Source organism: Paraburkholderia fungorum (assembly GCF_046027215.1).
Classification (GTDB): Bacteria; Pseudomonadota; Gammaproteobacteria; order Burkholderiales; family Burkholderiaceae; genus Paraburkholderia; species Paraburkholderia fungorum_D.
The window spans coordinates 3,903,542-4,133,663 of sequence record NZ_JAQQEN010000001.1 but is presented as its reverse complement, the minus strand read 5'-3'; the positions used below and the strand labels follow the sequence as shown (position 1 = coordinate 4,133,663).

The following is a 230,122-nucleotide window of genomic DNA, read 5'->3' as shown; positions in this document are numbered from 1 at the left end:
AGCATAGGCAGCGGATCGGGCTTCTTTTGCGGCAGACTGTCGCCGCCCAGCACAACGCTGAAGTACTGGCTGAGGCCGTATTGCTGCAGCAATTCGACCGCGAAACGATGCGGCTTGTTGGTCACGCAGGCGAGTTTGATGCCGGCCTCGCGCATGGCGCTCAGGCCGGCTTCCACGTCCGGATACAGGCGCGTATGCAGACCGTTGATCTTCGCGTACTCCGCCTGATAGATCGCGAGCGCTTCGTCGAAGCGGTCCTGCGCGTGGTCCGCCTCGAAGCGCGGCGCCAGCACGCTGCGAATCAGATGCTCCGAACCTTTGCCGACGTAGCCGACTACTTCCTCGCGCGACGTTTCCGTGGCGTCTAGCTGCGCGAGCATGCCGTTCAGGCCGGCGGTGAAATCGTCGGCGGTATCGATCATCGTGCCGTCCAGGTCGATGATCGCGGCTTGCAGGCGCGGGCCGGTGAAGGTCGGGGCAGGGAACGGAGCGGTCATATTGAGTGCGCGATCTCAGTGTTCGCTCAGTGTTCGATATGAGCGAGGGCGGCGCGCATCTTCTCGATCACCGCCTTGTGGTCCGGGGCGCCGAAGATCGCGGAACCGGCCACAAACGTGTCCGCGCCCGCTGCCGCGATTTCCGCGATGTTGTCGACCTTGACGCCGCCGTCCACCTCCAGATGAATCTCGCGGCCGGTCCTTTCCTTGTACGCGTTGATGCGCGTGCGGGCCTCGCGCAGTTTGTTGAGCGCTTCAGGAATGAACGACTGGCCGCCGAAGCCCGGATTGACCGACATGATCAGCACCAGATCGATTTTATCCATCACGTGATCGAGATAGTTCAGCGACGTTGCCGGATTGAACACGAGGCCGGCCTTGCAGCCATGATCTCGGATCAGTGACAGCGTGCGGTCGATATGGTCTGAGCCTTCCGGGTGAAAGCTGATCAGGTTGGCGCCAGCCTTCGCGAAGTCCGGCACGATGCGGTCGACCGGGCGCACCATCAGATGGACGTCGATCGGCACGTCCACGTGCGGGCGGATAGCTTCGCAGACGAGCGGACCGATCGTCAGATTCGGCACGTAGTGGTTGTCCATCACGTCGAAGTGGATCCAGTCGGCGCCGGCGGCGACGACATTGCGGACCTCTTCACCAAGGCGCGAGAAATCGGCGGACAGAATGCTGGGAGCGATACGAAATTGCGTCATGGCGGGGGCGGATGCAAGCGGGAAAACGCCATTTTACCGTTTTGTGCGCCGTTGAACCTGCCAGCGGACGGTTCGCTGCTGGAAGCGGGCGGGTGGTGCTGGATCGAGCGGTGCACGTGACAAAACGCCTGAATGGCCCTTAGCCAGAGGGATTTGTCCGGTTGCGGGCGTGCCGCGCATCAAGCAGAATGCCAAAGCATCAGCGCGGCTTCACATATGCGCCCGCAAAGCATTGGCGTTCGGGCCTTCCCGCGATTTTTCACACCCCCGTTTCACCAGACCGGAATCAGGATGAGCCAGTACGAATTCAGCGTCTCGGCGCAGGTGCAGTATCTGCCCGAAGAGTCGGACCCGGAGCGCCGCCAGTATGCGTTTGCATACACGCTGACTATCCGTAACAGCGGCCAAGTGCCCGCGCAACTGATTGCGCGCCACTGGGTGATCACCGATAGCGACAAGAACGTGCAGGAAGTAAAAGGCCTGGGCGTGGTCGGTCATCAGCCGTTGCTCAAGCCGGGCGAACACTTCGAGTATACGAGTTGGGCGGTGATCGCCACGCCGGTCGGCACGATGCGCGGCGAATACTTCTGCGTGGCGGAGGACGGCGAACGGTTCGATGCGACGGTGCCCGAGTTCATCTTGCGCATGCCACGCACGTTGCATTGAACCGAGCGCGCAAGCCACGGTCTTTAAACAGTTCAGCGCGCGGCTTTACTGCGGTTTTTGCTGCTTGTGCTGTTCACTATTGTTGGCGCGCGCGGCCTTTTTCTTGCCGGACGACGTCCACACAACGATAAAGACGAGCAGGAAGAGCGCGAGGAGCGATTCCAGCGCGAAGATGAGCATCGGGTATTCGTCGAACAGATCAGACATGGCGGTTTCCATCAAGAACGAACATTGTATGCGTTTTGTCCGCACGGCCGGAGCATGGCTCGGCGCGCTTTCGGTTGCAGTACTGCTGGCATCCTGCGGTGGCGGCGGTGCGGTCCGGCCTTCGGTTTCACCGCCTACCGGTGCCGCGATCATACCCGGACAGATCGCGGCGACGCGCCTCACGGCCGTAGCCTGGCAGCAGGTGCCGGGCTGGCAGGACGACTCATTGATCGGCGCGACGGCCGCATTGCGGCAAAACTGCCTGAGACTGGCGCGGCAACCTAACTGGGCTCGCGCATGTGCAGCGGCTTCGCAGATCGACGATCTGGATGTCACCAGCGCGCGGGCATTCTTCGAAGCGTATTTCACGCCTTTCCAGCTAGCCAATAACGACGGCACGCTCGACGGTCTTGTCACCGGCTACTACGAGCCCTTGCTGCGCGGATCGCGGACACGGCACGGCGTATATCAGACGGCCCTGTATCGCTGGCCATCCGGTTATCGCGCGGGTGCGCCGCTGCCGGCGCGTGCGCAACTCGAACGCGCGGGCGTGCTCAACGGTAACGAACTCGTATGGGTCGACGATCCGATCGAAGCGTTCTTCCTGCAGGTGCAAGGGTCCGGCCGCGTCGTGATGGAAGACGGTAGCGTGATGCGCGTGGGCTTTGGCGGCACGAACAACCAACCGTACAAGTCGATCGGACGTTGGCTGCTCGATCGCGGCGAACTGACGCCGGCCCAGGCAACCATGCAGGGCATCAAGGCGTGGGCGCGGGCGAATCCGACGCGCGTTGACGCGCTGCTCGATACGAATCCGCGCTTTGTGTTCTTCCGCGAAATGCCGTCTGGCGAAAGTGTGCCGAGTGGCGGAGCGGACGGCCCGATCGGCGCGCTGGGTGTGCCGTTGACGCCGGAACGCTCGATTGCGGTCGATCCGGCTTCGATTCCGCTCGGCACGCCAGTGTTTTTGCAGACCACCCGGCCGCTGACCAATTCGCCGATGAACCGGCTTGTCTTTGCTCAGGACACGGGTTCGGCGATCAAAGGCGGCGTGCGCGCCGATTACTTCTGGGGCCTCGGCGACGACGCCGGTGATCTGGCCGGCAAGATGAAGCAGGGCGGCCGCATGTGGTTGTTGCTGCCGAATTCCTGACGCGTATGCGGTAGCCGGAGCGGCGGTTTTCTCCAACTGAAAACCGCCTTCCCGGATTTATTCCTTCACTCTCAGGGCAACGGCTTAAAGACCCGACTTGCGCTTGTCGATCACGCGCCGCGCCTTGCCCACTGAACGTTCGATCCCGTTCACCCCTAGCACATTGACCACCGCGCTTACGCCGATCAACGCCTTGATATCGTAGGCCAGCGCCTGCTTTGCCGTGCTCAGCGCGGTCGTATCCGGCGCTGTTTCCGGGCAGGGCTCCACGTTCAACGTCAGTACGTCGAGCGGACCTTCTTTCGTCAGCACGATCTGATAGTGCGGCGCGAGAGCGTGCTGCTTGAGCAGCAGTTCCTCGATCTGCGTGGGGAATACATTGACGCCACGCACGATCATCATGTCATCAGAACGGCCCGTGATCTTTTCCATCCGACGCATGGTGCGCGCGCTGCCGGGCAGCAGGCGCGTCAGATCGCGCGTCCGGTAACGGATGATCGGCAGCGCTTCTTTCGTCAAGGAAGTGAACACGAGTTCACCGAGTTCACCGTCCGGGAGCACTTCGCCGGTTTCGGGATCGATGATCTCGGGATAGAAATGATCTTCCCAGATCGTCGGGCCGTCTTTGGTTTCCACGCATTCCGACGCCACGCCAGGCCCCATGACTTCGGACAGACCGTAGATATCGACCGCGTCGATGCCCATGCGCTTCTCGATTGCAAGACGCATGTCGTTGGTCCACGGCTCCGCGCCGAAGATGCCGAGGCGCAGCGAGCAATTGGCTGGGTCGATGCCTTGCCGCTCGAGTTCGTCGGCGATCGACAGCATGTAGCTCGGCGTCACCATGATGATGTCGGGACGGAAATCCTGAATCAGTTGCACCTGCTTTTCGGTCTGGCCGCCGCCGAACGGAATCACGGTCAGGCCGGCGCGCTCGGCGCCGTAATGCGCGCCAAGGCCACCCGTGAACAGGCCGTAGCCGTAGCTCACGTGGACCTTGTCGCCGCGCTTCGCGCCGGCGGCGCGAATCGAACGGGCCACGAGATTCGCCCATGTGTCGATATCGCGCGCGGTGTAGCCGACCACGGTGGGCTTGCCCGTCGTACCCGACGATGCGTGGATCCGCGAAATCTGCTCCTGTGGCACGGCAAACATGCCGAACGGGTAGCTGTCGCGCAGATCCTTCTTGGTGGTGAACGGAAAGCGCGAGAGGTCCGCGAGAGTCTTCACTTCGCTCGGATGAACACCAGCCTCATCGAATTTGCGCCGATAGACCGGCGAATTCTCGTAGGCGTGGTTGAGCGACCATTTGAGCCGTTCGAGTTGAAGCGCGGCAAGTTCGTCGCGGCTGGCGGTCTCGATAGGATCGAGCGGGAGGGCGGTGGTCATCGAATGTCTCCTTGCTGCCTCAATGCTTGAGTCTGGTGTACGGTGCGCGATTCATGCGCAAAATTCGGGTGACGGGCGGCTACTCATACGCCGCCAATGTGTCTGTCAATCGCCCGTGGGGATCAGATTGCCTTTGATTTGCGCCGATTTGCCGCGAAACATCGCCACCGTTTCTTCGGCGCGATTCGTGACGCGAATGTCGTAAATGCCGGTGCGGCCGCTCAGTGTTTGTTCGATGGCTTCAGCGGTCAGAATGTCGCCGCCTTGCACCGGCCGCAGAAACTCGATCGAGCAGCCTGCTGCAACCGTATTGGTGTTGTATGTGTTGCAGGCGAACGCGAAGCTGGAGTCGGCGAGCGTGAAGATCAGCCCGCCGTGGCAAATCTGGTGGCCATTCAGGAAGTCGTCTCGCACCGGCATGCGCAAACGCGCATAGCCGGGGCGGACTTCGACGATATCGATTCCGAGTGCCTTGGTGCACGCATCGTTTTCGTACATGGCGACCGCGGTGGCGCGAGCCAGCTCGTCCGGCGTCATGCTGGCGGGAGATTTTTGCATGGCCATTTCAGCGGCCCTCGAAGCGCGGTGCGCGCTTTTCGACGAATGCCTGCACGCCTTCCGCGTAATCGTGCGATGCGCCAAGTTGGCGTTGCAGATCACGCTCGAGATCGAGTTGCTGGTCGAGCGTTTGTGTGGCGCCCGCGCGCATGGCCTGCTTGATCGCGGCGATGGCGCGCGTGGGCTGCTGGGCGAGTTGGGCTGCGAGTCTGGATGCCGTGGAAGCCAGTTCTGTATCGTCCACCGTTTGCCAGATGAGGCCCCAGCTTTCCGCTTTCTCCGCGCTCAGTTTGTCGCCCGTGATGGCGAGACCCATCGCGCGCGCCATGCCGACTCGTTGCGGCAGGAACCACGTGCCGCCCGAGTCCGGGACCAGCCCGATTTTCACGAATGCCTGTATGAAGCTGGCCGAGCGGGCGGCCAGCACGAGGTCGCACGCCAGTGCAAGATTGGCGCCGGCACCGGCTGCCGTACCGTTGACCGCGGCGATCACCGGCAATGGCAGGGCCTGCAGGCGCCGAATCAGCGGATTGAAATGCGCATCGATCAGTTCACCGAGATCGGTCATCGCGCCAGGCGTGAAGTCGAGGTCCGCGAGATCCTGTCCGGCGCAAAAGCCGCGGCCCGCGCCGGTCAGCACGAGCGCGCGGACGCCGGCCGCTTCGACCTGGTCGAGCGCGGCGCTCAGTTCCCTGTGCATCGTGCGCGTGAAGCTGTTGAGCTTGTCCGGGCGGTTCAGGGTGATGGTCGCTACGTGGCTTGAGTCGTCGACGTCGACGCGAATCGCTTCATATGACATTGGGTGTCTCCTCAAAGTCTCATTGATGGTGAGCACGGCGCTGTTGGCCTCAGACGCGCTCGATCACCATGGCAATGCCCTGGCCGACGCCGATACACATCGTGCAAAGCGCGAAGCGGCCGTTGATTCGTTCCAGTTGATGCAGCGCGGTAGTAATCAAACGGGCACCTGAAGCGCCAAGCGGATGCCCCAGTGCGATTGCTCCGCCATTGGGATTGACGCGTGGATCGTCGTCGCGCAGACCGAGTGTGCGCAGCACGGCGAGTCCTTGCGACGCAAACGCCTCGTTTAACTCGATCACGTCGAGCTGTTCGAGCGACATGCCCAACTGCTTCAACAGCTTTTGCGTGGCGGGCGCCGGCCCGATGCCCATGATGCGAGGCTCGACGCCTGCGGTCGCCATACCCACCACCCGCGCGCGGCGGCGCAGACCGTATTGATCGGCAGCTTGCTGATTCGCGAGCAGCAGGGCGCACGCGCCGTCATTCACGCCCGACGCGTTGCCGGCCGTCACGCTGCCATCCGCACGCACCACGCCCTTGAGCTTGCCCAGACTTTCGAGGGAAGTCTCGCGCGGATGTTCGTCCAGGGTGACGCGCACGGGGTCGCCTTTCTTCTGCGCAATCTCCACGGCGACAATTTCCTGAGCCAGCGTGCCGTCACGCTGCGCGCGGGCCGCCTTTTGCTGGCTGGAAAGTGCGAACAGGTCCTGGTCAGCGCGGCTGATGCCGAACTGCACCGCGACGTTTTCCGCGGTCTCCGGCATCGAATCAACGCCGTATTCGCGTTTCATTAGCGGATTGATGAAGCGCCAGCCGATGGTCGTGTCATGAATATCGGCTTGTCGCGAGAACGCACTGTTCGCTTTGGCCATGACGAACGGCGCACGCGTCATGCTTTCGACGCCCCCGGCGATCATCAGCCGCGCTTCGCCGGCCTTGATGGCGCGTGCGGCGGTGCCGACCGCGTCCATACCCGAGCCGCACAAGCGGTTAATGGTGGCGCCCGGTGCATCAGTGGGCAAACCCGCCAGCAATGCCGACATGCGCGCTACGTTCCGGTTGTCTTCGCCGGCCTGATTGGCGCAGCCGTAGATCACGTCGTCGAGAGCGCGCCAGTCGACATTCGGATTGCGGTCGATCAGCGCCTTGATCGGGACCGCACCGAGATCGTCGGCACGGACATCTTTCAGAGCGCCACCGTAGCGGCCGATTGGGGTGCGAATGGCATCGCAAATGAAGGCGTCGTTCATGTGGGTTCCCGCTAGAACGGATTGGCGCGAAGGGCCAATCCGATGTCTCATGTTAGTGGGGGCGCACGGCTCGGTCCATTCGGCCAAACGGCATAGGACGAAAGCCGTGCTTTTGTCTTAAGCCGTTTAGCTAGCTACCGCCGGTGCTGCTTTCGGTTCAACATGAACGCGGCTCTGAACCACGCGGAAGCGGTTCGCCACGAATGCTGCGTCAGACAGTGCGGCGTTTGCCGCCGGGTTCGCACCGGTGCCGTGGAAGTCTGAAAAGGCCGCTGATTGATTGACGAATACACCGCCCGTCAGATTGATCGACAGTGCCACGCCACCGCGGATCGACGCTTCGTGCGCGTCTTCAAGTACGGCTTCGTCCGTGCTGTAGACAGACATCGTCAATGCGCCGTGCTCGGCGGCGATCGCGCCGGCGAGGTCAAGAGATTGCGCCGTGGAATCCGTCGCGATCACGAACGAGATTGGACCGAACCATTCTTTAGTGAATTGCGCGCGGTCAGTGGCTGCGTCCAGTTGGAGCACCAGTGGCGTGCGCACGCGGGCACCCGCAAAAGCGGGATGTTCGAGCGACTGGCTTGCGGCGAGAACATGACCGAGCTTGCTTGCTTCGGTAATGCGTTGAGTCACGCCTTCGTTCTGGATCGCGCCGATCAGTTCGACGGCACGGGCCGGATCGGCTACCAGCTTTTGCACAGCGCTCGCGATGGCCTGCGCCACTTCATCGAAGCTGAGCGTGCCGTCGGCCGTGCGGATGCCGTTGCGCGGCACATAGATGTTTTGCGGCGCGGTGCACATCTGGCCTGAATACAGCGCGAGCGAGAAGGCGATATTGCGGGCGGCGGCTTTGACGTCGTCGACCGAGTCGATCACGATCTGGTTGACGCCGGCTTTTTCGGTGTAGACCTGCGCCTGGTGCGCGTTGCGCTCGAGCCATGTGCCGTTTTGCGTGCTGCCTGTGAAGTCGATGAGCTTGATTTCCGGACGCAGGGCCAGATCCTGGACGAGCGGGCCGTCGTTGGGATCCGTCGCCAGCAGCGTGACGATGTTCGGATCGAAACCGGCTTCGCGCAGCACGTCTCGCGCGATCCGCACGGTTAATGCGAGCGGCAAAATCGCGCCCGGATGCGGCTTGACGATAACCGTGTTGCCGGTCGCCAGATCTGCAAAGAGACCCGGATAGCCGTTCCACGTCGGGAAGGTGCAGCAGCCGAGCACAAGACCGGTGCCGCGCGGAACGACGGTGTAGCGCTTATGCATCGCGAGCGGCGGGTTTTTGCCCTGTGGCTTTTCCCAGTGGGCGTCGGCCGGGATGCGGCGCAGTTGATCCCATGCGTACACCACCGCTTCCAGCGCGCGGTCCTGGGCGTGAGGGCCGCCGGCCTGGAAGGCCATCATGAATGCCTGGCCGGTCGTATGCATCACGCTATAGCCGATTTCGAAACTGGCGCGATTCACGCGCGCCAGGATTTCCAGGCACACGCCGATCCACGCCTGCGGGCCGGCCGCGCGCCACTCGCGCTGTGCGGCAACGGATGCGGCGATCAGCGCGTCAGGGTCGGCCTTCGGATAGCGGACGCCGAGCGGAAAGCCAAACGGGGATACTTCAGCCCCGACGGTTTCTCCCGTCGACGGTTGGTCCAGTTCGAACGTCTTGTCGAGGTGCGACTTGAACGCGGCTTCGCCGTCCGTATTGGCGGTTTCCCCGTACACTTTCGGACTGGGCATCTCGACGAACGGACTCCAGTAGCCGCGCGTCTCGACCGCGGTGAGTGCCTTTTGCAGCGTGTCTTCGTGTTTGGTGAATAGCGGATGTGTCATGGCAGAGGGGCGTTGCTGTGCGTTGGGGAAAAGCCTGTCGAATAATTGACCGACCGGTTGGTTGGTGAATGTTAGCATTATTAAGACGGCCGCGCGAAGCGTTTTCGCGTGCCATTTACACTAGGAGGCGGCATGGTTTACGAGAACATTCTGGTTGAGACGCGGGGGCGAGTCGGACTGATCACGTTGAATCGCCCGAAGGCGTTGAACGCATTGAATGACGCATTGATGGACGAGTTAGGTGTTGCGCTGCGTGAATTCGACGCCGACGAGGCGATTGGCGCAATCGTGGTGACAGGCAGTGAGAAAGCGTTTGCTGCGGGCGCCGACATCGGCATGATGGCGACCTACACCTATATGGATGTCTACAAGGGCGACTACATCACCCGTAACTGGGAAACGGTGCGCTCCATCCGCAAGCCGATCATTGCCGCAGTGGCGGGCTTCGCGCTCGGCGGCGGCTGCGAGCTGGCGATGATGTGCGACATCATCCTTGCCGCCGACACCGCAAAGTTCGGTCAGCCGGAAATCAAACTCGGCGTCATGCCGGGCGCTGGCGGCACGCAGCGACTGCCGCGCGCCGTCTCCAAGGCAAAAGCGATGGACCTTTGTCTGACTGCCCGCTTTATGGATGCGGCCGAGGCGGAGCGTGCCGGGCTGGTCTCACGCGTGATTCCCGCGGCTTCCCTTATTGACGAGGCGATAGGCGCCGCAGCGACCATCGCGGAATTTCCGTTGCCGGCGGTAATGATGGTGAAAGAATCGATCAACCGCGCATACGAAACGACGCTCGCGGAAGGCGTGCATTTCGAGCGCCGCCTGTTCCACTCGCTCTTTGCCACCGAAGACCAGAAGGAAGGGATGGCCGCGTTCGTGGAGAAGCGCAAACCAGTTTTCAAAAATCGTTAATACGCTTGCCAAAATAAAGCTTGCAAGCCCCGGTTTGGGTCGCTAGAATCTCGCTCTTTCGTGCTTCGGATACCGGGGCACGGGGAGGCGGGAGAGCCAGCAATGGCGGGGGTTTGCGGTGTGTCGGGCAGGTTCGGTAAGTTAAAAAAACCTGTTGACGACGTAGCGAAAGTTCTTCATAATCTCGTTTCTCTGCTGCTGATGCAGCGACGCAGAACGAAGCGGTACCGGGTGGTTGAAGTTGAGGTGTCCGGTGCGGGTTTGGTAGTGAATGCGGACTCGATCTTTAAAAATTAACAGCCGATAAGTGTGGGCGCTTGATGCGCGACGCGCGGTGGGATCTCCGGATTCTGCCGACAAGCGAAAGTATCAAGTCTCACACTAGTATTAAAGGAAGGTTTTCCCATCTTCGGATGGGATGATCATTCGTCAGTACGTTGAGTGAGCGACCGGTTTCGAAAGAGACCGAAAACAGTAACAGGTTTGAACTGAAGAGTTTGATCCTGGCTCAGATTGAACGCTGGCGGCATGCCTTACACATGCAAGTCGAACGGCAGCACGGGAGCAATCCTGGTGGCGAGTGGCGAACGGGTGAGTAATACATCGGAACGTGTCCTGTAGTGGGGGATAGCCCGGCGAAAGCCGGATTAATACCGCATACGCTCTACGGAGGAAAGGGGGGGATCTTAGGACCTCCCGCTACAGGGGCGGCCGATGGCAGATTAGCTAGTTGGTGGGGTAAAGGCCTACCAAGGCGACGATCTGTAGCTGGTCTGAGAGGACGACCAGCCACACTGGGACTGAGACACGGCCCAGACTCCTACGGGAGGCAGCAGTGGGGAATTTTGGACAATGGGGGAAACCCTGATCCAGCAATGCCGCGTGTGTGAAGAAGGCCTTCGGGTTGTAAAGCACTTTTGTCCGGAAAGAAAACCTCTGGGTTAATACCCTGGGGGGATGACGGTACCGGAAGAATAAGCACCGGCTAACTACGTGCCAGCAGCCGCGGTAATACGTAGGGTGCAAGCGTTAATCGGAATTACTGGGCGTAAAGCGTGCGCAGGCGGTCCGCTAAGACAGATGTGAAATCCCCGGGCTTAACCTGGGAACTGCATTTGTGACTGGCGGGCTAGAGTATGGCAGAGGGGGGTAGAATTCCACGTGTAGCAGTGAAATGCGTAGAGATGTGGAGGAATACCGATGGCGAAGGCAGCCCCCTGGGCCAATACTGACGCTCATGCACGAAAGCGTGGGGAGCAAACAGGATTAGATACCCTGGTAGTCCACGCCCTAAACGATGTCAACTAGTTGTCGGGTCTTCATTGACTTGGTAACGTAGCTAACGCGTGAAGTTGACCGCCTGGGGAGTACGGTCGCAAGATTAAAACTCAAAGGAATTGACGGGGACCCGCACAAGCGGTGGATGATGTGGATTAATTCGATGCAACGCGAAAAACCTTACCTACCCTTGACATGTATGGAACCCTGCTGAGAGGTGGGGGTGCCCGAAAGGGAGCCATAACACAGGTGCTGCATGGCTGTCGTCAGCTCGTGTCGTGAGATGTTGGGTTAAGTCCCGCAACGAGCGCAACCCTTGTCCCTAGTTGCTACGCAAGAGCACTCTAGGGAGACTGCCGGTGACAAACCGGAGGAAGGTGGGGATGACGTCAAGTCCTCATGGCCCTTATGGGTAGGGCTTCACACGTCATACAATGGTCGGAACAGAGGGTCGCCAACCCGCGAGGGGGAGCCAATCCCAGAAAACCGATCGTAGTCCGGATCGCACTCTGCAACTCGAGTGCGTGAAGCTGGAATCGCTAGTAATCGCGGATCAGCATGCCGCGGTGAATACGTTCCCGGGTCTTGTACACACCGCCCGTCACACCATGGGAGTGGGTTTTACCAGAAGTGGCTAGTCTAACCGCAAGGAGGACGGTCACCACGGTAGGATTCATGACTGGGGTGAAGTCGTAACAAGGTAGCCGTATCGGAAGGTGCGGCTGGATCACCTCCTTTCTCGAGCTAACGTGTCAAACGTTGAGCGCTCACGCTTATCGGCTGTGAAATTAAGACAGATACGCAGACAGACTCAGGGGTCTGTAGCTCAGTTGGTTAGAGCACCGTCTTGATAAGGCGGGGGTCGATGGTTCGAATCCATCCAGACCCACCACTGTTTCTGCGGTGGCTGCAGCTAACCGGTGAAGACTCCGGGACTATCAGATTGCGTTATCTGCATGACTGGGGGATTAGCTCAGCTGGGAGAGCACCTGCTTTGCAAGCAGGGGGTCGTCGGTTCGATCCCGTCATCCTCCACCAATCTTCAATGCGCAGGGTTCTGTGTTTAAAGGCACAGAGCGTTTCGCATTGGCGATTGAGCCAGTCAGAGTGATACGCGGTTATAGCAACTGCGATATCGGCTGTCGTTCTTTAACAATCAGGAAGAAGTAGTAAAGAGATTCACGAAAGCATACTTAGAGATGGGTGTGCGAGTAGGTGAATCAGGGTTGTGATTGTATCAATGTATGAAAAGGTGATCGAAAGATTGCTTTGGAATACGGCGCAACACGAATACTCAACCTGTAACGATGTGAGGAGCGCTGCATCCCCAGTGGATGCGGCATGAGACACACCCGTTATAGGGTCAAGCGAACAAGTGCATGTGGTGGATGCCTTGGCGATCACAGGCGATGAAGGACGCGGTAGCCTGCGAAAAGCGGTGGGGAGCTGGCAAACGAGCTTTGATCCACCGATATCCGAATGGGGAAACCCACTCCTTATGGAGTATCCATGACTGAATACATAGGTCATGCGAAGCGAACGCGGTGAACTGAAACATCTAAGTAACCGCAGGAAAAGAAATCAACCGAGATTCCCAGAGTAGTGGCGAGCGAAATGGGACCAGCCTGTACTCTTTATCTTCATTGTTAGTCGAACGCTCTGGAAAGTGCGGCCATAGCAGGTGATAGCCCTGTAGACGAAAACAGCGAGGAAGAACTGGGTGTACGAGAAGTAGGGCGGGACACGTGAAATCCTGTCTGAAGATGGGGGGACCATCCTCCAAGGCTAAATACTCGTGATCGACCGATAGTGAACCAGTACCGTGAGGGAAAGGCGAAAAGAACCCCGGGAGGGGAGTGAAATAGATCCTGAAACCGCATGCATACAAACAGTCGGAGCCTCGCAAGGGGTGACGGCGTACCTTTTGTATAATGGGTCAGCGACTTACATTCAGTGGCAAGCTTAACCGATTAGGGCAGGCGTAGCGAAAGCGAGTCCGAACAGGGCGTTCAGTCGCTGGGTGTAGACCCGAAACCAGGTGATCTATCCATGGCCAGGATGAAGGTGCGGTAACACGTACTGGAGGTCCGAACCCACTAACGTTGAAAAGTTAGGGGATGAGCTGTGGATAGGGGTGAAAGGCTAAACAAACCTGGAAATAGCTGGTTCTCTCCGAAAACTATTTAGGTAGTGCCTCGTGTATCACCTTCGGGGGTAGAGCACTGTCATGGTTGTGGGGTCCATTGCGGATTACTACGCCATAGCAAACTCCGAATACCGAAGAGTGCAATCACGGGAGACAGACATCGGGTGCTAACGTCCGGTGTCAAGAGGGAAACAACCCAGACCGCCAGCTAAGGTCCCCAAATATTGCTAAGTGGGAAACGAAGTGGGAAGGCTAAAACAGTCAGGAGGTTGGCTTAGAAGCAGCCATCCTTTAAAGAAAGCGTAATAGCTCACTGATCGAGTCGTCCTGCGCGGAAGATGTAACGGGGCTAAGCAATATACCGAAGCTGCGGATGCACATTTATGTGCATGGTAGGAGAGCGTTCCGTAAGCCTGCGAAGGTGCATTGAAAAGTGCGCTGGAGGTATCGGAAGTGCGAATGCTGACATGAGTAGCGATAAAGGGGGTGAAAGGCCCCCTCGCCGTAAGCCCAAGGTTTCCTACGCAACGTTCATCGGCGTAGGGTGAGTCGGCCCCTAAGGCGAGGCAGAAATGCGTAGCTGATGGGAAGCAGGTTAATATTCCTGCACCATTGTTAAATGCGATGGGGGGACGGATCGCGGAAGGTTGTCCGGGTGTTGGAAGTCCCGGTCGCTGCGTTGGAGAAGGCACTCAGGCAAATCCGGGTGCGCAATTCAAGGGCGTGGCGCCATTCACTTCGGTGAAGAAGCAACTGGAAGTGGTTCCAAGAAAAGCCTCTAAGCTTCAGTTTAACAAGACCGTACCGCAAACCGACACAGGTGGGCGAGATGAGTATTCTAAGGCGCTTGAGAGAACTCGGGAGAAGGAACTCGGCAAATTGGTACCGTAACTTCGGGATAAGGTACGCCCCTGTAGCTTGACTGGCCTGCGCCAGAAGGGTGAAGGGGTTGCAATAAACTGGTGGCTGCGACTGTTTAATAAAAACACAGCACTCTGCAAACACGAAAGTGGACGTATAGGGTGTGACGCCTGCCCGGTGCCGGAAGATTAAATGATGGGGTGCAAGCTCTTGATTGAAGTCCCGGTAAACGGCGGCCGTAACTATAACGGTCCTAAGGTAGCGAAATTCCTTGTCGGGTAAGTTCCGACCTGCACGAATGGCGTAACGATGGCCACACTGTCTCCTCCCGAGACTCAGCGAAGTTGAAGTGTTTGTGATGATGCAATCTCCCCGCGGCTAGACGGAAAGACCCCATGAACCTTTACTGTAGCTTTGCATTGGACTTTGAACCGATCTGTGTAGGATAGGTGGGAGGCTATGAAGCGTGAACGCCAGTTTGCGTGGAGCCGTCCTTGAAATACCACCCTGGTTTGTTTGAGGTTCTAACCTTGGCCCGTGATCCGGGTCGGGGACAGTGCATGGTAGGCAGTTTGACTGGGGCGGTCTCCTCCCAAAGTGTAACGGAGGAGTACGAAGGTACGCTAGGTACGGTCGGAAATCGTGCTGATAGTGCAATGGCATAAGCGTGCTTAACTGCGAGACCGACAAGTCGAGCAGGTGCGAAAGCAGGTCATAGTGATCCGGTGGTTCTGTATGGAAGGGCCATCGCTCAACGGATAAAAGGTACTCTGGGGATAACAGGCTGATACCGCCCAAGAGTTCATATCGACGGCGGTGTTTGGCACCTCGATGTCGGCTCATCTCATCCTGGGGCTGTAGCCGGTCCCAAGGGTATGGCTGTTCGCCATTTAAAGAGGTACGTGAGCTGGGTTTAAAACGTCGTGAGACAGTTTGGTCCCTATCTGCCGTGGGCGCTGGATATTTGAAGGGGGCTGCTCCTAGTACGAGAGGACCGGAGTGGACGAACCTCTGGTGTACCGGTTGTCACGCCAGTGGCATCGCCGGGTAGCTATGTTCGGAAGAGATAACCGCTGAAAGCATCTAAGCGGGAAACTCGCCTTAAGATGAGATATCCCCGGGGCTTCGAGCCCCTTGAAGGGTCGTTCAAGACCAGGACGTTGATAGGTCAGGTGTGGAAGCGCAGTAATGCGTTAAGCTAACTGATACTAATTGCCCGTAAGGCTTGATCCTATAACAGGTGTGTTTCGTGTCCGGTTAGCGCTAGTGCTTCAGCACTTACGCGGACCCCACCCCCGAAGGGGGGGCGGACACCACACACGGTTGAGTGATCGTTGTTGTGCCAGAAACAACACAACCCGCACGTATTGAACGTGTTGCGAGAGGCATCCTCTCAGCTACTTCTTCCCGATTGGTTGTGCCGCCCTCAAGGGCGACACGACAACAAGTCATGCCTGATGACCATAGCGTGTCGGTACCACCCCTTCCCATCCCGAACAGGACCGTGAAACGACTCCACGCCGATGATAGTGCGGATTCCCGTGTGAAAGTAGGTAATCGTCAGGCTCCCTAGCAGCAACAGAAACCCCACCCAGCAAGGTGGGGTTTCTGCGTTTACGGCACGTGAAAGATGATCGGACGCCCTGAGAGCGGACACGCTTTTAACGCGGGGAGCAATCGCTTTACACCTTAGCAAAGCATGCAGCTCGAGCGCAGCGAACCGCAATTGGCGGCGATACAGAACCACCGCCGCCCCGGCACCGACCTAATTGGCGCTACTTCTGTGCCAGAAACCGCTCTGCGAGCCGAACCCAATACGTCGAGCCGATCGGCAATAGTTCGTCGTTGAAGTCATAGCTCGCGTTATGCAGCATGCAAGGTCCAGCCCCATGCCCGGAATCCCGATGGCCGCCGTCCCCGTTGCCTAGAAATGCGTAACAGCCCGGTTTCGCCAGTAGCATGAACGAAAAATCCTCGGCGCCCATTGTCGGTTCGACTGCGTCGTCGACGTTCTCCGCTCCGACAATTTCCTTCATGACCGACGCAGCAAAGCGGGCCTCCTCACTGCTGTTGATGGTCGGCGGGTAGTTGCGATGAAAGTGGAAATCAACGGAGCAGTCGTAGGCCTCTGCGGTGCTCGCGGCGATCTTGCGCATGCGTGCTTCGATCAGATCCAGTGTTTCGGTCGTAAAAGTGCGCACGGTGCCCGCAATCCAGGCGTCGTTCGGTACAACGTTGACTGCGTCGCCGGCGTGTATCTGAGTGATTGACAGCACAGCGGTATCCAGCGGTTTTTTGTTTCGCGTAATGACGCTCTGCAGACCATTGGCGATCTGCACCGCTGTAAATACGGGGTCGCGGCCATTGTGCGGTAGCGCCGCATGCGAGCCTACACCTTTGATTTCAATACGGAATTCATTGCTTGAGGCCATGATTGGGCCTTCGGTCACGCCGAAATGTCCCGCGGGCATGCCCGGCCAGTTATGAACGCCGAAAACCGCGTCGACCGGAAACCGGGTGAACAGGCCATCGTCGATCATTGCCTGCGCGCCTGCGCCGCCTTCTTCGGCCGGTTGGAAGATGAACACGATCGTGCCGTCAAATTCACCGTGCTTTGCCAGATGCCGCGCCGCGCCGAGCAACATCGCGGTATGTCCGTCGTGGCCGCACGCGTGCATCTTGCCGTCGTTATGCGAGCGATGGTCGAAGCTGTTCAGTTCCTGAATGGGCAACGCGTCCATGTCGGCACGCAATCCGATTGCACGCGAACCGTTACCGCGCTTCAGGATGCCGACCACGCCTGTTTTGCCTAATCCTCGGTGAGTTTCGATACCCCAGGATGTAAGGCTTTTGGCTACCAGATCCGCGGTTGCTGTCTCTTCGTATCGCAACTCCGGGTGAGAATGAATCGTTCGTCGAAGAGTCTGAATTTCGCCGTGGGCGGCCTGGATTTCGGGAATCAGTTTCATGATGGAGTAATGATGCGTTTGTGCTTTACTTCGCGTGGAATCGCTCGGAGCGACATCGCCCGGGCACGGTGATAATCGATTCTACGCCGAAGGCATTTTTGGCGGCACCTTGCCGATCAAGCGCCAACGGACGTAATAAAATCCCGCATTGCTCCACAACTCACCGCTCTCCTGGAACCGACCGCCGATGAATGCTCCGACTGAATTCGCCCGCGCGGTGTGTCCACACGATTGCCCGGACACCTGCGCAATGCGTGTGAGCGTTGAAGGAGGCCGGGCGATCAAGGTAATCGCTGACCCCGAGCATCCACCGACACAAGGCGCCCTGTGCACCAAGGTCAGTCGCTACGCCGAACGTGTGCATCATCCGCGTCGGCTGACTACCCCCATGAAGCGCGTCGGCCGAAAGGGCGAGGGGCGCTTTGAGCCGATAACCTGGGACGAAGCGTTCGATCTGGCCGCGACGCATCTGTCGGAGATTGCGAATCGGGCGCCGGAAGCTATCCTGCCGTACAGCTACGCCGGCACGATGGGGCTGATCCAGGGGGATAGCATCGCGCAACGATTCTTTCACAAGCTCGGCGCATCGCAACTGGACCGCACGATCTGCGCAGCGGCCGGCGCGGCGGGGTTGAAGTATACGTACGGCGCCAGCCTTGGCATGCTGACCGAATTTTTCGCCGAGAGTGAGCTCATTCTGATCTGGGGCTCAAATCCGATTGCATCGAATCTTCATTTCTGGACCCGCGCCCAGGAAGCCAAACGTCACGGCGCTCGCCTGATTGCGATCGATCCGTATCGGTCGCTCACGGCGGAAAAATGCCATCAGCACATCGCGCTGAAACCTGGCACCGACGGCGCTTTGGCGCTCGGCCTGATGAATGTGTTGATCACGGAAAATCTGCTCGATCTTGCATACATCGAGGCTCATACCTTGGGCTTCGCCGAATTGAAGGCCCGCGCGCTTAGCTTTCCGCCGTCGCGCGTTGCCGGAATTTGCGATGTCGATGAGCAGGTGATCGTTGATCTTGCGCGCCTTTATGGAAATACGAAGAAAGCCGCGATCCGGATGAATTACGGTTTGCAGCGAGTGCGGGGCGGCGGCAACGCAGTGCGCGCTATCGCTTGCCTTCCCTCGCTAACGGGCGCGTGGCGCGAGCGGGCGGGTGGCGTATTGCTGTCATCAGGTGGCTGGGCGCCAGTGAATTCACACGCATTGCAGCGCCCGGATCTGATGCCGGGGTGGCCAGCCAAGGCATCGCGCGTCATCAATATGAATGCGATCGGCGACGCCCTGCTGCATCCAGGTGACGCCGCTTTTGGTCCCACGATTGAAGCGGTCATCGTTTACAACTCGAATCCCGTGGCAGTGGCACCGGACTCAGAGCGGGTCGCCGCGGGTTTCGCTCGCGAAGATCTGTTCACGATCGTGCTGGAGCACTTCCAGACCGACACGGCCGATTACGCTGACCTGCTTCTGCCTGCCACCACGCAACTCGAGCATCTGGATGTGCACAAGTCGTATGGTCATACGCACGTCATGGTCAATTTGCCCGCCATTGGACCTGTTGGCGGCGCACTTCCGAACACGGAGATTTTTCGCGGGATCGCGCGCCATATGGGGCTTGAGGAGCCGGCGCTTTACGATAGCGACGAAACGGTCGCACGGGCGGCATTCCGTTGGAATGACAAAACGCTCGAAGGCGTCGACTGGGACACGCTGAAGCAATCCGGCTGGGCAAAGCTGAACGTGGCAGACGCCCCGTTTGCCGAAGGCGGTTTCCGAACGCCATCCGGCAAGTGCGAGTTCTTCAGCGAACGCCTCGCCCAACAGGGACTCGACCCGCTGCCGGATTATCTGCCACCGTACGAATCCGCCGACGGCGCGCCGGAACTCGCCGCGCGCTATCCGCTGGCCATGATCTCTCCGCCCGCCCGCAACTTCCTGAATAGCACCTTCGTGAATATCGAAAGCCTGCGTTCCACGGAGGGCGAACCGCACCTGGACATTCACCCCGCCGATGCCCAGCAGCGCAACATTGTCGAGGGCGACCAGGTGCGCATTTTCAACGATCGCGGCTCGATGCAGGCACGTGCGCGCGTCACCGACAAAGCCCGTAAAGGCCTCGTCGTCGGTTTGTCGATATGGTGGAAAAAACTCGCGCCGGATGGCCGCAACGCCAATCAGGTCACCAGCCAGGCGCTGACCGATCTGGGCGGATCGGCCACGTTCTAAGACTGTCTCGTCGAAGTCGAACGGGCCTGAAACACGCTCGAAAATCACGCTACGGTCGACTTCACACGGTTCGAGGCAGGAGTCTAACCGGACCGATTTTCACGAATCGCCACCAGGTGCGCATGCTACGATGCATTTTTAGCACGACCATTCGAAAATAAAGGAGGAGACGCTGCATGGACAAAATCTGGCTGAAATCCTATCCGCCTGGCATCCCAGCAGAGATCGACCCGACCCGCTATTCGTCCGTCGCCGAACTGCTCGAAGAAGCCTTCCGCGACCATCGCGCCAAACCGGCGTTCGTCTGCATGGGCAAGGAGATCAGCTACGGCGAGCTCGACACGCTCTCGAGCAAGCTGGCCGCGTGGTTTCAGTCGAAGGGCATTGCCCGCGGCGCGCGCATCGCGATCATGATGCCGAACGTGCTGCAATATCCGGTTGCGATTGCCGCGATCTTGCGCGCCGGCTATGTCGTTGTGAACGTGAACCCGCTCTACACGCCGCGCGAGCTCGAGCACCAGCTCAAGGACAGCGGCGCCGAAGCGATCATCCTGCTCGAGAACTTCGCCGTCACGCTGCAGGCGATCGTGCGCAATACGTCGGTCACGCACGTCGTGGTGGCCGCAATGGGCGATTTGATGGGGGTGAAGGGCACGCTTGTGAACTTCGTAGTCCGACGCGTGAAGAAGATGGTGCCGGCGTGGAGCCTACCGGGCCACGTCACATTCAACGCGGCGATCGCGGAGGGCGGACGCCAGGCGTTCAAGCCCGTCCAGCAAGGTCCTGACGACGTCGCTTTCCTGCAATACACGGGTGGCACGACCGGTGTCGCCAAGGGGGCGACGCTGCTGCATCGGAACCTGATCGCTAACGTCCTGCAGTCGGAAATCTGGCTCGATCCGGTTCGCGCGAACCGTGCGGACATCGATCAGTTCATCACCGTCGTCGCGCTGCCGCTTTATCACGTGTTTGCGCTAACTGTTTGCGGACTGCTGACGATCCGCACCGGTGGCCTGGGTGTGCTGATCCCGAATCCGCGCGACATTCCCGGCATGATCAAGGCGCTGCAAGGTTATCCGATTACGACGATTCCGGCGGTCAACACGCTGTATAACGCGCTTCTGAACAGTCCGGATTTCCACACACTCGATTTCTCAAAGCTGATCGCCGCGAACGGCGGCGGGATGGCGGTGCAGGAAGCCGTGGCCAAGCGCTGGTACGAGCATACGCATACGCCGATCATCGAAGGGTATGGTTTGTCGGAAACGTCGCCGTGCGTCACCTGTAATCCGGTTACGGTCACCGAATACAGCGGCACGATCGGCTTGCCGCTGCCGTCGACGGAAATCTCGATTCGCGACGACGAGGGCAACGAAGTAGCCCTTGGACAACCCGGCGAAATCTGCATCCGTGGCCCGCAGGTGATGGCCGGCTACTGGAACCGACCGGATGAAACCGCCAAGGTCATGACGCCGGACGGCTTCTTCAAATCGGGTGACGTCGGCCTGATGAACGAGCGCGGCTTCGTCAAGATCGTCGATCGCAAGAAGGACATGATTCTGGTGTCCGGCTTCAACGTCTATCCGAACGAGATCGAGGACGTGGTGGCGAAGCTACCCGGCGTGTTCGAAGTTGCCGCGGTTGGCGTGCCGGATCAGCATTCGGGCGAAGCCGTGAAGCTCTTCGTCGTGAAAAAGGACCAGGCGCTCACCGACTCGGACATCTTCGCGTACTGCAAACAGCAGTTGACCGGTTACAAGCGTCCGAAGATCGTCGAATTCCGCACGGAACTGCCGAAGAGCAACGTCGGCAAGATTTTGCGCCGCGAGTTGCGCGACGGCCGCGCATAGCGCAAAGGCGTCAACAACGTCGAAGCGAAGTCACGTATCTCAGCGAAGAAAGAGAAAGGCCCGGCAGACGAAAGTCAGCCGGGCTTTTTTTCTCACTATCGACGTCACCACGCAGCCGCCCCGCGCGTGCCATAAAAAAAAGGCGCCCGAAGGCGCCTTTGAGGCAAACTGCTTTTTTACGACTTATTAGAACTTGTGGCGGATACCGACACGAGCCGTGAACTGGTTCTGGTTCGACGAACCCGTCAGGCCGTTGATGCCAGCCGTTGCGTCCACAACGTTGCCCGCTGTCGTCAGCGTCTCGCCGAGAGCGTGTTGGTACACACCCGTCACGTACACGTCGGTACGCTTGGACAGGAAGTAGTCCACGCCAACCGAGCCTTGGTGGTACTGAGCGCGCGATGTACCACCGATGTCTGCGCCGCGGGTGTAGTCGTATGCTGCGCCGACCAGCAATGCCGGGGTCAACTGATACTTGAAGTTGACTTCAGCATTGTTGAACGTAGCCGATTGGCCCTTGAACGGCGAGGCGAACGAAACGCCCAGGTTTGCGAAGCGGATGTTCGAGTACGTCAGGCCGACGGTTGCTGCGCCGAACGTGTATGCACCGCCTGCACCGATGACCTGGTACGTATTAGCCGACGTGAAGCCAGCGTAGACCGGCGACGCTACAGCAGCGTTCGCCGCGACAGTCGGGCTGCCGGTGTTGAACAGGCCGCCTGCTGCTGCCGGCGTACGTGCGTTCAGGTAGCCAACGCCCAAGACCAACGGACCGTTGTTGTAGCCTGCGCCCAACGACCAGATCTGGTTCGACGAGAAGTTGCCTGCAACGCCGCCGAAGCTGTACGTGCCGCCGAACGTCAGGCCGCCGTAGTTTGCGCTCGTGTACTTGACCGTATTGTTGGTGCGGTACGCGTTGTTGAAGTTGTCGATGTCGCCCGGGTGAGCAGCGATGTAGCCGCCCCATTGGTCACCGGCTTCCAGCGGACCAACATAGTCAACCACGGAGTCGTACTGACGACCCAGCGTGACCGTACCGAACTGGCTCGACAGGCCAACGTAAGCTTGACGACCGAACATCAGGCCGCCTTGACCCAGCTTGCCGTTGTTCACGTCAAAGCCGTTTTCCAACACGAAGATTGCCTTCAGACCGCCGCCCAGATCTTCCGTGCCGCGCAGGCCGAAGCGCGAGCCTTGCAGAACGCCGCTGGACAGGTTGTACAGGTGCTTGCCACCCGAGTTGGTGTTGATGTTGAAGCCTTCGTCAATGATACCGTACAGGGTCACGCTGCTCTGAGCATGAGCGACGCCTGCGAATGCGCCCAGTGCTGCGAGAGCGAGAAGCGACTTTTTCATCGAATGATCTCCAAGGATTACGAATCTTTTGTACAAGGCGGAATATTTATCTAGCGTTGAGGCCTTGCTTGTCCAACTTCGCGAGAAGTTGCACGTAATGTAACAAAAGGCATACATCGCACAAAGAAAAAGGAGACTGGCACGGAGGCTCCTGTTTCGTTTACGCAACATGGTCTAAAATCAGAAATTGGCCGCTGGATTCGTCTGAACTCTAGGTCTCCCCAGCGTTGGTTTTGCCTCGCAAAGCCTTGTCGCGCGGAGTTGCCGGTAAGGCGTGGCGGTAGTCGAATCAGGGAGTGCTGAATGTTTCTGGACGAGTTGATTAGCGAGTTTGATCGGGGTTTACGCTCAATGACCGGCGTGTCGCGCATGAGCCGGCCACTACCGGCTCCGCAAGAGCCGACGGTGGCCGTGGAGCTCTCGCCGGCGGAGCGCGCGCATGCGGCTGGCTTGATGCGCGTGAACCATGTCGGCGAGGTGTGCGCCCAGGCGCTTTACCAGGCGCAAAAGCTCGCTACCAAATCACCGTCGTTGCGGGCAGTGTTCAATCGCGCCGCGGTGGAAGAGGAGGATCACCTCGCGTGGACCTCAAAGCGCCTCGAGGCGCTCGATTCGCGGCCCAGTCTGTTGAACCCGCTCTGGTACACCGGTGCCTTGGCGATTGGCCTTGCGGCAGGCCGTCTGGGTGACCGTGTGAGCCTCGGCTTCATGGCCGAGACCGAGCGCCAGGTCGAGAAGCACCTGGATAGTCATCTGGACGAATTGCCGGCAGCCGACCGTGAGTCGCGTGCGATTGTCGAGCAGATGCGCGTGGACGAAGCAGAGCATGGCAAAGCCGCAATGGATGCGGGCGGCGTCGAGTTGCCTTTTCCCGCACGAGCCTTGATGCGCGCCGTGTCGAAGGTCATGACCCGCACCGCCTATTACATATGAATTCGAAGCCGGATTCTCTCCCAGCCTGAAAGTGGCACGGCGCTTCGCACGCCGTCCTGCTGAAATACCCGGAACGCCTGCAAATACCTCCCGATACCGCTTCACGATCTCTTACATTCCACGCCTTTCCCCCGCACTTTTCACGTATCACCTTCACAAGCTGCACTAGCTCATTCATTTATAACGGTTTTCCGTTTTAGGTGTGATGTGAAGGAGTCGCGCTAAGTCCTTGTTCTAACAAACAAATTTCACTCGAAAACTGTTTATCTCCCTTGACCCCTGTTTAGCGTTCCTCTAAAGTGGGAGACAGTGTGAGAAAGTGTATTTTTGTGTGATCTCACGGGCAGATTCGGGTAGATTTTCGAAGATCGCGCAGCGGCGCAAAAAACGTCGCGCGAGCAACTAAGTTGCATGGGTCGACAAGGGGAGAGCGAAGTGTTCCAAGGGGCGTCGGCGCTGACGCTCGATGCGAAAGGGCGGATGTCGATTCCCTCTCGCTATCGGGATGCGCTGCAGACACAGGCAGAGGGCCGGGTGACGATCACCAAGCACCCGGACGGCTGCCTGTTGCTCTTTCCACGTCCCGAGTGGGAGATCTTTCGCGACAAGGTCGACAAGCTGCCTATGAACGCGGCTTGGTGGAAACGCATTTTTCTCGGCAATGCCATGGACGTCGATATGGACGGCGCGGGCCGCGTGCTCGTGTCGCCGGAATTGCGCGCGGCCGGCTCGCTGGAGAAAGAAGTGAACTTGCTCGGCATGGGTCGTCATTTTGAGTTGTGGGACGCACAAATTTACGCGGCAAAGGAACAGGCAGCGATCGCCGAGGGCATGCCCGAAGCGTTAAAGAATTTCACGTTCTGATCGCGGTTTACATATATGGCACCGGCGATGGGAAACGAATTGCAGCATCGCACGGTGCTGCTGGATGAAGCGGTCAATGCGCTGGTTACACGCGCGGACGGCGTTTATGTGGACGGCACGTTTGGGCGCGGCGGTCATAGCCGCCTGGTATTGGAGAGGCTGGGTGAGTCGGGTCGCCTGATCGCGTTCGACAAGGACCCGCTCGCCATCGCCACGGCGCAGCAAATCGCCGATCCGCGCTTTGGCATCGTGCACGAGAGTTTTGCTTCACTGCGCGACGCGGTGACGGAGCGCGGAGTGGGACGGGTGTCGGGTGTTTTGCTGGATCTGGGCGTGTCGTCGCCGCAAGTCGACGATCCGGAGCGGGGCTTCAGCTTTCGCGCCGACGGCCCGCTCGACATGCGGATGGACCCGACGCGCGGCGAGTCTGCGGCTGACTGGCTGGCGCGGGCCACGGTGCAGGAATTGACGGAGGTAATACGAGATTATGGGGAAGAACGGTTTGCTTTTCAGATTGCAAAGGCGCTTGTTGCTCGCCGGGCAGAGTCCGACCGTCTTGGGCCTCTCGTCAGCACGGGCGAGCTTGCCCAAATCGTGGCTAACGTCGTCAAAACCCGAGAGAAGGGCAAGGATCCGGCAACCCGCACCTTTCAAGCTATACGGATTCACATCAATCAAGAGCTTGCGGAGCTGCAAGTCGTTCTAGAAGCAGCGTTGTCGTTGCTGGAGCAAGGGGGGCGGCTGGTGGTCATCAGCTTTCATTCGCTCGAAGACCGGATCGTCAAACGATTCATGCAGGCGCACGCGAGTACGCCCACGGTGGATCGTCGTCTGCCGATTCGTGCCGTCGATCTGCCGAGCCCGCCGCTCAAAATCATCGGCCGCGTGTTCGCAAGCGACGCTGAAGTCGCCGCGAACCCGCGCGCCCGTTCTGCCGTGATGCGTGTGGCGGAGCGGATCGCGCCATGAACCGCCTCAATATCTTCCTGCTGATGATCGTGATGGGCTGCGCCTTGTCGGTTGTCAACGCGACCAATCAGCAGCGGCAGATTTTTATCCAGTTGCAGCGCGCTCAGTCACAGGAGCGCCAGCTGCAACAGGACTATTCGCAGCTTCAATATCAGCAGAGCGCGATGTCGAAGACGTCGCGCATCGAGCAGCTCGCCACTGATTCACTGAAGATGCAAACGGTCACGACGGGGCGCACCCAGTACCTGACGCTCGATTCGGGCGCCGCGAGAGCTGAGGATGCGCCGATCCCGACTTCCGGCCCGGCCTCGGCGCCGGTTGCGACTCGTCGCGGAGACGTGCGATGAAAAAATCGTCGACTCGCAAGAGCGTCGCTTTCTCGGCGAACCCGATCCTGTCGGTGCGTCTGCCGATGTGGCGCTCGAAACTCGTGGTGTTCATGCTGTTCATGGCGTTCGTCGCGTTGACCGCGCGCGCGTTCTGGATTCAGGGACCCGGTAACGCCTTCTATCAGAAGCAGGGTGAAATCCGCTATCAGCGCCGGCTCGAATTGCCGGCCACGCGCGGCAAGATTCTCGACCGCAACGGCCTCGTGCTTGCCACGAGTCTGCCGGTGCGCGCGATCTGGGCAATTCCCGAGTCGGTGCCCGACGATCTCGGCGCCGACAAACTCACCGCGCTCGGCAAGCTGCTGGGCATGACGAACAAGGAACTGCGCGCCAAGCTGTCGGAAGACAAGACCTTTGTCTACGTGAAGCGCCAGGTGCCGGTCGACGTCGCCGCCCAGGTGACTGCGCTGGACATCCCCGGCATTTATTCGCGCGACGAGTACAAGCGCTTCTATCCGGAAGGCGAGATCACGGCTCACCTGATCGGCTTCACGAACGTGGAAGACGAAGGTCAGGAAGGCGTCGAACTCGGCGACCAGAAGCTGCTGGCCGGCATGTCAGGCAGCCGCCGCGTGATCAAGGACCGCATGGGCCACATCATCGAGGATGTGGACGAGCAGGTCGTGCCGCATAACGGCAACGACGTCGATCTCTCGATCGACAGCAAGATCCAGTACATCGCGTACACGAACCTGAAGGCGGCTGTCGAGAAATTCAAGGCGAAGGCTGGCGCGGCGATGGTGATCGACGTACGGACCGGCGAAGTGCTGGCGCTCGTCAATTACCCCACGTACAACCCGAACGACCGTTCACACCTGACGGGCGATCAACTGCGCAACCGCATCCTGACCGACACCTTCGAGCCGGGCTCGATCATGAAGCCGTTCACGGTGTCGTTGGCGCTCGACCTGCACCGCGTGACGCCGACTACACTGGTTGATACAGGCGGCGGCCGTTTCGTGCTCGACGGTGCGCCGATTACCGACGACAGCGCGTTCGGTGTGCTGACGGTGGGCGGTGTGATCCAGAAGTCGAGCAACATCGGCGCGACGAAGATCGCCATGCAGCTCAAGCCCGAAGAGATGTGGAATATGTATACCAGCATCGGTCTCGGCCAGGCGCCGAAGGTCGGCTTCCCAGGCGCGGCGGCGGGTCGTCTGCGTCAGTGGAAGAACTGGCGCCGCATCGAACAGGCCACCATGTCGTACGGCTACGGCTTGTCGGTGTCGCTGTTCCAGCTGGGTCGCGCGTACACCGCGATTGCGCATGACGGCGAGATCATGCCGGTGTCGATTTTCCGCACGCCAGGCGATCAGCCGGCCACGGGCCCGCAAATCTTCGCACCCACCACCGCCCGTGAAGTGCGCGCGATGCTCGAAACCGTGACCGCGCCGGGCGGCACGTCGCCGGATGCGGCCGTGCCGGGCTACCGCGTCGGCGGCAAGAGCGGTACCGCATACAAACACGGCGCGCACGGCTACGACCACTCGAAGTACCGCGCATCGTTCGTCGGCATGGCGCCGATGCCGAATCCGCGCATCGTCGTGGCTGTATCGGTCGACGAACCGACGGCCGGCAGCCACTTCGGCGGTCAGGTGTCGGGTCCGGTGTTCTCGGCCATCGTCGGCGATACGCTGCGCTCGCTCAACGTGCCGCCGGATATGCCGGTCAAGCAGATGGTGGTGTCGGACGATTCCGCACCGGCCGCGCCGAGCGCACCGCCTACCGCCGCCGCCGTGAAGAAACTCTCCACCAGCAGCGGCGCAAAGAAGATGACGATCTCCGCTAACGCGAAAAGCCATCCGGGGGTCGTGCGATGAGCGCGCTGCGCAAGAAGCATCCAGCGCACCGGCAGATCGCCGACGCACTCTCCTGGCTGCACGCTCGCGTGCAGCCAGATGCGCATCTGCACGCCGACACACGCTCGCTCGCGGCGGGCGACGCGTTTTTCGCCTACGCAGTCGACGGCGCCGACAACCGTCCGTTTATCGACGGCGCAATTGAGCGTGGCGCGGCCGCGGTGCTGGTTCAACTCGAAGGTTTCAGCGGCGAGATCGATCCGCCCATTGCACTGGCGGTGCCGGCGCTGAACGAACTCGCCGGTTCGATCGCGAGCGCCTGGTACAAGGATCCGAGCGACGGCATGCTGGCGGTCGGTATCACCGGGACGAACGGCAAGACATCGTGCAGCCAGTGGATCTCGGCGGCATTGACCGCGCTCGGCACGCGTTGCGCGATCATCGGCACGCTCGGCACCGGCCTGCCCGGTCACCTCGTTCACACGGGCTTCACGACGCCAGACGCGCCGCAACTGCAACGCAGTCTCGCGCAATTGCGCGACGCGGGCGCGCAAGCAGTGGCAATGGAAGTGTCGTCGCACGCGTTGCATCAAGGCCGCGTGAACGGCACGGCGTTCGACATCGCCGTGTTCACGAACCTCACGCAAGATCACCTCGACTACCACGGCACGTTCGACGCGTATGAAGCGGCGAAGGCGCGTCTGTTTGCGTGGCCGGAACTGCGCGCAGCGGTCATCAATCGGGACGATGCGGCCGGCCGCCGACTGCTCGCGAGCACGCCGGGCCACGCACGCACGATCGCTTACGGTCTCGATGAAACCCTGAAAGACGTGCCGCAAGCCGATGCGTCGCTGCTTGCGTCGAACGTGCGCGCGACCGCCACCGGCACGGCATTTCGTCTGACCACATCGCACTGGGGTAACGCCGAAGTCGAAGTACAAACGCTCGGCGCGTTCAACGTCAGCAATCTGCTCGGCGTGCTCGGCGCGCTGCTCGCGGCCGACGTGCCGTTCGAGGCCGCGCTCGCCGAACTGGCGAAGCTCGAGCCGGTGAACGGGCGCATGCAACGCCTCGGCGGTCGCTTGCAGAACGACGAACCGCTCGTCGTGATCGACTACGCGCACACGCCGGATGCGCTCGAAAAAACGCTTGAAGCGCTGCGCCCGATGGCGACAGCACGCGGCGGCGAACTGATCTGCATGTTCGGCTGCGGCGGCGACCGTGATGCAACCAAGCGTCCGCTGATGGGGGCAATTGCCGAGCGGATTGCCGATGGCGTCGTCGTGACCAGCGACAACCCGCGTAGCGAAGATCCGCAATCGATCATCGAACAGATTGCCGCGGGCATGACAGACGCGTCGAAGGCGCGCCGTGTCGAAGACCGCGCGAGCGCGATCCTGCAGGCGATCCGCAGCGCCGCACGCGAAGACGTCATCGTGCTGGCCGGCAAGGGGCACGAAGCAACACAGGAAATCATGGGCAAGAAACGCGCTTTCTCCGATCAGGATCACGCTCGCCTCGCGCTCGCCGCGCGCGCGACGCAGGCACGCGGAGGTGGCGAATGACCCGGCCAGGTATCGCGATGTTCTCGCTGCGTGAAGCCGCCGCGCTGATTCCCGGCGCCACCGTGCTGGGTGACGAAAGCGTCACGTTCGATCGGGTATCGACCGACAGCCGCAGCGCCGGTCCGGGCGACCTGTTCGTCGCGATCAAGGGTGAGCGCTTTGACGCGCACGACTTCCTGCCGGAAGTTGCGTCGCGCAACGTCACCGCCGCGCTCGTGACGCGCACGCCGGCCGACTGGCGCGTGCCCGCCTTGCGCGTCACCGACACTCGCGTCGCGCTCGGTGCGCTCGCGCGCGGCTGGCGTCGCAAGTTCAATGCGCCGCTCGTCGCGGTGACCGGCAGCAACGGCAAGACCACGGTCAAGGAAATGATCGCGTCGATCTTCGCCGCCGCAGTGGGCGCGGATGCGCGCCTTGCAACCGCCGGCAACTTCAACAACGACATCGGTTTGCCGCTCACGCTGTTCCGTCTGAACGCCGCCCATCAACTCGCGGTGGTCGAGCTCGGCATGAACCATCCGGGCGAAACCTCGCTGCTCGCAAAGATCGCCGAGTCGACGGTCGCGGTGGTGAACAACGCGCAGCGGGAGCATCAGGAATTCATGGCAACTGTCGAAGCGGTCGCGCTCGAGCATGCAAGCGTGATTCATGCGTTGTCACCAGAAGGCGTCGCCGTGTTTCCCGCTGACGACGCCTACGCGAGCATCTGGCGCGTCGCGGCAACGGGCAACCGCATCATGGATTTCGCGCTGAATTCCAATGAACACTCGACCGAAGCCGCGGTAAAAGGCACGTTCACGGGCAACCGGCTGAGTATCGACACGCCGGAAGGTCACGTCGACCTCACCTTGCAGGTACTCGGCAACCACAACGCGCACAACGCGTTGGCCGCAACGGCCGCTGCGCTCGCCGCAGGCGTTTCGCTCGACGCGATCAAGCGCGGTCTCGAATCGTTCGGTGCGGTGAAAGGCCGCCTGCAAGTGAAGCATGCCGTGCTCGGTGCGCTCGCCGGCGCGACGGTGATCGACGACACCTACAACGCGAATCCCGATTCGATGCGCGCCGCGATCGACGTGCTTGCGTCGCAAGCCTCGCCGCGCGTGCTCGTGATGGGCGACATGGGCGAAGTCGGCGACAACGGTCCGGCGTTTCACCGCGAAATCGGTGCATACGCAAAAGAGCGCGGCATCGACGCGCTGTACGCGATGGGCGACGCCTCGCGCGACGCCTGCTCCGCGTATGGCGCCGGTGCGCATCACGTCGCCGATATCGGCACGCTCGTCGCTCAATTGCAGCAGGCCGGTTTCGGTCCCGCTGCAACGCTTCTCGTGAAAGGCTCGCGTTTCATGCAAATGGAACGCGTGGTGGACGCCGTAACGAGTCCACAACCCAACGCTGCGGGCAATGCGCCCGCCGCACATTGAAATAGAAGGACCGAAGCATGCTACTGGCGCTGGCGCAATGGCTGCAGAATGACGCAAGCTTCTTGCGCGTGTTCAGTTATCTGACTTTTCGCGCGGTGATGGCCACCATCACCGCGCTGCTGATCGGGCTCGTCTGTGGCCCGGCGGTGATCCGCAAGCTGACCGCGATGAAAGTCGGCCAGGCTGTTCGCAAAGACGGTCCGCAGACGCACCTCGTCAAATCCGGTACGCCGACCATGGGTGGCGTGCTGATTCTGCTCGGCATCGCCGTGGCAACGTTGCTGTGGGCCGATCTGACCAACCGTTTTATCTGGATCGTGATGCTTGTCACGTTCGGTTTCGGCGTGATCGGCTGGGTCGACGACTACCGCAAGGTGGTCTACAAGGACCCGCGCGGCATGTCGTCGCGTGAAAAGTATTTCTGGCAATCCGTGATCGGCTTGTTTGCCGCGGTGTATCTGGCGTTCAGCGTGTCGGAAGCGAGCAACGTGCGCGTGTTCGATCTGTTCATGGCGTGGGTGCGCAGTGGCTTGTCGATGGGCTTGCCGGCGCGTGCCGACCTGATGCTGCCGTTCGTCAAGTCGATCAGCTATCCGCTCGGCGTGTGGGGCTTCATCGTGCTGACCTACCTCGTGATCGTCGGCGCAAGCAACGCGGTCAATCTCACTGACGGCCTCGACGGCCTCGTGATCATGCCGGTCGTGCTGGTGGGCGCGTCGCTCGGCGTGTTCGCGTACGTGATGGGCAGCTCGGTCTACTCGAAGTACCTGCTGTTTCCTCACATCGCCGGCGCGGGCGAGTTGCTGATTTTCTGTTCGGCGATGGGCGGCGCAGGGCTCGCGTTTCTGTGGTTCAACACCCACCCGGCGCAGATGTTCATGGGCGACGTCGGCGCGCTGGCGCTGGGCGGCGCGCTCGGCACGGTCGCCGTGATCGTGCGTCAGGAAATCGTGCTCTTCATCATGGGCGGCATTTTTGTCGCGGAGACGCTTTCCGTGATGCTGCAGGTTACGTGGTTCAAGTTCACCAAGCGCCGTTTCGGCGAAGGTCGGCGCCTCTTCAAGATGGCGCCGCTGCATCACCATTTTGAATTGTCGGGCTGGAAGGAAACGCAGGTGGTCGTGCGCTTCTGGATCATCACATTGATGTTGTGCCTGTTCGGTTTGTCCACGCTCAAGTTGCGTTAAGCAGTAAATAGGGGAAGCAGGCGATGTTTGGCGAGAAGTTTCGGGATCGGCAAAAGCCGATGGTGCTCGTGCTGGGACTCGGTGAATCCGGTCTCGCGATGGCGCGCTGGTGCGCGCGGCACGGCTGTCGGCTGCGTGTGGCCGATACGCGCGAGGTGCCGCCGAACCTGTCCGCGCTCGAAGCGCACGGTGTCGACGCTGCGTTCGTCGGCGGCCCGTTTTCGCCTGTGCTGCTTGAGGGCGTCGAACTCGTGGCAATCAGCCCGGGCTTGTCGCCGCTCGCCGCCGACCTGCTTCCGCTGATCACGGCGGCGCGTGAGCAGGGCATTCCGGTGTGGGGCGAACTCGAATTCTTCTCGCAAGCGTTGAAGACGCTCGGCGAAAGCGGCTACGCGCCGAAGGTGATCGCGATCACCGGCACCAACGGCAAGACCACGACCACGAGCATGGCGGGCCTCCTGTGCGAACGCGCCGGCAAGAAGGTCGCGGTGGCGGGCAACATCAGCCCGGCCCTGCTCGACAAACTCACCGAAGCGATCGACAACACGGCATTGCCCGACGTGTGGGTGCTGGAGCTATCGAGCTTCCAGCTGGAAACCTCGCACACGTTTACGCCGGACGCAGCGGTTGTTCTGAACATCACGCAGGATCACCTGGACTGGCACGGTGGGTTGGACGCTTATGCCGCCGCGAAGGGCCGCATCTTCGGTACACAGACGGTACGCGTGCTGAACCGCGACGACGCGCGCGTGATGGCGCTCGCCCCGTCCGGCGATAGCGAGGCGGCCTTGGTCACGTTCGGCGTCACCGAGCCGAAGAACGATGGCGACTACGGCTTGCTGCGCGATAACGGCATGGTCTGGCTGGTGGAAGCGCACGACCGCGACGCCAGCGACACGCCCGCGCCCACGCGCCGTCGCAAGAACGAAGTGGCGACGCCGCCGAACATCGCGCTCAAGCGTTTGATGCCGGCTGACGCGTTGCGAATTCGCGGGCTGCACAACGCCGCCAATGCGCTGGCCGCATATGCGCTCGCACGCGCCGTCGGGCTGCCGGGCGCGCCGCTGCTGCACGGTCTGCGCGAATACCATGGCGAGCCGCATCGGGTGGAATTGATCGCCTCGATCGAAGGAATCGATTACGTCGACGACAGCAAGGGCACGAACGTCGGCGCAACGGTTGCCGCACTCGACGGCCTCGCGCAGCGCGCGGTGCTGATTGCCGGCGGTGACGGCAAGGGGCAGGATTTCGAGCCGCTCGCCGAGCCGGTCATGCGCTGGTGCCGCGCCGTGATGCTGATCGGCCACGATGCGCCGCGGATTCGCAGCGCGCTCGAACACACCGGCGTCGCGCTGACCGATCACGCCACGCTCGAAGAAGCGACGCGTGCCGCCACGGCGCTGGCGCAGCCGGGCGACGCCGTGTTGCTGTCGCCGGCGTGCGCGAGCTTCGACATGTTCAAGGGTTACGCACACCGTGCGGCGGTATTCCGCAGCACGGTAGAAGACATCGCGGCCGAACGGGGGACGATGATATGAGCTGGTCGGAACGCTTCGGTTCGCGCCTCGCGGGGGCGCGTGCAACAGAAGGCGACGCGGGCCGTGCAACAGGCCGCTCGGGCGGCAGCGGTCTGGCGAGCGCCGTCAACGGCGTGCGTCCGCTGCGCTCGCGCATGCTCGACTACGATCACTCGCTGCTGTGGGTGGTCGTCGCGCTGCTCGGCCTTGGCGTCGTGATGGTGTATTCGGCGTCGATCGCCATGCCCGATTCGCCGAAATACGCGTCGTATCGCGACTATGCGTTCCTCGTGCGCCAGATCATCTTCGTGGTGATGGGCTCGGTGATCGGCATCGTGTCGTTCCGCATTCCGATCTCGACGTGGGATAAGTACGCGCCGAAGCTCTTCCTGATTTCACTGGTCGCGCTGGTGATCGTGCTGATTCCGCACGTAGGCAAGGGAGTGAACGGCGCGCGCCGCTGGATTCCGCTCGGCATCACGAACATGCAGCCGTCGGAAATCATGAAGCTCGCCGTGACGATCTACGCGGCGAACTACACGGTGCGCAAACAGGAATACATGCACAGCTTCGCCAAGGGCTTTTTACCGATGGCGGTGGCGGTGGGTCTCGTCGGCGCGTTGCTGCTGCTCGAGCCGGACATGGGCGCGTTCATGGTGATCGCCGCGATCGCGATGGGCGTGCTGTTCCTCGGCGGCGTGAACGGCAAGCTGTTCGGCGGCCTGGTGGCTACTGCGGTCGGCACGTTCAGTTTGCTGGTGTGGGCGTCGCCGTGGCGTCGCGAGCGGATTTTCGCTTACCTCGATCCGTGGGACGACCGTTACGCGCAAGGCAAGGCCTATCAATTGACCCACTCGCTGATCGCATTCGGACGCGGCGAATGGTTTGGCGTCGGCCTCGGCGGCAGCGTGGAAAAGCTCAACTACCTGCCCGAAGCGCATACCGACTTCATCCTCGCGGTGATCGGCGAGGAACTCGGTTTTGTCGGCGTGCTGGTGGTGATCCTGATGTTCTACTGGATCGTGCGCCGCTCGTTCGAAATCGGCCGTCAGGCACTCGCGCTCGACCGTACCTTCGCGGGCCTCGTGGCGAAGGGCGTCGGCATCTGGTTCGGCGCGCAGACCTTCATCAACATGGGCGTGAACCTCGGCTTGCTGCCGACCAAGGGTCTCACGCTGCCGCTCGTCAGCTACGGCGGTTCGGGCATCGTCCTGAACTGCGTCGCGGTGGCGGTTCTGATGCGCGTGGACTACGAGAACCGGGTGCTCATGCGTGGGGGCAAGGTATGACCGCTCTGCCGCAACGCACGCTGATGGTGATGGCCGGTGGCACCGGGGGACACGTGTTCCCGGGGCTCGCGGTCGCTCATCTGATGCAGGCGTGGGGCTGGAAGGTCGTGTGGCTCGGCAATCCGGCCGGCATGGAAGCGACGCTCGTGCCGAAACACGGTATCCCGATGGAGTACGTGCGTTTTGGCGGCCTGCGCGGCAAGGGTATGAAGACCAAGCTGATGTTGCCGGTGACGCTGCTGCGCGCCTGCATGCAGAGTCTGAGCGTGCTGCGTCGCGTGAAGCCCGACGTCGTGCTCGGCATGGGCGGTTACATCACGTTCCCGGCAGGATTGATGACTGCGTTGAGCGGTCGTCCGCTGGTGTTGCATGAACAGAATTCGATCGCCGGACTCGCGAACAAGGTGCTCGCGAAGGTCGCACGACGTGTGCTGGTGGCGTTCCCGAATGCATTGCCGCACGGCGAATGGACCGGCAACCCGATTCGTGCGGAACTTGCGCGCGCAATTGCACCCAAAGCACGCTACGCACAGCGCAGCGGTCCGCTGAATGTGCTGGTGGTGGGCGGCAGTCTGGGTGCGGCGGCATTGAATGAAGTGGTGCCGCGCGCGGTAGCGATGCTGGCATCGGATCAACGTCCGCGCATCGTGCATCAGGCGGGCGCAAAGCATATTGAAGCACTGCGCGAGAACTACGCGGCGGCCGGCCTGCAAACCGGTGCCGACGTGGACCTCGTGCCCTTTATCGACGACATGACGAGCGCGTACGCGAACGCGGATCTGGTGATCTGCCGTGCAGGCGCGATGACGGTGTCGGAGATTTCAGCAGTAGGCGTGGCGGCGTTTTTCGTGCCGTTCCCTTTTGCAGTAGACGATCACCAGACAACTAATGCAGCGTTCCTCGCCGACAACGGCGCGGCGCTGGTCGTGCAGCAACGCGACCTGTCGGCGGAAAAGCTCGCCGGCTGGTTGCGCAGCCAGACGCGAGAGTCCCTCGCGGAAATGGCAGAGCGTTCGCGCTCGCTCGCGAAACCCGACGCCACGGAGCAGGTCGCGCAGATTTGCGCCACTGTGGCGGGTTGGACCCCGAGCCCGAGCCTGGAAGGAAAGCAATGAAACACATCGTCAAACACATTCACTTTGTCGGCATCGGTGGTGTCGGCATGAGCGGCATCGCGGAGGTGCTGGTCAATCTCGGCTATCAGGTGAGCGGCTCGGATCTCACGAGCAACGCGATCACGGATCGCCTCGCGGCGCTTGGCGCGCGGATCGCGATCGGCCATGCGGCGGAGAACATCGAAGGCGCGAATGCTGTCGTCGTGTCGACGGCGGTGCGCAGCGATAACCCGGAAGTGCTGGCCGCGCGCCATCGCCGGATTCCGATCGTGCCGCGCGCGGTGATGCTCGCGGAACTGATGCGGCTGAAGCAGGGCATCGCGATTGCCGGCACGCACGGCAAGACGACGACCACCTCGCTGGTGGCGAGCGTGCTGGCGGCGGGCGGTCTCGACCCGACCTTCGTGATCGGCGGCCGGCTGATCAGCGCGGGCGCGAATGCGCGGCTCGGCACGGGCGACTTTATCGTCGCCGAAGCGGATGAGTCGGATGCGTCGTTCCTGAATCTGTTCCCGGTGATCGAAGTCATCACGAATATCGACGCCGATCACATGGACACCTACGGCCACGATTTCGCGCGGCTCAAGCAGGCGTTCATCGAGTTCACGCACCGTCTGCCGTTCTACGGCATCGCGGTGTTGTGTGTGGACGATCCAAACGTGAAGGAGATCCTGCCGTTCGTGTCGAAGCCGATCATCCGCTACGGCCTCGCGCCGGATGCGCAGGTGCGCGCGGTCAACGTCGAAGCACGCAACGGCAAGATGCATTTCACGACGTTGCGCGAAGACGCGCCGCCGCTCGACATCGTGCTGAACCTGCCTGGCGAGCACAACGTACAGAACGCTTTGGCCGCAATTGCAATTGCGACTGAACTTGAAGTGAAAGATGCCGATATCCAGCGAGCACTCGCGGATTTCAACGGCGTGGGACGACGCTTCCAACGCTACGGCGAAGTGCCGGTCGTGATCGAGGGCAAAACGAGCGGCGCTTACACGCTGGTCGACGACTACGGCCATCACCCGGTCGAAATGGCGGCAACGGTGGCGGCGGCGCGCGGTGCGTTTCCGGGGCGGCGTCTGGTGCTGGCGTTCCAGCCGCACCGCTTCACGCGCACGCGCGATTGCTTCGAAGATTTTGTGAAGGTGCTGTCGACAGTGGATGCATTGGTGCTGACCGAGGTCTATGCGGCCGGCGAAGCGCCGATCGTCGCGGCTGACGGCCGTGCCCTGGCGCGCGCGTTGCGCGTCGCGGGCAAGGTCGAGCCCGTGTTTGTCGATCTGGTGGATGAAGTGCCGGACGCGCTCTCAGCAGTGGTGCGCGACGGCGATGTGGTGATCACGATGGGCGCGGGTTCGATCGGCGGTGTGCCGGGACGCCTCGCGCAGGAAACGAAGGTGTGAGTGAAATGAGCAGTATCAAATTGGATCAACTCGCAAAACAATTCGGCAAAGTGGCCGTGCTGCTCGGTGGGGACTCCGCCGAGCGCGAGGTGTCGCTCAATTCCGGCCGCCTGGTGCTGCAAGGCCTGCGCGACGCCGGTGTCGACGCGCATCCGTTCGACCCGGCTGAGCGTCCGCTCGCGGCATTGAAAGACGAAGGCTTTGTGCGCGCGTTCAACGCGCTGCATGGCGGCTACGGCGAGAACGGCCAGATCCAGGGCGCGCTCGATTTTTACGGCATCCGTTACACGGGTAGCGGCGTGCTCGGCTCGGCGCTCGGTCTGGACAAGTTCCGCACCAAGCTCGTGTGGCAGCAACTCGGCATTCCGACACCGCCGTTCGAAGCCGTGCTGCGCGGCGACGACTACGAAGCGCGAGCGAAAGACATCGTCGCGAAGCTCGGCTTGCCGCTGTTCGTGAAGCCGGCGAGCGAAGGGTCGAGCGTCGCGGTGATCAAGGTGAAAAGCGCCGACGCATTGCCGGCAGCGCTGGTCGAAGCGGTCAAGTACGACAGGATTGTCGTGGTGGAACAGAGCATTGAAGGCGGCGGCGAGTACACCGCGTGCATCGCGGGCGATCTGGATCTGCCGGTGATCCGCATCGTGCCGGCCGGCGAGTTCTACGATTACCACGCGAAGTACATCGCTAACGACACGGAGTACCTGATTCCTTGCGGCCTCGCCGCCGACGAAGAGGCCCGGCTGAAAGTGCTGGCGCGCCGCGCGTTCGACGTCCTCGGCTGTACCGACTGGGGGCGCGCCGACTTCATGCTGGACGCGAGCGGCAATCCGTATTTCCTCGAAGTGAACACGGCGCCTGGCATGACCGATCACTCGCTGCCGCCGAAGGCGGCGCGTGCGGTGGGCATCAGTTATCAGGAACTGGTTGTCGGCGTATTGGCGCTGACCTTGAAGGACTAACCGGGGCGACCCAAAAGCAACACCATGTGGAACAACGTTCGCCAGCTCAATTTCGCCGCCAACGCATTGCATGCGTTGCTGGTGCTCGTGCTGCTGGCGGCAGGCGGTTACTGGCTGATCCAGCGTCCGAATTTCGCACTGCGCGAAATAAAGATCGACGGCGATACGGAGCACATCAATTCGCCGACAGTACGTGCCGGTGTAGTGGGGCGGTTGAAGGGCAACTTCTTTACGGTGGATCTCGACGTCGCACGTCAGGCGTTCGAGCAGATGCCGTGGGTGCGTCACGCGAGCGTGCGGCGCGTCTGGCCGAATGCACTGGCTGTCACGCTCGAGGAGTACAAACCGCTGGGGACGTGGGGCAGCGATCAGCTGGTGAGCGTCGACGGCGAGCTGTTCACCGCGAATCAGGGCGAGCTCGAAGAAGAGCTGCCCGCATTCGACGGCCCGGACGGCTCGGCTAAAGAAGTCGTCGCGCGGTATCACGACTTCCAGAAGTGGTTTGCGCCGCTGGGCGCGACGCCTGAAGAAGTAGCACTGTCGCCGCGTTATGCGTGGACGGTGAAGCTGTCGAATGGGATGCAGGTGGAACTTGGGCGCGAACGTAATCAGGAGACGCTGCTCGATCGCAGCAAGCGCCTGACCGCGGCGTGGAACGCGGTGACGCAACGTTGGGGAAAGGATATCGAGTATGCGGACTTGCGCTATCCGAACGGTTTCGCGATTCGTGCCGCTGGCATGCGCTTTATCAGCGAACCCGACAAGGGCAAGAAGAAGTAAACGGACATCACACGCAATGAGCACGCTATGAGTAAAGACTATAAAGATCTGCTGGTCGCCCTCGACATCGGGACGTCGAAGGTCGTGGCTATCGTCGCCGAGCTGAAGGGCGAAGGTCACTACGAGGTGATCGGCCTCGGCCAGAGCGAATCGAAGGGGCTCAAGAAAGGCGTGGTGGTGAACATCGAAGCCACCGTGCAGTCTATTCAACGCGCGCTCGAAGAAGCCGAGTTGATGGCCGATTGCAAGATCACGAATGTATTCACGGGGATCGCCGGCAGCCATATCCGCAGCTTCAATTCGAGCGGGATGGTGGCGATCAAGGAAAAGGAAGTCACGCAGACCGATGTGGCGCGCGTGATCGAGACCGCCAAGGCGATCAACATTCCGACCGATCAGCAGGTACTGCACATCCTGACGCAGGAATTCATCATCGACGGCCAGGAAGACGTGCGCGAGCCGATCGGCATGAGCGGCATCCGCCTGGAAGTGAAGGTGCACATCGTCACCGGCGCGGTGAGCGCGGCGCAGAACATCGTCAAGTGCGTGCGCCGCTGCGGGCTTGAAGTGAACGATCTGATTCTGCAGCCGCTCGCGTCGTCATTGGCGGTGCTGACGGAAGACGAAAAGGAACTCGGCGTGGTGCTGGTCGATATCGGCGGCGGCACGACGGATATTGCGATTTTCAGCGAAGGCGCGATTCGTCACACGGCGGTGATTCCGATTGCCGGCGACCAGATCACGAGCGACATCGCGATGGCGCTGCGCACGCCGACGCCGGACGCGGAAGACATCAAGGTCGACTACGGCATCGCGAAGCAGGCACTCGCCGATCCGGACGAAATGATCGAAGTGCCGGGTCTCGGCGAGCGCGGTCCGCGCACGCTGTCGCGCCAGGCGCTGGCCGCGGTCGTCGAGCCGCGGGTCGAAGAACTGTTTTCGCTCGTGCAGCAGGTGGTGCGCGAGTCGGGTTACGAGGAGCTGCTGAGCTCCGGCGTGGTGCTGACCGGCGGCGCGTCGATGATGCTCGGCATGGTCGAACTCGGCGAGGACATTTTCCTGAAGCCGGTGCGCATCGGCGTGCCGGAATACGCGGGCGGTCTGGCTGACGTCGTGCGTAACCCGCGTTATTCGACGGCAATGGGCCTGCTCGTCGAAGGACGCTCGCAACGGATGCGCGGCCGCAAGGTCGCGGTGCAGTCGGGGTCGATGGGCCAGGTCTTCACGCGAATGAAAGACTGGTTCCTCGGCAACTTCTAACGAATTCTGGTTTTGAACGATTTTACGTAAATTCGCGCTGGTGCCGGCGGCCGGCGCGCGACAGGGGGTTGCCCGATCTCCTGCCGAATAACGGCCGAAGTGGCTGTAATTTTTTATCTTGACGGAGGCAACATGGAATTCCAGATGCTGGAAACCGAAACGAACGGCACCATCATCAAGGTGGTCGGAGTAGGTGGCGCTGGCGGCAATGCTGTTCAGCACATGATCAACAAAGGCGTGCAAGGCGTCGACTTCATCGTGATGAACACGGACGCGCAGGCTCTGTCGCGCTCGCGCGCCACCGCGGTGATCCAGCTCGGCAACACGGGCCTGGGCGCTGGGGCGAAGCCGGAAATGGGCCGCGCCGCAGCAGAAGAAGCACGTGAGCGCATCGCCGACGCACTGCGCGGCGCGCACATGGTGTTCATCACCGCCGGCATGGGCGGCGGCACGGGCACGGGCGCAGCACCGGTGGTCGCGCAGATCGCCAAGGAAATGGGTATCTTGACTGTTGGCGTGGTCAGCAAGCCGTTCGAATTTGAAGGCGGCAAGCGGATGCGCGTCGCAGAAGCAGGTTCGCAGCAACTGGAGGATCACGTCGACTCGCTGATCGTCGTTCTGAACGACAAGCTGTTCGAGGTGATGGGCGATGACGCCGAGATGGACAAGTGCTTCCAGTGCGCCGACGACGTTCTGAACAACGCAGTGGCCGGTATCGCGGAAATCATCAACGTTGACGGTCTGGTGAACGTCGACTTCGAAGACGTGAAGACGGTGATGGGCGAGCAGGGCAAGGCGATGATGGGCACGGCGACGGTTGCCGGTGTCGATCGCGCGCGTCTGGCCGCTGAGCAGGCTGTCGCCAGCCCGCTGCTGGAAGGTGTGGATCTGTCGGGCGCGCGTGGCGTGCTGGTCAACATCACGTCGAGCCGTTCGCTGCGTCTGTCGGAAACGCGCGAAGTGATGAACACCATCAAGAGCTACGCAGCAGAAGACGCTACGGTCATCTTTGGCGCGGTGTACGACGATGCAATGGGCGACGCGCTGCGCGTGACGGTCGTGGCAACGGGTCTGGGCCGTGCGGCGAAGAAGCAGCAATCGGCACCCATGACGCTCTTGCGCACCGGCACTGACAACCAGCCGATCAGCACGATGCAACACGCTGCTTACGCGCCGTCGCACGCCAGCACGGCCGATTACGGCGCGCTGGATACGCCGGCTGTGTGGCGCACGTCGCGCGATACGGCGGCTTCGCACGTGCAGGCACTGCAGGAAAAGGGTGTCGATACGTACGACATTCCGGCTTTCCTGCGCAAGCAGGCGGACTGAGCGCACGAGCAGGCTTTCGCTGCGGCGCGGGTGTTGCGGCAGGTTTGCGCACGCGCTAGCAGACGAATGCACGAGCGTGGCGGGTGAACGGCGAACAAGTCGCGTATCGTCAGATTCGCGGCAAGGACAAGTGCCCTCTTCGGATTCGCGAAGCGGAGTGGGTGACTGTCGCCGGGTGGCGGAGCTTGCAGTTGAGCTGACGCCGGATTTTTCACTGCGACACGACGACGTGCGAGCGTGCTTCGCATCGATGCAAAGGACTGAGCATGATTCAGACAGGTGACAAGCTGCCCGACGCGACGCTCTTCGAATTTGTCGAAGACGAGCGGGCGGGCTGCACGATCGGGCCTAACAGCTTCGACGTGCGCGAACAGACGGCGGGCAAACGCGTGGTGATCTTCGGATTGCCAGGCGCGTTCACGCCGACCTGTTCGGCCAAACACGTACCGGGTTATGTCGAGCACGCCGCGCAGCTGCGCGCGCTTGGCATCGACGAAATCTGGTGCGTGTCCGTCAACGACGCGTTCGTAATGGGCGCGTGGGGACGCGATCAGCACGCCTCGGGCAAGGTGCGCATGATGGCGGACGGCAGTGCGGCTTTCACGCGGGCGCTTGGTCTCGAGCAGGATTTGTCGGCGCGCGGCATGGGGATCCGTTCCCAGCGCTACGCGATGGTGGTCGACGACGGCGTGGTCAAGACGTTGAACGTCGAGGCTGCCGGCAAATTCGAAGTCAGCGATGCAGGGAGTATCCTCGCTACGTTGAGCTAGTTACTGTGCGTTCAATGCCTTCGTCCTGAGGCCGCGCACTGAGCGCGTTGTATCAGGGCAACGGCGCATAAGACGCTTTTGTGACAGGCCGTTACGCGGGCCGATGACCGGAAACGCCTCCGTTCCGGACATCGGCCCGTCACGCTTTCCTGATGCGTGTCTCCTGGGTAATGGAGCGAAACAGATTGATACGTTCCGCGCCAAGACGCTCCTTAGGGTATTGGAGTATAATTCACGCTATGGAATAAAAAGTCCCGATTGGGATTTTCAATCGAATAGAAGATCACCATGTTGAAGCAGCGCACTATCAAATCGATCGTCAAGACTGTTGGCATTGGCCTGCACTCGGGCCGCAAAGTCAACCTGACGCTCCGCCCGGCAGCGCCGGATACGGGCATTGTGTTTTCACGCGTGGATTTGCCCACGCCGGTGGACATTCCCGCGTCGGCCATGGCAATTGGCGATACGCGCCTGGCTTCCGTGTTGCAGAAAGACGGCGCGCGCGTGTCGACGGTCGAGCATTTGATGTCCGCCTGCGCCGGACTCGGTATTGACAATCTGTATGTCGAGGTCACCGCTGAAGAAATCCCCATCATGGACGGCAGCGCGGGTTCGTTCGTATTTCTGATTCAGTCGGCCGGTATTGAAGAGCAGAACGCGGCAAAGAAATTCATTAAGGTCACCAAGCCGGTCGAAATCCGCGACGGCGACAAGTTCGCGCGTCTCGACCCGTTTTTCGGTTTCAAGCTGAAATTCACGATCGATTTCCGTCACCCGGCTGTCGATAAAACTGGCCAGGCGCTGGAAGTGGATTTTGCCAATACGTCGTACGTGCGGGAAATTGCCCGCGCGCGTACGTTCGGCTTTGCGCATGAAGTGGAAATGATGCGCGAGCTCGGTCTGGCTCGTGGCGGCAGCATGGATAACGCGATCGTGCTCGACGAATACCGCATCCTGAACAACGACGGTCTGCGCTACGACGACGAATTCGTGAAGCACAAGATGCTCGACGCGATCGGCGATCTGTATGTGGTTGGCCACCCGTTGCTGGCCTCGTACACCGCGTACAAGTCGGGTCACGGCCTGAACAACGCGCTCCTGCGTGAGTTGCTGGCGCATGAAGATGCGTACGAAATCGTCACGTTCGACGACACGCAGAAGGCGCCGCGCGGCTTCGCGTATGAAACGCAGACGGCGTTTGCCTGATTGGCGTAACGCCTTCGTGGCGAAGCTTCCGAATCGGATGAATGAAAAATAAGCGGCCGTGAAGGCCGCTTATTTTTTGTTCAGCGATTTCTCCGATGCCTCGCCGCCATCTTCGCCAGCGCTTCCTGCAACGGCGACGGCGCGAGGGATTGTGAGAGCGCGTGTAAGGCGTCGGCGCCGACCGGCGTCATACGCGCCTGTTTGACCGGCGGCGGCTCTTTGGCGGGCTGCGGCCGCACGCGGATTCTCAGCGCATTGACCGGCCAGCCACGCTGCTGCAAATCGGACAACAGCCGCGGCTCGATATGGCGCAGCCGTGCCGCCAGCGCATTGTGCGCGGCAAAAAGGGCCAGCACACCTTCCTTGATAAAGCTCGGCTCGACACTCGTTGCCAGATAGTCGGGCAGCAACTCGCGCAGATCCTTTTCGAGCGCCGCAATCTGCTCGACGCCCGCGCGCAGAGCCGCGAACGCATCCGTGCGATTGAGCACTTCGGCGACCGGCTGCGGGCGGCGCGCGTTGAACTGCTTGGGCGGCGGCCTTGAAAAGGACGGAAAACGGCTCATGTTTGATGGTAACGGCGTGTTCGCACCCCATGTGCCTTCACGCCGCGATTGTACCGCGCGGGATGCACGCGGACTCGCCTGAATGCGCACCGTCAGAGGTCGCTGCGGCGGGCCCGGGAGGCCTTGCCGCCGTCGCGCCACTGACACAGGCGCACGCGGGGGCGCGTGCTAAAATGCCCGATTCGAATTCACTCTTGGACTAAGCCGCCGAGGCCCTTCCGACCCCGGAGCGCACGTGCATCATCCGCACGCCGCGAACCCAGCCGAAGCCGCGACGCAGACACCGATCCGATGACCACCGGTTTTCTACAGAAGATTTTTGGCAGCCGCAACCAGCGGCTAGTCAAGCAATATCAAAAGACCGTCACGGCGATCAATGCGCTCGAGCCGCAGATCGAGCAATTGACGGACGATCAACTGCGCGCCAAAACGGGTGAATTCCGCCAGCGTGTCGCGAGCGGCGAGTCGCTCGACAAGCTCCTGCCGGAAGCCTTCGCGGTCTGCCGCGAGGCCAGCAAGCGGGTGCTGAAAATGCGCCACTTCGACGTGCAGCTGATTGGCGGCATGGTTCTGCACTACGGCAAGATCGGCGAAATGCGTACTGGCGAAGGCAAGACGCTCGTCGCTACATTGCCGGTGTACCTGAACGCGCTGTCCGGCCGCGGCGTGCACGTCGTCACGGTCAACGATTACCTTGCCCAGCGCGACGCCGAATGGATGGCGCGTCTGTACAACTTCCTCGGGCTGTCGGTCGGCATCAATCTGTCGCAGATGGATCATGGCGCCAAACAGGAAGCCTACGCGGCTGACATTACCTACGGCACTAACAACGAATTCGGCTTCGACTACCTGCGCGACAACATGGTCTACGAGACCGACGCGCGCGTGCAACGAGCCCTGAATTTCGCGGTGGTCGACGAGGTCGACTCGATCCTGATCGACGAGGCCCGTACGCCGCTGATCATCTCCGGCCAGGCCGAAGACCACACCGAACTCTACGTGCGCATGAATGCGCTGCCGCCGCTGCTCGAACGCCAGATTGGCGAAGAGAAAGCCGACGGCACAGGCGTTGAAAAGCCGGGCGACTACACGCTGGACGAAAAGGGCCGCCAGGTATTCCTGACGGAGTCGGGCCACGAGAAGGCCGAGCGTCTGCTCGCCGAATGGGGCCTGATCGGCGAGGGCGAAAGTCTGTACGCGCCGCAGAACATCACGTTGATGCACCACGTGTACGCCGCGTTGCGCGCGCATACGCTGTTCTTCAAGGACCAGCACTACGTCGTCCAGAACGGCGAAGTGGTGATCGTCGACGAATTTACCGGCCGTTTGATGTCGGGTCGCCGCTGGTCGGACGGTCTGCATCAGGCCGTCGAGGCGAAGGAACACGTCAAGATCCAGAGCGAGAATCAAACGCTCGCGTCGATCACGTTCCAGAACTACTTCCGTATGTACGCAAAGCTGTCCGGCATGACCGGTACGGCCGATACCGAAGCATACGAATTCAACGAGATCTACGGTCTCGAAACGGTCGTGATCCCGACCAACCGTCCGCCGAAGCGGATCGACAAACAGGATCAGATCTACAAGACCGCGAAGGAACGCTACGACGCGGTGATCCGCGACATTCGCGACTGCTACGAGCGTGGTCAGCCGGTACTGGTCGGTACGACGTCGATCGAAAACTCGGAATTGCTGTCGCATCTGCTCAAGCAGGCCGGTTTGCCGCACGAAGTGCTCAACGCGAAACAGCATGCGCGTGAAGCGGAGATCGTCGCCGAAGCAGGCCGTCCGAAGCGCATCACGATCGCCACCAACATGGCCGGCCGCGGTACCGACATCGTGCTCGGCGGCAACGCGGAAAAGCAGGCGTCGTTCATCGAACTGGACGAAACGGTTGCCGACGACGACAAGCAACGCCGCATCCAGAAGCTTCACGACGAATGGCAGGCGCTGCACGATCAGGTGAAGGCCGCGGGTGGCCTGCACATCATCGGGACGGAACGTCACGAATCGCGCCGGATCGACAACCAGTTGCGCGGCCGTGCTGGCCGTCAGGGCGACCCGGGCTCGTCGCGTTTCTATCTGTCGCTGGAAGATCCACTGCTGCGCATCTTCGCGGGCGATCGCGTGCGCGCGATCATGGACCGCCTGAAGATGCCTGAAGGCGAAGCGATCGAAGCGGGCATCGTCTCGCGCTCGATCGAATCGGCGCAGCGTAAGGTTGAAGCACGCAACTTCGATGTTCGCAAGCAATTGCTCGAATACGACGATGTGTCGAACGATCAGCGCAAGGTGATCTACCAGCAGCGCAATGAATTGCTTGAAGCGAACGACATCACGGAAACCATCGGCGCGATGCGTCATGGCGTGATCGCCGATATCGTTCATCAGTTCGTACCGGCCGGCAGCATTGAAGAACAGTGGGACGTGCCCGAGCTGGAGGAAGTGCTGCGCAACGAATGGCAGCTCGACCTCGCGATCCAGGAAATGATCAACGAGTCGAATTCGATCAGCGCGGACGAAATTCTCGAAGCGGTTGAAGCCGCGGCGGACGAAGCATACGAATCGAAGGTCGAACAGGTCGGCCGTGAATCGTTCAGCGCGTTCGAGCGCTCGATCATGCTGCAAACGCTGGACCGTAGCTGGCGCGAGCATCTGGCTGCGCTCGACCATCTGCGTCAGGGTATCCATCTGCGTGGTTACGCGCAGAAGAATCCGAAGCAGGAATATAAGCGCGAGGCGTTCGAACTGTTCGCCGCGATGCTCGACGCGGTGAAGCTCGAAGTCACCCGGGTGGTGATGAACGTGCAGATCCAGTCGCCGGAGCAACTGGAGCAGGCTGCCGAGCAGTATGAGGAGCAAGGCAGCCACCTTGAGAACGTCGAATTCCGTCACGCTGAATTTGCCGAGGCAGCAGCACCGGCGGCTGCGGAAGCCGCTACCGCGGCGATGATTGGCGACGCGATGAGCCACGGTTCGTCGCACGCTGTCGCGCCGGATGTGAACGCGGACAATGTGCCGAAGGTCGGCCGCAACGACCCGTGCCCGTGCGGCAGCGGCAAGAAGTACAAGCAGTGCCACGGCAAGATCGTGTAATGCCGCAGGCGGCGCGCTTTTAAGCGCGCCGCGTCGCTTTACACGGTGCATTGCTGTTGATTTCGCGGTGGTTCGGCAGCATGCCCGAACCACCAGTTTCCGATCCCCTCGATGCCGGCGCCCGCCGGCATTTTCTTCGACAGGTCGCGACTATGGCTGTCAATTTCCCCTCGATCGATCCCGCTCAACTCCATCCCGTCGCCGGCGTTACGCTAGGCTGGGCGGAGGCGAATATCCGCAAGCCAAACCGCAAGGACGTGCTGGTCATTTCCGTCGACGAAGGCGCGACGGTAGGCGGCGTGTTCACGCAGAACCGCTTTTGCGCCGCGCCGGTAACGGTCTGCCGCGAGAATCTCGAGCGTGTGCGCACCGGCGGCAAACCGATCCGCGCGCTGGTGATCAACACCGGCAACGCGAATGCGGGTACGGGCGAACCGGGCCTCGCGCATGCGCGCGAAACCTGCGCTGAACTGGCGCGTCTCGTCGAGATCACGCCGGAGCAGGTGCTGCCGTTTTCGACGGGCGTGATTCTGGAGCCGCTGCCGGTCGAGCGTCTGAAGGCCGGTCTGCCGGCTGCGCTGGCGAACCGCAAGGAAGCCAACTGGTACGACGCAGCCCACGCGATCATGACCACGGACACGCTGCCGAAGGCCACTTCGCGTCAGGTCACCATCGACGGCCACACGGTCACGCTCACCGGCATCAGCAAGGGCGCTGGCATGATCAAGCCGAACATGGCCACCATGCTCGGTTTCCTCGCGTTCGACGCCGCCGTCGCCCAACCGGTGCTCGATGCCTTGGTCAAACACGTGGCGGACCGCTCGTTCAACTGCATCACGATTGACGGCGACACGTCGACCAACGATTCATTCATTCTGATCGCGTCGGGCAAATCGAGCCTGCCGGCGATCACGTCCACCGATTCGCCCGCTTACGCAGCGTTGCGCGACGCGGTGACCGAAGTCGCACAAACGCTCGCGCAGTTGATCGTGCGCGACGGCGAAGGCGCGACCAAATTCATGACCGTGCAGGTGGAAGGCGGCTCGAGCGTCGGCGAATGCCGCCAGATCGCTTACGCGATCGGCCACTCGCCGCTCGTGAAGACGGCCTTCTATGCATCGGATCCGAATCTCGGCCGCATTCTTGCGGCCATCGGCTATGCCGGCGTGGACGATCTCGACGTCGGCAAGATCGATCTGTATCTGGACGACGTGCTGGTCGCAACTGCCGGCGGCCGCAATCCGGCCTATCGTGAGGAAGACGGCCAGCGCGTCATGAAAAAGAGCGAGATCGGCATTCGCGTCGTACTCGGCCGCGGCAATGCGCAAGCCACGATCTGGACTTGCGATCTGTCGCACGACTACGTGAGCATCAACGCCGACTATCGTTCGTAACCAGGTTCATTACGCGGCGCCTCGCCGCTTATCTCACCGCCATGGATAAACTCGAACAGTTTCTGACCCGGGCCGAAGCCGTGCTCGTCCGCCTCGAAGCGATGCTTCCGCCTGCCGCACCGAACATCGATTGGGAAGCTGCGGTGGCGTTTCGCTGGCGTAAGCGCCAGGGGCGCGGCTATTTGCAGCCGGTGCCCGCGATTTCGGCGATCACGCTCGACGACCTGCAAAACATCGATCGCCAGAAAGGGTTGATCGAGCAGAACACCCGGCAGTTCGTGCACAAGCAGCCAGCCAACAACGTGCTACTGACGGGCGCGCGGGGCACCGGCAAGTCGTCGCTGATCAAGGCTTGCCTGAACGCGTATGCGAAAGACGGCCTGCGTCTGATCGAAGTGGATAAAGACGATCTGCACGACCTTGGCGACATCGTCGATCTGATCGCGCAGCGGCCGGAGCGCTTCGTGGTGTTCTGCGACGACCTCTCGTTCGAAGACGGCGAATCGGGCTACAAGGCGCTGAAGGTCGCGCTCGACGGCTCGATCGCTGCGCAGTCCGACAACGTGCTGATCTACGCCACGTCGAATCGCCGCCATCTGCTGCCCGAGTACATGAGCGACAACGAGACGTACAAGCACACGTCCGACGGCGAGATTCATCCGGGTGAACTGGTGGAAGAGAAGATCTCGCTGTCCGAGCGCTTTGGGCTGTGGGTCAGCTTCTATCCGTTCAAACAGGACGATTACCTGTCGATCATTGCCCACTGGCTGCGACACTTCGGCTGCGACGACGCCGAAGTCGAAGCGGCGCGCGGCGATGCGCTCGTGTGGGCGCTGGAGCGCGGTTCGCGCTCAGGGCGTGTTGCGTGGCAGTTCGCGCGCGACTGGTCAGGCCGGAAGACGCCGGTATGAGTGACAAGCAGCAGAATGCCGCTGGCCGCCCGGTGACGGAGGTCGCCGTCGGCGTGCTGATTCAGCCGGACGGGCGCTATCTGCTCGCGCAGCGTCCTGCCGGCAAGCCGTACGAAGGCTATTGGGAATTTCCGGGCGGCAAACTGGAGGCGGGGGAGTCGGTTGAGGCGGCCCTCGCGCGTGAATTGCACGAAGAACTGGGCATTGACGTCAAGGCGAGCCATTTGTGGCATACGCTCGAACACGATTACCCGCACGCCTATGTACGGCTGTTCTTCTGCAAGGTGACGCAGTGGTCCGGCGAACCCCACGGCCGGGAAGGCCAGGCTTTTGTCTGGCAGGCGCTGCCTGCGGAAGTCTCGCCGCTGTTGCCGGCGACCATTCCCGTGCTGGAATGGCTCGCAGCCGAAAAGAACTGACAATAAGAGCCTGCCACGGGCGACGCTGCGCTCGCAACGTTAGCCCGCGTAGCCAGCCTCAATGCGGGTTGTAATCGCCGCCCGGCGTTTCATCAGACTGCGTTTCTGTATCTGTGCCGCCGATCTTGTATTTCTCAGCGGCCCAGGCGCCGAGGTCGATCTGCTTGCAGCGGTCGGAGCAGAACGGGCGAAAGCGGTTCTCGGGGGTCCAGCGGACATCCTTTCCGCAGGTGGGGCATTTGACGACGGTAGGCATACGGTCAGGCAGTCAATCGGAATCGGGATAGGTATCGAATATAGGGGCATTTCTCGCCGCTTTAAAGGCGCTGCCCATGATCCGGTTCTACAGGGTTCGCTCAGGTGTGCATACGTGCGCTAGAGGCTGCACAGCGTCAGCTGGAACGGCACGTCGACATCGACCGCGCGCGGCCTCAGATCGCCATCCTGCACGGTAAAGCGTACCCACAGCATGTATTTGTTGGCGCTCGCTTCAGGAATCACGCGCAATTCCGGTGCAACCCGTACCTGCATCAATTGATAGGAGCGACCTGACAGCATCTGCTGATAGCTGCCTTGCATGGCCATCACCTTGGACGCCTGACCGGATTCACGCGCGAGACGCAGGACAATCGTGGCCGCGTCGCGCAGCGGCAGCAGCGGTGTTACCCACTTGGCGATGTCCTGACGGCGCTGGTCGGGATGGAATTGCTGCCACGCGTAGTACGAAGGTAAATCGAACTTGCAGGTACCGCCGGGAATGATCGCGCGGCTGCGGATGCTGGCGAGCCATTCGTTGTCCGCAAGATGCTGGCCGGTCTTGCCCTGCATTTGCGAAAGCCCCGCCAAGGTCTGTTCAATTTCCCCGAGCACCGCTTCCAGCGCGTTTTGCTCGATGCCGGGATTGCCACGAAATGGCGCCAGCGTTTGCCGTTGACGCTCGAGTTCTTTCATCAGATCCGATTTCAGATCCGCGCGACCCGCAACCTCAGAGATTTCGAACAACGTGGTCAGTGCGACGTGATGTTCCCTGGCATCTTCCTGAGTCAGAAAGAACGTGAAGCGCTCGAACAGATCTTCGAGGCGCAATAGCGTCCGGATTCGCTCGTTGAAGGGATACTCGTAAAGGATCAAGCGGGCTCGCCTCAGGCGTGGTCGGTGACGGGAATGCAGAACATTCTAATGCCGTGAGACTACCCTAGCAATCACACACTTTTTCGATGCGCTTTAGCGACTTTTTTTGCGTGTTTCGGCTGGTTTTCAGTGCGCTTTGGCTCTCGTATTGCCGCAAAGTTCACTAGAGCTGCGCGAGATCGGCCATGCTGGCGTCATGTCTGCCTCTTGCGCGGGTCTCGCGTGCGTGTGCCGTGCGTGTGCCTTCAGGCGCCGGCGAGGGCCAGGTACACGCGATGCTGCGCCTCGACCCGCGCCGTCAGCGCGTCCAGCGGCGTGTTGTCGTTGTCTATCACGTCGTCAGCAGCGGTGACCCGCGCTTCGCGGGTTGCCTGGCGCGCGATGATCGCCAGCGCCTGTTCACGGCTGAATGCGTTGCGGCGCATGACGCGCGCGATTTGCGTTTCGACGCTGCAATCGACCGTCAGCACGCGATTTACGCGCGTCTTCCAACTGCCCGACTCGATCAGTAGCGGCACGACCACGATCACGTACGGTCCCTGCGCCTCGCGCTGCTCACGCTCAGTCTCCGCGCGGATCAACGGATGGGTGATGCCTTCAAGGCGCTTGCGCGCGGCCTCGTCGCTAAATACCAGCGTGCGCATGCGGGCGCGGTCGAGCGAGCCGTCCGCCGCGACGAATTCGTCGCCAAACTCGGCGGCGATCTGCGGCATCGCCACGCCGTGTGGCGCAGTGACGCGGTGCGCGATCAGGTCCGTGTCGACCAGTGGCACGCCGTGCACGGCGAACAGGTCCGCTACAGTCGATTTGCCACTGCCGATGCCGCCAGTCAAACCCACAACAAACATGCTTCAGCCTCCCAGAGCCAGATAGAGCGGTGTGCCAAGAAACAGCGTAACAGCACCGCCCGCTGCGAGAAACGGGCCGAATGGCAGTGGTTCTTCGAAACGCATCCGTCCGCGCCAGGTTGCCGCGAGACCGACCACCGCGCCGGCCACCGCGGCGATCAGCACGATCTGCGGCAACGCCGCCCAGCCAAGCCATGCCCCTAGCGCGGCCAGCAGTTTGAAGTCGCCGTAGCCCATCCCTTCGACGCCGCGCACCAGCCTGAACACCCAGTGCACGGCCCACAGCACCAGATAGCCAAAGATTGCACCCAGCACCGCGTCGTGAAGGCTGGCGAACATGCCGCTGAAGTTGACGATGAGGCCCGCCCACAAGAGCGGCAGTGTCATCGAATCAGGCAGCAGGTGGGTGTCGATATCGATCGCGCTCATCGCGAGCAAGGCGGCGCACAGCCCGAAGGCGGCGAGCGCCATGCCGGTCGGTCCAAACAGTGCGAGCGCACCGAGCGCAAAAGCCGCGCTGGCGATTTCGAGCAACGGGTAGCGCAGACTGACGCGGGTCTTGCACGCGGAACACCGCCCGCGCAGCAGCAGATAACTCAGTACGGGCAGATTCTCCCATGCGCCGAGCACGTGGCCGCAATGCGGGCACGCGCTGCGCGGCACCCACAGGTTGTAGCGTGCAGGCAGGCCGTCATCTTCGAGCGGTGTGTCGGTGGCTTCGCTGACTTCCTCGCGCCATGCACGCTCGAGCATGATCGGCACGCGATGCACGACCACATTCAGGAAGCTGCCGATCACGAGACCGAAGACGACCGTGAACGCAATCTGCAGGCTGGTGGGCAGGCTGCCAAACGCGAGGCCGAGGCCGGCCGCAAAGTGGCTGGGCAGCAAGCCCGAAAGCATGCTGGAAGAGGTGTCTGGCACGAGTGGGAGGGTAGCCTGCATAACGAAAGATCTGGATTCGGCTGCGATGCTACACCACGTTGCCGAGTTGAATGATGGGAAGATACATTGCGATCACGAGACCGCCGACCAGCGCGCCCAGCACGATGATGACGAGCGGCTCGCACAGGCTCGACAGCGTGCCAATCTTTTCGTCGACCTGACGATCGCTTAGCGAGGCCACGTCGATCAACATGGTGTCGAGCGCGCCGGATTCTTCGGCAACCGCCACCGGCTGGATGACCTCGGGCGGAAAGCAGTGCGCCGCATGCATCGCGGCCGCAAGCCGTTCGCCGCGCCGCAGCCGCGCGGCAATCTCCACCGTGGCGCGATCGAAGAAGGCGTTGCCGGTGGCGTGGGTCAGGGAATCGAATGCGTCGGCGAGTGGCGTACCGGCGGACAGCAAGGTGCCGAGCGCGCGGCTCCAGCGGGCTGCGCACAACGTACCCAGCAATGGCCCGGCGACCGGCATTGTCAGCGATAAACGCGCGAACTGGATGCGCGCCGCTTCGGAACGCCGTAGCAGAAACGTCACAGCCGACGTCGCCGCGAAGACGATAACAAGCACCGGCACGCTCCAGCGCGCCGCACCGGACGACAACCCCAGTACGAACTGCGTCGGCGCGGGCAATTTGGCGCCGAAGCCTTCGAAAATCTGGCCGAAGGTCGGCACGACCCACACTAGCAACGCTGCGGTAATGCCGATCGCGAGCAGCAGGATCGCTACCGGATAGGTCAGCGCCGCGCGTACCTTGGCACGCTGCGCGGCGGCGCGTTCACGATCTTCGGCAAGCCGGGCAAGAACGTTCGCCAGCGCACCGGCCGCTTCTCCGACTTCGACAAGCTGACAGTAAAGCGCGTTGAATTGCACGGGATGCCGCTGCAACGCTGCAGAGAAACGCAGGCCGCCGGTGATATCGCGGGCCACAGCGGCAACGATCCTGGGCATCCCTTGTAGTCGCGACCGTGGCGCTTGCGCCAGAAGGTCCAGCGCAGGCGCGAGGGGTAAGCCGGCGCGCAACAGGCTGGCGAGTTGGCGGGTGAAGAGTGTGACGTCCGCAGCACGGGTCTTGGGGCGCGGCGCCGCCCCTTGCGCTGTGAGGTCGAAGATAAACAGATTGTCGCGCTTGAGCATTGCTCGCGCGGCGCGTGCATCCGGCGCAATGAGTGCGCCATTTTTTTGTACCCCGTTGGCATCGACACCACGCCATCTGAAGCGCAAGTCGCCTGCAGTGGATTGGTTACTCGTGGCTGTGGTCATGCGACCTCAGTGGCTGCGAGCGCTTCTGCGAGACTGGTGGTGCCATCGCGCACGCGGGACAGCGCCGCGTCGCGCAAGGTGGCTACGCATTCTGCTTGAGCAAGCCGCGCGAGTTCATGCGTGCTGGCGGTGGCCACGATCAGCTCACGCATCGCATCGGAGACCGGCATCACCTGATGGACACCGACGCGCCCCCGGTAGCCGATGCCGTGGCAGGCCGCACATCCGTTGGCCGCGTACGGTTGCCAGCTGTCGAGCTGATCGTCGGCAAAGCCTGCCGCGTGTAATGCCGCCACGGATTGCGGAGCAGGTGCGCGGCACGCAACGCACAGCTTGCGCACCAGTCGCTGCGCCGTCACCATCCGCAGCGCGGCTGCCAGGTTGTACGGTTCCACGCCAATATCGATCAGGCGTGCGATCGCGGCAGGCGCGTCGTTGGTATGCAAGGTGGACAGGACAAGGTGGCCGGTTTGCGCCGCCTTCACGGCAACGTCCGCAGTTTCGTCGTCGCGGATTTCGCCGACCATGATCACGTCCGGATCCTGACGAAGAAACGCACGCAGGGCTACGGCGAAAGTCAGGCCAGCCTTTTCACGCACGCTGACCTGATTGATGCCGGCCAATTGGATTTCAGCCGGATCTTCAACCGAACAAAGATTGCGCGCTTCGGCATTGAGCATCTGCAGGAAGCAATAGAGCGAAAGCGTTTTGCCGCTGCCGGTGGGCCCGGTGACGAGCACGAGGCCATGCGGCGCGCGGATCGCTGCATCGACTGTTTCTCGTTGCTGTGGATCGAGGCCGAGCGAGTCGAGCGAAAGATCGGTGGGCAACGCATCGAGCCTGCGCAACACCAGCTTTTCGCCGAATAGCGTTGGCAGCGAGTTGACGCGATAGTCTTCCACGCGGCCGGGCGAAGTGGCAATGCGCAGCCGGCCGTCCTGCGGCACGCGCCGTTCCGCGATATCCATGCGCGCCAGCACCTTCACGCGCGTGATGAACGCGTCGTGTAAATGGGCAGGTGGTTGAGGAATCTCATGCAGTACGCCATCGATCCGCAGCCTCACTCGCCAGCCGTGTTCCGCTGGTTCGATATGCAGATCCGACGCGTTGCGGCGGGTTGCTTCCTGCAACGTGTCGGTCAGCAAACGGACAGCAGGGGCATTGTCGGGGTCGACGAGACTTGCGTTGGTATCGGGTGCGAACGCGTTGGATTTCGGCCTGGCTGCGCCTTCGTTTTCGAAAGCAACAGGCCGCAATCGCGGAGCCGCGGATTGAAAAGAAGCTGACATGAGAGACCGGTGATGAGCCGCCTGTAGAACTTGACGACGTCATCATCCAATGCAGCGGCCGGTGCCGCCAGTCAGCCAATCGGCTAATTGTGCGCGCGGCCAGTGCGTGCGATGCTGCAGCGCTTAGGGCTCAGCCACGCGCCGCTTTCACGGCCTTGGCGCCCGCGCGGGTGGGCGGCTTGAACAGCTTGACGGTGCGGATCGCCTGATCGTCGCTGCGCATCACTTCGAGCTTTACGTCGCGGATCTGTACGCACACGTCGCCGTCGGGAATGTCTTCGAGAATTTCGAGGATCAGGCCATTGAGTGTTTTCGGCCCATCCGTGGGTAGCGTGAGTTGCAGCCAGCGGTTCAGTTCACGCAACGGCATGCTGCCTGCCACGATGCATTCGCCGTTCTCGTTCCAGCCGCCACGCGAATTGGCGCTACGTGGAATCGACGTGGTGAATTCGCCGATCAGTTCTTCGATGATGTCTTCCGGCGTGACGAGCCCTTGCAGTTCGCCATATTCATTGACGACCAGCGCCGTACGGTGACGGCTTTCCTGGAAATACTGCAGTTGCTGGAATACCGGCGTACCCGTCGGCACGAAATACGGTTCGGCCAACAGTTCGCGTAACGTCTCGCGTTCCAGCTCCTGGTTGTGCAGGGCGGCGAGCGTCTTGCGCACGTGCAGCACGCCGAGCACACGGTCAATGTCACCTTGGTAGACGATCAGTTTGTTGTGATAGCAGGTTTCGAGCTGATGCAGGATCTGTTCAAACGGCGCATCGAAATCGAGCGCTTCGATACGGCGGCGCGGGATCATCACGTCGTCGACGGAAATGTTTTCGAGGTCAAACAGGTTCAGCAGAATGCTGCGGTGCTTGGTGGGCATGAAGCTGCCCGATTCGAGCACGATGGTGCGCAGCTCTTCAGTGGACAGGCGCTGATCGTGCGCGCCTTTGGTATTGATATGCAGCACCCGCAAGATGGCATTCGCGAACAGATTGACGAACCAGACGAGCGGCCTGGCGACGCGCATCATGGGCGCGATCAACAGGCTGGCGGGCAACGCGATCTTCTCGGGGAAGGTGGCGCCGACAATTTTCGGCGTGATTTCCGCGAACACGATGATCAGAAACGCAACGATACCGGTCGCGATCGACAGCACCAGGTTATTGCGGCCAAACGTGTGCAACGCGATCGAGGTAGTGAGCACCGGGATGATCGTATTGAACAGATTGTTGCCGATCAGGACGACGCTGAGCAGCTGGTCAGTGTGCGCGAGCAGGCCTTGGGTTGTTTTCGCGCCAAGCGCGTTCTGGTTGGCGAGGTGTTTGAGGCGATGACGGTTGAGCGCCATCATCGCCGTTTCGGAAATCGAAAAGAAACTGGAGCAGATAAGCAGCAGGAAGACGGCGCCGATCTGCGCCCATAAGGGAAGTTGTTCCACGCGTCGTGAGGAATAGGGGAGAGGATGAAGAGAATATAGCAGAGGGGGGCGTGCAAGCCGCGCTGGCGGAAGGCCTAAGACAAATGACCTGCGGCATGGCGCCCTTAGGTGAGGCGCGAAAAATTGCAGCCAAAAACAAAAAAACCGCCGAGCAAGCTGGGCGGTTTTTCGAGCCTTGAACTAACAAGGGAAAATCTGGTCGGGGTGAGAGGATTCGAACCTCCGGCCTCTACGTCCCGAACGTAGCGCTCTACCAGGCTAAGCTACACCCCGATTTCATACTGCTGGACTCTTACGGTGTTTCAGTCTCGTTCAAGACTGTCTTGCCGTCGAGTAAGAGCATAATTCTAGCAGGCTATCTTTGAAAATGGAATCGGGAAACGAAGAAATTGCTGCGGCTGCTGCCTGAGCTTCCTGTTTTGCGCATTCCAGCGTGTGATCCAGCGCGCCCGAACGCGTGATTGCCTCGAAAATCGTATCGAAACGATCCGTGCCGCCTTGCTCGATGACTTCCCTGGCGAGCGCTGCTTGTTCGGGCGTGCCGCGTTCGATCAGATAGATCAGCGGAAGCGTGGGTTTGCCTTCGCGCAGGTCGTCGCCGGCATTCTTGCCCATCGATTCCGCTGTGCCGGTGTAGTCGAGCCAGTCGTCCATGATCTGGAACGCGGTGCCGATGCGCCGGCCGAACTCCGCCGCGGCCGCTTCGGTCTTCGTGTCCGAGCCAGCTAGCACCGCCCCGAGTTGGGCCGCGGCTTCGAACAGCTTGGCTGTCTTGTAACGGATCACCTGCATGTAGCGCGCTTCGTCCACGTCGGCGTCGTGCATGTTCAGCAGTTGCAACACTTCGCCTTCGGAGATGATGTTGGTCGCTTCCGACAGAATCTCCATCACGCGCATCTTGCCCACGCCGACCATCATCTGGAACGAGCGCGAGTACAGGAAATCGCCGACCAGCACGCTCGCGGCATTGCCGAACAGCGCATTGGCGGTCTGCCGGCCGCGCCGCAGATCGGATTCGTCCACGACGTCGTCGTGCAGCAGCGTAGCCGTATGAATGAATTCGACCACCGCGGCCAGTTCGTGCCGATGCCCGGTGGTTTCGCCCAGCGCGCCCGCCACCAGTAGCAGCAGCGCGGGCCGCAGCCGCTTGCCGCCGGCGCTGATGATGTATTCGGAGATCTGATTGATCAGCATCACGTCGGACGCCAGACGGTGCCGTATGACGCGATTGACCTGCTGCATGTCTTCGGCGATCGGAGCGAGCAGGCTGGCGGCGTTGGAGGAGGGGGTGGCAGTCGACGACATGATGGCTGAATTGGGTAGTGCCGCGAATTATAAGGCGAATCGCGACAGTTCCGGGTCGCAGGCTGCGGCGCGGCGCGATAGGAGGCCACCGCAGGGCCGCGTGCCAGGGCTGCGCGCAAGGCGCCGGCCCGCCCCGCGGCGGCGCTCAATGAGTTTTGACCGCGCAGCTAACTCTATGTATAATCACGGGTTTCCGCGCGCGGTGCGTGGGAAAAATGAACACAGAGTGAGGTTCTCAATGTACGCGGTCATAAAAACCGGTGGCAAGCAGTATAAAGTTGCCGTCGGCGAAAAACTTAAAGTAGAACAGATACCGGCAGACATTGACGCTGAAATCACGCTCGACCAGGTTCTCGCAGTGGGCGAAGGCGAATCGATTAAGTTCGGTACGCCGCTGGTCAGTGGGGCTTCCGTCAAGGCTACCGTCGTGTCGCAAGGTCGTCACGCAAAAGTGACCATCTTCAAGATGCGTCGCCGGAAGCACTACCAGAAGCATGGCGGCCACCGCCAGAACTATACCGAACTGCGCATCGACGCGATCAACGCGTAAGCGCAACGGTTAAGGAGCAAATCAAATGGCACACAAAAAGGCAGGCGGATCGTCCCGGAACGGCCGCGATTCTGAATCGAAGCGTCTCGGCGTGAAGGTTTACGGCGGTCAAGCCATCAACGCTGGCGGCATCATCGTGCGTCAACGTGGCACGCGTATGCACCCGGGCGACAACGTCGGTATCGGCAAGGATCACACCTTGTTCGCGCTGACGGACGGCCACGTCAATTTCTCGACGAAGGGCGCAGCCAAGAAGCACATGGTCAACGTCGTCCCGGCAGCAGTCTGAGTTTAATCAGGCACGGGCTTCAGGACCGGAAGAAGGCCCCGCGAAGTTAGCGGGGCTTTTTTTATTGCAGCGCTTTTTGCCGGGCAAAACGGCGGATCGAATGGCGATGGGCAACGGTTGGCCGATCGGCTGATTGATCACCATACGGCGGGCGCGGCAAAATAGCAGTATTCAATAGCACCAAATCTAGCAGCACCATCTAGCAGCACACCACGGGACGGAGTTACGCATGAAGTTCATTGACGAAGCGAGGATTGAAGTCATCGCCGGCGACGGAGGGGATGGCAGCGCGTCGATGCGCCGCGAGAAATTCGTTCCGTTCGGCGGCCCGGATGGCGGCGACGGCGGCCGGGGCGGCAGCGTGATCGCGGTGGCAGACCGCAATATCAACACGCTGATCGACTACCGCTACGCGAAAAAACATTTGGCGCGCAACGGCGAAAACGGCCGCGGCGCGGACTGCTACGGCAAGGGCGGCGACGACATTACGCTGCGCATGCCGGTCGGCACGACCATCACCGATATGGAAACCGGCGAGCTGATCGCCGATCTGACCGAGCACAACCAGAGCGTGCAGATCGCGCAAGGCGGCGCGGGCGGTCTTGGCAACCTGCATTTCAAATCCAGTACCAACCGCGCGCCGCGTCAGAAGACCGACGGCAAGCCGGGCGAGCGCCGTATGGTGCGCCTCGAACTGAAGGTGCTGGCCGACGTCGGTCTGCTCGGCATGCCGAATGCCGGCAAGTCGACCTTCATCGCGTCGGTATCGAACGCAAAGCCGAAGATCGCCGACTACCCGTTCACAACGCTCGCGCCGAACCTCGGTGTGGTGCGCGTCGGGCCGAGCCGCAGCTTTGTGATCGCCGACATTCCGGGCCTGATCGAAGGCGCGGCGGAAGGCGCGGGCCTCGGTCACCAGTTCCTGCGTCACCTGCAGCGCACCGGCTTGCTGCTGCACATCGTCGACCTCGCACCGTTCGACGAAGCGGTCGATCCCGTCGCAGAAGCCAAGGCGATCGTCAACGAACTGCGCAAGTACGACGAACTGCTGTATGAAAAGACTCGCTGGCTGGTGCTGAACAAGCTGGACATGGTGCCCGAAGACGAGCGTGAGGCGCGTGTCTCGGCATTCCTCGAGGGCTTCGGCTGGGATGGTCCCGTGTTCGAAATCTCGGCGCTGACCGGCCAGGGTTGTGAAAATCTTTGCTACGCGGTGTTCGATCACATCGCCGCGCATTCGGACGCCCAACGCGCGGCTGAGGCGGAAGATCTCGCTGCCGACGTGCGTTTTCGCGAGAAGCCTGAAACGCCGCCCGCCGCCGCGGATGACTCCGCCGCTGAGCCGCAGTAATAGAGCAAGCCTGAGCGCCGGCGCCTGCAAGGGCATGCCGGCATGCATCACGCGTCATCCTGGAGACCGCGCACAATGCGTTCCGTCATCGCAGATTCACGGCGATTGGTAGTGAAAGTCGGCTCGAGCCTTGTCACCAATGACGGGCGCGGCCTCGATCATGCTGCGATCGGCCGCTGGGCCGCGCAAATCGCAGCGCTGCGCACGCAGGGCAAGGAAGTGGTGCTGGTCAGTTCGGGCGCGATTGCCGAAGGCATGCAGCGGCTTGGCTGGACCAAGCGGCCACGCGAGATCGACGAATTGCAGGCGGCCGCGGCTGTCGGTCAAATGGGCCTTGCGCAGGTCTACGAAAGCCGCTTCGCCGAGCATTCGATCCAGACCGCGCAGATTCTGCTGACCCACGCCGATCTGGCCGACCGCGAACGCTACCTGAACGCGCGCTCCACGCTGCTGACTTTGCTTCGTCTGGGCGTCGTGCCGATCATCAACGAGAACGACACAGTCGTGACCGACGAAATCAAGTTCGGCGACAACGACACGCTGGGCGCGCTTGTCGCGAACCTGATCGAGGGCGATGCGCTCGTCATCCTTACCGATCAGCAAGGGCTCTTCACTGCCGACCCGCGCAAGAATCCGAATGCAACGCTGGTCCAGCAAGCCGATGCCGGCGCGCCGGAACTCGAGGCAATGGCCGGTGGCGCGGGCTCGAGCCTCGGTCGCGGCGGCATGCTGACCAAGATTCTCGCCGCCAAGCGCGCGGCGCACAGCGGCGCGAATACTGTAATCGCGAGCGGCCGCGAAGCGGACGTCTTGTCACGGCTGGCATCGGGCGAGGCGATCGGCACGCAGTTGATCGCACGCACCGCGCGGATGGCGGCGCGCAAACAATGGATGGCTGATCACCTGCAGGTGCGCGGCCATGTCGTGATCGACGACGGCGCCGTCGAAAAGCTCACCGCAGGCGGCAAGAGCTTACTGCCGATCGGCATTGTCGGCGTACAGGGCGCGTTTGCGCGCGGCGAAGTCATTGCCTGTCTGAGTGCGGCGGGTCGCGAGGTGGCGCGTGGCCTGACGAACTACAGCAGCGCGGAAACCAAGCTGATTCAGCGGCGCCCGAGTGGCGAGATCGAATCGGTGCTCGGCTACATGCTGGAGCCCGAGTTGATACATCGCGACAACCTCGTGCTGGTCTGATTCGCCGGCAGTCGCGCAGCATGCAAAAAGCCGTTCCAGCGTGAGCCGGAACGGCTTTTTCATCTCGTACGCCCGGCGGGCGCAAGGCGCAAAGCGCGAGAGCGTGGGCGAAACGCCTTAGTGAATCAAGGAGGTGGCTGTGCGCTTGTAGCGGATGTTCTCGACAATGCGCTGCGCGCTCCCCGTCGGCATCTTGTTCGCGCACATGTAATCCTGATACAGCGCCGCCTGATAGGCATTCAGCGCGCCGTTTTCGATACGCGTGAAGCCGTTCGCCACCGTCTGATCCCACCCGTCGTGATCGGCGTTCAGGCCTGCGTACAAACGCCATTCATACGTATCACAGCGAATCCCTTCGTAATTCACATTGCGTGCGCCGCTCGGGCTCGTCACGACCACGGTGTAGCGCACCACGCCGTCGGTGCCAACGGTGAGCGAGTTTCTATCGATCGAGAACTGCAGTGGCGTGTTGCCGGACACTTCGAATGGCAGCAGATTCGAATCTTGCGGCAGCGGCGGTAGGGTGTCCACCTTGTTTTCAACCCAGTTGCTCTGCCGGTCAAGCAGGTAGGTGAACGCGCTGTCGTCTTGATTGGTAGGTTTGCCGGCGCTCGAACAGCCAGCCAGCAGGGCGCCGGTGGCGACGCACGCCACGACGAGAGCAAGTGCTTTCAATATGATTTCCTCGAAACACTGGCGCGGCTCGTTGAGCCGCGCCAGAGAGAGGCGGCGTGGACAGCCGCTCAGAGTTGTTAATTGCGCACGCCCGGGCGGTACAGCGAACCGGCGGTTTCGTGGTCCGATTCGTCTTCGTGCTCCGACGCGGCGCCAAGCTCGGTAGCCGACGCGGGACCCGATCCGCAATCTGACGCGATCGTCGTGTGAATCGACGTTTCGATGCTAACGGTAGTCACTGAAGTGACCGTCATCATCGTCGAATCCGGCGGACCTTCCATGGACGACGCTATCCGGGGATAACGCGGCCCATGATGCCCGCCAGGTTTTTCCGCACGCGGCACAGCCCGGCGCATGAAACGGGATAGCTCCGTTAGCGCCAACTGATATACATCCCGCTTGAACTCGATCACACAGTCGAGCGGCACCCAGTACTCGTTCCAGCGCCACGCATCGAACTCAGGATGATCCGTGGCGCGCAAGCAGATGTCGCAATCGCGTCCAACCATCCGGAGCAAAAACCAGATTTGTTTCTGGCCGCGGTAGTGACCGCGTACTTCGCGCTTGATGAACTTGTCAGGCACCTCGTAACGCAACCAGTCGCGCGTGCGACCGATCACCTTGACGTGCTCAGGTAGCAGGCCGGTTTCTTCGTGTAACTCCCGATACATCGCTTGCACGGGGGTCTCTCCGTACTTGATGCCCCCTTGCGGAAACTGCCAGGAATGTTCACGGAGCCGTTTGCCCCAAAACACCTCGTTGTGCGCGTTCAAGAGGATGATGCCGACGTTCGGGCGAAAGCCTTCACGATCCAGCATACAACCACCTTCGAATCCTTTAAAATTGCTTTGATTATAAACAGATAACGGACCCGACGCACCGATTCGCACCAGAATGGAACGATTCGCCGCAAAAGTGCCGTGTTTGCGGTAGCCTGTCAGTCTTTCCGTGCCTTATCCCTTGCTGCAAAGGCTTTGCACGGCGGCTTCGGCGCCGCGATCTGCCGGTTTTTGCCAGATGTCTGGCAAATCCGCCGGCTGTGCGCCGGATCTGTGTCGATTTCCCCACCGTTTTCACCTTTCGGGCGGTCCCTCCGGAGCCGCCGCTTTTGGATAATCTGAATGAAAGCCTCCCGTTTCTTTATTGGCACCCTGAAGGAAGCTCCTGCCGACGCCGAAATCGTCAGCCACAAGCTCATGGTGCGCGCAGGCATGATCCGCCGCGTCGCCGGCGGCATCTATAACTACCTGCCGATCGGCCTGCGCTCGATCCGCAAGGTGGAAGCCATCGTGCGCGAAGAAATGAACCGGGCAGGCGCGATCGAACTCCTGATGCCGGCGGTGCAGCCAGCCGAGTTGTGGCAGGAATCGGGCCGCTGGGAGAAGTACGGTCCCGAACTGCTGCGCTTCAAGGACCGCAAGCAATCTGATTTCGTGTTCGGCCCGACCCACGAGGAAGTGGTCACGGACATCGCACGTAACCAGATCAAGAGCTATCGCCAGTTGCCGGTGAACTTCTATCAGATCCAGACGAAGTTCCGCGACGAGATCCGTCCGCGTTTCGGCTTGATGCGCGGCCGCGAGTTCATCATGAAAGACGCGTACTCGTTCGACAAGGACGCGGAAGGTCTGCGCGAGTCGTATCGCAAGATGTATGACGCGTACGTGCGCATCTTTACGCGCCTCGGTCTGGATTTCCGCGCAGTGGCGGCGGACAACGGCTCGATCGGCGGCAGCGGTTCGCACGAATTCCACGTGATCGCCGAGACGGGCGAAGACGCGATCGCCTATTGCCCGACCTCCGGGTTTGCGGCCAACGTCGAAGCGGCTGAAGCGCTGCCGCTCTACGCGGAACGTGCCGCGCCCGCGGAAGAAATGAAGAAAACGGCAACGCCCGGCAAGGCCAAGTGCGAGGCCGTGGCCGAGTTGCTCGACATTCCGCTCGACCGCACGATCAAGTCGATCGTCCTCGCCACGGAAAACGAAGGCGCCGAGCCGACCATCTGGCTGCTGATGCTGCGCGGCGATCACGATCTGAACGAAATCAAGGCGGCCAAGCTGCCGGGTCTGGCCGATTTCCGCATGGCGACCGAAGCCGAGATCGTCGAAACGTTCGGCACGCCGCCGGGCTACCTCGGCCCGATCAACACGAAGAAGCCAGTCAAGGTCGTCGCGGACAGCACGGTCGCGAACATGAGCGACTTCGTGGTCGGCGCGAACGAGGTGGACTTTCACATTACCGGCGTGAACTGGGGCCGCGATCTGCCGGAGCCGGTCGTTGCGGATATCCGCAACGTGAAGAAGGGCGATCCGTCGCCGGACGGCAAGGGTGTGATCGATATCTGCCGCGGTATCGAAGTGGGCCACGTGTTCCAGCTCGGTACGAAGTATTCGGATGCGATGAATGCGACCTGCCTCGACGAAACCGGCAAGCCGCAGCGGCTAGAGATGGGCTGCTACGGTATCGGCGTCACGCGTATTCTGGGCGCGGCGATCGAACAGAATTTCGACGACAAGGGCATCATCTGGCCGGAATCGATTGCGCCGTTTGAAGTCGTGCTGTGCCCGATGGGCTACGACCGCAGTGAAGCCGTGCGTGAACAGGCCGACGAGCTGTACGCGGCGCTCGTCGAAGCGGGCGTCGACGTGATTCTCGACGACCGCGGCGAGCGTCCGGGCGTGATGTTCGCTGACTGGGAGCTGATCGGCGTGCCGCATCGCCTGGTAATCGGTGATCGTGGCCTGAAGGACGGCAAGCTCGAGTATCAGGGCCGCCGCGACGCGGAAGCGACGCTGTTGCCGGTCGAAGACGCCGCGCAAACGGTGATCGGGAAGGTTCGCGCGGCATTGGTGCGTTAAACGGAGCGGACGGTGGAGTACACCTTCGTATCCGCGACCGTCCTGCTGATTCTGATCACCGATCCGCTTGGCAATATTCCGCTCTTCATCAGTTGCCTGCGCGGGGTGGCGCCAGAGCGGCGCACGATCGTCATCCTCCGTGAGGTGGCGATCGCCTTCGCGATCCTGCTGGTGTTCATGGTGGTCGGCGACAGCTTCCTGCGCATGATGAGTCTGACCGACCAGTCGTTGCGCATCGGCGGTGGAATCGTGCTCTTCCTGATTGCGCTCAGGATGGTATTTCCGCATCCGGACGGTGCGCTCGGCGGAGATACTCGCGGCGGCGAGCCGCTGATCGTGCCGCTCGCCATTCCGGCACTGGCAGGCCCGTCGGCGCTGGCAACGGTAATGCTGCTGACGTCGCAGGCGCCCGGCAAGATGTTCGAGTGGATTGGCGCGCTGACTGTCACGATGATCGTCTGTGCGATCGTGTTGATGCTGGCGGAGCGTATCCAGAACTGGCTTGGCGAGCGCACGATGATGGCGTTCGAGCGCTTGATGGGGCTCGTGCTGGTGGCGATTTCGGTCGAGATGATGCTGGGTGGGATTCGGAGCTTCGTGCATCAACTATGAATCGAGTGTCATGCAGCAAACAAAAAAGCGGCCCGCAAAGGCCGCTTTTTTTATCGCCGTGACATCAGCCGCAAGCCAGCGCACAGGCGCTGGAAACTCACGCGCCTTCGGTCAACGCCCGGATGGTGGGCAGATTGCGCCAGTAGCCCTTCGCGTCCATCCCGCAGCCGAACACGTAGCGGTCCGGCACTTCGAAACCGCAGTAATCCGGGCGCAGCGGCTTGGCCTTCGGAATGATTTTCTCGCACAGCACCGCGCTCAGGAAGCGCTTCGCGCCCATCGCGAGGATGCGGTCGCGGATCGCGGCCATCGTCTCACCTTCGTCGAGGATGTCGTCGAGCACCAGCACCACGCGGTCTTTCACCGACTCAGCCGGTGCCACGCGCCACTGCATCTCGTTGCCGCCCTTGGTGGTGTTGCGGTAGCGGGTCAGGTGGATGTAGTCGAACTCGAGCGGAAAATCGAGGTGCGGCAACAGCATGCCGGTGAACACCGCCGCGCCGCCCATCACCGACAGCACGAGCGGGAAATCCTCGCTCATTTCGTTGCGGAGGGCCGCAGCCATGCCGCTGATCGACGCGTTGACTTCGTCGGCCGAAACGATTTCTTCCGAGTGTCTAAAAATGTGGAGAGCTTCTTCGCGGTTCATGACGTCTGACGAGCGGTAACTGTATACATAGTGTGGGTGAGAACGCCCCGAAGGAAGTCCCCTTGGGGACGGCGGCGTGCGGTACAGAATAAACCCGCACCCATCCTGAGTCAGCCGCGCGTGCCGTTCCTGCACGGAATCACGCGCGCCGCCGTCTTGGTAAAGCTTAGCGCATGCCGGGCATCATGCCCTTCATGCCGCGCATCATCTTTTGCAGATTGCCGCCCTTGAGCTTCTTCATCATTGTGCGCATCTGGTCGTACTGATTCAGCATGCGGTTGACCTCCTGCACCTGCACGCCCGCGCCTGCGGCGATGCGGCGCTTGCGAGTCGCCTTGATGAGGTCGGGCTTGGCGCGCTCCTGCGGCGTCATCGAATTGATGATGCCTTCCATGCGGCGCATCTGCTTTTCGGCCTGGCCCATATCGGCGCCGGCGGCAGCTTGCTGGAACTGGGCCGGCAGCTTGTCCATCAGCGACGACAGGCCGCCCATGCCCTTCATTTGGGTCAGTTGCGCGCGGAAATCGTTGAGGTCGAAGTCGCCGCCTTTCTTGACCTTGTCCGCGAGCTTCTGCGCGGCCTGAACGTCCACGCCGCGCTGCGCTTCTTCGACGAGGGCGAGAATGTCGCCCATGCCGAGAATCCGGTTCGCCATGCGGTCCGGATAGAAGACTTCAAGGCCGTCGAGCTTTTCGGCAACGCCGACGAACTTGATCGGTTTGCCGGTGACATGACGCACGGAGAGCGCCGCACCGCCGCGCGAGTCGCCGTCGAGCTTGGTGAGGACCACACCGGTGAGCGGCAGCGCGTCGCTAAACGCCTTGGCCGTATTGACCGCATCCTGACCGAGCATCGCATCGACGACGAATAGCGTTTCCGCCGGTTTCAGCTCGCCGTGCAGCGCGGTGATTTCCTGCATCATCGCCTCGTCGATACCGAGGCGGCCGGCCGTGTCGACCAGCAGCACGTCATGGTAGTGGCGCTTGGCCCAGTCCACCGCGGCACGCGCGATATCCACCGGTTTCTGATCCGGTTCCGACGGGAAGAAATCCGCGCCGACCTGCTCGGTCACCGTCTTCAGCTGCGCGATAGCAGCCGGGCGGTAGACGTCGCACGAAACGGTCAGCACCTTTTTCTTGTACTTCTCGCGCAGCAGCTTGGCGAGCTTGCCGACCGTGGTGGTCTTGCCGGCGCCTTGCAGACCCGCCATGAGGATGACGGCCGGCGGCGTGACGGCGAGATTTAGCTCGACTGCCTTGCCTTCGTAGTCGCCGCCGATGATCGCGGTCAGCTCGCGCTGCACCACGCCAACCAGCGCCTGACCCGGCGACAGACTGCTGATGACTTCCTCGCCGAGCGCCTTTTCCTTCACCTTGGCGACGAACTCGCGCACGACGGGCAGCGCCACGTCTGCCTCGAGGAGCGCCAGGCGCACTTCGCGCAGCATTTCCTGGGTGTTCGCCTCGGTGAGCCGGGCTTCGCCGCGCAGCGTCTTGACGACGCGCGCCATCCGTTGAGTCAGATTGTCGAGCATGGGGAGCGATGAACAGTGCGCGGCCCAGGCAGTGCGCGACGCGGAAGACGTCGCGGAGCAGGGGCCTAGTGTAAACTTCGAATATGGATATTGTACTGTATGCCCTCACTGCGCTCCTGTACGGCGGTCTCGCCGTCGCGGGCTGGCGCTCGCACCGGCACGCCGCCATGCGCCCCATGCTTGAAAGCGTGCCGCCAATGCCGGCCGCCGCGGGCGTGTCAGCCGCGTCCGGCATGAGCACGTCGGGCCGCACGCTGCTGTTCGTCGCGCTGCTCGCGCATGGTGTTTTGCTGCATACCACCATTTTTCCCCAGAACGCGATGGTGTTCGGTTTCGCGTTCGCGCTGTCGGCCATGTTCTGGCTGGGCGCCGGGATCTACTGGATCGAGAGCTTTTTCTTTCCGCTCGACGGCCTGCGCCTGCTGGTGTTGCCGCTTGCCTGCATGGCTTCCTTGTTGCCGCTGGCGTTTAACGGCGTGCGCGTGCTGCCGTATTCGGCCGCGCCGATGTTCAAGCTGCACTTCCTGATCGCCAACATCGCGTACGGCCTGTTCGCCATCGCGGCGCTGCACGCGATCCTGATGCTGCTGGTCGAGCGCCGTTTGCATGCGATGCGTGGCGGAGTAGCGCAGCGACATGTCGCCGCGGCCGGCAACGGCTGGCTGTCGAGCTGGCTCGATACCTTGCCGCCGCTGCTGACGCTGGAAAAGCTGCTGTTCCGTCTGATCGGCGCGGGCTTCGTGCTGCTCACGTTGACGCTGGTCTCGGGCATCCTGTTCAGTGAGCAGCTGGTAGATCGCGCGCTGCGGCTCGATCACAAGACCGTGTTCGCGATTCTTTCCTGGGTGATGTTCGGCGCGCTGCTGACCGCGCGCAAGGTGTCCGGCTGGCGCGGCCGTGCGGCGTTGCGCTGGGTGCTGGCGTCGTTCGTCGCGTTGTTGCTGGCGTACGTCGGCAGCCGTTTCGTTTTCGAGGTGCTGTTGCACCGTGCTGTAGTGTGAGTGTCCTATGCGACAAATTTTTCTGTTGATCCTGTTGTTCGTCGTCGGCCAGTGGCTGGTCAAGGCGCTGCGTCGTCATGACGCGCAGGCGTCACAACGCACGGGCGCCGGCGCGAACGGCGGCACCCGTGAGTCCGCCTCTGCGCAAGCGCGGCCGCAGCTCCCGGAGCCGATGATCCGCTGCGTCGAGTGTGGCGTGCATGCGCCGAAAAGCGATTCAGTGGTGGTGGCGGGGCAGCCGTTCTGCTGCCCCGCGCACGCGCAGCGTCACGGCGCCCGGCCCACGGGCCGCGACGCCCGATGAGCGTCACGTTTACCGTCGATGCAGACGGTTGGGTCGCCGCCGCACGCAAGCTTCCATCGCCGAATTTCGAAGCGCGGCCCGCAGGGGCCGTGCCGACGCTGATCGTCGTCCACAACATCAGCCTGCCGCCCAATGAGTTCGGCGGCACGGCGATTGCCGAACTCTTCCTGAACACACTCGACTGCGACGCTCACCCGTACTACGACGCGCATCTGCGTGGCGTGCGGGTGTCGGCGCATTTCGTGATTCATCGCGACGGCGCGCTCGAGCAATATGTGTCGTGCAATGAGCGCGCGTGGCATGCCGGCCCATCGAGTTTTTTCGGCCGCGAACGCTGCAATGATTTCTCGATTGGCATCGAGCTGGAAGGCAGTGACACGACGCCTTTCGAAGCGGCGCAATACCGCACGCTCGCTGCCCTCGTGAACGCGCTCGAGGCCCGCTATCCGGTCGAAGCGCTTGCCGGTCACTCGGATATCGCGCCCGGTCGCAAGACCGATCCAGGGCCTCATTTCGAGTGGCAGCGCCTGCAGCGCGAGACGGCCCTCTCCGCTCAGTATTTCCCCTATCTCAAGTTTTCCAAAACGCCGTAACGACCCTTTGCGCGAGTTCGCGTGATGCGAGGAGAACAAGGCGCTGCCTTGTTCTCCGGGGAGTCGGCTTCGCGCCGTGCGATGCAAAAGTCAAGACTTCAGGCGCAAATAAAACGATTTGACCTGTCTCGAATCTCCACTATACTTGGTGCCACAAATCCAGTTTTGCACTATATCTTGTGTTGTGCTGTGCATAACCATGTGAATAACCGAGTGCACAACTGGGTGAATAAGTCAGCGGCGTCCGCTCTTCGAGCATGGCGCCGCAAGCATTTCAGGCAGCGAAAAAAATATTCCTGCGGCGCGGCCGGCGAGACCACCGGTGGCATCCAGAAGCATTCAGGAAAGGGGCTTGGCAAGTGATCGCGACACACACGATGAAGACCGTTATCAATTCGAATCAGGCTTCATCGCTCTCGCATCCCGCCATCCGGCTTAGCCGGTCCTTTTCCTGCACCCCATCGCTTGCGCACGCGGCGGCGCAGCGTTCGTTTTAATCCGCGGCATTCACCGCAACATTTCCAGGACCAGGAGCTTTGCACATGCAAACCACCGACAACGTGACGACCCGGTACGAGGGCTCACCGACTGGCCAGGCTTTCAGCCAGGCACAAGGCGCACAAGTCTCGCCGCAAGCGACGTATGCCGACTACAAGGTGATCCGCCGTAATGGCAGCGTGGTGTCGTTCGAACCGTCGAAAATCGCCATCGCCGTGACGAAGGCATTTCTGGCCGTCAACGGTGGTCAAGGCGCGGCGTCGGCGCGTGTGCGCGAACTGGTCGAGCAACTCACGCAGAACGTGGTGCGCGCACTGCTGCGCAGCCGCCCGAACGGCGGCACGTTCCATATCGAAGACATCCAGGATCAGGTCGAACTCGCGCTGATGCGCGGCGGCGAGCACAACGTGGCGCGTGCCTACGTGCTGTATCGCGAGAAGCGCAGTCAGGCGCGCGGTCATGACGACCAGATCGTCGCCAACACCCCGGGTCTGAACGTCACCGACAACGGCGTGACGCGTCCGCTCGACATGGCTGCGCTGCGCGGCATCATCGAATCCGCTTGCGCGAACCTGGGCGACGCCGTGAACGCCGACCCGATCATCGCGGAGACGGTGAAGAATCTGTATGACGGCGTGCCGATGAGCCAGGTCTACGACTCGGCCATCCTCGCTGCCCGCACGATGATCGAGAAGGACCCGGCGTATAGCCAGGTCACGGCGCGCATCCTGCTGCACACGATCCGCCGCGAGATCCTCGAAGAGGAAGTCACGCAAGGCGAAATGGCCAATCGCTACGCCGAGTACTTCCCGCAGTTCATCAAGCGCGGCGTGCAAGCCGAACTGCTCGACGACAAGCTGCTGCAGTTCGACCTGAAGCGCCTAGGCGCCGCACTCGACAACAACCGCGACCTGCAATTCGGCTACCTCGGTCTGCAAACGCTGTACGACCGTTACTTCCTGCATCACGACGGTGTGCGCATCGAAATGCCGCAGGCATTCTTTATGCGTGTGGCAATGGGTCTGTCGTTGAACGAGATCGACCGCGAAGCGCGCGCGATCGAGTTTTACAACGTGCTGTCGAGCTTTGACTTCATGTCGTCCACGCCCACGCTGTTCAACTCGGGCACGCGCCGCTCGCAACTGTCGTCGTGCTACCTGACCACGGTCGACGACGACCTCGACGGCATCTACGAAGCGCTGAAGGAAAACGCGCTGCTGTCGAAGTTCGCCGGCGGTCTGGGCAACGACTGGACGCGCGTGCGTGCGCTCGGTTCCCACATCAAGGGCACCAATGGCAAGTCGCAAGGCGTCGTGCCGTTCCTGAAGGTCGTCAACGACACGGCTGTGGCTGTGAACCAGGGCGGCAAGCGCAAGGGCGCGGTCTGCGCCTATCTGGAAACATGGCACCTGGACATCGAAGAATTCCTCGAACTGCGTAAGAACACGGGCGACGACCGTCGCCGCACCCACGACATGAACACGGCGAACTGGATTCCCGACCTGTTCATGAAGCGCGTGCACGAAGGCGGCGACTGGACGCTGTTCTCGCCGTCCACCTGCCCGGACCTGCACGACAAGTTCGGCGCCGAGTTCGAAACGGCTTACACGGCTTATGAAGACAAGGTCGCACGCGGCGAGATCAAGCTGTTCAAGAAGATCCCGGCGGCGCAACTGTGGCGCAAGATGCTGGGCATGCTTTTCGAAACCGGCCACCCGTGGATCACGTTCAAGGATCCGTGCAATGTGCGTTCGCCGCAACAGCACGTCGGTGTCGTCCACTCGTCGAACCTGTGCACGGAAATCACGCTGAACACCAGCGACGCCGAAATCGCCGTCTGCAACCTGGGTTCCGTGAACCTCGTCGCTCACCTGAAGGAACAGGCCGACGGCACCCTGGCGCTCGACCACGACAAGCTGAAGCGCACCGTCAGCGTGGCGATGCGCATGCTCGACAACGTGATCGACATCAACTACTACGCGGTCGCCAAGGCGCGTAACTCGAACCTGAAGCACCGTCCGGTCGGTATGGGCATCATGGGCTTCCAGGATTGTCTGCACCTGCTGCGCACGCCGTACGCATCGCAAGAGGCGGTTGCGTTCGCCGATACGTCGATGGAAGCGGTCTGCTACTACGCCTACTACGCGTCGACCGAACTGGCGCAGGAGCGCGGCCGTTACTCCAGCTACCGCGGCTCGCTGTGGGATCGCGGCATCCTCCCGCAAGACTCGGTGAAGCTGCTGGCCGAAGCACGCGGCGGCTATGTGGAAGTCGATTCGAGCGAATCGATGGACTGGACCGAACTGCGTTCGCGCATCGCCACCTACGGCATGCGCAACTCGAACTGCGTGGCGATCGCGCCGACGGCGACGATCTCGAACATCATCGGCGTGTCGGCCTGTATCGAACCGACCTTCCAGAATCTGTATGTGAAGTCGAATCTGTCAGGCGAATTCACGGTGGTCAACGACTACCTGGTGCGCGACCTGAAGGAACGGGGTCTGTGGGACGAAGTGATGGTCGCCGACCTGAAGTACTTCGACGGCACGCTCTCGCGCATCGACCGCATCCCGGCCGACCTGCGCGCGATCTACGCGACCGCGTTCGAACTCGATCCGGTGTGGCTGGTGGAAGCCGCTTCGCGTCGTCAGAAGTGGATTGACCAGGCGCAGTCGCTGAACATTTACATGGGCGGCGCATCGGGCAAGAAGCTCGACGAAATCTACAAGCTCGCATGGGTGCGCGGCCTGAAGACCACCTACTACCTCCGCACGATGGCGGCGACGCACGTCGAGAAGTCGACGGTGGCGCACGGCGCGCTGAACGCGGTGAGCTCGGGCGGTGGTGAAGGCTCGGGTGGCGCGGCCGGCGGTGCTGCAGGTGGCTTCGGCGTGAGCGGCGGTGCAGCTTCGGGCGGCATCCAGGTAGCGGCGGCCGCTCCGGCAGTCGCGATTGAAGCAGCGCCGGAAGCGGATGGTCCTGTGTGCATGATGCGTCCGGGCGACCCTGGCTTCGACGAATGCGAGGCTTGCCAGTAACACAGGCTGGCAAGTGCGACGCAAGTAGCAGGAGCGCTGCTTGCTGACGGGTTGTAGGTAATGACCCGCATGCAGCGAGCAGCGAGCGAAGCAGATGAGTGGCGCGGCACAAGATGTCGACGTCGCGCCGCTCATCGAAGCGGCAAATCGAAGCAGCGAATCGAAGCAACAAGCGGCAAGCAAGCGGCAAGCAAGCGGTAGAGGGAAGCGGTAGAGAGCAATCAGCAGTCGGCAGCACAGACCAGCGTTCGACATAGAGCGCTCAGCAGACGGTTCGATCGACGGCTCGATCAACGCAACCGGCCACATGCATCGCTGAACATCGCATTGAACTTCACCTCGCCAGCGCGGACGAAACGCCCAACGAAGGCAAGCTGCGAGGCAGCAGGAAGCAATCGCAAAACGCTGCAGGCACGCTCCGCAATACAGATAGATAGAGCAGCGAAACGTCATGTCGACACGTTGCTCTTCGAGCTCGCGAAGCACTTCGAGGACACACGTTCAGCACGCTTCAAATGAGGCAACGCACACAGTCTGTTGAACAAAGTGTTGTATGAACGTAGCAACGCGAATCGAAAACAGGATTTTTCACAAGCGAACTCTTTTAACGCTCGTGAAAAGATGGTACAAACCGTTCTAAATTGATGGTGACATTTATGCTCAACTGGGATGACGAGATCACTGCCGTAACTCCCTCGAGCGCTACGCAACAGAATGTGTTGCGCAACGCTGCGGGATCGGCTGTCGGTTCGCAAGTCGGAACGCGTTCCGCTCCTCATGCTCCCTCGGCTCAAGACATCTTCGCGAACGACATCGCTGTCGCTCCCGTTGCTCATGTGACCCACGCTGCTACCGGAACGGCTGCCGCCACCGAAGCGCGAGTCAATGTCGCCGACAAGCGCATCATCAACGGCCAGACCGACGTCAATCAGTTGGTGCCGTTCAAATACAAGTGGGCCTGGGAAAAGTATCTGGCTGGTTGTGCCAACCACTGGATGCCGCAAGAAGTGAACATGTCGCGCGACATCGCCCTCTGGAAAGACCCGAACGGGCTGACCGAAGACGAGCGCCGCATCGTCAAGCGCAACCTGGGCTTCTTCGTGACGGCAGATTCCCTCGCCGCCAACAACATCGTGCTGGGCACCTACCGCCACATCACGGCGCCCGAATGCCGCCAGTTCCTGCTGCGCCAGGCGTTCGAAGAGGCGATCCACACGCACGCTTACCAGTACATCGTCGAATCGCTGGGCCTCGACGAAGGCGAAATCTTCAACGCGTATCACGAGGTTTCCTCGATCCGCGCCAAAGACGAATTCCTGATTCCGTTCATCCATACGCTGACCGACCCGGCCTTCAAGACCGGCACGCTCGAAGCAGACCAAACCCTGCTGCGCTCGCTGATCGTGTTCGCCTGTGTGATGGAAGGCCTGTTCTTCTACGTCGGCTTTACCCAAATCCTGGCGCTGGGTCGCCAGAACAAGATGACCGGCGCGGCGGAACAGTACCAATACATCCTGCGCGACGAGTCGATGCACTGCAATTTCGGCATCGACCTGATCAACCAGATCAAACTCGAAAACCCGCAACTCTGGACGGCTGAGTTCCGCGCGGAAATCCGCGAGATCTTCCAGCAAGCGGTCGAACTTGAATATCGTTACGCAGAAGATACGATGCCGCGCGGGGTGCTCGGCCTCAATGCGTCGATGTTCAAGAGCTATCTGCGCTTCATCTGCAACCGCCGTTGCCAGCAGATCGGTCTCGATCCGCTGTACCCGAACGAGGAAAACCCGTTCCCGTGGATGAGCGAGATGATCGACCTGAAGAAGGAACGCAACTTCTTCGAGACGCGAGTGATCGAATATCAGACTGGCGGGGCGTTGACCTGGGAGTAATCCGGGTTCGTACCGTAGATGCATTCATTTTGGGGATGCCGGCGGGCTTCGGCCGCGGCAATTTAGTTAGGAGCAGAACCGCCTGATGCAAATCGTGCCCGGTGCGTCGCGTGCCTTCGCGACCCACAAACATGGCTGGCACTTTGCGAACCCTTCAGTGGGATGGGCAAACTTCCCCCCGGAAAAAGCCGCCGGCGTTAGCGCTGGCGGCCCGATCAAGCAATTGCCGGCGCTGAGATCCAGCGCCGACCAGATCTGGCGCGCGGTGCCCATTGGCTCCGCGCGCCTTACCGCATTCATTAGCGTAAGCGCGCAGCACCTGCGTACGCCGATGAATAGCCCGCTTCGTAGCGCGCGCCCTGAGAAGCGTCCGCGGGAAGCGGGTTTTGACGAAGGGTGTAGTTTGAACTGACTCTCATCTGAAAACCTGAAGGAGAAAATGATGGCAACTGCAAAAAAAGCCGCCGCTAAGAAACCCGCAGCCAAGAAAGTCGCAGCAAAGAAGGCTGCTCCGGCTAAGAAGGCCGCTCCGGCGAAGAAAGTAGCTGCGAAGAAAGTCGCGGTGAAGAAGGTTGCAGCGAAGAAGGCAGCACCGGCCAAGAAGGTTGCAGCGAAGAAAGCTGCTCCGGCCAAGAAGGTTGCAGCCAAGAAAGTCGCAGTGAAGAAGGTTGCAGCGAAGAAGGCAGCACCGGCGAAGAAGGCCGCAGTGAAGAAGGTTGCAGCGAAGAAGGCCGCACCGGCAAAGAAGGCCGCAGCAAAGAAGGCCGCACCGGCTAAGAAGGCTGCTGCCAAGAAGGCCGCGCCTGCGAAAAAGGCTGCTGCCAAGAAAGCTGCGCCTGCGAAAAAGGCTGCTGCTAAAAAGGCTGCGCCTGCCAAGAAGGCTGCCGCGAAGAAGGCCGCTGCTCCTGCCAAGAAGGCTGCCCCTGCGAAGAAGGCTGTCGCCAAGAAGGCTGCGCCTGCTCCCGCTGCGACTTCTGTCTCGAGCGCACCGGCGGCGACGGTGAAGACCGCGCTGAACCCGGCAGCGGCATGGCCGTTCCCGACGGGCAGCCGTCCGTAACTGGCGGATAAGGTAGAAGAAGTACTTCGGCACGTCGTACTCTGTGTCGATGATCGAGTAGCGCTTGAAGCAGTGTGACCGAGCGCTACTCGGTCAGGGTCCCGTTGCCGGGTTTCCGGCGGCGGGATTTTTTTTGTCTACGCCTTCGGATCGCCTGAAGTGCGCCGTGGCTCAAAACAAGCAGGCGAAAAAAACGCATGCCCAAGGCATGCGTGTGAGGTCGCTGCGGCGGCGCGCAGCGCGGCCGCGCGAGAGGGGAAACTTTAGTGCGTGACGCGCGTGACGCCGCCGCTGGACAGCAGCCGCACGCGGTCGCCGGCGCGGAACACCTCGCCGGTCGCGCTCTGGGTGATTGCGCGCAAGTCGCCGTTATCGAGTCGCACAGTGATCTCGAGACCGTCGCGCACGGCGACGCCGTTCTCGATCGAATTGCCCGCTACCGCACCGGCCAGGCCACCGATGATGCCTGTCACGATCGAGCCGCGGCCGCCGCCGATCGCGCTACCCGCCACCGCGCCCAACGCGCCGCCGCCGATTGCGCCCAAACCGCTCGGCTGACCGTTGTTCGAGCTGATCTTCACTGCGCGCACGCTGTCGACCGTGCCCATACGGACCGTTTCTTCGCGCTGTGCCTGCGACGCCGTGTAGACGTCAGCAGAACTGCTGTTGTAGGCACACCCCGACATGGCCAGTGAACCGGCAATCAAGGCGGCCACGACCAGGCGACTCATTGTTTTCATTCCCTAACTCCAAAAGCTCTCGGTATTACGGCAGGTCGTATCCGAACGCCTCCTTGAACCGTTCATTGATCTCCGCCCGGGTGGGCGCGTAGTTCTGCGGACCCTGGTGTTCGATCTTCAGCGCGCCCATGAGGCTTGCGAGGCGCCCGGTGGTGGCCCAGCCGAGCTTGTTCTCGATGCCGTACAGCACACCGCCGCGGAACGCGTCGCCGCACCCTGTAGGATCGAGCACTTGCTGTGCCTTGACCGCCGGAATCTCTTCAACGCCGCCGGCGTGATGAATGCGCGCGCCTTGTTCGCCCAGTGTCACGATCAGCGCGTCGACCTTGCTGGCGATTTCTTCAATCGACCAACCCGTTTTGTTACTCACCAGTTTGGCTTCGTAATCGTTGACAGCGACGTAAGTAGCAAGTTCAATCATGCGCCGCAGTGACGGGCCGTCGAATAGCGGCAAACCTTGGCCCGGATCAAAGATGAATGGCACGCCGGCCGCTGCCAGATGCTCCGAATGCTGGACCATGCCGTCATAGCCGTCAGGCGCGACGATGCCGAGCGTGATGCCCTTCGCCTGATCGGCGCGATTCAGATGCGACTGCATCATCGCGCCCGGGTGGAACGCGGTGATCTGATTGTTTTCCAGATCGGTAGTGATCATGGCCTGGGCGGAGTACGTGTCCGCTACCACCCGCACGTTTTCCGTCGACAGACCGAGTTGCGCGAGCCGGTCCATGTAAAGCTGCGCATCCACCGCGCCGAGCGTTGCCATGATGCGTGCGTTGCCGCCCAGCAGATGCAGCGAGTACGCAATGTTGCCCGCGCAGCCGCCGAACTCGCGGCGCATCGTCGGCACGAGAAAGCTCACATTCAGGATGTGGACCTGCTCAGGCAGGATGTGATCCCGAAAGCGGCCTTCGAAGGTCATGATGTTGTCGTAGGCGAGCGAACCGCAAATCAGCGTAGCCAAGGCGAGCGTTCCTGTAAAAATCAATCAAGAGAATTGGGCGCGACGATGTGACAGCGCCGCGCACGAGCGCGGCGCCGGGGCTTCGTGCGCGAAGGTGTTACTTCAGCGCGGCAAGTGCTGCGTCGTAGTTCGGCTCGTTCTTGATTTCGCCGACCAGTTCCGCGTGCACGACGTTGTCGTTCTCGTCGACCACCACCACGGCGCGTGCCGTCAGGCCCGTCAGCGGGCCGCTCGTCACGTCGACGCCATAGGCTTGCGCGAAGTCATGGCCGCGGAACGTGGACGCCGTCACGACGTTCTCGATGCCTTCGGTCGTGCAGAAGCGCGACGCGGCGAACGGCAGGTCGCCCGACACGACGATCACTGCCGTGTTGGTCAGCTTCGCGGCGGCTTCGTTGAACTTGCGGGTCGACGTAGCGCAGGTCGGCGTGTCGAGGCTCGGCACGATGTTCAACACTTTGCGCTTGCCAGCGAAGTCGGCGAGCGAGACCGGCTTCAGATCCTTGCCGACCAGCGAAAACGCGGGGGCTTTCTGGCCTACCGACGGAAACGCGCCGGCTACTTCGATCGGGTTACCGCCCAGCGTGACTTGACTCATGTTGTTGTGCTCCGAAAAGGTCGTCAGAAATGACGGTGAACGCGCCCGGTCAGCGCCAGGCGCGCGGAAGCGCGTTACGGATAAAAAATCTGTACGCGGAAATTGGAGGCGACTGCGTTGCCCGTGTCGAGATGCACGATCATGGTTTGGGTCGTATGCGCCGGCAGGCCGGCCGCGATCGGGGTACCGGGTGCGACGTAGTCTTGTGGCCACAGCACGCGGCGCACGGCGACATTGTTCTGATCGTCGAGCAGCGTGAGTTCGATGGCCGGGTAGGCCAGCGCGACATTGAATCGATTGCGCAGCGGCATCTTCAGTTCGAGCTTGTGCGGGCCGTCGATCTGCCGCAGATCGGAGGGCTCGACCTGCAAGCCGTCGATGTCGTGCGGCGGAGCAATCTGACAGCCAAGCTGTGCGCAGGCCTTCGCATACAGTGTCTGCGAACGCGGGAAGTAGACCTGGACCGTCTCGCGTTGCCACCAGGCGAGTTGCGCGAGCAATGCGATGACCAGCAGCACCGCCGCCAGCGATCCGAATACGATCCAGCCGACGCGGCGCGGTTCGGGCGGCCGGGTTTCGCGCACCACCGGGAAGGGATCGAGGCCTTCATTCACCGGCTGGACCACGAAGGGCTCGCCGCTGGAAGGGATGGGGCCCTTGGGAATGCTGGTGCCTGGGTCGCCGATGCCCGGGTCGGCAGCGCCTGCGCGGGCCGCGCCCACACCGGCGGCGCCTACACCGGCCGTACCTACGCCAGCCGCGCCTACGCCGGCGGCGCCAAAATACGGCTCATTGTCAGGAATGCCATGCAAGGTAGCCGGCTCGCCGAGCATCGGTTCGTCCACGGGATATTCAGAAGGACGCTCGGTCTTGTGCCAGACGCGTGGCGCATCTTCCGGTGGCGAATCGGCTTCGTAGGCGAGCGGTTCGAGCGGCGCATCCGCAAGAACCGGTTCGTGATCGGGCGGAGTGGGCGTGGCGACGGCGCTGGCCGGCAGTTCGGGCTCAGCGGCGTGGCGCGGCGTGACCGCAACGCCCGCGCCGGTCGAGACCGGCATGAGCGGCAGATTGCTGGCGTTATGAAGCAGACGGTTGTCGATCGCAGCATCGGGCGCGGCGGCCCAGGGGTCCCACGCTTCCGCGCTGAAGTCCGGACCCTTCGGGCGTACGCCGGAGAGGGCCTCGATCGCCGCTGCTGCGGCGACCGGTTTGGCGGTGGAGAAGTCACCGCCCTCGGCCAGTTCGAACAGGCTGCTCGATGCGTCGAATACTTCGTTGCAATGCCCGCACCGCACGAGGCCGCGACGCAGCGCGAGCTGCGCCGGCTGAAGGCGGAAGACGGTTTCGCAGAAGGGGCAACGCGTCGCCAGGAGCATATTGAGCCGGTAAGCCGAAAGGCCGTTGGTTGGACAATACGCCTTATTCTAATGGCTTTCGCGGCGCGTTCCCGCGAGACATACCCAACCTTCGTGTTCACGCCATACGGCGATGTCGATCCAGCGCGCGTAGACCTGCGCCACTTCGTCCGCCTGCCGCGCCAGAATGCCTGACAGCGCGATCCGGCCACCCGGCTTGACCTTCGACGACAGCATCGACGCCATCAGCTTCAGCGGATTGGACAGGATATTGGCGACCACGATATCGAACTCGTCGGCGGGGCATGCGTCAGGCAGGCCGTAGGTGACGTCCGCGCGGTTGCGCTCACTGTTGTGACGCGCCGATTCCACCGCCTGCGGATCGATGTCGATGCCGTACACCGGGTTGGCGCCACACTTCTTCGCGAGGATCGCGAGGATGCCGGAGCCGCAGCCGTAGTCCAGCACGGATTGACCCGGCTTCACCGACTGCTCCAGCCATTCCATGCACAAACGCGTGGTGGGATGGCTGCCGGTACCGAACGCGAGGCCCGGATCGAGCTCCAGCACAAGTGCTTCGGGATCCGGTGCATCGTGCCACGACGGCACGACCCAGATGCGCTCGCCGATCGGAATCGGATCGAATTGCGATTGCGTGAGCCGCACCCAATCCTGCTCCTCGACTTCACGCAGGGTGAAAGAGGGCGCTGTTTCCAGGCCTACTTCGTTGGCCGCGGCTGTGAGCAGCACCGCCGGGTCGTGTTCCGGAGCCAGCAGCGCGATCACGCGCGATCGCTGCCACGCCGAGCGATCCGGCGTGAGGCCGGGCTCGCCGAACAGCGGCTGCTCGTCGGGCGTGTCGGCATCCGCATCTTCCACCGAGACGGACAGCGCACCCAACTCGAGCAGCGCGTCGGAGAATTCCTCCGCGTGCTCGCGTGCCAGCTCGGCGACCAGTTCCCGGTAGCTCATGACTTACGCTTCTTCCGGCGCGGCCTGCAGCTTCGCGGCCAACCGGTTTTCGAGGTAATGAATGCTGGTGCCGCCTTCGACGAACTTCGCGTCGAGCATCAGCTCGCGGTGCAGCGGGATGTTGGTCTGGATGCCTTCAACCACCATTTCCGACAGTGCGATACGCATCCGCTTGATCGCCTGCTCGCGCGTCGCGCCGTAAGCGATCAGCTTGCCGATCATCGAATCATAGTTCGGCGGCACGAAATAGCCATTGTAGGCGTGCGAATCGACACGGATGCCGGGGCCGCCCGGCATGTGCCATGAAGTCAAACGTCCCGGCGACGGCGTGAACTTGAACGGATCTTCCGCGTTGATCCGGCATTCGATCGCATGACCCTTGAAGACGATGTCGCGCTGACGGAACGCGAGCTTCTCGCCGGCCGCGATGCGGATCTGTTCCTGCACGATGTCGACGCCGGTGATCAGCTCGGTCACCGGATGCTCGACCTGCACGCGCGTATTCATTTCGATGAAATAGAACTCGCCGTTTTCGTACAGGAATTCGAAGGTTCCCGCGCCAAGGTAGCCCATCTTCTTGCAGGCGTCCGCGCAACGATCGCCGATCCGGTCGATCAGGCGGCGCGCGATACCCGGCGCCGGCGCTTCTTCGATCACTTTCTGGTGACGGCGCTGCATCGAGCAATCGCGCTCGCCCAGCCAGACCGCGTTCCTGAACGAGTCGGCCAGGATCTGAATTTCGATGTGCCGCGGGTTCTCCAGGAATTTCTCCATGTAGACCTGCGGATTGCCGAATGCACGGCCGGCTTCTTCGCGCGTCATGTTGACCGCGTTGACCAGCGCCGCTTCCGTATGCACCACGCGCATGCCGCGGCCACCGCCGCCGCCGGCCGCCTTGATGATCACCGGATAGCCGACCTGGCGGGCAATCTTCACGATCTCTTTCGGATCGTCCGGCAACGCGCCTTCGGAGCCCGGCACGCAAGGCACGCCGGTCTTGATCATGGTTTGCTTGGCGGTCACCTTGTCGCCCATCATCCGGATCGTTTCCGGGCGCGGGCCGATGAAGGTGAAGCCAGACTGCTCGACGCGTTCGGCAAAGTCGGCGTTTTCCGACAGGAAGCCGTAGCCGGGGTGAATCGCTTCGGCGTCGGTGACTTCGGCCGCGCTGATCAGCGCCGGCATGTTCAGATAGCTCAGATTCGAAGGCGCCGGGCCGATACAGACCGCCTCGTCGGCGAGCTTCACGTACTTGGCTTCCTTGTCGGCTTCTGAATAGACGACGACCGTCTTGACGCCGAGTTCGCGGCAGGCGCGCTGGATACGAAGCGCGATCTCGCCACGATTGGCAATGAGGATTTTTTCAAACATAGCGGGTTTTCGACTCATCAATGGGCGCCGGGTTGTTCACAACGCACGGCTACCTCAGAGGATCGGTCGCGCGCCCCGGCGAAGCAGGCGCGCGGACGGCAAACGCACAGCGTGCCGCGTTAGCCGACCACGAACAGCGGTTGGCCGTATTCGACGGCCTGGCCGTTTTCGACGAGGATTTCCTTGACCACGCCCGACTTGTCCGACTCGATTTCGTTGAGCAGCTTCATCGCTTCGATGATGCAGATCGTCTGGCCTTCCTTGACCGTATCGCCCACCTGGACAAACGGATCGGCGCCCGGCGACGGCGCGCGGTAGAACGTGCCGACCATCGGCGAGGTCACGACGTGGCCTTGCGGCGCGGCGGCGGCCGGCGTAGCCGGTGCGGCTGCTGCAGCGGCGGGGGCTTCGCCGCCGATTGCCGGCGCCGGCTGCGCGTACTGCGGCGCATACGAGGCGGACGGTTGCACGTAAACCGGCGGCGCATTCTTGACGATGCGGACCTTGCCTTCGCCCTCAGTCACTTCGAGTTCGGAAATACCGGACTCGGAGACGAGGTCGATCAGAGTTTTCAGTTTACGTAAATCCATCAGAAGCCCCTTTCAATGCATAAAGTGCCGGCGCGTGCGCAGCCGACACAAATTAGACGTGTTTGGAATCAGCCGCGCGACGAGCCGGCTGACAGCCGGTCGAGCGCGAATTCGAGCGCGTACAGATAACCCTTCCAGCCGAGGCCGCAAATCACGCCCTCTGCCTGGTCGGAGAAATACGAGTGATGCCGGAACGGTTCGCGGCGATGTACGTTCGACAGATGAATCTCGACGAACGGGATGCCGACCCCCGCCAGTGCGTCCCGAATGGCCACGCTGGTGTGCGTGTACGCGGCGGGATTGATCAGTATGAAATCGGTTTTTTCAGTCCGGGCGGATTGGATGCGGTCGACCAGGGCGCCTTCATGATTGCTCTGGAACGACGCCAGCTCGACGTCGGCGTCCGCTGCGCGGTCCGCTAGCGCCTGATCGATCTGCGGTAGGGTCACGCGACCGTAGACCTCGGGTTCCCGGGTGCCGAGAAGGTTGAGGTTGGGGCCGTGCAGTACCAGCAGTCGCGTCATGGTCGCTTCTTTTTCCGTGGAATTGGGCGCACTTTAGCGCTGATTAGAGAAACTTGTCTAGTTTCCCGCACGTACGGATTGATTCCGTCGACGTTTTGCCGCCGCTCCGCGCGCCCATCTTCTCTCAAATTTGCACGAATTGCGCGCAATTTCGCGCGTACCGGCTGTATTTGAGCGTTAAAAGAATGTGAAATTTATAGCGCGTCGAGCGTCTGTTTCAGCGCCTGAGGGTCGATTTGGCCTAATTTTGTCGAGCGGATGTTGCCTTTTGCGTCAATTACCACGGTAAAGGGCAGGCCGCCTGCAGTATTGCCGAACGCACGCGCCAGGTCGGCACCGCCGAATCCTGTCACATAGACTGGGTAGGCGACGTTCACCTTTTGCAGGAACGCCTGCACATTTTTGTTTGAATCGACGCCAAGTCCCACGAACTGGATCCCTTTCTTCGCATATTCGCGCTGAAGCTGCGACAGGGCCGGCATTTCTTCGACGCACGGGCCGCACCACGATGCCCAGAAGTTGACGACGATTGGGTGGCCTTTAAGCAAACTTAGCGACTGAGGTTTGCCGTCCACAGTGGTGACGGGTGCCGCCCACAACTGCTGGACCGCGCTTTCTCCCGAGCCGGCCTGCGCAGCCTGGGCCACTTCGGTGCTGCCACCATTCAGCAGATGATTGGCCAGCACACCGCCGCCCGCGGCGATAACTGCGACCAGCGCGCCTGCCAGAATCCGTCTCGTATTCATGCCTGAGTCTTTTAATTGGTTGAGGGTGTGACGTCGCTGCTATCGAGCAGCGCCTGAACCGCCTGCAAATTCGCCCGGGCCGTGCGGCCGCGCGCGTCGGCCCGCACGGCGCCGCGCAGGTCGTCAGTCTCGTACAGCGCAACGTGGATGCCCACCGGGTCCGCGTCGCGCCCTTCATGCGAGGGACGCCACATGAAGCTCAGCGTTTCGACGTAGCCGCGGCCGGCAAAATGCCGCGTTTCCGAGACGTCGTACTGAATGTCGGCGTTCAGAAAGTAGATCGCGACTTCCTTGGGGTTGTCGCAGAACGCCTGAAGGTGAATATCCGAGTGCTCGCCGGCCGTGCCGCCGAGTACCGCGCCTGTCAGATACGGGTTGAACGCCGCGAGGCGCTGCATCCAGTCGATCGCCACGCGCCGCAGACGGCGCAGCAGAGCCGGTTGGCTGTCGCCCTGAAAGAGCGACTGATACTCACGGATTTCTTCTTCGATCTGGTCGTTATCCGGCAGCCATTCGCCGGCAACACGGCTCTCGCCGACTATCTGCCGTGCCGCTTTACGCTTGGCCGTTGCGTAGTCGAGACCGTCTTCAGCGATCATCCGGGCAGCCGCGATGGCGATTTCCTCGCGCACACGCTGCGGATCGAAATGTGATTTGCGAACCATCTCTCAATCATACTAGAGATTGATGACGCGCCTTTCGAGGTGCTCGCGCGGGCTCCCGGGCGGCAAGCAGCAGGGCGGGCCGGCGTAGGGCGATGCGAAGGCGTCGGTTACAATAGCGACCTTTGCAGACGGTCGTTTCGGCCGCTCCTGCGCACTCCCATCCCTCGCAAAAACGCCCGCGCGGCACGACAGGCTTATGCACATCCACATCCTTGGCATCTGCGGCACGTTCATGGGCGGTCTCGCGGTCCTCGCGCGCGGCGCGGGTCATACCGTGACGGGCTGCGACGCCGGCGTTTATCCGCCGATGAGCACGCAACTCGAGGCACAAGGCATCCGTCTGATCGAAGGATATGACGCTGACCAGCTCAACGGGCTGAACGCCGACCTGTTCGTGATCGGCAACGTGGTCTCGCGCGGTAACCCGCTCATGGAAGCGATTCTCGACCGCGGCCTGCCCTATGTATCGGGGCCGCAGTGGCTCGGCGAACACGTGCTGAACGGCAAATGGGTGCTGGCCGTGGCGGGCACGCACGGCAAGACCACCACCAGCTCGATGCTGACCTGGCTGCTCGAAGACGCGGGCCTCAATCCTGGTTTCCTGATCGGCGGCGTGCCGCTGAACTTCGGCGTGTCGGCGCGGCTGACCGATTCGAGCTTCTTCGTGATCGAGGCCGACGAATACGACACGGCCTTCTTCGACAAGCGCTCGAAGTTCGTTCATTACCGCCCCAAAACCGCGATTCTGAACAACCTGGAGTTCGATCACGCCGATATTTTCCCCGACCTGGCGGCGATCGAAACGCAGTTCCACCACCTGATCCGTACGGTGCCGGGCATCGGCCGCGTGGTGACGAACGGCCGTGAAGACGCGCTGGAGCGTGTGTTGACGCGCGGTTGCTGGAGCGAAGTCGAGCGTTTCGGCGTGCAGGGCGGCTGGGAAACCTTGCCGGCCGAAGACGGCGTGCCGGTCGACGAGCGTTTCGCCGTGTATCACAACGCCGAGCGAGTCGGCGAGGTCGAGTGGCAGGTGCAGGGCGAACACAACCGGATGAACGCGATCGCCGCGATCGCTGCCGCGCGGCATGTCGGCGTGCCGCCAGCACAGGCCGCGAAGTCACTGGCGAGCTTTCGCAATGTGAAGCGCCGCATGGAAGTGCGCGGCAGCATCGACGGCGTCACTGTCTACGACGACTTTGCGCACCATCCCACCGCGATCGACACCACCGTGGCCGGATTGCGTGCCCGCGTCGGCCGCGACAATACGCGGATTCTCGCCGTGCTCGAACCGCGCTCGAACACCATGAAGCTTGGCGTGATGAAGGCGCAATTGCCCACCAGTCTTGCCGACGCCGACCTCGTATTCGGCTACGGCGCGCCGAGCGGCCGCGACGCGCTCGGCTGGAATCTCGGCGAGGCGCTCGCGCCGCTCGGCGGCAAGGCGCAGGCCTTCGACAATCTCGACGCCCTGGTTAAGGCAGTGGTCCACGCAGCGCGTCCCGGCGACCAGATTCTGGTGATGAGCAACGGCGGCTTCGGCGGCGTGCATCAGAGGCTGCTCGACGCCCTGTCCAGGCGAGGCACGTCGTGATCCTTTATCTGCACGGTTTTCGCTCATCGCCGAATTCGTTCAAGGCGCGCGTGCTTGCGGCCCGTCTGGTCGAACTCGGCCGCAGCGACGAATGGTGTTGCCCGATACTGCCGGTCTCGCCGCTGGAAACAGTGGCGCTCGCCGAGTCGCTGGTGGCGGCTGCCGGCACCGACCGGGTCACGCTGATCGGCAGTTCGCTCGGCGGCTATTTCGCCACCCATCTGGCCGAAAAGCACGGCTGGCCGGCCGTGCTGCTGAATCCCGCGGTCGTGCCGCAGCGCGACCTGAGCGCGTATCTCGGCGAACAGCCGTTATGGCACGGCGGCGGCAGCATCGTCGTCGAACCGCATCATCTGGACGAATTGCGCGCGCTCGGCGTGGCGTCGATTACGCGCCCTGAACGCTATTATTTGATGGCGGCTACCGGCGACGAAGTGCTCGACTACCGCGAAATGCTCGCGCACTATCCCGGCGCCCGCACTACGCTGATTGAAGGCAGCGATCACGCGATCAGCGAGTTCGCGCAATACGTCGACGAGGTGCTGGCCTTTTGCGACGCCGAAGACATCGAGCCACCGGCGCCGCGCGAGGCGGCCTAGCGCCGGAGATCGGCCGGCGCCAGGCGCCGATCATGAGATTCATGCCGCCGGCGCGTGTCTATCGCGCCGCGGACCCACTACCACGAACACGTTGCCGAGCCGCGCGAGCTGTGACCGATAGTCGAATAGTCGCACCATCGGGCGCGCCGGCAGATGCAAGTCAGAACGAGAGTATTGAGTGAACGTTTTCTTCGAGGAATCGGGCAGTTTCAAGGCGGGCAGCGTGCTGTCGCGCCAGGGCGACGCGTTTCAGGTCGAGTTGCCGGGTGGCCGGCGTGCCAAGGTGCGCGCGAAAGATGTGCTGATCGAGTTCGACAAGCCGACCGCAGCCGAGTTGATGCAGCAGGCCGACGCCGCCGCGCAGGATATCGATCTCGATTTCCTGTGGGAATGCGCGCCCGAGGACGAATTCCCGTTCGCCGCGCTGGGCGCGGAGTACTTCGGCGAGCGCTTCGGCGCGATCGAGCGCGCGGCGCTCGTGCTGCGTATGCACGGCGCGCCGGTGTATTTCCGTCGCAAGGGCCGCGGCATGTATCAACGCGCGCCGCAGGAGCAGCTGCAGATGGCGCTCGCCGGACTCGAGCGTAAGCGTCAGCAGGCGCTGGTGCAGGCCGGCTACGAAGAGGAACTGAAAGCCGGCCGTCTGCCCGAAGGATTTGCCGGCGCCAAAGCGCTCGGACTTCTGACGAAACCCGACAAGAACACCATCGAATACAAGGCGCTCGAAGGCGCAGCGGCAGCGCGTGGCATTTCGCAGGCGCGGCTGATGCTCGAGTGCGGTGGCATTCCGTCGGCCCGCGCGCTGCACGAGGCGAAATTCCTCTCCGAGTTTTTCCCGCATGGCACCGGATTCCCACCGGTCACCGTGGGCAACGTGCCGGACGATCTGCCGGAGGCCAATGTCGAGGCCTTTTCGATCGACGATGTCACCACCACAGAAATCGACGACGCATTCTCGATCGAGCATCTGGCCGACGGTCGCGTGCGAATCGGCGTGCACATTGCCGCGCCGGCGCTCGGCATCGAACGTGGCGACGACGTGGACGCCATTGCGCGCACGCGCCTGTCGACCGTCTATATGCCGGGCGACAAGATCACGATGCTGCCTGACAGCGTAGTCGAAGCGTTCACGCTGGCCGAAGGCGGCTTGCGGCCGGCGCTCTCGCTGTACGTCATCGTCAATCGCGAGACCCAGGAGATTGTGGCGAGCGAAACGCGCGCCGAGCGCGTGTTCGTGAAGAACAACCTGCGTCACAACACGCTCGATGAACTCGTCACCGAAGAGGCGCTTGCCGCCGGCAGCGGCGAGTATCCGCACAAAGATGACATCGCCGTGCTGTGGCCGTTCGCGCAGGCGCTGTTCGAAAGGCGTCAGACCGCGCGTGCCGGTTACGGCCTGCGCCGCGAAGTGCAACGCAATACCGACTTCAACTTCTACGTGGAAGGCGAGCACATCACGATCACGCCGCGCCGGCGTGGTTCGCCGCTCGACACGATCGTCGCCGAGCTGGCGATTCTCGCCAATTCGTCGTGGGGCGCGTTCCTGCACGATCACGGTGTGCCGGGTATTTATCGTACCCAGCGCGCGTTCGGCGCGCCGACCGGCCCGAAGCGCACGCGCATGCAGACCAATGCCGCGCCGCACGAAGGTCTTGGTGTCACGCAATATGCGTGGAGCACGTCGCCGCTGCGCCGTTACGTCGACCTCGTGAACCAGTGGCAGCTGATCGCCTGCGTGCAGCACGGCGTGACCGCGAAACTGGCGGCGCCGTTCAAGCCGAAGGACGCCGATCTGTTCGCCGTCGTCCAGGGTTTCGACGACACCTACACCGCGTATGCCGATCACCAGCGCCGCATGGAGTATTTCTGGTGTCTGCGCTGGCTGAAGCAGGAGAACCGGAAGCAGGTCGTGGCATCGGTGGTGAAGGGCGATCTCGTGCGCCTCGAAGAGATTCCGTTGCTGCTGCACGTGCCGGGCCTCGGCGTGCATGCGCGCGGCACGCGTTTGCAGATGGAAGTGATGTCGATCGACGAACTGACTGTCGAAGCGTCCGTGCGGCTGTTGCACGTGCTCGACGCGCCGACCGTAACAAGCGGCAGCGAGGCTGAAGAAGCCGACGAGGGCGACGAGGCCGACGACAGCGAAGACGAAATCGTCGACGCCGCCGACGAGGGCGCCGAAGCCGAAGCCGAGGCGCAGGCCGAAGCGGACCTCGATGGCGAGACGGCTGCAGCGGGCGAGGCCGAAAACGGCGACGGCGCCAGCGACGCAGCAGCGGATCAGCACGTAGCGGAGCCGGGACGATGAGCACGAACGACGTACCCGATCGCTATGCGGTGATCGGCAATCCGATTGGCCACAGCAAATCGCCGTTTATTCACGGACGCTTTGCCGCGCAAACCGGTGAGCCGGTCGAGTACGGCCGCCTGCTCGCGCCGGTGGATGCGTTCGTGCCGCACGTACGCGCCTTTATCGAAGCGGGCGGGCGCGGCCTGAATGTGACCGTGCCATTCAAGCTCGACGCGCACGCGTTTGCTGACACATTGTCGCCGCGCGCGGCGGCGGCGGGCGCGGTGAACACTCTGCGCATCGATTCCAACGGCATTTACGGCGACAACACTGACGGCTTCGGTCTCGTGCGCGACATCGAGGTGAATCTTGGCGTGTCGTTAAAGGGCGCGCGCATTCTGTTGCTCGGTGCGGGCGGCGCCGCGCGCGGCGTGGTGCTGCCGATGCTCGACCGGGCGCCGCACACGCTGACGATCGTCAATCGCACGGCGGAGAAGGCCGAAGCGCTGGTCGACCAGTTTGCGCAACCGGCGCGCGACGCGCTTTGCCGTCTGACGGGCGGCAGCGCGCGAGCGATCGAAGCGGGCCAGTACGACGTGATCGTCAACGCCACGGCGGGCAGTCTCGACGCCTCGCTTCCGGAGTGCGACGACCGTGCGTTTGGCGCCGGCACGCTTGCTTACGACATGATGTACGGCGCGCATCCGACGGTGTTCATGGAGCACGCGCGGAAGCTTGGCGCGCGCGGCGCCGACGGTCTTGGCATGCTGGTCGAACAGGCTGCTGAGTCTTTTTATGTGTGGCGCGGCGTGCGTCCGGACGGCGCGCCGGTGTTGGCCGAGTTGCGCGCGCTGCTGATTGCGCCATCGCACGCCTGAGTGAGCGTTTGACCTTCCGCTTTCCATCGACTCGAGGACTGTGACCACGATGACAGCAACGCGGCGCGCGAGCCGGCCGGGTCCGGTGCGGTGGATGTTTTATCTGGGCGCCGTGGTGGCGATCGCGTGGTTTGCGACGCAGGCGTTTTACTTTGCGCAGATTGCGGTGTGGAATTACGTCAATCCTCAGTCGACTGCTTTCATGCGATCGGATGCGTGGCGGCTGTCGCAGGATCGGCCGGATCTTGCTGTGCAACACGCGTGGGTGCCGTACGAGCAGATTTCACGCAATCTGAAGCGGGCGATTATTGCTTCCGAGGACGCGAATTTCGTCAATAACAATGGATATGAGACGGACGCCATTTTGCAGGCGTGGGAGAAGAACAAGGCCAAGGGCCGGATTGTTCGAGGCGGTTCGACGATTACCCAGCAATTGGCGCGGAATCTGTTTTTGTCGCGGGAGAAGAGTTATATCCGCAAGGGGCAGGAGCTGATCATCACATGGATGCTCGAGACCTTGATGGACAAGGAACGGATCTTTGAGATTTATCTCAACTCCGTTGAGTGGGGCAATGGGGTGTATGGCGCCGAGGCGGCAGCGCGGTATTACTTTAAGACTTCGGCTGATAAGTTGACTGCTGCGCAGTCGGCTCGGTTGGCTGTCATGCTGCCGCGGCCCAAGTATTTTGACGAGCACAGAGGCTCGGGGTATTTGGCCCAGCGGGCTAAGGTTATTGCGCGGCGCATGGGGGCCGCGGAGTTGCCGGAATAAAGGTTTCTTTTTGCCTTTTGCGGCGGCATTTCCTGGTTCTGGCTTCTTTGGCCTCTCCTTGCTTTCTTATTGGTTTATTAGCGTCGCCCCTGTGCGGGGCGGCACCTACTTTTCTTTGCCGGCCGCAAAGAAAAGTAGGCAAAAGAAAGCGGCTTCAAACCGCTAACTCTTAAGCGGCTCCCCTGGCTTGGAGGGGACCTTGGCTCCGTAGAGATCGAGCCTGCGCACCTCCCCGCCTGAGTGACCAGGCCGTCATACCTCCGGCGGCGCTGCGCGCGCCGAGGCGGTACTTCATCGAACCACCCGCCGGGTTTCAAAACTTCCAGTGTTTTTCGGCGCCTCGCCGAGGCGAAGCCGATGGCCCCCACCGCGTACAAACGAAGCACCCGGTTTCCCTGGCAGACCCGTCCGCGACGCACGCAGTGCGGAGTGGGAGCGGATGACGGCTGTGTCACAGACCGTTATGGACCGAGGTGTGATCCGTTAATCGGACCACAATCCCCTCCAAGCCAGGGGACCCGCTTAAAAATTGGCGGTGTGAGCCGCTTTCTTTTGCCTACTTTTCTTTGCGGCGGCAAAGAAAAGTAGGTGCCCCCCCGCACAGGGGGAACGCTAATAAACCGATAAGAAAACAAGGAAAGGCCAACGCCGTAGGCATAAGAACAAGGAAAGGCCAACACCGCAGGCATACAAAAAAAGGCCAACGCCGTAGGCAAATCACCAATCCAAGCGCCCCGCAGGCAGAAACGCCAAAACCAAGCCCCCGGCAAGGCCAAATCCCATTATATGAATCCAACACTCACATATTGGAGTTTCCCAAAAACCCGCCCTACAATGCATCCCAACACGCGCCGCGAGCGAAGAAAGAACCGATCGCGAACGCAAAAAAACCGGAGACAAAGCCAAATCATGCCTATTGCCCAAAGGCAGCACCCCCCTGCCTGCCGCCCAGCGAGCAGCCAATTCCAAAGCCGCCTCTCCGGCGCCGCGCGGTAAGCGCAAAAAACCCACTCGATCAGTCAATCGCCATGAACAAAGCGATGCCCACTCACGCCGCAAGCGAGCCCGAAGCCGATCTGGCGCCGCACGCAGACCGCCGCCCGAACGCCGTACCGCCGCCGGCTGGCGCCGCCAAAGCGCCTGACCCCGCAGCCCCCCACGGCGTGCTCAACGAAATCGCGCTGCCCAGCACGCTGCTGGACATCACGCCGCAACAAGCCGGCACGCAAACGCTGTTGCGCGGTCTGGCCATTCTGGAAGCGGCCGCGGCCGGCGTGCGCGATCTGCGTACCTTCGGCGCCGCGCTCGGCACGACCCGCAGCACCACGCATCGGCTGGTAAGCAGCCTCGTCCAGGCGCGCTATCTGCGTCAGGTGCAAGGCGGCTATCTGCTCGGCCCCAAGCTGATCGAACTCGGCACCATCGCGCTCGAACAGATGCCGCTCACCGCGGTGGCCCGCCCGCACCTCGAAGCGCTGGCTGAGCAGACGCTCGATACGATCCACCTCGGCGTGCGCGACGGCGACGACGTACTGTACATCGACAAGATTCCCGGCACCCGCGGTCTGGAAATGCGCTCGCGCGTCGGTCACCGGATGCCGCTCGCATCGACGGGTATCGGCAAAGCCATGATGCTCGACCTCACGCCCAACGTCTGGCAGTCGCTGTTCGACGCATCGCGGCGCGCGCTCGCCGCCGTCAGTTTCAAGCCGGACAACCGCCCGGATGCGCAGACCTTCATGCAGCGCATGACCAACTACGCAGCCGGCGGCTACACCTTCGACCTCGAAGAAAACGAAGCGTCGATCCGTTGCGTCGCGGCCCCGGTGCGCGATGCCTCCGGTGCGGTGGTGGCGGCGCTATCGGTTGCGAGCACGATTCCTTATATGCCGCTCGAACGCATGGATGAGCTGATTCCGGTCGTGCAGCGTGAAGCGCGCCTGATCTCGGAAGAACTCGGTTGGCGCGCCCCGCAACCGGCAACCCGCAGGATCAAGCGATGAAGCAAGCGGGCTCCCACACGCCGGCAGTCAACCAGGCCGCGGCCGGCGCCGTCGACACGAAACTTGGCCACGCAGTGCTGATCGGGCTCGACTGGGGCACGACATCGCTGCGCGCCTATCTGTTCGACGCCGCAGGCAAGGTGCTGGACACGCGCGCGTCGACGGCCGGCATCATGAATCTGCCGCGTAGCGCCGAGCAAGGCGGTTTCGACGCCGCGTTCGACGACGCCTGCGCTGCCTGGCTCGGCCAGACGCCGGGCTTGCCGGTCATCGCCGCGGGCATGGTCGGCAGCGCGCAAGGCTGGATGGAAGCGCCGTATATCGACGCGCCGGCGAATGCCGATGCGCTCGTCGCCGGTATCGTGCGGGTGAAGGCAGCGTGCGGCGTGACGCTGCACATCGTGCCGGGCGTCCTGCAACGCGGCGAACTGCCGAACGTGATGCGCGGCGAAGAAACGCAGATTTTCGGCGCGCTCGGCGTGGACACAGGCTCGGCGGACAGCAGCAAACACGGTGGCAAACCGGGTGGCAAGCAGAGCGGCCAGCACGCGCTGATCGGCTTGCCCGGTACGCACGCGAAGTGGGTCGTCGTACAGGCGGGCCGCATCGAACGTTTTCATACCTTCATGACGGGCGAAGTATTCGCCGCCTTGCGCGAACACACGATCCTCGGCCGCACGATGCTCACGCCGGATCGCGCGGATACCGAATCATTCCTGCACGGCGTCAGCATCGCCCGTGAAAAAGGTCAGGCGGGTTTGCTGGCGACCGTGTTCAGCGCGCGCACACTCGGCCTCACCGGACAACTTTCGCGCGAACAGCAACCGGACTATCTGTCGGGATTGCTGATCGGGCACGAACTGGCCGGCCTCGACGCCGTGCTGACACAACAGCAGGACTCGCTCGCCGGCCAGACCCTGCGCCTGATCGGCAATGAAGCGCTGTGCGAGCGGTATCGACTCGCGCTGGCGCAATTCGGCTGCACCCAGGCGGAGCTGGTCAAGCACGCCACCGAGCGCGGCTTGTGGCGCGTCGCGGCCCAGGCCGGACTCGTCAAGCCGGCCGCTCACGCGGTTCGCGCCAATTAAACGGCGGCGCTGCCGACCACCCAACAAGGAACCGACATGCAACCTCACATCAATCTGCCTGCTCCGTACATGCCCCACGCGGGTCTGATCGCGGCGTTCGAGGTGTGTCCGCTGATCGCGATCATGCGCGGCGTGACGCCCGCCGATGCAGCCGACCACGGCCAGGCGCTCTACGAAGCCGGTTTTCGCATCGTCGAAGTGCCGTTGAATTCGCCGCAGCCGTTCGACAGCATCGCGGCGATCCGCAAGGTGTTGCCGGCCGATGCGATCGTCGGTGCGGGTACCGTGCTGCATCCGAGCTTTGTCAACGACGTGAAGTCGGCGGGCGGCGAACTGATCGTGATGCCGCATAGCGATCCGGATGTCGTCACGGCTGCGAAAGCGCAGGGTCTCGCGTGCGCTCCGGGCGTGGCGACGCCGAACGAAGCCTTCATCGCGCTGAAAAACGGCGCTGACGTGCTGAAGATGTTCCCCGCCGAGCAATTGGGCTGCCACGTGGTGAAGGCGTGGCGTGCAGTGATCGCCGCGCAGGTGCCGCTGGTGCCGGTCGGCGGCATCACGCCGGACAACATGGGGCCGTTTCTCAGTGCCGGCGCGAACGGTTTCGGTCTCGGTTCGGCGCTGTATCAGCCGGGCCAAAGCGCAGCAGTGACGGCGTCGCACGCCAAGGCGTTCATCAACGGCTTGCGCATCGCCCGGGCAGGTTCGAAGAAATGAAGCGGCTCGCCGACAAGGTCGCATTGATCACCGGCGCCGGACGCGGCATCGGCGCGGCGATCGCGTTCGCGTTTGCGCGCGAAGGCGCGGCGGTCGTGCTGGCGGAACTGGATATCGAAACCGCGCAGCAGACGGCGGCGCAGATCAAGGCGCAAACCGGCGCGCGCGTGCTGGCCGTGCACACGGACGTCACGCAGTCGGCTTCGGTCCAGCACGCGGTGAGCGAGGCCGAAACCGCGTTCGGCGCACTCGACGTGCTGGTGAACAACGCCGGCATCAACGTGTTCTGCGATCCGCTCACGATGACCGACGACGACTGGCGCCGCTGCTTCGCAGTCGATCTGGACGGTGTGTGGAATGGTTGCCGCGCGGCGCTGCCGGGCATGGTGGAGCGCGGCGCGGGCAGCATCGTGAATATCGCGTCGACCCATGCGTTCAAGATCATTCCAGGCTGTTTTCCGTACCCGGTCGCGAAGCACGGCGTAATCGGCTTGACGCGCGCGCTCGGCATCGAATACGCACCGCGCAACGTGCGGGTCAATGCCATCGCGCCGGGTTACATCGAAACGCAATTGACGCATGACTGGTGGAACGAACAAGCCGATCCAGCCGCCGCGCAGCAGGCAACGCTCGATTTGCAGCCGATGAAGCGTATCGGCCGCCCGGAAGAAGTGGCAATGACCGCCGTGTTCCTCGCCTCGGACGAAGCGCCGTTCATCAACGCCAGCTGCATCACGGTGGATGGCGGGCGCTCGGCGCTCTATCACGATTGAGTCTTTGCAACAGGTTTTGCAGTTCGCAGGATGCGCCGTGGTGCGCAGGTTTCACCGGACGACGCGCTGGCCGCGTGTGTCATACCCGGTACAAGAAGACGCGGCCGATACCTTCTCGTTATCAATTAGTCAGGAGACACGCATCATGAAACGTAGAATTTTCCTCACGCTGGCAGCAGCGGCGACGGGTGTGCTCTTCAACGCACCGGTCGCGCAAGCCGCCGATCCGGTGAAGATCGGCTTCCTCGTGAAGCAGCCGGAGGAACCGTGGTTCCAGGACGAGTGGAAGTTCGCCGAAATCGCGGCCAAGGAAAAGGGCTTTACGCTGGTGAAGATCGGCGCGCCGTCCGGCGAGAAGGTGATGAGCGCGATCGACAATCTGTCGGCCCAGAAAGCGCAAGGCTTTGTGATCTGCACGCCCGACGTCAAGCTCGGACCGGGCATCGTCGCCAAGGCGAAGGCTGACGGCCTGAAGATGATGACGGTCGACGACCGTCTGGTCGACGGCGCGGGCAAGCCGATCGCATCGGTGCCGCATATGGGCATCTCGGCGTACAACATCGGCAAGCAGGTCGGTGACGGCCTTGCTGCGGAAATCAAGAAGCGCGGCTGGGACATGAAGGACGTCGGCGCGATCGACGTGACCTACGAACAGCTGCCGACCGCGCATGATCGCACCAGCGGCGCAACCGATGCACTGATCGCCGCCGGCTTCCCGAAGGCGAACATCATCGCCGCGCCGCAAGCGAAGACTGACACGGAAAACGCGTTCAACGCCGCCAACATCGCGCTGACGAAGAATCCGAACTTCAAGCACTGGGTCGCTTACGGCCTGAACGACGAAGCCGTGCTCGGCGCCGTGCGTGCAGCGGAAGGCCGCGGCTTCAAGGCGGACAACATGATCGGTATCGGCATCGGCGGTTCGGAATCGGCACTCAACGAGTTCAAGAAGCCGACGCCGACGGGCTTCTACGGCACGGTCATCATCAGCCCGAAGCGCCATGGCGAAGAAACCGCGACGCTGATGTACGACTGGATCACACAAGGCAAGGAACCGCCGATGCTCACGCTGACGACCGGCATGCTGGCCACGCGTGACAACGTTGCCGACGTGCGCCAGAAGATGGGCCTCGCGGCAAATTAAGCCGTCTTTATCGCAGTGAAGTGAAGTGAACTGCCGGTGCGTCATTCTCCAGGGATTGGGCGCGCCGGCAGCAGCAACGCAAGATCGGCAGTTGAGACAGACCGTGTTGGCCGCAGCAGGCTTCGAGCCTGGAAACAGCGCGCACGGTTCACATGAAGCAAGGAGGCGAAGTGTCAGCGACGCTACGTTTTGACAATATCGGCAAAGTCTTTCCAGGCGTGCGCGCGCTCGACGGTGTGTCCTTCGACGTCAACGTCGGCCAGGTGCACGGCCTGATGGGCGAAAACGGCGCAGGGAAATCGACCCTGCTGAAGATTCTCGGCGGTGAATATCAGCCGGATTCAGGTCGCGTGATGATCGATGGCAACGAGGTGCGCTTCACGAGCGCGGCGTCGTCGATTGCGGCCGGCATCGCGGTGATTCACCAGGAACTGCAATACGTGCCCGATCTGACGGTCGCGGAAAACCTGCTGCTTGGCCAGTTGCCGAACTCGCTCGGCTGGGTCAACAAACGCGAAGCGAAACGCTTCGTGCGCGAACGGCTCGAAGCGATGGGCGTGGCGCTCGATCCGAACGCGAAGTTGCGCAAGCTCTCGATCGCGCAGCGGCAGATGGTGGAAATTTGCAAGGCGCTGCTGCGCAACGCGCGCGTGATTGCACTCGACGAACCGACCAGCTCGCTGTCGCATCGCGAGACTGAGGTGCTGTTCAAGCTGGTGCGCGATCTGCGCGCCGACAATCGCGCAATGATCTACATCTCGCACCGCATGGACGAGATCTACGAGTTGTGCGACGCCTGCACGATCTTCCGCGACGGCCGCAAGATCGCCTCGCATCCCACGCTCGAAGGCGTGTCGCGCGACACCATCGTCAGCGAGATGGTCGGGCGTGAAATTTCGGATATCTATAACTACTCCGCGCGTCCGCTTGGCGAAGTGCGGTTCGCGGCGAAAGCCATCGAAGGTCACGCGCTGACGCAACCGGCCAGCTTCGAAGTGCGGCGCGGCGAGATTGTCGGCTTCTTCGGTCTGGTGGGCGCGGGCCGCAGCGAACTGATGCACCTCGTGTACGGCGCCGATCACAAGAAGGGCGGCGAGTTGGAGCTCGACGGCAAGCCGATCAAGGTGCGCAGCGCGGGCGAAGCGATCAGGCACGGCATCGTGCTGTGCCCGGAAGACCGTAAGGAAGAGGGCATTGTCGCCATGGCGACGGTGTCGGAAAACATCAATATCAGTTGCCGCCGCCACTATCTGCGCGCGGGCATGTTTCTCGACCGCAAGAAGGAAGCGGATACCGCCGACCGGTTCATCAAGCTGCTGAAGATCAAGACGCCGAGCCGCCGCCAGAAGATCCGGTTTCTGTCAGGCGGCAATCAGCAGAAGGCGATTCTGTCGCGCTGGCTGGCCGAACCCGATCTGAAGGTGGTGATTCTCGACGAGCCGACACGCGGTATCGACGTCGGCGCGAAGCACGAGATCTATAACGTGATCTATCAGCTTGCCGAACGCGGCTGCGCGATCGTGATGATTTCGTCGGAATTGCCGGAAGTGCTCGGCGTGTCCGACCGGATCGTCGTGATGCGCCAGGGGCGGATTTCCGGTGAATTGTCGCGCAAGGATGCGTCGGAACAAGCGGTCTTGAGCCTCGCGTTGCCGCAAAGCTCGACTGCGTTGCCCACCACCGCCAGCGCCACCCAGCAGGCGGCCTGAACATTATTTGGACGAAAGTCCGGCAACCCGTGGGGAACGGGAGGAGTCTTCAAAATGCAAGCCAGAGAAAACCTCGCGCAACAGGCCGCCAAGAGCGCCGCCGAAGCGCTGATTCCGCAAGGCAACGACAAGCAGAAGTGGTGGCAGCAGATCACCGAGTACAGCCTGATCGTGATCTTCGTTGTCATGTTCATCACGATGTCGCTGACCGTCGATCACTTCTTCTCGATCGAAAACATGCTCGGTCTCGCGTTGTCGATCTCGCAGATCGGCATGGTCTCGTGCACGATGATGTTCTGTCTCGCCTCGCGCGATTTCGACTTGTCGGTGGGTTCGATAGTCGCTTTCGCGGGCGTGCTGTGCGCGATGGTGCTCAACGCGACCGGTAACACGTTTATCGCGATCGTCGCGGCAGTTTTCGCGGGCGCGGCGATCGGCTTCGTCAACGGCGCGGTGATTGCGTATCTGCGCATCAATGCGCTGATTACGACGCTGGCGACGATGGAAATTGTCCGTGGCTTCGGCTTTATCGTGTCGCACGGTCAGGCGGTGGGTGTCTCGTCGGACACGTTTATCGCGCTGGGCGGCCTGAGCTTCTTCGGCGTGTCGCTGCCGATCTGGGTCACGCTGCTATGCTTCATCGTGTTCGGCGTGATGCTCAACCAGACGGTGTATGGGCGCAATACGCTCGCCATTGGTGGCAATCCGGAGGCGTCGCGTCTGGCCGGTATCAATGTCGAACGTACCCGCGTTTATATCTTCCTGATCCAGGGCGCGGTGACCGCATTGGCCGGTGTGATTCTGGCTTCGCGGATCACGTCGGGTCAGCCGAATGCAGCGGAAGGCTTTGAGCTGAACGTGATTTCGGCGTGCGTGCTGGGCGGTGTGTCGCTGCTCGGCGGCCGCGCGACGATTTCCGGCGTGGTGATCGGCGTGCTGATCATGGGTACGGTCGAGAACGTGATGAACCTGATGAACATCGACGCGTTCTATCAGTACCTCGTGCGCGGCGCGATCCTGCTTGCGGCCGTGCTGCTCGACCAGTTGAAGAACCGCGGCTCGCGCGACTAAACCCGCGCTTGATGCGCGACTCACCCACTTTGCTACAGAAGGAATCGAACGATGTCGTCTCCGGCCAATGCAAACGATCGTCTCGCGGATAACGCGTTCGCCCGCTATCCGAGCCTTGTCGACCGAACGGTGCTGATCACGGGCGGCGCGACCGGCATCGGCGCATCGTTCGTCGAGCATTTCGCGGCGCAAGGCGCACGCGTCGCGTTCTTCGATATCGATGCGACAGCGGGTGAAGCGCTTGCTGATGAACTCGGCGATTCGAAGCACAAACCGCTGTTTTTGACATGCGATCTCACCGATATCGATGCGCTGCAAAAAGCCATCGCCGACGTGAAGGCGGCGCTCGGTCCGATCCAGGTGCTGGTGAACAACGCGGCGAACGACAAGCGTCACACGGTCGGTGAAGTGACGCCCGAGTTTTTCGACGCAGGTATCGCCGTGAATATCCGTCACCAGTTTTTTGCGGCGCAAGCGGTGATGGAGGACATGAAAGCGGCCGGCGCGGGGTCGATCATCAATCTCGGTTCGATCAGCTGGATGCTGAAGAACGGCGGCTACCCCGTGTATGTGATGTCGAAGTCGGCGGTGCAGGGTTTGACGCGCGGTCTCGCGCGTGACCTCGGCCATTTCAATATCCGCGTCAATACGCTGGTGCCGGGCTGGGTAATGACGGACAAGCAGAAGCGCCTGTGGCTCGACGACGCCGGCCGCCGGTCGATCAAGGAAGGGCAGTGCATCGACGCCGAGCTGCAACCCGCCGACCTCGCGCGCATGGCGCTGTTCCTCGCCGCCGACGATAGCAAAATGATCACCGCGCAGGACATCATCGTCGACGGAGGCTGGGCGTGAGCACGGCGGCGCGCGCCGGTTTGCGTGCACACCGCGCGGCCTTGCTGATCGACGCGAAATGCACGCTCGGCGAGGGCGCGACATGGTGCGCGAAAACCGGCCGCTTTTACTGGACCGATATTGAAGGCGCGCGTTTGTGGCGTTATGACCCGAGCGACGGCCGCAGCACGTTCTGGCGCATGCCCGAGCGGCTGGCCACTTTTGCGCTATGCGCCGATCCGCATGTGTTGTTGCTCGGCCTTGCCACACATCTCGCGTTCTTCGATATCGCAACCGGCGAAACGCAGCGCATCGTCGATGTCGAGCCGGGTTTGAACACGCGCGTCAACGACGGCCGCTGCGATCGGCAAGGGCGTTTCGTATTCGGCACCAAAGACGAAGGCGCGCCGCTGAGCGCGATCGGCGGCTTTTATCGACTGAATCACGATCTTTCGCTGGAACGTCTGCCATTGCCTGCGCCGGCGATCTCGAACAGCATCGCCTTCAGTCCGGACGGCGCGACGATGTACTACTGCGACTCGCCGACCCGCGAGATCCGCGCGTGCGACTATCGCGCGGACGGCAGCATCGCCAACGATCGCCTCTTCACCACGCTCACGGACGCAACAGGCGAGCCCGACGGCTCGACAGTCGACCGCGACGGTGGCTTGTGGAACGCCCAATGGGGCGGCAGGCGAGTGGTGCGGTATGGCCCCGATGGCGTGGAAACCGAACGCGTCGAGGTGCCGACCGCGCAGCCAAGCTGTGTCGCGCTCGGCGGCGCGCAACTGGGCACGCTGTACATTACGAGCGCGCGCGTCGGTCTCGATGCCGCTGCGCTCGCCGGCGATATTCGTGCAGGCGGCGTGTTCGTCGCGACGCCTGGCCGGCGAGGTTTGCCCGAGCCGGTGTTCCACGGCGCGCCCGCTTAGCGCAGAATGACGCTGCCGCTTCGGCGCAGACGGTTGATGTGAATCTGATCGTGAACCAGTTTTGATGTGGCAGCAAATCGGCAGCATGCAGTTCGGACCCAGAGGCGACCGGTTCAAAAAGTCGCCCGATAGTATCCGTCAGCAATGGCGGCAACGTCCCACGCCTCTCGATGGAGCCAGATATGACTGTTGCGAATCTTGTTTCCGCCCCTTCTCAAAGCCGACGTGCGCGACTGAACGCGGCGGCCAATCCGGTGCTTCCTGGGCCCAGCACGTCGGCGGTCGCGGTGGGTGACGCGAGCGGCGGCGATGTGGCCTGCATTACGCTCGCTAACGCGCACTTGCGCCTCGACGTCGCGCCGACGCTCGGCGGCGGTGTCACCCGTTTTGACTGGCGCAACGACGGCGCGCTCACGCCGATTTTCCGGCGCTGCCGCCACGTCGCGGCCGATACCCAACCGAACCAATTGGCCTGTTATCCGCTGCTGCCGTACTCGAACCGGATCGGCGGCGGTCATTTCAGCGTGGCGGGAAAGCGCGTCGAGGTGCCGCGCAATCGCGACGACGAACCCTTGCCGATCCACGGCGACGGCTGGCTGTCCGCCTGGCAGGTCGCCGGGTCGGATCGCGAAAGCGTGCGCCTGACGCTCGATCGCCGCGACGGCAAACCGTACGCATTCCGCGCGACCCAAACCTACACGCTGGACGGCCCCACACTCGTCATTACGCTGGACATCGAGAACGTCGGCCGGGAATCGTTGCCGTTCGGACTGGGCATCCATCCGTTCTTCGTGCGCGACGCCGATACCGAACTCTCCGCGGCCGCCGGCGGCCTGTGGCTATCCGGCGACGACTGGTTGCCCGTGCGTCACGTCCAGGCGCCGCCTGCCTGGCAATTCGGCGTGGCGTATCCGCTGCCCGAAACCATCGTCAATCATGCGTTCACGGGCTGGAGCGGCCAGGCAGCAGTGGTGTGGCCCAAGCGGCGCCTGTCGCTGAACATTGCGGCGGATTCGGATTACTACGTGCTGTACACACCACCTGGCGAAGATTTCTTCTGTTTCGAGCCGGTCGATCATCCGATCAACGCGATGAATCTGGCTGGCGGCGCGTGTGAAAACGGCATGACGATGCTCGCGCGCGGTGAGCGCCTTACGCGCACGTTCCGTTTCACCGTCGAGCGAACTGGCCTGCGGTCAATGCCCAGCGCGCGCGGTGCACGGCGGCGGCAATAAGCGAGCACCGCGGCAGCGCACGATGCGTGGGCGCGGCATGCCGCGCAGGACGGGTAAAATACGCGCCTCTTCCGTTATCGGCTCGCCGCGAGACTCACCATGTCCAACTTCATCCAGACACTCAACGACGCCTGGCAGCGCACGAATTCGCTGCTGTGCGTCGGCCTCGATCCCGAGCCCAGCAAATTCCCCGGCGCGCTCGCGGGCCGTCCCGAGGCGATTTTCGAGTTCTGCCGGGGCATCGTCGACGCCACTGCGCCGTATGCCTCGTCGTTCAAGCCGCAGATCGCGTACTTCGCCGCTCATCGCGCGGAAGACCAGCTTGAACAGCTGATCGCGCACATTCACGCCAACCATCCGGGTCTGCCGGTGATTCTGGATGCGAAGCGCGGCGACATTGGCAGCACCGCCGAACAGTACGCGCGCGAGGCATTCGAGCGCTATCAGGCGGATGCCGTGACGGTGAATCCGTATATGGGTTTCGATTCGATCGAACCGTATCTGGAACATGCGGGTAAGGGCGTGATCGTGTTGTGCCGGACCTCGAACCCGGGCGGTTCGGATCTGCAGTTTCTGGAGACGGGCGGGCGTCCGCTGTATCAGGTCGTCGCGCAGCTCGCAGCCGGGAAGTGGAACGCGAGTGGGCAACTGGCTCTCGTGGTCGGTGCGACTTTCCCGAAGGAAATCGAAGTGGTGCGGGGGATTGTCGGCGACATGCCGCTGCTGATTCCGGGCATTGGCGCGCAAGGCGGCGATGTAGAGGCGACCGTGAACGCAGGCCGGACGGCCAACGGCACAGGGATGCTGATCAATTCGTCGCGGGCGATCATCTACGCCGGCAAGGGCGACGATTTCGCCGCTGCCGCCGCCCAGGCCGCGAGGGAGACGCGCGACCGGATCAACGCGTTCCGGTAAGACAATGCTGTCGTTACGAGTGACAGCGCCGTGATTGGCTGCAGGCGGCTGGAGCGCTCCGGCTGATCAGGTAGCCGGTCCCAACCGTGCAATCAACGCCGCATGCTGCGGATGTCGCGCCTGCAATGCGTGGACATCCGCCAGCTCGAACTCACTGAATTCGAAGCCCGGCGCAACCGTACAGCCGGCTAGCGCGAGGCCTGCCGGGTCGGCGCATTCCGCGGCAAACCACAAACCCGCTGGTACGACCGCCTGAAATACGGCATCCGGATGCGTCAGCGTGTTGCCCAACCGATGGGTCACCAGCCCGCCTGTTTCGTCCAGCACGTGAACCAGTAGCGGCTCGCCTGCATAGAAGTGCCAGACTTCGTCGGACCTGATCCGATGCCATGCCGAATGCGCGCCGTCGCACAGCAGGTAATAGATCGCGGTGGACGCCGAGCGCGTTTCGCCTGAATCGCTCGCACGCGCGACCCGCGCCTCGGACCGATAGGTCTCGCTAAAGAACCCGCCTTCCGGATGCGGCTTCAGATCGAAGCGGCGGATCAACGCGTCTTTGGCTGGGTGCGAGGCGGGCATCTTGATGGGGAATGAGGGTAGTGCGGGTGATGCGCCGCAAGTCAATGCTCGCGCTCGTCGAGCAAGGCCAGCACGCCGCGCAATGCGTGCGCGGCGGCCTGCACGCGGATCTTTTCGCGGTCGCCCTTGAACACTTTCGTTTCCACCGAGGTGTGCAGCCGGTTGCTCCAGCCGAACGACACCATGCCGACCGGCTTGGTTTCGGTGCCGCCGCCGGGGCCGGCCACGCCGGTGATCGATAGCGAGACCTGCGCGCGGCTGTTGCGCAGCGCGCCCTCGGCCATTGCGCGGGCCACCTGCTCGCTGACGGCGCCGTGCTTGTCGATCAGCTCGGCCGGCACGCCGATCATTTCGCACTTCGCCTGATTCGAATAGGTGACGAAGCCGCGCTCGAACCAGCCGCTACTGCCGGAAATATCGGTGATCGCCGTGGCGACCATGCCGCCCGTGCAGGATTCGGCGGTCACGAGCATCAGGCGTTCGTCGCGTAGGCGGTTGCTCACGCGAATCGCGAGCTGATGAACCACGGAATCGGTAGGCATGGCGTAAATCCGGAACAGGGGACTGCTGACGGGTGATGGCCGATGTGGTCAAGCCAGCGTGGCCGGCCAGCGTGGCCCGGCCAGCGTGGCGCGGCCAACGTGGCTCGGCCAGCGTGGCTCGATCAAACCGACATGCGCCAGAGGGCGATGACGAGCAGCGTAAAAAACGCGGCGACCAGGTCATCGAACATGATGCCAAAGCCACCTTTCAGTCGACGATCGAAATAGCCGATTGGCGGCGGTTTCACCATATCGAAGAAGCGGAACACGATGAACGCCCAGAGCTGCCCGGTCAGCGTAACGGGCGTGACCATCAGCAGCACCAGCCAGAACGCGATGATTTCATCCCACACGACCGGCGACGGATCCTCGGTGCCGAGCTTTTTCGCGGTGAAGCCGCAAATCGCGATGCCGCCGACAAACCCAGCGGCAATCAGCAGGCCCCATTCGATTACGGTCAGGTAACGGCTCAACACGGCGAACGACGCCCACGCGAACAGCGTGCCGATCGTGCCCGGCGCAACCGGCGACAAACCGCTGCCGAAGCCAAGCGACAGAAGGTGCAGCGGATGCGACAGCATGAAGCGCGCCGTAGCGCGGCGCGGCTGAGGGCGCGGTGCTTTGGGCGGCGGGGCGCCGATGAGATCGTCGGCGGAGCCGAGCGGGGGATCAGTCTGCATGGAAGTGATCGAAGCCTTGCAACGTCAAAGTGAGCGGCGCGCCGGCGGCATCTTGCCAGCGAATCGCCGGGCGGTCAGCCGCCGATTGAAGTGCGCTTATTGTACCGATGCGTGTGACGGCCACGTCCACCTCGTGAGCGGCCTTTTCAACCGCCGCGCGCGCCGCGGCCGGCGCCGTGAAGCACAGTTCGTAATCGTCGCCGCCGGCCAGTGTGCAGCGTCGCTGAATATCGGTCGATAGGTGGCGGAGCGCGGCGGAGCGCGGCACGGCGTCGGCATCGACCGTTGCGCCCAGGCTGGAGCGCTCGAGGATGTGCAGCAGGTCGCCGGCGAGTCCGTCGGAGAGGTCGAGCGCCGCGTGGGCGACGCCGCGCAGCGCGAGACCGAGTGCGATGCGCGGCTCCGGACGCTCGAGCGCGCGGCGAAATGTCGCAATGTCGCTGGCATCGGCGGACCACTCGCCGCGCTGCACGCCGAGCCCCGCGCGTGCGTCGCCGAGCGTGCCGGAAATCCAGATGTCGTCGCCCGCTTGCGCGGCGTCACGGCGCAGCGCCATGCGCGGCGGGACGCTGCCGAATACCGTGATACACAGATTGAGCGGGCCGCCGGTCGTATCGCCGCCGATCAACGCGCAGCCAAAGCGCTCCGCGAGCGCAAAGAGTCCCTCGCTGAATGCGGCAAGCCAGGCTTCATCTGCCTGCGGCAAGGAGAACGCCAGCGTGAAGGCCTGCGGCTTCGCGCCCATGGCGGCGAGGTCCGACAGGTTCACGGCGAGCGCCTTGTGGCCGAGCGCTTGCGGATCGACATCGGCGAAGAAGTGGCGGCCTTCAACCAGCATGTCCGTCGATATCGCCAGCATTTCGCCGGCGCGCGGCGCCAGCAGCGCGCAATCGTCGCCGATACCGAGTGTGCCGTCAGCGGCGTTGGACGGCCCGGCCGCAGCGCGGCGCGCGAAAAAACGGTCGATCAGCGAAAACTCGGAGAGCATGGTGGTGATGGGTTATCGGATAAGTGCCGCGAAAAGCCGCTAACTGCGCGCATTGTACGGAGAGGGCGACGGGTAAACACTTGATCCGTGCTCAACGCCGGTTTAACCGCCGATCGACCTGAAGCATGCTGCATCAACCTTTCGCTATGTTTCAGTCGCGGCAGTTGTACCCGTATTGAAGGAATTGGGCCGGCAATTGGGGCTACAATGCCGTCGAACATCTATTCTAATCCGCCCTTCGAAGCCCGCCTTATGTCGACTCCCGCCAATAGCAAACTCCGCGAAGCCGCTCTCGATTATCACGAGTTCCCGACCCCCGGGAAGATCGCCATCGCGCCGACCAAGCAGATGATCAACCAGCGCGACCTCGCGCTGGCGTACTCGCCGGGCGTCGCGTTCGCGTGCGAGGAAATCGTCGAGAATCCGCTGAACGCCGCGCGTTTCACCGCGCGCAGCAATCTCGTCGGCGTCGTCACGAACGGCACCGCGGTGCTGGGTCTGGGCAACATCGGCCCGCTCGCGTCGAAGCCGGTCATGGAGGGCAAGGCCGTCCTGTTCAAGAAGTTCGCCGGCATCGACGTGTTCGATATCGAGCTGAACGAGTCCGATCCGCACAGGCTGGTCGACGTGATCGCCGCGCTGGAGCCGACCTTCGGCGGGATCAACCTCGAAGACATCAAGGCGCCGGACTGCTTTATCGTCGAGCGCGAATGCCGTAAGCGCATGAAGATTCCGGTGTTCCACGACGACCAGCACGGCACCGCCATCGTCGTCGCGGCGGCGATTACCAACGGTTTGAAGGTGGTCGGCAAAGACATCAAGGAGGTCAGGCTGGTCTCGTCCGGCGCGGGCGCGGCGGCGCTGGCCTGTCTGGATCTGCTGGTCGACATTGGCTTGCCGCTCGAAAACATCACCGTCACCGATCTGGCCGGCGTGGTCTACAAGGGTCGTGTCGAGTTGATGGACCCGGACAAGGAACGCTTCGCACGCGAAACCGAAGCCCGCACGCTCGCCGAAGCAATTGGCGGTGCGGACATTTTCCTCGGCCTCTCGGCTGGCGGCGTGCTCAAGCAGGAAATGGTCAGGCAGATGGCGGATAAGCCGCTGATTCTGGCGCTGGCCAATCCGACGCCAGAAATTCTGCCGGAACTGGCGCTGGAAGTGCGTCCGGATGCCGTGCTCTGCACGGGCCGCACCGACTACCCGAACCAGGTGAACAACGTTCTGGTGTTCCCGTTCCTGTTCCGCGGCGCGCTGGATGCGGGCGCGACAACGGTCACGCGTGAAATGGAAATCGCCGCGGTCAACGCGATCGCCGAACTGGCCCGCCAGGAGCAGAGCGACATTGTCGCGACGGCGTATGGCATTCAGGACCTGTCGTTCGGGCCGGAATACCTGATTCCGAAGCCGTTCGATCCGCGCCTGATCGTCAAGGTCGCGCCGGCGGTGGCGAAGGCCGCGATGGATTGCGGCGTCGCCGAGCGTCCGATCGAGGACATGGAAGCGTACGAACAGCATCTGCAGCAGTTCGTGTATCACAGCGGCACGACGATGAAGCCGATCTTCCAGGTGGCGCGCAGCGTCGAGCCGGACAAGAAGCGCATCGTGTTCGCGGAGGGCGAAGAAGAGCGCGTGTTGCGCGCCATGCAGATCATCGTCGACGAAAAGCTGGCCAAGCCGATCCTGATTGGCCGTCCGGCGGTGATCGAGGAGCGTATCGCGCGCTACGGTCTGCGGCTGATCGCGGGTCAGGACTACACGGTGGTCAATACCGATCACGACGAGCGCTTCCGCGACTTCTGGCGGGAATATCACCACATGATGGCGCGCAAAGGCATCAGCCAGCAGATGGCCAAGCTCGAAATGCGACGCCGCACCACGCTGATCGGCGCGATGCTGGTGAAGCGGGGCGAGGCCGACGGCATGATCTGCGGCACAGTCTCCACCACGCATCGTCACCTGCACTTTATCGACCAGGTGATCGGCAAGAAGGAAGGCGCGAAGGTCTACGCCGCGATGAATGCACTGGTGCTGCCGAACCGGCAGATTTTCCTGGTCGACACACACGTGAACGTGGACCCGACGCCGGAACAACTGGCCGAGATCACCATCATGGCCGCTGAGGAAGTGCGTCGCTTTGGTATCGAGCCGAAGGTCGCATTGCTTTCACATTCGAACTTCGGCACGAGCAATGCGCCGACCGCGCAGAAGATGCGCGATACGCTGGCTATCCTGCAGGAGCGCGCGCCGGACCTGCAGGTGGACGGCGAAATGCACGGTGACGTGGCGCTGGACGCGAATCTGCGCCGTGAAGTGCTGCCTGAATCGACGCTGGAAGGCGATGCAAACCTGCTGGTGCTGCCGAATATCGACGCAGCCAACATTTCGTACAACCTGCTGAAGACCGCCGCGGGCAACAACATCGCGATCGGGCCGATGCTGCTGGGCGCGGCCAAGCCGGTTCATGTGCTGACGCCATCGGCGACGGTGCGCCGTATCGTCAACATGACGGCGCTGCTGGTGGCGGATGTGATCGCTGCCCGTTAATTCGGGCAAGCAGACGATGCCTTGGCTGATGAGGCGCCGCGAAAAAAAAAGGCGTGCCCGCAATGGGCACGCCTTTGGGTGAACAGGGGATAGCCACCCAAAAAAGAGGCTGAGTAAAACCATTCCGCCTCCGAGAGACTGCAGCAGGCAGCAGACGGGGCACACCGCAAGGAATGATGGGGCGGCAATGATCTTCCCGCCGCGTGCGGACTGAAGTACCACCCAACGCTTCATCCCGGCTCAGCCCGGGCCGCAACCGACCATTTATTCGGCCGCGCTTGCTTCATTAAGCTAAGTTTAGCTTGTGTAAGCTAAATTTTCTGTCAAAAGTCGTCAAAACCTTTTCGGTAGCCCTTTACGGCGTGATTGAAGGCTTTCGCCTGCTGAGCGAACGTTGATTCCGGGGGGCTTTAGCGATACCCTTACGACTTTCATGGTCGTCAAACTCGTGATCTAACAGCGGGGAACCTTGATTCATGGCACGCAAGTGGCTGCGCAATGGCGTGCTGATCGGTGCTTTGACGCTCTGCGCTTTATCCGGCTCCGTGCCTGGCGCGTTTGCGCGCGACTCCACGGCACCCGCCGGTACAGACGCACAGGTGCAGGGCACTGTTGCGTTGGCGCAGTTGCCACGCGAAGCGGTCAATACATTGAACTTGATTGCCGCAGGCGGGCCTTACCCGTATGAGAAGGACGGCATCGTATTCGGCAATCGCGAACGGTTGCTGCCGCCGCATCGGCGCGGTTATTACCACGAATACACCGTTCCAACGCCTCGCTCACGTAATCGCGGGGCGCGTCGCATCGTCTGCGGAGGTCCGCTGAAGCGAACCGACAACTGTTACTACTCGGACGACCACTACACCAGTTTTAATCGTATTGTTGAATGACATCGGGATGAACGGCATGAGCGACAACGTCTACGCGCACGACTCCGGAGTCGCGACGGATCTTTTCGCGGCCGGCGACGGCAATTTGTTCCAACGCGTCATGCAGATGCGCGCCGGCGGGCAGGGCCACGAAAACCAGAGCGAAGCCAGCACTATGCTTTCTTCGAACGAGGAGCCCATGAGTCTTTTCAAGACCGTACGACCGAACATCGTACAGTCGATCCGCGCATTTCGCGTGCAGGATCTAGCTGACGAAGCCAGTCAACTTGGCCAGCATTTTCTGTATGCGTACTGCGCGAATGCGCAGTCCAAGCAGGAGGTGCTTGAGACGATCGCAACGTCATTCCTGTTTCCGAAACATTTCGGTAAAAATTACGATGCGCTGTACGATTGCCTGACCGATCTGGTCCAGAAAGCCGGCACGCAGCCCGGCTTCGTGATCGTGCTCGACCAGTTGCCGGTCGCGCAAAAATTCGACAAGGAAGGGCGTGAAACCCTGCTGGACGTGTTCCGCGAAGCTGCCGAGTTCTGGGCCGAGCGCAAGGTCGCGTTCCGGGTGTTTTACTCGTTTGCCTGAAATTTGCCTGAACGCTGCTTGTCGCAGTGAAAACAGAAAGGCCCGCTCATTGGCGGGCCTTTGCTTTTGGCGTTCGGATTGGCGTGAGATTTCGCGCCGTGTGCGCAGTGTCACCGTTCGGGATGCCAGTGGTGTGTCACGCCGCGACCCCGTTGTCAGTTACCAGCCGCCCCAACGCGCTGCCAGCGCCGAAAGGACCGCGATCCCCGCGGTTTCGGTTCGCAGCACGCGCGGTCCGAGGCCGACGGCGGTAAAGCCGTGGTCGGTTGCAGCCGCTTCTTCCGTAGCGGAAAAGCCGCCTTCCGGGCCGACCAGCACGGTCACGCGGCCGAACGGCGGCGTGGACGGCAGCGCTGAAAAGCTGATGCTGGCGCGCGGCGACAGCAAAATTCGTAGCTCGCCTTCCTCGGGCGCGCGGGGCAGAGCGCCGAGCCAGGTGGCGATCTCGCGCACCGGCGCGACTTCGGGCAGGCGGTTGCGCCCGCACTGTTCGCACGACGCGCGCACGATGCCTTGCCAGTGAACATGCCGCCGTTGCGCGCGCTCGCCGGAAAGACGCACCACGCTGCGCGTGGTGGTGAGCGGCACGAAACACGAGGCGCCTAACTCCACCGCCTTCTCGATCAGCCAGTCCATCTTGTCACCGCCGGCAATGCCTTGGGCGAGCGTGAGATGGTAGGGCGGTTCAACCTCGATATGGCGGAATTCGTGAATTCTTACCTTGGCCGAGCGGCGCTCGACTTCGACGAGTTCGGCGCTGTATTCGCCGCCTTCGCCGTTGAAAAGCACGATTGAATCGCCCGGCTGCAAACGCAGCACGAGGATGTGACGCGTGACGTCATCCGGAAGCGGCATGATGTCGTCGGGCTTGAGAGGCGTACCGACGAAGAAGCGAGGCATCAGAAAAATACTCATTAGTTCACGAAAGGTGGCGAGCGAGCGCCCAACGGTAGCCGTCCAGATCTTCGACCTGGGCAAACCGGTCGCCCCAGAATTGATCTTGTGGCTCGCTCAGCGATTTTGCGCCGGCGGCGAGCGCCCGCGTGTAAACCGCGTCGACATCGTCGACATAGACATAGAACGATTGCGGCGCAATCGCGCCCGCGCTTTTCGGAGTTTTCGCCGCCGAGCCGAACGCGCCTTCCGGCGCGAACATCACGATCAACTGGCCTTGATAGGTCATCTCGACATGCATGACAACACCGTCATCCTGGACGCTGTCGCGTACCTCAAAGCCGAACGCGGCCTCGAAGAATGCGGTTGTGGCACGCGCGTCGCGCACCGTCAGATAGGGGGTCAACCAGGGCACACCGGCTGGGCGGGAGGCGGTCATGGGTTTCTCCGGATCTATTGGGTTTGCGGGACGCATGCTACGGGCCAGGCGAACAGCGGGCGCACCGGACTCTCCGAAACGCGCGCGCCGACTGAACCGCGCATTTTGCCCCTGCGTTATCTTGCTGGCTTTAAGAATTGACTTAGTTTATCGCGCACGGACTGAGATGCCGAGAACAGTGCGGCGTGCGTGGGTGCGTCGTAGTGTTTTAGCGAGTCGATTCCGCGGGCGGTGAGGCGGTGGGCGACGTTTTCGGTGGTGAGCGCGGCGGGGTCGAGGGCGTCGCTCGCGGCTGCCATCATCCAGAGGGAGCCGTACAGCGGGATGAAGGTGTTCATGGTGCGCACGATCGCGAACGCGCCGTGCAAATCGTCGAGCAGGCCGGCGATGCGTTCAGCATGAAAATACGGCGAGCCAAGATGCACGGTAAGTGTCGCGGACGGGCTCATCACCTGTTTAAGTTGGGCGTAAAAGTCCGGCGTGTACAGGCCAGCCGCCGGCGAGTCTGGCGGCGTCAGGTCGAAGATGACCAGATCGAACCGCGCGGGCGATGCGGTATCGATGAGATGCGCCACGTAATGCGCGGCGTCGCCGATCACCAGTTCGACGCGTGGATTGTCGAAAGCACCACCATGCACCTCCGCCAGATGCTCGCGTGTCAGGCGCACGACCTCGGCATCGAGCTCCGCCACCACGATCCGCTCGATACCTGGGTGCTTCAGCAACTGCCGGGCGGCGCCGCCGTCGCCGCCACCCAGCACGAGCGCGGCCGCCGGCCCGGGATGCGTCAGCGCGGCCGGGTGCACCATGCATTCGTGATAGATGAACTCGTCGCCAGTGGCGGTCATCGGGCGGCCGTCGAGCGTGAAGAGCCGGCCAAGCTGCGGCGTGTCCCATACCTCGATGTGCTGATAGGGCGAGACGACGCTTGCGAGCCGGCGCGCGTTCGGAAATCCGTAGGTGGCGTTGGGACTCGGCTGGAACAGCAGGGGAGCGCTCACAGGTGGCGGGCTCCGTGCGGAGCGCGGTGGGTGGGTGTTGCGCAATTGTAAAGGCCCAGGCGGCGCGCGGCTTCGGCTCTCACGCGAGCCAAGGCGACAAGGGGGCACCGAGCAGGCGTGTCGCGCGGGAGGCGGCTAACGTTCTGTTAGAATGTCACGCTTTCAGCCTTGTCCGTTTGCTCTGCCCGTTTCGCGTCTACAGGCGCCGCATCGTGCGCCGAAGCGGATTGGCATTCGAGCATCCGGGCCTTAGGCGCGTACCGCCTTCTGACTCTGTCTCCGGACTCGACATGACGACCCCGTCTCCCGCACCCACCTCCCTGATGGCCAACGCAATCCGCGCGTTGTCCATGGATGCCGTTCAAAAAGCGAACTCCGGCCACCCCGGCATGCCGATGGGCATGGCCGAAATCGGCGTGGCGTTGTGGTCGCGCCATCTGCGCCACAACCCGAAGAACCCGCAATGGGCCGATCGCGACCGTTTCGTTCTGTCGAACGGCCACGGCTCGATGCTGCTGTACTCGCTGCTGCATCTGACCGGCTACGATCTGCCGATGGAAGAGCTGAAGAACTTCCGTCAAATGCACTCCAAAACGCCGGGCCACCCGGAATACGGCATCACGGCGGGCGTTGAAACCACCACGGGCCCGCTCGGCCAGGGTCTCGCCAACGCCGTCGGCATGGCGCTCGCCGAGTCGTTGCTCGCCACCGAATTCAACAAGCCTGACGCGAAGATCGTCGACCACCACACGTATGTGTTCGTCGGCGACGGCTGCCTGATGGAAGGCATCTCGCACGAAGCCTGCTCGCTCGCGGGCGTGCTGAAGCTGAACAAGCTGATCGCGTTCTACGACGACAACGGCATCTCGATCGACGGCGAAGTGGTCCACTGGTTCCACGACAACACGCCGAAGCGCTTCGAAGCGTACGGCTGGAACGTGATCCCGAACGTGGTCGGCCATGACGTCGACGCGGTGGACGCCGCGATCAAGCAAGCCAAGCTGTCTGACAAGCCCACGCTGATCTGCTGCAAGACGGTGATCGGCGAAGGCGCGCCGACCAAGTCCGGCAGTCACGATTCGCACGGCTCGCCGCTCGGCGACAAGGAAATCGCGGCCACGCGTGAAGCGATCGGCTGGAAGTGGGAGCCGTTCGTGATCCCGCAGGAAGTCTACGCGTCATGGGACGCGAAGGAAGCCGGCGCACGCAACGAATCCGACTGGGACAAGGCATTCGCAGCTTACGCAGCCAAATACCCGCAGGAAGCCGCTGAATTCACGCGCCGCAACGCGAAGCAACTGCCCGCGGACTGGAAGGAAAAGGCCCAGGCCATCATCGCCGGCGCCAACGAACGTGCGGAAACGGTTGCTACGCGCAAGGCGTCGCAACAGGCAATTGAAGGTTTGTCGGCTGTACTGCCTGAACTGCTCGGCGGTTCCGCCGATCTGACCGGTTCGAACCTGACCAACTGGAAGGCCGCCAAGCCGGTGCGTGTGAACGCTGAAGGCAAGGCAGCCGGCAACTACGTGAACTACGGCGTGCGCGAGTTCGGCATGAGCGCCGCCATCAACGGCCTCGCGCTGCATGGCGGCTTCAAGGCATTCGGCGGCACGTTCCTGACGTTCTCGGACTACAGCCGCAACGCATTGCGCGTCGCCGCGCTGATGAAAGCGCCGTCGATCTTCGTGTTCACGCACGACTCGATCGGCCTCGGCGAAGACGGCCCGACTCACCAGTCGATCGAACACGTCGCGAGCCTGCGGCTGATCCCGAATCTGCAAGTGTGGCGCCCGGCCGATACGGTCGAAACCGCGGTGGCCTGGACCCACGCGGTCGAGCACCATGGCCCGTCGTGCCTGATCTTCAGCCGCCAGAACCTGCCGTTCTCGGAGCGCACCGACGCGCAGATCGCCAACATCGACAAGGGCGGTTATGTGCTGCGCGACTGGAACGACGAGATCGTCGCGCGCAAGATCATCCTGATCGCCACGGGTTCGGAAATCGAACTGGCGTTGAAGGCGGTCGAACCGTTGGCGCGTGAGGGCATCGCGGCACGCGTCGTGTCGATGCCGTCCACCACCGTGTTCGACAGGCAGGACGCGGATTACCGTGAACGCGTGCTGCCGCATGGCGTGCGCCGCGTCGCGATCGAAGCGGGCGTCACCGATTTCTGGCGCAAGTATGTGGGTCTGGAAGGCGGCGTGGTCGGAATCGACACGTTCGGCGAATCAGCCCCGGCAGGCGTGCTGTTCAAGCATTTTGGCTTCACCGTCGAGCACGTGGTAGAGACGGCTAAAGCCGCACTCGGCTGATCACAGGCAAGCGTTGTCGCAGGCGTGCGAACGCGCGGCAACGCTGCCAGTCAGACGAACCTGGACGTATTTTTTTCAGCCATCAGGAGATAGACCATGACGATTCGCGTCGCAATCAACGGCTACGGCCGGATCGGCCGCAACACGCTGCGCGCCTTCTATGAAAACGGCAAGAAGCACGATATCGAAATCGTCGCCATCAACGATCTCGGCGATGCCAAGACCAACGCTCACCTGACGCAATACGACACGGCGCACGGCAAGTTCCCGGGCGAAGTGTCGGTGGACGGCGACTATCTGGTTGTCAACGGCGACAAGATCCGTGTGCTGGCTAACCGCAACCCGGCAGAACTGCCGTGGGGCGAGCTGAACGTCGACGTCGTGCTGGAATGCACGGGCTTTTTCACAACCAAGGAAAAGGCGAGCGCGCACATCAAGGGCGGCGCAAAGAAGGTGATCATCTCGGCGCCGGGCGGTAAGGACGTCGACGCAACGATCGTCTACGGCGTGAACCACCATGTGCTGAAGGCATCGGATACGGTGATCTCGAACGCATCGTGCACGACCAACTGCCTCGCACCGCTGGTCAAGCCGCTGAACGACAAGATCGGCCTCGTGAACGGTTTGATGACCACGATCCACGCGTACACGAACGACCAGGTTCTGACGGACGTGTACCACGAAGATCTGCGCCGCGCGCGCTCGGCCACGCACAGCCAGATCCCGACCAAGACCGGCGCTGCGTCGGCGGTCGGCCTGGTGCTGCCGGAACTGAACGGCAAGCTGGACGGCTACGCCATCCGCGTCCCGACCATCAACGTGTCGGTTGTCGACCTGTCGTTCATCGCCGCGCGCGACACGACGGTTGAAGAAGTCAACGCGATCATGAAGGAAGCGTCGGAAGGCTCGCTGAAGGGTATCCTCGGCTACAACGAAGCGCCGCTGGTTTCGATCGACTTCAACCACAACCCGGCTTCGTCGACGTTCGACGCTACGCTGACCAAGGTGTCGGGCCGTCTGGTGAAGGTGTCGAGCTGGTACGACAACGAGTGGGGCTTCTCGAACCGCATGCTGGACACGGCTGTGGCGCTGGCCAACGCGAAGTAAGCAGTCTGCTTCGCTGCGCCCTGCAGCCTGTCTGGCTGGCAGGGCCCAAAAAAAGCCGCTCTTCGGAGCGGCTTTTTTACGCCTGTGGCGTCGGGAAATACACGCCGGCGCGCTGCGCGGCGTTCGAGATATGGGTTTCGATCGACTTGCCAGCCGCGACGGAGTCGCGCGCCGTGAGCGCGTCCAGAATCGCGCGGTGCTCGTTGTACGTGGACAGCACCAGTTCGCGCCGGTAGAAGGGCAGCCGCTGGCTTTCCTTCATGATTTCCGCGCTGCTGCTCAGAATCGATTCAATCGCCGCGTTGCCGGCAATGCTTACGATCCGCATGTGAAAGTCATAGTCGAGGCGGGCCGCTTCGTCGAGCTCGTCGCAAGCGAGTGCTTCCTGCATCGCCGCGATGTTGCCTTCGAACCAGGCGAGGTCGGCTTCGCTCACGGCCAGCGCCGCCATTCGCGCGATAAAGCCCTCAAGCGCGAAACGCATCTGATAAGTGTCCGGCAGCGACGACTGCGCCGCAAACCGCCACGATTGCGCGGCCACGGCCTGCGCGCTTTCCACGTAGACGCCCTTGCCGGGGCGAATCATCAGCAGGCCGAGCGCTTCAAGCGTGGACAGCGCCTCGCGCAACGACGCGCGGCTGATCGCCAGTTCTTCGGACAGCTGACGTTGCGCCGGCAGCAGACTGCCCACCGGATAAACGCCAGCCTCGATCCGTTCGCGGATCGTCGCGATGGCGGCATCAGTGACGGTGTGCGGGACGTTTTTCATCGTGTCTCACTTGAGGGGCGCGGTCTGACCAGTATTGTAATACGCGTTCTGAGCGCTCGTGCGGATGCCTGATCGAAGTGGGTAATCCGGCCCTGAAACGGCGCAAAACGAGCGGGTAAACACCGTGGCTGGAATCCTTGACGCCAGTATATCGGCTTCCTACTATTCACCATAACAGCACTGGTCGGACCAGTCTGAACAGATGTGAATCGTAACCAGGAGGAAGCCGTGTTGAAATTCTTCAATTCACTGTTTGGCCGGGTTGTTATCGCGCTGGTGGCGGGTATCGTCGTCGGCGCGCTGTTCCCGCATTTCGCCCAATCGTTGCGGCCACTCGGCGACGGTTTCCTCAAGCTGATCAAGATGGTGATCGGTCCGATCGTCTTCTGCGTGGTCGTGAGCGGCATGGCGCATGCCGGCGATCTGCGCAAGGTCGGCCGAGTCGGCCTGAAAGCGGTGGTTTACTTCGAGGTGATGACAACCATCGCGCTCGTCATTGGCGCGATACTGGCCTACGCCACGCGGCCGGGTGTCGGCATGAACATCGATCTGCACTCGCTGGATCCCGCATCGCTCGCGACCTACACCGAACACGCGAAGAGCCTGAAGGACACGGCCGGCTTCCTGCTGAAGATCATTCCCGACACGGCGATCAACGCGTTCGCAACCGGCGACATCCTGCAGATCCTCGTGTTCTCGGTGCTGTTCGGCTCGGCGCTGTCGCTGCTCGGCAATAAGGCGCAGCGCGTAAGCAGCCTGATCGACGAACTCTCGCAGGTGTTTTTCCGCGTGATGGGCTTCATCATCAAGCTCGCGCCACTCGGCGTGCTCGGCGCGATTGCGTTCACCACCGGCACCTACGGCGTCGAGTCGCTCAAGCAACTGGGCATGCTGGTGCTGGTGTTCTACGCGAGCTGCTTCGTGTTCGTGGCGCTCGTGCTGGGCATCGTGATGCGTCTGGCGGGCTTCAGCATCTTCAAACTGATCCGCTATCTGCGTGAGGAACTGTCGATCGTGCTCGGCACGGCCTCGTCCGATGCGGTGCTGCCGCAGATCATGCGCAAGCTCGAATGGATGGGCGTCAAGGATTCGACCGTCGGTCTCGTGATTCCGACCGGCTATTCGTTCAATCTCGACGGCTTCTCCATCTATCTGACACTTGCGGTGATCTTCATCGCGCAGGCCACCAACACGCCGTTGTCGATACACGACCTGATCGTGGTGGTGCTGGTGTCGCTGGTGACCTCGAAGGGCGCGCACGGCATTCCCGGTTCGGCGATCGTGATCCTGGCCGCGACGCTGTCCGCGATTCCGGCGATTCCCGTGCTCGGTCTCGTGCTGATCCTGCCGGTCGACTGGTTCGTCGGCATTGCCCGGGCGCTGACCAACCTGATCGGCAATTGCGTCGCAACGGTCGTGGTGGCCGTGTGGGAGAACGATATCGACCGGGCGCGCGCTCATCGCGTGTTGAACCTCGACGCCGCGCTGCGCTACGTGCCGGCCGGGGAAAACACCGGTATTGAGCTCACCGCAGGCGAACACGCCCCGGCCGTCTGATTCTGTCCGCGCCCACACGGCGCGCTTCCTGCGCCGGCCGGAGTGTTGAATCCGCCGGCTTCCTCTCTTTTTTCGACGACTGACCGAGACCATGGCTAATCCGATCCTCGACCCGAACGCTCCCGCTTTTACCCGTCGCTACATGAACCTCGCCGATCCGCGTCTTGGCGCGAAGGCGCTCCACGCCAGCGACGAGTTCTTCGCGCCGAAAGAGCGCATGCTCGAACCGCAGCCGGCGGTGTTCATCCCTGGTAAATACGACGACCACGGCAAGTGGATGGATGGTTGGGAAACCCGCCGCAAGCGCACTACCGGCCACGACTACTGCGTGATCCGGCTCGCCCGGCCAGGCGTTGTGTATGGCGTCGATATGGACACGAGCCACTTCACCGGCAACTTCCCGCCGGCGGCTTCGATTGACGCGTGTTACGTGGACGGCGACACGCCGCCGGATAACGCCGACTGGCAACCGCTCGTACCCGCGACCACGCTGCAGGGCAACCAGCACCATTACGTCGAAGTGAACGACGCACGGGCCTTCACGCATCTGCGCGTGAATCTGTTTCCGGACGGCGGCCTCGCGCGTTTGCGTGTGTACGGGCAGCCCAAGCGCGACTGGGAGCGTGTCGAACGCGGCACGCTGCTCGATCTCGCGGCGATCGAAAACGGCGCGTACCTCGTCGCGGCGAACAATCAGCATTTCGGTCCGGCCTCGCAGATACTGATGCCGGGGCGGGGCGTCAACATGGGCGACGGCTGGGAAACCCGACGCCGCCGTGAGCCGGGCAACGACTGGGCGATCGTCGCGCTCGCGCGTCCCGGCGTGATCCGCAAGATCGAAGTCGATACGGCGCACTTCAAGGGCAATTTCCCGGACCGCTGTTCGCTGCAGGCGGCCTCGGTAACGGGCGGCACGGACGATTCCCTCATCACGCAGGCGATGTTCTGGCCGGTGCTGCTCGGCGAACAGAAGCTGCAGATGGACCACGTGCATACCTTCGCGGACGGCCTCGCCGCGCTTGGCCCGGTCACGCATGTGCGTTTCAATATCTTCCCGGACGGCGGCGTGTCGCGCCTGCGCCTGTGGGGCGAAATCGCGTAACGGAGCTTCGATGAAAACCTTGCAGATAGAGCGACTGACGCGCGCGGCCTTCGTGCCGTTCGGCGATGTAATCGAGCTGGACGGCGCGCGCCATTTTCCGATCAATGGTGGGACGACCGAGCGCTATCACGACCTCGCCACTGTCGACGTGACGGAGAAGGGCGGACGCACGCTGATCAACCTGTTTCGCGCGCAGCCCCGTTCGCTGCCGGTGGACATCACGATGATGGAGCGGCATCCGCTGGGTAGTCAGGCTTTCATTCCGCTGACCGGTCAACGGTATCTGGTGGTCGTTGCGCCAGCGGGCGAGTTCGATCCCACGCGCATGCGCGCCTTCTGGAGCGACGGCTGGCAGGGCGTGAACTATGCGAAAGGCGTCTGGCACCATCCGCTGCTGGCGCTCGATCAGGTCAGCGATTTTGTCGTGGTGGACCGTGGCGGCGATCAGCCTAATTGCGACGAATTGTGGTTATCCGAGCCGTGGCGGCTGGCGTTCGAGGCAGACGTCGAACGGGCGGCGTAGGGTTGCACGCGCGCTGCACACGCGCTGCACGCGCGGCTCGGGCTGCGTGGCGCAAAAAAAGACCCGGCCGATTGACACCGGCCGGGTCTTTTCGCGTTTGCCTGCCGGACCGCGTACCCCAACGCGGCCGGCATCGCACTCATTCAACACTAGTGCTTGCGATGCGGGCAATTTTCCTTGGTGCATACGCCATACAGCGCCAGCGCGTGTTCCTGCAGCTTGAAGCCGCGTTCCTTCGCGATGGATTGCTGACGGCTTTCGATTTCGGTGTCGAAAAACTCTTCGACGAGACCGCAATCGAGGCACACCAGATGGTCGTGATGCGACCCTTCGTTCAGCTCGAATACCGCCTTGCCCGATTCGAAGTTGCTGCGCGAGAGCAGGCCAGCCTGCTCGAACTGCGTGAGCACGCGATACACGGTTGCGAGACCGATATCGAGTTCCTCGTGCAGCAGGTTGCGATAGACGTCTTCTGCGGTCAGATGGCGCACCGGGCTATGCTGGAAAATCTCAAGGATTTTGAGGCGCGGTAGGGTCGCCTTGAGCCCGATATTCTTGAGATCGGTTGGATTGGTCATGACAAGGGATCCCTAGAGTACAATGCTGGGCTCTCATAGTAATGTGTTTTTGCCGTTCTCTGGTCATCTTCGATGGAATGAAACTCGCGCGGCTCGTCAGCGGGCCCGCACGGTGAGTGAAATGATTTCAAAATCTCAATTGATCTACCGGGGGAGCCGCATGCGGGGTACCTTGATCGCTGTTGCGACTGTCGCGGTTCTTGCCGGATGTTCCACTTACGACAGCCTGACACAGCGCATTGCCCAAAGCGTTACGCCGTACCGGATCACGGTGGTGCAAGGCAATTTCGTCTCGAAAGAAGCCGCTGCGCAGATGCAGGTCGGTTTGTCGCGCGCGCAGGTCAAGCAGTTGCTCGGCACGCCGCTCCTGACTGATATATTCCACGCGGACCGCTGGGATTACGTGTTCTATTTCAAGCGCGGCTCGACTAGCGTCGTGCAACAGCGCGACTTTGTGGTCATGTTTGCGGGCGACCGCGTCGCCAGCTGGACGGGCGGCGACGATCTCCCGTCCAACCTCGAACTGCTGGCGGAAATCGACGGCGACAAGGGCGGCAAGAAGGCCGCCGTGCCGACCGTAGCAAGCGCTGCGGCGGGTGCCAGCGCGCCCGTGGCCGCGGAGCCGACCGTAATGGATACCACACGCTCGCCGACTGCCGACGCTGCGGCCGCGGCGGCATTGCCGTCCACGGACGCCAACGCCGAAGCCGCGCAGGCCGCCAATCGCCTGACCAATGCGGTTCAGGCGCCGTCGGGCAATGCGCAGTCGTCGGTGCGTTCCACCGCGCCGACCGCCAACGGCGGCGGTATTCCGCAGCAAGGCCCGACCTCCGCCGGCCAGCCGCAGTTCCAGTTCCACCGTCCGCCGCCGCCGCAAGTCCCGGGTACGCAGGACAATCCGGTGGGACCGACGGGTCCGCAAAGCAACAACGACAGTCCCACGCATAACGCGCCGCTGACCTCTTCTTCGACAACTTCGGGAACGGGCGGCTAATCGCGCTGTCCGTGTCTTAAGACGCGGCGCGGCGCGCGGGCAATGTACCGTACGCAGCGCCTGTCGGGCTTTCTGCTTGTTCTGTACGCGCGGCGCCCGGCGCACTGCCTGCCGCCGCCGCTTTTGCCCGCCTTTGCCGGGTTGTGCCTTTTCGAACCCTCGTAGCCATGAAAATTGCCATTGCTGGCGCATCGGGCCGTATGGGCCGGATGCTCATCGAAACCGTTCTCAATGATGCCGACGCCACACTGTCGGGCGCGCTCGACCGTGTGGGCTCCCCGCAGCTCGGTCAGGATGCCGGCGCGTTTCTCGGCAAACAGACGGGTGTCGTGCTGACGGACGACATCGAACGCGTGTTCGCCGAATCGGACTACCTGATCGATTTCACGCGCCCCGAGGGCACGTTGATGCATCTGGAAGCCGCGCAGCGCCACAACGTGAAAATGGTGATCGGCACGACCGGTTTCGACAACGAGCAGAAGGCACAGCTGCGCGCCGCGGCCGACAAGATCGCCATCATGTTCGCGTCGAACATGAGCGTGGGCGTGAACGTCACGCTGAAGCTGCTGGAATATGCCGCAAAGCATTTCGCAACCGGCTACGACATCGAAATCATCGAGGCGCATCATCGCCATAAGGTCGACGCGCCGTCCGGCACGGCGTTGACCATGGGCGAGGTGATCGCCAACGCGCTCGGCCGTAATCTCGAAGACTGCGCGGTCTATAGCCGTGAAGGCGTGACGGGCGAGCGCGATCCGTCCACGATCGGCTTTTCCGCGATTCGCGGCGGCGATATCGTCGGCGACCATACGGTGCTGTTCGCGGGCATCGGCGAGCGCATCGAAATTACGCACAAATCGGCAAGCCGCCTCTCATACGCGCAAGGCGCGCTGCGTGCAGTGCGCTTCCTCGAAGGCCACAAGACCGGCTTCTTCGACATGCAGGACGTGCTCGGCCTGCGCTAAGCGTGTGTCAGGGTCCGTCGCGGACCCTGTGCGTCCCTGTAATCACTTTCCCATGGCGAGGTCAGATGGCGGGCAGCGGCATCATCCATTACCTGCAAACCAGTGACGCGATCACGCATGGCGTGGCGTACCTGCTGCTGGCTATGTCGATTGCGAGCTGGTGCTTTCTGATCGTCAAGAGCTGGATTCTGGGGCGCGCCAAGCGTCAGGCTGCACGGGCGATCGCGCAGTTCTGGCAAGCGTCCACGCTGGCGGACGGCGTCGCGGCGATCAAACGGGTGGATCGCGAGCGTGTGTTCACGCCGCTCGCCGAAGCCGCGCTGCATGCGGCCGAGGTGGACATTCCGGGCGCGCTGCTCGCGCGCGTCGAGCGCAGCGAACGGGTATTGCGGGCGCTGCGGCAGGCGCTCAGCGCGTCGCAGCGGCGGCTCGAATTCGGCCAGGTGCTGCTGGCCTCGGTGGGTAGCACGGCGCCGTTTGTGGGTTTGCTGGGCACCGTTTGGGGCATCTACCACGCGCTCGGCAGTATCGCGGCGAGCGGTCAGGCGATGATCGAGAACGTCGCGGGGCCCGTCGGCGAGGCGCTCATCATGACCGCCTTCGGTCTCGTGGTCGCGATTCCTGCGGTGCTTGCCTATAACGTGCTGGGGCGTCTGGTGCGGCAGTTGTCGGAAGAGCTCGACGGCTTCGCACACGATCTGCACGCCTACGTGTGCGCGCCGGTCGACGAGCCGCAGCGCAAGCCGCAGCAGGTTCCCGCGGGCCATGAGCGCTAAACGCGCCGCTTAAGGTAATTAAGGTAAAGGAGTCGACATGGCATTCGGTGGACTCGAAAAAAGGCAGACGGCCGCGCCGATGGCCGAGATCAACATGACGCCGTTGATCGACGTGATGCTGGTGCTGCTGGTGATTTTTATCATTACCGCACCCTTATTCACGCACGCGATCCGGCTCGATCTGCCGAAGGTCGCCGCAGCGCCCGCACGGCAAACGCCGCAAACCATTTCCCTTTCCATAGACGCCGCCGGCAAGCTGTACTGGAACGGCAACCTGATCACGCTCCAGCAGATGCGCGCGCAATTCGCGCAAGCGGGCAAACAGGCCGACCAGCCGGAGATCCACCTGCGCGCCGAGCGCTCGACGCGTTACGAAGTCATCGCTCAGGTCATGGGCGCGGCGCAGCAGGCCGGGCTCGAGCGGATCGGCTTCGTGACGGACCCGCCGCCGCCGGGCGCGCGCCAGTAGGTTTCATCCCGCGCGTGCCGGTCGAACCCCGGCACCGCGCCACGCGGCGTACCCGTCCGCGAACGGTATAATCAGCCCTTTCCCCCGCAGATGGGGAAACGACGCCATTTCATCCAGCAGAGCACCAAAGCGGCCGGTGCGAAAGCACCGAACCCAGCGATCCCATCACACCATGCACGAAAAATACGTTCCCTCCGACGTCGAATCCGCCGCGCAAGGGCAATGGCGCGCCATCGACGCGTACAAGACGACGGAAACCTCCGACAAGCCCAAGTACTATTGCGTCTCGATGTTGCCGTACCCGTCGGGCAAGCTGCACATGGGTCACGTACGCAACTACACGATCAACGACGTGATGTACCGCTATCTGCGGATGAACGGCTACAACGTGCTGATGCCGATGGGTTGGGACGCGTTCGGCATGCCCGCGGAAAACGCCGCGATGGCCAACAACGTGCCGCCGGCCAAATGGACCTACGACAACATCGCTTACATGAAGAAGCAGATGCAGTCGATGGGCCTTGCGATCGACTGGTCGCGTGAAGTCGCCACCTGCAGCCCGGACTACTACAAGTGGAACCAGTGGCTGTTCCTGAAGATGCTCGAAAAGGGTATCGCGTACAAGAAAACCGGCACCGTCAACTGGGATCCGGTCGATCAGACCGTGCTCGCCAACGAGCAGGTAATCGACGGCCGCGGCTGGCGCTCGGGCGCGCTGGTCGAAAAGCGTGAAATTCCGATGTACTACATGCGTATCACGCAGTACGCGGATGAACTGCTGAACGATCTCGACGGCCTCGGCTGGCCCGAGCGCGTCAAGATCATGCAGCAGAACTGGATCGGCAAGAGCTTCGGCGTGAACTTCGGTTTCCCGTACGAAATCGACGGCGAACAGAAGCTGCTGCGCGTGTTCACCACGCGCGCCGACACGATTATGGGCGTGACTTTCTGCGCGATCGCCGCGGAACATCCGCTCGCCACGCGCCTCGCGCAAGACAAGCCGGAACTGCAGGCCTTTATCGAAGAATGCAAGCGCGGCGGTGTCGCTGAAGCCGACGTCGCGACGATGGAAAAGAAAGGCATGGGCACAGGTTTCTACGTCACGCATCCGCTGACGCAGGAACAGGTCGAAGTGTGGATCGGCAACTACGTGCTGATGAGCTACGGCGAAGGCGCGGTGATGGGCGTGCCGGCGCACGACGAGCGCGACTTCGCGTTCGTGAAGAAATACGGTCTGCCGATCAGGCAGGTGGTGGCGATTGAAGGCAAGGAGTTCTCCACCGAAGCGTGGCAGGAATGGTATGGCGAGAAGGAAGGCGGCGTCTGCATCAACAGCGACAAGTACGACGGTCTGAACTACACGCAGGCGGTGGACGCGATTGCCGCGGACCTGAAGCAACTCGGCCTCGGCGACAAGCAGATCACGTGGCGTCTGCGTGACTGGGGCGTATCGCGCCAGCGTTATTGGGGCACGCCGATTCCGATCATCCATTGCCCGACCTGCGGCGACGTGCCGGTGCCGGAACAAGACCTGCCGGTGGTGCTGCCGGAAGACCTCGTGCCGGACGGCACGGGCAATCCGCTCGCGAAGTCGGAAGCGTTCGTGAACTGCACCTGCCCGACCTGCGGCGGCGCGGCGAAACGCGAAACCGATACGATGGATACCTTCGTCGATTCGTCGTGGTACTTCTACCGCTATGCGTCGCCGGACGCGAAGACCATGGTCGACGAGCGCACTGATTACTGGGCGCCGATGGACCAATACATCGGCGGTATCGAACACGCGATTCTGCACCTGTTGTACTCGCGCTTCTGGGCCAAGGTGATGCGCGACCTCGGTCTGGTCAACTTCGGCGAGCCGGCCAGGAACCTGCTCACCCAGGGCATGGTGCTCAACGAGACCTACTACCGCGAAAGCGAAGCGGGCAAGAAGACCTGGTACAACCCGGCCGACGTCACGGTGTCGTTCGACGACAAAGGCCGCCCGGTCGGCGCGGTGCTGAACGCGGACGGCCAGCCGGTGGTGCTCGGCGGCGTCGAGAAGATGTCGAAGTCGAAGAACAACGGCGTCGATCCGCAACTGCTGATCGATCAGCATGGCGCGGACACGGCGCGTCTGTTCGTGATGTTCGCCGCACCGCCCGAGCAGCAGCTCGAATGGTCCGGTTCGGGCGTGGAAGGCGCGAGCCGCTTCCTGCGCCGCGTGTGGAGCTTCGGTCAGGCGAACGAAGCCGCGCTGCGCGCAGGCGGCAAATTCGACGCCGCGCAACTCGGCGATACCGACAAGGCATTGCGCCGCGAGATCTATAGCGTGCTGAAGCAGGCTGACTTCGACTATCAGCGTTTGCAGTACAACACGGTGGTGTCGGCGGCCATGAAAATGCTCAACGCGCTCGACAGCGCGAAGGGTGCACAACCGGCCGTGTTGCGCGAAACGTATAGCGTGATGCTGCGCGTGCTGTACCCGGTCGTGCCGCACATGACGTTCCAGTTGTGGCAGGAACTCGGTTACGCCGACGAATTCGGTTCGTTGCTCGACGCCGCGTGGCCGAAGGTCGACGAACAGGCGCTGGAGCAGGCCGAAATCGAACTCGTGCTGCAGGTGAACGGCAAGGTGCGCGGCGCGTTGACGGTGGCGAAAGACGCTTCGCGCGAAGCGATCGAACAGCTCGCCGCCGCTCATGAGGCGGTTGGGAAGTTCAGCGAAGGCAAGGCGCCCAAGAAAATCATCGTGGTGCCGGGCCGCCTCGTGAACGTGGTCGTTTGACGGCGCACACAAACATGACAGCAGACGAGCGTCGCCGCATGCGGCTGCGCTCGTCTCTCGCTGCGCAATCTACTGCGAACCAGGAGCCAATGTGACTCGCAGATCGTTTTTGACGCTGGCTTGCAGCGTGCTGATGTTGTCCGCCTGTGGCTTTCAGCTGCGCGGTCAGCAGGATTACGCGTTCAAACGCCTGTATGTCGCCGGTGGGTCGGCCCCCGCCAACGCGCGGCTGACCCGTATCGTGCAAGGCGGCAGCGATACGGTGGTGGTCAATTCGATCGCGAATGCTGACGCGACGCTGCAGCTTAGCGAAGGGCGCGGTCTGAGCACGCTGACGCTGAACTCGCTGGGTGTCGTCGAGGAATATCAAATCAATCTGACCTTGACCTACAGCCTCGTCGGCAAGGACGGCACGGTGCTGATTCCGTCGAGCGTGATCGCGTTGAATCGGGCGATGACCTATAGCGATCAGTTCTCGCAGGCCAAGATTGCCGAAGCCGACATCCTGTACGCGGATATGGAAAGCGATGCGGTCGACCAGCTCACGCGCCGTCTGTCGATCGTGAAGTCGTTGCATCCGGGCCCGGGGCAGCAGGTGCCGGCCGTCGCGCCGATGGCGCCGTTGCCGCCGCCGCCGCTGTGAGCGGCGTGCTGTGTCTACTTTGCTGCACTTATTCAACTTCGCTGATCGGTAGCCATGCAACTGCGACTTGACGCGCTCGAAGCGCATCTCGCCAAAGGTCTCGCCGGACTGTACGTCGTGTACGGCGACGAGCACTTGCTCGCGCAGGAAGCGTGCGACCGGATTCGCGCGACGGCGCGGGCGGCTGGCTTTACCGACCGCTCGGTGTTTACCGTCGAGCGTGGCTTCGACTGGAGTTCGCTGCTGGGCGCGAGCCAGTCGATGTCTCTGTTCGGCGACCGGCAACTGGTCGAACTGCGTATTCCATCGGGCAAGCCCGGCAAGGAAGGCGCGGACGCGCTGAAAGCGCTCGCTGCCGCCGTCAATGATGACGTGTTGACCATGATCACGCTGCCGCGCCTCGACGCGGCCACGCAGAAGTCGGCATGGTTCACGGCGTTGGGCGATGCCGGCGTGGCGCTGAAGATCGATCCGGTGGAGCGCGCGCAGTTGCCGAACTGGGTCGGCCAGCGTCTCGCGGCGCAAGGCCAGCGGGTGACCGCCGGGGAAGAAGGGCGGCGCGCGCTGGCGTTCATCGCTGAGCGTGTGGAAGGCAATCTGCTGGCCGCGCATCAGGAGATCCAGAAGCTTGGGTTGCTGTATCCCGCGGGTTCGTTGAGCTTCGAACAGGTTCAGGACGCCGTGTTGAACGTCGCGCGTTATGACGTTTTCAAGCTGAACGAAGCGATGCTGGCGGGCGATGTCGGCCGCTTGTCACGGATGCTCGATGGCCTGCGCGGCGAAGGCGAGGCCGCGGTGCTGGTGTTGTGGGCGGTGGTCGAAGAAGTGCGCACGCTGTTGCGGATCAAGCGTGGCGTCGCGGCGGGCAAGCCGCTGGCGATGCTGGTGCGCGAGAACCGTGTGTGGGGCCCGCGCGAGCGGCTGATTGGGCCGGCGCTGTCCCGTGTCACTGAAGGCGCGCTGGAGAAGGCGCTCGCTTTGGCCGCGCGGCTGGATCGGCAGGTGAAGGGCTTGTCGGGCGGCACGCCGGGCAATCATCGCAACGACCCGCCACCCGATCCGTGGGACGGCCTGTTCGAACTGGCCATGACGGTGGCTTCGCCGAAAGCCGCGCCGGTGCCGCCGCCACGACCTCGTAGCGCGCCTGCTGCGCCGGCACGAAGGCCAGTCTGATCGGCCACGCTCGGGCGACCCGGTAACGCCGATTGGGCTATCGGGCAGCGGCGGGATCGTGAGCGCCCATAGCGTGACGCTGCCGCGTAGCGGCTTCATTCAAGGCGCGCCAGATCCGAGTTCGATGGGGACACGTGCCGTCGCGGCAAGCAAAGCCCCTGTACCCGATTTACAATCGTTTGATGTTTCGCTAATTCTGCCTGTCCGCCGCACCTCGACGTGCGCGGCGCTATGAGACTCACCATGGATATCGACCAGTACATGACCGACCTCGGCCGCCGCGCCCGTCACGCTTCGCGTGCGATGGCGCGGGCCTCGACGGCGGCGAAGAATGCCGCGCTCGCGGCTGTTGCTCACGCAATCGAACGCGACGCCGCCTTGCTGAAAGACGCGAATGCGCGCGACGTGGCACGTGCCCGCCACAAAGGTCTCGATGCCGCGTTCATCGACCGCTTGACGCTGTCGGATAAGGCGCTGAAGACGATGGTCGAAGGATTGCGGCAAGTCGCTGCGCTGGCTGATCCGATCGGCGAGATCAGCAATCTGAAATACCGGCCGAGCGGCATCCAGGTTGGCCAGATGCGCGTGCCGCTCGGCGTGATCGGCATCATCTACGAATCGCGCCCGAACGTGACGATCGACGCCGCGGCGCTGTGCCTGAAGTCCGGCAATGCGACCATTTTGCGCGGCGGTTCCGAAGCGCTCGAATGCAACACCGCATTGGCGAAGCTGATCGGCGAAGGGCTCGAAGCCGCCGGTTTGCCGCAAGACGCCGTGCAGGTGGTGGCGACGTCGGATCGCGCCGCGGTCGGCAAGCTGATCACGATGACCGAATTCGTCGACGTCATCGTGCCGCGTGGCGGCAAGAGCCTGATCGAGCGGCTGATGAACGAAGCGCGCGTGCCGATGATCAAGCACCTCGACGGCATCTGCCACGTGTATGTGGACGATCGCGCGGATCTGACCAAGGCGCTGACTGTGTGCGACAACGCGAAGACGCACCGCTACGGCACCTGCAACACGATGGAAACGCTGCTGGTGGCGCGCGGTATCGCGGCTGAGGTGCTGCCGCCTTTGGGCAAGCTGTACCGTGGCAAGGAAGTCGAGCTGCGTGTGGATGCGGCGGCGCGTGCCGTGTTGACGGATGCGGGCGTGGGTCCGCTCGTCGATGCGACCGAAGAAGATTGGCGCACCGAATATCTGGCGCCGGTGCTCGCGATCAAAGTGGTTGACGACCTCGACGCGGCGATCGACCACATCAACACCTACAGCTCGCAACATACGGACGCGATCGTCACCGAAGACCACGACCGCGCGATGCGCTTCCTGCGCGAAGTGGATTCGGCGAGTGTGATGGTCAACGCGTCGACGCGTTTCGCGGATGGCTTCGAGTTCGGTCTGGGCGCGGAAATCGGCATCTCGAACGACAAGCTGCACGCGCGCGGTCCGGTGGGGCTGGAAGGGCTGACGTCGCTCAAGTACGTCGTGCTGGGCCACGGTGAAGGCCGGCAATAAACACATAACGACGGTAGCGCTGAAACACGCGGCTGCGCAATGCAGCCGCACTCGCTCACCCGACCCACATCCTCACCAATCGCACACGAACAGGTACCGCTGATGCTTTGGGTAAAGACGTTTCACATCGTTCTGGTTGCATCATGGTTTGCCGGCCTGTTCTATCTGCCGCGCATCTTCGTCAATCTGGCGATGGAAACGGAGCCCGTCGCGGTCAAGCGGCTCTTGATCATGGCTCGCAAGCTGTTCCGCTTCATGACCTTCATTGCCGTGCCGGCGCTCGCCTGCGGATTGTGGCTGTGGCTGGCGGTGGGCATCGGCAGCGGGCAGGGCTGGATTCACGCGAAGGTCGGCGTCGTGGTGCTGCTGCTGATTTACCACGCGTATTGCGGCGTGCTGCTGCGGACCTTTGAGCGCGGCGAGAATCGTCGCACGGACAAGTGGTATCGGATGTTCAACGAGTTGCCGGTGCTGGGGATGCTGGCGGCGGTGGCGTTGGTGGTGATCAAGCCGTTTTAGGAGGCGCGCACGTCGTCGCGTTGCGTCGCGTTGCCGCGTCGACAGGTTCGGGTTGCGGGCTTCGGTTTGGAGAAGGGCGGTTTGCTGGATTCGGCAAACCGCCCTTTTTTTGCCTCTTCCTCCGCACGTCTGTATTTCAATGGATCGAATCGCCCAAGGGAACCTTCCCATCGGGCGCTCACAGAACCGGACGTCAACGTCTCGATTCATCCGGCTCTTGTCGTTCAACCCGACCTCAGCCTCACGTCGGTAACAAGCCCGCTCACGAGCACGAAGGCACGCCGGCCATGCCGATTCGCCTGATCACGTTGAGTGGCTGTGATGCGGCGTCACTGCGTGGATTCGCGCGCCATGCGTGCTGAAATCGCACGCCAGCCGTCGGGGCGCCTTGCGTAGATATCGGTAAAGACAAATTTGACCGCTAGGGCGCCTGGCGCGGGCGTGTAGTCATTCACGCCGGTGACGACGGCGGTATCGCCGCTGACGCGCGCCTTGAGTTCGCTGAGCGACTGCGATGAACCTGCGGGCAGCCCCGGCGCGGCAAGCGCGTCGGCTTTGCCGCGGCGCGTGCCGTTCGCTGTCACCTCGACGAATGAGTCGTCAAGGACTTTGTCCAGCACGGCTTCGTCGTGAATGGAGGCAGCCTCTGCCCAGGATTGTTCGAGTGCGAGCAGCGTGGCTTCGTCCGATGTAGCGGCGTACGAATACGATGCAGCCGATGACATCAGCAGCAGGCCCAGAGTGGTCAGAATGACGGTGCGTTTCATGAATATTCCTGGTGGAGAAGTTTTTAGGTACGGGTGTCGCGCGGAATCGAGTTCGCTAATTTGATTGCGTGGTTTTCGCGATCATTCCGCTGCGACAGGTTTTTACCGGAGCGATGGATTTGATTTTGTGGATGGCGCCCGGATTGATCAACAGGATTATTCTTAAATTTCAAACTCTGAATTAAGAAAAATCCTGGATTGGAATAATCTGATTTAATACGAATGATTTTTCTATTTACACTAGTCTTATAGTCATAACAATAAGACTAGTCTGAATTATGGATTGTTGGCCAAAAAATAGTTTGTGCGATGACAACGTCTAGGGCTTTTTAAGAGTCGTCCTATTAAGGCCTACGTTGTCCCAATATATATTTGGATCACTCGCCGAAGGTTCGATGAGATGGTCCGGAAACCCTTGTTTGTACGACCGCTTTTCATTCCGCGTTTCATTCCTTCGGTAATCAATTGATTTCAGCGCAGTGCCCAACCAGTACTCTGCAAATCAGAACAGTTATTACACGTTCGACAGGATGAAACCGTGAATAAGTCTTACAAATCAGTTTGGAATGAATCAACCGGTACCTATGTAGCCGCATCGGAAGAGGCGACGAGCCGTGGGAAGGCCAGCAAGAGCAAAAAAGTGTTGCTGGCGGTGCTGGCCGCTGCCGCATGCGGCGCATCCGTTGATGCGTTGGCGGGTGCTCTTGATGGCGGGACGGTCGGCGCCGAAGGTAACGGCAGTGCCGCGGTAGCGTATGGCCCAAATTCGTATTCCTCCGGATATGTGGACACGAGCGGCGGATCGACAGCCGTTGGCTCGAGCTCAAGCGCAACCGGTAGCTACTCAACCGCTTTTGGATCCCTTTCCCGCGCTGCTGGAGATGCCAGTACTGCACTTGGCGTGAACTCGACATCGAGCGGTACCAGATCGGTCGCTATCGGTGCAAGTACCACCGCGAGCGGAAGCTATAGCACCGCAGTCGGTACTCTGGCGCTTGCTTCCGGCGCGAATGCGTCAGCATTTGGCACGGCAGCAGCGGCGACGGCAGCGAACTCGGTGGCACTGGGTTCGAACTCGACGACGACGGCGAACCTGGCGGCCGCGGGTTATAACCCGGGTACGGGAGCTCTGTCGGGCACGGCCTCGGCAGCGAACGGTGAAGTCTCGGTGGGCTCGGCAGGCAAGGAACGCCGCGTCACGAACGTGGCAGCCGGTTCGGCGGCAACGGACGCGGTGAACGTGAGCCAGCTGATGTCGGAAGACACGAAGGTGAATCAGGCCGGCACGACGACGGCGAGCGGGTTGGGCGGCGGTGCGGCGTACAGCAGCACGACGGGCGCAATTAGCGCGCCGAGCTATGCGCTGACGAACGCGAACGCGATTGATGGCACGAGCGGCGCGGCGACCAATGTAGGCTCGGCGTTCGGTACCGTGGATACGGCGCTGGGCAAGCTCAATACTTCGATCACCAACATTAATAACGGTAGCGGCATCAAGTACTTCCACGCGAACTCGACACTGGCGGATTCGTCGGCCACGGGCGCGGATGCGGTGGCGATCGGCGGCAATGCGCAGGCGACGGCGGCGAACTCGGTGGCACTGGGTTCGAACTCGACGACGACGGCGAACCTGTCGGCTGCGGGTTACAACCCGGGTACGGCGGTTCTGTCGGGCACGGCCTCGGCAGCGAACGGTGAAGTTTCGGTGGGTTCGGCAGGCAAGGAACGTCGCATCACGAACGTGGCAGCCGGTTCGGCGGCAACGGACGCAGTGAACGTGAGCCAGTTGCAGTCGGAAGATGCGAAGGTGAACACGATCAATAGCAACGTTAACAGCCTGAATACCAGCGTCACCAACCTGAGCACCAGCGTCACCAACATCACCAACGGTGGCGGCATCAAGTACTTCCACGCGAACTCCACGCTGGCGGATTCGTCGGCCACGGGCACGGATGCGGTGGCGATCGGCGGCAATGCGCAGGCGACGGCAGCGAACTCGGTGGCACTGGGTTCGAACTCGACGACGACGGCGACCCTGTCGGCAGCGGGTTACAACCCGGGTACGGCAGCGCTGTCGGGCACGGCCTCGGCAGCCAACGGCGAAGTCTCGGTGGGCTCGGCAGGCAAGGAACGTCGCGTCACGAACGTGGCAGCCGGTTCGGCGGCAACGGACGCGGTGAACGTGAGCCAGTTGCAGTCGGAAGATGCGAAGGTCAATGCTGCAGGTTCGAGCACGGCTAGTGCGCTGGGCGGCGGCTCGACCTACAACGCGACGACGGGCGCGATCACGAACCCGACGTATGTGGCGGGCGGTACCACCTATAGCAACGTGGGCGGCGCGATCACCAACATCGATGGTCGTGTGACGAACATCAACAACACCGTCAACAGCGTCGTGAACGGTGGCGGCATCAAGTACTTCCACGCGAACTCGACGCTGGCGGATTCGTCGGCCACGGGTACGGATGCGGTGGCGATCGGCGGCAATGCCGTAGCCAGCGGCAGCGGTGGCAGCCTTGCAATGGGTTCCGGTTCGCTGTCTTCCGGCGGCGGGGCGATTTCGCTTGGACAGAATTCGAGCGCGGCGGGTGTGGTAGATATTGCCATCGGCCAGAACGCGACAATTGCGAGTACGGCGAACAACGCCATCGCCATTGGCGGAAGTGCTGCGGCCGGTGGACAGTCGGTGTCGCTCGGTAACGGTGCGAACACGTCCGCGTCGTCATATGCGGTATCAATCGGGCACAGCAGCAGCGTGACCGGCGGCAGTGGCACGGCGATTGGCGCCAGGGCATCGGCGACGACAGCGAACTCGGTGGCGCTGGGCGCGAACTCGGTGGCGAGTTCGGCGACGCTGACGACGGCAGGCTTCACGCCGGCAGGCGGCACGGCGATTTCGGCGGCTACGGCAGCAGGTGAAGTGTCGGTTGGCACGGCAGGTGCAGAACGTCGCATCACGAACGTTGCAGCAGGTCTGAACAGCACGGACGCGGTGAACGTGAGCCAGCTGCAGTCGGAAGACGCGAAGGTGAACACGATCAATAGCAATGTGAACGGCCTGAATACCAGCGTCACCAACCTGAGCACCAGCGTCACCAACATCACCAACGGTGGCGGCATCAAGTACTTCCACGCGAACTCCACGCTGGCGGATTCGTCGGCCACGGGCACGGATGCGGTGGCGATCGGCGGCAATGCGCAGGCGACGGCAGCGAACTCGGTAGCACTGGGTTCGAACTCGACGACGACGGCGACCCTGTCGGCAGCGGGTTACAACCCGGGTACGGCGGTTCTGTCGGGCACGGCCTCGGCAGCCAACGGCGAAGTCTCGGTGGGTTCGGCAGGCAAGGAGCGCCGCGTCACGAACGTTGCAGCCGGTTCGGCGGCAACGGACGCGGTGAACGTGAGCCAGCTGCAGTCGGAAGATGCGAAGATGAATCAGCATGGCACGACGACGGCGAGCGCGTTGGGCGGCGGTGCGGCGTACAGCAGCACGACGGGCGCAATGAGCGCGCCGAGCTATGCGCTGACGAACGCGAACGCGATTGACGGCACGAGTGGCGCGGCGATCAATGTAGGCTCGGCGTTCGGTACCGTGGATACGGCGCTGGGCAAGCTCAATACTTCGATCACCAACATTAATAACGGTAGCGGCATCAAGTACTTCCACGCGAACTCGACGCTGGCGGATTCGTCGGCCACGGGTACGGATGCGGTGGCGATCGGCGGCAATGCGCAGGCGACGGCAGCGAACTCGGTGGCACTGGGTTCGAACTCGACGACGACGGCGACCCTGTCGGCAGCGGGTTACAACCCGGGTATGGCGGTTCTGGCGGGTATCGCCTCGGCAGCGAACGGTGAAGTTTCGGTGGGTTCGGCAGGCAAGGAACGCCGCGTCACGAACGTGGCAGCCGGTTCGGCGGCAACGGACGCGGTGAACGTGAGCCAGCTGCAGTCGGAAGACGCGAAGGTGAACACGATCAATAGCAACGTTAGCAGCCTGAATACCAGCGTCACCAACATCAATAACACGGTGAGCAACATCACCAACGGTAGCGGCATCAAGTACTTCCACGCGAACTCCACGCTGGCGGATTCGTCGGCCACGGGCACGGATGCGGTGGCGATCGGCGGCAATGCGCAGGCGACGGCAGCGAACTCGGTAGCACTGGGTTCGAACTCGACGACGACGGCGACCCTGTCGGCAGCGGGTTACAACCCGGGTACGGCGGTTCTGTCGGGCACGGCCTCGGCCGCCAACGGCGAAGTTTCGGTGGGTTCGGCAGGCAAGGAACGCCGCGTCACGAACGTGGCAGCCGGTTCGGCGGCAACGGACGCGGTGAACGTGAGCCAGCTGCAGTCGGAAGATGCGAAGATGAATCAGCATGGCACGACGACGGCGAGCGCGTTGGGCGGCGGTGCGGCGTACAGCAGCACGACGGGCGCAATGAGCGCGCCGAGCTATGCGCTGACGAACGCGAACGCGATTGACGGCACGAGTGGCGCGGCGATCAATGTAGGCTCGGCGTTCGGTACCGTGGATACGGCGCTGGGCAAGCTCAATACTTCGATCACCAACATTAATAACGGTAGCGGCATCAAGTACTTCCACGCGAACTCGACGCTGGCGGATTCGTCGGCCACGGGTACGGATGCGGTGGCGATCGGCGGCAATGCGCAGGCGACGGCAGCGAACTCGGTGGCACTGGGTTCGAACTCGACGACGACGGCGACCCTGTCGGCAGCGGGTTACAACCCGGGCAGCGGCACGCTGTCGGGCACGGCCTCGGCAGCCAACGGCGAAGTCTCGGTGGGCTCGGCAGGCAAGGAACGTCGCGTCACGAACGTGGCAGCCGGTTCGGCGGCAACGGACGCGGTGAACGTGAGCCAGTTGCAGTCGGAAGATGCGAAGGTCAATGCTGCAGGTTCGAGCACGGCTAGTGCGCTGGGCGGCGGCTCGACCTACAACGCGACGACGGGCGCGATCACGAACCCGACGTATGTGGCGGGCGGTACCACCTATAGCAACGTGGGCGGCGCGATCACCAACATCGATGGTCGTGTGACGAACATCAACAACACCGTCAACAGCGTCGTGAACGGTGGCGGCATCAAGTACTTCCACGCGAACTCCACGCTGGCGGATTCGTCGGCCACGGGTACGGATGCGGTGGCGATCGGCGGCAATGCGCAGGCGACGGCAGCGAACTCGGTGGCACTGGGTTCGAACTCGACGACGACGGCGAACCTGTCGGCCGCGGGTTACAACCCGGGTACGGCAGCGCTGTCGGGCACGGCCTCGGCCGCTAACGGCGAAGTTTCGGTGGGTTCGGCAGGCAAGGAACGCCGCGTCACGAACGTGGCAGCCGGTTCGGCGGCAACGGACGCGGTGAACGTGAGCCAGCTGCAGTCGGAAGACGCGAAGGTGAACACGATCAATAGCAACGTTAGCAGCCTGAATACCAGCGTCACCAACATCAATAACACGGTGAGCAACATCACCAACGGTAGCGGCATCAAGTACTTCCACGCGAACTCGACGTTGGCGGATTCGTCGGCAGCGGGCACGGATGCGGTGGCGATCGGCGGCAATGCGCAGGCGACGGCAGCGAACTCGGTAGCACTGGGTTCGAACTCGACGACGACGGCGACCCTGTCGGCAGCGGGTTACAACCCGGTCACGGCGCTGTCGGGCACGGCCTCGGTCAATGCAGCAGGTTCGAGCAACGGCGAAGTCTCGGTGGGCGGGCGGTACAGGCAAGCAACGTCGCGTCACGAACGTCGATGGTCGTGTGACGAACATTCGGCGGCAACGGACGCAGTGAACGTGAGCCAGCTGCAGTCGGAAGATGCGAAGGTCAATGCAGCAGGTTCGAGCACGGCTAGTGCGCTGGGCGGCGGCTCGACCTACAACGCGACGACTGGGCGCGATCACGAACCCGACGACCGACGTATGTGGCGGGCGGTACCACCTATAGCAACGTGGGCGGCGCGATCACCAACATCGATGGTCGGTGGGACGAACATCAAGGACACCGTCAACAGCGTCGTGAACGGTGGCGGCAACGGACGCAGTGAACTTCCACGCGAACTCGACGCTGGCGGATTCGTCGAGCCACGGGTACGGATGCGGTGGCGATCGGCGGCGCGATCACGACGACGTACGGCGAACGGCACGCGAACAACGGTGGCACGCGATCATGAACATCGACAGCCGGACGACGCAGAACACGACGGCCATCACCACGCTGGCCACCACCATCAACAACGGTGAAATCGGTCTGGTGCAACAGGATGCGACCTCGCGCAACATCACGGTCGCGAAGGGTACCGACGGCACGGTGGTGGACTTCACGGGCACGGCAGGCGCGCGTCAGTTGACGGGTGGTTCAGGCGGCAACGGACGCAACGAACGTGGACGCGCTGCAGTCGGAAGACGCGAAGGTCAACCGATCAGCAACACGGTCAACAACCTCTCGGGCGACGTCACCAATATCAGCAACACGGTGAGCAACATCACGACCGGTAGCGGCATCAAGTACTTCCACGCGAACTCGACGCTGGCGGATTCGTCGGCCACGGGCACGGATGCGGTGGCGATCGGCGGCAATGCGCAGGCGACGGCGGCGAACTCGGTAGCACTGGGTTCGAACTCGACGACGACGGCGAACCTGTCGGCCGCGGGTTACAACCCGGGTACGGCAGCGCTGTCGGGCACGGCCTCGGCAGCTAACGGCGAAGTGTCGGTGGGTTCGGCAGGCAAGGAACGTCGCATCACGAACGTGGCAGCCGGTTCGGCGGCAACGGACGCAGTGAACGTGAGCCAGCTGCAGTCGGAAGATGCGAAGGTCAATGCAGCAGGTTCGAGCACGGCTAGTGCGCTGGGCGGCGGCTCGACCTACAACACGACGACTGGCGCGATCACGACCCCGACGTACGTGGTGAACGGCACGACTGTCAACAACGTGGGCGGTGCGATCACGAACATCGATGGCCGGACGACGCAGAACACGACGGCCATCACCACGCTGGCCACCACCATCAACAACGGTCGTCGGTCGGTGGATGCGACATCAAGTACATCCACGCGAACTCGACGGCACGGTGGCGGATTCGTCGGCCACGGGCGCGTCAGATGACGGTGGCGATCGGCGGCAGTGAACGCAGGCGACGGCAACGAACTGTACGGTGGCACTGGGTTCGAACTCGCGACGACGGCGAACCACGACGTCGGGGTTCACAACATCGAGGCCGGACGACGGGCACGGCCATCACCACGCTGGCCAACGGCAACGGTCGAAATGGGTTCGGTGAACAGGATGCGCCGCGCACGATCACGGGCACGGCAGGTACGCGTCAGTTGACGGGTGTGGCCGCAGGCGCAGTGAACGCAACGAGCGTGGACGCGGTGAACGGTTCGCAGTTGTACGGTGTGTCGCAGAGCGTGGCTGGCGCGCTGGGCGGGGGCTCGACGGTGAACCCCGACGGGACGATCACGACCCCGACGTACGTGGTGAATGGCACGACTGTCAACAACGTGGGCGGCGCGATCACCAACATCGACGGCCGGACGACGCAGAACGCGACGGACATCACCACGCTGGCCACCACCATCAACAACGGTGAAATCGGTCTGGTGCAACAGGATGCGACCTCGCGCAATATCACAGTGGCGAAGGATACCGACGGCACGGTGGTGGACTTCACGGGCACGGCAGGCGCGCGTCAGTTGACGGGTGTGGCCGCAGGCGCAGTGAACGCAACGAGCGTGGACGCGGTGAATGGTTCGCAACTGCACGCGCTGGCCAGCTCGACGGCTGACGCGATGGGTGGCGGCTCGACGGTGAACCCCGACGGGACGATCACGACCCCGTCGTACGTGGTGAATGGCACGACTGTCAACAACGTGGGCGGCGCGATCACCAACATCGATGGTCGTGTGACGAACATCAACAACACCGTCAACAACCTCGCGAACGGTGGCGGCATCAAGTACTTCCACGCGAACTCCACGCTGGCGGATTCGTCGGCCACGGGTATGGATGCAGTGGCGATCGGCGGCAATGCGCAGGCGACGGCGGCGAACTCGGTGGCACTGGGTTCGAACTCGACGACGACGGCGGACTTGTCGGCAGCGGGTTATAACCCGGGCTCGACCGCTCTGGCGGGTATCGCTTCGGCAGCTAACGGCGAAGTGTCGGTGGGTTCGGCAGGCGCGGAACGTCGCCTCACGAACGTGGCAGCCGGTTCGGCGGCAACGGACGCGGTGAACGTGAGCCAGTTGATGTCGGAAGACGCAAAGGTCAATGCTGCAGGTTCGAGCATGGCTAATGCGCTGGGCGGCGGCTCGACCTACAACACGACGACGGGCGCGATCACGACCCCGACGTACGTGGCGGATGGCGGCAAGACGTTCAACAACGTGGGTGATGTGGTGACGAACATCGACGGCCGGACGACGCAGAACACGACGGACATCACCAACCTGACCAGCAACCTCAACAACGGTTCGGTGGGCCTGGTGCAGCAGGATGCGACCTCGCGCAACATCACAGTGGCGAAGGATACCGACGGCACGGTGGTGGACTTCACGGGCACGGCAGGCACGCGTCAGTTGACGGGTGTGGCCGCAGGCGCAGTGAACGCAACGAGTGCAGATGCGGTGAACGGTTCGCAGTTGTACGGTGTGTCGCAGAGCGTGGCTGGCGCGCTGGGTGGCGGCTCGACGGTGAACGCCGACGGGACGATCACGAACCCGTCGTACGTGGTGGATGGCGGCAAGACGCTCAACAACCTGGGTGATGTGGTCACGAACATCGACGGCCGGACGACGCAGAACACGGCGGATATCACCAACATCAACAACACGCTGAACAACATCAGCAGCGGTAGCGGCATCACGTACTTCCACGCCAACTCGACGCTGGCGGATTCGCAGGCAACGGGTGTGGAATCGGTGGCGATCGGCGGGAACGCCCAATCGCTGGCGGCGAACTCGGTTGCTTTGGGCTCGAACTCGGTGGCTGACCGTGCCAACACGGTGTCGGTGGGTGCGGCCGGAGCTGAGCGCCAGATCACCAACGTGGCGGCCGGTACGGCGGACACGGACGCGGTGAACGTCGCGCAGTTGAAGGCGTCGGGCGTGATCAATCGGGATGGCACGACCAACGCAGCCGCCACGTATGACCACAACGCGGACGGTACGACCAACTACAACAGCATCACGATGGGTAACGGTGTTGCAGGCGGTACGACGATCCACAACGTGGCAGCAGGCACGGCCGGCGATGACGCAGTCAACGTCAGCCAGATGAACGCGGCGGTTTCCACCGTCACGAACATTGCCGCCGCAGCGAACAACCCAATGTTCGCCGCAAACGGCAACCGTGACACGGACGCAGCAGTTGCCAGCGGCACGCATGCCACGGCAATGGGCGCGAACGCCAAGGCGACCGGTGCGAACTCGGTGGCACTGGGTGCGAACTCGGTTGCTGACCGTGACAACACGGTGTCGGTGGGTTCGGCAGGCAGCGAGCGCCAGGTTACCAACGTCGCAGCCGGTACGGCAACGACCGACGCGGTCAACGTCGGCCAGTTGAACGACGCGATCGGGTCGTCGATCGGCAATCTGCCGGCCGGCATGACGGCGAAGGACTACACCGATCAGCAGGTCAACTCGGTGAAGAGCAGCCTCAACCAGGTCGCGAAGGGCGCCTACGCAGGTATCGCAGCCGCTACAGCGTTGACCATGATTCCGGACGTCGATCAAGGCAAGACGATCGCGGTCGGTATCGGTGGCGCTACGTACAAGGGTTCGCAGGCTGTGGCCCTCGGCGTCTCGGCACGCATCACCGAGAACCTGAAGATGAAGGTCGGCGCGGGTACGACCTCGCAAGGCGCGACCGTAGGTATGGGTGCTTCGTACCAGTGGTAAGCGCCGTGACGGACGGGGCGCCAGTCTCGTCCGTCAACCGGATCTGCCTTGAGTTAACTGCAAGCGCGCTCTTGTCCGTGCAACACGCGCCAAGGGCGTCGCTGCAATCGACTGAATTCGTGAAATGAACTTAACTCTTCTTAAATATCTGCGCGCGCCGCTACTCGGCGCTTTCGTGGGTTTCCTTGCTGCGTGTACCACGCAGTCGGGCCCAACCTACACGCTTCAAGTGGTGAGCATGCCGAACCAGTCGGAGACCATTTACCGGGTTAGCTGCCTGGGACTCTTCGAAAGCTCCAACAGTTGTGTGCGTGTGGCCGAGGAAACCTGTAAAGCCAGGCCCGTGACCTCGGTGGAAGCCATTGACCGCGTAAGCGGCCCCACGCCGAAAAAAGATCCGCGTGAACTGACCTTCATGTGCGGACAGCCGGTCCCGCAGCCTGCTCCGCAGCCGCAGGTCCAGCCGGCGCCGCCGCAAGCACAACATGCCGTGCCGCAGCGTCAGTTACTGCTGCAAGGCAACGCGAACTTCGCAACCAATAGCGCGGCGCTCAGCTCTGTTGCCAAGGAAAACCTCGACCACTTCATGAGCGTGAACCGTGATCTCAACCTGCGTCGCGTGATGGTGATGGGTTACACCGACAATACGGGTTCGGAAGCGCACAACCTCGCACTGTCCCAGGCTCGTGCCGCCTCTGTCGCGCAATACCTGCACGATGGCGGCCTCCACGCCGACCAATTCGTCGCGCGCGGTCTGGGCAGCGCCGATCCGGTCGCGTCGAATGCGACGGCCGAAGGCCGCTTGCAGAACCGCCGCGTCGATGTCCGCGTGTTCGCCGAGTAACTGGCAACGCGCAATGTTTGACCACGAAGGCCTGCCGTCGCGCAGGCCTTTTTTATCCGCGGCTCTTCAACCCTCGCCGTCGATCCTCAACCGGCCGATCACCCCTTTCGCCTGTCCCACCCGCTCCACCAACTCGGGCCCGCGCCTGAGCGCGACGCCAACCGCCAGAATGTCGCCGATCGCCAGATGCGACATGCGCGACGTCATCGGCGAAAACACATCGTTTTCCTCGACTACGTTCGAGAACAGGCAGATCGATGCGACCCTGGCGAGCGGCGAACTGCCATGCGTAATCGCGATCACCTTCGCACCCCGAGCGAGCGCTGAACGAGCGGCCTCGATGATGTCGCGGGTTCGGCCGGTATTGGATACCGTCACCACCACGTCGCCAGGTCCGAGCAGCGCCGCGGACATCGAAAAGGTATGCGGATCGGAATACGCGACGCTCGGCATGCCGAGCCGGAAAAACTTGTGCTGAATATCCTGCGCGGCAATGCCCGAGCCGCCCGCTCCGTAGAACTCGATGCGCGCCGCGTTCGCCAGCAGTTCGACGGCCGCTTCGACGCTATCGGGCGACAGCCTGTTGCGCACCTCGATCAACGTGCCGATGGTCCTGTCGAAGACTTTGGCGATGAGGCCGGGCGCGCCCTCATCCGGCTGCACGTCCCGATAGACGGTCGGCACCTCTGATGCAATCCCCTGTGCGAGCCGGATCTTGAACTCCCGAAACCCCGAAAAGCCGAGCGCATGACAGAACCGCGCGATGGTCGGCTGGCTCACGCCGGCGCGGGCGGCCACTTCGGTCATCGACAGATCGAGCACTTCGCGCGGCGCTTCGATCACGTAATCGGCAAGCTTGCGCTCGGACGGACGCAACTGATCGCGCATCTCTTCCACTTGGGACAGCATCATCGGAAAACTCGCACTATGCTGAAGAATGCGTGGACTATATCTGATTGGCGGCAAGGTACAAAAACTACATTTCGAGGGGTAGGTGTAATCCCTGGTTTTTTCGCATTTGACCTAGATGCACCGCCAGCAAGGCGATTCACGCGATTGTGAGATGAGGCGACGTAGCAGCGGCGAGCATTGCGATCGTGTAGTTTTTCTACTAAGATTGCGACGTCGACTGATTCGACATCCCCGCGATACCTACCTGGCCGAGTGCGTGTGCGCCTGCCGCCAGCGACGAAGGAGCTCCGATGGTTTCCCCGCATTCGCAATTGTTGAAGGTCACGCAACGCGTGATCAAGCGCAGCAAGCCCACGCGCGAGGCCTATCTGGCCCGCATCGAGCATGCGCAAGGCAAATTCCCGGCACGCGGCGCGCTCTCGTGCGCGAACCTGGCCCACGGCTTCGCTGGCCTCGAAGGTAAGGACAAGCTCGCCATCAAGGCGATCCGCGAGCCGAATATCGGCATCGTGTCGTCGTACAACGAAATGCTGTCCGCGCACGCGCCGTACAAAAACTACCCCGACATCATCAAAGTGGCGGCGCGTGAAAACGGCGGCGTCGCGCAATTCGCGGGTGGCGTGCCGGCCATGTGCGATGGCGTGACGCAAGGCAACGCCGGCATGGAGCTCTCGCTGTTCTCACGCGAAGTAATCGCGATGAGCACGGCGGTCGCCCTCACGCACAACATGTTCGACGCCGCGCTGTGCCTCGGCATCTGCGACAAGATCGTGCCGGGCCTGCTGATCGGCGCGCTGCAATTCGGTCATCTGCCGACGATTTTCGTGCCGGCCGGCCCGATGGGCAGCGGTCTCTCGAACGACGACAAAGCCAAGACCCGCCAGCTCTTCGCCACCGGCCAGTGTGGCCGCGACGCGCTGCTCGAAGCGGAAGCCGCCGCGTACCACAGCCACGGCACCTGCACGTTCTATGGCACCGCGAACAGCAATCAGATGCTGATGGAAGTGATGGGTCTGCATCTGCCGAGCTCGGCGTTCGTGCATCCGCATACGCCGCTGCGCGACGCGCTGACCGCGCAGGCTGCGCGCCGCGTGCTCGATCTGACGGTGGAGCGCGGCAACTACATGCCGATCGGCCACGTGGTCGACGAGAAAGCCGTGGTCAACGGCATCGTCGCGTTGCTGGCCACGGGCGGTTCGACCAACCACACGCTGCATCTGGTCGCGATTGCGCGTGCGGCCGGCATCGTGATCGATTGGGATGACTTCGACACGCTGTCGCAAGCCGTGCCGCTGCTTGCAAAGATCTACCCGAACGGCAAGGCCGACGTGAATCACTTCCACGCGGCCGGCGGCGTCGCGTTCCTGGTCCGCAATCTGCTGGAAGGCGGCTTGTTGCACGAAGACGTGAATACGGTTGCAGGCAAGGGCCTGAAGCACTACACGGAAGAACCGAAGCTGATCGATGGCAAGCTGCAATGGGTGCCGGGCACGGAAAAGAGCGAAGACACGGCGGTACTGCGCGGCATTAAAGAGCCGTTCCAGCCCGACGGCGGTCTGCGTCTCATGCAAGGCAAACTCGGCCGTGGCGTCATCAAGATTTCAGCGGTCGCGGCGCAGCATCGCAAGGTGAAGGCGCCGGCCATCGTGTTCGATTCGCAGGAAGCGGTGCAGGCCGCGTTCGACAACGGCGAACTGAAGCGCGATTTCGTGGCCGTGGTGCGCTTCCAGGGCGCGCGGGCAAACGGCATGCCTGAGTTGCATCGTTTGACGCCGTTGCTCGGTGTGTTGCAGGATCAGGGTTTCCATGTCGCACTGGTGACGGACGGCCGCATGTCGGGCGCGTCGGGCAAGGTGCCGGCGGTGATCCACCTGTCGCCGGAAGCGCTGCTGGAAGGCCCGATCGGCAAGGTGCGCACGGGCGACATGCTGGTAATCGACGCCGATGCTGGCGTGCTGGACGTCGAAATCGATGCTGCCGAATGGGCGGCGCGGCCGGAAGCGGTGCCGCTGCATCAGGCGGAGAACGAAGTTGGCTTCGGTCGCGAACTGTTCGGCGTGTTTCGTGCCGCGGCGGCGCCTGCGGAGCAGGGCGCCTCGGTATTCGGCCCGATGGTGGGCGAGCGGCCGGCGCATCATGGCGGACATGCCAAAGAACATACAAGCACCACTCAAGCCAGCCACGTGCTGCAGAAACAAGGAGTCTGACTATGACGTCGAAAACAGTAAGCGATATCGTGCGCCTCGGCCCGGTGATTCCGGTGCTCGCGTTCGACTCGGCCGAACAGGGCGAACACGTGTCGCGTGCGCTGCATGCGGGCGGCGTGAAGGTGCTTGAAATCACGTTGCGCACCGCAGCAGGTCTGGAAGCGATCAAGCGCGCGAGCCAGCTGGCCGAAGATATCGTGGTCGGCGTCGGCACCATTACGAAGCCCGAGCATTGCGCTCAGGCGAAGAAAGCGGGCGCGCAGTTCGGCGTCTCGCCGGGTCTGACGAAAGACATGCACAAGGCCGCGCAGGATGCGGGCTTGCCGCTGCTGCCGGGCGTGATGACGCCGAGCGACATCATCACGGCGCTGGAGCTGGGCTACGAAATCGTGAAGTTTTTCCCGGCGCAGCAGGCCGGCGGCGTGCCCATGCTGCAAGCGTTTTACGGGCCGTTCCCGACGCTGAAGTTCTGCCCGACCGGTGGCATCACTGCCGAAAGCGCCATCAATTTCCTCGCACAACCGAATGTCGTGTGCGTGGGCGGCTCCTGGCTCACGCCGAAATCGGCATTGGAGGCGCAGAATTGGGACGAAGTCACCCGTCTCGCGCGTGCCGCCAGCCAGTTGGCCGCGCCAGCGCACTAAGCTGAAACGGCGCACACTTTAGCCGGATAGCAGGGTTTTACGCGAAGGAGCCTCGTCACTACAGCCTTTAAGGTTGTCAAGGCGAGGCTCCTTGCGATATGCGCGCCCGTTTGCGCGCCTTAAAACAACAACAGCAAGTAGAATTCGGCGTCCGTGCGGTCAGCCCCGGTTTCAGGCGCCGCAACGGGTCGCTACGAGACAAGGTGCCAGCCCGCACCTAAAAATCAATAACACAAAGGAGGAGACTCATGGAAGCTGTCCACGGCAGCATGCTGCTGGTCTACGCGGTGATCGCCATCGCTTTGCTGATTCTGCTGATCACGCGCTACAAGGTTTACCCATTCCTCGTCCTGATCATCGTCTCGCTGCTGCTCGGTCTCGTGGCCGGCATGCCGATGAGCACCATCGTCAAGTCGTTCGAAACGGGTAACGGTAATACGCTGGGCCACATTGCCATTGTGGTCGGACTGGGCACGATGCTCGGCAAGATGATGGCGGAGTCGGGCGGCGCCGAGCGCGTCGCGACCACGCTGATCGACTGGTTCGGCGAGAAGAACATCCACTGGGCGATGATGGTCGTGGCGATCATCGTCGGTTTGCCGGTGTTCTTTGAAGTCGGCTTCGTGCTGCTGATTCCGATCGCGTTCAACGTCGCGAAACGCACTAACAAATCGCTGCTGCTGGTCGGCTTGCCAATGGTCGCGGGTCTGTCTGTCGTGCACGGTCTGATTCCGCCGCATCCGGCCGCGATGCTCGCGGTGCAGGCATACCACGCTGACATCGGCAAGACGATTGCATATGGGCTGATCGTGGGCGTGCCGACGGCAATCGTGGCCGGTCCGTTGTTCGCGTTGCTGGTCAGCCGCTATATCAAGCTGCCGGAGAACAATCCGCTGGCTGCGCAGTTTCTTGGCCACGCCGAGAAAGAGAAGGAAAAGCGCGAGCTGCCTAGCTTCGGCATTACGCTGTTCACCATTTTGCTGCCGGTGATTCTGATGCTGGTCGGCAGTTGGGCCGACCTTGTCTTCACGCCGAAAACCTTGCCGAACGATCTGCTGCATTTCGTCGGCAATTCGGACGTCGCGCTGCTGATTGCCGTGCTGGTCAGTTTCTGGACCTTCGGCGCAAGCCGCGGCTTCAATCGTGAGCAGATCCAGAAGTTCTGCGGCGAGTGTCTCGCGCCGATCGCGGGCATTACGCTGATCGTCGGCGCGGGCGGCGGGTTTGGTCGCGTGCTGATGGACAGCGGGATTTCGAAGGAAATCGTCAGCGTGGCGACGGCGATGCATCTGTCGCCCCTGCTGTTCGGCTGGCTCGTCGCTGCGCTGATTCGTCTGGCCACGGGCTCGGCGACAGTGGCGATGACCACGGCATGCGGCATCGTCGCGCCGATCGCCCAGGCGAGCGGCGTGCAGGTCACGCCAGAATTGCTGGTGCTCGCCACCGGTTCGGGCTCGCTAATCTTCTCGCACGTCAACGACGGCGGTTTCTGGTTGATCAAGGAATACTTCGGTATGACAGTGGGGCAGACGTTCAAAACATGGTCGCTCTGCGAAACCATTATTTCAGTGATGGGCTTGGGTTTGACTTTCGCGCTGGCGACGGTCGTGTAAGGAGTATTTGATGATTCTGATCGCAATGGGCGTGTCGGGCGCCGGCAAAACGAGGATTGGCGAAATGCTGGCGGAGCGCCTGCACTGTGCATTTACCGACGGCGACGCGTTTCACAGCGCAGCCAACAAGGAGAAAATGCACCACGGCATTCCGCTCACCGACGACGACCGTTGGCCGTGGTTGCGAACCATCCGCGCAGCGATCGAAGAGAAACAGAAGGCAGGTGAGAAGGCGGTGTTCACGTGCTCGTCGCTCAAACGAGCGTACCGCGATATCCTGCGCGACGGCGACAAGGACGTGTGCTTCGTCTACCTCAAAGGTTCGCGTGAGGTGCTGGAGCAGCGGCTGACCACGCGCACCGGGCACTTCTTCGATCCGTCGCTGCTGCAAAGCCAGTTGGACACGCTCGAAGAGCCGGGTCCGGACGAGGCGATCACGGTGAGTATCGAGTTGTCGCCGGAAGAAATCGTGGTTGAAGTATTGAAGCAGATGGAAGTGCGTTGAGTTTTTCCGCTCACGCGTGAGGATGAAAAAAAGGCGCTCCAGGTGAGCGCCTTTTTTCATGCGTGGAACAGCGGAATTAAGCGATCCGCTTGGCCAGTTCCACGGCCTTGCCGATATACGACCCCGGCGTCATTGCGAGCAAACGATCCTTCGCGTCTTGCGGAATCGCGAGGCCGGTCACGAAGGTTTGCAGCGCTTCACGCGTGATGCCCTTGCCGCGCGTGAGTTCCTTCAGCTGTTCGTACGGGTTCTCGATGCCGTAGCGGCGCATCACCGTTTGCACCGGTTCGGCCAGCACTTCCCAGCAGTTGTCGAGGTCTTCGTTCAGACGCTGCGCGTTCACTTCGAGCTTGTCCAGCCCGCGGATCAGCGAGTCGTACGCGAGTAGCGAGTAGCCGAACGCCACGCCGATATTGCGCAGCACCGTGGAGTCGGTCAGGTCACGCTGCCAGCGCGACACTGGCAGCTTGTCGGCCAGATGGCGCAGCGTGGCGTTGGCGAGACCCAGATTGCCTTCCGAGTTTTCGAAGTCGATCGGATTGACCTTGTGCGGCATCGTCGACGAACCGATTTCGCCGGCCTTGGTGCGCTGCTTGAAATAACCCACCGAGATATAGCCCCACACGTCGCGGTCCAGATCCAGCAGGATCGTGTTCGCGCGCGAGACAGCGTCGAACAGTTCGGCCATGTAGTCGTGCGGTTCGATCTGGATCGTGTACGGGTTGAACTTGAGCTTCAGGCGCTGTTCGACCACTTCACGCGAGAACGCTTCCCAGTCGAATTCCGGATACGCGGACAGATGCGCATTGAAGTTGCCGACCGCGCCGTTCATCTTGCCGAGCAGTTCGACCTTCGCGATGCGGTCGATTGCGCGCTCCAGACGCGCCGCCACATTGGCGATTTCCTTGCCGAGCGTGGTGGGGCTCGCCGGCTGACCGTGCGTGCGCGACAGCATCGGCTGTTCCGCGTGAGCATGAGCCAGTGCGACGAGGCGCTGATGCACCGAGCGCAGCGCCGGCAGGATCACATGTTCACGGGCGCCCGCGAGCATCAGGCCGTGCGACGTGTTGTTGATGTCTTCCGACGTGCAGGCGAAGTGGATGAACTCGCTCGCGCGTTCCAGTTCTTCCTGACCCTTCACCGATTCCTTCAGCCAGTACTCGACCGCTTTCACGTCGTGATTCGTCACGCGTTCGATGTCCTTGATGCGCGCGGCGTCGTGCGCGGTGAAGCGCTCGGCCAGCTGCAGCAGGAATTGTTCGGACGCTTCGGAAAAGCGCGGCACTTCGGCAAAACCGGCGCGCGAGAGTGCGATCAGCCAGTGGATTTCAACCGTCACGCGATTGCGCATGAAAGCGGCTTCCGAGAGCCAGTCGCGCAGGGCTTCGGTTTTCGAGGCGTAACGGCCGTCGAGCGGGGAGAGCGCGTTCAGCGCGAACAGGGTGTCGGGGCGGGTGTCGGACATGGTGGGGGCCGGAGTCAAAGCGAGCGCTCAGCGAGCGGATCGGGAACGGAGGGAACCGCGAATTTTACCACTCAACCCCGTGGGCGACCCGCGCCGCTAGAATGCTGACTTCCTCTCACCCGCCGGCGGCAGGCTCTTGCATGGAACTGAAATGGCTCGAAGACTTCGTTTCGCTCGCGGAAACGCGTAGTTTCAGCCGCTCGGCGGAATTGCGTCACGTCACACAGCCGGCGTTCTCGCGACGGATTCAGGCGCTGGAAGCGTGGCTCGGCACTGAGTTGATCGACCGCTCGGTCTATCCGACGCGGCTCACGGCGGCCGGCCAGGTCTTCAACGAGCAGGCGCTGGCGATGCTCTCGCAGTTCCACGAAGCGCGCGCGCTGCTGCGCGGGCATACGGCGACGCCGCAAGCCACCATCGAGTTCGCGGTACCGCACACGCTGTCGCTCACGTACTTCCCGCGCTGGCTACAGCGCATCGAAGCGCAGATGGGGCCGATTCATACCCGGCTGCGGGCGCTGAACGTGCATGACGCGGCGTTGGCGCTGGTGGAAGGCGGCTGCGATCTGATGATGGGCTATCACCACCCAAGCCACCCGGTCGCACTCGATCCGGCGCGCTACGACATGCTGACCCTGGGCAACGAGCCGATCAGTCCGTTCTCCGCGCCGGGCCGCGCGGGTCGTGCGCGTCACACGCTGCCCGGCAGCGCCGATGCGCCGACGCCATACCTCTCCTACACGCCCAACGCCTATCTGGGACGCATGACCGAGGTGATTCTCGCCAACGCGCCGGAGCGCCTGTACCTCGACCGTCTCTATGAAACCGACATGGCCGAGGGGCTCAAGGCGATGGCGCTGGCCGGCCACGGCATCGCCTTCCTGCCGCACAGTGCGGTGGAAGAAGCGGTCGCCGACGGCAAGCTGATCCGCCTCGACCGCGCGACCCGCGGCACGCCCGAAGGCCAGCTCACCCTGACCATGGAGATCCGTCTGTACCGCGACAAACTGGCGGCGAAGAGCGACGATGCGCGGCAGATACTCGTTCGTCAGTTGTGGGAGGTAGTGGCCGAAGAGCTGGCCCAAGGCGCGGCCTGAACCTGCTTCCGTACAACGCCAGATCGACGCCAAATTGCGTTTTTTGACGGTTATGCAAAAAAAACATAATCGGATAAGGAAACGGCATTGGATTTCGAATCGGCGTTTTTCGACAATGCTGCTACCCGAACAACGCCGGAGCGTTCATGTCTTCCCAGCAGCAAGTCGCCCAATCCGCATCATCGTTGCAGTCCATCCCCTCCTACCTCAATAGCGAAGACCTCGGCCCGTGGGGCAACTACCTGCGTCAGGTCGATCGCGTCGCGCCGTACCTCGGCTCGCTGTCCCGCTGGCTCGAAACCCTCAAGCGCCCGAAGCGCATTCTGATCGTCGACGTGCCGATCGAACTCGATAACGGCACGGTCGCGCACTTCGAAGGCTATCGCGTGCAGCACAACGTGTCGCGCGGACCGGGTAAGGGCGGCGTGCGTTACCACCAGGACGTGACGCTGTCGGAAGTGATGGCGCTGTCGGCGTGGATGTCGGTGAAGAACGCCGCTGTGAACGTGCCGTACGGCGGCGCGAAGGGCGGTATCCGTGTCGACCCGCGCACGCTGTCGCGTGGCGAACTGGAGCGCGTGACGCGCCGCTACACGAGCGAAATCGGCATCATCATCGGACCGAATACCGACATTCCCGCGCCGGACGTGAACACGAACGAGCAGATCATGGCGTGGATGATGGACACGTACTCGATGAACCAGGGCCAAACGGCGACGGGCGTCGTGACCGGCAAGCCGATCACGCTTGGCGGTTCGCTGGGCCGCCGTGAAGCGACCGGCCGCGGCGTGTTCGTGGTGGCCTCCGAAGCCGCACGCCGTATCGGTGTCGATATCGAAGGCGCGCGCATTGCCGTGCAGGGCTTCGGTAACGTGGGCGGAATTGCCGCGCGTCTGTTCCAGGAAGCGGGCGCGAAGCTGGTCGCGGTACAGGATCACACCGGCTCGCTGTACAAGTCGACCGGTATCGACGCTGTTGCGCTGGCGGATTACGTGGCGAAGAACGGTGGCGTGGGCGGTTTCCCGGAAGCCGATGCAGTCACGAACGAAGAATTCTGGACGGTCGAATCGGACATCCTGATTCCGGCCGCGCTGGAAAACCAGATCACCGAAAAGAACGCCGGCAAGATCAAGACGAAGATCGTCGTGGAAGGCGCCAACGGCCCGACCACCACCGCCGCGGACGACATCCTGCACGATCGCGGCATCCTCGTGATTCCTGACGTCGTGGCGAATGCCGGTGGCGTGACGGTGTCGTACTTCGAATGGGTGCAGGACTTCTCGAGCTTCTTCTGGACGGAAGACGAGATCAACCAGCGTCTGGAGCGCGTGATGCGCGAAGCCTTCGCCGCCGTGTGGCAGGTGTCGAGCGAGCAGAAGGTGTCCGTGCGCACCGCGGCGTTTATCGTCGCATGTAAGCGGATCCTGGAAGCGCGCGAATTGCGCGGCCTGTATCCCTGATCTGACTGTTTGAAACGGCGGTTCGCCACCACGCGGACTGGCTGCAAATCCTTGCTTCGACGCGGTTCACAAGACCGCGTGCATCGCCCGGCGGGCGGCATCGTACTGATGCCGTCCGCTTTTGCTTATCCGCAAAGAGGTCGGCTAACCAGACCGCATAGCCGCAAAAGACATAAAAGACGCGAATATGTAGCGGCGCGCACGCAACAGACATGGTTTATAGCGATACTTTCAGAATAATTACTTTGCTAAACTGGCGCCGGTTCTTGCCAAGGAGATCACACATGAAGGTTAAAAAAGCTGCGCTGCTGCTCGCGACTCTCGGACTGTTTACGGTTGGCGCGCATGCGCAAGACGCTGGTACGTTGAAAAAGATCAAGGACACGGGCGTGATTTCGCTGGGTCATCGCGAATCGTCGATCCCGTTTTCGTATTACGACGACAAACAGAATGTCATCGGCTACTCGCAGGAATTCGCGCTGAAAGTGGTGGAAGCGGTCAAGGTCAAGCTGAATATGCCTAACCTGAAGGTCAAGCTGACGCCGGTCACGTCGCAAAACCGTATTCCGCTGGTGCAGAACGGCACTGTCGACATGGAATGCGGCTCGACCACGAATAATGCCGAGCGCCAGCAACAGGCAGCGTTCTCGAACACGATCTTCGTGATCGGCACGCGCCTGATGACCAAGAAAGACTCGGGTGTCAAAGACTGGGCCGACCTGAAGGGCAAGACGGTCGTCACGACCGCCGGCACCACCTCCGAGCGCCTGCTTCGCAAGATGAATCAGGACAAGAGCATGGGCATGAACATCATCAGCGCGAAAGACCACGGCGAGTCGTTCCTGACGCTCTCCACCGGCCGTGCCGCTGCATTCATGATGGACGACGCACTGCTGGCAGGCGAGCGCGCCAAGTCGAACAACCCGGGCGATTTCGTGATCGTCGGCACGCCGCAATCGCATGAAGCGTACGGCTGCATGATCCGCAAGAACGATCCGGAATTCAAGAAGGTCGTCGACGACGCGATCGCGAAGGTCGAAACCTCGGGCGAAGCCGATCAGATCTACAAGAAGTGGTTCGAATCGCCGATTCCGCCGAAGGGCCTGAACCTGAACTTCCCGGAAAGCGATGACATGAAGGCGCTCTTCAAGAGCCCGAACGACAAGGCAATCGATTAAACCTTAGCTGTTTTTTTGAAACGCTGAACGAAACGGAAGGGGCCACGCGCTTCTTCCGTTTCTTTTTGCTGGAGTCTTGGTCATGTCATATCACTGGAACTGGGGCATTCTGCTGAGTCCCGTCTCCACCGGCGAGCCGACCACCTACCTGGGCTGGCTGATGTCCGGCTTCTGGGTGACGATTACCGTGTCGCTGTCGGCATGGGTGATCGCGCTGATCGTCGGTTCGTTTTTCGGTGTGCTGCGCACGCTGCCGAATAAATGGGCGTCCGGCGTCGGCACGCTTTATGTTGCGATTTTCCGCAATATTCCGCTGATCGTGCAGTTCTTCATCTGGTATCTGGTGATACCGGAGTTGCTGCCGCCCTCGATCGGCAACTGGTTCAAGCAATTGCCGCCGAGCGCGCAGTTCTTCTCGTCATCGATTATCTGTCTCGGGCTGTTCACCGCCGCACGCGTGTGCGAGCAGGTGCGCTCGGGGATCAACGCGCTGCCGAAGGGCCAGCGCGCCGCGGGTCTGGCCATGGGTTTCACGCAATGGCAGACGTATCGCTATGTGCTGCTGCCGGTCGCGTACCGGATCATCGTGCCGCCGCTCACGTCCGAGTTTCTGAATATCTTCAAGAACTCGGCGGTCGCCTCGACGATCGGTCTGCTGGACCTGTCCGCGCAGGCGCGCCAACTGGTCGACTACACATCGCAGACGTATGAGTCGTTCATCGCGGTCACGCTGGCCTATGTGCTGATCAATCTGGTCGTGATGCAACTCATGCGCTGGGTCGAAGCCAAGACCCGGTTGCCCGGCTATATCGGAGGTAAGTGATGCATCATTTCGACTGGAGCGGTATTCCGGGCGCACTGCCTACGCTGTTGACCGGCGCGATCGTCACCTTCAAGATCACGCTGATCGCGATCGTGATCGGCATTGTGTGGGGCACCATTCTCGCAATGATGCGGCTATCGTCGTTCAAGCCCTTCGAGTGGTTCGCGAAGGGCTATGTAACGGTGTTCCGCTCGATCCCGCTGGTGATGGTCCTGCTGTGGTTCTTCCTGATCGTGCCGCAAGTGCTGCAGAACGTGCTGGGGCTGTCGCCGGATATCGACATCCGGCTCGCGTCGGCCATGGTCGCCTTTTCGCTGTTCGAGGCAGCGTACTATTCGGAGATCATCCGGGCGGGTATCCAGGCGGTGCCGCGCGGGCAGATCAATGCGGCGTTCGCACTCGGCATGAGCTATCCGCAGGCCATGCGCCTCATTGTGTTGCCGCAGGCGTTCCGCGCGATGGTGCCGCTGCTGCTCACGCAAGGCATCGTGCTGTTTCAGGACACGTCGCTCGTCTACGTGATCAGCCTCGCCGACTTCTTCCGCACCGCCACGAATATTGGCGACCGTGACGGTACGAATGTCGAGATGGTACTGTTCGCGGGCGCGTGTTATTTCGTGATCTGCGTGATCGCGTCGAGCCTCGTCAAAGGTCTTCAGAAAAAGGTCGCAAGATGATCTCTATCAAGAATGTTTCGAAGTGGTACGGCCAGTTTCAGGTGCTGACCGATTGCACGACAGAAGTCAAAAAGGGTGAAGTGGTGGTGGTGTGCGGGCCGTCGGGCTCGGGCAAGTCCACGCTGATCAAAACCGTGAACGGCCTCGAGCCGTTCCAGAAGGGCGAGATCATCATCAACGGCCAGTCACTGACCGACAAGAAAACCAATCTGTCGAAGCTGCGTTCGAAAGTCGGCATGGTGTTCCAGCACTTCGAGCTGTTCCCGCATCTGTCGATCGTGCAGAACCTGACGCTCGCGCAGATCAAGGTACTCGGCCGCTCGAAAGACGAAGCCACGACCAAGGGCTACAAGCTGCTCGATCGCGTTGGCCTGCGAGCGCATGCGGACAAATTCCCGGGTCAGTTGTCGGGTGGTCAGCAACAACGCGTGGCGATTGCGCGTGCACTGTCGATGGATCCGATCGCGATGCTGTTCGACGAACCCACTTCCGCGCTCGATCCGGAAATGATCAACGAAGTGCTCGACGTGATGGTCGAACTCGCGCAGGAAGGCATGACGATGATGTGCGTCACGCACGAAATGGGCTTTGCGAAGAAGGTCGCGCATCGCGTGATCTTCATGGACAAGGGCTTGATCGTGGAAGACGACCGCAAGGAAGACTTCTTCGCCAATCCGAAGTCGGATCGCGCGAAGGATTTTCTGGCGAAGATCCTGCACTGAGGCTGTTGCAACGCTTCGGCAGAAAAAAAGCCGCTTCGAAAGAAGCGGCTTTTTTGTTAGTAGCGACGCTAGCGCGCGAGGCGCCGGCGCGTTCAGGACTCGAAGGCGGCGGCGTCGTCCGCGGCTTCGAGATCGACGTCGGCCGTCGTGACCTGCGACGAGGGCACGGCGATCGTGGTTGCCGAAGCCGACGCATCCAACGCCGGATTGTGCAGCTTTTCCAGCACCGAAGGCGGCACCGGCACGTTGACACGGCCAATGACTTCGCCGTGCTGGAACATCAGCAGATCGCCGGGCTGGAATGCGGTCCACACTTCGTTGTCGGTGAGCGGCTTGGTGGCGATGACCGCCACACGGTCTTCCGGCGTCGTGTATTTGGCGAAATCGATCGACACGTCCGCGTCGACCAGATGCGCGGTCGAGAACGGCCAGCGGCGCACGATGAAATGCAGATGCGTCGAGCAATGCGCGAAGAGCGCCTGGCCATTCGACATCAGGAAATTGAACACGCCGAATTGCGTGATCTCACGCGTGAGCGTTTCGAGCGCCGCGAACAGTTCCTCGAGCGGCGGCTGGCAACCCGGGAAAGCCTTGCGCAACCCCTGTAGCAGCGCGCAGAACGCGAGCTCGCTATCGGTTGTGCCAACCGGCTGGTAGACGCCATTCAACGCCGGTGAATAGTCTTTCAGGTCGCCGTTGTGCGCGAAGATCCAGTGACGCCCCCACAGTTCGCGCATGAACGGATGGCAGTTCTCCAGCAGGATGTGCCCTTGCGTCGCCTTGCGAATATGCGCGATCGTATTCTTCGATTTGATCGGATAACGCTTGACCATTTCTGCGATCGGCGAGGTAGCCGACGATTGATGGTCGATGAACAGGCGGCAGGCTTTGTCCTCGAAGAAGGCGATGCCCCAGCCGTCGGCATGGTGATCGGTGACGCCGCCGCGCGCCGCAAAGCCGGTGAACGAGAACGTGACGTCCGTCGGCGCGGCGCAGTTCATTCCGAGAAGTTGGCACATGTTGCGGGTAAGCCTGTGTACGGGGCGAGCCGTTACAATGATGATTTTCCAAGCATATCACCGAGCCAGAAGCGCCAAATAGCAAAATTGACGTGTGTTCATGCCGCAACATGGCGGTTTGACCGGGTCGGTTGGCTTTGTCGCAGAGGTTCGTCCCCCTCTCGCCATGACTGCTTCCAACGCTTCCCCTGCTTCCCTCGACACCGTCACGCTGGCCCGCCCGGACGACTGGCACCTGCACGTTCGCGACGGCGAGATGCTGGCCGCCGTGCTGCCTGACACCGCGCGCCAGTTTGGCCGCGCGATCATCATGCCGAACCTGAAGCCGCCCGTCACGACCACGGCGATGGCCGAGGCGTACCGCGGGCGCATCGTCGCCGCGATTCCAGAAGGCGCGAAATTCGAGCCGCTGATGACGCTGTACCTCACCGACAACACGCCGCCCGACGAAATCCGCCGCGCGCGCGAAAGCGGTTTCGTGCATGGCGTGAAGCTTTATCCGGCGGGCGCTACGACCAATTCGGACGCGGGCGTCACCGACATCATGAAGTGCGCGAAAACGCTCGAAGTCATGCAGGAAACCGGCATGCCGCTGCTTGTGCATGGCGAGGTGACGGATTCGTCGATCGATCTGTTCGACCGCGAGAAGGTGTTCATCGACCGCGTCATGACGCCACTGCGTCACGCCTTTCCGGCGTTGAAGGTGGTGTTCGAGCACATCACTACGAAAGATGCAGTCGATTACATCCGCGAAGCCGGCGTGGCCCCGGGGCTGCTGGGCGCGACGATCACCGCGCATCACCTGCTGTACAACCGTAACGCGATTTTCCAGGGCGGCATTCGTCCGCATTACTACTGCCTGCCCGTACTCAAGCGCGAGACGCATCGCGTGGCGCTTGTTGAGGCGGCGACCTCCGGCAATCCACGGTTCTTCCTCGGCACGGATAGCGCGCCGCATCCGAAAGGTTTGAAAGAGCACGCATGCGGCTGCGCGGGCTGCTACACGGCGCTGCATGCGCTCGAACTCTATACGGAAGCATTCGATAAGGCCGGTGCGCTGGACAAGCTCGAAGGCTTCGCGAGCTTCTTCGGTGCGGACTTCTACGGTCTGCCGCGCAGCGCAGAGAAGGTCACGCTGCGACGCGAAGAGTGGACGTTGCCGGCCGAATTGCCGGTTGGCGACACGCCGGTCGTGCCTTTGCGTGGCGGCGAGTCGATCGGTTGGCGCCTCGTTTGAGGTGGCGTTAAATGCACGTGTCGCCTGTGCAGGACGCGGCGCGGCCGGGCTTCGCCGAGATCGACTGGTCGAAGCCCTGGTTCGCGCAATTCGCCTTGCGCGGCGAGAGATGGCAACGGGCAGCGGTCAACGGCTACGCGCATTTGCTCGCCGAAATGAACGCCGACGCGAGCGAGATGCAGCAGCGTACGGGCCGTGGCGAGCGGCTCGCCTTTATCGCGCAGGATGACCTGCCAGCCGGCGCGGCGTACGAGGCGCATATCGCTTCAACCGGTTGTGTGCCTACGCGCGATAACCTGCACGACTTCTTCAACGCGTCAATGCGGTTTGCGTTTCCGCGCATCAAGGCGGCGCTGAATGCGCGCCAGTCGGCGGCCATTGACGTTCTGGGCGTCGGTCCCACCCGCGGCGGCGTACGCGACGCGCTGACCCTGTTCGACGAGAATGCGCTGCTGTTCGCCTGCGCGGATCCCGCCTTGCGCATTGCGTTGCGAGCGTTCGACTGGCAGACGCTGCTAGTCGCTCAACGTGATGCCTGGGATGTGTGCTGCGAAGTGCGCTGCTTTGGCCACGCGCTGCTGGAAAAGCTGATCGCGCCGTTCAAGGCGTGCACCGGGCATGCGTGGATCGTCGACGTGCCTTCCGCGTATTTCAACTGGGGTGAGGAGGCGCGCAATGCCTGGCTGGACGAAACAGTCAGCCAGGCACTATTGAGCACCGATGCATTGACGAGTCGCATGTTCGCGCCGCTTCCCGTGCTGGGCATTCCGGGCTGGTGGCCGGACAATGAATTGCCCGCGTTTTACGACGACGTAGCCGTTTTCCGTACGGGCCGCCGCACGCGCCAGACTGGCTAGTGTGTCTGGCATGCGGGGCGGCGCGTGCTCCCAGCCGTCAGCCGTAGTTCGGCTATTTCCAACGCCAAACCGGCCGCTCATGCCCTCAAGTGTTAAAATCCGCCCCAGCAAAGCAGGCTAGGCAGTCGCGGCCTCTGCGGCTTCAAGCCAAAGAGGGCGAGGAAAGTCCGGACTCCACAGGGCAGGGTGATGGCTAACGGCCATCCGTGGTGACACGCGGAACAGGGCAACAGAAAGCAAACCGCCGATGGCCCGGCGCAAGCCGGGATCAGGTAAGGGTGAAACGGTGCGGTAAGAGCGCACCGCGGCTGCTGCAAGGCAGACCGGCACGGTAACCTCCACCCGGAGCAATTCCAAGTAGGCAGGCTAGCATCTTCGAGATGCAGGACGGGGCCCCCGTCACGTCTGCGGGTAGGAAGCTTGAGCGCGTCAGTAATGGCGCGCCTAGAGGAATGACTGCTACGCGCGTCGCGTTTTCGGACGTGGCGCGTGCACAGAATCCGGCTTATCGGCCTCGCTTTGCCATCCAACAAAAAAATGCCGGCGTCCATATGAACGCCGGCATTTTTCTTTTGTGCGCTCGCGCAGCGCTATCAGACTATCAGGCCGCGACGATATCGAACGAGTGCGTCAGTTCAGCGGTCTTGGCGATCATGATCGACGCCGAGCAGTATTTGTCGTGCGACAGATTGATCGCGCGCTCCACCGTGGCGGGGTTCAGATTCTTGCCGGTCACGGTGAAGTGGAAGTGGATTTTGGTGAACACTTTCGGATCTTCGCTGGCGCGTTCGGCCTTCAGGGTCACCGAGCAGCCGGCGATTTCCTGACGGCTTTTCTTCAGGATCATCACGACGTCATAGGCCGTGCAACCGCCGGTGCCGAGCAGAACCATTTCCATCGGCCGCGGCGCGAGGTTGCGGCCGCCGCCTTCCGGCGCGCCGTCCATCGCGACCAGGTGGCCGCTGCCCGTCTCGGCGGCAAACGCCATTCCGTCTTGCCCCATCCAGCTAACTTTGCATTCCATGCTGTGCTCCACCGCGCTTCGCTTGTATTCGAGACGGCAATTGTAGCCCGGTGTTTGCGCGTGCGTCGGAGGGGCCATCGAGCGGAATTTATGCGCAATAGCGGCTTGCGTGTTGCGCTGCGGCATGTTCAGCCGATTCGGGAACGTCCTGACGCGTTTAGGGGTTTTACTCTAGATGATGTCTGCGTATGCGGCTTCGGTCCAAACATCAAGTGTTTGATTTAAAGGTGAATTCGCCGTGTTCGAGTCTGCGCTCTTGGTTGTCACATTATGAAATTGCATTTCGCGATGCAAATATTCTTGCGTCGCACAAGGGGGCCTCATATAATCGATCCCATCGGTTGCAGCAGTTCTGCAACCTCCGCTGTCTCCTCCACCTCCTCCTTTGGTGGATTAAACCCGAACCCACGCGTTCGGGTTTTTTTTCGCCCGTCGCCGGTCTCATGGGCGGCAATTTGCGGGTTGTCTGCGGGTTGTTATCAGGGACAAATGGGCTGATCTGGCGCTCAGCGCGCACGACTTCCCGCCTCAAACCCCGCATTCTTTGACTCGCTGCGACAAATTCCTTTATAATTCAGAGCTTTTCCGCATCCGCGCCCGCGGAGGAAGAACCAGGGAGAGCCTGCACGCGCCTCGATGCGCACACTACAAGCAGGAAAAAAACACATTGGGCGCAGCAATTTTTTTGGATCGATCATGAAGACGTTTTCCGCAAAAGCCCATGAGGTTACGCGTGAATGGTACGTGATTGACGCGACGGATAAGGTTCTCGGGCGTGTCGCCAGCGAAGTGGCACACCGTCTTCGCGGCAAGCACAAGCCTGAATTCACTCCGCACGTCGACACCGGTGATTTCATCATCGTTATCAACGCCGGCAAGTTGCGCGTCACGGGCAATAAGGCTACTGACAAGAAGTACTACCGTCACTCGGGTTACCCGGGCGGTATCTATGAAACGACGTTCGGCAAGATGCAAGAACGCTTCCCGGGCCGTGCGCTCGAGAAAGCGGTCAAGGGCATGCTGCCGAAGGGCCCGCTCGGCTACGCGATGATCAAGAAGCTGAAGGTCTACGCTGAAGCAACGCATCCGCATTCGGCACAACAGCCGAAAGCGCTCGAGATCTAAGGGGAGCCCACATGATCGGTAACTGGAATTACGGCACGGGCCGCCGCAAGAGCGCCGTCGCACGCGTCTTCATCAAGGCTGGCAAGGGCGAGATCATTGTAAACGGCAAGCCTATCGCCGATTACTTCTCGCGCGAAACGTCGCTGATGATCGTGCGTCAGCCGCTGGAACTCACGAACCACGGCGTCACGTTCGACATCAAAGTCAACGTGAACGGTGGCGGTGAAACGGGTCAAGCCGGTGCGGTTCGCCACGGCATCACCCGCGCGCTGATGGACTACGACGCAACGCTGAAGCCGGAACTGTCGAAGGCTGGCTTCGTTACGCGTGATGCTCGTGAAGTCGAACGTAAGAAGGTCGGCTTCCACAAGGCACGTCGCAGGAAGCAATTCTCGAAGCGTTAATCGTTTCGGGTGCGAGCCGGCTTTCGGGTCGGTCCGCTGCAAAAGCCGCCAACGCTTTCGCGAAGGCGGCTTTTTTTATTGGCTTTCGCACGAGTTGTGCGGCGGCGGTTTCGTCGTCCGGATGGCCGTTTGGCCCGCTCAGGTAGACGGGTGGCGGCCAGGACGTCGTGAAACGGATTTCCGGAAGAACCCATTGATTTTGTGGGCTTCAGCACGATATTGAGATCAGCCCTACAATAGCGGTTAGAAGCTTTTTGGAGAGTTCGAATGAACGCAGTCACCGATACACCCGTGACCGAGATGCCCGCCCCCTTCGTTTTTACCGACGCAGCGGCTGACAAGGTCAAGCAACTGATCGAAGAAGAAGGCAATGCGGACCTCAAACTGCGCGTTTTCGTGCAGGGCGGCGGCTGCTCGGGCTTTCAGTATGGTTTTACGTTCGACGAAGCCGTCAACGAAGACGACACGGTCATGAACAAGAGCGGCGTCCAGCTGCTGATCGATTCGATGAGCTACCAGTACCTGGTCGGCGCTGAGATCGACTACAAGGACGACATCAACGGCGCGCAGTTCGTCATCAAGAATCCGAATGCCACGACCACGTGCGGTTGCGGTTCGTCATTCTCGGTTTGATGGCCAGTTAGGCGGCAGGTTGTAAAGCGAAACGGGGCCTCGGCCCCGTTTCTCATTTCACGCGCGCATTTTGACGCCGTCAGGCTTAGCGCGGGTAAATCGCCCCGAGCACGCGCTCGGCGGCCGCGCCCGTCACCGCCGGCAAGTTCCCCGACAAGCGCGCCAGACAGCGCATGGCGAGCCACGCGAACGCCAGCGGCTCGACCTGGCTCGGTGGCACCCCTAGCGCGTCGGTGGTCAGTACGGGCACGCCGCTTACGCCACTATCCTCGAGCGCCGCCTGCAGTGCCTTCAGCAGCTCGGGATTGCGTGCGCCGCCGCCGCACACGTAGACCGCTTTGGCGTCCGATGCATGCCGCTCGATTTCGCGCGCTACCGATACCGCGGTCAGTGCGACCAGCGTGGCTTGCACGTCGGCGGGCGCGAGGGCGGCGAATGGTTGCAGTTTCGTATCGAGCCATTGCGGGTTGAACAGGTCGCGGCCAGTGCTTTTCGGCGGCTGTTGCTCGAAAAAGGGTTCGTCGAGCAACGCGTTCAGCAGCGAGCGGTCCACCTGGCCGCCTGCTGCAAAATGGCCGTTCTCATCGAAAGGCTTGCCGAGATGGCGCTGCGCCCACTCGTCCAGCAGCGCGTTGGCTGGGCCGCAATCGAAACCGCGCACGCCGCCGGTTGCGTTCAGGATCGTGATATTGCTGATGCCGCCAAGATTGCAGACCACCCGCGTTTCGTCTTTTGCGCCGAACACCGTCGCATGAAAGGCCGGCACGAGCGGCGCGCCCTGGCCGCCCGCGGCGACGTCGCGACTGCGGAAGTCGGCAACCACGTCGATGTGCATCATTTCCGCGAGCAGGGCAGGGTTGTTGATCTGCCGCGTATAGCCTTTTTCCGGGCGATGCCGCACCGTCTGTCCATGCACGCCGACCGCACGGACCTCCGCGGCGGACACGCGGCTCTCACGCAACAGTTCGTGGCAGCACACCGTATAGCGGGTAGCGAGCGCATTGGCCGCCAGCGCCTCGCGTTCGATTTCGTTGTCGCCCGGCTGCTGAAGCGCAAATAGCGCGTCGCGCAGGCCTGCTGAGAAGTCGACAAACGCTTCGGCGAGCACTACCGGCGGTTTTCCCCTGGCAAATTTAACGGCCACGCCGTCCACGCCGTCCATGCTCGTGCCGGACATCAATCCAAAGTAGACGCCGTCTGCGGGCTCTTGCGCCACGTTGCTACTCCTCTTCGATGGTTTCTTGCGATCCGTTTTAGCAGATTATCAGTGCAAGCGAGATCGAATATAACGCGCCGCGACACCAGCGGCGCCTCCCGGTGTGCAGAATTCCCGCGACTGGGCGAGCTTGTGGCCGAGTCAGTGGGCTCGGAGGCGCGCATCTATGGGACAATCTCCTTTTTTCGCGACTTCACGTTTCCAGCATGAGCACCGAGTCCACCAAGCCCAGCCCTGCCTTCCCGATCACTGACGAAGTCCGTCACGCGCTCGCCGTTACTAAACGCGGCGTCGACGAACTGCTGATCGAAGACGAATTCGCGCAAAAGCTCGCGAAGAGCGCGGCCACCGGCGTGCCGCTGCGCATCAAGCTCGGGCTCGATCCGACCGCGCCTGACATCCACATCGGTCATACGGTCGTGCTGAACAAGATGCGTCAGTTGCAGGATCTGGGGCACACGGTGATCTTCCTGATTGGCGATTTCACGTCGCTGATCGGCGATCCGTCGGGCCGCAATGCCACGCGCCCGCCGCTCACGCGCGAGCAGATCGAATCGAACGCCAAGACGTATTTCGAGCAGGCGGCTCTCGTGCTCGATCGCGACAAGACCGAAATCCGCTACAACAGCGAATGGTCCATGCCGCTCGGCGCCGACGGCATGATCAAGCTCGCGTCGCGCTACACGGTGGCGCGGATTCTCGAGCGCGAAGATTTCACCAAGCGCTTCCAGGGCGGCGTGCCGATCTCGATCCACGAGTTCCTGTATCCGCTCATGCAGGGCTACGACTCGGTCGCGCTGAACGCCGACCTCGAACTCGGCGGCACGGACCAGAAGTTCAACCTGCTGGTGGGCCGCGAGTTGCAGAAGCAGTACGGCCAGGAACAGCAGTGCATCCTGACCATGCCGTTGCTCGAAGGGCTCGACGGCGTCGAAAAGATGTCCAAATCGAAAAACAACTACATTGGCATCAGCGAAAAGCCGACGGATATGTTCGGCAAGCTGATGAGCATTTCCGACGTGCTGATGTGGCGTTACTTCGAATTGCTGTCGTTCCGTCCGATGGACGAGATCGCCGGCTTCAGGAAAGAGATCGAAGCGGGCCGCAATCCGCGCGATTTCAAGGTGATGCTCGGCCAGGAAATCGTCGCGCGCTTCCACTCGCCGGCCGATGCCGAGCGCGCGCTCGAAGACTTCAACCATCGCGCGAAGGGCGGCGTGCCGGACGATATTCCGGCCGTGACGCTGGCGGGCGCCCCGCTCGCGATCGGTCAGTTGCTCAAGCAGGCCAACCTCGTACCGTCGACCAGCGAAGCGCTGCGCAACATCGAGCAGGGCGGTGTGAAGATCGATGGTGCGACCGTGTCCGACAAGGGACTGAAAGTCGAGGCGGGCGAGTTCGTCGTGCAGGTTGGCAAGCGCCGCTTTGCGCGCGTCACGCTGACCGCTTGATGGCGGCGTCGCGCATGCCACTGCCGCGAGCGAGCCGATGATCGCGCTGATCCAGCGCGTACGGCACGCGGAAGTGCGCGTCGGCGAGCGCATCACCGGCGCGATCGAGGCGGGTCTGCTCGCGCTCGTGTGCGCCGAACGCGGCGACACTGAGGCAGCGGCCGACCGCCTGCTCGCCAAGCTGCTCGGCTACCGCGTGTTCAGCGATGCAGCGGGCAAGATGAATCTGTCCGTGCAGAATCTTGACGGCACGGGCCGCGCAGGCGGTTTGCTGCTCGTCTCGCAGTTCACCCTGGCCGCGGATACGAACAGCGGCTTGCGGCCCAGTTTCACCCCCGCCGCACCACCTGACGAGGGCAAACGTCTGTTCGATTACTTCGTTTCGGCAGCGCGCGCAAAGCACGCGATTGTCGAGACCGGTGAGTTTGGTGCGGATATGCAGGTGTCGCTCGTCAATGACGGGCCGGTCACGTTCTGGCTGCAGACCAACGCCTGAGTTTCGACTGACGTCTCATTGCGATGCGCGCGGCAGCGCGCGTCGGCCCCTCCAGCCGCTATTTGCGACAATAGCGGCTCGGCACAACCGGCTACTGGCGCCTACCGTCCTCTTATGTCCACGCAAATCCTGTTTATCCGGCACGGCGAGACCGACTGGAACCGCATCAAGCGCATTCAAGGCCACATCGACATTCCGCTTGCGACAACCGGCCTCGCGCAGGCGCAACGGCTCGCGCGCCGCATCGCGAATGAGGTGAAAGAGGGCGCGCGGCTCGACGCGATCTATTCGAGCGATTTGCAACGCGCGCAGCAAACCGCGCAGCCGATTGCCGACGTGCTTGGTCTGCCGCTGCAACTGCGCGAAGGTCTGCGCGAGCGTTCATACGGCGCGTTCCAGGGGCACGACAGCGACGAAATCGCTATCCGCTTTCCCGACGAGTACGCGCACTGGCAAACCCGCGATCCTGGTTTCGCGCCGCCTGCGGGAGAGTCGCAGCGCGCGCTTTATCACCGGGTGCTGCACGCGATCGAGCCGATCGTCGCCGCGCATCCGGGCGGACGGATTGCCTGTGTCGCGCATGGCGGTGTGCTGGATTGCGTGCGCCGCTTCGCGGCCGGCTTGACGCTCGACGCGCCGCGCGATTATGCATTGCTCAATACGAGCGTCAACGTGGTGGATTTCGACGGCGGCAAGGCGACGATCGTGTCGTGGGCGGACGTGTCGCACCTCGAAGCGCCCAGCGATGACGACAGCTTCAAACGCGTAGTGCCGGAGCCGGGGCGCTAGGCAGCACGACCCGGTTTGCAGGGCTTATTTCGTTTCGCGTGCTGTGCGGCGACCCGCCGGCGCGCACGCCTCTCACGCGACGAACACGCCGTTCAGGTTGCCGCCGAATCCCACAGGCCGGGTAGCGCACTCGACGAATCCGGCGCGGCGAGACCGAAGTGCCGGTACGTGAGCAGCGTGGCAACCCGGCCGCGTGGCGTGCGTTGCAGGAAGCCTTGCTGGATCAGGTACGGTTCGAGCACGTCTTCAATCGTGTCGCGCTCTTCGCCGATCGCCGCCGCCAGGTTGTCGACGCCGACGGGGCCGCCGTCGAACTTATGGAGGATGGCCTCCAGCAGCTTGCGGTCCATCAGGTCGAAACCGACCGCGTCCACGTCGAGCATTCTGAGTGCGGCGTCGGCCACTTGCGCCGTGATATTGCCGTCGGCTTTGACTTCAGCGAAATCGCGCACGCGGCGCAGCAGCCGGTTCGCGATACGCGGCGTGCCGCGCGCGCGTTTGGCGATTTCGAACGCGCCATCCGGGTGGATCTGCGCGTTCAGTAACGACGCCGAACGCGTGACAATGCGCGCCAGTTCCTCGGCGTTATAAAACTCGAGCCGCGCGACGATGCCAAAGCGATCGCGCAGCGGATTGGTCAGCATGCCCGCGCGGGTGGTCGCGCCGACCAGGGTGAACGGCTGGAGATCCAGCTTCACGCTGCGCGCGGCGGGCCCCTCGCCGATCATGATGTCGATTTGATAATCCTCTAACGCCGGGTACAGAATTTCTTCGACAACCGGAGACAGCCGGTGGATTTCGTCGATGAATAAAACGTCGTTGGCTTCGAGGTTGGTGAGCAGCGCGGCGAGGTCGCCGGCGCGTTCAAGCACGGGGCCGGAGGTTTGCCGCAGGTTGACACCCATTTCGCGCGCAATGATGTGCGCGAGCGTGGTCTTACCCAAGCCCGGCGGGCCGAACAGCAAGACGTGATCGAGCGATTCGGAACGGCGTTTAGCGGCCTCGATAAAGATTTCCAACTGCCCGCGCACCTTTTCTTGCCCGACATATTCTTCGAGCTGGCGCGGGCGCAACGCACGCTCGAATGCTTCTTCGTTCGGCGAGACGGGCGTGGGCGCGATGATGCGTTCGGCGGCGAGTTTGTCGGTTTCGATCATGGGTTCATTGTACCGCGTGCGCTCCGTTGCGAAACTCGGCCAAACGGCCAGGGTGCCAGGCGGACGACCGTGTGCGAAGCTGTGGTCGTCGGGCACGGGCCGCACCGCCGGGCCCACTGCCGGGCCCACCGCTTTAGCCCTTTGACAAAGCCTTCAGCGCGAGCTTGATGCCCTCGGACACACCGGTGCCGGCCGGCACATTTTTGACGGCGGCCAGCGCTTCTTTCTCGGAGTAACCCAATGCGATCAGTGCGTTCAGGATATCGGAGGAGTGGTTGGATGCCGACGCCACGCCCGCCATCGCGCCCAGGTCGGCGCCGACCTTGCCCTTCAGTTCGAGGAGCAGCCGCTCCGCCGTTTTCTTGCCGATGCCCGGCACACGCGTCAGACGGGCGGCGTCCTGCATCGTGACGGTTTGCGCCAGTTCGCCCACGCTCATGCCCGACAGCACAGCGAGCGCCATGCGCGCGCCGATCCCGGTGATCTTCAGCAATTCGCGGAAGGTGGAGCGCTCCTCGGAGGTGCCGAAGCCATACAGCAGATGCGCGTCTTCACGCACGATCATTTGCGTGAGCAGCACGACGCGCTCGCCGGTGGCGGGCAGGTTGTAGAACGTGCTCATCGGCACATCGACTTCGTAACCGACGCCGTTGCAGTCGACGAGTAGATGCGGCGGGTTTTTTTCCAGCAGAACGCCGGCAATGCGACCGATCATGAGGGATTCAATCGTGAGAAAGAGGTGGGAGAAAGGGCGAGTGTAGCGTAGCAGGTGTGCTGCGGGCAGCGCACTGCAGCGGCGCTCAACCCACCAGACGACCGCGCCGCACGCGCAAGCCCTTTTTCGCGAGCGAAGGCGCGATGCCGCCCAGCGTGCTGAGCGTCGTGCCGCCGTGCGCGTGGCAGATCGCCATGCCGAGCGCGTCGGCGGCATCGGTGCCGGGCACGCCGGAAAGGTTGAGCAGCCGTACCACCATCTGTTGCATCTGCTCCTTGGTGGCGCGGCCGTAACCCACCACGGCCTGCTTCAACTGCAAGGCCGTGTATTCGGCAACCGGCACTCCGCCCGCCACCAGGCCGCAGATCGCTGCGCCGCGCGCCTGGCCGAGCAACAGCGTGGATTGCGGGTTGACGTTGACGAACACCTTTTCGATCGCCGACTGATCTGGCGAATGCTGGCGGATCAGTGTCGAAATGCCTTCGAAAATGGTGCCCAGACGCGAGGGCAGATCGGCGTCGGCGGTTTTGATGACGCCGCTTGCGACGTAGCTGAGCGTGTGTCCGGTTTGATCGATTACGCCGAAGCCAGTCACGCGCAAGCCGGGGTCGATGCCGAGAATTCTCATGGAGTGCCGCAGGAGCGGTAAAAACGGGGTGCTTGCGATACTACAACGAACGCGCTGCATGGCGGGCAGCGTCCAGCGAGGTGAGCGGAATAAAAACCGCCGTCGGACGTCCGGAAATGAAAACGGCCCGGCGGAACTATCCGCCGGGCCGCTGTGTTCGAGCCAACTGGGCTGGCCGTCGCTTCAAGATGAAGGTACGACCGCCCGTGAGGCCCGAAGAATCAATGCCGGAAGTGACGCACGCCGGTCACGACCATCGCGATGTTGTGCTCGTCTGCCGCAGCGATCACTTCGTCGTCGCGCATCGAGCCGCCCGGCTGGATCACGCAGGTCGCGCCCGCCGCTACCACCACGTCGAGGCCGTCGCGGAACGGGAAGAACGCGTCCGACGCCACGGCCGAACCGTTCAGCGTCAAACCGGCGTTCTGCGCCTTGATGCTGGCGATGCGCGCCGAATCCACGCGGCTCATCTGACCCGCGCCGACGCCGAGCGTCATGCCGTTCGCGCAGAACACGATCGCGTTCGACTTCACGTACTTCGCCACGCGCCATGCGAACAGCAGATCGTCCATTTCCTTCGGCGTCGGGTGACGTTTCGTGACGACGCGCAGTTCGTGCGGCTGCACGTTCTTCGAATCGAGCGATTGCACCAGCAGGCCACCGCCGACACGCTTCAGGTCGAACGCGTTGTGGCCTTCGCCCAAGGCGATTTCGAGCAGACGCACGTTCTGCTTGGCCGCGAACACCTGGCGAGCCGCCGCGCTGAACGACGGTGCGATCAGCACTTCGACGAACTGCTTGGCCACCGCTTGCGCCGCCGTTTCGTCCACTTCGCGGTTGAACGCGATGATGCCGCCGAACGCGGAGGTCGGGTCGGTCTGGAATGCCTTCGCATACGCTTCGTTCGCGTCGGCACCCACCGCCACGCCGCACGGATTCGCGTGCTTGACGATCACGCAGGCCGGCACGTCGAAGGTCTTCACGCATTCCCACGCTGCATCGGAATCGGCGATGTTGTTGTACGACAGTTCCTTGCCCTGCAACTGGCTGTAGTTCGCCAGCGCGCCGGCCGGCACCGTCAGGTCGCGATAGAACGCGGCGCTCTGGTGCGGGTTTTCGCCGTACCGCAGGTCCTGCACCTTGTTGAAGGCGAGGTTGAACGTAGCCGGAAACGCGTTGCGCGACGAATGCTGCAGTTCGTCGGTCAGGCTCGTCAGGTAGTTCGTGATCGCGCCGTCGTACTGCGCGGTGTGGGCGAACACCTTGGTGGCGAGGCGGAAGTTGGTCTTGTACGACACCGCACTGCTGTTCGCACGCATTTCGTCGAGCACGACCGCGTAATCCGCCGGATCGACCACCACCGTCACGTCGCGGTGATTCTTCGCGGCCGAGCGCAGCATGGTCGGGCCGCCGATGTCGATGTTCTCGATTGCGTCTTCGAGCGAGCACTCTTCTTTCGACACGGTCTGCACGAACGGGTACAGGTTCACGACCAGCAGGTCGATCGTGGGAATGTCGTGCTTTTCAAGCGCTGCCATGTGTTCCGGCAGGTCGCGGCGCGCGAGGATGCCGCCGTGCACCTTCGGATGCAGCGTTTTCACGCGCCCGTCCAGCATTTCCGGGAAGCCCGTGTAGTCGGCCACTTCCGTGACGGACAGACCCGCGTCCGCGAGCAGTTTCGCGGTGCCGCCGGTCGACAGGATCTTGACGCCGAGGTCAGACAGCGATTTGGCGAAGTCCACAATGCCGGACTTGTCGGAAACGGAGATGAGCGCTTGCTTGATCATGATGAAGACGAAAAGCCGAAGGGAAACGTGGCAGGGCGCCTGAAACTACAACGAACTACAACAGACCGTGCTGTTGCAGCTTCTTGCGCAGCGTATTGCGGTTGATGCCGAGATACTCGGCGGCCAGCGACTGGTTGCCGCCGGCCTGCTCGAGCACCACTTCGAGCAAGGGTTTTTCCACGCATGAAATCACCATGTCGTAGACGTCGTGCGGATTGGAGCCGTCGAGATCCTGGAAATAGATGCCCAGGCTGTCGCGGACAGATTGTTCGATATTGTTCTTGCTCATGCTGCTAGTCGGTCGGTATGGTCCGGCTCGCCGTCGTTCTTGCTGAGCGTCTCGTCAACATAGACGAGGCGGTCTGAGATCGCCTTTTGGGCGTCGAAGAATTCATTGACGGCGAGGAGTTGTTCGCGCGTGGTGTCCAGCGTATTCATGCGGTGCCGGAACACATTGGCGCCAGAAAGGCCGCGAGTGTACCAGCCGATGTGTTTACGCGCTGTGCGCACACCCGTAAATTCGCCGTAAAACGCGTAGTGATCTTCGAGATGTTCGTTCATCACCTGCTGGATTTCGTCGATGCGCGGCGGCGGCAGCAACTCACCCGTTTGCAGGAAATGCTCGATTTCGCGGAACAGCCACGGACGCCCCTGCGCGGCACGGCCGATCATGATCGCGTCGGCGCCGGTGGCAGCGAGTACTTCACGTGCTTTTTGCGGCGACGTAATGTCGCCATTGGCGACCACCGGGATGCGCACCGCCGCTTTGACGGCGGCAATGGTTTCGTATTCGGCGTCGCCGTGATACAGGTCGGCGCGGGTGCGGCCGTGCACGGTCAGCATGGAAATGCCGGCGGCCTCGGCCAGACGCGCGATGGTGAGCGCGTTTTTGTTGTCGCGATCCCAGCCGGTGCGGATTTTCAGCGTGACGGGCACCGCATCCGGCCCCATACCCACCGCACCCACCACGGCCTCGACGATGCGCTGCACGAGCGGTTCGTTCTGCAACAGCGCCGAACCCGCGGCTACGTTGCAGACTTTCTTGGCCGGGCAGCCCATGTTGATGTCGATGATCTGCGCGCCATTTGCCACGTTGTAGCGCGCGGCTTCGGCCATCATGGCCGGATCGGCGCCGGCAATCTGCACGGCGATCGGTTCGACCTCGCCCGTATGGTTGGCGCGGCGCATGGTCTTCTCGCTTTTCCACAACTGCGCGTTTGAGGCGACCATTTCCGATACGGCATAGCCCGCGCCCAGCCGCTTGCACAGTTGCCGGAACGGCCGGTCGGTCACGCCCGCCATGGGGGCGACGAACAGGTTATTGCGCAGATTGTGAGAGCCGAGAGTGGGCATGAAGTCGACGCGCGCGCAGCAGATTGCGTGAAATACAGGCAATCGGAGCGTTCGCGAAATGCGAGGGAAAACCGCCATTTTAGCGTTAACGGATAGCCGGCACCCGACTTGCGTCCGTCGTAACCCTTTAAATCTTCTATGAAAGTGGTCCGAGTCATAGAACCGGCGAGAACCGGCGGCGCTCGCGCGGCTCAGCATACGGTGCGCAAAAAAGCGACAACGGCTGCGGGCCGCGAGCGGGCGGCGCGCTCAGCGGCGCTGACCGAACATCATTTGCCGCGCCAGCGCGGTCTTCACCGGCGGCACGAATTCGAGCGCGGTGAGGGCGAGGCCGCGCAAGGCGGCGAGCGGCGGGAAGTCGACGGTGAACAGGCGTGCGAGCGTGTCGGTGGCGCCGATTGTCAGGCGCCGGTCCAGCGCGCGGCGTTGCGCGAACGTAGCCAGGGCGAGCGGCGTGGGGCCTTCCGCCGACAAGGCATCGGCGAGCGCGTGCGCGTCGCGCAGACCGAGGTTCAGACCCTGACCTGCTACCGGATGCAGCGTCTGCGCTGCATTACCGATCGCAACGACATGGCCATTCACGAGGGTATCGACCGCGTTCAGTCCCAGCGGAAAAGATGCCCGTCCTCTGATCTGCGTAAAGCGACCCATGCGGTTGCCGAATGCGGCGCCGAGTTCGCGCAGGAATTCCGCCTCGGAGAGTTGCGCGCGGCGCGCGGCTTCGTCGGGCGCACAGCACCAGACCAGCGCGTAATCGGCGCTGCGCACACCGCCCATCGGCAGCAGCGCGATCGGCCCTTGCGACGTGAAACGTTCCCACGCAACATGCGCTTGCGGCGCCGACACGCTGACCGTGCCGACCAGCGCGGTTTGTCCGTAATCGCGCGAGCCGCTGTCCCCAGTGCTGCCGCCGGCTTCGCCGTTGACGCGCCTGACGGCCTTCTGGTCGCCGAACAGACCGCCTTCGGCATTCACCAGAATCCGCGTGCGCAAATGACGCGTGACGCCAGCGGTTTCGATCGGCAGCGTGACGCCGTCGCGTTCCTGGATCGGCGCCGACGCGGACGTCGAGCGGAACCAGTGGACGGAGGTCGCGCGAACCGCTTCGGCAAGACCATGGACGATCGAGCCGTAGCGCAGCACGTAGCCGAGCGCCGGCAAGCCGTGCTCGCTATGGTCGATCAGCGTGCGGCCGAAGTGGCCGCGCTGCGACACGTGGATGCGCTGGATCGCGGTGGCGTCCGCGGGCCAGCGCAGCGGTTCGAGAATCATCCGGCTGCCATGCGATACGGCGATCGCGCGCGGATCGGCAATCGAATCTTCCGGCTCGCGGGCGTCGATCAGGGCGATCTTCAGCGCCTGCGTCGCGCTGCGGCGCGCCAGCCAGCCGGCGAGCGCCAGCCCGACCGGGCCCGCGCCGACAATTGTCACGTCGAAATCGAAGGGTTGACCGGACATTGCCGGTTTCAGAATTACCGTCGACTGGGGAACGTCGTTCATTGCGCGTTGCTTCCTTCGCTTACTGGCTGGATTCCTGCCTGGATTCCTGCCTGGGTTACTGCTTTGTTTCCTGCGCCGTGCGGGCTTCCTGCATCAGCGCCTCGATTTCGTCGGCCGCCACCGGAACCTCGCGTGTGATCAGCTCGCAGCCAGCCGGCGTGACGATCGCGTCGTCCTCGATGCGGATGCCGATGTTCCAGTAGCGCTCTGGCACGCCTTCCGCCGGACGGATATACAGGCCGGGCTCGATGGTCAGCGTCATCCCCGCCTGCAGCGTACGCCACGGCAGCGCACCCGCTTCGTCACGCGGCGCGCCGCGTTCGCGATAGTCGCCGACATCGTGCACATCCATGCCGAGCCAGTGGCCCGTACGGTGCATATAGAACGGCGCATAGGCGCGCTCGGCGATCACGTCATCCACGGAGGAGAACTTGGTTCGGTCGACGATGCCGGTGTCGAGCAACCCTTGCGACAGTACGCGCACAGCAGCCTGGTGCGGATCGTCGAAGGTGGCGCCGACGCGGGTGGCCTCGACGGCAGCCTGCTGCGCGGCCAGCACGATGTTGTACAGCTCGCGCTGCGCCGGTGTGAAGCGGCCGCTTGCCGGGAAGGTACGGGTGATGTCCGAGGCGTAGCCGTCGAGTTCGCAGGCGGCGTCGATCAGGATCAGGTCGCCGTCCTGGGCAATCGCGTTGCCGGCCGGATAGTGCAGCACGCAGGCGTTGGCGCCCGCGGCGACGATGGAGGTGTAAGCCGGCGCCTGCGCGCCGAATTTGCGGAAGGTGTAGAGCAACTCGGCTTCGAGCTCGTACTCGCGCACGCCGGGGTGACAGGCGGCCATCGCACGGCGATGCGCTTGCGCGGAAATCTGCCCGGCACGGCGCATGATCGCGAGCTCGTGATGATCCTTGATGAGCCGCATCTCGTCGAGCAACGGGATCAGATCACGCGCGACGGCAGGCGCGGCGACGCCGCCGCGGCCTTGTGCACGCACGGTGTCGAGCCAGCCGCGCACCTGTTCGTCCAGTTCCGACGACGTGCCGAGCGCATAGTGCAGCGACGGCTTGTCGGCGAGAATGCGCGGCAGCTGCGTATCGACTTCGCTCACGGCGAAGGCGGCGTCGAAGCCGAATGCCTCGCGTGCGCCCTCCGGCCCGAAACGGAAACCTTCCCACGTCTCGCGCTCGATATTCTTCTCGCGGCAGAACAGGATCGAAGCCGGCTCGCCAGCCGCGGCGCTTGCGTCGAGCACCAGCACAGCCTCGGGTTCAGTGAAGCCCGTCAGATAGTAGAAATAGCTATCGTGCCGGTACGGATAGTCGGCGTCCCGGTTGCGCAGCTTTTCGGGCGCGGTGGGGACGATGGCGACGCCGCCGCCCGCCGCCCGCAGCGTGGCGAGTACGCGCTCGCGGCGCGTGCGGTAGACGTCGATGGCGATGGTGGGTTCGGTCGGCTGGTTCATGTTGCGATTGTAGCGCCCAATGCGGCGACTTAATTTGCGCGGATACTGGCGGACGAGGGTCGCCGCGCTGCTGACGGTTGCCTGCCGTGCGCGGCCGTTGTGGTACGCCGCCCGGCCATTCGATGGTCGCGTTCAGTGAGGCGTGCCGCCTGCGTCGACAGTGTTATCCGTTCGGCGGGGTAGACGGCGCGCGAGCGCTGCGGCAATGTTGCAATCCATCCACAGCGAGCATTCATGCGGCTCGCGAAGCGGGTTCACGACGCTCGGGAACGCTGCCAACCACTTATACTTTCGCCGAATTCAAGAAAAGGCAGATGGTAATGATGAAACTCATCGGTTCGTTCGCCAGCCCGTTCGTGCGCAAAGCGCGGGTCGTTCTGGCCGACAAGAAAATCGACTACGAACTGGTGCTCGAGAACGTCTGGGCGCCGGACACGAGGATTCACACTTTCAATCCGATCGGCAAGGTGCCGTGCCTTGTGATGGAAGACGGTGAGGCCGTGTTCGATTCGCGGGTGATCTGCGAGTACGTGGATACGCTGTCGCCAGTCGGCAAGCTGATTCCGCCGTCTGGGCGCGAGCGGGTCGAAGTGCGCTGCTGGGAAGCGCTCGCCGACGGCATTCTGGACGCGGCCGTGCTGATTCGCATCGAGGGCACGCAGCGCCCCGCTGAGCACCGTGTGGACACGTGGGTCGCGCGGCAGCAGCGCAAGATCGACGAAGGTCTGATCGCGATGTCGCAGGGATTGGGCAGCAAGCCGTGGTGCACGGGCAATCACTACACGCTCGCGGATATCGCCGTGGGTTGCGCGCTGGGTTACCTTGATTTCCGCATGCCTGAGCTGAACTGGCGCGAAGCGTATCCGAATCTGGATAAACATTTCCAGAAGCTTTCGCTGCGTCAGTCGTTTATTGATACGGTGCCGACGGATTGAGTGCGGACCGGTAACCCGATCCTTGTGTTGCAAACGCGCGCTCGCGGTGTTCTGGAGCGCGCGTTTTTATATGGGCTGGGCTTGCCGCGTCGGGCGACTGCCGGGCGTGGTTGACCGGCCAGGCGCCGGCCTATTGCTTGCCGTTACGGCGCCGGACAATCCCCGGCCCGAACGCAAATCCAAACGCCAGCAGCAGCAACGAAACCGCCAGTACCGTGTTATTGCCGCTCGTCACATAGGGCGTATTACCCGTGGTGCCTTGCACCGTCACGTCGAGCGAGCCGATCGTGTACGGCGTCAGTCGTCCGATCACTCTGCCGTTCGCATCGATCGCCGCCGTCATGCCGGTGTTGGTGGCGCGCAGCATCGGCCGGCCGGTTTCCAGTGAACGCATCCGCGCGATCTGCAGATGCTGATCCAGCGCAATCGTGTCGCCGAACCAGGCGAGATTGGTTGAATTGACCAGTACACCCGCGGGCGTACCGCTCTCGCGAATGTTCCGCGCGATCTCCTCGCCGAAAATATCCTCGTAGCAGATATCGACCGAGACCGGCTGGTTATGCACGATGAACGGCTTCTGGACCGGCGCGCCGCGCGCGAAATCGCCGAGCGGAATGCTCATCAGGTTGACGAACCAGCGAAAACCCCACGGCACGAACTCGCCGAACGGCACAAGGTGGTGTTTGTCGTAGCGATACACGTCGCGGGTGTCCGGCGTGACGCCGAACAGGCTATTCGTGTAGTCGACCACCCGGCCTTCCGGCGTGACGGTGCCGCCGATCGCGCCGAACAGAATCGCGGTGCCGGTCGAATCTGAGAAGTTGCGCACCGCCGAGGCAAACTGTGGCGGCAATTGCTGCGCGAGCACCGGAATGGCTGTTTCTGGCGTGACGACCAGGTCGGCCGGTTTCGAAGTGATCATCTCCTGATACTGATTGATCGCGGCCACCATGCCGGCTTCTTCGAACTTCATCTCCTGCTTGACGTTGCCTTGCAGCAGCCGCACCGTCAGCGCCGCGTTGGCCGGCACGGTCCAATGCGCGAGCGGCAGCAGCAGGCCCGCGGCAATCAGCGCCAGCGCGACCAGCGCCGGCACAGCGACGCGCGCACCACGCTTGCCGCCAGCGGCCTCGCGCGGCTCGCGCACATGCACCAGCGCCTGCACGATCAATGCCGCCACCAGCGCCAGCATCCAGCCGACGCCGTACACGCCGGCCACCGGTGCAAAGCCGGCGAACGGGCCGTCCACCTGCGCATATCCGCTCGCGAGCCACGGAAAGCCGGTGAACACCGTGCCACGCAGCCATTCGCCGATCGCCCAGGCGCTGGCAAACGCCAACGCGCCATGCCAGGTGGGCGAAAACGGTTGGTCGTCGTCGAGCGCGCCGTTGCGCGCATGGCCGGCACAGAACGACCAGACGCCCGCGGCCAGCGCCGGGTAGAGCGCGAGATACAGCGAGAACAGCACGACCGCCGCGCCCGCCAGCGGCGCGGCCATGCCGCCATAGTCATGCATGCTGACGTACAGCCACCACACGCCGGAGACGAAGTTGCCGAACCCGAAGGCGCCGCCGGTGAGGGTGGCGCTCTTCCAGCCGGTCGTACGGGTGAGCCATGCGAAGAAGAACGCGAAGATCGCCAGTTCGAGCCAGCCGCCATGCGGCGTCGGTGCGAAAGACAGTGTATTGGCCGCGCCGGCGGCGAGCGCGACGAGGTAGTGCCAGCGGGGCAGCGTGCGGCCCTGTGCTTCTCGGGCGGCAGGGGAACTCACGCCGCGGCGCGAACGGGAAGTAATCGGGTCGGCCATCGTTGCGCGGTCGGCGTGAGCAGTTGAAGAAACGAGGAAACGAAGCGCGTCAGGTCTGCACGTGCTGTGCTTCGCGCTCGCGCTGGCCGGCGAGCGGGTCGCGGCGGACGAGCAGCATGTGAATCTGGCGGGCGTCGCCGCGCAGAATCTCGAAGATCAGGTCGTCGAGACGCACTTTCTCGCCGCGATGCGGCACGCGTCCAAAGTGGTGCGTGACGAGACCGCCGATCGTATCGACTTCGTCGTCGGAGTAATGCGTGTTGAACGCCTCGTTGAATTGCTCGATTTCGGTGAGCGCGCGCACGCGGAACCGGCCGTCAGGCGAAGCGATGATGTTGCCGCTTTCTTCGTCGAAATCGTATTCGTCTTCAATATCGCCGACGATCTGTTCCAGCACGTCTTCGATCGTGATCAGTCCGGCCACGCCGCCGTATTCGTCGACCACCACCGCGAGGTGATTGCGGTTCACGCGGAAGTCATGCAGCAGCACGTTCAGACGTTTCGACTCCGGAATGAAGACAGCGGGACGCAACATGCCACGCACGTCGAACTCTTCTTCGGCGTAGTAGCGCAGCAGGTCTTTCGCCAGCATCACACCGATAATGTTGTCGCGATTGCCTTCGTAGACCGGATAGCGCGAGTGCGCCTTTTCCAGCACGTAGGGGATGAATTCGGCGGGATTGTCCGCGATATTGATCGCGTCCATTTGCGCGCGCGGCACCATGATGTCGCGTGCGCTGAGTTCGGAGACCTGGAATACGCCTTCGATCATCGACAGCGAGTCGGCGTCGATCAGGTTGCGCTCATGCGCGTCCTGCAGGATTTCCAGAAGTTCGCCGCGCGAATCGGGCTCGGGCGAGATGAAGTCAGTCAGACGCTCGAGAAGGGAGCGTTTTTCCTGCGGTTTGTCGGTTTGGCGCCGACTGGGATACGTGTCGTTCATGGTAGTGCGCCCGGCGAGACTGGGCGCGCTGTTGCAGAGCATTAAGGATACACCAGGCACATGGCAGGACCGTGTCCCGCCGGGCTGGGCGATGGGCGATGCGGTATAACCGACCCGTCGCGCGCGGCGGGACGTGGGTCAATCCTAACTGATTACGCGCGGAAAAGCGTTTTGGAGCAAAAAAGTACCGCTCGGGGCGTCCGCGTCCTTCGTCGTCTTATTCCTGCCCGGCTTCGCGGCGTTCCTGCTGGCAACGCTCGAGCAGCGCTTCCAGCGCGCGGTCCGGCATGCCGCTTTCGCGCAGCGCATGCACGGTGCGGCTGACGTAATCGAGCGTGGTGCCGTAGCGGCCGCGCGCGCAGCCGAACACCGCCTTGACGATCTCGTCCCGCAGCTTGCCGGTGTAGGACGGCACGTCGCGGCGCATCACGAACGCCAGCGCATCGACGCGCCGGCCGTCGGCGAGCACGCACGGCAGCCATGCCGGGCGATACGAACCCATCGCCATTTCGCGGCGCCAGAGCGCTTCCAGGTGCGGCATCGCGCCTTCGGCGGCGAGGCGAAACGCAATGCCGGAGCAGGAGCCGCCGCGATCGAGCGCGAGCACGAGGCCCGGTTGTTCCGGTGTGCCGCGATTCACGCGCGACCACAGATACAGGCCGCGATGATAGCCATGCACCTTCGAGCGGGTTGCTTCGACGGTAGGCAGCCCGGGATTCCAGATCAGCGAACCATAGCCGAACAGCCACAAATCGCGCTTACGGTCCCAGTCGCGCAACGCGCATTCGAGCGACGCGCGCAACTCTTCGTCGGTCAGCAGCCGCGATTCGCCGAGCGCCGGCGGATAGTCCGGGCAGGGTGTTCGCGTGTCGGCTTCGGGGACGGAGGTGCTCACGGCGGCTCTAAACGATGATGGCGACGACTATTGATAAGGGTCGGGGAAGCCTAGCTTGCCGAGAATCTCGGTTTCGATCGTTTCCATTTCCTCGGCTTCTTCCTCGACTTCGTGATCGTAGCCCTGCGCGTGGAGCGTGCCGTGCACCAGCAGATGCGCGTAATGCGCGAGGAGCGGCTTGCCCTGTTCGGCGGCTTCTTTCTCGACCACCGGGCAGCACAGAATCAGATCGCCCGTGACCGGATCGTCTTCCGATTCGGCGTAGGCGAAGGTCAGCACGTTGGTCGAATAATCCTTGCCGCGATAGGTGCGGTTCAGCGTGCGTCCTTCTTCCGCGTCGACGAAACGCACGGTCAGTTCTCCGTCTGCAAAGAGCGCCGCCTTGATCCAGCCGGCCACGGTGGCGCGCGGCAACAGCGCCTTGTGTTCCGGCCAGGCTTTGGCGGCAGGGAATTGCAGATTCAACGTCAGTTTCGGAGCGCGGCTCATGCTGGAACGGTGTGTCGTGTTGCGGGCGACGGCATTTTCAACGCCATTTAGCGCGAATCCGCCGGATTGGCGGTTTTCTGCGAATGCGCATCGTACGCCTCCACAATTCGTGCGACCAGCGGATGCCGCACCACGTCGGCGCTCGTGAAGCGCGTAAGCGCAATGCCGCGCACGTCCGACAGCACCTGCTGTGCTTCGATCAGCCCGCTCTTCGCACCACGCGGCAAATCCACCTGGGTCGTGTCGCCGGTGACCACCGCTTTCGAGCCGAAGCCGATCCGCGTGAGGAACATCTTCATCTGTTCGGGCGTGGTGTTCTGTGCCTCGTCCAGGATGATGAACGCGTGGTTCAGCGTGCGGCCACGCATATAGGCGAGCGGCGCGATTTCGATCATCTGCCGCTCGAACATCTTGGCGGTTTTGTCGAAGCCGAGCAAATCGTAGAGCGCGTCGTACAGCGGGCGCAGATACGGATCGACTTTCTGCGCGAGATCGCCCGGCAGGAAGCCGAGGCGTTCGCCCGCCTCGACGGCCGGGCGCGTCAGCACGATGCGCTTGACCTGATCGCGCTCCAGCGCATCGACCGCGCAAGCCACCGCGAGATAGGTCTTGCCGGTACCGGCCGGGCCGACGCCGAAGGTCACGTCGTGCGAGATGATCTGCTTGAGGTAGTCGCGTTGCGCCGGCGTGCGGCCGCGCAGATCGGCACGGCGCGTGTACAGCTTCGGACCGAGCTCTTCGAGGTCCTCGTCGCCGGTGTCGGCGGGCTGGTCGAACGGATGATCCGGATTGCCGGGAAAACGCGCATCGCCTGTCTCGTCGCCGTTGCCGTTCGTGCGATGGCGCGCCGGGTGCCGCACTTCAACGAGCGCGAGCTGGATATCGTCGACCGACAGCGGCTCGCGTGCGTTGTTGTAGAAGTTTTCCAGCGCGGTGAGCGCGAGTTTCGCGCCGCGCCCGCGGATCGTGATGCGGTGGCCGCGGCGCTGGAGCGTCACGTCGAGTGCCTGCTCGATCTGTCGCAGATTCTCGTCGAGCGGTCCGCAGAGGTTGGCAAGCCGCGCGTTGTCTTCGCGCGGTGCGGTGAATTCCAGATGCTGCTGAGCGGTCTTCAAGGCGGTGGGTCGATCCTGTCGGTTTCGCTACGTGGGGTGGCGTCGCTTAGTGGGTGGTCGCGGGGGCATTGTCGTGCACCAGCACGAGTTCGCCGCGCAGCGAATGCGGATAGGCGTGGACGATCTTCACGTCGACCATCTGGCCAATCAGCCGCGCGTGCGACGCGATCGGCGCCGGGAAATTCACCACGCGATTGTTTTCGGTGCGGCCCGCGAGTTCGTTCGGATCTTTACGCGCCGGGCGTTCGACCAGAATGCGCTCGATCTTGCCGACCATCGAATCGCTGATGCGCTGCACGTTCTCTTCGATCGTGGCCTGCAGATGTTGCAGCCGTTTGAGCTTCACTTCGCGCGGCGTGTCGTCGTGCAGATTCGCAGCCGGCGTGCCGGGACGCGGGCTATAGATGAACGAGAAGCTGGTGTCGTACTTCATCTCGTGGACGAGCGTCATCATCTTGTGGAAGTCTTCTTCCGTCTCGCCGGGGAAGCCGACGATCATGTCCGTGGACAACGACAGGTCAGGGCGGATCGCCCGCAGCTTGCGAATCACCGACTTGTATTCGAGCACCGTGTAGCCGCGTTTCATTGCCATCAGGATGCGGTCGGAACCGTGCTGCACCGGCAGATGCAAGTGGCTCACGAGCTTCGGCACCTTCGCGTAGGTATCGATCAGACGCTGCGTGAATTCCTTCGGATGCGAGGTGGTGTAGCGAATCCGTTCGATGCCCGGAATATCGGCGACGTATTCGATCAGCGTCGCAAAATCGGCGATTTCGCTCGACCCCAGCGTGAGGCCGCCACGGTACGCGTTCACGTTCTGGCCGAGCAGCGTGACTTCACGCACGCCCTGGTCGGCGAGACCGGCGATTTCGGTCAGCACGTCGTCAAGCGGACGCGACACTTCTTCACCGCGCGTGTACGGCACGACGCAATAGCTGCAGTACTTGCTGCAGCCTTCCATGATCGAGACGAATGCGCTCGGGCCGTCGACGCGGGCCGGCGGCAGGTGATCGAACTTTTCGATTTCCGGGAACGAGATATCGACCTGCGCGCGGCCGCTCTCGCGGCGCTTGTCGATCATGGCCGGCAGGCGGTGCAGCGTTTGCGGACCGAACACCAGATCGACGTACGGTGCGCGCGCAACGATCGCCGCGCCTTCCTGGCTCGCTACGCAGCCGCCCACGCCGATGATCAGATTCGGGTTCGCTTCTTTCAGTTCGCGCACGCGGCCGAGGTCGGAGAACACTTTTTCCTGGGCTTTTTCGCGCACCGAGCAGGTGTTGAACAGAATGACGTCGGCGTCTTCCGGCGTGTCGGTCTTGACGAGTCCTTCAGCCGCGCCGAGTACGTCGACCATCTTGTCGGAGTCGTACTCGTTCATCTGGCAGCCAAAGGTCTTTACATAAACTTTTTTGGTCATCGATTTTCGCCGGTCGCAGTGGTTAACCTGGGGGCGTCATAAAGGGTGAAGTGGGGCGGAACGCGCTGGCAGCGTGCGGACGGGCCGCGGGGCGGCGCATGGGTCTGCTTTCAAGGCGCGTTTGCAGCGTAGCTCAATATTATAGCCCTTCATCGAATGCGGTTTCGGCGGCGGCGCGTGATACCGGCGGCTCGGGCGGCAAGCCCAGCAGGCTTTCCAGTTCGCCCGACACCTGCGCGAAGCGCTCGCTCAGGAAATCGAGCAGCACCCGCACGCGCGGCGCCATGAAGCGGTTGCGGTGATAGAGCGCGTGCAGCGGCGCGTCCGGATAGCGCCATTCGGGCAGCAGGATTTTCAGGCAGTCGGCGCGTAAATCCGCTTCCACGTCCCACATCGACTTGATGACGATCCCATAGCCGCGCCGCGCCCATTCGCGGGCGACCGCGCCGTCGTTGGTCTCGCGGGAGGTTTCGAACGGCACCGTGTAGCGCTGCACCTCGTCGCCGCGCGTAAAACGCCACTCGTTCGCGGGCCCGGATGCGGTGCCGAGCACGATGCAGTCGAAATTGGCCAGATCCTGCGGGTCCTTCGGCTCGCCGCGCCGTGCGATGTATGCCGGCGACGCGCACAGCACCCGCCGGTTCGGCGCCAGCTTGCGGGCAACCAGCGAACTGTCCTGCGGCACGCCGAAGCGGATCGCGAGGTCGATGTCTTCCTGCACGAGGTTCGACAGCGAGTCCGACAGCGTCAGCGCGAACGTCACCTCTGGATACAGCGTGTTGAATTCGTCGAGCCAGTGCATCAGCAGATTGCGGCCGAAGTCCGAGGTCGCGGAAATGCGCACCTTGCCGCGCACCACGCCCTGGCCGGCCTGCAGGGCGGCTTCGGCGTCGTCGAGCGATTGCAGCGCCTGGCGGCAGCAGTTCAGATACAGCCGGCCTTCGTCCGTGAGCCTTAGCTGGCGGGTGGTGCGCTCGAACAGGCGGGCCTTCAGGCCAGTCTCGAGCTTGGCCAGACGCGCGCTGGCGGCCGCTGGTGTCAGCCCCATCTTGCGGCCCGCCGCCGACAGGCTGCCCTGCTGAGCCGCTTCGACGAACAGGCGGATGTCACCGAGGTTATCCATCGAGATCTTTCAAAAGAATTTGAAAATGCTTCAAATACTACGCCAATTATCAAATCGAGGTCCGCCGGCCACAATGCATTCATCGTAAACCCTTGTGCTTGCTGCGCTACCAAGGCCATGCAACTCGATCACGCCACCATCGTTACTGCCGAACTCGACGCCGCCCGGCGTTTTTTCGTCGACATCGCCGGGCTGACGGAGGGCGAACGCCCGCCGTTCCAGATCGACGGCTACTGGCTGTGCGCGAACGGCCGCCCGGTGGTCCATCTGATCGACGCAACGGTGCCCGCCGGGATGGGGCGCTCGGCGCCGCGCATCGATCACATCGCGTTCCGGCTGGAAAGCGCGGCTGAATGGCAGGCGCTGCTCGGCCGGCTGCACGCGGCGCAGATGCCATATCAGCTCGCCGAAATTCCGCCGGGCGGGCCCCAGCAAGCCGAACTGCAACTGTTCGTCGCGCTCGCGCCGGGCGTCGTCGTCGAATTCGTGACGGCGCCTCATCACGCTTAGTGCGCCGGGCACGCTCAACTTTAGAACCTGGAGAACAAAGATGCCCATTCCTTTACTGGCGCTAGCAATTAGCGCATTCGCGATCGGCACGACCGAGTTCGTGATCATGGGTTTGCTACCCGAGGTCGCACACGATCTGGCTGTGTCGATTCCGTCGGCGGGATTGCTGGTGAGCGGCTATGCGCTCGGCGTCGCGGTCGGCGCGCCGCTGCTCGCGGTGATCACCAGCAAGATGCCGCGCAAGCTCGCGCTGCAATTGCTGATGGGCGTGTTTATCGTCGGCAATACGCTGTGCGCGATCGCGTCCAGCTATTCGGTGCTGATGATCGCGCGGGTAGTGACGTCGTTCGCGCACGGTTCGTTCTTCGGGATCGGCGCGGTGGTGGCGGCTTCGCTCGTGCCGTCGGAAAAGCGCGCGAGCGCAATTGCGCTGATGTTCACCGGTTTGACGCTGGCCAATGTGCTCGGCGTGCCGTTCGGCACCTTCATCGGCCAGGAATTTGGTTGGCGCGCGGCGTTCTGGATCGTCAGCGTGTTCGGCGTGCTGTCGCTCGCGGGCGTCACGGCGCTGGTGCCGAATCGTCACGATTCCGGTCCGGTCGGCCTGGGCCATGAAGTCCGCGTGCTGAAGGACCCGCAGGTCTGGACCGCGCTCGCGATGACAGTCCTCGGTTTCGGCGGCGTGTTCGTGGTGTTCACCTATATCGCGCCGATTCTCGAGCAGGTGAGCGGTTTCTCGCCGCGTGGTGTGACGCTGATTCTGGTGCTGTTCGGCGTTGGCCTGACAATCGGCAATACGGTGGGCGGCAAACTCGCGGACCGTGCGCTGATGCCTTCGCTGATGGGCATTCTGGTCGCGCTCGCGGTGGTGATGGCGATTTTCGCGCGCACCAGTCATTCGCAGGTGGCCGCGGCGATTACCGTATTCGTGTGGGGCATCGCCGCCTTCGCGACCGTGCCGCCGTTGCAGATGCGTGTGGTCGAGAAGGCCGCCGCGGCGCCGAATCTGGCCTCGACGCTCAATATCGGCGCGTTCAATGTCGGCAATGCGGGCGGCGCGTGGCTCGGCGGTCTGGTGATCAATCATGGCCATGCGCTCGACACGCTGCCGTGGGTGGCGGCAGCGGTCAGCGTGGTGGCGTTGCTGCTCACATGGTTCGCCGCGCGGATGGATGCACCGGTGTCGGCTGTGGCGCAGCGCGCCTGAAAGCGCGGCCCGGCTTGCAACTGCCCATATAAGGAATTCGCACAAGCTTTGCGAGAATCGTCCTCCGCAATGCTGATAACAGTGTGAAGATAACTTCGTTGGGCAGCGCCTGGCGCGATGCTATCTTGCTTCCACTAACCGCTTGCCCGCCGCCCGGCGGCGCTCCTGGAGGCAATCATGCATTCCCCGCTTGCGCTGGTTCGCGATCCCGCGGCTGACGCCGATGCGTCGCCGCGCGCCGCTGAGCCTTTCGATGCTCTGGAACATCTGGTCGGTGTGAATCTCGCCCGTTTGCGCGCTGAACGGCAACTGTCGCTCGATGCATTGGCCCGCGCGTCAGGCGTTTCGCGAGCGATGCTCGCGCAAATCGAATCGGCACGCAGCGTGCCGTCCATCAAGGTCCTGTGCAAGGTCGCGGCGGCGCTGAAAGTGTCGGTGGCGGCGTTTCTGCGACGTCACGCGACCAACGGCTTCGAGCACTTGCCGGCGGAGCGTTCTTCGCGCGTCGTCAGTTCAAACGGCCGCTATTCGGCCCGGCCGCTTTATCCCGATACCGAACCGACCGCCGCCGAGTTTCACGAATTGCGTATCGCGCCGTTGCACACCGAGACCGGCACGCGCCGCGCGCCAGGCACCACGGTGAATCTGGTGGTCAGCGAAGGCACGCTGGAGGTCAGCGTGCACGATCAACGGCAATTGCTGGCCACGGGCGACGCGATCGTGTTCGATGCCGACCAGCCGCATAGCCTGCGCAATCCCGGCGACACCGAAGCGCGCGCGTTTCGCGTGACGCTGAAGGCGGAAACGCCGCCGCGCTGGGATGTGCCGGCCACGCAGGACGCCGCACGGCAGGCCGCACCGGCTTGAGCGGTTTCGGGCGCCATGGCTGCCGCGCAGCAGAGATGTCCGTCCAGTCAGTAGGGGTTGCGCTGCACGTCCGGCGCGACTGTTGTATGCTTTGCCAGCCGGTCGATCCGGCAATCAGTGCGTCTTCAGGGCGGGGCGAAATTCCCCACCGGCGGTATGCCGGCAACGCGAAAGCGTAAGCCGGTGAGCCCGCGAGCGCCCGCGTCGTCAAAGTGTCGACCTGGGGTCAGCAGATCTGGTGAGAAGCCAGAGCCGACGGTTAGAGTCCGGATGGAAGAAGATGTGCAGATAGTCATGTTCGTTTCCGTGGCACCGCGCGTGGTTCGAGCGGTGCGCGAGCGTCGCTTTGCGCGGCGTTCAACGGCGCGTCTTTGTCTGTTTGCAATGCCCTGAAACGTTTCTCGCCCAACTTTTGCGATGAGCGTTTCACTTATGTCCTTTGCTACTTTTCCTGCTCCGTCGACGATTGCAGACGCTGCGAAGCAAGTCCCCTTGGGGGATAGCGCATTCCTCGATCTCCCGCTGCTCGACACCGAAGCCGTTCCGCCGCGTATCGCCGCCGCCTTGCAAGCCATGCGCGATGGCCGCGCTGTCGTTCTGCAAGACGACCACGATCGCGAGAACGAAGCTGATCTGATCGTTTCCGCCGAACGCCTGTCCGTCGAAACCATGGCCTTGCTGATTCGCGAATGCAGCGGCATCGTGTGTCTCTGTCTGCCCGACGAGAAGATCCGCGCGCTCGAACTGCCGCCCATGGCCGTCAACAACGAAAGCCGTCACGGCACGGCGTTCACCGTTTCGATCGAAGCGCGCGACGGCGTGACGACCGGCGTGTCCGCGCTTGACCGCGTCACGACGATCCGTGCGGCGATCGCCGATACGGCGAAGCCTGCCGACATCGTGCGTCCTGGTCACGTGTTCCCGTTGCGGGCGCAACCCGGCGGCGTGCTGGCGCGCCGTGGTCACACGGAAGGCACCGTCGATCTGGCGATTCTGGCGGGCCTGAAGCCGGCCGGCGTACTGTGCGAACTGATGAACGCGGACGGCACGATGACGCGCGGCGCGGATGTGGAGCGCTTCGCCGCGAAGCACAATCTGCCCATGCTGACGATTGCCGAGCTCGTGGAATTCCGCGAGGCGCTGGCGACGGCGCGCGAATGCGTAGCCGACGAGGCTTGATGTACGGTTAAGCCTGACGTGCGTCTGATAAAAAAGCCGGCTATCGAAGCCGGCTTTTTTCTTGCCATGTTGCGCCCGTTACGACTGCTCGTCGCCGAATTCGCCGCGCACGCCGGCTTCGACCAGCGCGGGCAGTTCGTCCATGTGCTTCATGATGCGCGTCATGCCCATGTTGCGCAGGGCGTCCGCGTAACCATCAGGGATATGACTCGCGCCGACGAAAGCGATCGTTTTCATGCCCGCCGCGCGCGCCGCATTCAACCCCGCCACGCTGTCTTCCACGACCACACATCGTGAAGGCTCGACGCCCAGCGTCTTTGCCGCGAAGAGATACACGTCCGGATACGGTTTGGGCCGCGCCACCTGTTCCGCGCTGAAAATCCGCTCACCGAATATCTGCTGCAGGCCCGCACGCCGCACCGACGCATTCACGCGCGCCAAGCGGCTGTTCGATACGACGGCGGCCGGCAGCGTGACGCGCTGCAAGGCTTCGCGCACGCCGTTGATCGGACTCAGCGATGCCGCGAGCGCCAGTTCAACGTTGTGTTCGATGGTGTCGAAGAAACCCGCGGGCAGGGTGATATCGAACGATTTCTCTATGCCTTCGAGAAAGCGCGACGTTTGCTGGCCAAATGCCGTTTTGACGACGGGTTCGAAGTCGAGGCCGGGGAAGGTGGCGGACAGCGTTTCGAGCATTACGCGGTCAGCAATGACTTCGCTGTCGACGAGCACGCCGTCGCAGTCGCAGATGAGGTGGTCGATCATGCTTTAAAGCGGAAAGCGAGAGGCGCACGAGCAAGGCAGAGGCAAGCTCAGGCGCGAAGATTGAAAGCAACATGATACGTGCTTTGGCGCCGCATGCGCGGCGCCAAAGCTTTGCGTCGGCGCGAAAACACGCGTTGTCGGTGTATCAAGCGTGGCTTTCGCAAGCGGTGAAATCAGTGCGCGTGCAGGTATTGGAACAGCCCGGCCGCCACTGCGCCGCCCAGCAGCGGACCGCACACGGGAATCCACGCGTAACGCCAGTCGCTGTCGCGCTTGCCGGGGATCGGCAGGAGCGCATGCATCAGACGCGGCGACAGGTCGCGCGCCGGGCTCATCGCGTAACCGGTCGGGCCGCCGAGCGAGATGCCGATGCCGAGCACGAGGAGGCCAACGGGCAGCGCGTCGAGCGCGCCCAGACCGACTTGCGGCGAAGCCAGATACAGCACACCGAAAATCAGCACGAAGGTCGCGATCATTTCCGTGAGCAGATTGTGCGGCACGCTGCGGATCGCGGGTGAGGTGCAGAACACGCCGAGCTTGACGTCGGCATCGCCTTCTTTCGCGAAATGCTGACGGTACGCGACCCACACGAGCAGGGCGCCCGCCATGCCGCCCAGCATCTGCGCCCCGATGTAGCCAGGCACCTTGGCCCACACGAATTTGCCAGCCAGCGCGAGACTGATCGTGACGACCGGATTCAGGTGCGCACCGCTGAACGACGCGGTGACGTAGACGGCGATGAACACAGCCATCGCCCAGCCCATCACGATCACGATCAGGTCGGCGCCTTTACCTTTGGTGCGCGCGAGCAGCACGTTGGCGACCGCGCCGTTGCCGAGCAGCACCAGCAGCGCGGTGCCGATGAATTCCGCAATGTAAGGGGACATCGTTGGTTATCCGAAATATAATTGTGAGGGAAGCCGCTGGGAAGGAGCGGCTTCGTTATGTTCAATGGTGGTGAGTGAGCGGCGTGATCGAAGTTTGATCAGCGCGCTATCAGGGCTCGATCAGCGCTTGATCAAGGTGTATCGGCCCAGGCCTTCGCAGCGCGAATCGCACGCTGCCAGCCGTCGAGGCATTCCTTCACGTTCGCGTGCGGCAGTGCCGGCGTGAAGCGGCGATCGAGCTTCCACTGGCTTTGCAATTCGTCAACGTCCTTCCAGTAGCCCACGGCGAGACCGGCCAGATACGCCGCACCCAATGCGGTTGTTTCCGCCACCTGCGGACGTACCGCGTCTACGCCGAGAATATCCGCCTGGAACTGCATCAGCAGATTGTTCGCACAGGCGCCGCCGTCCACACGCAATTCGCCGATACGAATGCCGGAGTCGGCTTCCATGGCCTTCAGCACGTCGAGCGATTGATAGGCGATTGAATCGAGCGCGGCACGGGCGATATGCGCCGAGGTCGTGCCGCGTGTTACGCCGAACAGCGTCCCGCGCGCGCGTGCATTCCAGTGCGGCGCGCCGAGGCCTGCGAACGCGGGCACCAGATACACGCCGTCGCAATGCGGCACACTGCTCGCCAGCTTTTCGATTTCCGACGCGCTCTTGATGATGCCAAGGCCGTCGCGCAGCCATTGCACCACGGCGCCCGCGATAAAGATGCTGCCTTCGAGCGCGTAATTGATCTGGTCGCCGATCTGCCATGCGATCGTGGTGACGAGATTGTTCTTCGATTCGATCGGCTTGTCGCCGGTGTTCATCACGAGAAAGCAGCCCGTGCCGTAAGTGTTCTTCACCATGCCCGACTGCGTGCACATCTGGCCGAACAGGGCGGCGTGCTGGTCGCCGGCAATGCCCGCAAGCGGGATCTTCGAGGCGAATACCGTAGTCTTGGTCGGGCCGTACACGTCGGAGGAGGCGCGTACTTCCGGCAGCATGCTGCGCGGAATGTCGAGCGCTTCGAGCAGTTCGTCGTCCCACTTCAGCGTGTGGATGTTGAACAGCATCGTGCGCGACGCATTGGTCACGTCGGTGACGTGCAGGCCGCCCTTGGTGAAATTCCACACCAGCCAGCTATCCACCGTGCCGAACGCGAGGCGCCCTTGCTTCGCCTTTTCGCGCGCGCCTTCGACGTTATCCAGAATCCAGCGGATCTTGGTCGCCGAAAAGTAGGAGTCGATCGGCAGACCGGTTTTCGCACGGACCTGTTCCTCCAGACCTTGCTCTTTGAGCTGATCGCAGAAATCGGCGGTGCGGCGGTCTTGCCAGACGATGGCGTTATAGATCGGGTGGCCGGTTTCGCGGTCCCACACAATGGTGGTCTCGCGCTGATTCGTAATGCCGATCGCGGCGATCGAGGTGCCGTTCATGCCGGCGCGCGTGACGGCTTCGGCGGCCACGCCGGCCTGGGTCGACCAGATTTCCTGCGGGTCGTGCTCGACCCAGCCCGGACGCGGGTAGATCTGCTGGAATTCTTTCTGGGCAATCGACACGATATTGCCGAGCCGGTCGAACAGCATCGCGCGGGAACTGGTGGTGCCTTGGTCAAGCGCGAGGATGTACTGATCCTGCATTGTGTCTTCTCCATGCGTTTTATGAATCGCCGGACTGCTGGCCGGCGACGGGAACGGCGTGTTGTTTTAAGCGGGCTGCAACTGGGATTGTGCGGCCCGGCTTGGTCCGTTGCCGAGGGGTGAAAGCGGTTTGATCGAAGCCGGTGGTTTTATGCGCCCTGCCGGACCGGTTCGCGAGCAAACCACGCGTCGATGTCTTGTGTGATCGAATCGAGCGTGCCCGGTTCGACGTGCAGGCCGAGTTTCGAGCGGCGCCACAACACGTCCTGTGCACTGCGCGCCCATTCAGTGTCGCGCAGATAAACGAGTTCGGCTTCGTAAAGACCCGGCGCGAAGGCGCAGCCGAGATCGGCCACCGAGCGCGCGTGGCCAATCACATTCTTGACGCGCGTGCCGTACGCGCGGGCTAGGCGATGAGCGAGTTCCGCCGGCAACCACGCATTCTGCTGCTTCAGTCCGGTCAGGAAGCGCTCGAAGTTGGCCTGTGGAATATCGCCGCCGGGCAACGCCGCACCAGCGGTCCACGAAGGCTTGCCTTTGCGCAACGCATGCGTGAGTGTGTCGACGGCTTCTTCCGCCAGCTTGCGGAACGTCGTGATCTTGCCGCCGAACACCGACAGCAGCGGCGCTTCGCCAGCGGGGGCGTCGAGTTCGAGCGAGTAATCACGCGTGACCGCGGACGGGTTGTCCGCGCCTTCCTCTTCGAGCAGCGGACGCACGCCCGAGTAGGTCCAGCGCACATCGGCTGGCGTGATCTGCTGCTTGAAATAACGGTTGATCGACTCGCACAGGTACTGCGTTTCCTCGGCGGTGATCGCGACTTGCGACGGGTCGCCGCGATACTCGATATCGGTCGTGCCGATCAGTGTGTAATCGTGTTCGTACGGAATCGCGAAGATGATCCGCTTGTCCGGGTTCTGGAAGATGTACGCGTGGTCGTGTTCGAACAGACGACGCGTGACGATATGGCTGCCCTTCACGAGACGCACGCTGTGCGTTGCTTCCCGGCCGAGTGCGCCTTGCAGCAACTCGCCGACCCACGGACCGGCCGCATTCGCGATCGAGCCGGCGCGTATATCGAGGATCGTGCCGTCGTCGCGCCTGAGTTGCGCGCGCCATTCGCCGCCGGCGCGCACCGCGCTCAGGAGTTTGGTGCGGGTCAGAATCTTCGCGCCGTGCTCCTGCGCGTCGAGCGCGTTCAGCACGACCAGACGCGCGTCGTTGACCCAGCCGTCTGAATACACAAAACCGCGCTTAATCGAATCGACCAGCGGTGCGCCCGCCGGATGACGGCGCATATCGATGCCGCGCGAGCCAGGCAGCAGTTCGCGTCTGGCAAGGTGATCGTAGAGGAAGAGGCCGGCGCGAATCAGCCAGGCCGGACGCAGATCGGGCATGTGCGGCATCACGAAGCGTAGCGGCCACATGATGTGCGGCGCGGCGCGCAGCAGCGTTTCGCGCTCCTGCAAGGCTTTGCGGACGAGCCCGAACTCGCGGTACTCGAGATAGCGCAGGCCGCCGTGAATCAGTTTGGTGCTCGCCGACGATGTATGCGCCGCCAGATCGTCCTGTTCACACAGCAGCACCGACAGGCCGCGGCCGGCCGCGTCGCGTGCGATACCGGCGCCATTGATCCCGCCGCCCACGACGAGCAAATCGTATCTCGAGCCTTGCGTCACCTGCTGTGTCCCTTGCGTATTGCGTATCGCGGAAAGTCAAAAAGCGGTATGGAAAATCTATCGAACCGATAGTGTTCGTTTACGAACTTTAATGAACATATTCGAAAAAGTAAAGTTCGGTTCTCTTAGGCGTTCCTCTAACGATTGCCTGGGGTGTAGCGCAACCGGCGGGCACGGACGATACTCTCGGCAGTAGCCATATCGAGGTGAATTCATGCGTGTACTTTGGATGATCGGCGCCGCGGCGCTTGTCACGGGATGTGTCAGCTCGCCGAGCCTGAACGGGACGATGGGCGCGCCTTCGTTCGTCTCCTTGCAACAGATGTGCAGTGCCCAGACGGTCGACTACGGCAACGACGCGCAAGGCGTCTACGCGACGCTGTTCGATGCGTATGTGGCGAATCGGAGCGGCAAGCTGTCGAAGGACGATTTTTGCGCGTTCCAGACGTCGATCGCGCAGCACTATGCGAGTCTCGGCACGAGTGCCGACCCGCAGGCGCGCAATCAGTGGGTAACGTTCTTTACGGACCAGCGGGCGAAGGCGATCAGCTGGCGCGCAGCGGTCGATCCGACCTTGCGCAGCGGCTGAACTTCCGGCGCGGCGAGCCGAGCCGGTAAGCGCGCGGGGCTAGGCGCATTGCGGCTGGGCGCCACGCCACAACATCTGGCGAATCTGCGCAAACACGGCTTCGCGCGTCGGTGCGTTGCCGGCGGCGGGCTGTTGCGCCTGCGGCAAGGGCAACTGATTGGCGAGCGCCAGCATCGTAAAGCCGTGCAGGCTCGCCCAGTACGCGTAACCGATCAATTGCGGATCGCCTTCCAGAATGCCCGCCGCGACGAGCCGCTCGAAGTGCGCACCGAGCATCCGCCACGCGCGCTGCGACGCGGCGGCGAGTTCCGGGTAGACGCCGTCCTGCTGCGTCAGATCAAACATCAAGCGGTACGCGTGCGGTTCGTCGAGCGCGAACGCAACATAGGCGTCGCTGACAGCCGAGCGGTCGGTTTCAGGCGACTGCCGCGCCACTGCTTCAAGGCGTGCAGCGAAGCGGTTGAACGCCGCGGCGCGGACCATCGCCAGGATTTCGTCCTTGTCGCGGAAATAGCGGTAAGGGGTCATCGCGCTACACCCTAATTCCTTTGCCAGTTCGCGCATCGTCACACCCTGCGCGCCGCGTGTGGCAAACGCGCTCTCGGCCACGCGCCGCATGGTTTCGCGGAATTGCTGGATGTCGTCGGAGGAGAGTGTTTTGGGCATGCGCGGGGCCAGAAAGTCCGTCGCGTTAATTTACTTTGTAAATGAGCAAGGCACAACAAAGCAACGGCCCGAACCGAGCCTGAATTTCAAGGAAAGGAGAAAGCGTGGCAGTTTCTCTGGATGGACGAGGGCGCGCGCGAACATTCCGCCGCGCGGCCCGCCGTCATGCTGCCAAACGTCGTTCGCAAGGTTCGACGTCTACCGATAAAAATCAGGAAAGACGCTTGATGGCTCGGAGTGCGCTGTCGCCGCTTTCGGTGACACGCCATTGTTCGTTGCCCGATGCGAGGCGTTCGAGCTGCACGAGCTGGCGTTCCAGCAGGGCGTCGAGTTCTTCTCGCTCCATATCGACTTGGTTGGGAGCGTCCTTGACGAGCAACAACGTGGCGAATTCATGCGGACTCAGCATCGTTCTCTCCATGTCAAGCAAACGCGGACGGCCTTGCCGGCGACTGGCCAGATGCCAGTAAAGTCCGCTAAAAGATCAGGCGGGAGGTGCGGCTATCACGACAGATTCAGGTTCACGCAACCGGCACTACGCGTAACGCGGAACGGACGCCGGGGAACTGGAGTGTAGTCAACCGCACGCTAAACACCAAATCGGCCCCAGTAAATTTTCCCTTTGACAATCGCGCCCCGAAGCGGCGGTTTAGGGCCGCAGCCAGATCCGTGATTTCACTCGAAGTTTCGCGTGCACTGCAACATGGCGGAGAACGCCTGGCCTCACTCGGCGACGTACACCTGGCAGTTGGCGGCCGTCAGGGTTTCGACCATGTCGGCGGGCGGGGCGGCGTCGGTGAATAGCGCGTCGATCTGGTTCAGGTGACCCTGGCGAACCAGCGCGGGACGGCCGAACTTCGAGTTATCCGCGGCGAGGAAAACCGTGCGCGCATGTTCGATGATCGCCTCGGCCACACGCACTTCGCGCGTGTCGAAGTCGCGCAGCGTCCCGTCGGCTTCAATGCTCGACGTGCCGATGATCGCGAAGTCCACCTTGAACTGGCGGATGAAATCGATAGCCAGCTCGCCGACAATTCCCTTGTCCCACGGCCGCACGATGCCGCCGGTCACCAGCACCTCGCAATCCGGATAACCGCTCATCATGCTGGCGACGTTGAGGTTGTTGGTGATGACGCGCAGGCCGCGATGCCGGTTGAGCGCCCGGGCGACTTCCTCGGTGGTGGTGCCGAGGTTGATGAAAAGCGAGGCCTGGTCAGGAATGTGAGTGGCCACTAGCGCCGCAATGCGCCGTTTCTCTTCATGGAACATCCGTTGACGCGCCGTGTACGAGACATTCTCCGAACTGGTCGGCAAACTCGCCCCGCCGTGATAGCGACGCAGCAGGTTCATGTCGGCGAGCCAGTTGACGTCGCGGCGGATCGTCTGCGGCGTCACGTCGAAGTGGGCCGCGAGATCGTCCACGGTCACAAAGCCGTCGCGTTGCACCCACTCAAGCAGTTCCTGTTGCCGGGCATTCAGAGTCAGACGGGGGTCTCGGGTCATGTGTCTCGGAGCGTGTTTTTGTCGGCGTCGCCCGGCCATCGGCCCGGCGCGGCGGGCCAGAAAGCGAGCAATGCGTGAACGGGAGTGAGCGTATTGTAAGACCATCGAGCGCCTTGTCTGCCAACTTGCGCGACGCGCTCCAGGCCTGAATCGACCTATTCAGGTGATTTACGCATTTATTCATTTGATAAATGAATTTGTTTTTTGGGCCGGATCGCGCTGCAATCCACGGTTCTGCATTACACCGTCTTTCCATGGTTTCCGGCATGCGATGTCGTGCCGGGCCGCGCTTTCGAGAGTGTTCGACATGACTGGCTTCAACTGGCAAAACCCCTATCCGACGCCGCGTCTGCCCGTATTCGCGCGCAATATTGTTTCGACTTCGCATCCGCTCGCGGCGCAAGCCGGGCTGCGGATGCTGTGGAAGGGCGGCAATGCCGTCGATGCGGCGATCGCGGCGGCCGCCGCCATTACGGTGGTCGAGCCGGTGTCGTGTGGCTTGGGTGGCGACGCTTTCGCGCTGGTGTGGGATGGCAGGAAGCTTCACGGCCTGAATGCGTCCGGCGTGTCGCCGGCGGCCTGGAATGTCGATTGCTTCAAGCGCAAGTACGGTGAGGAAAACGGCCTGGCGAAGCAACCCAAGCGCGGCTGGGACGCGGTGACGGTGCCTGGCGTGATCGCCGGCTGGGAAGCGCTGCATCAGAAGTTCGGCTCGCTGCCGTTCGCCGATCTGATGGAGCCGGCCATCGAAATCGCCGAGCGCGGTCATGCGGTGGCGAGCATCGTCGCTTACAAGTGGGCGGCGGCTGTGCCGGAACTGAAAGACCTGCCGGGCTTCGCGCAAACTTTCATGCCGCGCGGCCGTGCGCCGGAAGTCAGCGAGATGGTGCGCTTCCCCGGCCACGCGAAGACGTTGCGCAAGCTCGCCGAGCAAGGCCCGCGCGCGTACTACGAAGGCGAGATCGCCGAGCAGATCGCGGCGTTCGCGCGCGAAGGCGGCGCCGCCTTGACGCTCGACGACCTGCGCAATTACCGCGCGGACTGGGTCGAGCCGATCGGCAAGGACTATCGCGGCTACACCGTGCACGAGATTCCGCCGAATGGCCAGGGCATTGCGGCGCTGATCGCGTTGGGCATCCTCGAAAAATTCGACGTGAAGGGGTTGGCGCTCGACAACGTCGAATCGCAGCATCTGCAGATCGAAGCGATGAAGCTCGCATTCGCCGACGTCTACCGCTACGTCGCCGATCCGCGTTCGATGGACGTGACGCCCGAGCAGATGCTCGACGACGCCTACCTCACGTCGCGCGCCAGGCTGATCGATCGCAAGCGCGCCACGCAATTCGATTTCGGCATGCCGAAGGCGGGCGGCACGATCTACATGTCGGTCGCCGACGAGCGCGGCATGATGGTCAGCTTCATTCAGTCGAATTACATGGGCTTCGGCTCGGGCATCGTGGTGCCGGACAGCGGCATCGCCATGCAGAACCGCGGCTGCGGTTTCTCGATGGACCCGAAGTCGCCGAACGTGGTGGAAGGCGGCAAGCGGCCGTTCCACACCATCATCCCGTCGTTCCTGACGCAGCAGGTGGACGGCAAGCAGGAAGCGGTGATGAGCTTCGGCGTGATGGGCGGCGACATGCAGCCGCAAGGGCATCTGCAATCCATCGTCCGGATGCTCGACTATGGCCAGCAGCCACAAGCCGCCTGCGACGCGCCGCGCTGGAAGGTCAATCGCGACTTCACGATCGATATCGAATCGACGCTCGATCCGGACACCGCCGCCGCGCTGCAGAAGCTCGGCCACACGATCAAGTCGGTGGACGATCCGTACATGGACTTCGGCTCCGGACAGTACATCTGGAAGCTCGATCGCAACGATCCGGAGCGTGGCTACGTGGCGGCAAGCGATAGCCGTCGCGACGGGCTGGCGGCCGGCTTCTGAACGGCTCGAACGAAGCGCGGGTGCTGCACAGCGCGCACCCGCGCTGCGCCGCGTTTGTTGACGATGCATTGTGGGCATCGTGCAGCGGCGGCGCAGGGGATCGCAGTTAAAAGCCAGGCGTTGCGGGCAAACCGGAAACGGGTTGCGCGCGATAGCCGGTAACAAGCGCCATAAGTGCATTCAGCGCAACCAGCGCAACCAGCATCAGGCAAGGCAGGAGACATCATGAACACCACCGCGTCGCCAATCGCGACAGCTTCCCCGCGTCCCACGCCCGCACCGCTTTCCAAAGCGATGGTACGGCGTATCGTGTTTTCGTCGTCGGTCGGCAACGCGCTCGAATGGTTCGACTTTCTGGTCTATGGCTACTTCGCGACCATCATCGCGAAGCAGTTCTTCCCCATGCAGGACGAATGGCTTTCGACGCTGCTCGCCATCGCCACCTTCGGCATCTCGTTCCTGATGCGGCCGTTGGGCGCCGTTGTGCTGGGCATCTACGGCGACCGTAAAGGCCGCAAGGCGGCGCTCACGCTCGCCATCGCCCTGATGATGGTCGGCACGTTCACGATGGCGGTGATGCCGCCGTACGCGTCGATCGGCATTGCGGCACCGGTGCTGATCCTGTTCGCGCGGCTGGTACAAGGCTTCGCGGTGGGCGGAGAGTTCGGCAGCGCGACGGCCTTCATGGTCGAGCACAGCGCGTCGCGGCGCGGTTACTACGCAAGCTGGCAGTTCGCCAGTCAGGGGCTGGCAGCGATCACGGCGGCGGCGTTTGGCTCACTGCTGACGGCATGGATGCCGCCCGAGCAACTCAACAGCTGGGGTTGGCGTTTGCCGTTCGTGTTCGGGCTGCTGGTCGGGCCGGTTGGTTACTACATCCGTTCGCATCTGGACGAAACGCCGGAGTTTCTCGCGCTGCGCGAAGCGCGCAACGCCGCTGCCGAGGTCAAGGGCAAGGCGGCGGAGAAGGATGCATCGTTCAGTAACCAGTGGGTGAATCTGTTGCTGGCGGTGGGCATCGTCGCGCAGTCCACGGTCGGCGTGTACGTGCTGCAACTCTACATGCCGATGTACGCGGTCAAACAGCTCCATATGCCGGCTGCGGCGTCGTTTGGTGTGGTAGTGCTCAACGGTGGTCTGCAGTTCCTGCTGTCGCCGGTGATGGGTGCCTTGTCCGATCGTATCGGCCGGATTCGCATCATGCTGACGACGTCGATCCTGATGGGCGTGTTGATCTATCCGATGTTCGCGTTGCTGCAGACGCACCCGACCATCGGCTGGCTGTTGCTGCTGCAAGGCACGGCCGGCATTTTCAAGGCCGCCTATTCGGGACCCATGCCCGCGCTGATGTCCGAGATATTCCCCACGCAGGTGCGCTCGACGGGGCTTTCGATTGGTTACAGCATTGGTGTGACGATTTTCGGCGGCTTTGCGCCGACGATCGTCGAGACCTTCATTCACTTGACCGGCGACAAACTCGCGCCGAGTTATTACGTGCTGACTGCCGCGGTGCTGTCGGGGTTGTCGCTCGTCGTCGTTGCGTGGCGCATGCGCCGGGCGCGGCATGTCGAACGGCTTCAGCCCGCGTGACAACGTGGCGCGGCAGTCGTGCGCTGCGCGGCGAGCCTTGCCGCGCTTGACCAGGACGCCATTGCTCAGGCAAAAGCCAGCTCGTCGAGCTGGCTTTTTTTATGCCATCCACGCGCCGCCTTGGTGCGACTGAACGAATCGACTATCGTGAAACTGGAACTGCGGAGGCTCGGCATGGTCTGTGCTGTGTTATCTGCAGAGTTGGAAAACACCGACTAAGATGCAAGATACAACGGGTTAACTCTAATTCAAGGCACTGTATCCGACGTGGTGAACCGTCCCGGTGAGCGCGGACGGTTGCTAGCGTGCTCCACGAGTCGATACAGCTTTCGGAGCAAAGACACGATGCACTCTGAGCTGAACCACGTGATGCCCTGGCGGATCGAGGATATCGACCTCGCCCGCATAGATCGCCAGAAGGCAGTCTGTAACGAAGATCTGCTGCTGCTGTTGTGCGCCGCTTCGTTCATTGAAAGCGGCACCGACCTTTACACGAGCAATCTGAGCACCTTCTTCGACGGCGACCCGGAAGTTTCCGCATGGCTCAACAAGGAATGGGAGCCGGAAGAAATGCAGCACGGCCGCGCGCTCAAGACTTATATCGCTTACGTCTGGCCGGAGTTCGACTGGGACACGGCGTTCCGCAATTTCATGGAAGAGTATTCGCTGACCTGCTCGTTTGAAGACTTCGAAAAGACCCGTGCGCTCGAGATGGTGGCGCGCTGCGTAGTGGAAACGGGTACGGCCACGCTCTATCGCGCGATTGGCGAATGTTCGGACGAACCGGTGCTCAAGGAGATCACGGACAACATCCGCACTGACGAAGTCCGGCACTACAAGCACTTTTTCAAGTTCTTCAAGAAATACAACAAGATCGAAGGCAACGGCCGTCTCGCCGTGCTCGGGGCGTTGATGCGCCGCGTGATGGAGATCAAGAACGAAGATTCCGAAATCGCCTTGCGGCACGTTTTCGCGATTCGCTATCCTGAGCGCGTGCATGATTCGGCCTATAACCGCGAACGTGCCGCTCGCATCAATACGCTGGTGAGGCGCAATTTGTCGGCGGACATGTGCGTGAAGATGCTGCTCAAGCCGCTCAACCTTCCGGCGAAAATTCAACCGGGCGTGCATTACCCGCTCGCGAAGATCACGCAGCACGTGTTCTTTCGCTGAGCTGGCGGCGTAACGAAAACGAATGGCCCGCGCATGCGGGCCATTCGTTTTTAAAGGCATGATGGATCCTTGCAACCCTCACCGACCGGATCGACACAATGAGCGCTTTCCCCGTACCTGAACGTCCGCTCGACCAGGCCGTATTCGACGAGTGGCCCGATGCTGTCCGCACGCTGTTCGACGGTTCGTCGCTCGCGAGCAAGAAGGGCTTTACGGCGTCGCTGCTGAGCGTCGATGCGAACGGCCATCTGCGGACCTCGCTGCTCGGCGCCGGCGAGCTGTATGCGCCCGATTCGCGCACACTGTGCATCGCGCTGTGGCCGCAAGCCAGGGCGGCGCGCGCGATTACGCAAAGCGGCCGCGCAGCGCTGGCCTTTGTCTGCAATGAGGCGTTCTATCAGGTGCAGTTGCTCGCCACGCCATTAGCGGGCGTTGAAGGCGATGCTAGCGGGCTGATGTATCTGATCTGCTCGATCGACACCGGAGAGGCGCAGAGCGTGCGTTATGCGCGCCTGACAAGCGGCATTACGTTCGAGCTCATGGAGGGGGCGGGGGAGGCGGTGCTCGACCGTTGGGAACGGCAGATCGAGCACCTGAAGCAAGCCGCCGCCGCGGCCAGCCGTTAAGAACGAACAGCTAACCAGCGAATCGGCGGCCTCGAGGCTCAACGGCCGCGCTGGCCGCTTCGCGTCGGTTGACCGCCACGCGGCGCGTCGCTGCGCGCCTTGCTGCCACCCAGCAAGGCACCCGGATTGCCGCCTTGGGGCTTGTTGCCCTGCGGTTTGCGCGGCGCGTGTTGCGCGGCGCTGCCTTCGTGCGCGACTGCGCGCGGCTTGTTGTCGTGACGCTGACCGTCGCCGCGTGGCTGGCCGTTCGCACCGGCCGGCTTTGCGCCTTGCGGCTTCGGCTGCTGCTGACCGCCCGCCGGACGTTGACCCGAGCGCTGCGCCGGTTTTGCCGACGACGCACCATCGCGTCGCGGGCCATCACGTTGACCGCCTTCGCGTTTCGGCGCACCCTGGCCCTGGCGCGGCGAACGTCCGCTGCCACCACCGCCGCCCTGACCACGGCGCAGAATCGGCTCCGGCTTGGCAGTCGGATCCGGCTCGAAACCGGCGATCACTTCCTGCGGCACCTGACGCTTGATCAGCTTCTCGATGTCCTTCAGCAGTTGCAGTTCGTCGACGCACACCAGCGAAATCGCTTCGCCCGATGCGCCTGCACGACCCGTGCGGCCGATGCGGTGCACGTAATCTTCCGGCACGTTCGGCAAATCGTAGTTGACCACGTGCGGCAATTGATCGATATCGATGCCGCGTGCCGCGATGTCGGTCGCCACCAGCACCTGCAGCGTGGCGTCCTTGAACTCGGCGAGCGCGCGTGTGCGGGCCGATTGGCTCTTGTTGCCGTGAATCGCCAGTGCGCTGATGCCATCTTTCGTCAGCTGTTCGGCAAGGCGGTTCGCGCCGTGCTTGGTGCGCGTGAACACCAGCACCTGGAACCAGTTGTGTTGCTTGATGAGGTGCGTGAGCAGTTCACGCTTCTTATCGCGATCGACCGGGTGAATCTTTTGCGCAACGAGTTCAGCCGTCGTGTTGCGACGGGCGACTTCGATCAGCGCGGGTGAGTCGAGCAGGTTGTCCGCGAGCGTTTTGATTTCGTCCGAGAAGGTGGCCGAGAACAGCAGGTTCTGGCGCTTCGGCGGCAACTTGGCAAGCACGCGCTTGATGTCATGGATGAAGCCCATGTCGAGCATGCGATCGGCTTCGTCGAGCACGAGAATCTCGAGATGCGACAGATCGATGGTCTTCTGCTGCATGTGGTCGAGCAGGCGGCCCGGCGTGGCGACGACGATGTCCACGCCACTGCGCAGCGCACCGATCTGCGGATTGATGCCGACGCCGCCGAACATCACGGTCGACTTCAGCTTCAGGTACTTGCCGTACGCGCGCACGCTTTCTTCGACCTGTGCGGCCAGTTCACGCGTCGGCGTGAGGATCAGCGCGCGCACGACGCGCTTGCCCGAGGCCGTGGCAACTGCGGGCATAGTATTCAGACGCTGCAGGATCGGCAGCGTGAAGCCGGCGGTCTTGCCGGTGCCGGTCTGAGCGCCGGCGAGCAGGTCGCCGCCGTTGAGGACGGCGGGGATGGCTTGCGTCTGGATCGGCGTCGGGGTGGTGTAGCCGAGTTCGTGTACAGCGCGGACCAACGGTTCGGACAAGCCGAGGGAATCAAAAGACATAAATGCTCTTTGCAATGCAGTTTCGCGAACGGCACAGATGGGCATAAACGCGGCATCAACGCGCCCGCATGGCGCGTTCGAGGCCAGAGCCCAGTTCCGGTCGCAGAGAAATCGGCGGCACGCTTCATACGCGTGCCGAATGCTTCAACGCGCTATGCAGACACGTTGACTGGCGTTAAGTTGCATTTCGCCGCCGTGGGATGTCATGCGACGTAGCGCGCAACACTGACGAATTGACACAGACTGCCCGCCAGGACGAACAGGTGCCAGATACCATGTCCGTGGCGGATGCGCTCGTCGTTGATGAAGAAGTAGATGCCGGCGCTGTAGATGACCCCGCCGGCCACGAGCCAGGCGGTTCCCGCTGCCGGTAAGGCTTGAACCAGCGGGTGGACGGCAACGAGCGCGAGCCATCCCATCATTACATACAGCACCATCGAAACGCTGCGGGTGCGTCGCCCGAGCGTCAGTTCCTGCACGATGCCGAGAGCAGCCAGCCCCCAGCTTACGCCGAATAACGACCAGCCCCACGGTCCACGCAATGTAACCAGCGTGAACGGGGTGTAACTGCCGGCGATCAGCAGGTAGATCGCCGAATGGTCGCATTTCTGCAGCACCGCTTTCACGCGCGGGTTGCGTACGCTGTGGTAAAGCGTCGAGATAGCATACAGCACGAACAGCATCGCACCGTAGACACTGAAACTCACCACCTTGTACGCGTCGCCGTCGAGCGCGCCCATTGTCACGAGCGCAGCCAGCCCCACCACCGACAGCACGGCGCCGACGAGATGGGTAATGCTGTTGAAACGCTCACCGACATGCACGGCTCTTTCCTCCTGCGCGGTTCCATTAGGGTATCTACTACCCACATGATACCGGTCCTGAAAAAACGAAGGGCGCGGCCGCGATTCTCGCAGGCCGCGCCCTGGGTACAACTCAAGCTGCTTAGTCGAGCGGCGCCGAGCGCAGATCGGCCACTTGCTGCGGCGAGACCGGCGTACCGTGGTTGCCCCACGACATACGGATGTACGTCACAACAGCTGCGACTTCCGTGTTCGACAGCGCTTGCGCGAACGGCGGCATGCCGTACGGATGCGGGTTGCCGTCCGTGCTCGGCGGGTAACCGCCGTTCAGCACCATACGGATCGGGTTGACCGCCGACGGCATCTGGATCGACTGGTTATTCGCGAGCGGCGGGAAGGCCTGCGGCATGCCGAGGCCATTCTCGGCGTGACACTTCGCGCAGTTGTCAGCGTAGATCTTCTGCCCTTGCTTCAACAGTTCGCCGCCGAACTTTTCCGAGGTTTCGAGCTGCAGCGGTTCCGGTGCTTCGCTCTTCTGCGGAATCGTCTTCAGGTACGTCGCCATCGCGTTGATGTCTTCGTCCGACATGTATTGCAGGCTGTTGTGGACCACTTCAGCCATCGGGCCGAACACCGCGCCGCGGTTCGACACACCGGTTTTCAGCAGATCGGCGATGTCTTTGGTTTCCCAGTCACCCAGGCCGGCTTCCTTGTTCGACGTCAACGACGGTGCATACCAGTTCTGCAGCGGGATCAGACCGCCGGCAAATGCAGCCGAGCTCACCGGGCCGCCCATTGCATTGATCGACGTGTGGCACATGCCGCAGTGGCCGAGGCCTTCGATCAGGTACGCGCCGCGGTTCCATTCCACCGACTTGGTCGGATCGGCCTTGTACTCGCCTTCACGGAAGAACAGCGTGCGCCAGCCGATCAGCATGTTGCGCTGGTTGAACGGGAACTTCAGTTCGTGCGGACGGCTTGCGACATTGACCGGCGTGACCGAGCGCAGGTAGGCGTAGATCGCGTCAGAATCGGCGCGCGTGACCTTCGTGTAGCTCGTGAACGGGAAGCCCGGGTACAGCAGGCTGCCGTCTTTCGAACGGCCCGTGTGCATGGCGCGGTAGAAGTCGTCCTGCGTCCACTTGCCGATACCGTACTGGTCGTCAGGCGTGATGTTCGGCGTGAACATCGTGCCGAACGGCGTGGCCATGGGCAGGCCGCCGGCGAACTGCTTGCCGCCGCGCACCGTGTGGCAGGCGATACAGTCGCCAGCGCGGGCGAGATACTCGCCCTTCTTGATCAGGGCTGCCTGGTCGGCGGGCGTTGCCGCCATGGCCGTACCGTTATGCAGGTTGTCGCCGCCCGTCCAGAGGACGGGAACGAGTGCCGCAGCCGCAATGACGACGACTGCCGAGAGGGCGAACAAAGACTTGCGTTTCATTTGAGTGTCTCTCCCGGTGCCTTATTGCGGTTCGCTGCCGCAGGCAAGCGGAGTCTTCATCGAGCGGGCCGGAGCCGGCACGGGGTTTTGTGGGGCCGTTTGCGTGGCGAGCCATGAAGCGACGGCGTTCACGTCGTCGTCGGTCAGACGGGTGGCGATGGTATGCATGCAATCAGGTGCGATGGCATGACGCGAGCCCGAACGCCATGCGCCCAGCTGCGCGCTGATGTAATCCGAATGCAGGCCGACCAGACCCGGGATGGCCGGTTCCATACCGGTCAGCGCCTTGCCGTGGCAAGCCGCGCAAGCCGGAATCTGTTTCGACGCGTCGCCGTTCAGCACGATCTGCTGGCCGCGTGCAACGATGGCCGCCGAGACAGTCGGCTTGGCCGGCTTCGGATACGGCGGGCGTTGCTGCGAGAAGTACGTGGCGATCTGATGAAGGTAGTCGTCCGAGAGATACGTGACGAGGTAGTTCATGGGCGGGTACTTACGGCGCCCTTCACGGAAGTTCTGCAGCTGGTTGTACAGATAGTCGGCCGGCTTGCCCGCCAGACGCGGGAAGTAGTCGTTGTCGGTACCTTGGCCGTGCGAACCGTGGCAGGCCGTGCAACCTTGCACGCGCGCTTCCATCGTATCGGGGGCCTTCGGTTGAGTCTGCGCTTTCGCAGCGCTATAGACACCCGCGGAGCCGATCAGCAGAAGGGCAAGCAACGGGCGGAAAATGCGTCTTGAAGACACGCGTAACTCCATCAAAATCGGGGACCTGACCGAACTTCGAGCGGCTCGGTGTGAAGGGCAGCCGGCGCTGCGGCGACGCAGCATTCTATCATCGAAGGGTGATGATGACTATTTGCCACATTAGCAAAGGTTCCAGCTGTCACAGTCATGCGACAGTTTGACGCGGATCATGATCGCAAGGAATGCCGGTCATCTCGAATTTGTCCGCGGGATCGCTTCCACACACGTCGTATCTCGCCGCTCTGATAACAAAGCAGGTTGAACCCACGCGCGCGCCAACCATCGAAGCGTACACTTCCGGGCGCGCAAGCGTACGTTCAGTGCAGTTGCCCGGTGGCTCGACGTCCATCGATTCCCTTTTTACACGCTATCGGCCTTTCATGAAGCTACTCCATTTTTCCCGTCCGGCGCTGCGAGCGCTGACGGCCGGCGCCGCGGCGCTGGTTGTGACGTCCACGGCTTTCGCCCATGCGCATCTGATGTCGAGCGAACCGGCGGCGAATGCCGAAGTGGTCGCGCCCACCGAAGTGACGATCCGTTTCACCGAGCCTCTCGAGCCGGCTTTCAGCAAGATCGCACTCGCCGACGCGAGCGGCAATGCCGCCGCGCCTGCCGCGTCGCAAGTCGACGGGACTGACGCCAAGGTCATGCATCTGGCGCTGCCGTCGTTGACGACCGGCCGCTACGCGGTGCACTGGACCGCGGTTGCCACGGACGGCCACCGTACCCAGGGCGACTTCGCGTTCATCGTCAAATGAGCCTCAACGGACTGTGGATCGGGCAGGTCGCAATGGCCGCGCTCATGAACGTCGCATTTGCGTTTGCTGTGGGTTCGGCGCTGCTCGGCGCCTGGCTGGCCGGCGACGCGCAAGTCAAGATTGCGCCGGCGCGCCCGGCCTGGTTGCGCGCGCAACGGTCGATGCTGACGGCCACCGTCGTGCTGGTGCTCGCGGACCTCGGCTGGCTCCTGTATCAGGCGGCGTCGATGAGCGGCGTTGCGCTGCCGGCCGCGATTGGCGTGGTGCCGACCGTCCTGACGCAAACCCATGTCGGCTATGGCTGGAGTGTGGCGTTCGGCGGCGCGCTGGTGCTGCTGGGCACGGCCATGGCCGGTCACACGGGCATGCTGCGCAACGCGCTGCTGTGGCTCGCGGTGGTCGCGATCGCCGCCGGCAAGGCCTCGCTCGGGCATGCGGCGGACGCTGGCCCGGCTTCGGCGGCCATCGCCATGCAGACGTTGCACGTGCTGGTGACCAGCGTGTGGGGCGGACTGGCGATGGCGTCGGGGCTCGCGGTACTGCCCGCGCTCGGCACGTCGACCGCGCGCGGCATGCTGATCCGCACGGCGACGCAGGTGTCCAATGTGTCGGTGGTGGCGGTTGGGCTGGTCCTGCTGTCGGGCATCTTCAATGCTGTGCGCGGCTCGGGTGGCTCGTGGGAGGCCATCGAGGTCAGCACGTGGGGCCACGTGCTGACGCTGAAGCTCGCGCTGGTCGCGCTGGCACTGGTGCTCGGCGGCCTCAATCGTGTCCTCGCGCTGCCGCGCTTGCGACGCACGGCATCGACGATGGATGCGCACACGTTCGTCAATGTGATGTATCTGGAAGCGCTGGCGATGATCGGTGTCTTCATCGCGGCAGCCGTACTCTCGCATAGCGTGCCGGCGTTCGCCGCGCTGGGCTGACGCGTTGGGCTGATGTGCTGACGTGCTGACGTGCTGGACGAGTCAGCTTACGGAGGCACTGGCGCGATGAGAACGACTATTCGGCGATTACTCGAGGCCCAACCGATGTCCAAGAATCGGCGCGCAGAACAGCGCGATCGCGCAGCCGGCTACCTTGCCTTCAAGTTCCGCGCCCGCGGCGCGCGAGCCGTAGAGCTGTGTTAACAGCTCGAAAAGCTGCGGCAGGCAATACACCACGGCGGCAGCGAAGCAGCATTTTTCGACCACGGAGATGCGCCAGCCGCGTTCGAACGCGAGCGCCGCGCCGATGATGCGCAATATGCCGAACATCACCAGCGCGCCGACGGCGGCCTGTTCGCGGATCAGATAGTCTGGAAGGAATTCGCCCATGATGTGCCCCGATGCATTTGTCGTTTGAATGCATTTCAGCAAGGAGTGGGCCAAGCGTATGTCTGATGCCGAACAAAAGCTGTGGGAGCCTTTGTGGATAAGGCTTTGCGCGCTACGGCGCGAGTCCGTGCGAGAGCCCTTGAACGGCTGTTTGGGCCGCTTCGGTCCGGGGTGTTACGTAACTGAGACGGCACTCGCGCCACGTCTGCGTAACGCGCGCCCAAGGGCGTTAAGAGAACGCCGCCCGTGGGCGGCGCTCGTTCATGCAGTCATGCGATCACCATTCGGCGACGCTGCCATCTTCATGGCGCCAGACCGGATTGCGCCAGCGATGGCCGACCTTGGCCATCTCCCGCACTTTCTCTTCGTTGACCTCGATACCGAGTCCCGGGCCTTGTGGAATCGAAACGAAGCCGTCTTCGTATTTGAAGACTTCCGGATTGCGGATGTAATCGAGCAGGTCGTTGCCCTGGTTGTAGTGGATGCCGAGGCTCTGTTCCTGGATGAACGCGTTATAACTGACCGCGTCGATCTGCAGGCAGGTGGCCAGCGCGATCGGGCCGAGCGGGCAGTGCAGCGCGAGCGCGACGTCGTACGCTTCAGCCATCGATGCGATCTTGCGGCACTCGGTAATGCCGCCCGCATGCGACGCGTCCGGCTGGATGATGTCGACGTAGCCGCCCGACAGAATGTGCTTGAAGTCCCAGCGCGAATAGAGGCGCTCGCCGAGTGCGATCGGCGTATTGGTCTGGTTGACGATATCGCGCAGCGCCTCGGCGTTTTCCGACAGCACGGGCTCTTCGATGAAGAGCAGCTTGTACGGGTCGAGTTCCTTGGCGAGAACCTTCGCCATGGGCTTATGCACGCGCCCGTGGAAATCCACGCCAATGCCGATGTTCGGGCCGACGGCCTCGCGCACCGCCGCGACGTTGTTGATGACGCCTTGCACCTTGTCGAAAGTGTCGATGATCTGCAGCTCTTCCGAGCCGTTCATCTTCACCGCCTTGAAGCCGCGTTCGACCACGGCGCGCGCGTTGTTGGCGACGTCGCTCGGACGGTCGCCGCCGATCCACGAATACACCTTGATCTTGTCGCGCACCTGGCCGCCGAGCAGCGCATGAATCGGCACGCCGTGATGCTTGCCCTTGATATCCCACAGCGCCTGGTCGACGCCAGCGATCGCGCTCATCGTGATCGGGCCGCCGCGGTAGAAGCCCGCGCGGTACATCACCTGCCAGTGATCTTCGATCAGCAGCGGATCTTTGCCGATCAGGTAGTCCGCCAGTTCCTCGACCGCCGCCGCCACCGTGTGCGCGCGGCCCTCGACCACCGGCTCGCCCCAGCCAACGAGGCCTTCATCCGTTTCGATCTTGAGGAAGCACCAGCGCGGCGGAACGATAAAGGTTTCGAGCTTGGTAATTTTCATGATGTGCGTCTCCGGTGTCGGCCCGAGTTGATGCTTTAGCGCTTACACGGGCCTCATGCGAAATATTCGAGGATTCACATGCTACAACAAAAGCGCGTTTAAGTACTATTAATAGTACTATTGGCCAGATAGTGGCCGCTACAAGGGCACGTGCGGGCAGTGGGTCTGAAGGCTGCGATGCCTGATAATCGCGGTCGTTCCGGACTGAGGTCCGATTTCATGAGCGCCGCAAGGCAGCTGGGAGAAAGCTATTCAGCACGATCTGCATGGGCGCGTTGCCCATCTGCTGGCGACCGCGATTCTGCGTGGTGACTATGCGCCCGACTCGATCCTGCCGCGTGAGGCAGAGTTGATGGACACGTTCGGCGTGAGCCGGACGGTGTTGCGCGAGGCGCTGCGCACGCTGACCTCGAAAGGGCTGATCGAATCGCGGCCGCGCGTGGGCACACGAGTGCGGCCGAGAAACGCATGGAATCTGCTCGATGTCGATGTGCTCGACTGGTATTCGCGCGTCGCGGAGCCGATGGCGTTTGCGCTCAAGCTGCAGGAAATGCGCGAGATGATCGAACCATACGCCGCGAGTCTGGCCGCGGCTTCATACACGGATCACACCTTCAATGCGCTGGCAGCCGCGCACGCGGCCATGGTGGCGGCGCGCAATGTCGATGAATGGGTGCGCGCCGACCTGCAGTTTCACCTGAGCGTGCTGACCGCCTGCAGCAACGAATTGCTGATTCCGCTCGGTACGCTGATCGAGCGGACACTCGAAGCACAGTTGCGGCTGAATGCGAAACGCGCGGACGTGTTCAACGCGTCGCTGGCCGAACACACGGCGGTGTTCGAAGCGATCCGCGAGCGCGATGCCGTGGCGGCGCGCGCCGCGATGGCAGGTTTGCTGGGCGTGACGCGCGGCCGCATCGAGGGATGAGGTTGTTGGTCTGCCGATCTGCTGCGCCTCGGACAGCTATCAGCGGGTCAGCCCGCGGGCGCGCATTGTCCGTACGGACCCAGGCAAGCTTGCGTTGCCGCCGTGCTCAATCCATCGCGGCGTGAGCAATCGACGCATCCGGCGCCTTGTGCGCCGGGCGGATCAACAGTAGCAGCGGGATGACCAGCAAGGTCGCCATGAACATGAGCTTGAAGTCGTTGAGATAGGCAATCATCGAAGCCTGCTGCGTGATCGACACGTTCAGCGCCGCCATGTCGTAATTCGAGCCGCTATTGAGCATGGGCTGGATCGACGGATTGAACGGCGTGATGTTCGCGGCCAGATCCGCGTGCGAGACCTGAGTGTTGCGCGTCATCAGTGTCTGCACGATCGAAATGCCGATACTGCTGCCGATATTGCGCATCAGACTGTACGTCGCGGTGCCGTCCGCGCGCAGTTCCGCTGTCAGCGTCGAGAAGGTCAGCGCGCTCAGCGGCACGAACACGAGACCCAGGCCGAAGCCCTGAATCACACCAGGCCACACGATGTCCGACTGCGACAGCACTATCGTGTAGTGCATCATCTGCCAGAGCGAGTACGCCGAAATCAGGAACCCGGTGAGCAGCAGCAACCGTGCGTCGATACGTTTCAGTAGCCGCCCGGCGATCAGCATCGCGAGCATCGTGCCCGCGCCGCTTGGCGCGGTGACGAGACCGGTGGTGGCGACCGGATAGTTCATCAGGTTTTGCAGCATCGGCGGCAGCAACGCACGCGTTGCGTACATCACCGCGCCGATCACGAAAATGAAGAACGTGCCGGTGGCGAAGTTCGGGTCTTTCAGCAATTCGTATTTGAAGAACGATGCTTTGCCGACAGTCGCCGTGTGCACGAGGAAGAAGGCGAAGCTGATCGCCGCGATCAGCGCCTCGATGACGATTTCATGCGAGCCGAACCAGTCGAGCTGCTCGCCGCGGTCGAGCATTGCCTGCAACGCGCCGATCGCCAGCCCCAGGGTGACGAAGCCGAACGCGTCGAACTTCACGTCGTGCCTGGGTTCGCGCGAGGGCAGGAAGGTCGCCACGCCAAACAGCGCGAACGCACCGACCGGCACATTGATGAAAAACACCCAGCGCCAGTTGTAGCTGTCCGTTAGCCAGCCGCCGAGCGTCGGTCCGAGAATCGGCCCGACCATCACGCCCATGCCCCACACCGCCATCGCCTGGCCCTGCTTTTCGCGTGGATTGATGTCGAGCAGGATCGATTGCGAAAGCGGCACCAGCGAGGCGCCGAAAATCCCCTGCAGCAAACGCGACGCGACGATCTGCGTCAGTGTTTCCGACAGCCCGCAGAGCGCTGACGCCACCGTAAAGCCGCCGATCGCCACGATCAGCAGCCGTTTGATGCTCAACCGGTCGGCCAGCCAGCCGGTGAGCGGCGTGGCGATCGCGGCGGCGACGATGTATGAGGTCAGCACCCAGGTGATTTCATCCTGCGACGCGGAGAGCGTGCCCTGCATGTGCGGCAGCGCGACGTTGGCGATGGTGCTGTCGAGCGTCTGGATCAGCGTCGCGAGCATGATCGAGACGGTGATCATGGGCCGGTTGAGCGGCGCGGCAGCGCTCTTCGGCGGGGCTTCGGAGGACATGAATGAGGGCGGGGCCGATATAGTAAGCATGCTTAGTATATCGGCTGCGCTGGCGCTCGCCCACCAGGAGTTGTGCGGAGCCTGAATGGCGCCCGTTTCGGCGTCGGCAATGGAAAGGCTTTCGTATAATCCGCCCATGAAAACCCAACTCGAAGAGCGCTTCGGCTTTCTGATTTCCGACGTCGGCCGTCTGACAGGCAAGCGGTTCGACGATCTCGCGAAGTCGTCTGTCGATCTGACGCGTGCGCAGTGCCGCGTGCTGGCCAATCTCGCCCATTACGGCGACGTCAATCAGGCGCGTCTCGCAGACCTGCTCGAAGTCGCGCCGATTTCGGCGGGGCGTTTGCTGGACCGGATGGAAGAGGGCGGGTGGATCGAGCGCACGGAGAATCCGCAGGATCGCCGCGAGCGCCAGGTGCACATGACGCCGAAGGCCGAGCGCACGCTCGGCAAGGCGCGCAAAGTTGGCGACGAGGTCGCGCAGGAGGCGCTCAACGGGTTCACCGATGAGGAAGCGAAGCAACTGATCGCGCTGCTGCAACGGGTGCGCGGCAATCTGAGCCGGCTGGTGGATCGTTGAAGTCCGCAAACTTCCAATGAGATTGGTGCTTCCCCGTGGTTGCGTCATTGCACCGCGCTGACAGTCGCCGTTGACCTCCCTATATTCGTAGGCGGGGTGCAAGCCCGTCTTCACCCTCTCCTGTTCCCGCCGGCGACCTGCTGTTGCCAACTGGGACGTTCGCTTATCGCATGCCGTGGCGCGCAGCGCAGTCGACATGCAGGCCGGTCGAAGTGATCGGGCAGAGGGGGCAGCATGAAGATCAGAGCGGCCATGTCGACATCGATCATCGTCACCGTCGGGCTAACAGGTTGCGGCGGCAGCACCGAAGACCTGACACCGGACCAGAAGCTTACCGCGGCGCGGAAACCGTACTTCGAGCAAAAGGTTGCTTGGCGTCCGTGTGACGGAACCGCCTTAGGGGCGTTTGAAAAGGCGGCAAAATCTCCTCGTCTGCGTTGTGCGGAGGTTCGCGTACCGATGGACTGGGGCAATCCCGCGCGGGGCGATATAACGGTCGCTGTGACGCGGCTTGCCGTGAAAGACCCGGCCAGACGCGTGGGTTCGCTGCTGTTCAATCCCGGCGGACCTGGCGGCGACGGGATCGCGGAAAACCTGAAATTGCTATATGCATTCAATGAACTATGGAGTCATTCTTCGGCGACATCGGCTGAGCGGCAGGTGATCAGTCAATACGATCTGGTCGGGTTCTCCATACGGGGCATAGGCTCTAGCACACAGTTGACCTGTGGTTCGAACGAGCGCCTCACGACTGTTTTGTGGGGAGGGAATACCGACCCGGCGACCGTGGACGCATTGTTACGCAATGCCGAACTGAAATCGAAGGCATGTCAGAAAAACGCGCTTGCTCCCTACATCAACACGGAGCAGATAGCCCGGGATATGAATCTGATTCGTGCAGTATTGGGCGACGCCAAACTCAATTACATTGGCCACTCGTATGGGACATGGCTCGGCGCCTGGTATGCGGGACTGTTTCCCGAGCATACCGGACGAATGGTGTTGAGCAGCAATCTGGACTTCTCCGCGCCGACCTTTGCCGAGAGTGGCATCTTGCAACAGCCGCCGGCAATGCAGCGAGTGGCCGACCAGGTGATGGCACAGTACGCCGCGCGCCACGATGCGTACTTCAATCTGGGTACCAGTCCCGACGCGGCGCGGCAGCAATTCGCGGCCCTGTCGCCGGCGCTGAAGGCAGCGACTTCGCTGGCGCTCGATAAATCACGTGCCTTGCAGTTATCCGGTTATATCGACGAAGGCGTGTCCGTATTCGTCGCCGCGAAAGGCGTGCAGCAATTGCTCGAGCAGCATCCCGGCGGGACGCAGGAGCAGATTGTGGCGCTTGCAAAACAGCACGTCTTGTCGCGCCACGCGACCGCGAACAGGATGGCGCTCGACATCGCGACGAAGAGCCTGGTGCCCCGGTACTTTGAAGCGAAGCAGCCTCTGACTCCCGAGAAAAATGCGCTGCACATGTCAACGGAGGCCGCCGTAGATCTGGCCGTCATCTGTAACGACACGCCCGCGCTCAGTAATAACAAGCAGTTCTGGATCGACAAACACGCCGAATACGCGGCGCAGTATCCACTAGGCAATGGGATACTCGGCGGCAGCGTACTTAACTTTAGCTGCCTGTTCTGGAAGCCGCCGCAGTCCGCAGTGATCAAGCCGACAATCGACAAGGTGGCGCGCGCGCCGTCGATCCTGATGATCCAGCGACAGTTCGACGGGCCGACTGCTGCCGAGGGTGCGCTAAGGATGTTCGACAAGCTGCCAAACGCGAGGCTGATCTACATAAAAGACGAGTATTCGCATGCCGGTTTTCCGATTGGATCGCCTTGTGTTGACGAGCCGGTCATCCGGTATCTGTTGGACGGGACGTTACCGCCCCGGAGGGTCGATTGCGCGGGCCAGAAGCTCCGGTTGGACGGTGGGCAAGCGTTGGAGCACGACGAGGGGGCGCCGGTACTCAATCGCGCCGCAGGGATGTCGGCGCAGGAAAGCGGTGGCGAGACACGCGAGGAAATTATCCGTGGCATCCACGAGGTCATGCGGCCGCGTTCGTAAGTGAGCGCCTCTACTTGGCCTCAGGTGTTGCGCCGGCCGGCTGAACCAGTTCGAAGCATGCGGGCGGCGCGACCGATGCTTTCGACTTCGCGTCCGGTTGCTGTGGGTCGATGCATTTGAAGGCGCTCTGATCGCGCTGAACGAAAATCGTGTTGGCCGAGCCGGCATTGCCATGCGCGCCATCGATTACCGCAACGATCCTGTAGCCGTCCTGCAGCAAGGTGGAGAGCGTGATCGGACTGGCACGCCACTGGCTGTCGGGCGGTGTCTGCGCATGAGCGCTGAGCGACGAGGTGGCGGTCAGAAGCGCGATGGAAGCGCTGGCTGCGGCGAGCGCGGCGGTGCGGAACGTCATCAAGAAACCTCCTTGAAGTTGCAAGTTGCAGTTTGGAGACCCAAAAACAAAAAAGCCGCTGAACCTTACGGATCAGCGGCTTTTTCTTGCAACTGGTGGCGAATCAGGGACTCGAACCCCGGACCTGCGGATTATGATTCCGTCGCTCTAACCAACTGAGCTAATTCGCCGAAAGAAGCGAGATTATGAGGATAGGGCCGGAGGCTGTCAACCCCCGGCGCACAACTTTTTCAAGTTGCCCCGTTCATCAAGTGTTTCAGTCCTTGGCGTAGATGTCCGAGTCCTTGGTTTCCCTGACGAACAGCACGCCGATCACGAGCGTGATGAGCGCGATCACAATCGGATACCACAGTCCCGAGTAGATGTTGCCCTTCGCCGCCACGATCGCGAAGGCGGTCGCCGGCAGGAAGCCGCCGAACCAGCCATTGCCGATGTGATACGGCAGCGACATCGAGGTGTAGCGGATGCGCGTCGGGAACATCTCCACCAGCATCGCCGCAATCGGGCCGTAGACCATCGTCACGTAGATCATCATGATCGTCAGAATCACAACGCTCATCGGCCAGTTGATCTGCGACGGATCGGCTTTCGGCGGGTAGCCGGCGGCCTTCAGCGTCGTAGTCAGGGTCTTGTCGAATGCCTTGCCCTGATCCTTGGCGTCGGCGGCCTTGCCGTCATACGTGTTGATCACCGTATCGCCGACCTTGATCTCCGCCAGCGTACCTGCCGGCGCCGCCACGTTCTCGTAGTTCAAACCGGACTTCGAGAGCGCGCTCTTGGCGATGTCACAGGAACTCGTGAACTTCGAGGTGCCGACCGGGTTGAACTGGAACGAGCACTCGTCCGGGTTCGCGATCACGACGATCGGCGCCTTCGCCGTAGCCGCTTCCAGCGCCGGGTTCGTGTAGTGCGTCAGCGCCTTGAACAGCGGGAAGTACGTGCAGGCAGCGATCAGCAGGCCGGCCATGATGATCGGCTTGCGGCCGATCCGGTCTGACAGCGAGCCGAAAAACAGGAAGAACGGCGTACCGATCAGGAGCGCAATCGCGATCAGGATATTGGACGTCGCGCCGTCGACCTTCAGCGTCTGCGTCAGGAAGAACAGCGTATAGAACTGGCCCGTGTACCAGACCACCGCCTGGCCGGCGGTCAGGCCGACCAGCGCGAGAATCACGATCTTCAGGTTCTTCCACTGGCCGAATGCTTCGGTCAGCGGCGCCTTCGAAGTCTTGCCCTCGGCCTTGATGCGCTCGAACACCGGCGATTCATGCAGTTGCAGGCGAATCCACACGGATACGCCGAGCAGGATGATCGACGCGATGAACGGAATGCGCCAACCCCAGACACCGAACGCGTCTTCGCCCATTGCCGTGCGCACGCCGAGAATCACCAGCAGCGACAGGAACAGGCCGAGCGTGGCCGTGGTCTGGATCCATGCGGTATAGAAGCCGCGGCGTCCCGGCGGCGCATGTTCCGCCACGTAGGTGGCTGCGCCGCCGTACTCGCCGCCGAGCGCGAGGCCTTGCAGCATCCGCATCGCGATGAAAATCACCGGCGATGCAATGCCGATCGACGCATAACCCGGCAGGAAGCCAACCAGGAACGTCGACAGGCCCATGATCACGATCGTGATGAGGAAGGTGTGTTTCCGCCCGACCATATCGCCGAGGCGCCCGAACACGATCGCGCCGAACGGCCGGACCGCGAAACCGGCGGCGAAGCTGAGCAGCGTGAAGATGAAGGCGGCGGTCGGATTGACGCCGGAAAAGAAGCTTTTGCTGATGAAGGCCGCGAGCGAGCCGGCCAGATAAAAGTCGTACCACTCGAAAACCGTACCTAGCGACGATGCGAAGATCACCCGCTTCTCATCGCGCGTCATCGGCACGTGCGAGATTTGCCCGCCAACGGTAGCCATATGTCGTCTCCAATATTGATATGTGCACGCGGTCCGCCGGCAAAGGCGTTCCCGTGAAACCGATTATTGGAGTGGAAACTTACGGCGTACTGACGCGCAGGAGGGAAACGGGTTTGTCTGGTGTGTTGTGGGATTTTTGCTGAACACTCATCAATATGCCTACAAAATATGCGAACTCACCGATAAATGTCGTCAATTCGGCGACGCGGCATGCGGGCGGCCCGGTGGCGTTAGGGTAAGTCCTGTGGCCGTTCAAGTACGTGCAAGCTGACACGCACCAGTGTCCCGGCAAGCCGCGGCGAAGTTTGATAGACGTTGTCGTCGATAGCCAGCGCGCCGCCGTGCATCGTGGCAATCTCACGGACGATCGCGAGCCCAAGTCCGCTGCCGTCGCCTTCGCGGCCGAGAATGCGGTAGAAACGTTCGATCACGCGCGCACGTTCCGCGACCGGAATACCGAGCCCAGTGTCCTCCACTTCAAGATGCACAAGCCGCGCTGCCGCGTCGTGCCGGACCCGTACGGTGATGCGCCCGCCAGCCGGCGTGTAGCGGATCGCGTTGTCGATCAGGTTCGACAGCATTTCACGCAACATGACCGGATTGCCATCGACTTCGACCGGTTCGTCGGGCGCTTCGTAGCCGAGGTCCATCTGCTTTGCGAGCGCGGCCTGGACCCAGTCGCGCACCGCGTTGCGCGCCACCTCGGTCACCTCGACCGGGGTGAAAATTTGCCCCGACATGCGGTTTTCCGCGCGCGCCAGCGCGAGCAACTGCGTGACGAGCCGCGCCGCGTGCTCCGAGCTGGTGGCAATCTGTTCGAGCGAGCGGTGGACTTCCGCTGAAGCGTCCTGGCGCAGCGCCAGCTCGGCCTGAGTGCGCAGACCGGCCAGAGGTGTTTTCATCTGATGCGCGGCGTCGGCGATAAAGCGCTTTTGCAGCTCCATGTTCTGCTCGAGGCGCGTCAGCAGATCGTTGAACGAGGTCACCAGCGGCTCGATTTCCGGCGGCGCGCGACGCGCTTCGAGCGGCGACAGATCGTCCGGGCGGCGCGCGCGAATATGCGCCTGCAGGGCATGCAGCGGCGCGAGTCCGCGCGACAGGCCAAACCAAACTAGCAGGATCGCCAGCGGCAGGATCACGAACTGCGGCAGGATCACGCCTTTGATGATGTCGTTGGCGAGCTGGCTGCGTTTGTCGAGCGTCTCGGCAACCTGCACCAGCACCGGCTGCGCGCCGGGTGTCTGCGGAAACTCGACGGTCGTGTAGGCCACACGAATATCGTTGCCGCGCAGCATGTCGTCGCGGAATTCGACGAGACCCGGCGGCGGCCGGTCCTCCTCGTGCGGCAAGGGCATGTCGCGCTCGCCGCCCACCAGTTCGCCGCGCGTGCCGAGCACCTGATAGAACACGCTGTCCACATTGTCGGTGCGCAGAAAATCGCGCGTGGAATCAGGTAGCGACAACTCGGCCACGCCGTTGACCGGGTGGATCTGACGGGCCAGCACGTAGGCGTCGGTTTCCAGTGCGCGGTCGAACGGCCCATTGGCGATCGACTTGGCGACCAGATAAGTCACCGCGAGACTCATCGGCCAGAGCAGCAGGAGTGGCGCCAGCATCCAGTCGAGGATTTCGCCGAATAGCGAGCGCGGTCGTGCCGCCGCGGCGGCTTCGGTTTCGTCGGGCGGAGCGAACGGATTGGCGTAGCGCTCGTCGCGCGCCTCGTCGAGGTCCGCCGCGTGCGCCGTAGCGCGGTCTGCGCGCGCGGACATGGATGGCCTCTATTTGTAGTGATGGCTCGCCGGCATGGCTGCCGACGACGGCGAGGAGGGCGGCTCGGGCTCGGCGTGAGGGGGCGCGGCGAGCGCATTGGCGTTCGTGGGCGATGCGGCTTTCTCGAGGCAATACCCCAGACCCCGCACGGTGATGATGCGTACGCCGCTCGGTTCGATTTTCTTGCGCAGCCGGTGCACGTAGACCTCGATGGCGTTGTTGCTGACCTCTTCGCCCCATTCGCACAGGTGGTCGACGAGTTGCTCCTTCGACACCAGTCGGCCGATCCGTTGCAGCAGCACTTCGAGCAGGCCCAGTTCGCGCGCCGACAGGTCGATCACCTGCTCGTTGACATAGGCGATCCGGCCAACCTGATCGAACGACAGCGAGCCGTGACGCACAACAGTCGGGCCGCCGCCGGCGCCGCGCCGGGTCAAGGCGCGCACGCGCGCTTCGAGTTCGTTCAGCGCGAAGGGTTTGGCCATGTAGTCGTCGGCGCCGAGGTCGAGGCCTTTGACCCGTTCATCCACACTATCCGCCGCGGTGAGGATCAGCACCGGCAGGTTCGAATTGCGCGCGCGCAGGCGACGCAGCACCTCGAGCCCCGACATGCGCGGCAGGCCCAGATCGAGAATCAGCAGGTCGAAAGTCTGCATGGAAAGGGCGGTGTCCGCTTCGACGCCGCTCTTCACGTGATCGACGGCATAGGCCGATTGGCGGAGTGATCGAACCAGACCGTCCGCGAGTATGCTGTCGTCTTCGGCAATCAGAATTCGCATGGTGCGCCAGTGCAGGCTTGCCGGCACCGTGGGTGTCCCCTCGGCGCACAGCGGTCTCCGAAAAATATTGTGGGTAGTTTGGGCAGTGCGACAGTAAAAATGCGCGTTCGCATGAGAATCGCGCTTGCCAAAACTACTGTTTTTTTATACAGTGTCTGGGTTTCGTGTGCTGTCCGTGCAGAATGGGCTGCACATCTGCCTCAGACGCCGTTCATCATAGCAAAGGACGATTCATGGAAGAAAGCAAGAAAGGCTCGGCTGGACTGACTGCTGAAAAGAGCAAGGCACTGGCTGCCGCGCTCGCGCAGATCGAAAAGCAGTTCGGCAAAGGGTCGGTCATGCGGCTCGGCGCAGGTGAGGTAGTCGAAGACATCCAGGTGGTCTCAACCGGATCGCTTGGTCTCGACATCGCGCTGGGCGTCGGCGGTTTGCCGCGTGGCCGTGTGGTCGAAATCTATGGCCCGGAATCGTCCGGTAAAACCACGCTGACGCTGCAAGTCATCGCCGAAATGCAGAAGATCGGTGGCACGGCGGCGTTTATCGACGCGGAACACGCGCTGGACATCCAGTACGCGGGCAAGCTCGGCGTGAACGTGAACGACCTGCTGGTGTCGCAGCCGGACACGGGAGAACAGGCGCTGGAAATCGCGGACGCACTGGTGCGTTCGGGCTCGATCGACATGATCGTGATCGACTCGGTCGCGGCACTCGTGCCGAAGGCTGAAATCGAAGGCGAAATGGGCGACTCGCTGCCGGGTCTGCAAGCGCGTCTGATGTCGCAGGCGCTGCGCAAGCTCACCGGTACGATCAAGCGCACGAACTGCCTCGTGATCTTCATCAACCAGATCCGCATGAAGATCGGCGTGATGTTCGGCAACCCGGAAACCACCACGGGTGGTAACGCGCTGAAGTTCTACGCGTCGGTGCGTCTGGATATTCGCCGGATCGGTTCGATCAAGAAGAATGACGAAGTGATCGGTAACGAAACGCGTGTGAAGGTCGTCAAGAACAAGGTGTCGCCACCGTTCCGCGAAGCGATTTTCGACATCCTGTACGGTGAAGGCATTTCGCGTCAGGGCGAAATCATCGACCTCGGCGTGCAAGCCAAGATCGTGGATAAGGCCGGCGCCTGGTATAGCTACAGCGGCGAACGGATCGGTCAGGGTAAGGACAACGCGCGCGAATTCCTGCGTGAAAATCCGGACATCGCCCGTGAGATCGAAAACCGTATCCGTGAATCGCTTGGCGTGAATGCCATGGCGGAAGCGGTGACCGGCGCACCCGCAGAAGTCGCGGGCGAAGAAGAGTAACCATCACGTGATACGCAAGGGCCGGCCGCTGTCCAACGCTGTTAATGCTGGACGCCACGCAGCTGGCCCGCGCGACGACGATTCGTCGGATTCATTCGATCCGTTCGAATCGTTCGAAGCGCATGATCGGGCCGCAGGCCGGAGCCTTCGGTCCGCTTCCTCCCCGCAGTCCTCATCTGATCCTTCTGATCCTTCTGAAACAACCTACACCCGCTCGCGCCGTGCGCCAGGCGAAGCGAAACCGGGTCAGGACGATTCAAAAAAATCCCAACGTCCAGCCCGCTCACTGAAAGGCCGCGCGCTCGGCTATTTGTCCCGGCGTGAATACAGCCGCTCGGAACTCGCGCGCAAGCTAAAGCCGTTCGTCGAAGAAACCGATTCGCTCGACACCTTGCTCGATGCGCTCGAGTCCGAAAACTGGCTGTCCGATTCGCGTTTTGCGGAAAGTCTGATTCATCGGCGCTCGTCGCGGCTTGGGGCGAACCGGATTGTCGGTGAATTGAAGCAGCACGCGGTCGACCAGACGCTGGTTGAAGAAGCCAGTGCGCAACTGCGCGAAACCGAGTTGGCACGCGCCCAGGTTGTCTGGCACAAGAAATTCGGCCAGCTGCCCGAAACGCCCGCGGAGCGGGCGAAGCAGGCGCGTTTTCTGGCATCGCGCGGTTTCTCCGGCGCGACGATCGGAAAAATTCTCAAAGGGCTCGACGAGGACTGAAGCGGCGCGTCGTGCCAAAGCCGTGACAGACCCGCGGCAAAACCCCACCGCAAAACCCCGCCGCAAAACCCCGCCGCAAAACCCCGCCGCAAAACCCCGCGACAAACCCACCGCAAAACCCCACCACCAGCCGCACTTTGAGATAGGGCCTTCCGCGCTGAACCGCCCGCCAGGTGGCCCTGCGCATTCCGACCTGTCTCAAATACCCAGTATGCTAAAATTCATGGGTTTTCCAATCCGGCCTTTCCTCCCGCATGCCGCTCTCCCCGCCAGTGTCCCGTCAGTTGCGCCACCGTCGCGCAATCAGAGCGGAAGCTTATGAGCGAGCCGATGGCCTGTGGGATGTGGAAGCGTGCTTGACCGACGAAAAACCGCGCGATGTGGTGCTTGCGTCGGGCGTCCGGCCCAATGGTCAGCCGATCCATGAACTCTGGCTTCGCATCACCATCGATCGCAAGCTCAATGTCGTCGACGCCGAGGCGTCGTCCGACTGGGTGCCCTATCCAGGGTTGTGCCAGGCCAGCAATCCCGCCTACCGTGCCCTCATCGGGCTCAATCTCCGTCAAAACTTCCGTCGTGAAGCTGCCCGTTTGCTGGGCGGCACGGCCGGTTGCACGCATCTCACCGAGTTGTGCGCGATCCTGCCGACCGCCGCCATTCAGGCGTTCGCGGGCGACGTATGGAACACCAATGACGGCGCGCCGGGCGCGACGGCGAGTTCAGGGAACGAGTCGTCTAACAGTGCAGACGAGCATTCCAACGACAAACCGCCATTCCAGCTGGGACGCTGCCACGCGCTGCGTTTCGACGGCGAGGCGGTGCAACAGTTTTATCCGCGCTGGTATGGCCGCGCACCGCGAACAGCGGAGCGTGGGACGTCGTCGAGCGATGAGGCGAGCCGCCAGACAGGCAATGGCGGCGGCGCGTCCGGCATGAACGACGGCAGCGGAAATGAAGTTCAATCCAACTCTCAGACTGAAGGGAATCACGCATGAAGATTCACGAGTACCAGGGTAAGGAAATCCTGCGGAAATTCGGCGTCGCGGTACCGCGCGGCAAGCCGGTCTTCTCGGTGGATGATGCGGTCAAGGCCGCGGAAGAGCTCGGCGGCCCGGTATGGGTCGTGAAGGCTCAGATCCATGCGGGTGGCCGTGGCAAGGGTGGCGGCGTGAAGGTCGCCAAGTCGCTGGAACAGGTTCGTGAATACTCGAACCAGATCCTCGGCATGCAGCTCGTCACGCACCAGACCGGTCCGGAAGGCCAGAAGGTGAATCGTCTGCTGATCGAAGAAGGCGCTGACATCAAGAAGGAACTGTATGTCGGCCTGGTGATCGATCGCGTTTCGCAGAAGATCGTCGTGATGGCATCGAGCGAAGGCGGCATGGACGTCGAAGAAGTCGCGGAAAAGACGCCTGAGCTGATCCACAAGATTGCTGTCGACCCGTCGACCGGTCTGAAAGACGCCGAAGCCGACGAGCTGGCAACGAAGATCGGCGTGCCCGCCGCTTCGCTGCCGCAAGCACGCGCGATCCTGCAAGGCCTGTACAAGGCATTCTGGGAAACCGACGCATCGCTGGCCGAAATCAACCCGCTGATCCTGACCGGCGACGGCAAGGTTATCGCGTTGGACGCGAAATTCAACTTCGATTCGAACGCACTGTTCCGTCACCCGGAAATCGTCGCGTATCGCGATCTGGACGAAGAAGATCCGGCTGAAGTCGAAGCATCGAAGTTCGACCTGGCGTACATCTCGCTCGACGGCAACATTGGCTGCCTCGTGAACGGCGCAGGCCTCGCGATGGCAACGATGGACACCATCAAGCTATTCGGCGGCGAACCGGCGAACTTCCTGGACGTGGGCGGCGGCGCCACGACCGAGAAGGTCACGGAAGCGTTCAAGATCATGCTGAAGAACCCGAACCTGACCGCGATTCTGGTCAACATTTTCGGTGGCATCATGCGCTGCGACGTGATCGCGGAAGGCGTGATCGCGGCGTCGAAGGCCGTGTCGCTGAAGGTGCCGCTCGTGGTCCGCATGAAGGGCACGAACGAAGACCTGGGCAAGAAGATGCTCGCTGAATCCGGCCTGCCGATCATTGCGGCAGACAGCATGGAAGAAGCGGCTCAGAAGGTCGTCGCGGCCGCTCAAGGCAAGTAACGAGCGCGTTCAACCAGGATTACGAATGGCGGCGCGCGAGCGACGCGGGCGGAGAACATCCTGCCGCGTGGCGCTACAGCGCGGCGCCGGACGAACAGAGGTCAATACATGTCGATTCTGATTAACAAAGACACGAAGGTCATCACGCAGGGCATCACCGGCAAGACCGGTCAGTTCCATACGCGTGCTTGCCGTGAATATGCAAACGGCCGTGAAGCGTACGTTGCGGGCGTGAACCCGAAGCGCGCTGGCGAAGACTTCGAAGGCATTCCTATCTACGCAAGCGTCGCTGAAGCCAAGGCTGAAACGGGCGCGACCGTGTCGGTGATTTACGTGCCGCCGGCAGGCGCTGCTGCTGCGATCTGGGAAGCGGTCGAAGCCGATCTGGATCTGGCGATCTGTATCACGGAAGGTATCCCCGTCCGCGACATGATCGAGCTCAAGGCCCGTATGCGTGCCGAAAACCGCAAGACGCTGCTGCTCGGACCGAACTGCCCGGGCACGATCACGCCGGACGAACTCAAGATCGGCATCATGCCGGGTCACATCCACCGCAAGGGCCGCATCGGCGTCGTGTCGCGTTCGGGCACGCTGACGTACGAAGCAGTCGGCCAATTGACGGCGATCGGCCTCGGCCAGTCGTCGGCAGTCGGTATCGGCGGCGACCCGATCAACGGTCTGAAGCACATCGACGTGATGAAGATGTTCAACGACGATCCGGATACGGACGCCGTCATCATGATCGGTGAGATCGGCGGTCCGGACGAAGCGAATGCTGCTGAGTGGATCAAGGACAACATGAAGAAGCCGGTGGTTGGCTTCATCGCTGGCGTCACGGCGCCTCCGGGCAAGCGCATGGGCCACGCCGGCGCGCTGATCTCGGGCGGTGCGGACACCGCTGAAGCGAAGCTGGAAATCATGGAAGCCTGCGGCATCACGGTTACGAAGAACCCGTCGGAAATGGCGCGTCTTCTGAAGGCGATGCTGTAAATCGAAATTCGCGGCTCTGACAGCGCGTTTTTTGATACGCTTACGAAGTCCTTTCGCAAGCGTGCAGTCCTAAAAAGCGGGGGAGTTTTCAACTCCTCCGCTTTTTTATTGGCTGCGTGTTCGATTTCTTCTTATTCTTTCGCTCATGCTCGAGTTCTTCGCCACCCTCCACTGGGGCGCAGTCATCCAGATCATCGTCATCGATATTCTGCTGGGTGGCGACAACGCCGTTGTGATCGCGCTCGCCTGCCGGAACCTGCCGCCCGACCAGCGCACTAAAGGCGTGTTGTGGGGCACGGCCGGCGCGATTGTGCTGCGCGTGGCGCTGATCGCGTTCGCGGTGGCGCTGCTCGACGTGCCGCTTCTGAAGTTCGCCGGTGGTCTGCTGCTGCTGTGGATCGGCGTGCGCCTGATGGCGCCCGCGCATGACGTCCATGAAAATGTGAAGCCGGCCGATAAGCTGATGTCGGCGATCAAGACCATCATCGTCGCCGACGCCGTGATGAGTCTGGACAACGTGATCGCGATTGCCGGCGCGGCCGAAGCGGCCGATCCGGGCCACCGTCTCGCGCTAGTGATCTTTGGCCTCGTGGTGAGCATTCCGCTGATTGTGTGGGGCAGCCAGTTGGTGCTGAAGCTCCTTGACCGGTTTCCAATTGTCATTACGCTCGGCGCCGCGCTGCTCGGCTGGATTGCCGGCGGTTTGATCGTCAACGACCCCGCTGGCGACCGCTGGCCGATCCTTGATTCGCCGCTGGCCGAATACGGCATGAGCATTGCGGGTGCCGTGTTCGTTGTGCTGCTCGGCTATCTGCTCAAGCGCCGCAATGCGAACCGCGCGGCCGCCAGAACCTGAAGCACGGTCAGGCGGCGTGACAACTGCAACATTAGCCATCTGGCTGACTGTGGGAAACGAGTACCGCTGGCTACGATAAAAGCGCCTGTCCCCGATCCGTGGGGCAGGCGTTTTTTGTTTCAGGAGCCTGCCGATGATCGTTACCTTGCCGTATTCCCCTTATTCACAATCGCTGTCCCCGCAGTCCGCCTTGCGGCGCGCACGCTGGCCTGCGCGGCTCGCGCGCGCCTGCCGCAGCGTCGGCTTTGGCTTTACCTTGATCGAGTTGATGATCGTGCTGGCGATTGTCGGCGTGATTGCCGCTTACGCCATTCCCGCGTATCAGGACTATCTGGCCCGCAGCCGTGTGGGCGAGGGCTTGTCGCTGGCGGCATCCGCGCGCCTTGCGGTGTCCGAGAACGCCGCCAGCGGCAATCCGTTCGGCGGCGGTTATGCGTCGCCGCCGGCCACCCGCAACGTCGAGTCGATTCACGTCGACGACGGCACCGGGCAAATCACGGTCGCTTTCTCGACGCGCGTCGCGCCGGCCGGTTCGAACACGCTGACGCTGGTGCCGTCGGTGCCGGACAATATCGACGCACCCACCGCGCGAATTGCGTTGAGCAAGGGCTCCGCGCAAGCCGGCGCGGTCGCCTGGGAGTGTTTTGCCAGCGGCAAGACCGCCTCGTCGCTGCCTGCGCCGGGTGCCGGACCCGCACCCGCGGATGCACCGACCTTGCCGTCGAACCTTGCACCACCGGAGTGCCGCGCATGATCGATGGCTTGAGTAGCCATTCAAACGTAAAAGGCTGATTTTCGGGACATTTCGGCCTGGCCGGCGCACAGCAGGAGAATTTTTTTGTATAGTGCGCCGGTTGCTGACGCCCACCGGTTACTCGATGCCCACCCCTTTCGCGCGCTATCTGTCTTTCATTTTGCTGGCACTCGCGTTGGTGCTGCCCTATGCAGTCGTCAACCACACGTATCCGATTCCCACCTTCTACGCCGAATTCACCGCGATCGCGCTGTATCTGCTGACCGGTGCGGGCGTTGTGTTGCTGGTGTTGAGTGCGAGGCCGCGCATTGCGTTCGCTTCGCCGGTCGTGGCGCTGGTGCCGTTGCTGTTCGGGCTGGTGCTGGTGGCGCAGTCGGTGTTGCTGCCAGTGACGCAGCCGTCGATGAACTGGCTTGGCGGCGGTTATATGCTGGCTGCGTTCATGGCGACGCACGCCGGTTACGGTTTCACCCGTGCCAAGCTCAATGAAACGGCGCTGCGGTGGGCCGCTGGCGCATTGATCGTCGGCGGGCTGTTTGCGGTGTTCTGTCAGGTGATCCAGCTGTTTCACCTCGAAACGCGCGTATCGCCACTGGTTGTTGCCTATAACGTGACCGTCAAGCGTCGGCCGTTCGGCAATATGGCGCAGGCGAACCACCTTGCCACCTATATTGCGTTCGCAATGGCCGGGGCGCTGTTCCTTGTGCAGACGCGGCGGCTTGCCGTCAGCATCTGGCTGCTCGTGTCGACCCTCTTCGCGGTGGGACTGGCGCTGACCGTGTCGCGCGGCCCCTGGCTGCAGACGGGGGTAATCGTGGTGGCGGGTCTCTGGATGGCCTTCGCGCAGACCCGCGATCAGTCGCTTCTACGGCGCAGCAAGCGTGACTGGTTGATCCCGATTGCGCTGGGCGTGCTGTTCTTCGTGGTCAATGCGTTGATCCGCTGGGCCAACGTGCGGTATCACCTGGAGCTCGGGCAATCCGCGGCGGAACGCTTCAAGGACGCTGGCCAGATCGCGCCACGCCTTGCACTCTGGAAATACGGCTGGACGATGTTCAGGACGCATCCGCTACTGGGTGTGGGTTGGGGGGAGTTCCCGAGCTATCAGTATGACTACGTGAGAACGCTTGGCGGCGTCGAGATCGCCAACAATTCGCACAACATCTTCGTCGATCTGCTGGCAAAGACCGGCCTGATCGGCCTCGCGATTGTGCTGATCGGCCTGATCGGCTGGCTGGTGCGGGTGTTGCGCGCGCCGCATACGTCAGCGCGCGTGTTCGGCGTCGCGCTGATTGGCGTGCTGGTAATGCACGCGCTCGTCGAATATCCGCAGCAGTACATGTTCTTTTTGCTGCCGGCAATGTTCGTGTTCGGTCTGCTGGAGACCCGGCCGCTGCGGCTCGTGCCTGGCCGTCTATCGTTCGGCGTGTTTGTTGCGGTTGTATTTGGCGGACTGGCCGCGCTCTATCCGGTGTACCGCGATTACGCCCGTTCTGAGGTGCTGTATTACGGCTCGCGTCCAGCCGAGCAATATCGTGCGGACCCGTCGTTCCTGTTCCAGGCGTGGGGCGAGTACGGTATGGCGACGCTGCTGCCGATGAATTCGATGGATCTGCAGCACAAGCTTGCAATGCATAAGCAGGCGATGGCGCTGCTGCCCGGCGAAACCGTATTGCGCCGTTACGCGGTGCTGCAGGCTTTGAATGGCGATACAGCCGGGGCGTTCGATACGGTCGAGCGCCTGAGGATTTTTGCCTTGGAACTGGAGGACTGGCCGTCGCAGTTGGGCTATCTGTACGAGTTGTGCGACGAGCAAAAGACGCTGACAGGCTTCAAGGCGGAGCTCGTGAAGCGCTACGGCATGCCGCCGGGCGACGTCAACCAGGACGATGACAGCGACGACGATTGAGTGGCGCTGTCCTTCTCGCGCTCTAGCAGTGGAGCGGGGCGATGACGGCAGCCGTCCTCAACCCGCCACCCAATCCCCTGACTTCCCGCCGTGCTTCTCCAGCACCTTCACATCGGTGATCGTCATGCCGCGATCCACCGCCTTGCACATGTCGTACACCGTCAGCAGCCCGATCTGCACGGCGGTGAGCGCTTCCATCTCCACGCCCGTGCGTCCGAGCGTTTCCACCTGCACCGTGCAATGCACGCCAGGCAGCGTTTCATCGAGTTCGAAGTCCACCTTGACGCGCGTTAGCGCGAGCGGATGACAGAGCGGGATCAGGTCGGCGGTGCGCTTTGCGCCCTGAATCGCCGCGATCCTCGCGATGCCGATGACATCGCCTTTCTTCGCGTTGCCGTCGCGGATCAGTGCAAACGTGTCCGGCAGCATGCGAATCGAGCCGCGCGCGACAGCGATGCGTTTGGTCTCCTGCTTACTGCCGACGTCCACCATATGCGCCTGGCCGGTGGCGTCGAAATGAGTCAGTTCAGGCATGGTTGGGCTCCTTCAGAGGGCGCCTATCATAGCAGCGTGGCGATGTCGTACGTCAGCGGGGCTTAAGCGGCAGAGGCGGCCGCGTCAGGCCGCCTCATGCGATGCAGCCGCCGGAATCGCCCGAATCGCCACGGCGACTGATTACAATTGCTCTATACCCGCCATCTTAGTCCGAGCGGCGGGCGTCGCCTTTCGACTCCGTGCTAACGACCTCGCGATGCGTTCGAAACGGTTTCTTGCTGCGTTGTTGTCGATCGCGCTCGCCGCGCCGCCGGGCGCGTTTGCGCAATCGCATGCCTCGACGAGCGTCGCGCTCAATATGCAGCCCGCGGAATTGCCGTTGGAAAGCGGCCCGCTCGAATCCTATGCCGATCCGATCGTGCCGCCCGACATCGCGCAAGGCGTATTCGGCGTCTACGGCGGTGCGCAGAGCCGCTTCTCAGGGAACTCAGGCGCGAACACCAACTGGCGCGCACCGATCGTCACGCAACAACTGCCCGATCTCGGCGATGGTGGCTCGAGTTCGCTGACGCCGCAGGCCGAACGCAAGCTCGGCGAGCGCGTGATGCGCGAATTGCGCCGCGATCCTGACTATCTTGACGACTGGCTGGTGCGTGACTACCTGAATTCGGTCGCCGCGAAACTCGCTGCGGCAGCGAGTGCGCAATATATCGGTGGCTATCGACCGGACTTCGACCTGTTTGCGGTTCGTGATCCGCAGATCAATGCGTTCTCCTTGCCGGGTGGTTTTATCGGCGTGAATACGGGTTTGATCGTGGCGACGCAGACCGAGTCCGAACTCGCGTCGGTACTCGGCCACGAGATGGGGCACGTCTTGCAGCGGCACATCTCGCGAATGATTACGACGGGCGAGCGCAGCACCTATGCCGCGCTCGCCGCCGTGTTGTTCGGCGTGCTGGCGGGCGTCCTCGCGCACAGCGGCGATCTTGGCAGCGCGATTGCGATTGGCGGCCAGGCGTATGCCGTCGACAACCAGTTGCGTTTCTCGCGCTCCGCCGAGCATGAAGCCGACCGCGTCGGCTTTCTGCTGCTGGCTGGGGCCGGCTATGACCCTTACGCGATGACGACGTTTTTCGGACGGCTCGATCGTGCGGCGATGAGCGACACGGGCATTCCTGCTTATGCGCGCACGCACCCGCTGACTGGCGAGCGGATCGCCGACATGGAGGACCGTGCGCGCCGTGCGCCGTACCGGCAGCCCCATCAGACGTCCGAATATGGTTTCGTGCGGGCGAGGGCACGCCTCCTGCAGGACAACTCGCGCAGTGAATACGCCGATGATGTTTCGCGACTGCGTTCTGAGATCGAGGACCGTACCGCGGTGAATGTTGCCGCCAACTGGTATGGCATTGCGTATGGGCAGATGCTGCTTGAGCGTTACGACGACGCGGTGGCGTCGCTGGCTTTGTCGCGCGCGGCATTTGTCGCGGACGAGCGCAGCGAGGGGGGAGCGGCGCGGAGTTCACCGAGTCTGGATGTGCTTGCAGCCGATATCGCGCGACGTGCGGGGCGTGATGATGAGGCGGCGCGGCTTGCCGAGTTGGCGCAGAAGCGTTGGCCGCAGTCGAATGCGGCGATTGATATGCATATCCGGACGTTGCTGACGCTGAAGCGGTTTGCGGACGCGCAGGCGTTGGCGTTGAAAGAGACGCGGGTGCAGCCGGACCAGCCGGCGTGGTGGTTGTATCTCGCGCAGGCAAGTGCAGGGAGTGGGGATGCGTTGACGCAGCATCGGGCGTTGGCTGAAAAGTTTGCTCTTGAGGGGGCTTGGCTTTCGGCCATCCGGCAGTTGAAGGAGGCTCGGGATTTGAAGGCAATCGGATACTATGATCTGGCTACTGTCGATGCCAGATTACATGAGATGGAGAGCCGCTATCGGGAGGAGCGGCTTGATGAGAAAAGTTAGTGGTTTTTTTGCCCGTCCGGGCGGGTTTGGCTTTTTGTTTTTGCATGCCTTTGGCGGCGGCATTTTCCTGTGTCTGCGGCGTTGGCCTTTCCTTGTGTTCTTATTGGTCTATTAGCGTCGCCCTGTGCGGGGCAGGCACCTACTTTTCTTTGCCCACCAAGTGGACTTCCTTCGGGGCGCCGCCGCAAAGAAAAGTAGGCAAAAGAAAGCGGCTTCAAACGTAAGCAGCCGGTGAAGGCACCTTGCCTGGCGCGCGCGGAATCTATAGAGCGCGTGCGGAAGGTTTCCATCGATGAGGCAGCAACTCGTCGATGTCAGCGGCGCGATGTGTTGGCAGGCGCATGAGCACGTCCTTCAAATAGGCGTGCGGGTCATGCCCGTTCAGTTGTGCCGAACGGATCAGGCTCATGATGGCAGCGGCACGTTTGCCGGCGCGAAGTGAGCCGGCAAACAACCAGTTTTTTCTCCCTGTCGCCCAGGGACGGATCTGGTTCTCAATCCAGTTGTTGCACATCGGCACATGTCCATCGTCTAGATAGCGCGTGAGCGCCTCCCAGCGATTGAGGCTGTAGTCGAGGGCTTTCGCGATCGCCGAGCCTTCTGGAACCAGGCGCCGCTGCGCACTCATCCAAGCATGCAGGGCATCCATCACCGGTCTCGAACGGGCCTGCCGCAGCGCACGCCGTGCATCGGGATCAAGTGCGGCCGCTTCATCTTCGATCTCGTACAGCGTGCCGAAGTACTTCAGCGCCTGCCCGGCGATTTCGCTCTGATGGGTAAGGGTCCGGTGAAGTCATATTGAAATCTGTCGTCTGTGCATAGGAGCATCCGTCTGGAGCAACGGCGAGCAGTGCGTTTCACTGCCGCTGAATGAGGAACAGTTACGGGCACTGGTCACGGGACTGCCGTGGCGCACACTGGCAAGCGATCACGCCATTACCGTGGTGTGAGGCCAACGCGGACGTTAACAGTTCCGCTTTCTGATGCGTGGCGTGTCTGGCAGACTCGGTGTCATGGACCTGCCCGATCTCACCACGCTCAGCCCCGACCAGCTTCGCACATTGGCCGCGCAGCTGGCCGTCCAGCTCGCGCACAGGGAACGCGAAGTCGGTGAGAAGGAACGGGAGCTGCAGTATCGGCAAACCCGCATCGACCAGCTCACGCATGAGCTCTCGATCATCAAACGGCAACAGTTTGGCAAACGCAGCGAGCAGCTCAATACGGAGCAGATGAGCCTGCTCGACGAGGCGATCGATACGGATCTGGCGGCCATCGAAGCCGAGCTTGAGCAGCTTCGGCCTGAGACGCCCGGGCGCAAATCACGTCAACGTCCCCGACGCGCCGCGTTGCCGGCGCACCTGCCACGCACCGACATTCATCATGATCCCGATACCACGACGTGCAACTGCGGCTGCGCGCTTGAGCGTATAGGCGAAGACATCAGCGAGAAGCTTGACTACACGCCGGGCGTGTTCACAGTCGAGCGGCATAT

General features: G+C 62.4%; 202 protein-coding genes, 4 tRNA genes, 3 rRNA genes, 1 other RNA gene, 3 pseudogenes and 1 riboswitch (2 of these 214 cut by a window edge). Of the genes and pseudogenes, 128 read left to right on the top strand and 85 right to left on the bottom strand.

The window, feature by feature from the left end; translation table 11 throughout:
- Both PQR27_RS18500 and rpe read right to left on the bottom strand, forming a co-directional pair.
- A protein-coding gene (locus PQR27_RS18500) for a phosphoglycolate phosphatase (RefSeq protein ID WP_408524994.1) crosses the window boundary here: on the bottom strand, positions 1–497 show its 5' portion. 220 nt of this gene lie to the left of the window's left edge; 497 of the gene's 717 nt are visible here — the first part of the coding sequence; it begins with the start codon at positions 495–497; the stop codon falls past the left edge of the window.
- Positions 498–523: 26 nt separating this feature from the next.
- On the bottom strand, positions 524–1,207 hold the full coding sequence (gene rpe / locus PQR27_RS18495; RefSeq protein WP_408524993.1) for a ribulose-phosphate 3-epimerase: 684 nt from the start codon (positions 1,205–1,207) through the stop codon (positions 524–526).
- A 291-nt stretch (positions 1,208–1,498) separates the two neighbouring features.
- Here rpe and apaG point away from each other — a divergent pair, with 291 nt between their 5' ends.
- A complete protein-coding gene (gene apaG / locus PQR27_RS18490; RefSeq protein ID WP_408524992.1) occupies positions 1,499–1,873 on the top strand; it encodes a Co2+/Mg2+ efflux facilitator ApaG/CorD in 375 nt (124 codons plus the stop codon).
- A gap of 45 nt (positions 1,874–1,918) precedes the next feature.
- On the opposite strand, the gene PQR27_RS18485 is transcribed toward apaG, so the two are convergent.
- Positions 1,919–2,080, bottom strand: coding sequence for a hypothetical protein (locus PQR27_RS18485; RefSeq protein ID WP_408524991.1), 162 nt, complete (start codon positions 2,078–2,080; stop codon positions 1,919–1,921).
- 28 nt (positions 2,081–2,108) lie between these two features.
- On the opposite strand from PQR27_RS18485, the gene mltA reads away from it, so the two are divergent.
- Positions 2,109–3,233 (top strand): murein transglycosylase A, encoded by a 1,125-nt coding sequence (gene mltA / locus PQR27_RS18480; RefSeq protein WP_408524990.1) that lies wholly within the window; start codon positions 2,109–2,111, stop codon positions 3,231–3,233.
- An 84-nt stretch (positions 3,234–3,317) separates the two neighbouring features.
- Here mltA and paaK read toward each other — a convergent pair whose 3' ends face one another.
- The 5 genes from paaK to paaN all read right to left on the bottom strand — a co-directional run bounded on the left by paaK (position 3,318) and on the right by paaN (position 9,058).
- Positions 3,318–4,622: a phenylacetate--CoA ligase PaaK gene (paaK, locus tag PQR27_RS18475; protein ID WP_408524989.1), complete on the bottom strand. Its 1,305-nt coding sequence runs from the start codon at positions 4,620–4,622 to the stop codon at positions 3,318–3,320.
- Positions 4,623–4,727: 105 nt separating this feature from the next.
- A complete protein-coding gene (paaI, locus tag PQR27_RS18470; RefSeq protein ID WP_408524988.1) occupies positions 4,728–5,180 on the bottom strand; it encodes a hydroxyphenylacetyl-CoA thioesterase PaaI in 453 nt (150 codons plus the stop codon).
- A gap of 7 nt (positions 5,181–5,187) precedes the next feature.
- Positions 5,188–5,979: a 2-(1,2-epoxy-1,2-dihydrophenyl)acetyl-CoA isomerase PaaG gene (gene paaG, locus PQR27_RS18465; protein ID WP_408524987.1), complete on the bottom strand. Its 792-nt coding sequence runs from the start codon at positions 5,977–5,979 to the stop codon at positions 5,188–5,190.
- 49 nt (positions 5,980–6,028) lie between these two features.
- Positions 6,029–7,231 carry a 3-oxoadipyl-CoA thiolase gene (gene pcaF, locus PQR27_RS18460; RefSeq protein WP_408524986.1) on the bottom strand — a complete coding sequence of 401 codons (1,203 nt, stop codon included), beginning with the start codon at positions 7,229–7,231 and terminating at the stop codon, positions 6,029–6,031.
- Between the two features lie 126 nt (positions 7,232–7,357).
- The gene (paaN, locus tag PQR27_RS18455) at positions 7,358–9,058 is read right to left on the bottom strand and encodes a phenylacetic acid degradation protein PaaN (RefSeq protein ID WP_408524985.1); all 1,701 of its coding nucleotides are present in this window, start codon (positions 9,056–9,058) and stop codon (positions 7,358–7,360) included.
- Between the two features lie 132 nt (positions 9,059–9,190).
- Between paaN and PQR27_RS18450 the strand changes: the two genes are divergently transcribed.
- From PQR27_RS18450 to rrf, 6 genes are all read left to right on the top strand, one after another.
- On the top strand, positions 9,191–9,967 hold the full coding sequence (locus PQR27_RS18450) for an enoyl-CoA hydratase (protein WP_408524984.1): 777 nt from the start codon (positions 9,191–9,193) through the stop codon (positions 9,965–9,967).
- Positions 9,968–10,452: 485 nt separating this feature from the next.
- Positions 10,453–11,983: ribosomal RNA gene (locus tag PQR27_RS18445) — 16S ribosomal RNA — on the top strand.
- A 77-nt stretch (positions 11,984–12,060) separates the two neighbouring features.
- Positions 12,061–12,137, top strand: a tRNA-Ile gene (locus PQR27_RS18440).
- Between the two features lie 70 nt (positions 12,138–12,207).
- A tRNA-Ala gene (locus PQR27_RS18435) sits at positions 12,208–12,283 on the top strand.
- 323 nt (positions 12,284–12,606) lie between these two features.
- Positions 12,607–15,485: ribosomal RNA gene (locus PQR27_RS18430) — 23S ribosomal RNA — on the top strand.
- A 220-nt stretch (positions 15,486–15,705) separates the two neighbouring features.
- A 5S ribosomal RNA gene (rrf, locus tag PQR27_RS18425) occupies positions 15,706–15,818 on the top strand.
- Together the 16S, 23S and 5S rRNA genes with 2 tRNA genes alongside form the textbook arrangement of a ribosomal RNA operon.
- Positions 15,819–16,027: 209 nt before the next feature.
- On the opposite strand, the gene PQR27_RS18420 is transcribed toward rrf, so the two are convergent.
- A complete protein-coding gene (locus tag PQR27_RS18420) occupies positions 16,028–17,221 on the bottom strand; it encodes a M20 aminoacylase family protein (protein ID WP_408524983.1) in 1,194 nt (397 codons plus the stop codon).
- Between the two features lie 187 nt (positions 17,222–17,408).
- Between PQR27_RS18420 and PQR27_RS18415 the strand changes: the two genes are divergently transcribed.
- On the top strand, positions 17,409–19,457 hold the full coding sequence (locus PQR27_RS18415) for a molybdopterin-containing oxidoreductase family protein (protein WP_408524982.1): 2,049 nt from the start codon (positions 17,409–17,411) through the stop codon (positions 19,455–19,457).
- A gap of 176 nt (positions 19,458–19,633) precedes the next feature.
- Positions 19,634–21,307 carry a long-chain fatty acid--CoA ligase gene (locus PQR27_RS18410; protein WP_408524981.1) on the top strand — a complete coding sequence of 558 codons (1,674 nt, stop codon included), beginning with the start codon at positions 19,634–19,636 and terminating at the stop codon, positions 21,305–21,307.
- Positions 21,308–21,493: 186 nt separating this feature from the next.
- Here the strand turns inward: PQR27_RS18410 and PQR27_RS18405 are convergent, their stop codons facing one another.
- Positions 21,494–22,663, bottom strand: a complete 1,170-nt coding sequence (locus PQR27_RS18405) for a porin (RefSeq protein ID WP_408524980.1) — start codon at positions 22,661–22,663, stop codon at positions 21,494–21,496.
- Positions 22,664–22,966: 303 nt separating this feature from the next.
- Between PQR27_RS18405 and coq7 the strand changes: the two genes are divergently transcribed.
- The 18 genes from coq7 (at position 22,967) to lpxC (ending at position 43,418) form a co-directional block, all read left to right on the top strand.
- Positions 22,967–23,596: a 2-polyprenyl-3-methyl-6-methoxy-1,4-benzoquinone monooxygenase gene (gene coq7 / locus PQR27_RS18400; protein WP_408524979.1), complete on the top strand. Its 630-nt coding sequence runs from the start codon at positions 22,967–22,969 to the stop codon at positions 23,594–23,596.
- A gap of 435 nt (positions 23,597–24,031) precedes the next feature.
- Positions 24,032–24,460 (top strand): division/cell wall cluster transcriptional repressor MraZ, encoded by a 429-nt coding sequence (gene mraZ, locus PQR27_RS18395; RefSeq protein ID WP_025647927.1) that lies wholly within the window; start codon positions 24,032–24,034, stop codon positions 24,458–24,460.
- Positions 24,461–24,475: 15 nt separating this feature from the next.
- A complete protein-coding gene (rsmH, locus tag PQR27_RS18390) occupies positions 24,476–25,429 on the top strand; it encodes a 16S rRNA (cytosine(1402)-N(4))-methyltransferase RsmH (RefSeq protein ID WP_408524978.1) in 954 nt (317 codons plus the stop codon).
- Positions 25,426–25,776, top strand: a complete 351-nt coding sequence (ftsL, locus tag PQR27_RS18385) for a cell division protein FtsL (RefSeq protein WP_408524977.1) — start codon at positions 25,426–25,428, stop codon at positions 25,774–25,776. Before rsmH ends, ftsL begins: the two co-directional genes overlap by 4 nt.
- Positions 25,773–27,638, top strand: a complete 1,866-nt coding sequence (locus PQR27_RS18380; RefSeq protein WP_408524976.1) for a peptidoglycan D,D-transpeptidase FtsI family protein — start codon at positions 25,773–25,775, stop codon at positions 27,636–27,638. Before ftsL ends, PQR27_RS18380 begins: the two co-directional genes overlap by 4 nt.
- The gene (locus tag PQR27_RS18375; protein WP_408524975.1) at positions 27,635–29,182 is read left to right on the top strand and encodes a UDP-N-acetylmuramoyl-L-alanyl-D-glutamate--2,6-diaminopimelate ligase; all 1,548 of its coding nucleotides are present in this window, start codon (positions 27,635–27,637) and stop codon (positions 29,180–29,182) included. The genes PQR27_RS18380 and PQR27_RS18375 overlap by 4 nt, the downstream gene beginning before the upstream one ends.
- Positions 29,179–30,606, top strand: a complete 1,428-nt coding sequence (locus tag PQR27_RS18370; protein ID WP_408524974.1) for a UDP-N-acetylmuramoyl-tripeptide--D-alanyl-D-alanine ligase — start codon at positions 29,179–29,181, stop codon at positions 30,604–30,606. The genes PQR27_RS18375 and PQR27_RS18370 overlap by 4 nt, the downstream gene beginning before the upstream one ends.
- Before the next feature lie 17 nt (positions 30,607–30,623).
- Positions 30,624–31,793 carry a phospho-N-acetylmuramoyl-pentapeptide-transferase gene (mraY, locus tag PQR27_RS18365; protein WP_095418165.1) on the top strand — a complete coding sequence of 390 codons (1,170 nt, stop codon included), beginning with the start codon at positions 30,624–30,626 and terminating at the stop codon, positions 31,791–31,793.
- A gap of 23 nt (positions 31,794–31,816) precedes the next feature.
- On the top strand, positions 31,817–33,331 hold the full coding sequence (gene murD / locus PQR27_RS18360; protein WP_408524973.1) for a UDP-N-acetylmuramoyl-L-alanine--D-glutamate ligase: 1,515 nt from the start codon (positions 31,817–31,819) through the stop codon (positions 33,329–33,331).
- The gene (ftsW, locus tag PQR27_RS18355; RefSeq protein ID WP_408524972.1) at positions 33,328–34,599 is read left to right on the top strand and encodes a putative lipid II flippase FtsW; all 1,272 of its coding nucleotides are present in this window, start codon (positions 33,328–33,330) and stop codon (positions 34,597–34,599) included. Before murD ends, ftsW begins: the two co-directional genes overlap by 4 nt.
- Positions 34,596–35,714 carry an undecaprenyldiphospho-muramoylpentapeptide beta-N-acetylglucosaminyltransferase gene (gene murG, locus PQR27_RS18350; protein ID WP_408524971.1) on the top strand — a complete coding sequence of 373 codons (1,119 nt, stop codon included), beginning with the start codon at positions 34,596–34,598 and terminating at the stop codon, positions 35,712–35,714. Before ftsW ends, murG begins: the two co-directional genes overlap by 4 nt.
- Positions 35,711–37,114 (top strand): UDP-N-acetylmuramate--L-alanine ligase, encoded by a 1,404-nt coding sequence (gene murC / locus PQR27_RS18345; protein ID WP_408524970.1) that lies wholly within the window; start codon positions 35,711–35,713, stop codon positions 37,112–37,114. Before murG ends, murC begins: the two co-directional genes overlap by 4 nt.
- 5 nt (positions 37,115–37,119) lie before the next feature.
- Positions 37,120–38,073, top strand: a complete 954-nt coding sequence (locus PQR27_RS18340) for a D-alanine--D-alanine ligase (protein WP_408524969.1) — start codon at positions 37,120–37,122, stop codon at positions 38,071–38,073.
- 24 nt (positions 38,074–38,097) lie between these two features.
- Positions 38,098–38,853: a cell division protein FtsQ/DivIB gene (locus PQR27_RS18335; protein WP_408524968.1), complete on the top strand. Its 756-nt coding sequence runs from the start codon at positions 38,098–38,100 to the stop codon at positions 38,851–38,853.
- A gap of 27 nt (positions 38,854–38,880) precedes the next feature.
- Positions 38,881–40,113 carry a cell division protein FtsA gene (ftsA, locus tag PQR27_RS18330; protein WP_007180311.1) on the top strand — a complete coding sequence of 411 codons (1,233 nt, stop codon included), beginning with the start codon at positions 38,881–38,883 and terminating at the stop codon, positions 40,111–40,113.
- Positions 40,114–40,245: 132 nt separating this feature from the next.
- Positions 40,246–41,442 (top strand): cell division protein FtsZ, encoded by a 1,197-nt coding sequence (gene ftsZ, locus PQR27_RS18325; RefSeq protein ID WP_408524967.1) that lies wholly within the window; start codon positions 40,246–40,248, stop codon positions 41,440–41,442.
- Between the two features lie 266 nt (positions 41,443–41,708).
- Complete coding sequence (locus PQR27_RS18320) at positions 41,709–42,212, top strand: peroxiredoxin (RefSeq protein ID WP_408524966.1); 504 nt, start codon at positions 41,709–41,711, stop codon at positions 42,210–42,212.
- A 288-nt stretch (positions 42,213–42,500) separates the two neighbouring features.
- Positions 42,501–43,418: a UDP-3-O-acyl-N-acetylglucosamine deacetylase gene (gene lpxC, locus PQR27_RS18315; protein ID WP_408524965.1), complete on the top strand. Its 918-nt coding sequence runs from the start codon at positions 42,501–42,503 to the stop codon at positions 43,416–43,418.
- An 80-nt stretch (positions 43,419–43,498) separates the two neighbouring features.
- Here the strand turns inward: lpxC and PQR27_RS18310 are convergent, their stop codons facing one another.
- Positions 43,499–43,984 carry a DciA family protein gene (locus tag PQR27_RS18310; RefSeq protein WP_408524964.1) on the bottom strand — a complete coding sequence of 162 codons (486 nt, stop codon included), beginning with the start codon at positions 43,982–43,984 and terminating at the stop codon, positions 43,499–43,501.
- Positions 43,985–44,275: 291 nt separating this feature from the next.
- On the opposite strand from PQR27_RS18310, the gene secA reads away from it, so the two are divergent.
- The 4 genes from secA (at position 44,276) to PQR27_RS18290 (ending at position 49,804) form a co-directional block, all read left to right on the top strand.
- Positions 44,276–47,080 (top strand): preprotein translocase subunit SecA, encoded by a 2,805-nt coding sequence (gene secA, locus PQR27_RS18305; protein ID WP_408524963.1) that lies wholly within the window; start codon positions 44,276–44,278, stop codon positions 47,078–47,080.
- A gap of 152 nt (positions 47,081–47,232) precedes the next feature.
- Complete coding sequence (gene argJ / locus PQR27_RS18300; protein ID WP_408524962.1) at positions 47,233–48,474, top strand: bifunctional glutamate N-acetyltransferase/amino-acid acetyltransferase ArgJ; 1,242 nt, start codon at positions 47,233–47,235, stop codon at positions 48,472–48,474.
- A 41-nt stretch (positions 48,475–48,515) separates the two neighbouring features.
- On the top strand, positions 48,516–49,385 hold the full coding sequence (locus tag PQR27_RS18295) for an ATP-binding protein (RefSeq protein WP_408524961.1): 870 nt from the start codon (positions 48,516–48,518) through the stop codon (positions 49,383–49,385).
- Positions 49,382–49,804 carry an NUDIX domain-containing protein gene (locus PQR27_RS18290; protein ID WP_408524960.1) on the top strand — a complete coding sequence of 141 codons (423 nt, stop codon included), beginning with the start codon at positions 49,382–49,384 and terminating at the stop codon, positions 49,802–49,804. Before PQR27_RS18295 ends, PQR27_RS18290 begins: the two co-directional genes overlap by 4 nt.
- A 58-nt stretch (positions 49,805–49,862) precedes the next feature.
- Here PQR27_RS18290 and yacG read toward each other — a convergent pair whose 3' ends face one another.
- From yacG to PQR27_RS18255, 7 genes are all read right to left on the bottom strand, one after another.
- Positions 49,863–50,060, bottom strand: coding sequence for a DNA gyrase inhibitor YacG (gene yacG / locus PQR27_RS18285; RefSeq protein WP_408524959.1), 198 nt, complete (start codon positions 50,058–50,060; stop codon positions 49,863–49,865).
- Between the two features lie 119 nt (positions 50,061–50,179).
- Positions 50,180–50,935, bottom strand: a complete 756-nt coding sequence (gene zapD, locus PQR27_RS18280) for a cell division protein ZapD (RefSeq protein WP_408524958.1) — start codon at positions 50,933–50,935, stop codon at positions 50,180–50,182.
- Between the two features lie 245 nt (positions 50,936–51,180).
- The gene (gene coaE, locus PQR27_RS18275; RefSeq protein WP_408524957.1) at positions 51,181–51,783 is read right to left on the bottom strand and encodes a dephospho-CoA kinase; all 603 of its coding nucleotides are present in this window, start codon (positions 51,781–51,783) and stop codon (positions 51,181–51,183) included.
- 3 nt (positions 51,784–51,786) lie between these two features.
- Positions 51,787–52,728 carry a prepilin peptidase gene (locus tag PQR27_RS18270; protein WP_408524956.1) on the bottom strand — a complete coding sequence of 314 codons (942 nt, stop codon included), beginning with the start codon at positions 52,726–52,728 and terminating at the stop codon, positions 51,787–51,789.
- Between the two features lie 28 nt (positions 52,729–52,756).
- The gene (locus PQR27_RS18265; RefSeq protein ID WP_408524955.1) at positions 52,757–53,986 is read right to left on the bottom strand and encodes a type II secretion system F family protein; all 1,230 of its coding nucleotides are present in this window, start codon (positions 53,984–53,986) and stop codon (positions 52,757–52,759) included.
- Positions 53,983–55,275: a GspE/PulE family protein gene (locus tag PQR27_RS18260; protein ID WP_408524954.1), complete on the bottom strand. Its 1,293-nt coding sequence runs from the start codon at positions 55,273–55,275 to the stop codon at positions 53,983–53,985. The genes PQR27_RS18265 and PQR27_RS18260 overlap by 4 nt, the downstream gene beginning before the upstream one ends.
- 130 nt (positions 55,276–55,405) lie before the next feature.
- The gene (locus PQR27_RS18255; RefSeq protein ID WP_408524953.1) at positions 55,406–56,710 is read right to left on the bottom strand and encodes an HlyC/CorC family transporter; all 1,305 of its coding nucleotides are present in this window, start codon (positions 56,708–56,710) and stop codon (positions 55,406–55,408) included.
- 50 nt (positions 56,711–56,760) lie between these two features.
- On the opposite strand from PQR27_RS18255, the gene PQR27_RS18250 reads away from it, so the two are divergent.
- Complete coding sequence (locus tag PQR27_RS18250) at positions 56,761–56,889, top strand: hypothetical protein (RefSeq protein ID WP_408524952.1); 129 nt, start codon at positions 56,761–56,763, stop codon at positions 56,887–56,889.
- A gap of 17 nt (positions 56,890–56,906) precedes the next feature.
- Here the strand turns inward: PQR27_RS18250 and PQR27_RS18245 are convergent.
- Positions 56,907–56,983, bottom strand: a tRNA-Pro gene (locus tag PQR27_RS18245).
- A gap of 39 nt (positions 56,984–57,022) precedes the next feature.
- Positions 57,023–58,015: a polyprenyl synthetase family protein gene (locus PQR27_RS18240; RefSeq protein ID WP_408524951.1), complete on the bottom strand. Its 993-nt coding sequence runs from the start codon at positions 58,013–58,015 to the stop codon at positions 57,023–57,025.
- A gap of 238 nt (positions 58,016–58,253) precedes the next feature.
- Between PQR27_RS18240 and rplU the strand changes: the two genes are divergently transcribed.
- The 4 genes from rplU (at position 58,254) to proB (ending at position 61,399) form a co-directional block, all read left to right on the top strand.
- A complete protein-coding gene (rplU, locus tag PQR27_RS18235; RefSeq protein WP_007180329.1) occupies positions 58,254–58,565 on the top strand; it encodes a 50S ribosomal protein L21 in 312 nt (103 codons plus the stop codon).
- Between the two features lie 25 nt (positions 58,566–58,590).
- Complete coding sequence (gene rpmA / locus PQR27_RS18230) at positions 58,591–58,854, top strand: 50S ribosomal protein L27 (protein WP_134961752.1); 264 nt, start codon at positions 58,591–58,593, stop codon at positions 58,852–58,854.
- A gap of 229 nt (positions 58,855–59,083) precedes the next feature.
- Entirely contained in the window at positions 59,084–60,205 is a 1,122-nt protein-coding gene (cgtA, locus tag PQR27_RS18225) for an Obg family GTPase CgtA (RefSeq protein ID WP_408524950.1), read from the top strand.
- 75 nt (positions 60,206–60,280) lie between these two features.
- The gene (proB, locus tag PQR27_RS18220; protein ID WP_408524949.1) at positions 60,281–61,399 is read left to right on the top strand and encodes a glutamate 5-kinase; all 1,119 of its coding nucleotides are present in this window, start codon (positions 60,281–60,283) and stop codon (positions 61,397–61,399) included.
- Between the two features lie 117 nt (positions 61,400–61,516).
- Here the strand turns inward: proB and PQR27_RS18215 are convergent, their stop codons facing one another.
- Together PQR27_RS18215 and PQR27_RS18210 are read right to left on the bottom strand one after the other, a co-directional pair.
- A complete protein-coding gene (locus PQR27_RS18215; protein ID WP_408524948.1) occupies positions 61,517–62,074 on the bottom strand; it encodes a CNP1-like family protein in 558 nt (185 codons plus the stop codon).
- A gap of 77 nt (positions 62,075–62,151) precedes the next feature.
- Positions 62,152–62,892 (bottom strand): RNA pyrophosphohydrolase, encoded by a 741-nt coding sequence (locus PQR27_RS18210; RefSeq protein WP_408524947.1) that lies wholly within the window; start codon positions 62,890–62,892, stop codon positions 62,152–62,154.
- Positions 62,893–63,195: 303 nt separating this feature from the next.
- Here PQR27_RS18210 and PQR27_RS18205 point away from each other — a divergent pair, with 303 nt between their 5' ends.
- Both PQR27_RS18205 and PQR27_RS18200 read left to right on the top strand, forming a co-directional pair.
- Positions 63,196–64,932 carry a proline--tRNA ligase gene (locus tag PQR27_RS18205; protein WP_408524946.1) on the top strand — a complete coding sequence of 579 codons (1,737 nt, stop codon included), beginning with the start codon at positions 63,196–63,198 and terminating at the stop codon, positions 64,930–64,932.
- Between the two features lie 12 nt (positions 64,933–64,944).
- Positions 64,945–65,544, top strand: a complete 600-nt coding sequence (locus tag PQR27_RS18200) for a MarC family protein (RefSeq protein WP_408524945.1) — start codon at positions 64,945–64,947, stop codon at positions 65,542–65,544.
- A gap of 97 nt (positions 65,545–65,641) precedes the next feature.
- Here the strand turns inward: PQR27_RS18200 and PQR27_RS18195 are convergent, their stop codons facing one another.
- Entirely contained in the window at positions 65,642–66,193 is a 552-nt protein-coding gene (locus PQR27_RS18195) for a hypoxanthine-guanine phosphoribosyltransferase (protein ID WP_408524944.1), read from the bottom strand.
- Positions 66,194–66,359: 166 nt separating this feature from the next.
- Entirely contained in the window at positions 66,360–67,727 is a 1,368-nt protein-coding gene (ffh, locus tag PQR27_RS18190; RefSeq protein WP_408524943.1) for a signal recognition particle protein, read from the bottom strand.
- An 83-nt stretch (positions 67,728–67,810) separates the two neighbouring features.
- On the opposite strand from ffh, the gene PQR27_RS18185 reads away from it, so the two are divergent.
- From PQR27_RS18185 to PQR27_RS18155, 7 genes are all read left to right on the top strand, one after another.
- The gene (locus PQR27_RS18185; protein ID WP_408524942.1) at positions 67,811–68,728 is read left to right on the top strand and encodes a cytochrome C assembly family protein; all 918 of its coding nucleotides are present in this window, start codon (positions 67,811–67,813) and stop codon (positions 68,726–68,728) included.
- Positions 68,729–68,735: 7 nt separating this feature from the next.
- Positions 68,736–69,032: a PP0621 family protein gene (locus PQR27_RS18180; protein WP_408524941.1), complete on the top strand. Its 297-nt coding sequence runs from the start codon at positions 68,736–68,738 to the stop codon at positions 69,030–69,032.
- Complete coding sequence (gene ampD / locus PQR27_RS18175) at positions 69,029–69,625, top strand: 1,6-anhydro-N-acetylmuramyl-L-alanine amidase AmpD (protein WP_408524940.1); 597 nt, start codon at positions 69,029–69,031, stop codon at positions 69,623–69,625. The genes PQR27_RS18180 and ampD overlap by 4 nt, the downstream gene beginning before the upstream one ends.
- A gap of 542 nt (positions 69,626–70,167) precedes the next feature.
- A complete protein-coding gene (locus PQR27_RS18170) occupies positions 70,168–73,161 on the top strand; it encodes a ribonucleoside-diphosphate reductase subunit alpha (RefSeq protein WP_408524939.1) in 2,994 nt (997 codons plus the stop codon).
- A 656-nt stretch (positions 73,162–73,817) separates the two neighbouring features.
- Entirely contained in the window at positions 73,818–75,053 is a 1,236-nt protein-coding gene (locus PQR27_RS18165; protein ID WP_408524938.1) for a ribonucleotide-diphosphate reductase subunit beta, read from the top strand.
- Positions 75,054–75,138: 85 nt separating this feature from the next.
- The gene (locus PQR27_RS18160) at positions 75,139–75,465 is read left to right on the top strand and encodes a hypothetical protein (protein ID WP_408524937.1); all 327 of its coding nucleotides are present in this window, start codon (positions 75,139–75,141) and stop codon (positions 75,463–75,465) included.
- A gap of 30 nt (positions 75,466–75,495) precedes the next feature.
- Positions 75,496–76,113: a histone H1-like DNA-binding protein gene (locus tag PQR27_RS18155; RefSeq protein WP_011489883.1), complete on the top strand. Its 618-nt coding sequence runs from the start codon at positions 75,496–75,498 to the stop codon at positions 76,111–76,113.
- A gap of 263 nt (positions 76,114–76,376) precedes the next feature.
- Here PQR27_RS18155 and PQR27_RS18150 read toward each other — a convergent pair whose 3' ends face one another.
- The 10 genes from PQR27_RS18150 to PQR27_RS18105 all read right to left on the bottom strand — a co-directional run bounded on the left by PQR27_RS18150 (position 76,377) and on the right by PQR27_RS18105 (position 84,638).
- The gene (locus PQR27_RS18150) at positions 76,377–76,853 is read right to left on the bottom strand and encodes an outer membrane lipoprotein (protein WP_408524936.1); all 477 of its coding nucleotides are present in this window, start codon (positions 76,851–76,853) and stop codon (positions 76,377–76,379) included.
- A gap of 25 nt (positions 76,854–76,878) precedes the next feature.
- Positions 76,879–77,817, bottom strand: a complete 939-nt coding sequence (locus PQR27_RS18145) for a carbohydrate kinase family protein (RefSeq protein ID WP_408524935.1) — start codon at positions 77,815–77,817, stop codon at positions 76,879–76,881.
- Between the two features lie 97 nt (positions 77,818–77,914).
- On the bottom strand, positions 77,915–78,415 hold the full coding sequence (gene tpx, locus PQR27_RS18140; protein ID WP_408524934.1) for a thiol peroxidase: 501 nt from the start codon (positions 78,413–78,415) through the stop codon (positions 77,915–77,917).
- A 74-nt stretch (positions 78,416–78,489) separates the two neighbouring features.
- Positions 78,490–79,791 carry a DUF3426 domain-containing protein gene (locus PQR27_RS18135; protein WP_408524933.1) on the bottom strand — a complete coding sequence of 434 codons (1,302 nt, stop codon included), beginning with the start codon at positions 79,789–79,791 and terminating at the stop codon, positions 78,490–78,492.
- 48 nt (positions 79,792–79,839) lie between these two features.
- Positions 79,840–80,742: a 50S ribosomal protein L11 methyltransferase gene (gene prmA, locus PQR27_RS18130; RefSeq protein WP_408524932.1), complete on the bottom strand. Its 903-nt coding sequence runs from the start codon at positions 80,740–80,742 to the stop codon at positions 79,840–79,842.
- Between the two features lie 3 nt (positions 80,743–80,745).
- A complete protein-coding gene (gene accC, locus PQR27_RS18125; RefSeq protein WP_408524931.1) occupies positions 80,746–82,113 on the bottom strand; it encodes an acetyl-CoA carboxylase biotin carboxylase subunit in 1,368 nt (455 codons plus the stop codon).
- A gap of 119 nt (positions 82,114–82,232) precedes the next feature.
- Entirely contained in the window at positions 82,233–82,703 is a 471-nt protein-coding gene (accB, locus tag PQR27_RS18120; protein ID WP_012434379.1) for an acetyl-CoA carboxylase biotin carboxyl carrier protein, read from the bottom strand.
- A gap of 68 nt (positions 82,704–82,771) precedes the next feature.
- Entirely contained in the window at positions 82,772–83,227 is a 456-nt protein-coding gene (aroQ, locus tag PQR27_RS18115) for a type II 3-dehydroquinate dehydratase (RefSeq protein ID WP_408504470.1), read from the bottom strand.
- Positions 83,228–83,421: 194 nt separating this feature from the next.
- Positions 83,422–83,973, bottom strand: coding sequence for a TlpA family protein disulfide reductase (locus PQR27_RS18110; protein WP_408524930.1), 552 nt, complete (start codon positions 83,971–83,973; stop codon positions 83,422–83,424).
- A gap of 11 nt (positions 83,974–83,984) precedes the next feature.
- Entirely contained in the window at positions 83,985–84,638 is a 654-nt protein-coding gene (locus PQR27_RS18105; protein ID WP_408524929.1) for a UDP-N-acetylmuramate--alanine ligase, read from the bottom strand.
- Positions 84,639–84,834: 196 nt separating this feature from the next.
- Here PQR27_RS18105 and mpl point away from each other — a divergent pair, with 196 nt between their 5' ends.
- The 16 genes from mpl to pyrF all read left to right on the top strand — a co-directional run bounded on the left by mpl (position 84,835) and on the right by pyrF (position 103,186).
- Complete coding sequence (gene mpl / locus PQR27_RS18100) at positions 84,835–86,229, top strand: UDP-N-acetylmuramate:L-alanyl-gamma-D-glutamyl-meso-diaminopimelate ligase (protein WP_408524928.1); 1,395 nt, start codon at positions 84,835–84,837, stop codon at positions 86,227–86,229.
- Positions 86,226–86,828, top strand: a complete 603-nt coding sequence (locus PQR27_RS18095; protein WP_408524927.1) for a YqiA/YcfP family alpha/beta fold hydrolase — start codon at positions 86,226–86,228, stop codon at positions 86,826–86,828. The genes mpl and PQR27_RS18095 overlap by 4 nt, the downstream gene beginning before the upstream one ends.
- A 178-nt stretch (positions 86,829–87,006) precedes the next feature.
- Positions 87,007–89,136 (top strand): ribonuclease catalytic domain-containing protein, encoded by a 2,130-nt coding sequence (locus PQR27_RS18090; protein ID WP_408524926.1) that lies wholly within the window; start codon positions 87,007–87,009, stop codon positions 89,134–89,136.
- Positions 89,133–89,996, top strand: coding sequence for a shikimate dehydrogenase (gene aroE, locus PQR27_RS18085; RefSeq protein ID WP_408524925.1), 864 nt, complete (start codon positions 89,133–89,135; stop codon positions 89,994–89,996). The genes PQR27_RS18090 and aroE overlap by 4 nt, the downstream gene beginning before the upstream one ends.
- 49 nt (positions 89,997–90,045) lie before the next feature.
- Positions 90,046–90,768 (top strand): monofunctional biosynthetic peptidoglycan transglycosylase, encoded by a 723-nt coding sequence (gene mtgA / locus PQR27_RS18080; protein WP_408525517.1) that lies wholly within the window; start codon positions 90,046–90,048, stop codon positions 90,766–90,768.
- A 1,028-nt stretch (positions 90,769–91,796) separates the two neighbouring features.
- The gene (locus tag PQR27_RS18075) at positions 91,797–92,771 is read left to right on the top strand and encodes an IclR family transcriptional regulator (RefSeq protein ID WP_408524924.1); all 975 of its coding nucleotides are present in this window, start codon (positions 91,797–91,799) and stop codon (positions 92,769–92,771) included.
- The gene (locus PQR27_RS18070; RefSeq protein ID WP_408524923.1) at positions 92,768–93,859 is read left to right on the top strand and encodes a 2-dehydro-3-deoxygalactonokinase; all 1,092 of its coding nucleotides are present in this window, start codon (positions 92,768–92,770) and stop codon (positions 93,857–93,859) included. The genes PQR27_RS18075 and PQR27_RS18070 overlap by 4 nt, the downstream gene beginning before the upstream one ends.
- Positions 93,860–93,895: 36 nt before the next feature.
- Positions 93,896–94,576, top strand: a complete 681-nt coding sequence (locus PQR27_RS18065; RefSeq protein WP_408524922.1) for a 2-dehydro-3-deoxy-6-phosphogalactonate aldolase — start codon at positions 93,896–93,898, stop codon at positions 94,574–94,576.
- Complete coding sequence (locus PQR27_RS18060; protein WP_408524921.1) at positions 94,573–95,349, top strand: SDR family oxidoreductase; 777 nt, start codon at positions 94,573–94,575, stop codon at positions 95,347–95,349. The genes PQR27_RS18065 and PQR27_RS18060 overlap by 4 nt, the downstream gene beginning before the upstream one ends.
- Positions 95,350–95,494: 145 nt before the next feature.
- Entirely contained in the window at positions 95,495–96,493 is a 999-nt protein-coding gene (locus PQR27_RS18055) for an arabinose ABC transporter substrate-binding protein (protein ID WP_408524920.1), read from the top strand.
- 170 nt (positions 96,494–96,663) lie between these two features.
- Entirely contained in the window at positions 96,664–98,202 is a 1,539-nt protein-coding gene (araG, locus tag PQR27_RS18050; protein ID WP_408524919.1) for an L-arabinose ABC transporter ATP-binding protein AraG, read from the top strand.
- Between the two features lie 54 nt (positions 98,203–98,256).
- Positions 98,257–99,273, top strand: coding sequence for an L-arabinose ABC transporter permease AraH (gene araH / locus PQR27_RS18045; protein ID WP_408524918.1), 1,017 nt, complete (start codon positions 98,257–98,259; stop codon positions 99,271–99,273).
- A gap of 51 nt (positions 99,274–99,324) precedes the next feature.
- The gene (locus tag PQR27_RS18040) at positions 99,325–100,125 is read left to right on the top strand and encodes an SDR family NAD(P)-dependent oxidoreductase (RefSeq protein ID WP_408524917.1); all 801 of its coding nucleotides are present in this window, start codon (positions 99,325–99,327) and stop codon (positions 100,123–100,125) included.
- Positions 100,122–101,036 carry an SMP-30/gluconolactonase/LRE family protein gene (locus PQR27_RS18035; RefSeq protein ID WP_408524916.1) on the top strand — a complete coding sequence of 305 codons (915 nt, stop codon included), beginning with the start codon at positions 100,122–100,124 and terminating at the stop codon, positions 101,034–101,036. The genes PQR27_RS18040 and PQR27_RS18035 overlap by 4 nt, the downstream gene beginning before the upstream one ends.
- Before the next feature lie 182 nt (positions 101,037–101,218).
- Complete coding sequence (locus PQR27_RS18030; protein ID WP_408524915.1) at positions 101,219–102,271, top strand: aldose 1-epimerase; 1,053 nt, start codon at positions 101,219–101,221, stop codon at positions 102,269–102,271.
- A gap of 99 nt (positions 102,272–102,370) precedes the next feature.
- Positions 102,371–103,186 (top strand): orotidine-5'-phosphate decarboxylase, encoded by an 816-nt coding sequence (gene pyrF, locus PQR27_RS18025; protein WP_408524914.1) that lies wholly within the window; start codon positions 102,371–102,373, stop codon positions 103,184–103,186.
- A 66-nt stretch (positions 103,187–103,252) separates the two neighbouring features.
- Here the strand turns inward: pyrF and PQR27_RS18020 are convergent, their stop codons facing one another.
- The 4 genes from PQR27_RS18020 to thiL all read right to left on the bottom strand — a co-directional run bounded on the left by PQR27_RS18020 (position 103,253) and on the right by thiL (position 105,975).
- Positions 103,253–103,765, bottom strand: a complete 513-nt coding sequence (locus PQR27_RS18020; RefSeq protein ID WP_408524913.1) for a cupin domain-containing protein — start codon at positions 103,763–103,765, stop codon at positions 103,253–103,255.
- Positions 103,766–103,806: 41 nt separating this feature from the next.
- The gene (locus PQR27_RS18015) at positions 103,807–104,307 is read right to left on the bottom strand and encodes a CinA family protein (protein ID WP_408524912.1); all 501 of its coding nucleotides are present in this window, start codon (positions 104,305–104,307) and stop codon (positions 103,807–103,809) included.
- Between the two features lie 122 nt (positions 104,308–104,429).
- A complete protein-coding gene (locus PQR27_RS18010) occupies positions 104,430–104,987 on the bottom strand; it encodes a phosphatidylglycerophosphatase A family protein (RefSeq protein ID WP_408524911.1) in 558 nt (185 codons plus the stop codon).
- Positions 104,977–105,975 (bottom strand): thiamine-phosphate kinase, encoded by a 999-nt coding sequence (thiL, locus tag PQR27_RS18005; RefSeq protein WP_408524910.1) that lies wholly within the window; start codon positions 105,973–105,975, stop codon positions 104,977–104,979. The genes PQR27_RS18010 and thiL overlap by 11 nt, the downstream gene beginning before the upstream one ends.
- 207 nt (positions 105,976–106,182) lie before the next feature.
- Here thiL and PQR27_RS18000 point away from each other — a divergent pair, with 207 nt between their 5' ends.
- The 3 genes from PQR27_RS18000 (at position 106,183) to PQR27_RS17990 (ending at position 109,989) form a co-directional block, all read left to right on the top strand.
- Positions 106,183–108,522 carry an NADP-dependent malic enzyme gene (locus PQR27_RS18000; protein WP_408524909.1) on the top strand — a complete coding sequence of 780 codons (2,340 nt, stop codon included), beginning with the start codon at positions 106,183–106,185 and terminating at the stop codon, positions 108,520–108,522.
- A 476-nt stretch (positions 108,523–108,998) separates the two neighbouring features.
- Positions 108,999–109,412, top strand: coding sequence for a ribonuclease (locus PQR27_RS17995; protein ID WP_408524908.1), 414 nt, complete (start codon positions 108,999–109,001; stop codon positions 109,410–109,412).
- Positions 109,413–109,428: 16 nt separating this feature from the next.
- On the top strand, positions 109,429–109,989 hold the full coding sequence (locus PQR27_RS17990) for a barstar family protein (RefSeq protein WP_408524907.1): 561 nt from the start codon (positions 109,429–109,431) through the stop codon (positions 109,987–109,989).
- A gap of 159 nt (positions 109,990–110,148) precedes the next feature.
- Here the strand turns inward: PQR27_RS17990 and PQR27_RS17985 are convergent, their stop codons facing one another.
- The 3 genes from PQR27_RS17985 to speE all read right to left on the bottom strand — a co-directional run bounded on the left by PQR27_RS17985 (position 110,149) and on the right by speE (position 112,323).
- Positions 110,149–110,889, bottom strand: a complete 741-nt coding sequence (locus PQR27_RS17985; protein WP_408524906.1) for a 16S rRNA (uracil(1498)-N(3))-methyltransferase — start codon at positions 110,887–110,889, stop codon at positions 110,149–110,151.
- 19 nt (positions 110,890–110,908) lie between these two features.
- Positions 110,909–111,322, bottom strand: a complete 414-nt coding sequence (locus tag PQR27_RS17980; RefSeq protein ID WP_408524905.1) for a VOC family protein — start codon at positions 111,320–111,322, stop codon at positions 110,909–110,911.
- A 116-nt stretch (positions 111,323–111,438) separates the two neighbouring features.
- Complete coding sequence (gene speE, locus PQR27_RS17975; RefSeq protein WP_408524904.1) at positions 111,439–112,323, bottom strand: polyamine aminopropyltransferase; 885 nt, start codon at positions 112,321–112,323, stop codon at positions 111,439–111,441.
- Between the two features lie 290 nt (positions 112,324–112,613).
- Here speE and tkt point away from each other — a divergent pair, with 290 nt between their 5' ends.
- The gene (tkt, locus tag PQR27_RS17970; RefSeq protein ID WP_408524903.1) at positions 112,614–114,635 is read left to right on the top strand and encodes a transketolase; all 2,022 of its coding nucleotides are present in this window, start codon (positions 112,614–112,616) and stop codon (positions 114,633–114,635) included.
- A 96-nt stretch (positions 114,636–114,731) separates the two neighbouring features.
- Positions 114,732–115,742 (top strand): type I glyceraldehyde-3-phosphate dehydrogenase, encoded by a 1,011-nt coding sequence (gap, locus tag PQR27_RS17965; protein WP_035548635.1) that lies wholly within the window; start codon positions 114,732–114,734, stop codon positions 115,740–115,742.
- A 76-nt stretch (positions 115,743–115,818) separates the two neighbouring features.
- Here the strand turns inward: gap and PQR27_RS17960 are convergent, their stop codons facing one another.
- Positions 115,819–116,511 (bottom strand): FadR/GntR family transcriptional regulator, encoded by a 693-nt coding sequence (locus PQR27_RS17960; RefSeq protein ID WP_408524902.1) that lies wholly within the window; start codon positions 116,509–116,511, stop codon positions 115,819–115,821.
- A gap of 228 nt (positions 116,512–116,739) precedes the next feature.
- On the opposite strand from PQR27_RS17960, the gene PQR27_RS17955 reads away from it, so the two are divergent.
- The 3 genes from PQR27_RS17955 (at position 116,740) to PQR27_RS17945 (ending at position 119,693) form a co-directional block, all read left to right on the top strand.
- Positions 116,740–118,068 carry a C4-dicarboxylate transporter DctA gene (locus PQR27_RS17955; protein ID WP_408524901.1) on the top strand — a complete coding sequence of 443 codons (1,329 nt, stop codon included), beginning with the start codon at positions 116,740–116,742 and terminating at the stop codon, positions 118,066–118,068.
- 91 nt (positions 118,069–118,159) lie between these two features.
- A complete protein-coding gene (alc, locus tag PQR27_RS17950) occupies positions 118,160–119,170 on the top strand; it encodes an allantoicase (RefSeq protein ID WP_408524900.1) in 1,011 nt (336 codons plus the stop codon).
- Between the two features lie 10 nt (positions 119,171–119,180).
- On the top strand, positions 119,181–119,693 hold the full coding sequence (locus PQR27_RS17945) for an ureidoglycolate lyase (RefSeq protein WP_408524899.1): 513 nt from the start codon (positions 119,181–119,183) through the stop codon (positions 119,691–119,693).
- 149 nt (positions 119,694–119,842) lie between these two features.
- Here the strand turns inward: PQR27_RS17945 and fur are convergent, their stop codons facing one another.
- Entirely contained in the window at positions 119,843–120,271 is a 429-nt protein-coding gene (gene fur / locus PQR27_RS17940; protein ID WP_408524898.1) for a ferric iron uptake transcriptional regulator, read from the bottom strand.
- A 160-nt stretch (positions 120,272–120,431) separates the two neighbouring features.
- Here fur and PQR27_RS17935 point away from each other — a divergent pair, with 160 nt between their 5' ends.
- The 9 genes from PQR27_RS17935 (at position 120,432) to PQR27_RS17895 (ending at position 130,092) form a co-directional block, all read left to right on the top strand.
- Positions 120,432–121,265 (top strand): outer membrane protein assembly factor BamE, encoded by an 834-nt coding sequence (locus PQR27_RS17935; protein ID WP_408525516.1) that lies wholly within the window; start codon positions 120,432–120,434, stop codon positions 121,263–121,265.
- A 167-nt stretch (positions 121,266–121,432) separates the two neighbouring features.
- Positions 121,433–122,230, top strand: a complete 798-nt coding sequence (dapB, locus tag PQR27_RS17930) for a 4-hydroxy-tetrahydrodipicolinate reductase (RefSeq protein WP_408524897.1) — start codon at positions 121,433–121,435, stop codon at positions 122,228–122,230.
- Between the two features lie 65 nt (positions 122,231–122,295).
- Positions 122,296–123,006, top strand: a complete 711-nt coding sequence (locus PQR27_RS17925) for a MotA/TolQ/ExbB proton channel family protein (RefSeq protein WP_408524896.1) — start codon at positions 122,296–122,298, stop codon at positions 123,004–123,006.
- Positions 123,007–123,043: 37 nt separating this feature from the next.
- The gene (locus PQR27_RS17920; RefSeq protein WP_408524895.1) at positions 123,044–123,475 is read left to right on the top strand and encodes an ExbD/TolR family protein; all 432 of its coding nucleotides are present in this window, start codon (positions 123,044–123,046) and stop codon (positions 123,473–123,475) included.
- A gap of 172 nt (positions 123,476–123,647) precedes the next feature.
- Positions 123,648–126,242: a leucine--tRNA ligase gene (gene leuS / locus PQR27_RS17915; protein WP_408524894.1), complete on the top strand. Its 2,595-nt coding sequence runs from the start codon at positions 123,648–123,650 to the stop codon at positions 126,240–126,242.
- Between the two features lie 91 nt (positions 126,243–126,333).
- The gene (locus PQR27_RS17910; RefSeq protein ID WP_408524893.1) at positions 126,334–126,885 is read left to right on the top strand and encodes an LPS-assembly lipoprotein LptE; all 552 of its coding nucleotides are present in this window, start codon (positions 126,334–126,336) and stop codon (positions 126,883–126,885) included.
- A gap of 54 nt (positions 126,886–126,939) precedes the next feature.
- Positions 126,940–128,058, top strand: coding sequence for a DNA polymerase III subunit delta (gene holA, locus PQR27_RS17905; RefSeq protein ID WP_408524892.1), 1,119 nt, complete (start codon positions 126,940–126,942; stop codon positions 128,056–128,058).
- A 243-nt stretch (positions 128,059–128,301) separates the two neighbouring features.
- A complete protein-coding gene (locus tag PQR27_RS17900; protein ID WP_408524891.1) occupies positions 128,302–129,573 on the top strand; it encodes a glutamate-5-semialdehyde dehydrogenase in 1,272 nt (423 codons plus the stop codon).
- A gap of 102 nt (positions 129,574–129,675) precedes the next feature.
- On the top strand, positions 129,676–130,092 hold the full coding sequence (locus PQR27_RS17895) for a CopD family protein (protein ID WP_408524890.1): 417 nt from the start codon (positions 129,676–129,678) through the stop codon (positions 130,090–130,092).
- 329 nt (positions 130,093–130,421) lie between these two features.
- Here the strand turns inward: PQR27_RS17895 and PQR27_RS17890 are convergent, their stop codons facing one another.
- Complete coding sequence (locus tag PQR27_RS17890; RefSeq protein ID WP_408524889.1) at positions 130,422–130,859, bottom strand: nuclear transport factor 2 family protein; 438 nt, start codon at positions 130,857–130,859, stop codon at positions 130,422–130,424.
- 538 nt (positions 130,860–131,397) lie between these two features.
- Here PQR27_RS17890 and PQR27_RS39390 point away from each other — a divergent pair.
- The 5 genes and pseudogenes from PQR27_RS39390 to PQR27_RS17870 all read left to right on the top strand — a co-directional run.
- Positions 131,398–131,529, top strand: a pseudogene (locus tag PQR27_RS39390) (ESPR-type extended signal peptide-containing protein); the annotation flags it as partial.
- Positions 131,512–137,133, top strand: a complete 5,622-nt coding sequence (locus tag PQR27_RS17885; RefSeq protein ID WP_459251659.1) for a hypothetical protein — start codon at positions 131,512–131,514, stop codon at positions 137,131–137,133. The pseudogene PQR27_RS39390 and the gene PQR27_RS17885, both read left to right, overlap by 18 nt.
- Positions 137,060–137,998, top strand: a complete 939-nt coding sequence (locus PQR27_RS17880; RefSeq protein WP_408524887.1) for a hypothetical protein — start codon at positions 137,060–137,062, stop codon at positions 137,996–137,998. The genes PQR27_RS17885 and PQR27_RS17880 overlap by 74 nt, the downstream gene beginning before the upstream one ends.
- A complete protein-coding gene (locus tag PQR27_RS17875) occupies positions 137,995–140,793 on the top strand; it encodes a YadA-like family protein (protein ID WP_408524886.1) in 2,799 nt (932 codons plus the stop codon). The genes PQR27_RS17880 and PQR27_RS17875 overlap by 4 nt, the downstream gene beginning before the upstream one ends.
- Before the next feature lie 124 nt (positions 140,794–140,917).
- The gene (locus PQR27_RS17870) at positions 140,918–141,637 is read left to right on the top strand and encodes an OmpA family protein (RefSeq protein WP_408524885.1); all 720 of its coding nucleotides are present in this window, start codon (positions 140,918–140,920) and stop codon (positions 141,635–141,637) included.
- A gap of 66 nt (positions 141,638–141,703) precedes the next feature.
- On the opposite strand, the gene PQR27_RS17865 is transcribed toward PQR27_RS17870, so the two are convergent.
- Positions 141,704–142,549: a MurR/RpiR family transcriptional regulator gene (locus PQR27_RS17865; RefSeq protein ID WP_408524884.1), complete on the bottom strand. Its 846-nt coding sequence runs from the start codon at positions 142,547–142,549 to the stop codon at positions 141,704–141,706.
- Between the two features lie 290 nt (positions 142,550–142,839).
- Between PQR27_RS17865 and edd the strand changes: the two genes are divergently transcribed.
- From edd to PQR27_RS17845, 4 genes are all read left to right on the top strand, one after another.
- Entirely contained in the window at positions 142,840–144,756 is a 1,917-nt protein-coding gene (gene edd, locus PQR27_RS17860; RefSeq protein ID WP_408524883.1) for a phosphogluconate dehydratase, read from the top strand.
- A 2-nt stretch (positions 144,757–144,758) separates the two neighbouring features.
- Entirely contained in the window at positions 144,759–145,400 is a 642-nt protein-coding gene (locus PQR27_RS17855) for a bifunctional 4-hydroxy-2-oxoglutarate aldolase/2-dehydro-3-deoxy-phosphogluconate aldolase (RefSeq protein ID WP_408524882.1), read from the top strand.
- A 248-nt stretch (positions 145,401–145,648) separates the two neighbouring features.
- Positions 145,649–147,013, top strand: coding sequence for a GntP family permease (locus tag PQR27_RS17850; protein WP_408524881.1), 1,365 nt, complete (start codon positions 145,649–145,651; stop codon positions 147,011–147,013).
- 10 nt (positions 147,014–147,023) lie between these two features.
- Entirely contained in the window at positions 147,024–147,518 is a 495-nt protein-coding gene (locus PQR27_RS17845) for a gluconokinase (RefSeq protein ID WP_408524880.1), read from the top strand.
- Between the two features lie 76 nt (positions 147,519–147,594).
- Here the strand turns inward: PQR27_RS17845 and purB are convergent, their stop codons facing one another.
- Complete coding sequence (gene purB / locus PQR27_RS17840) at positions 147,595–148,983, bottom strand: adenylosuccinate lyase (protein WP_408524879.1); 1,389 nt, start codon at positions 148,981–148,983, stop codon at positions 147,595–147,597.
- Between the two features lie 140 nt (positions 148,984–149,123).
- Here purB and PQR27_RS17835 point away from each other — a divergent pair, with 140 nt between their 5' ends.
- The 6 genes from PQR27_RS17835 to PQR27_RS17810 all read left to right on the top strand — a co-directional run bounded on the left by PQR27_RS17835 (position 149,124) and on the right by PQR27_RS17810 (position 154,940).
- A complete protein-coding gene (locus tag PQR27_RS17835; protein ID WP_408524878.1) occupies positions 149,124–150,080 on the top strand; it encodes a LysR family transcriptional regulator in 957 nt (318 codons plus the stop codon).
- Between the two features lie 146 nt (positions 150,081–150,226).
- Positions 150,227–151,540, top strand: a complete 1,314-nt coding sequence (locus tag PQR27_RS17830; protein WP_408524877.1) for a Glu/Leu/Phe/Val family dehydrogenase — start codon at positions 150,227–150,229, stop codon at positions 151,538–151,540.
- Between the two features lie 284 nt (positions 151,541–151,824).
- Entirely contained in the window at positions 151,825–152,718 is an 894-nt protein-coding gene (locus PQR27_RS17825; RefSeq protein ID WP_408524876.1) for a glutamate/aspartate ABC transporter substrate-binding protein, read from the top strand.
- An 82-nt stretch (positions 152,719–152,800) separates the two neighbouring features.
- Positions 152,801–153,541, top strand: coding sequence for an amino acid ABC transporter permease (locus PQR27_RS17820; RefSeq protein WP_408524875.1), 741 nt, complete (start codon positions 152,801–152,803; stop codon positions 153,539–153,541).
- Positions 153,541–154,218 (top strand): glutamate/aspartate ABC transporter permease GltK, encoded by a 678-nt coding sequence (gltK, locus tag PQR27_RS17815; protein WP_408524874.1) that lies wholly within the window; start codon positions 153,541–153,543, stop codon positions 154,216–154,218. The genes PQR27_RS17820 and gltK overlap by 1 nt, the downstream gene beginning before the upstream one ends.
- The gene (locus PQR27_RS17810; RefSeq protein WP_408524873.1) at positions 154,215–154,940 is read left to right on the top strand and encodes an amino acid ABC transporter ATP-binding protein; all 726 of its coding nucleotides are present in this window, start codon (positions 154,215–154,217) and stop codon (positions 154,938–154,940) included. The genes gltK and PQR27_RS17810 overlap by 4 nt, the downstream gene beginning before the upstream one ends.
- 92 nt (positions 154,941–155,032) lie before the next feature.
- On the opposite strand, the gene PQR27_RS17805 is transcribed toward PQR27_RS17810, so the two are convergent.
- Positions 155,033–155,959 (bottom strand): class II glutamine amidotransferase, encoded by a 927-nt coding sequence (locus PQR27_RS17805; RefSeq protein WP_408524872.1) that lies wholly within the window; start codon positions 155,957–155,959, stop codon positions 155,033–155,035.
- 166 nt (positions 155,960–156,125) lie between these two features.
- Between PQR27_RS17805 and pyrC the strand changes: the two genes are divergently transcribed.
- The 3 genes from pyrC to rnpB all read left to right on the top strand — a co-directional run bounded on the left by pyrC (position 156,126) and on the right by rnpB (position 158,578).
- Positions 156,126–157,196, top strand: coding sequence for a dihydroorotase (gene pyrC, locus PQR27_RS17800; RefSeq protein ID WP_408524871.1), 1,071 nt, complete (start codon positions 156,126–156,128; stop codon positions 157,194–157,196).
- An 11-nt stretch (positions 157,197–157,207) separates the two neighbouring features.
- Entirely contained in the window at positions 157,208–158,053 is an 846-nt protein-coding gene (locus PQR27_RS17795; RefSeq protein ID WP_408524870.1) for a DUF3025 domain-containing protein, read from the top strand.
- Between the two features lie 109 nt (positions 158,054–158,162).
- Positions 158,163–158,578, top strand: an RNA gene (gene rnpB / locus PQR27_RS17790) — RNase P RNA component class A.
- Between the two features lie 76 nt (positions 158,579–158,654).
- On the opposite strand, the gene PQR27_RS17785 is transcribed toward rnpB, so the two are convergent.
- Positions 158,655–159,077: an OsmC family protein gene (locus tag PQR27_RS17785; RefSeq protein WP_408524869.1), complete on the bottom strand. Its 423-nt coding sequence runs from the start codon at positions 159,075–159,077 to the stop codon at positions 158,655–158,657.
- 696 nt (positions 159,078–159,773) lie between these two features.
- Here PQR27_RS17785 and rplM point away from each other — a divergent pair.
- The 3 genes from rplM (at position 159,774) to erpA (ending at position 161,239) form a co-directional block, all read left to right on the top strand.
- Complete coding sequence (gene rplM / locus PQR27_RS17780) at positions 159,774–160,202, top strand: 50S ribosomal protein L13 (protein ID WP_007180422.1); 429 nt, start codon at positions 159,774–159,776, stop codon at positions 160,200–160,202.
- An 11-nt stretch (positions 160,203–160,213) separates the two neighbouring features.
- Positions 160,214–160,606 carry a 30S ribosomal protein S9 gene (gene rpsI, locus PQR27_RS17775; RefSeq protein ID WP_007180423.1) on the top strand — a complete coding sequence of 131 codons (393 nt, stop codon included), beginning with the start codon at positions 160,214–160,216 and terminating at the stop codon, positions 160,604–160,606.
- A 267-nt stretch (positions 160,607–160,873) separates the two neighbouring features.
- A complete protein-coding gene (gene erpA, locus PQR27_RS17770; RefSeq protein WP_007180424.1) occupies positions 160,874–161,239 on the top strand; it encodes an iron-sulfur cluster insertion protein ErpA in 366 nt (121 codons plus the stop codon).
- 85 nt (positions 161,240–161,324) lie between these two features.
- Here erpA and PQR27_RS17765 read toward each other — a convergent pair whose 3' ends face one another.
- Entirely contained in the window at positions 161,325–162,455 is a 1,131-nt protein-coding gene (locus PQR27_RS17765; protein WP_408524868.1) for an anhydro-N-acetylmuramic acid kinase, read from the bottom strand.
- A 206-nt stretch (positions 162,456–162,661) separates the two neighbouring features.
- Between PQR27_RS17765 and tyrS the strand changes: the two genes are divergently transcribed.
- The 3 genes from tyrS (at position 162,662) to PQR27_RS17750 (ending at position 165,191) form a co-directional block, all read left to right on the top strand.
- Positions 162,662–163,906 (top strand): tyrosine--tRNA ligase, encoded by a 1,245-nt coding sequence (tyrS, locus tag PQR27_RS17760; protein ID WP_408524867.1) that lies wholly within the window; start codon positions 162,662–162,664, stop codon positions 163,904–163,906.
- A 37-nt stretch (positions 163,907–163,943) separates the two neighbouring features.
- Positions 163,944–164,402 (top strand): D-aminoacyl-tRNA deacylase, encoded by a 459-nt coding sequence (gene dtd / locus PQR27_RS17755; RefSeq protein ID WP_408524866.1) that lies wholly within the window; start codon positions 163,944–163,946, stop codon positions 164,400–164,402.
- Positions 164,403–164,516: 114 nt separating this feature from the next.
- Positions 164,517–165,191: a histidine phosphatase family protein gene (locus PQR27_RS17750; protein ID WP_408524865.1), complete on the top strand. Its 675-nt coding sequence runs from the start codon at positions 164,517–164,519 to the stop codon at positions 165,189–165,191.
- A gap of 92 nt (positions 165,192–165,283) precedes the next feature.
- Here the strand turns inward: PQR27_RS17750 and ruvB are convergent, their stop codons facing one another.
- The 8 genes from ruvB to PQR27_RS17710 form a co-directional block, all read right to left on the bottom strand.
- Entirely contained in the window at positions 165,284–166,348 is a 1,065-nt protein-coding gene (gene ruvB, locus PQR27_RS17745) for a Holliday junction branch migration DNA helicase RuvB (protein WP_408524864.1), read from the bottom strand.
- Between the two features lie 133 nt (positions 166,349–166,481).
- A complete protein-coding gene (ruvA, locus tag PQR27_RS17740) occupies positions 166,482–167,063 on the bottom strand; it encodes a Holliday junction branch migration protein RuvA (RefSeq protein WP_408524863.1) in 582 nt (193 codons plus the stop codon).
- Between the two features lie 85 nt (positions 167,064–167,148).
- Complete coding sequence (gene ruvC, locus PQR27_RS17735) at positions 167,149–167,691, bottom strand: crossover junction endodeoxyribonuclease RuvC (RefSeq protein WP_063497310.1); 543 nt, start codon at positions 167,689–167,691, stop codon at positions 167,149–167,151.
- A gap of 221 nt (positions 167,692–167,912) precedes the next feature.
- Entirely contained in the window at positions 167,913–169,478 is a 1,566-nt protein-coding gene (gene purH, locus PQR27_RS17730) for a bifunctional phosphoribosylaminoimidazolecarboxamide formyltransferase/IMP cyclohydrolase (RefSeq protein ID WP_408524862.1), read from the bottom strand.
- A 55-nt stretch (positions 169,479–169,533) separates the two neighbouring features.
- Positions 169,534–169,767, bottom strand: a complete 234-nt coding sequence (locus tag PQR27_RS17725) for a Fis family transcriptional regulator (protein ID WP_006049915.1) — start codon at positions 169,765–169,767, stop codon at positions 169,534–169,536.
- Positions 169,764–170,831, bottom strand: a complete 1,068-nt coding sequence (dusB, locus tag PQR27_RS17720; RefSeq protein WP_408524861.1) for a tRNA dihydrouridine synthase DusB — start codon at positions 170,829–170,831, stop codon at positions 169,764–169,766. The genes PQR27_RS17725 and dusB overlap by 4 nt, the downstream gene beginning before the upstream one ends.
- A 249-nt stretch (positions 170,832–171,080) precedes the next feature.
- The gene (locus PQR27_RS17715) at positions 171,081–172,331 is read right to left on the bottom strand and encodes a UbiH/UbiF/VisC/COQ6 family ubiquinone biosynthesis hydroxylase (protein ID WP_408524860.1); all 1,251 of its coding nucleotides are present in this window, start codon (positions 172,329–172,331) and stop codon (positions 171,081–171,083) included.
- Between the two features lie 55 nt (positions 172,332–172,386).
- A complete protein-coding gene (locus tag PQR27_RS17710) occupies positions 172,387–173,793 on the bottom strand; it encodes an aminopeptidase P N-terminal domain-containing protein (protein WP_408524859.1) in 1,407 nt (468 codons plus the stop codon).
- 314 nt (positions 173,794–174,107) lie between these two features.
- On the opposite strand from PQR27_RS17710, the gene PQR27_RS17705 reads away from it, so the two are divergent.
- Positions 174,108–174,728 carry a glutathione S-transferase C-terminal domain-containing protein gene (locus tag PQR27_RS17705; protein ID WP_408524858.1) on the top strand — a complete coding sequence of 207 codons (621 nt, stop codon included), beginning with the start codon at positions 174,108–174,110 and terminating at the stop codon, positions 174,726–174,728.
- A 130-nt stretch (positions 174,729–174,858) separates the two neighbouring features.
- Here the strand turns inward: PQR27_RS17705 and lnt are convergent, their stop codons facing one another.
- The 7 genes from lnt to PQR27_RS17670 form a co-directional block, all read right to left on the bottom strand.
- Complete coding sequence (lnt, locus tag PQR27_RS17700; RefSeq protein ID WP_408524857.1) at positions 174,859–176,535, bottom strand: apolipoprotein N-acyltransferase; 1,677 nt, start codon at positions 176,533–176,535, stop codon at positions 174,859–174,861.
- Positions 176,536–176,584: 49 nt separating this feature from the next.
- Positions 176,585–177,478, bottom strand: a complete 894-nt coding sequence (locus PQR27_RS17695) for a CorC family transporter (RefSeq protein WP_408524856.1) — start codon at positions 177,476–177,478, stop codon at positions 176,585–176,587.
- A gap of 217 nt (positions 177,479–177,695) precedes the next feature.
- Positions 177,696–178,373 (bottom strand): gamma-glutamylcyclotransferase, encoded by a 678-nt coding sequence (locus tag PQR27_RS17690; RefSeq protein WP_408524855.1) that lies wholly within the window; start codon positions 178,371–178,373, stop codon positions 177,696–177,698.
- A 27-nt stretch (positions 178,374–178,400) separates the two neighbouring features.
- Positions 178,401–178,862, bottom strand: coding sequence for an rRNA maturation RNase YbeY (ybeY, locus tag PQR27_RS17685; RefSeq protein ID WP_408524854.1), 462 nt, complete (start codon positions 178,860–178,862; stop codon positions 178,401–178,403).
- Between the two features lie 47 nt (positions 178,863–178,909).
- Entirely contained in the window at positions 178,910–179,977 is a 1,068-nt protein-coding gene (locus PQR27_RS17680; RefSeq protein ID WP_408524853.1) for a PhoH family protein, read from the bottom strand.
- A 46-nt stretch (positions 179,978–180,023) separates the two neighbouring features.
- The gene (gene miaB, locus PQR27_RS17675) at positions 180,024–181,397 is read right to left on the bottom strand and encodes a tRNA (N6-isopentenyl adenosine(37)-C2)-methylthiotransferase MiaB (protein WP_408524852.1); all 1,374 of its coding nucleotides are present in this window, start codon (positions 181,395–181,397) and stop codon (positions 180,024–180,026) included.
- 139 nt (positions 181,398–181,536) lie between these two features.
- A complete protein-coding gene (locus tag PQR27_RS17670) occupies positions 181,537–182,520 on the bottom strand; it encodes a LysR family transcriptional regulator (protein ID WP_408524851.1) in 984 nt (327 codons plus the stop codon).
- 117 nt (positions 182,521–182,637) lie between these two features.
- On the opposite strand from PQR27_RS17670, the gene PQR27_RS17665 reads away from it, so the two are divergent.
- The 4 genes from PQR27_RS17665 to ribB all read left to right on the top strand — a co-directional run bounded on the left by PQR27_RS17665 (position 182,638) and on the right by ribB (position 186,283).
- Positions 182,638–183,030 carry a VOC family protein gene (locus tag PQR27_RS17665; protein ID WP_408524850.1) on the top strand — a complete coding sequence of 131 codons (393 nt, stop codon included), beginning with the start codon at positions 182,638–182,640 and terminating at the stop codon, positions 183,028–183,030.
- Positions 183,031–183,070: 40 nt separating this feature from the next.
- Positions 183,071–184,237 (top strand): MFS transporter, encoded by a 1,167-nt coding sequence (locus tag PQR27_RS17660; protein ID WP_408524849.1) that lies wholly within the window; start codon positions 183,071–183,073, stop codon positions 184,235–184,237.
- 177 nt (positions 184,238–184,414) lie between these two features.
- A complete protein-coding gene (locus PQR27_RS17655) occupies positions 184,415–185,104 on the top strand; it encodes a helix-turn-helix domain-containing protein (RefSeq protein WP_408524848.1) in 690 nt (229 codons plus the stop codon).
- 117 nt (positions 185,105–185,221) lie between these two features.
- A riboswitch (FMN riboswitch) is annotated at positions 185,222–185,390 on the top strand.
- A 146-nt stretch (positions 185,391–185,536) separates the two neighbouring features.
- Entirely contained in the window at positions 185,537–186,283 is a 747-nt protein-coding gene (ribB, locus tag PQR27_RS17650) for a 3,4-dihydroxy-2-butanone-4-phosphate synthase (protein WP_408524847.1), read from the top strand.
- Between the two features lie 78 nt (positions 186,284–186,361).
- On the opposite strand, the gene PQR27_RS17645 is transcribed toward ribB, so the two are convergent.
- The 4 genes from PQR27_RS17645 to glpD form a co-directional block, all read right to left on the bottom strand.
- On the bottom strand, positions 186,362–187,048 hold the full coding sequence (locus PQR27_RS17645; RefSeq protein WP_408524846.1) for an HAD family hydrolase: 687 nt from the start codon (positions 187,046–187,048) through the stop codon (positions 186,362–186,364).
- Between the two features lie 173 nt (positions 187,049–187,221).
- Positions 187,222–187,935: an MIP/aquaporin family protein gene (locus tag PQR27_RS17640; RefSeq protein ID WP_408524845.1), complete on the bottom strand. Its 714-nt coding sequence runs from the start codon at positions 187,933–187,935 to the stop codon at positions 187,222–187,224.
- 131 nt (positions 187,936–188,066) lie between these two features.
- Positions 188,067–189,566 (bottom strand): glycerol kinase GlpK, encoded by a 1,500-nt coding sequence (glpK, locus tag PQR27_RS17635; protein WP_408524844.1) that lies wholly within the window; start codon positions 189,564–189,566, stop codon positions 188,067–188,069.
- Positions 189,567–189,715: 149 nt separating this feature from the next.
- Entirely contained in the window at positions 189,716–191,245 is a 1,530-nt protein-coding gene (glpD, locus tag PQR27_RS17630) for a glycerol-3-phosphate dehydrogenase (protein ID WP_408524843.1), read from the bottom strand.
- 214 nt (positions 191,246–191,459) lie between these two features.
- Here glpD and PQR27_RS17625 point away from each other — a divergent pair, with 214 nt between their 5' ends.
- Positions 191,460–191,834 (top strand): hypothetical protein, encoded by a 375-nt coding sequence (locus PQR27_RS17625; RefSeq protein WP_408524842.1) that lies wholly within the window; start codon positions 191,460–191,462, stop codon positions 191,832–191,834.
- A 39-nt stretch (positions 191,835–191,873) separates the two neighbouring features.
- On the opposite strand, the gene PQR27_RS17620 is transcribed toward PQR27_RS17625, so the two are convergent.
- The 3 genes from PQR27_RS17620 to PQR27_RS17610 all read right to left on the bottom strand — a co-directional run bounded on the left by PQR27_RS17620 (position 191,874) and on the right by PQR27_RS17610 (position 194,003).
- Positions 191,874–192,500, bottom strand: a complete 627-nt coding sequence (locus PQR27_RS17620; protein WP_408524841.1) for a TetR/AcrR family transcriptional regulator — start codon at positions 192,498–192,500, stop codon at positions 191,874–191,876.
- A 211-nt stretch (positions 192,501–192,711) separates the two neighbouring features.
- Entirely contained in the window at positions 192,712–192,909 is a 198-nt protein-coding gene (locus PQR27_RS17615) for a hypothetical protein (protein ID WP_006049938.1), read from the bottom strand.
- A gap of 314 nt (positions 192,910–193,223) precedes the next feature.
- Entirely contained in the window at positions 193,224–194,003 is a 780-nt protein-coding gene (locus tag PQR27_RS17610) for a DeoR/GlpR family DNA-binding transcription regulator (RefSeq protein WP_408524840.1), read from the bottom strand.
- Between the two features lie 307 nt (positions 194,004–194,310).
- Between PQR27_RS17610 and PQR27_RS17605 the strand changes: the two genes are divergently transcribed.
- From PQR27_RS17605 to PQR27_RS17590, 4 genes are all read left to right on the top strand, one after another.
- A complete protein-coding gene (locus PQR27_RS17605; protein WP_408524839.1) occupies positions 194,311–195,948 on the top strand; it encodes a gamma-glutamyltransferase family protein in 1,638 nt (545 codons plus the stop codon).
- Between the two features lie 225 nt (positions 195,949–196,173).
- The gene (locus PQR27_RS17600) at positions 196,174–197,538 is read left to right on the top strand and encodes an MFS transporter (protein WP_408524838.1); all 1,365 of its coding nucleotides are present in this window, start codon (positions 196,174–196,176) and stop codon (positions 197,536–197,538) included.
- Between the two features lie 345 nt (positions 197,539–197,883).
- Positions 197,884–198,711: a ferritin-like domain-containing protein gene (locus PQR27_RS17595; protein WP_408524837.1), complete on the top strand. Its 828-nt coding sequence runs from the start codon at positions 197,884–197,886 to the stop codon at positions 198,709–198,711.
- A gap of 98 nt (positions 198,712–198,809) precedes the next feature.
- Positions 198,810–199,337: a hypothetical protein gene (locus tag PQR27_RS17590; RefSeq protein WP_408524836.1), complete on the top strand. Its 528-nt coding sequence runs from the start codon at positions 198,810–198,812 to the stop codon at positions 199,335–199,337.
- A gap of 38 nt (positions 199,338–199,375) precedes the next feature.
- On the opposite strand, the gene PQR27_RS17585 is transcribed toward PQR27_RS17590, so the two are convergent.
- The 4 genes from PQR27_RS17585 to PQR27_RS17570 all read right to left on the bottom strand — a co-directional run bounded on the left by PQR27_RS17585 (position 199,376) and on the right by PQR27_RS17570 (position 203,950).
- Complete coding sequence (locus PQR27_RS17585) at positions 199,376–200,953, bottom strand: DEAD/DEAH box helicase (protein WP_408524835.1); 1,578 nt, start codon at positions 200,951–200,953, stop codon at positions 199,376–199,378.
- Between the two features lie 203 nt (positions 200,954–201,156).
- Entirely contained in the window at positions 201,157–201,777 is a 621-nt protein-coding gene (gene trhA / locus PQR27_RS17580; protein ID WP_408524834.1) for a PAQR family membrane homeostasis protein TrhA, read from the bottom strand.
- Positions 201,778–201,898: 121 nt separating this feature from the next.
- On the bottom strand, positions 201,899–203,197 hold the full coding sequence (locus PQR27_RS17575) for a c-type cytochrome (RefSeq protein ID WP_408524833.1): 1,299 nt from the start codon (positions 203,195–203,197) through the stop codon (positions 201,899–201,901).
- A 21-nt stretch (positions 203,198–203,218) separates the two neighbouring features.
- Entirely contained in the window at positions 203,219–203,950 is a 732-nt protein-coding gene (locus PQR27_RS17570) for a c-type cytochrome (RefSeq protein ID WP_408524832.1), read from the bottom strand.
- Between the two features lie 368 nt (positions 203,951–204,318).
- Here PQR27_RS17570 and copC point away from each other — a divergent pair, with 368 nt between their 5' ends.
- Together copC and PQR27_RS17560 are read left to right on the top strand one after the other, a co-directional pair.
- Entirely contained in the window at positions 204,319–204,696 is a 378-nt protein-coding gene (gene copC / locus PQR27_RS17565) for a copper homeostasis periplasmic binding protein CopC (RefSeq protein WP_408524831.1), read from the top strand.
- Positions 204,693–205,622 carry a CopD family protein gene (locus PQR27_RS17560; RefSeq protein ID WP_408524830.1) on the top strand — a complete coding sequence of 310 codons (930 nt, stop codon included), beginning with the start codon at positions 204,693–204,695 and terminating at the stop codon, positions 205,620–205,622. The genes copC and PQR27_RS17560 overlap by 4 nt, the downstream gene beginning before the upstream one ends.
- Before the next feature lie 87 nt (positions 205,623–205,709).
- On the opposite strand, the gene PQR27_RS17555 is transcribed toward PQR27_RS17560, so the two are convergent.
- Positions 205,710–206,012 (bottom strand): hypothetical protein, encoded by a 303-nt coding sequence (locus tag PQR27_RS17555; protein ID WP_408524829.1) that lies wholly within the window; start codon positions 206,010–206,012, stop codon positions 205,710–205,712.
- 277 nt (positions 206,013–206,289) lie between these two features.
- Entirely contained in the window at positions 206,290–207,438 is a 1,149-nt protein-coding gene (dgoD, locus tag PQR27_RS17550) for a galactonate dehydratase (protein ID WP_408524828.1), read from the bottom strand.
- A 250-nt stretch (positions 207,439–207,688) separates the two neighbouring features.
- Between dgoD and PQR27_RS17545 the strand changes: the two genes are divergently transcribed.
- Positions 207,689–208,366 (top strand): FadR/GntR family transcriptional regulator, encoded by a 678-nt coding sequence (locus PQR27_RS17545; RefSeq protein WP_408525515.1) that lies wholly within the window; start codon positions 207,689–207,691, stop codon positions 208,364–208,366.
- Between the two features lie 106 nt (positions 208,367–208,472).
- Here PQR27_RS17545 and PQR27_RS17540 read toward each other — a convergent pair whose 3' ends face one another.
- Entirely contained in the window at positions 208,473–210,011 is a 1,539-nt protein-coding gene (locus tag PQR27_RS17540) for a DHA2 family efflux MFS transporter permease subunit (RefSeq protein ID WP_408524827.1), read from the bottom strand.
- Between the two features lie 136 nt (positions 210,012–210,147).
- On the opposite strand from PQR27_RS17540, the gene PQR27_RS17535 reads away from it, so the two are divergent.
- Together PQR27_RS17535 and PQR27_RS17530 are read left to right on the top strand one after the other, a co-directional pair.
- Positions 210,148–210,591 carry a MarR family winged helix-turn-helix transcriptional regulator gene (locus PQR27_RS17535; RefSeq protein ID WP_408524826.1) on the top strand — a complete coding sequence of 148 codons (444 nt, stop codon included), beginning with the start codon at positions 210,148–210,150 and terminating at the stop codon, positions 210,589–210,591.
- 234 nt (positions 210,592–210,825) lie between these two features.
- Positions 210,826–212,658 carry an alpha/beta fold hydrolase gene (locus tag PQR27_RS17530; protein WP_408524825.1) on the top strand — a complete coding sequence of 611 codons (1,833 nt, stop codon included), beginning with the start codon at positions 210,826–210,828 and terminating at the stop codon, positions 212,656–212,658.
- A 10-nt stretch (positions 212,659–212,668) separates the two neighbouring features.
- Here PQR27_RS17530 and PQR27_RS17525 read toward each other — a convergent pair whose 3' ends face one another.
- From PQR27_RS17525 to PQR27_RS17505, 5 genes are all read right to left on the bottom strand, one after another.
- Positions 212,669–213,013: a hypothetical protein gene (locus tag PQR27_RS17525; RefSeq protein ID WP_408524824.1), complete on the bottom strand. Its 345-nt coding sequence runs from the start codon at positions 213,011–213,013 to the stop codon at positions 212,669–212,671.
- A 93-nt stretch (positions 213,014–213,106) separates the two neighbouring features.
- Positions 213,107–213,183, bottom strand: a tRNA-Met gene (locus PQR27_RS17520).
- An 86-nt stretch (positions 213,184–213,269) separates the two neighbouring features.
- Positions 213,270–214,928 (bottom strand): MFS transporter, encoded by a 1,659-nt coding sequence (locus PQR27_RS17515; protein ID WP_408524823.1) that lies wholly within the window; start codon positions 214,926–214,928, stop codon positions 213,270–213,272.
- A gap of 230 nt (positions 214,929–215,158) precedes the next feature.
- Entirely contained in the window at positions 215,159–216,697 is a 1,539-nt protein-coding gene (locus PQR27_RS17510) for a sensor histidine kinase (RefSeq protein ID WP_408524822.1), read from the bottom strand.
- A gap of 9 nt (positions 216,698–216,706) precedes the next feature.
- Positions 216,707–217,477 (bottom strand): response regulator, encoded by a 771-nt coding sequence (locus PQR27_RS17505; protein WP_408524821.1) that lies wholly within the window; start codon positions 217,475–217,477, stop codon positions 216,707–216,709.
- Between the two features lie 233 nt (positions 217,478–217,710).
- On the opposite strand from PQR27_RS17505, the gene recA reads away from it, so the two are divergent.
- The 8 genes from recA to PQR27_RS17465 all read left to right on the top strand — a co-directional run bounded on the left by recA (position 217,711) and on the right by PQR27_RS17465 (position 226,169).
- Positions 217,711–218,787 (top strand): recombinase RecA, encoded by a 1,077-nt coding sequence (recA, locus tag PQR27_RS17500; protein WP_408524820.1) that lies wholly within the window; start codon positions 217,711–217,713, stop codon positions 218,785–218,787.
- 7 nt (positions 218,788–218,794) lie between these two features.
- A complete protein-coding gene (recX, locus tag PQR27_RS17495) occupies positions 218,795–219,502 on the top strand; it encodes a recombination regulator RecX (protein WP_408524819.1) in 708 nt (235 codons plus the stop codon).
- A 254-nt stretch (positions 219,503–219,756) separates the two neighbouring features.
- Positions 219,757–220,497 (top strand): DUF2889 domain-containing protein, encoded by a 741-nt coding sequence (locus PQR27_RS17490; protein WP_408524818.1) that lies wholly within the window; start codon positions 219,757–219,759, stop codon positions 220,495–220,497.
- Entirely contained in the window at positions 220,494–221,660 is a 1,167-nt protein-coding gene (sucC, locus tag PQR27_RS17485) for an ADP-forming succinate--CoA ligase subunit beta (protein WP_179734195.1), read from the top strand. The genes PQR27_RS17490 and sucC overlap by 4 nt, the downstream gene beginning before the upstream one ends.
- A gap of 108 nt (positions 221,661–221,768) precedes the next feature.
- Positions 221,769–222,650, top strand: a complete 882-nt coding sequence (sucD, locus tag PQR27_RS17480) for a succinate--CoA ligase subunit alpha (RefSeq protein ID WP_299629653.1) — start codon at positions 221,769–221,771, stop codon at positions 222,648–222,650.
- A gap of 145 nt (positions 222,651–222,795) precedes the next feature.
- Entirely contained in the window at positions 222,796–223,506 is a 711-nt protein-coding gene (locus tag PQR27_RS17475) for a TerC family protein (protein ID WP_408524817.1), read from the top strand.
- A gap of 133 nt (positions 223,507–223,639) precedes the next feature.
- Positions 223,640–224,260 (top strand): pilin, encoded by a 621-nt coding sequence (locus PQR27_RS17470; RefSeq protein ID WP_408524816.1) that lies wholly within the window; start codon positions 223,640–223,642, stop codon positions 224,258–224,260.
- A gap of 124 nt (positions 224,261–224,384) precedes the next feature.
- The gene (locus tag PQR27_RS17465; RefSeq protein WP_408524815.1) at positions 224,385–226,169 is read left to right on the top strand and encodes a PglL family O-oligosaccharyltransferase; all 1,785 of its coding nucleotides are present in this window, start codon (positions 224,385–224,387) and stop codon (positions 226,167–226,169) included.
- Positions 226,170–226,226: 57 nt separating this feature from the next.
- On the opposite strand, the gene moaC is transcribed toward PQR27_RS17465, so the two are convergent.
- A complete protein-coding gene (gene moaC / locus PQR27_RS17460) occupies positions 226,227–226,703 on the bottom strand; it encodes a cyclic pyranopterin monophosphate synthase MoaC (protein ID WP_408524814.1) in 477 nt (158 codons plus the stop codon).
- Positions 226,704–226,920: 217 nt separating this feature from the next.
- On the opposite strand from moaC, the gene PQR27_RS17455 reads away from it, so the two are divergent.
- Positions 226,921–228,630, top strand: a complete 1,710-nt coding sequence (locus PQR27_RS17455) for a M48 family metalloprotease (protein WP_408524813.1) — start codon at positions 226,921–226,923, stop codon at positions 228,628–228,630.
- A 262-nt stretch (positions 228,631–228,892) separates the two neighbouring features.
- On the opposite strand, the pseudogene PQR27_RS17450 reads toward PQR27_RS17455, so the two are convergent.
- Positions 228,893–229,405, bottom strand: a pseudogene (locus PQR27_RS17450) (IS66 family transposase); the annotation flags it as partial.
- 238 nt (positions 229,406–229,643) lie between these two features.
- Between PQR27_RS17450 and tnpC the strand changes: the two are divergent.
- Positions 229,644–230,122: pseudogene (gene tnpC, locus PQR27_RS17445) on the top strand (IS66 family transposase) (its annotated part continues 562 nt past the right edge of the window); the annotation flags it as partial.

Bases quoted from the DNA above. Each gene is read 5' to 3' on its own strand.
- rpe (WP_408524993.1), bottom strand. From the start codon at position 1,207: ATGACGCAATTTCGTATCGCTCCCAGCATTCTGTCCGCCGATTTCTCG.
- apaG (WP_408524992.1), top strand. From the start codon at position 1,499: ATGAGCCAGTACGAATTCAGCGTCTCGGCGCAGGTGCAGTATCTGCCC.
- PQR27_RS18485 (WP_408524991.1), bottom strand. From the start codon at position 2,080: ATGTCTGATCTGTTCGACGAATACCCGATGCTCATCTTCGCGCTGGAA.
- mltA (WP_408524990.1), top strand. From the start codon at position 2,109: ATGCGTTTTGTCCGCACGGCCGGAGCATGGCTCGGCGCGCTTTCGGTT.
- paaK (WP_408524989.1), bottom strand. From the start codon at position 4,622: ATGACCACCGCCCTCCCGCTCGATCCTATCGAGACCGCCAGCCGCGAC.
- paaI (WP_408524988.1), bottom strand. From the start codon at position 5,180: ATGCAAAAATCTCCCGCCAGCATGACGCCGGACGAGCTGGCTCGCGCC.
- paaG (WP_408524987.1), bottom strand. From the start codon at position 5,979: ATGTCATATGAAGCGATTCGCGTCGACGTCGACGACTCAAGCCACGTA.
- pcaF (WP_408524986.1), bottom strand. From the start codon at position 7,231: ATGAACGACGCCTTCATTTGCGATGCCATTCGCACCCCAATCGGCCGC.
- paaN (WP_408524985.1), bottom strand. From the start codon at position 9,058: ATGACACATCCGCTATTCACCAAACACGAAGACACGCTGCAAAAGGCA.
- PQR27_RS18450 (WP_408524984.1), top strand. From the start codon at position 9,191: ATGGTTTACGAGAACATTCTGGTTGAGACGCGGGGGCGAGTCGGACTG.
- PQR27_RS18420 (WP_408524983.1), bottom strand. From the start codon at position 17,221: ATGAAACTGATTCCCGAAATCCAGGCCGCCCACGGCGAAATTCAGACT.
- PQR27_RS18415 (WP_408524982.1), top strand. From the start codon at position 17,409: ATGAATGCTCCGACTGAATTCGCCCGCGCGGTGTGTCCACACGATTGC.
- PQR27_RS18410 (WP_408524981.1), top strand. From the start codon at position 19,634: ATGGACAAAATCTGGCTGAAATCCTATCCGCCTGGCATCCCAGCAGAG.
- PQR27_RS18405 (WP_408524980.1), bottom strand. From the start codon at position 22,663: ATGAAAAAGTCGCTTCTCGCTCTCGCAGCACTGGGCGCATTCGCAGGC.
- coq7 (WP_408524979.1), top strand. From the start codon at position 22,967: ATGTTTCTGGACGAGTTGATTAGCGAGTTTGATCGGGGTTTACGCTCA.
- rsmH (WP_408524978.1), top strand. From the start codon at position 24,476: ATGGCACCGGCGATGGGAAACGAATTGCAGCATCGCACGGTGCTGCTG.
- ftsL (WP_408524977.1), top strand. From the start codon at position 25,426: ATGAACCGCCTCAATATCTTCCTGCTGATGATCGTGATGGGCTGCGCC.
- PQR27_RS18380 (WP_408524976.1), top strand. From the start codon at position 25,773: ATGAAAAAATCGTCGACTCGCAAGAGCGTCGCTTTCTCGGCGAACCCG.
- PQR27_RS18375 (WP_408524975.1), top strand. From the start codon at position 27,635: ATGAGCGCGCTGCGCAAGAAGCATCCAGCGCACCGGCAGATCGCCGAC.
- PQR27_RS18370 (WP_408524974.1), top strand. From the start codon at position 29,179: ATGACCCGGCCAGGTATCGCGATGTTCTCGCTGCGTGAAGCCGCCGCG.
- mraY (WP_095418165.1), top strand. From the start codon at position 30,624: ATGCTACTGGCGCTGGCGCAATGGCTGCAGAATGACGCAAGCTTCTTG.
- murD (WP_408524973.1), top strand. From the start codon at position 31,817: ATGTTTGGCGAGAAGTTTCGGGATCGGCAAAAGCCGATGGTGCTCGTG.
- ftsW (WP_408524972.1), top strand. From the start codon at position 33,328: ATGAGCTGGTCGGAACGCTTCGGTTCGCGCCTCGCGGGGGCGCGTGCA.
- murG (WP_408524971.1), top strand. From the start codon at position 34,596: ATGACCGCTCTGCCGCAACGCACGCTGATGGTGATGGCCGGTGGCACC.
- murC (WP_408524970.1), top strand. From the start codon at position 35,711: ATGAAACACATCGTCAAACACATTCACTTTGTCGGCATCGGTGGTGTC.
- PQR27_RS18340 (WP_408524969.1), top strand. From the start codon at position 37,120: ATGAGCAGTATCAAATTGGATCAACTCGCAAAACAATTCGGCAAAGTG.
- PQR27_RS18335 (WP_408524968.1), top strand. From the start codon at position 38,098: ATGTGGAACAACGTTCGCCAGCTCAATTTCGCCGCCAACGCATTGCAT.
- ftsA (WP_007180311.1), top strand. From the start codon at position 38,881: ATGAGTAAAGACTATAAAGATCTGCTGGTCGCCCTCGACATCGGGACG.
- ftsZ (WP_408524967.1), top strand. From the start codon at position 40,246: ATGGAATTCCAGATGCTGGAAACCGAAACGAACGGCACCATCATCAAG.
- PQR27_RS18320 (WP_408524966.1), top strand. From the start codon at position 41,709: ATGATTCAGACAGGTGACAAGCTGCCCGACGCGACGCTCTTCGAATTT.
- lpxC (WP_408524965.1), top strand. From the start codon at position 42,501: ATGTTGAAGCAGCGCACTATCAAATCGATCGTCAAGACTGTTGGCATT.
- PQR27_RS18310 (WP_408524964.1), bottom strand. From the start codon at position 43,984: ATGAGCCGTTTTCCGTCCTTTTCAAGGCCGCCGCCCAAGCAGTTCAAC.
- secA (WP_408524963.1), top strand. From the start codon at position 44,276: ATGACCACCGGTTTTCTACAGAAGATTTTTGGCAGCCGCAACCAGCGG.
- argJ (WP_408524962.1), top strand. From the start codon at position 47,233: ATGGCTGTCAATTTCCCCTCGATCGATCCCGCTCAACTCCATCCCGTC.
- PQR27_RS18295 (WP_408524961.1), top strand. From the start codon at position 48,516: ATGGATAAACTCGAACAGTTTCTGACCCGGGCCGAAGCCGTGCTCGTC.
- PQR27_RS18290 (WP_408524960.1), top strand. From the start codon at position 49,382: ATGAGTGACAAGCAGCAGAATGCCGCTGGCCGCCCGGTGACGGAGGTC.
- yacG (WP_408524959.1), bottom strand. From the start codon at position 50,060: ATGCCTACCGTCGTCAAATGCCCCACCTGCGGAAAGGATGTCCGCTGG.
- coaE (WP_408524957.1), bottom strand. From the start codon at position 51,783: ATGTTTGTTGTGGGTTTGACTGGCGGCATCGGCAGTGGCAAATCGACT.
- PQR27_RS18270 (WP_408524956.1), bottom strand. From the start codon at position 52,728: ATGCAGGCTACCCTCCCACTCGTGCCAGACACCTCTTCCAGCATGCTT.
- PQR27_RS18265 (WP_408524955.1), bottom strand. From the start codon at position 53,986: ATGACCACAGCCACGAGTAACCAATCCACTGCAGGCGACTTGCGCTTC.
- PQR27_RS18260 (WP_408524954.1), bottom strand. From the start codon at position 55,275: ATGTCAGCTTCTTTTCAATCCGCGGCTCCGCGATTGCGGCCTGTTGCT.
- PQR27_RS18240 (WP_408524951.1), bottom strand. From the start codon at position 58,015: ATGTCGTCGACTGCCACCCCCTCCTCCAACGCCGCCAGCCTGCTCGCT.
- rplU (WP_007180329.1), top strand. From the start codon at position 58,254: ATGTACGCGGTCATAAAAACCGGTGGCAAGCAGTATAAAGTTGCCGTC.
- rpmA (WP_134961752.1), top strand. From the start codon at position 58,591: ATGGCACACAAAAAGGCAGGCGGATCGTCCCGGAACGGCCGCGATTCT.
- cgtA (WP_408524950.1), top strand. From the start codon at position 59,084: ATGAAGTTCATTGACGAAGCGAGGATTGAAGTCATCGCCGGCGACGGA.
- proB (WP_408524949.1), top strand. From the start codon at position 60,281: ATGCGTTCCGTCATCGCAGATTCACGGCGATTGGTAGTGAAAGTCGGC.
- PQR27_RS18210 (WP_408524947.1), bottom strand. From the start codon at position 62,892: ATGCTGGATCGTGAAGGCTTTCGCCCGAACGTCGGCATCATCCTCTTG.
- PQR27_RS18205 (WP_408524946.1), top strand. From the start codon at position 63,196: ATGAAAGCCTCCCGTTTCTTTATTGGCACCCTGAAGGAAGCTCCTGCC.
- PQR27_RS18195 (WP_408524944.1), bottom strand. From the start codon at position 66,193: ATGAACCGCGAAGAAGCTCTCCACATTTTTAGACACTCGGAAGAAATC.
- ffh (WP_408524943.1), bottom strand. From the start codon at position 67,727: ATGCTCGACAATCTGACTCAACGGATGGCGCGCGTCGTCAAGACGCTG.
- PQR27_RS18185 (WP_408524942.1), top strand. From the start codon at position 67,811: ATGGATATTGTACTGTATGCCCTCACTGCGCTCCTGTACGGCGGTCTC.
- PQR27_RS18180 (WP_408524941.1), top strand. From the start codon at position 68,736: ATGCGACAAATTTTTCTGTTGATCCTGTTGTTCGTCGTCGGCCAGTGG.
- ampD (WP_408524940.1), top strand. From the start codon at position 69,029: ATGAGCGTCACGTTTACCGTCGATGCAGACGGTTGGGTCGCCGCCGCA.
- PQR27_RS18170 (WP_408524939.1), top strand. From the start codon at position 70,168: ATGCAAACCACCGACAACGTGACGACCCGGTACGAGGGCTCACCGACT.
- PQR27_RS18165 (WP_408524938.1), top strand. From the start codon at position 73,818: ATGCTCAACTGGGATGACGAGATCACTGCCGTAACTCCCTCGAGCGCT.
- PQR27_RS18160 (WP_408524937.1), top strand. From the start codon at position 75,139: ATGCAAATCGTGCCCGGTGCGTCGCGTGCCTTCGCGACCCACAAACAT.
- PQR27_RS18155 (WP_011489883.1), top strand. From the start codon at position 75,496: ATGGCAACTGCAAAAAAAGCCGCCGCTAAGAAACCCGCAGCCAAGAAA.
- PQR27_RS18150 (WP_408524936.1), bottom strand. From the start codon at position 76,853: ATGAAAACAATGAGTCGCCTGGTCGTGGCCGCCTTGATTGCCGGTTCA.
- tpx (WP_408524934.1), bottom strand. From the start codon at position 78,415: ATGAGTCAAGTCACGCTGGGCGGTAACCCGATCGAAGTAGCCGGCGCG.
- PQR27_RS18135 (WP_408524933.1), bottom strand. From the start codon at position 79,791: ATGCTCCTGGCGACGCGTTGCCCCTTCTGCGAAACCGTCTTCCGCCTT.
- prmA (WP_408524932.1), bottom strand. From the start codon at position 80,742: ATGAGCTACCGGGAACTGGTCGCCGAGCTGGCACGCGAGCACGCGGAG.
- accC (WP_408524931.1), bottom strand. From the start codon at position 82,113: ATGTTTGAAAAAATCCTCATTGCCAATCGTGGCGAGATCGCGCTTCGT.
- accB (WP_012434379.1), bottom strand. From the start codon at position 82,703: ATGGATTTACGTAAACTGAAAACTCTGATCGACCTCGTCTCCGAGTCC.
- aroQ (WP_408504470.1), bottom strand. From the start codon at position 83,227: ATGACGCGACTGCTGGTACTGCACGGCCCCAACCTCAACCTTCTCGGC.
- PQR27_RS18110 (WP_408524930.1), bottom strand. From the start codon at position 83,973: ATGAATACGAGACGGATTCTGGCAGGCGCGCTGGTCGCAGTTATCGCC.
- PQR27_RS18105 (WP_408524929.1), bottom strand. From the start codon at position 84,638: ATGGTTCGCAAATCACATTTCGATCCGCAGCGTGTGCGCGAGGAAATC.
- mpl (WP_408524928.1), top strand. From the start codon at position 84,835: ATGCACATCCACATCCTTGGCATCTGCGGCACGTTCATGGGCGGTCTC.
- aroE (WP_408524925.1), top strand. From the start codon at position 89,133: ATGAGCACGAACGACGTACCCGATCGCTATGCGGTGATCGGCAATCCG.
- mtgA (WP_408525517.1), top strand. From the start codon at position 90,046: ATGACAGCAACGCGGCGCGCGAGCCGGCCGGGTCCGGTGCGGTGGATG.
- PQR27_RS18075 (WP_408524924.1), top strand. From the start codon at position 91,797: ATGAACAAAGCGATGCCCACTCACGCCGCAAGCGAGCCCGAAGCCGAT.
- PQR27_RS18070 (WP_408524923.1), top strand. From the start codon at position 92,768: ATGAAGCAAGCGGGCTCCCACACGCCGGCAGTCAACCAGGCCGCGGCC.
- PQR27_RS18065 (WP_408524922.1), top strand. From the start codon at position 93,896: ATGCAACCTCACATCAATCTGCCTGCTCCGTACATGCCCCACGCGGGT.
- PQR27_RS18060 (WP_408524921.1), top strand. From the start codon at position 94,573: ATGAAGCGGCTCGCCGACAAGGTCGCATTGATCACCGGCGCCGGACGC.
- PQR27_RS18055 (WP_408524920.1), top strand. From the start codon at position 95,495: ATGAAACGTAGAATTTTCCTCACGCTGGCAGCAGCGGCGACGGGTGTG.
- araH (WP_408524918.1), top strand. From the start codon at position 98,257: ATGCAAGCCAGAGAAAACCTCGCGCAACAGGCCGCCAAGAGCGCCGCC.
- PQR27_RS18040 (WP_408524917.1), top strand. From the start codon at position 99,325: ATGTCGTCTCCGGCCAATGCAAACGATCGTCTCGCGGATAACGCGTTC.
- PQR27_RS18030 (WP_408524915.1), top strand. From the start codon at position 101,219: ATGACTGTTGCGAATCTTGTTTCCGCCCCTTCTCAAAGCCGACGTGCG.
- pyrF (WP_408524914.1), top strand. From the start codon at position 102,371: ATGTCCAACTTCATCCAGACACTCAACGACGCCTGGCAGCGCACGAAT.
- PQR27_RS18020 (WP_408524913.1), bottom strand. From the start codon at position 103,765: ATGCCCGCCTCGCACCCAGCCAAAGACGCGTTGATCCGCCGCTTCGAT.
- PQR27_RS18015 (WP_408524912.1), bottom strand. From the start codon at position 104,307: ATGCCTACCGATTCCGTGGTTCATCAGCTCGCGATTCGCGTGAGCAAC.
- PQR27_RS18010 (WP_408524911.1), bottom strand. From the start codon at position 104,987: ATGCAGACTGATCCCCCGCTCGGCTCCGCCGACGATCTCATCGGCGCC.
- thiL (WP_408524910.1), bottom strand. From the start codon at position 105,975: ATGCTCTCCGAGTTTTCGCTGATCGACCGTTTTTTCGCGCGCCGCGCT.
- PQR27_RS18000 (WP_408524909.1), top strand. From the start codon at position 106,183: ATGCCGTCGAACATCTATTCTAATCCGCCCTTCGAAGCCCGCCTTATG.
- PQR27_RS17995 (WP_408524908.1), top strand. From the start codon at position 108,999: ATGGCACGCAAGTGGCTGCGCAATGGCGTGCTGATCGGTGCTTTGACG.
- PQR27_RS17990 (WP_408524907.1), top strand. From the start codon at position 109,429: ATGAGCGACAACGTCTACGCGCACGACTCCGGAGTCGCGACGGATCTT.
- PQR27_RS17985 (WP_408524906.1), bottom strand. From the start codon at position 110,889: ATGCCTCGCTTCTTCGTCGGTACGCCTCTCAAGCCCGACGACATCATG.
- PQR27_RS17980 (WP_408524905.1), bottom strand. From the start codon at position 111,322: ATGACCGCCTCCCGCCCAGCCGGTGTGCCCTGGTTGACCCCCTATCTG.
- tkt (WP_408524903.1), top strand. From the start codon at position 112,614: ATGACGACCCCGTCTCCCGCACCCACCTCCCTGATGGCCAACGCAATC.
- gap (WP_035548635.1), top strand. From the start codon at position 114,732: ATGACGATTCGCGTCGCAATCAACGGCTACGGCCGGATCGGCCGCAAC.
- PQR27_RS17960 (WP_408524902.1), bottom strand. From the start codon at position 116,511: ATGAAAAACGTCCCGCACACCGTCACTGATGCCGCCATCGCGACGATC.
- alc (WP_408524900.1), top strand. From the start codon at position 118,160: ATGGCTAATCCGATCCTCGACCCGAACGCTCCCGCTTTTACCCGTCGC.
- PQR27_RS17945 (WP_408524899.1), top strand. From the start codon at position 119,181: ATGAAAACCTTGCAGATAGAGCGACTGACGCGCGCGGCCTTCGTGCCG.
- fur (WP_408524898.1), bottom strand. From the start codon at position 120,271: ATGACCAATCCAACCGATCTCAAGAATATCGGGCTCAAGGCGACCCTA.
- PQR27_RS17935 (WP_408525516.1), top strand. From the start codon at position 120,432: ATGCGGGGTACCTTGATCGCTGTTGCGACTGTCGCGGTTCTTGCCGGA.
- dapB (WP_408524897.1), top strand. From the start codon at position 121,433: ATGAAAATTGCCATTGCTGGCGCATCGGGCCGTATGGGCCGGATGCTC.
- PQR27_RS17925 (WP_408524896.1), top strand. From the start codon at position 122,296: ATGGCGGGCAGCGGCATCATCCATTACCTGCAAACCAGTGACGCGATC.
- PQR27_RS17920 (WP_408524895.1), top strand. From the start codon at position 123,044: ATGGCATTCGGTGGACTCGAAAAAAGGCAGACGGCCGCGCCGATGGCC.
- leuS (WP_408524894.1), top strand. From the start codon at position 123,648: ATGCACGAAAAATACGTTCCCTCCGACGTCGAATCCGCCGCGCAAGGG.
- holA (WP_408524892.1), top strand. From the start codon at position 126,940: ATGCAACTGCGACTTGACGCGCTCGAAGCGCATCTCGCCAAAGGTCTC.
- PQR27_RS17900 (WP_408524891.1), top strand. From the start codon at position 128,302: ATGGATATCGACCAGTACATGACCGACCTCGGCCGCCGCGCCCGTCAC.
- PQR27_RS17895 (WP_408524890.1), top strand. From the start codon at position 129,676: ATGCTTTGGGTAAAGACGTTTCACATCGTTCTGGTTGCATCATGGTTT.
- PQR27_RS17890 (WP_408524889.1), bottom strand. From the start codon at position 130,859: ATGAAACGCACCGTCATTCTGACCACTCTGGGCCTGCTGCTGATGTCA.
- PQR27_RS17880 (WP_408524887.1), top strand. From the start codon at position 137,060: ATGAACATCGACAGCCGGACGACGCAGAACACGACGGCCATCACCACG.
- PQR27_RS17875 (WP_408524886.1), top strand. From the start codon at position 137,995: ATGACGGTGGCGATCGGCGGCAGTGAACGCAGGCGACGGCAACGAACT.
- PQR27_RS17870 (WP_408524885.1), top strand. From the start codon at position 140,918: ATGAACTTAACTCTTCTTAAATATCTGCGCGCGCCGCTACTCGGCGCT.
- PQR27_RS17865 (WP_408524884.1), bottom strand. From the start codon at position 142,549: ATGATGCTGTCCCAAGTGGAAGAGATGCGCGATCAGTTGCGTCCGTCC.
- edd (WP_408524883.1), top strand. From the start codon at position 142,840: ATGGTTTCCCCGCATTCGCAATTGTTGAAGGTCACGCAACGCGTGATC.
- PQR27_RS17855 (WP_408524882.1), top strand. From the start codon at position 144,759: ATGACGTCGAAAACAGTAAGCGATATCGTGCGCCTCGGCCCGGTGATT.
- PQR27_RS17850 (WP_408524881.1), top strand. From the start codon at position 145,649: ATGGAAGCTGTCCACGGCAGCATGCTGCTGGTCTACGCGGTGATCGCC.
- PQR27_RS17845 (WP_408524880.1), top strand. From the start codon at position 147,024: ATGATTCTGATCGCAATGGGCGTGTCGGGCGCCGGCAAAACGAGGATT.
- purB (WP_408524879.1), bottom strand. From the start codon at position 148,983: ATGTCCGACACCCGCCCCGACACCCTGTTCGCGCTGAACGCGCTCTCC.
- PQR27_RS17835 (WP_408524878.1), top strand. From the start codon at position 149,124: ATGGAACTGAAATGGCTCGAAGACTTCGTTTCGCTCGCGGAAACGCGT.
- PQR27_RS17830 (WP_408524877.1), top strand. From the start codon at position 150,227: ATGTCTTCCCAGCAGCAAGTCGCCCAATCCGCATCATCGTTGCAGTCC.
- PQR27_RS17825 (WP_408524876.1), top strand. From the start codon at position 151,825: ATGAAGGTTAAAAAAGCTGCGCTGCTGCTCGCGACTCTCGGACTGTTT.
- PQR27_RS17820 (WP_408524875.1), top strand. From the start codon at position 152,801: ATGTCATATCACTGGAACTGGGGCATTCTGCTGAGTCCCGTCTCCACC.
- gltK (WP_408524874.1), top strand. From the start codon at position 153,541: ATGCATCATTTCGACTGGAGCGGTATTCCGGGCGCACTGCCTACGCTG.
- PQR27_RS17810 (WP_408524873.1), top strand. From the start codon at position 154,215: ATGATCTCTATCAAGAATGTTTCGAAGTGGTACGGCCAGTTTCAGGTG.
- PQR27_RS17805 (WP_408524872.1), bottom strand. From the start codon at position 155,959: ATGTGCCAACTTCTCGGAATGAACTGCGCCGCGCCGACGGACGTCACG.
- pyrC (WP_408524871.1), top strand. From the start codon at position 156,126: ATGACTGCTTCCAACGCTTCCCCTGCTTCCCTCGACACCGTCACGCTG.
- PQR27_RS17795 (WP_408524870.1), top strand. From the start codon at position 157,208: ATGCACGTGTCGCCTGTGCAGGACGCGGCGCGGCCGGGCTTCGCCGAG.
- PQR27_RS17785 (WP_408524869.1), bottom strand. From the start codon at position 159,077: ATGGAATGCAAAGTTAGCTGGATGGGGCAAGACGGAATGGCGTTTGCC.
- rplM (WP_007180422.1), top strand. From the start codon at position 159,774: ATGAAGACGTTTTCCGCAAAAGCCCATGAGGTTACGCGTGAATGGTAC.
- rpsI (WP_007180423.1), top strand. From the start codon at position 160,214: ATGATCGGTAACTGGAATTACGGCACGGGCCGCCGCAAGAGCGCCGTC.
- erpA (WP_007180424.1), top strand. From the start codon at position 160,874: ATGAACGCAGTCACCGATACACCCGTGACCGAGATGCCCGCCCCCTTC.
- tyrS (WP_408524867.1), top strand. From the start codon at position 162,662: ATGAGCACCGAGTCCACCAAGCCCAGCCCTGCCTTCCCGATCACTGAC.
- dtd (WP_408524866.1), top strand. From the start codon at position 163,944: ATGATCGCGCTGATCCAGCGCGTACGGCACGCGGAAGTGCGCGTCGGC.
- PQR27_RS17750 (WP_408524865.1), top strand. From the start codon at position 164,517: ATGTCCACGCAAATCCTGTTTATCCGGCACGGCGAGACCGACTGGAAC.
- ruvB (WP_408524864.1), bottom strand. From the start codon at position 166,348: ATGATCGAAACCGACAAACTCGCCGCCGAACGCATCATCGCGCCCACG.
- ruvA (WP_408524863.1), bottom strand. From the start codon at position 167,063: ATGATCGGTCGCATTGCCGGCGTTCTGCTGGAAAAAAACCCGCCGCAT.
- ruvC (WP_063497310.1), bottom strand. From the start codon at position 167,691: ATGAGAATTCTCGGCATCGACCCCGGCTTGCGCGTGACTGGCTTCGGC.
- purH (WP_408524862.1), bottom strand. From the start codon at position 169,478: ATGATCAAGCAAGCGCTCATCTCCGTTTCCGACAAGTCCGGCATTGTG.
- PQR27_RS17725 (WP_006049915.1), bottom strand. From the start codon at position 169,767: ATGAGCAAGAACAATATCGAACAATCTGTCCGCGACAGCCTGGGCATC.
- dusB (WP_408524861.1), bottom strand. From the start codon at position 170,831: ATGCCCACTCTCGGCTCTCACAATCTGCGCAATAACCTGTTCGTCGCC.
- PQR27_RS17715 (WP_408524860.1), bottom strand. From the start codon at position 172,331: ATGAACGACGTTCCCCAGTCGACGGTAATTCTGAAACCGGCAATGTCC.
- PQR27_RS17710 (WP_408524859.1), bottom strand. From the start codon at position 173,793: ATGAACCAGCCGACCGAACCCACCATCGCCATCGACGTCTACCGCACG.
- PQR27_RS17705 (WP_408524858.1), top strand. From the start codon at position 174,108: ATGGTAATGATGAAACTCATCGGTTCGTTCGCCAGCCCGTTCGTGCGC.
- lnt (WP_408524857.1), bottom strand. From the start codon at position 176,535: ATGGCCGACCCGATTACTTCCCGTTCGCGCCGCGGCGTGAGTTCCCCT.
- PQR27_RS17695 (WP_408524856.1), bottom strand. From the start codon at position 177,478: ATGAACGACACGTATCCCAGTCGGCGCCAAACCGACAAACCGCAGGAA.
- ybeY (WP_408524854.1), bottom strand. From the start codon at position 178,862: ATGAGCCGCGCTCCGAAACTGACGTTGAATCTGCAATTCCCTGCCGCC.
- miaB (WP_408524852.1), bottom strand. From the start codon at position 181,397: ATGACCAAAAAAGTTTATGTAAAGACCTTTGGCTGCCAGATGAACGAG.
- PQR27_RS17670 (WP_408524851.1), bottom strand. From the start codon at position 182,520: ATGGATAACCTCGGTGACATCCGCCTGTTCGTCGAAGCGGCTCAGCAG.
- PQR27_RS17665 (WP_408524850.1), top strand. From the start codon at position 182,638: ATGCAACTCGATCACGCCACCATCGTTACTGCCGAACTCGACGCCGCC.
- PQR27_RS17660 (WP_408524849.1), top strand. From the start codon at position 183,071: ATGCCCATTCCTTTACTGGCGCTAGCAATTAGCGCATTCGCGATCGGC.
- PQR27_RS17655 (WP_408524848.1), top strand. From the start codon at position 184,415: ATGCATTCCCCGCTTGCGCTGGTTCGCGATCCCGCGGCTGACGCCGAT.
- ribB (WP_408524847.1), top strand. From the start codon at position 185,537: ATGTCCTTTGCTACTTTTCCTGCTCCGTCGACGATTGCAGACGCTGCG.
- PQR27_RS17645 (WP_408524846.1), bottom strand. From the start codon at position 187,048: ATGATCGACCACCTCATCTGCGACTGCGACGGCGTGCTCGTCGACAGC.
- PQR27_RS17640 (WP_408524845.1), bottom strand. From the start codon at position 187,935: ATGTCCCCTTACATTGCGGAATTCATCGGCACCGCGCTGCTGGTGCTG.
- glpK (WP_408524844.1), bottom strand. From the start codon at position 189,566: ATGCAGGATCAGTACATCCTCGCGCTTGACCAAGGCACCACCAGTTCC.
- PQR27_RS17625 (WP_408524842.1), top strand. From the start codon at position 191,460: ATGCGTGTACTTTGGATGATCGGCGCCGCGGCGCTTGTCACGGGATGT.
- PQR27_RS17620 (WP_408524841.1), bottom strand. From the start codon at position 192,500: ATGCCCAAAACACTCTCCTCCGACGACATCCAGCAATTCCGCGAAACC.
- PQR27_RS17615 (WP_006049938.1), bottom strand. From the start codon at position 192,909: ATGCTGAGTCCGCATGAATTCGCCACGTTGTTGCTCGTCAAGGACGCT.
- PQR27_RS17610 (WP_408524840.1), bottom strand. From the start codon at position 194,003: ATGACCCGAGACCCCCGTCTGACTCTGAATGCCCGGCAACAGGAACTG.
- PQR27_RS17605 (WP_408524839.1), top strand. From the start codon at position 194,311: ATGACTGGCTTCAACTGGCAAAACCCCTATCCGACGCCGCGTCTGCCC.
- PQR27_RS17600 (WP_408524838.1), top strand. From the start codon at position 196,174: ATGAACACCACCGCGTCGCCAATCGCGACAGCTTCCCCGCGTCCCACG.
- PQR27_RS17595 (WP_408524837.1), top strand. From the start codon at position 197,884: ATGCACTCTGAGCTGAACCACGTGATGCCCTGGCGGATCGAGGATATC.
- PQR27_RS17590 (WP_408524836.1), top strand. From the start codon at position 198,810: ATGAGCGCTTTCCCCGTACCTGAACGTCCGCTCGACCAGGCCGTATTC.
- PQR27_RS17585 (WP_408524835.1), bottom strand. From the start codon at position 200,953: ATGTCTTTTGATTCCCTCGGCTTGTCCGAACCGTTGGTCCGCGCTGTA.
- PQR27_RS17575 (WP_408524833.1), bottom strand. From the start codon at position 203,197: ATGAAACGCAAGTCTTTGTTCGCCCTCTCGGCAGTCGTCGTCATTGCG.
- PQR27_RS17570 (WP_408524832.1), bottom strand. From the start codon at position 203,950: ATGGAGTTACGCGTGTCTTCAAGACGCATTTTCCGCCCGTTGCTTGCC.
- copC (WP_408524831.1), top strand. From the start codon at position 204,319: ATGAAGCTACTCCATTTTTCCCGTCCGGCGCTGCGAGCGCTGACGGCC.
- PQR27_RS17560 (WP_408524830.1), top strand. From the start codon at position 204,693: ATGAGCCTCAACGGACTGTGGATCGGGCAGGTCGCAATGGCCGCGCTC.
- PQR27_RS17555 (WP_408524829.1), bottom strand. From the start codon at position 206,012: ATGGGCGAATTCCTTCCAGACTATCTGATCCGCGAACAGGCCGCCGTC.
- dgoD (WP_408524828.1), bottom strand. From the start codon at position 207,438: ATGAAAATTACCAAGCTCGAAACCTTTATCGTTCCGCCGCGCTGGTGC.
- PQR27_RS17540 (WP_408524827.1), bottom strand. From the start codon at position 210,011: ATGTCCTCCGAAGCCCCGCCGAAGAGCGCTGCCGCGCCGCTCAACCGG.
- PQR27_RS17535 (WP_408524826.1), top strand. From the start codon at position 210,148: ATGAAAACCCAACTCGAAGAGCGCTTCGGCTTTCTGATTTCCGACGTC.
- PQR27_RS17530 (WP_408524825.1), top strand. From the start codon at position 210,826: ATGAAGATCAGAGCGGCCATGTCGACATCGATCATCGTCACCGTCGGG.
- PQR27_RS17525 (WP_408524824.1), bottom strand. From the start codon at position 213,013: ATGACGTTCCGCACCGCCGCGCTCGCCGCAGCCAGCGCTTCCATCGCG.
- PQR27_RS17515 (WP_408524823.1), bottom strand. From the start codon at position 214,928: ATGGCTACCGTTGGCGGGCAAATCTCGCACGTGCCGATGACGCGCGAT.
- PQR27_RS17510 (WP_408524822.1), bottom strand. From the start codon at position 216,697: ATGTCCGCGCGCGCAGACCGCGCTACGGCGCACGCGGCGGACCTCGAC.
- PQR27_RS17505 (WP_408524821.1), bottom strand. From the start codon at position 217,477: ATGCGAATTCTGATTGCCGAAGACGACAGCATACTCGCGGACGGTCTG.
- recA (WP_408524820.1), top strand. From the start codon at position 217,711: ATGGAAGAAAGCAAGAAAGGCTCGGCTGGACTGACTGCTGAAAAGAGC.
- PQR27_RS17490 (WP_408524818.1), top strand. From the start codon at position 219,757: ATGCCGCTCTCCCCGCCAGTGTCCCGTCAGTTGCGCCACCGTCGCGCA.
- sucC (WP_179734195.1), top strand. From the start codon at position 220,494: ATGAAGATTCACGAGTACCAGGGTAAGGAAATCCTGCGGAAATTCGGC.
- sucD (WP_299629653.1), top strand. From the start codon at position 221,769: ATGTCGATTCTGATTAACAAAGACACGAAGGTCATCACGCAGGGCATC.
- PQR27_RS17475 (WP_408524817.1), top strand. From the start codon at position 222,796: ATGCTCGAGTTCTTCGCCACCCTCCACTGGGGCGCAGTCATCCAGATC.
- PQR27_RS17470 (WP_408524816.1), top strand. From the start codon at position 223,640: ATGATCGTTACCTTGCCGTATTCCCCTTATTCACAATCGCTGTCCCCG.
- PQR27_RS17465 (WP_408524815.1), top strand. From the start codon at position 224,385: ATGCCCACCCCTTTCGCGCGCTATCTGTCTTTCATTTTGCTGGCACTC.
- moaC (WP_408524814.1), bottom strand. From the start codon at position 226,703: ATGCCTGAACTGACTCATTTCGACGCCACCGGCCAGGCGCATATGGTG.
- PQR27_RS17455 (WP_408524813.1), top strand. From the start codon at position 226,921: ATGCGTTCGAAACGGTTTCTTGCTGCGTTGTTGTCGATCGCGCTCGCC.